This is a genomic window from Pseudomonas fluorescens, from assembly GCF_001708445.1.
Classification (GTDB): Bacteria; Pseudomonadota; Gammaproteobacteria; order Pseudomonadales; family Pseudomonadaceae; genus Aquipseudomonas; species Aquipseudomonas gorinensis.
Genome location: NZ_CP015637.1, coordinates 4,976,488 through 5,203,835 on the forward strand (window position 1 = coordinate 4,976,488; position 227,348 = coordinate 5,203,835).

The 227,348-nt window shown below is 60.8% G+C and carries 214 protein-coding genes, 6 tRNA genes, 4 pseudogenes and 2 riboswitches (2 of these 226 only partly in view); of the genes and pseudogenes, 104 read left to right on the forward strand and 120 right to left on the reverse strand.

All coding sequences use genetic code 11. The features are described from left to right. Positions 1–214: riboswitch (cobalamin riboswitch) on the forward strand; it begins 36 nt to the left of the window's first position. A gap of 78 nt (positions 215–292) precedes the next feature. The 13 genes from cobO (at position 293) to A7317_RS22105 (ending at position 11,489) form a co-directional block, all read left to right on the forward strand. Continuing rightward, on the forward strand, positions 293–904 hold the full coding sequence (cobO, locus tag A7317_RS22045) for a cob(I)yrinic acid a,c-diamide adenosyltransferase (protein ID WP_010208674.1): 612 nt from the start codon (positions 293–295) through the stop codon (positions 902–904). Beyond that, positions 901–2,223, forward strand: coding sequence for a cobyrinate a,c-diamide synthase (locus tag A7317_RS22050; RefSeq protein ID WP_069076832.1), 1,323 nt, complete (start codon positions 901–903; stop codon positions 2,221–2,223). The genes cobO and A7317_RS22050 overlap by 4 nt, the downstream gene beginning before the upstream one ends. Then, the gene (gene bluB / locus A7317_RS22055) at positions 2,216–2,866 is read left to right on the forward strand and encodes a 5,6-dimethylbenzimidazole synthase (RefSeq protein ID WP_024076765.1); all 651 of its coding nucleotides are present in this window, start codon (positions 2,216–2,218) and stop codon (positions 2,864–2,866) included. The genes A7317_RS22050 and bluB overlap by 8 nt, the downstream gene beginning before the upstream one ends. Continuing rightward, positions 2,863–3,771: an adenosylcobinamide-phosphate synthase CbiB gene (cbiB, locus tag A7317_RS22060; RefSeq protein ID WP_069076833.1), complete on the forward strand. Its 909-nt coding sequence runs from the start codon at positions 2,863–2,865 to the stop codon at positions 3,769–3,771. The genes bluB and cbiB overlap by 4 nt, the downstream gene beginning before the upstream one ends. Continuing rightward, positions 3,764–4,753: a threonine-phosphate decarboxylase CobD gene (cobD, locus tag A7317_RS22065; RefSeq protein WP_069076834.1), complete on the forward strand. Its 990-nt coding sequence runs from the start codon at positions 3,764–3,766 to the stop codon at positions 4,751–4,753. The genes cbiB and cobD overlap by 8 nt, the downstream gene beginning before the upstream one ends. Beyond that, positions 4,750–6,216 carry a cobyric acid synthase gene (locus A7317_RS22070; protein WP_069076835.1) on the forward strand — a complete coding sequence of 489 codons (1,467 nt, stop codon included), beginning with the start codon at positions 4,750–4,752 and terminating at the stop codon, positions 6,214–6,216. Before cobD ends, A7317_RS22070 begins: the two co-directional genes overlap by 4 nt. Continuing rightward, positions 6,204–6,725, forward strand: a complete 522-nt coding sequence (cobU, locus tag A7317_RS22075; protein WP_069076836.1) for a bifunctional adenosylcobinamide kinase/adenosylcobinamide-phosphate guanylyltransferase — start codon at positions 6,204–6,206, stop codon at positions 6,723–6,725. The genes A7317_RS22070 and cobU overlap by 13 nt, the downstream gene beginning before the upstream one ends. Continuing rightward, positions 6,722–7,777, forward strand: coding sequence for a nicotinate-nucleotide--dimethylbenzimidazole phosphoribosyltransferase (gene cobT, locus A7317_RS22080; protein ID WP_069076837.1), 1,056 nt, complete (start codon positions 6,722–6,724; stop codon positions 7,775–7,777). The genes cobU and cobT overlap by 4 nt, the downstream gene beginning before the upstream one ends. Further along, complete coding sequence (cobC, locus tag A7317_RS22085) at positions 7,774–8,349, forward strand: alpha-ribazole phosphatase family protein (protein WP_069076838.1); 576 nt, start codon at positions 7,774–7,776, stop codon at positions 8,347–8,349. Before cobT ends, cobC begins: the two co-directional genes overlap by 4 nt. Before the next feature lie 2 nt (positions 8,350–8,351). Then, positions 8,352–9,080 (forward strand): adenosylcobinamide-GDP ribazoletransferase, encoded by a 729-nt coding sequence (locus tag A7317_RS22090; protein ID WP_024076758.1) that lies wholly within the window; start codon positions 8,352–8,354, stop codon positions 9,078–9,080. 42 nt (positions 9,081–9,122) lie between these two features. Further along, entirely contained in the window at positions 9,123–9,527 is a 405-nt protein-coding gene (locus A7317_RS22095; protein ID WP_024076757.1) for a MarR family winged helix-turn-helix transcriptional regulator, read from the forward strand. Positions 9,528–9,590: 63 nt separating this feature from the next. Beyond that, the gene (locus A7317_RS22100; protein WP_162163611.1) at positions 9,591–10,790 is read left to right on the forward strand and encodes an MFS transporter; all 1,200 of its coding nucleotides are present in this window, start codon (positions 9,591–9,593) and stop codon (positions 10,788–10,790) included. Positions 10,791–10,940: 150 nt separating this feature from the next. Then, positions 10,941–11,489 carry a glutathione peroxidase gene (locus A7317_RS22105; RefSeq protein WP_024076754.1) on the forward strand — a complete coding sequence of 183 codons (549 nt, stop codon included), beginning with the start codon at positions 10,941–10,943 and terminating at the stop codon, positions 11,487–11,489. Between the two features lie 64 nt (positions 11,490–11,553). Here A7317_RS22105 and A7317_RS22110 read toward each other — a convergent pair whose 3' ends face one another. The 4 genes from A7317_RS22110 to A7317_RS22125 form a co-directional block, all read right to left on the reverse strand. Then, on the reverse strand, positions 11,554–12,840 hold the full coding sequence (locus A7317_RS22110) for an OmpP1/FadL family transporter (protein WP_024076753.1): 1,287 nt from the start codon (positions 12,838–12,840) through the stop codon (positions 11,554–11,556). A gap of 146 nt (positions 12,841–12,986) precedes the next feature. Continuing rightward, positions 12,987–13,469 carry a hypothetical protein gene (locus tag A7317_RS22115; protein ID WP_024076752.1) on the reverse strand — a complete coding sequence of 161 codons (483 nt, stop codon included), beginning with the start codon at positions 13,467–13,469 and terminating at the stop codon, positions 12,987–12,989. Positions 13,470–13,748: 279 nt separating this feature from the next. Next, positions 13,749–13,970: a hypothetical protein gene (locus A7317_RS22120; RefSeq protein WP_024076751.1), complete on the reverse strand. Its 222-nt coding sequence runs from the start codon at positions 13,968–13,970 to the stop codon at positions 13,749–13,751. A gap of 443 nt (positions 13,971–14,413) precedes the next feature. Further along, positions 14,414–14,719, reverse strand: a complete 306-nt coding sequence (locus A7317_RS22125; protein WP_069077446.1) for a hypothetical protein — start codon at positions 14,717–14,719, stop codon at positions 14,414–14,416. Positions 14,720–15,177: 458 nt separating this feature from the next. Here A7317_RS22125 and A7317_RS22130 point away from each other — a divergent pair, with 458 nt between their 5' ends. Both A7317_RS22130 and rmuC read left to right on the forward strand, forming a co-directional pair. Beyond that, positions 15,178–15,501 carry a hypothetical protein gene (locus tag A7317_RS22130; RefSeq protein ID WP_024076749.1) on the forward strand — a complete coding sequence of 108 codons (324 nt, stop codon included), beginning with the start codon at positions 15,178–15,180 and terminating at the stop codon, positions 15,499–15,501. 174 nt (positions 15,502–15,675) lie between these two features. Further along, complete coding sequence (rmuC, locus tag A7317_RS22135; RefSeq protein ID WP_168233204.1) at positions 15,676–17,040, forward strand: DNA recombination protein RmuC; 1,365 nt, start codon at positions 15,676–15,678, stop codon at positions 17,038–17,040. A 104-nt stretch (positions 17,041–17,144) separates the two neighbouring features. Here rmuC and A7317_RS22140 read toward each other — a convergent pair whose 3' ends face one another. The 3 genes from A7317_RS22140 to A7317_RS22150 all read right to left on the reverse strand — a co-directional run bounded on the left by A7317_RS22140 (position 17,145) and on the right by A7317_RS22150 (position 21,755). Then, the gene (locus tag A7317_RS22140; protein ID WP_069076839.1) at positions 17,145–20,615 is read right to left on the reverse strand and encodes a PAS domain-containing hybrid sensor histidine kinase/response regulator; all 3,471 of its coding nucleotides are present in this window, start codon (positions 20,613–20,615) and stop codon (positions 17,145–17,147) included. Positions 20,616–20,763: 148 nt separating this feature from the next. Beyond that, on the reverse strand, positions 20,764–21,147 hold the full coding sequence (locus A7317_RS22145; protein ID WP_041160992.1) for a YbaN family protein: 384 nt from the start codon (positions 21,145–21,147) through the stop codon (positions 20,764–20,766). A 20-nt stretch (positions 21,148–21,167) separates the two neighbouring features. After that, positions 21,168–21,755, reverse strand: coding sequence for a YecA family protein (locus tag A7317_RS22150; protein WP_024076745.1), 588 nt, complete (start codon positions 21,753–21,755; stop codon positions 21,168–21,170). Between the two features lie 274 nt (positions 21,756–22,029). Here A7317_RS22150 and recQ point away from each other — a divergent pair, with 274 nt between their 5' ends. Then, positions 22,030–24,156 carry a DNA helicase RecQ gene (gene recQ, locus A7317_RS22155; RefSeq protein WP_024076744.1) on the forward strand — a complete coding sequence of 709 codons (2,127 nt, stop codon included), beginning with the start codon at positions 22,030–22,032 and terminating at the stop codon, positions 24,154–24,156. A gap of 121 nt (positions 24,157–24,277) precedes the next feature. Continuing rightward, positions 24,278–24,712 (forward strand): MarR family transcriptional regulator, encoded by a 435-nt coding sequence (locus tag A7317_RS22160; protein WP_024076743.1) that lies wholly within the window; start codon positions 24,278–24,280, stop codon positions 24,710–24,712. Between the two features lie 243 nt (positions 24,713–24,955). Here the strand turns inward: A7317_RS22160 and araH are convergent, their stop codons facing one another. The 5 genes from araH to A7317_RS22185 all read right to left on the reverse strand — a co-directional run bounded on the left by araH (position 24,956) and on the right by A7317_RS22185 (position 29,909). After that, positions 24,956–25,921, reverse strand: a complete 966-nt coding sequence (gene araH, locus A7317_RS22165) for an L-arabinose ABC transporter permease AraH (RefSeq protein WP_024076939.1) — start codon at positions 25,919–25,921, stop codon at positions 24,956–24,958. A gap of 19 nt (positions 25,922–25,940) precedes the next feature. Continuing rightward, positions 25,941–27,440, reverse strand: a complete 1,500-nt coding sequence (gene araG / locus A7317_RS22170) for an L-arabinose ABC transporter ATP-binding protein AraG (RefSeq protein ID WP_024076940.1) — start codon at positions 27,438–27,440, stop codon at positions 25,941–25,943. After that, positions 27,437–28,423, reverse strand: a complete 987-nt coding sequence (locus A7317_RS22175) for a substrate-binding domain-containing protein (RefSeq protein WP_024076941.1) — start codon at positions 28,421–28,423, stop codon at positions 27,437–27,439. The genes araG and A7317_RS22175 overlap by 4 nt, the downstream gene beginning before the upstream one ends. Before the next feature lie 36 nt (positions 28,424–28,459). Beyond that, positions 28,460–29,281, reverse strand: coding sequence for an SDR family oxidoreductase (locus tag A7317_RS22180; protein ID WP_069076840.1), 822 nt, complete (start codon positions 29,279–29,281; stop codon positions 28,460–28,462). Positions 29,282–29,429: 148 nt separating this feature from the next. Continuing rightward, a complete protein-coding gene (locus A7317_RS22185) occupies positions 29,430–29,909 on the reverse strand; it encodes a GNAT family N-acetyltransferase (RefSeq protein ID WP_041161286.1) in 480 nt (159 codons plus the stop codon). Positions 29,910–30,021: 112 nt separating this feature from the next. Between A7317_RS22185 and A7317_RS22190 the strand changes: the two genes are divergently transcribed. The 4 genes from A7317_RS22190 (at position 30,022) to A7317_RS22205 (ending at position 32,722) form a co-directional block, all read left to right on the forward strand. Next, positions 30,022–30,666, forward strand: coding sequence for an HD domain-containing protein (locus A7317_RS22190; RefSeq protein ID WP_069076841.1), 645 nt, complete (start codon positions 30,022–30,024; stop codon positions 30,664–30,666). Between the two features lie 111 nt (positions 30,667–30,777). Further along, complete coding sequence (locus A7317_RS22195) at positions 30,778–31,974, forward strand: MFS transporter (protein ID WP_024076945.1); 1,197 nt, start codon at positions 30,778–30,780, stop codon at positions 31,972–31,974. Between the two features lie 85 nt (positions 31,975–32,059). Continuing rightward, on the forward strand, positions 32,060–32,404 hold the full coding sequence (locus A7317_RS22200; protein WP_069076842.1) for a hypothetical protein: 345 nt from the start codon (positions 32,060–32,062) through the stop codon (positions 32,402–32,404). 51 nt (positions 32,405–32,455) lie between these two features. Next, a complete protein-coding gene (locus A7317_RS22205) occupies positions 32,456–32,722 on the forward strand; it encodes a hypothetical protein (protein WP_024076947.1) in 267 nt (88 codons plus the stop codon). 324 nt (positions 32,723–33,046) lie between these two features. Here the strand turns inward: A7317_RS22205 and A7317_RS22210 are convergent, their stop codons facing one another. From A7317_RS22210 to A7317_RS22305, 20 genes are all read right to left on the reverse strand, one after another. Further along, positions 33,047–33,964, reverse strand: a complete 918-nt coding sequence (locus tag A7317_RS22210; protein WP_069076843.1) for a PfkB family carbohydrate kinase — start codon at positions 33,962–33,964, stop codon at positions 33,047–33,049. Beyond that, entirely contained in the window at positions 33,957–35,423 is a 1,467-nt protein-coding gene (locus A7317_RS22215) for a purine-cytosine permease family protein (RefSeq protein WP_024076949.1), read from the reverse strand. The genes A7317_RS22210 and A7317_RS22215 overlap by 8 nt, the downstream gene beginning before the upstream one ends. Before the next feature lie 175 nt (positions 35,424–35,598). Then, positions 35,599–36,600: an ADP-ribosylglycohydrolase family protein gene (locus A7317_RS22220; RefSeq protein WP_024076950.1), complete on the reverse strand. Its 1,002-nt coding sequence runs from the start codon at positions 36,598–36,600 to the stop codon at positions 35,599–35,601. Continuing rightward, positions 36,597–37,310 carry a GntR family transcriptional regulator gene (locus A7317_RS22225; protein WP_024076951.1) on the reverse strand — a complete coding sequence of 238 codons (714 nt, stop codon included), beginning with the start codon at positions 37,308–37,310 and terminating at the stop codon, positions 36,597–36,599. Before A7317_RS22225 ends, A7317_RS22220 begins: the two co-directional genes overlap by 4 nt. A gap of 70 nt (positions 37,311–37,380) precedes the next feature. Next, complete coding sequence (locus A7317_RS22230) at positions 37,381–37,941, reverse strand: DUF1285 domain-containing protein (RefSeq protein ID WP_024076952.1); 561 nt, start codon at positions 37,939–37,941, stop codon at positions 37,381–37,383. Between the two features lie 28 nt (positions 37,942–37,969). After that, positions 37,970–38,575, reverse strand: a complete 606-nt coding sequence (locus tag A7317_RS22235) for a DUF4823 domain-containing protein (RefSeq protein WP_024076953.1) — start codon at positions 38,573–38,575, stop codon at positions 37,970–37,972. Positions 38,576–38,693: 118 nt separating this feature from the next. After that, a complete protein-coding gene (locus tag A7317_RS22240; RefSeq protein WP_069076844.1) occupies positions 38,694–39,662 on the reverse strand; it encodes a GTP 3',8-cyclase MoaA in 969 nt (322 codons plus the stop codon). A 115-nt stretch (positions 39,663–39,777) separates the two neighbouring features. Continuing rightward, positions 39,778–40,437, reverse strand: coding sequence for a TetR/AcrR family transcriptional regulator (locus tag A7317_RS22245; protein ID WP_024076955.1), 660 nt, complete (start codon positions 40,435–40,437; stop codon positions 39,778–39,780). Between the two features lie 451 nt (positions 40,438–40,888). Next, a complete protein-coding gene (locus A7317_RS22250) occupies positions 40,889–41,674 on the reverse strand; it encodes a TatD family hydrolase (RefSeq protein ID WP_069076845.1) in 786 nt (261 codons plus the stop codon). Between the two features lie 63 nt (positions 41,675–41,737). Then, complete coding sequence (locus A7317_RS22255) at positions 41,738–42,727, reverse strand: DNA polymerase III subunit delta' (protein ID WP_024076957.1); 990 nt, start codon at positions 42,725–42,727, stop codon at positions 41,738–41,740. Next, positions 42,720–43,352, reverse strand: a complete 633-nt coding sequence (tmk, locus tag A7317_RS22260) for a dTMP kinase (protein WP_024076958.1) — start codon at positions 43,350–43,352, stop codon at positions 42,720–42,722. Before tmk ends, A7317_RS22255 begins: the two co-directional genes overlap by 8 nt. Positions 43,353–43,371: 19 nt before the next feature. Then, entirely contained in the window at positions 43,372–44,505 is a 1,134-nt protein-coding gene (gene mltG / locus A7317_RS22265) for an endolytic transglycosylase MltG (protein WP_024076959.1), read from the reverse strand. Position 44,506: 1 nt separating this feature from the next. Next, a complete protein-coding gene (gene pabC, locus A7317_RS22270) occupies positions 44,507–45,322 on the reverse strand; it encodes an aminodeoxychorismate lyase (RefSeq protein ID WP_024076960.1) in 816 nt (271 codons plus the stop codon). Further along, on the reverse strand, positions 45,322–46,566 hold the full coding sequence (gene fabF / locus A7317_RS22275; protein WP_024076961.1) for a beta-ketoacyl-ACP synthase II: 1,245 nt from the start codon (positions 46,564–46,566) through the stop codon (positions 45,322–45,324). Before fabF ends, pabC begins: the two co-directional genes overlap by 1 nt. 127 nt (positions 46,567–46,693) lie before the next feature. Further along, positions 46,694–46,930 (reverse strand): acyl carrier protein, encoded by a 237-nt coding sequence (acpP, locus tag A7317_RS22280; RefSeq protein WP_024076962.1) that lies wholly within the window; start codon positions 46,928–46,930, stop codon positions 46,694–46,696. Between the two features lie 191 nt (positions 46,931–47,121). Continuing rightward, the gene (gene fabG / locus A7317_RS22285) at positions 47,122–47,865 is read right to left on the reverse strand and encodes a 3-oxoacyl-ACP reductase FabG (RefSeq protein WP_069076846.1); all 744 of its coding nucleotides are present in this window, start codon (positions 47,863–47,865) and stop codon (positions 47,122–47,124) included. Positions 47,866–47,896: 31 nt separating this feature from the next. Beyond that, a complete protein-coding gene (gene fabD / locus A7317_RS22290; protein WP_069076847.1) occupies positions 47,897–48,835 on the reverse strand; it encodes an ACP S-malonyltransferase in 939 nt (312 codons plus the stop codon). 140 nt (positions 48,836–48,975) lie between these two features. After that, entirely contained in the window at positions 48,976–49,986 is a 1,011-nt protein-coding gene (plsX, locus tag A7317_RS22295; RefSeq protein ID WP_024076964.1) for a phosphate acyltransferase PlsX, read from the reverse strand. A 4-nt stretch (positions 49,987–49,990) separates the two neighbouring features. Further along, positions 49,991–50,173: a 50S ribosomal protein L32 gene (gene rpmF / locus A7317_RS22300; protein ID WP_003179396.1), complete on the reverse strand. Its 183-nt coding sequence runs from the start codon at positions 50,171–50,173 to the stop codon at positions 49,991–49,993. A gap of 13 nt (positions 50,174–50,186) precedes the next feature. After that, a complete protein-coding gene (locus tag A7317_RS22305) occupies positions 50,187–50,717 on the reverse strand; it encodes a YceD family protein (protein ID WP_010566563.1) in 531 nt (176 codons plus the stop codon). Positions 50,718–50,822: 105 nt separating this feature from the next. Between A7317_RS22305 and A7317_RS22310 the strand changes: the two genes are divergently transcribed. Then, positions 50,823–51,401: a Maf family protein gene (locus A7317_RS22310; protein WP_024076965.1), complete on the forward strand. Its 579-nt coding sequence runs from the start codon at positions 50,823–50,825 to the stop codon at positions 51,399–51,401. Between the two features lie 135 nt (positions 51,402–51,536). Here the strand turns inward: A7317_RS22310 and A7317_RS22315 are convergent, their stop codons facing one another. Genes A7317_RS22315 through rluC form a run of 3 tightly spaced genes read right to left on the reverse strand, consistent with a single transcriptional unit; the run spans position 51,537 to position 54,156 of the window. Continuing rightward, on the reverse strand, positions 51,537–52,526 hold the full coding sequence (locus A7317_RS22315; RefSeq protein ID WP_024076966.1) for a S49 family peptidase: 990 nt from the start codon (positions 52,524–52,526) through the stop codon (positions 51,537–51,539). Positions 52,527–52,547: 21 nt separating this feature from the next. Next, a complete protein-coding gene (locus A7317_RS22320) occupies positions 52,548–53,210 on the reverse strand; it encodes an HAD-IA family hydrolase (RefSeq protein ID WP_024076967.1) in 663 nt (220 codons plus the stop codon). Next, positions 53,197–54,156, reverse strand: a complete 960-nt coding sequence (gene rluC, locus A7317_RS22325; protein WP_024076968.1) for a 23S rRNA pseudouridine(955/2504/2580) synthase RluC — start codon at positions 54,154–54,156, stop codon at positions 53,197–53,199. The genes A7317_RS22320 and rluC overlap by 14 nt, the downstream gene beginning before the upstream one ends. Before the next feature lie 768 nt (positions 54,157–54,924). On the opposite strand from rluC, the gene rne reads away from it, so the two are divergent. After that, the gene (rne, locus tag A7317_RS22330; RefSeq protein ID WP_069076848.1) at positions 54,925–58,155 is read left to right on the forward strand and encodes a ribonuclease E; all 3,231 of its coding nucleotides are present in this window, start codon (positions 54,925–54,927) and stop codon (positions 58,153–58,155) included. 93 nt (positions 58,156–58,248) lie between these two features. Here the strand turns inward: rne and A7317_RS22335 are convergent, their stop codons facing one another. From A7317_RS22335 to A7317_RS22355, 5 genes are all read right to left on the reverse strand, one after another. After that, entirely contained in the window at positions 58,249–58,830 is a 582-nt protein-coding gene (locus A7317_RS22335; protein ID WP_219730615.1) for a nucleotidyltransferase family protein, read from the reverse strand. Continuing rightward, positions 58,830–59,816, reverse strand: coding sequence for an XdhC family protein (locus A7317_RS22340; RefSeq protein WP_069076850.1), 987 nt, complete (start codon positions 59,814–59,816; stop codon positions 58,830–58,832). Before A7317_RS22340 ends, A7317_RS22335 begins: the two co-directional genes overlap by 1 nt. Next, positions 59,816–62,137 (reverse strand): xanthine dehydrogenase family protein molybdopterin-binding subunit, encoded by a 2,322-nt coding sequence (locus A7317_RS22345; protein WP_069076851.1) that lies wholly within the window; start codon positions 62,135–62,137, stop codon positions 59,816–59,818. The genes A7317_RS22340 and A7317_RS22345 overlap by 1 nt, the downstream gene beginning before the upstream one ends. After that, positions 62,134–62,604 carry a (2Fe-2S)-binding protein gene (locus A7317_RS22350; RefSeq protein ID WP_024076973.1) on the reverse strand — a complete coding sequence of 157 codons (471 nt, stop codon included), beginning with the start codon at positions 62,602–62,604 and terminating at the stop codon, positions 62,134–62,136. The genes A7317_RS22345 and A7317_RS22350 overlap by 4 nt, the downstream gene beginning before the upstream one ends. Positions 62,605–62,900: 296 nt before the next feature. Next, positions 62,901–64,232, reverse strand: coding sequence for a dicarboxylate/amino acid:cation symporter (locus A7317_RS22355; protein WP_024076974.1), 1,332 nt, complete (start codon positions 64,230–64,232; stop codon positions 62,901–62,903). A 339-nt stretch (positions 64,233–64,571) separates the two neighbouring features. Between A7317_RS22355 and A7317_RS22360 the strand changes: the two genes are divergently transcribed. After that, positions 64,572–65,570, forward strand: a complete 999-nt coding sequence (locus A7317_RS22360; protein ID WP_069076852.1) for an AraC family transcriptional regulator — start codon at positions 64,572–64,574, stop codon at positions 65,568–65,570. Between the two features lie 350 nt (positions 65,571–65,920). Here A7317_RS22360 and A7317_RS22365 read toward each other — a convergent pair whose 3' ends face one another. The 3 genes from A7317_RS22365 to A7317_RS22375 are packed head-to-tail and all read right to left on the reverse strand — an operon-like array spanning position 65,921 to position 68,268. After that, entirely contained in the window at positions 65,921–67,267 is a 1,347-nt protein-coding gene (locus A7317_RS22365; protein WP_024076976.1) for an ATP-binding protein, read from the reverse strand. Further along, the gene (locus tag A7317_RS22370) at positions 67,264–67,941 is read right to left on the reverse strand and encodes a response regulator (protein ID WP_024076977.1); all 678 of its coding nucleotides are present in this window, start codon (positions 67,939–67,941) and stop codon (positions 67,264–67,266) included. The genes A7317_RS22365 and A7317_RS22370 overlap by 4 nt, the downstream gene beginning before the upstream one ends. Before the next feature lie 18 nt (positions 67,942–67,959). Continuing rightward, positions 67,960–68,268, reverse strand: a complete 309-nt coding sequence (locus A7317_RS22375; RefSeq protein WP_069076853.1) for a hypothetical protein — start codon at positions 68,266–68,268, stop codon at positions 67,960–67,962. Positions 68,269–68,405: 137 nt separating this feature from the next. Between A7317_RS22375 and A7317_RS22380 the strand changes: the two genes are divergently transcribed. Next, entirely contained in the window at positions 68,406–69,122 is a 717-nt protein-coding gene (locus A7317_RS22380; RefSeq protein WP_069077447.1) for a 4'-phosphopantetheinyl transferase family protein, read from the forward strand. A gap of 96 nt (positions 69,123–69,218) precedes the next feature. Here the strand turns inward: A7317_RS22380 and A7317_RS22385 are convergent, their stop codons facing one another. Then, complete coding sequence (locus tag A7317_RS22385; protein ID WP_069076854.1) at positions 69,219–70,829, reverse strand: ATP-binding protein; 1,611 nt, start codon at positions 70,827–70,829, stop codon at positions 69,219–69,221. Beyond that, positions 70,826–71,551 carry a response regulator gene (locus A7317_RS22390; protein WP_024076981.1) on the reverse strand — a complete coding sequence of 242 codons (726 nt, stop codon included), beginning with the start codon at positions 71,549–71,551 and terminating at the stop codon, positions 70,826–70,828. The genes A7317_RS22385 and A7317_RS22390 overlap by 4 nt, the downstream gene beginning before the upstream one ends. Before the next feature lie 781 nt (positions 71,552–72,332). On the opposite strand from A7317_RS22390, the gene A7317_RS22395 reads away from it, so the two are divergent. After that, the gene (locus A7317_RS22395; RefSeq protein ID WP_024076982.1) at positions 72,333–75,230 is read left to right on the forward strand and encodes a ribonucleoside-diphosphate reductase subunit alpha; all 2,898 of its coding nucleotides are present in this window, start codon (positions 72,333–72,335) and stop codon (positions 75,228–75,230) included. Between the two features lie 307 nt (positions 75,231–75,537). Here A7317_RS22395 and flgE read toward each other — a convergent pair whose 3' ends face one another. The 6 genes from flgE to A7317_RS22425 all read right to left on the reverse strand — a co-directional run bounded on the left by flgE (position 75,538) and on the right by A7317_RS22425 (position 80,583). Beyond that, entirely contained in the window at positions 75,538–76,854 is a 1,317-nt protein-coding gene (gene flgE / locus A7317_RS22400) for a flagellar hook protein FlgE (RefSeq protein ID WP_069076855.1), read from the reverse strand. A 31-nt stretch (positions 76,855–76,885) separates the two neighbouring features. Beyond that, a complete protein-coding gene (gene flgD, locus A7317_RS22405; protein ID WP_069076856.1) occupies positions 76,886–77,611 on the reverse strand; it encodes a flagellar hook assembly protein FlgD in 726 nt (241 codons plus the stop codon). Between the two features lie 16 nt (positions 77,612–77,627). Beyond that, the gene (gene flgC / locus A7317_RS22410; protein ID WP_024076985.1) at positions 77,628–78,071 is read right to left on the reverse strand and encodes a flagellar basal body rod protein FlgC; all 444 of its coding nucleotides are present in this window, start codon (positions 78,069–78,071) and stop codon (positions 77,628–77,630) included. 3 nt (positions 78,072–78,074) lie between these two features. Beyond that, positions 78,075–78,482 carry a flagellar basal body rod protein FlgB gene (gene flgB, locus A7317_RS22415; protein WP_003175633.1) on the reverse strand — a complete coding sequence of 136 codons (408 nt, stop codon included), beginning with the start codon at positions 78,480–78,482 and terminating at the stop codon, positions 78,075–78,077. A gap of 297 nt (positions 78,483–78,779) precedes the next feature. Then, on the reverse strand, positions 78,780–79,607 hold the full coding sequence (gene cheR / locus A7317_RS22420; RefSeq protein WP_024076986.1) for a protein-glutamate O-methyltransferase CheR: 828 nt from the start codon (positions 79,605–79,607) through the stop codon (positions 78,780–78,782). Between the two features lie 43 nt (positions 79,608–79,650). After that, positions 79,651–80,583 (reverse strand): chemotaxis protein CheV, encoded by a 933-nt coding sequence (locus tag A7317_RS22425; protein WP_024076987.1) that lies wholly within the window; start codon positions 80,581–80,583, stop codon positions 79,651–79,653. A gap of 81 nt (positions 80,584–80,664) precedes the next feature. On the opposite strand from A7317_RS22425, the gene flgA reads away from it, so the two are divergent. From flgA to A7317_RS22445, 4 genes are all read left to right on the forward strand, one after another. Continuing rightward, positions 80,665–81,429, forward strand: coding sequence for a flagellar basal body P-ring formation chaperone FlgA (flgA, locus tag A7317_RS22430; protein ID WP_069076857.1), 765 nt, complete (start codon positions 80,665–80,667; stop codon positions 81,427–81,429). Between the two features lie 143 nt (positions 81,430–81,572). After that, entirely contained in the window at positions 81,573–81,896 is a 324-nt protein-coding gene (gene flgM / locus A7317_RS22435) for a flagellar biosynthesis anti-sigma factor FlgM (protein ID WP_024076989.1), read from the forward strand. Between the two features lie 47 nt (positions 81,897–81,943). Next, positions 81,944–82,414, forward strand: coding sequence for a flagella synthesis protein FlgN (locus tag A7317_RS22440; protein ID WP_024076990.1), 471 nt, complete (start codon positions 81,944–81,946; stop codon positions 82,412–82,414). A 96-nt stretch (positions 82,415–82,510) separates the two neighbouring features. Then, entirely contained in the window at positions 82,511–83,260 is a 750-nt protein-coding gene (locus A7317_RS22445) for a flagellar brake protein (RefSeq protein ID WP_024076991.1), read from the forward strand. A gap of 60 nt (positions 83,261–83,320) precedes the next feature. Here A7317_RS22445 and A7317_RS22450 read toward each other — a convergent pair whose 3' ends face one another. Beyond that, positions 83,321–84,712 (reverse strand): MFS transporter, encoded by a 1,392-nt coding sequence (locus A7317_RS22450; RefSeq protein WP_024076992.1) that lies wholly within the window; start codon positions 84,710–84,712, stop codon positions 83,321–83,323. Positions 84,713–84,998: 286 nt separating this feature from the next. Then, a tRNA-Arg gene (locus tag A7317_RS22455) sits at positions 84,999–85,075 on the reverse strand. Between the two features lie 328 nt (positions 85,076–85,403). Between A7317_RS22455 and A7317_RS22460 the strand changes: the two genes are divergently transcribed. Both A7317_RS22460 and A7317_RS22465 read left to right on the forward strand, forming a co-directional pair. Next, a complete protein-coding gene (locus tag A7317_RS22460) occupies positions 85,404–85,634 on the forward strand; it encodes a hypothetical protein (RefSeq protein WP_069076858.1) in 231 nt (76 codons plus the stop codon). 10 nt (positions 85,635–85,644) lie between these two features. After that, positions 85,645–85,824: a PA3371 family protein gene (locus A7317_RS22465; protein ID WP_069076859.1), complete on the forward strand. Its 180-nt coding sequence runs from the start codon at positions 85,645–85,647 to the stop codon at positions 85,822–85,824. A 99-nt stretch (positions 85,825–85,923) separates the two neighbouring features. Here A7317_RS22465 and A7317_RS31205 read toward each other — a convergent pair whose 3' ends face one another. Further along, positions 85,924–86,109: a hypothetical protein gene (locus tag A7317_RS31205; RefSeq protein ID WP_081329241.1), complete on the reverse strand. Its 186-nt coding sequence runs from the start codon at positions 86,107–86,109 to the stop codon at positions 85,924–85,926. A gap of 109 nt (positions 86,110–86,218) precedes the next feature. Here A7317_RS31205 and A7317_RS22470 point away from each other — a divergent pair, with 109 nt between their 5' ends. Then, positions 86,219–86,545: an Arc family DNA-binding protein gene (locus A7317_RS22470; RefSeq protein ID WP_024076996.1), complete on the forward strand. Its 327-nt coding sequence runs from the start codon at positions 86,219–86,221 to the stop codon at positions 86,543–86,545. Positions 86,546–86,686: 141 nt separating this feature from the next. On the opposite strand, the gene mgtE is transcribed toward A7317_RS22470, so the two are convergent. The 8 genes from mgtE to ltaE all read right to left on the reverse strand — a co-directional run bounded on the left by mgtE (position 86,687) and on the right by ltaE (position 94,428). Then, positions 86,687–88,129, reverse strand: coding sequence for a magnesium transporter (gene mgtE, locus A7317_RS22475; RefSeq protein ID WP_069076860.1), 1,443 nt, complete (start codon positions 88,127–88,129; stop codon positions 86,687–86,689). Between the two features lie 339 nt (positions 88,130–88,468). After that, positions 88,469–88,545, reverse strand: a tRNA-Arg gene (locus A7317_RS22480). A 72-nt stretch (positions 88,546–88,617) separates the two neighbouring features. Further along, positions 88,618–88,694: transfer RNA gene (locus A7317_RS22485), tRNA-Arg, on the reverse strand. Between the two features lie 108 nt (positions 88,695–88,802). After that, positions 88,803–88,893: transfer RNA gene (locus tag A7317_RS22490), tRNA-Ser, on the reverse strand. Between the two features lie 62 nt (positions 88,894–88,955). After that, on the reverse strand, positions 88,956–89,144 hold the full coding sequence (gene csrA, locus A7317_RS22495) for a carbon storage regulator CsrA (RefSeq protein WP_003175645.1): 189 nt from the start codon (positions 89,142–89,144) through the stop codon (positions 88,956–88,958). Positions 89,145–89,319: 175 nt separating this feature from the next. After that, entirely contained in the window at positions 89,320–90,561 is a 1,242-nt protein-coding gene (locus A7317_RS22500; protein ID WP_069076861.1) for an aspartate kinase, read from the reverse strand. 97 nt (positions 90,562–90,658) lie between these two features. Continuing rightward, a complete protein-coding gene (alaS, locus tag A7317_RS22505) occupies positions 90,659–93,277 on the reverse strand; it encodes an alanine--tRNA ligase (RefSeq protein ID WP_069076862.1) in 2,619 nt (872 codons plus the stop codon). Between the two features lie 146 nt (positions 93,278–93,423). Further along, on the reverse strand, positions 93,424–94,428 hold the full coding sequence (gene ltaE, locus A7317_RS22510) for a low-specificity L-threonine aldolase (RefSeq protein WP_069076863.1): 1,005 nt from the start codon (positions 94,426–94,428) through the stop codon (positions 93,424–93,426). Between the two features lie 190 nt (positions 94,429–94,618). Continuing rightward, a riboswitch (FMN riboswitch) is annotated at positions 94,619–94,788 on the forward strand. Positions 94,789–94,901: 113 nt separating this feature from the next. On the opposite strand from ltaE, the gene A7317_RS22515 reads away from it, so the two are divergent. After that, positions 94,902–95,411 carry a 6,7-dimethyl-8-ribityllumazine synthase gene (locus tag A7317_RS22515; protein WP_024077001.1) on the forward strand — a complete coding sequence of 170 codons (510 nt, stop codon included), beginning with the start codon at positions 94,902–94,904 and terminating at the stop codon, positions 95,409–95,411. Positions 95,412–95,498: 87 nt separating this feature from the next. Here the strand turns inward: A7317_RS22515 and astE are convergent, their stop codons facing one another. The 7 genes from astE to A7317_RS22550 all read right to left on the reverse strand — a co-directional run bounded on the left by astE (position 95,499) and on the right by A7317_RS22550 (position 103,323). Then, complete coding sequence (gene astE / locus A7317_RS22520) at positions 95,499–96,503, reverse strand: succinylglutamate desuccinylase (protein WP_024077002.1); 1,005 nt, start codon at positions 96,501–96,503, stop codon at positions 95,499–95,501. Between the two features lie 11 nt (positions 96,504–96,514). Next, the gene (locus A7317_RS22525) at positions 96,515–96,805 is read right to left on the reverse strand and encodes a hypothetical protein (protein WP_024077003.1); all 291 of its coding nucleotides are present in this window, start codon (positions 96,803–96,805) and stop codon (positions 96,515–96,517) included. Positions 96,806–96,828: 23 nt separating this feature from the next. Continuing rightward, positions 96,829–98,175: an N-succinylarginine dihydrolase gene (astB, locus tag A7317_RS22530; protein WP_024077004.1), complete on the reverse strand. Its 1,347-nt coding sequence runs from the start codon at positions 98,173–98,175 to the stop codon at positions 96,829–96,831. A 155-nt stretch (positions 98,176–98,330) separates the two neighbouring features. Next, positions 98,331–99,800, reverse strand: a complete 1,470-nt coding sequence (gene astD / locus A7317_RS22535) for a succinylglutamate-semialdehyde dehydrogenase (protein ID WP_168232627.1) — start codon at positions 99,798–99,800, stop codon at positions 98,331–98,333. Further along, a complete protein-coding gene (gene astA / locus A7317_RS22540; RefSeq protein ID WP_024077006.1) occupies positions 99,797–100,822 on the reverse strand; it encodes an arginine N-succinyltransferase in 1,026 nt (341 codons plus the stop codon). Before astA ends, astD begins: the two co-directional genes overlap by 4 nt. A gap of 47 nt (positions 100,823–100,869) precedes the next feature. Then, the gene (aruF, locus tag A7317_RS22545; RefSeq protein WP_024077007.1) at positions 100,870–101,889 is read right to left on the reverse strand and encodes an arginine/ornithine succinyltransferase subunit alpha; all 1,020 of its coding nucleotides are present in this window, start codon (positions 101,887–101,889) and stop codon (positions 100,870–100,872) included. A gap of 213 nt (positions 101,890–102,102) precedes the next feature. Beyond that, the gene (locus tag A7317_RS22550; RefSeq protein WP_024077008.1) at positions 102,103–103,323 is read right to left on the reverse strand and encodes an aspartate aminotransferase family protein; all 1,221 of its coding nucleotides are present in this window, start codon (positions 103,321–103,323) and stop codon (positions 102,103–102,105) included. 310 nt (positions 103,324–103,633) lie between these two features. Here A7317_RS22550 and A7317_RS22555 point away from each other — a divergent pair, with 310 nt between their 5' ends. Then, complete coding sequence (locus tag A7317_RS22555; RefSeq protein WP_069076865.1) at positions 103,634–109,552, forward strand: leucine-rich repeat domain-containing protein; 5,919 nt, start codon at positions 103,634–103,636, stop codon at positions 109,550–109,552. 11 nt (positions 109,553–109,563) lie between these two features. Here A7317_RS22555 and A7317_RS22560 read toward each other — a convergent pair whose 3' ends face one another. From A7317_RS22560 to acs, 7 genes are all read right to left on the reverse strand, one after another. Beyond that, positions 109,564–110,544: a GlxA family transcriptional regulator gene (locus A7317_RS22560; protein ID WP_024077010.1), complete on the reverse strand. Its 981-nt coding sequence runs from the start codon at positions 110,542–110,544 to the stop codon at positions 109,564–109,566. A 217-nt stretch (positions 110,545–110,761) separates the two neighbouring features. Continuing rightward, positions 110,762–111,526, reverse strand: a complete 765-nt coding sequence (locus A7317_RS22565; RefSeq protein ID WP_003214336.1) for an ABC transporter ATP-binding protein — start codon at positions 111,524–111,526, stop codon at positions 110,762–110,764. A gap of 27 nt (positions 111,527–111,553) precedes the next feature. Further along, positions 111,554–112,666 carry a succinylglutamate desuccinylase/aspartoacylase family protein gene (locus A7317_RS22570; protein ID WP_024077011.1) on the reverse strand — a complete coding sequence of 371 codons (1,113 nt, stop codon included), beginning with the start codon at positions 112,664–112,666 and terminating at the stop codon, positions 111,554–111,556. A 1-nt stretch (position 112,667) separates the two neighbouring features. Beyond that, a complete protein-coding gene (locus tag A7317_RS22575; RefSeq protein WP_024077012.1) occupies positions 112,668–113,366 on the reverse strand; it encodes an ABC transporter permease in 699 nt (232 codons plus the stop codon). Further along, positions 113,363–114,052 carry an ABC transporter permease gene (locus A7317_RS22580; protein ID WP_024077013.1) on the reverse strand — a complete coding sequence of 230 codons (690 nt, stop codon included), beginning with the start codon at positions 114,050–114,052 and terminating at the stop codon, positions 113,363–113,365. The genes A7317_RS22575 and A7317_RS22580 overlap by 4 nt, the downstream gene beginning before the upstream one ends. A gap of 91 nt (positions 114,053–114,143) precedes the next feature. Next, positions 114,144–114,929, reverse strand: a complete 786-nt coding sequence (locus A7317_RS22585; protein ID WP_024077014.1) for an ABC transporter substrate-binding protein — start codon at positions 114,927–114,929, stop codon at positions 114,144–114,146. 650 nt (positions 114,930–115,579) lie between these two features. Beyond that, complete coding sequence (gene acs / locus A7317_RS22590) at positions 115,580–117,535, reverse strand: acetate--CoA ligase (protein ID WP_024077015.1); 1,956 nt, start codon at positions 117,533–117,535, stop codon at positions 115,580–115,582. Between the two features lie 395 nt (positions 117,536–117,930). On the opposite strand from acs, the gene A7317_RS22595 reads away from it, so the two are divergent. The 4 genes and pseudogenes from A7317_RS22595 to A7317_RS22605 all read left to right on the forward strand — a co-directional run bounded on the left by A7317_RS22595 (position 117,931) and on the right by A7317_RS22605 (position 121,182). Continuing rightward, positions 117,931–118,200 carry a DUF2790 domain-containing protein gene (locus A7317_RS22595; protein ID WP_069076866.1) on the forward strand — a complete coding sequence of 90 codons (270 nt, stop codon included), beginning with the start codon at positions 117,931–117,933 and terminating at the stop codon, positions 118,198–118,200. A gap of 583 nt (positions 118,201–118,783) precedes the next feature. Continuing rightward, positions 118,784–120,111, forward strand: a pseudogene (locus A7317_RS22600) (ribonucleotide-diphosphate reductase subunit beta). Between the two features lie 95 nt (positions 120,112–120,206). Beyond that, positions 120,207–120,461 (forward strand): annotated as a pseudogene (locus A7317_RS30255) (HNH endonuclease); the annotation flags it as partial. A gap of 73 nt (positions 120,462–120,534) precedes the next feature. After that, the gene (locus tag A7317_RS22605) at positions 120,535–121,182 is read left to right on the forward strand and encodes an HAD-IB family hydrolase (RefSeq protein WP_069076867.1); all 648 of its coding nucleotides are present in this window, start codon (positions 120,535–120,537) and stop codon (positions 121,180–121,182) included. 116 nt (positions 121,183–121,298) lie between these two features. On the opposite strand, the gene A7317_RS22610 is transcribed toward A7317_RS22605, so the two are convergent. Further along, on the reverse strand, positions 121,299–122,258 hold the full coding sequence (locus A7317_RS22610) for a LysR family transcriptional regulator (RefSeq protein ID WP_069076868.1): 960 nt from the start codon (positions 122,256–122,258) through the stop codon (positions 121,299–121,301). Positions 122,259–122,451: 193 nt separating this feature from the next. On the opposite strand from A7317_RS22610, the gene argH reads away from it, so the two are divergent. The 7 genes from argH (at position 122,452) to A7317_RS22645 (ending at position 129,361) form a co-directional block, all read left to right on the forward strand. Next, positions 122,452–123,879: an argininosuccinate lyase gene (gene argH / locus A7317_RS22615; protein WP_069076869.1), complete on the forward strand. Its 1,428-nt coding sequence runs from the start codon at positions 122,452–122,454 to the stop codon at positions 123,877–123,879. Positions 123,880–124,025: 146 nt separating this feature from the next. After that, positions 124,026–124,904 carry an amino acid ABC transporter permease gene (locus A7317_RS22620; RefSeq protein ID WP_024077022.1) on the forward strand — a complete coding sequence of 293 codons (879 nt, stop codon included), beginning with the start codon at positions 124,026–124,028 and terminating at the stop codon, positions 124,902–124,904. 24 nt (positions 124,905–124,928) lie between these two features. After that, on the forward strand, positions 124,929–125,693 hold the full coding sequence (locus A7317_RS22625; protein ID WP_024077023.1) for an amino acid ABC transporter ATP-binding protein: 765 nt from the start codon (positions 124,929–124,931) through the stop codon (positions 125,691–125,693). A 25-nt stretch (positions 125,694–125,718) separates the two neighbouring features. Next, positions 125,719–126,540, forward strand: coding sequence for an ABC transporter substrate-binding protein (locus A7317_RS22630; RefSeq protein WP_069076870.1), 822 nt, complete (start codon positions 125,719–125,721; stop codon positions 126,538–126,540). A gap of 148 nt (positions 126,541–126,688) precedes the next feature. Continuing rightward, a complete protein-coding gene (locus tag A7317_RS22635; protein ID WP_069076871.1) occupies positions 126,689–127,879 on the forward strand; it encodes an MFS transporter in 1,191 nt (396 codons plus the stop codon). 60 nt (positions 127,880–127,939) lie between these two features. Continuing rightward, positions 127,940–128,887 carry a hypothetical protein gene (locus A7317_RS22640; protein WP_069076872.1) on the forward strand — a complete coding sequence of 316 codons (948 nt, stop codon included), beginning with the start codon at positions 127,940–127,942 and terminating at the stop codon, positions 128,885–128,887. 93 nt (positions 128,888–128,980) lie between these two features. Beyond that, on the forward strand, positions 128,981–129,361 hold the full coding sequence (locus A7317_RS22645) for a helix-turn-helix domain-containing protein (RefSeq protein WP_069076873.1): 381 nt from the start codon (positions 128,981–128,983) through the stop codon (positions 129,359–129,361). Positions 129,362–129,536: 175 nt separating this feature from the next. Here the strand turns inward: A7317_RS22645 and A7317_RS22650 are convergent, their stop codons facing one another. From A7317_RS22650 to A7317_RS22660, 3 genes are all read right to left on the reverse strand, one after another. Further along, positions 129,537–130,985 carry an amidase family protein gene (locus tag A7317_RS22650; RefSeq protein ID WP_069076874.1) on the reverse strand — a complete coding sequence of 483 codons (1,449 nt, stop codon included), beginning with the start codon at positions 130,983–130,985 and terminating at the stop codon, positions 129,537–129,539. Positions 130,986–131,185: 200 nt separating this feature from the next. Beyond that, entirely contained in the window at positions 131,186–131,728 is a 543-nt protein-coding gene (locus tag A7317_RS22655; protein WP_237141777.1) for a hypothetical protein, read from the reverse strand. A gap of 322 nt (positions 131,729–132,050) precedes the next feature. Then, positions 132,051–133,109 (reverse strand): MBL fold metallo-hydrolase, encoded by a 1,059-nt coding sequence (locus tag A7317_RS22660; RefSeq protein ID WP_069076875.1) that lies wholly within the window; start codon positions 133,107–133,109, stop codon positions 132,051–132,053. Positions 133,110–133,232: 123 nt separating this feature from the next. Between A7317_RS22660 and A7317_RS22665 the strand changes: the two genes are divergently transcribed. The 5 genes and pseudogenes from A7317_RS22665 to A7317_RS22680 all read left to right on the forward strand — a co-directional run bounded on the left by A7317_RS22665 (position 133,233) and on the right by A7317_RS22680 (position 137,304). Then, positions 133,233–133,853: a TetR/AcrR family transcriptional regulator gene (locus tag A7317_RS22665; protein ID WP_069076876.1), complete on the forward strand. Its 621-nt coding sequence runs from the start codon at positions 133,233–133,235 to the stop codon at positions 133,851–133,853. Between the two features lie 207 nt (positions 133,854–134,060). Continuing rightward, positions 134,061–135,119, forward strand: a complete 1,059-nt coding sequence (locus tag A7317_RS22670) for a diguanylate cyclase (RefSeq protein ID WP_024077032.1) — start codon at positions 134,061–134,063, stop codon at positions 135,117–135,119. Positions 135,120–135,471: 352 nt separating this feature from the next. Beyond that, positions 135,472–136,101: pseudogene (locus tag A7317_RS31675) on the forward strand (PAS domain-containing protein); the annotation flags it as partial. A gap of 165 nt (positions 136,102–136,266) precedes the next feature. Then, positions 136,267–136,701 (forward strand): annotated as a pseudogene (locus A7317_RS31680) (methyl-accepting chemotaxis protein); the annotation flags it as partial. 84 nt (positions 136,702–136,785) lie between these two features. Then, the gene (locus A7317_RS22680) at positions 136,786–137,304 is read left to right on the forward strand and encodes a DUF1003 domain-containing protein (protein ID WP_024077034.1); all 519 of its coding nucleotides are present in this window, start codon (positions 136,786–136,788) and stop codon (positions 137,302–137,304) included. On the opposite strand, the gene A7317_RS22685 is transcribed toward A7317_RS22680, so the two are convergent. Next, positions 137,301–138,185: a LysR family transcriptional regulator gene (locus tag A7317_RS22685; protein ID WP_024077035.1), complete on the reverse strand. Its 885-nt coding sequence runs from the start codon at positions 138,183–138,185 to the stop codon at positions 137,301–137,303. The two genes, A7317_RS22680 and A7317_RS22685, sit on opposite strands and share 4 nt — an antisense overlap. 80 nt (positions 138,186–138,265) lie before the next feature. On the opposite strand from A7317_RS22685, the gene A7317_RS22690 reads away from it, so the two are divergent. Continuing rightward, positions 138,266–138,973, forward strand: a complete 708-nt coding sequence (locus A7317_RS22690) for a CTP synthase (protein ID WP_069076878.1) — start codon at positions 138,266–138,268, stop codon at positions 138,971–138,973. Next, complete coding sequence (locus A7317_RS22695) at positions 138,970–139,293, forward strand: antibiotic biosynthesis monooxygenase family protein (RefSeq protein ID WP_024077037.1); 324 nt, start codon at positions 138,970–138,972, stop codon at positions 139,291–139,293. Before A7317_RS22690 ends, A7317_RS22695 begins: the two co-directional genes overlap by 4 nt. Before the next feature lie 306 nt (positions 139,294–139,599). On the opposite strand, the gene A7317_RS22700 is transcribed toward A7317_RS22695, so the two are convergent. After that, positions 139,600–139,923, reverse strand: a complete 324-nt coding sequence (locus A7317_RS22700) for a DUF2025 family protein (RefSeq protein WP_024077038.1) — start codon at positions 139,921–139,923, stop codon at positions 139,600–139,602. Between the two features lie 232 nt (positions 139,924–140,155). Between A7317_RS22700 and A7317_RS22705 the strand changes: the two genes are divergently transcribed. The 6 genes from A7317_RS22705 to A7317_RS22725 all read left to right on the forward strand — a co-directional run bounded on the left by A7317_RS22705 (position 140,156) and on the right by A7317_RS22725 (position 145,142). After that, entirely contained in the window at positions 140,156–141,304 is a 1,149-nt protein-coding gene (locus A7317_RS22705; protein ID WP_024077039.1) for a glycerophosphodiester phosphodiesterase family protein, read from the forward strand. A gap of 87 nt (positions 141,305–141,391) precedes the next feature. Then, positions 141,392–141,700, forward strand: coding sequence for a PepSY domain-containing protein (locus A7317_RS22710; protein WP_024077040.1), 309 nt, complete (start codon positions 141,392–141,394; stop codon positions 141,698–141,700). Positions 141,701–141,708: 8 nt separating this feature from the next. Then, entirely contained in the window at positions 141,709–141,846 is a 138-nt protein-coding gene (locus A7317_RS30725) for a hypothetical protein (RefSeq protein WP_155766414.1), read from the forward strand. Between the two features lie 107 nt (positions 141,847–141,953). Then, entirely contained in the window at positions 141,954–142,973 is a 1,020-nt protein-coding gene (locus tag A7317_RS22715) for a transporter (RefSeq protein WP_024077042.1), read from the forward strand. A gap of 319 nt (positions 142,974–143,292) precedes the next feature. Next, complete coding sequence (locus A7317_RS22720; protein WP_069076879.1) at positions 143,293–144,171, forward strand: 5-oxoprolinase subunit B family protein; 879 nt, start codon at positions 143,293–143,295, stop codon at positions 144,169–144,171. Beyond that, a complete protein-coding gene (locus tag A7317_RS22725) occupies positions 144,168–145,142 on the forward strand; it encodes a biotin-dependent carboxyltransferase family protein (RefSeq protein WP_069076880.1) in 975 nt (324 codons plus the stop codon). The genes A7317_RS22720 and A7317_RS22725 overlap by 4 nt, the downstream gene beginning before the upstream one ends. A 78-nt stretch (positions 145,143–145,220) precedes the next feature. On the opposite strand, the gene A7317_RS22730 is transcribed toward A7317_RS22725, so the two are convergent. Next, on the reverse strand, positions 145,221–146,837 hold the full coding sequence (locus A7317_RS22730; RefSeq protein WP_024077043.1) for an inorganic phosphate transporter: 1,617 nt from the start codon (positions 146,835–146,837) through the stop codon (positions 145,221–145,223). A gap of 639 nt (positions 146,838–147,476) precedes the next feature. Between A7317_RS22730 and A7317_RS22735 the strand changes: the two genes are divergently transcribed. The 7 genes from A7317_RS22735 (at position 147,477) to A7317_RS22765 (ending at position 155,501) form a co-directional block, all read left to right on the forward strand. Then, the gene (locus tag A7317_RS22735; protein ID WP_069076881.1) at positions 147,477–148,736 is read left to right on the forward strand and encodes an AGE family epimerase/isomerase; all 1,260 of its coding nucleotides are present in this window, start codon (positions 147,477–147,479) and stop codon (positions 148,734–148,736) included. A gap of 105 nt (positions 148,737–148,841) precedes the next feature. Further along, a complete protein-coding gene (locus tag A7317_RS22740; protein ID WP_024077091.1) occupies positions 148,842–150,128 on the forward strand; it encodes an ABC transporter substrate-binding protein in 1,287 nt (428 codons plus the stop codon). An 80-nt stretch (positions 150,129–150,208) separates the two neighbouring features. Next, complete coding sequence (locus tag A7317_RS22745) at positions 150,209–151,117, forward strand: carbohydrate ABC transporter permease (RefSeq protein WP_024077090.1); 909 nt, start codon at positions 150,209–150,211, stop codon at positions 151,115–151,117. After that, a complete protein-coding gene (locus A7317_RS22750) occupies positions 151,110–151,955 on the forward strand; it encodes a carbohydrate ABC transporter permease (RefSeq protein ID WP_024077089.1) in 846 nt (281 codons plus the stop codon). Before A7317_RS22745 ends, A7317_RS22750 begins: the two co-directional genes overlap by 8 nt. A gap of 2 nt (positions 151,956–151,957) precedes the next feature. Continuing rightward, positions 151,958–153,118 (forward strand): ABC transporter ATP-binding protein, encoded by a 1,161-nt coding sequence (locus tag A7317_RS22755; protein WP_069076882.1) that lies wholly within the window; start codon positions 151,958–151,960, stop codon positions 153,116–153,118. A gap of 87 nt (positions 153,119–153,205) precedes the next feature. Next, positions 153,206–154,552, forward strand: a complete 1,347-nt coding sequence (locus A7317_RS22760; protein WP_024077087.1) for a carbohydrate porin — start codon at positions 153,206–153,208, stop codon at positions 154,550–154,552. Positions 154,553–154,655: 103 nt separating this feature from the next. Next, positions 154,656–155,501, forward strand: coding sequence for a D-hexose-6-phosphate mutarotase (locus A7317_RS22765; RefSeq protein ID WP_024077086.1), 846 nt, complete (start codon positions 154,656–154,658; stop codon positions 155,499–155,501). Positions 155,502–155,632: 131 nt separating this feature from the next. Here the strand turns inward: A7317_RS22765 and A7317_RS22770 are convergent, their stop codons facing one another. Continuing rightward, a complete protein-coding gene (locus tag A7317_RS22770; RefSeq protein WP_172831385.1) occupies positions 155,633–156,493 on the reverse strand; it encodes a MurR/RpiR family transcriptional regulator in 861 nt (286 codons plus the stop codon). Positions 156,494–156,712: 219 nt separating this feature from the next. Here A7317_RS22770 and zwf point away from each other — a divergent pair, with 219 nt between their 5' ends. Genes zwf through A7317_RS22785 form a run of 3 tightly spaced genes read left to right on the forward strand, consistent with a single transcriptional unit; the run spans position 156,713 to position 159,562 of the window. Next, on the forward strand, positions 156,713–158,179 hold the full coding sequence (gene zwf, locus A7317_RS22775; RefSeq protein ID WP_024077084.1) for a glucose-6-phosphate dehydrogenase: 1,467 nt from the start codon (positions 156,713–156,715) through the stop codon (positions 158,177–158,179). Continuing rightward, positions 158,166–158,879 (forward strand): 6-phosphogluconolactonase, encoded by a 714-nt coding sequence (gene pgl / locus A7317_RS22780; protein WP_069076883.1) that lies wholly within the window; start codon positions 158,166–158,168, stop codon positions 158,877–158,879. Before zwf ends, pgl begins: the two co-directional genes overlap by 14 nt. Before the next feature lie 17 nt (positions 158,880–158,896). Continuing rightward, on the forward strand, positions 158,897–159,562 hold the full coding sequence (locus tag A7317_RS22785) for a bifunctional 4-hydroxy-2-oxoglutarate aldolase/2-dehydro-3-deoxy-phosphogluconate aldolase (protein ID WP_069076884.1): 666 nt from the start codon (positions 158,897–158,899) through the stop codon (positions 159,560–159,562). Positions 159,563–159,668: 106 nt separating this feature from the next. On the opposite strand, the gene A7317_RS22790 is transcribed toward A7317_RS22785, so the two are convergent. Both A7317_RS22790 and A7317_RS22795 read right to left on the reverse strand, forming a co-directional pair. After that, positions 159,669–160,844 (reverse strand): aminotransferase class V-fold PLP-dependent enzyme, encoded by a 1,176-nt coding sequence (locus tag A7317_RS22790; protein WP_069076885.1) that lies wholly within the window; start codon positions 160,842–160,844, stop codon positions 159,669–159,671. A gap of 11 nt (positions 160,845–160,855) precedes the next feature. Beyond that, a complete protein-coding gene (locus A7317_RS22795) occupies positions 160,856–161,092 on the reverse strand; it encodes a DUF3820 family protein (RefSeq protein ID WP_003213031.1) in 237 nt (78 codons plus the stop codon). A 207-nt stretch (positions 161,093–161,299) separates the two neighbouring features. Between A7317_RS22795 and A7317_RS22800 the strand changes: the two genes are divergently transcribed. Beyond that, positions 161,300–161,767, forward strand: coding sequence for a ferritin-like domain-containing protein (locus A7317_RS22800; protein WP_024077081.1), 468 nt, complete (start codon positions 161,300–161,302; stop codon positions 161,765–161,767). 136 nt (positions 161,768–161,903) lie between these two features. Here the strand turns inward: A7317_RS22800 and A7317_RS22805 are convergent, their stop codons facing one another. Both A7317_RS22805 and A7317_RS22810 read right to left on the reverse strand, forming a co-directional pair. Continuing rightward, positions 161,904–162,374, reverse strand: coding sequence for a MaoC family dehydratase (locus tag A7317_RS22805; protein ID WP_069076886.1), 471 nt, complete (start codon positions 162,372–162,374; stop codon positions 161,904–161,906). A 57-nt stretch (positions 162,375–162,431) separates the two neighbouring features. Further along, positions 162,432–163,376 carry an alpha/beta hydrolase gene (locus A7317_RS22810; RefSeq protein ID WP_069076887.1) on the reverse strand — a complete coding sequence of 315 codons (945 nt, stop codon included), beginning with the start codon at positions 163,374–163,376 and terminating at the stop codon, positions 162,432–162,434. Positions 163,377–163,598: 222 nt separating this feature from the next. Here A7317_RS22810 and fadD2 point away from each other — a divergent pair, with 222 nt between their 5' ends. Further along, complete coding sequence (fadD2, locus tag A7317_RS22815; RefSeq protein ID WP_024077078.1) at positions 163,599–165,287, forward strand: long-chain-fatty-acid--CoA ligase FadD2; 1,689 nt, start codon at positions 163,599–163,601, stop codon at positions 165,285–165,287. A 382-nt stretch (positions 165,288–165,669) separates the two neighbouring features. After that, the gene (gene fadD1, locus A7317_RS22820; RefSeq protein ID WP_024077076.1) at positions 165,670–167,361 is read left to right on the forward strand and encodes a long-chain-fatty-acid--CoA ligase FadD1; all 1,692 of its coding nucleotides are present in this window, start codon (positions 165,670–165,672) and stop codon (positions 167,359–167,361) included. 115 nt (positions 167,362–167,476) lie between these two features. On the opposite strand, the gene A7317_RS22825 is transcribed toward fadD1, so the two are convergent. Next, positions 167,477–167,854, reverse strand: coding sequence for a hypothetical protein (locus A7317_RS22825; protein WP_024077075.1), 378 nt, complete (start codon positions 167,852–167,854; stop codon positions 167,477–167,479). A gap of 200 nt (positions 167,855–168,054) precedes the next feature. On the opposite strand from A7317_RS22825, the gene A7317_RS22830 reads away from it, so the two are divergent. The 3 genes from A7317_RS22830 to def all read left to right on the forward strand — a co-directional run bounded on the left by A7317_RS22830 (position 168,055) and on the right by def (position 169,915). Then, entirely contained in the window at positions 168,055–168,240 is a 186-nt protein-coding gene (locus tag A7317_RS22830; RefSeq protein ID WP_024077074.1) for a CsbD family protein, read from the forward strand. Positions 168,241–168,421: 181 nt separating this feature from the next. Continuing rightward, positions 168,422–169,372 carry a YihY/virulence factor BrkB family protein gene (locus A7317_RS22835; protein ID WP_024077073.1) on the forward strand — a complete coding sequence of 317 codons (951 nt, stop codon included), beginning with the start codon at positions 168,422–168,424 and terminating at the stop codon, positions 169,370–169,372. Positions 169,373–169,375: 3 nt separating this feature from the next. After that, positions 169,376–169,915 (forward strand): peptide deformylase, encoded by a 540-nt coding sequence (gene def, locus A7317_RS22840; RefSeq protein WP_024077072.1) that lies wholly within the window; start codon positions 169,376–169,378, stop codon positions 169,913–169,915. Between the two features lie 74 nt (positions 169,916–169,989). On the opposite strand, the gene A7317_RS22845 is transcribed toward def, so the two are convergent. The 3 genes from A7317_RS22845 to gstA form a co-directional block, all read right to left on the reverse strand. Further along, positions 169,990–170,808 carry a class I SAM-dependent methyltransferase gene (locus tag A7317_RS22845; RefSeq protein ID WP_069076888.1) on the reverse strand — a complete coding sequence of 273 codons (819 nt, stop codon included), beginning with the start codon at positions 170,806–170,808 and terminating at the stop codon, positions 169,990–169,992. A gap of 59 nt (positions 170,809–170,867) precedes the next feature. Continuing rightward, entirely contained in the window at positions 170,868–171,305 is a 438-nt protein-coding gene (locus A7317_RS22850) for a GNAT family N-acetyltransferase (protein ID WP_024077070.1), read from the reverse strand. Between the two features lie 398 nt (positions 171,306–171,703). Further along, complete coding sequence (gstA, locus tag A7317_RS22855) at positions 171,704–172,306, reverse strand: glutathione transferase GstA (protein WP_024077068.1); 603 nt, start codon at positions 172,304–172,306, stop codon at positions 171,704–171,706. 96 nt (positions 172,307–172,402) lie between these two features. On the opposite strand from gstA, the gene A7317_RS22860 reads away from it, so the two are divergent. After that, entirely contained in the window at positions 172,403–173,275 is an 873-nt protein-coding gene (locus tag A7317_RS22860; RefSeq protein WP_069076889.1) for a LysR family transcriptional regulator, read from the forward strand. 149 nt (positions 173,276–173,424) lie between these two features. On the opposite strand, the gene A7317_RS22865 is transcribed toward A7317_RS22860, so the two are convergent. From A7317_RS22865 to A7317_RS22890, 6 genes are all read right to left on the reverse strand, one after another. Continuing rightward, a complete protein-coding gene (locus A7317_RS22865; protein ID WP_024077066.1) occupies positions 173,425–173,937 on the reverse strand; it encodes a hypothetical protein in 513 nt (170 codons plus the stop codon). Positions 173,938–174,070: 133 nt separating this feature from the next. Beyond that, entirely contained in the window at positions 174,071–175,486 is a 1,416-nt protein-coding gene (locus A7317_RS22870; protein ID WP_024077065.1) for an MFS transporter, read from the reverse strand. A gap of 139 nt (positions 175,487–175,625) precedes the next feature. Further along, positions 175,626–176,363: an NAD-dependent epimerase/dehydratase family protein gene (locus tag A7317_RS22875; protein ID WP_024077064.1), complete on the reverse strand. Its 738-nt coding sequence runs from the start codon at positions 176,361–176,363 to the stop codon at positions 175,626–175,628. Between the two features lie 16 nt (positions 176,364–176,379). Next, a complete protein-coding gene (locus A7317_RS22880; protein ID WP_024077063.1) occupies positions 176,380–177,012 on the reverse strand; it encodes a glutathione S-transferase family protein in 633 nt (210 codons plus the stop codon). Between the two features lie 170 nt (positions 177,013–177,182). Continuing rightward, the gene (locus A7317_RS22885) at positions 177,183–177,416 is read right to left on the reverse strand and encodes a DUF6124 family protein (RefSeq protein WP_024077062.1); all 234 of its coding nucleotides are present in this window, start codon (positions 177,414–177,416) and stop codon (positions 177,183–177,185) included. Positions 177,417–177,726: 310 nt separating this feature from the next. Beyond that, positions 177,727–178,758, reverse strand: a complete 1,032-nt coding sequence (locus A7317_RS22890) for a LacI family DNA-binding transcriptional regulator (RefSeq protein WP_162163617.1) — start codon at positions 178,756–178,758, stop codon at positions 177,727–177,729. A 212-nt stretch (positions 178,759–178,970) separates the two neighbouring features. On the opposite strand from A7317_RS22890, the gene A7317_RS22895 reads away from it, so the two are divergent. Continuing rightward, positions 178,971–179,504, forward strand: coding sequence for a gluconokinase (locus A7317_RS22895; RefSeq protein ID WP_024077060.1), 534 nt, complete (start codon positions 178,971–178,973; stop codon positions 179,502–179,504). 84 nt (positions 179,505–179,588) lie between these two features. Further along, complete coding sequence (locus tag A7317_RS22900; RefSeq protein ID WP_024077059.1) at positions 179,589–180,941, forward strand: GntP family permease; 1,353 nt, start codon at positions 179,589–179,591, stop codon at positions 180,939–180,941. A 157-nt stretch (positions 180,942–181,098) separates the two neighbouring features. Here the strand turns inward: A7317_RS22900 and alaC are convergent, their stop codons facing one another. Then, positions 181,099–182,310, reverse strand: a complete 1,212-nt coding sequence (gene alaC / locus A7317_RS22905; protein WP_069076890.1) for an alanine transaminase — start codon at positions 182,308–182,310, stop codon at positions 181,099–181,101. Positions 182,311–182,505: 195 nt separating this feature from the next. Between alaC and A7317_RS22910 the strand changes: the two genes are divergently transcribed. Continuing rightward, a complete protein-coding gene (locus A7317_RS22910; RefSeq protein WP_069076891.1) occupies positions 182,506–182,985 on the forward strand; it encodes a GyrI-like domain-containing protein in 480 nt (159 codons plus the stop codon). A gap of 255 nt (positions 182,986–183,240) precedes the next feature. On the opposite strand, the gene A7317_RS22915 is transcribed toward A7317_RS22910, so the two are convergent. Further along, entirely contained in the window at positions 183,241–183,750 is a 510-nt protein-coding gene (locus A7317_RS22915) for a GNAT family N-acetyltransferase (protein ID WP_069076892.1), read from the reverse strand. 145 nt (positions 183,751–183,895) lie between these two features. Here A7317_RS22915 and A7317_RS22920 point away from each other — a divergent pair, with 145 nt between their 5' ends. The 4 genes from A7317_RS22920 to A7317_RS22935 are packed head-to-tail and all read left to right on the forward strand — an operon-like array spanning position 183,896 to position 186,434. Continuing rightward, positions 183,896–184,315: a YybH family protein gene (locus tag A7317_RS22920; protein ID WP_024077055.1), complete on the forward strand. Its 420-nt coding sequence runs from the start codon at positions 183,896–183,898 to the stop codon at positions 184,313–184,315. A 43-nt stretch (positions 184,316–184,358) separates the two neighbouring features. After that, positions 184,359–184,703: a YciI family protein gene (locus A7317_RS22925; protein WP_024077054.1), complete on the forward strand. Its 345-nt coding sequence runs from the start codon at positions 184,359–184,361 to the stop codon at positions 184,701–184,703. Between the two features lie 34 nt (positions 184,704–184,737). After that, positions 184,738–185,214 (forward strand): SRPBCC family protein, encoded by a 477-nt coding sequence (locus A7317_RS22930; RefSeq protein WP_069076893.1) that lies wholly within the window; start codon positions 184,738–184,740, stop codon positions 185,212–185,214. Continuing rightward, positions 185,211–186,434 carry an RNA polymerase sigma factor gene (locus A7317_RS22935; protein WP_069076894.1) on the forward strand — a complete coding sequence of 408 codons (1,224 nt, stop codon included), beginning with the start codon at positions 185,211–185,213 and terminating at the stop codon, positions 186,432–186,434. Before A7317_RS22930 ends, A7317_RS22935 begins: the two co-directional genes overlap by 4 nt. 124 nt (positions 186,435–186,558) lie before the next feature. Here A7317_RS22935 and A7317_RS22940 read toward each other — a convergent pair whose 3' ends face one another. After that, the gene (locus tag A7317_RS22940) at positions 186,559–187,413 is read right to left on the reverse strand and encodes a LysR family transcriptional regulator (protein WP_069076895.1); all 855 of its coding nucleotides are present in this window, start codon (positions 187,411–187,413) and stop codon (positions 186,559–186,561) included. A gap of 88 nt (positions 187,414–187,501) precedes the next feature. Between A7317_RS22940 and A7317_RS22945 the strand changes: the two genes are divergently transcribed. Next, positions 187,502–188,014, forward strand: coding sequence for a multidrug/biocide efflux PACE transporter (locus tag A7317_RS22945; protein ID WP_069076896.1), 513 nt, complete (start codon positions 187,502–187,504; stop codon positions 188,012–188,014). On the opposite strand, the gene A7317_RS22950 is transcribed toward A7317_RS22945, so the two are convergent. Next, positions 187,913–188,671: an SDR family NAD(P)-dependent oxidoreductase gene (locus A7317_RS22950; protein WP_024077049.1), complete on the reverse strand. Its 759-nt coding sequence runs from the start codon at positions 188,669–188,671 to the stop codon at positions 187,913–187,915. The genes A7317_RS22945 and A7317_RS22950 overlap by 102 nt on opposite strands. Positions 188,672–188,777: 106 nt before the next feature. Between A7317_RS22950 and A7317_RS22955 the strand changes: the two genes are divergently transcribed. Beyond that, complete coding sequence (locus tag A7317_RS22955; protein WP_024077048.1) at positions 188,778–189,674, forward strand: LysR family transcriptional regulator; 897 nt, start codon at positions 188,778–188,780, stop codon at positions 189,672–189,674. On the opposite strand, the gene A7317_RS22960 is transcribed toward A7317_RS22955, so the two are convergent. Next, on the reverse strand, positions 189,671–190,588 hold the full coding sequence (locus A7317_RS22960; RefSeq protein WP_024077047.1) for a LysR family transcriptional regulator: 918 nt from the start codon (positions 190,586–190,588) through the stop codon (positions 189,671–189,673). The two genes, A7317_RS22955 and A7317_RS22960, sit on opposite strands and share 4 nt — an antisense overlap. A 104-nt stretch (positions 190,589–190,692) precedes the next feature. Between A7317_RS22960 and A7317_RS22965 the strand changes: the two genes are divergently transcribed. Next, positions 190,693–191,475, forward strand: coding sequence for a 5-oxoprolinase subunit PxpA (locus A7317_RS22965; protein WP_024077046.1), 783 nt, complete (start codon positions 190,693–190,695; stop codon positions 191,473–191,475). A 240-nt stretch (positions 191,476–191,715) separates the two neighbouring features. On the opposite strand, the gene nagE is transcribed toward A7317_RS22965, so the two are convergent. From nagE to A7317_RS23000, 7 genes are all read right to left on the reverse strand, one after another. After that, entirely contained in the window at positions 191,716–193,422 is a 1,707-nt protein-coding gene (gene nagE, locus A7317_RS22970) for an N-acetylglucosamine-specific PTS transporter subunit IIBC (protein WP_069076897.1), read from the reverse strand. 26 nt (positions 193,423–193,448) lie between these two features. Next, positions 193,449–195,959, reverse strand: a complete 2,511-nt coding sequence (gene ptsP, locus A7317_RS22975; RefSeq protein ID WP_069076898.1) for a phosphoenolpyruvate--protein phosphotransferase — start codon at positions 195,957–195,959, stop codon at positions 193,449–193,451. 36 nt (positions 195,960–195,995) lie between these two features. Then, positions 195,996–197,006: an SIS domain-containing protein gene (locus tag A7317_RS22980; protein WP_041161013.1), complete on the reverse strand. Its 1,011-nt coding sequence runs from the start codon at positions 197,004–197,006 to the stop codon at positions 195,996–195,998. Then, a complete protein-coding gene (gene nagA / locus A7317_RS22985) occupies positions 196,999–198,105 on the reverse strand; it encodes an N-acetylglucosamine-6-phosphate deacetylase (protein ID WP_069076899.1) in 1,107 nt (368 codons plus the stop codon). Before nagA ends, A7317_RS22980 begins: the two co-directional genes overlap by 8 nt. A 51-nt stretch (positions 198,106–198,156) precedes the next feature. Continuing rightward, entirely contained in the window at positions 198,157–198,888 is a 732-nt protein-coding gene (locus tag A7317_RS22990; protein ID WP_069076900.1) for a GntR family transcriptional regulator, read from the reverse strand. 261 nt (positions 198,889–199,149) lie between these two features. Beyond that, positions 199,150–199,653 (reverse strand): L,D-transpeptidase family protein, encoded by a 504-nt coding sequence (locus tag A7317_RS22995; protein WP_024077247.1) that lies wholly within the window; start codon positions 199,651–199,653, stop codon positions 199,150–199,152. A 37-nt stretch (positions 199,654–199,690) separates the two neighbouring features. Then, positions 199,691–200,239 carry an NUDIX hydrolase gene (locus A7317_RS23000; protein WP_069076901.1) on the reverse strand — a complete coding sequence of 183 codons (549 nt, stop codon included), beginning with the start codon at positions 200,237–200,239 and terminating at the stop codon, positions 199,691–199,693. Positions 200,240–200,385: 146 nt separating this feature from the next. Between A7317_RS23000 and A7317_RS23005 the strand changes: the two genes are divergently transcribed. From A7317_RS23005 to purT, 5 genes are all read left to right on the forward strand, one after another. Further along, positions 200,386–200,988: a CoA pyrophosphatase gene (locus tag A7317_RS23005; protein ID WP_024077245.1), complete on the forward strand. Its 603-nt coding sequence runs from the start codon at positions 200,386–200,388 to the stop codon at positions 200,986–200,988. Positions 200,989–201,024: 36 nt separating this feature from the next. Further along, the gene (locus A7317_RS23010; RefSeq protein WP_024077244.1) at positions 201,025–201,549 is read left to right on the forward strand and encodes a gamma carbonic anhydrase family protein; all 525 of its coding nucleotides are present in this window, start codon (positions 201,025–201,027) and stop codon (positions 201,547–201,549) included. After that, positions 201,546–201,752 (forward strand): DUF1289 domain-containing protein, encoded by a 207-nt coding sequence (locus A7317_RS30265; protein ID WP_081329246.1) that lies wholly within the window; start codon positions 201,546–201,548, stop codon positions 201,750–201,752. Before A7317_RS23010 ends, A7317_RS30265 begins: the two co-directional genes overlap by 4 nt. 221 nt (positions 201,753–201,973) lie before the next feature. Next, positions 201,974–202,441: a VUT family protein gene (locus A7317_RS23015; protein ID WP_024077242.1), complete on the forward strand. Its 468-nt coding sequence runs from the start codon at positions 201,974–201,976 to the stop codon at positions 202,439–202,441. A 69-nt stretch (positions 202,442–202,510) separates the two neighbouring features. After that, on the forward strand, positions 202,511–203,692 hold the full coding sequence (gene purT / locus A7317_RS23020; RefSeq protein ID WP_069076902.1) for a formate-dependent phosphoribosylglycinamide formyltransferase: 1,182 nt from the start codon (positions 202,511–202,513) through the stop codon (positions 203,690–203,692). A gap of 112 nt (positions 203,693–203,804) precedes the next feature. Here purT and A7317_RS23025 read toward each other — a convergent pair whose 3' ends face one another. The 3 genes from A7317_RS23025 to A7317_RS23035 all read right to left on the reverse strand — a co-directional run bounded on the left by A7317_RS23025 (position 203,805) and on the right by A7317_RS23035 (position 207,476). Next, positions 203,805–205,115, reverse strand: a complete 1,311-nt coding sequence (locus tag A7317_RS23025; RefSeq protein ID WP_024077240.1) for an MFS transporter — start codon at positions 205,113–205,115, stop codon at positions 203,805–203,807. A 297-nt stretch (positions 205,116–205,412) separates the two neighbouring features. Then, positions 205,413–206,651: a transporter associated domain-containing protein gene (locus A7317_RS23030; RefSeq protein WP_024077239.1), complete on the reverse strand. Its 1,239-nt coding sequence runs from the start codon at positions 206,649–206,651 to the stop codon at positions 205,413–205,415. Between the two features lie 12 nt (positions 206,652–206,663). Continuing rightward, entirely contained in the window at positions 206,664–207,476 is an 813-nt protein-coding gene (locus A7317_RS23035; protein ID WP_024077238.1) for a cytochrome C assembly family protein, read from the reverse strand. Between the two features lie 234 nt (positions 207,477–207,710). Here A7317_RS23035 and ffh point away from each other — a divergent pair, with 234 nt between their 5' ends. The 9 genes from ffh (at position 207,711) to thrC (ending at position 216,199) form a co-directional block, all read left to right on the forward strand. Further along, positions 207,711–209,087 (forward strand): signal recognition particle protein, encoded by a 1,377-nt coding sequence (gene ffh, locus A7317_RS23040; protein WP_069076903.1) that lies wholly within the window; start codon positions 207,711–207,713, stop codon positions 209,085–209,087. 251 nt (positions 209,088–209,338) lie between these two features. Next, positions 209,339–209,590 (forward strand): 30S ribosomal protein S16, encoded by a 252-nt coding sequence (gene rpsP, locus A7317_RS23045; RefSeq protein WP_003175899.1) that lies wholly within the window; start codon positions 209,339–209,341, stop codon positions 209,588–209,590. A gap of 5 nt (positions 209,591–209,595) precedes the next feature. Beyond that, positions 209,596–210,132: a ribosome maturation factor RimM gene (gene rimM, locus A7317_RS23050; RefSeq protein WP_024077236.1), complete on the forward strand. Its 537-nt coding sequence runs from the start codon at positions 209,596–209,598 to the stop codon at positions 210,130–210,132. Continuing rightward, complete coding sequence (trmD, locus tag A7317_RS23055; protein WP_172831358.1) at positions 210,114–210,887, forward strand: tRNA (guanosine(37)-N1)-methyltransferase TrmD; 774 nt, start codon at positions 210,114–210,116, stop codon at positions 210,885–210,887. The genes rimM and trmD overlap by 19 nt, the downstream gene beginning before the upstream one ends. 45 nt (positions 210,888–210,932) lie before the next feature. Continuing rightward, a complete protein-coding gene (gene rplS / locus A7317_RS23060; RefSeq protein WP_003175895.1) occupies positions 210,933–211,283 on the forward strand; it encodes a 50S ribosomal protein L19 in 351 nt (116 codons plus the stop codon). A 219-nt stretch (positions 211,284–211,502) separates the two neighbouring features. Further along, positions 211,503–212,399, forward strand: a complete 897-nt coding sequence (xerD, locus tag A7317_RS23065; protein WP_017846134.1) for a site-specific tyrosine recombinase XerD — start codon at positions 211,503–211,505, stop codon at positions 212,397–212,399. A gap of 157 nt (positions 212,400–212,556) precedes the next feature. After that, positions 212,557–213,288: a thioredoxin fold domain-containing protein gene (locus tag A7317_RS23070; protein ID WP_024077234.1), complete on the forward strand. Its 732-nt coding sequence runs from the start codon at positions 212,557–212,559 to the stop codon at positions 213,286–213,288. A gap of 129 nt (positions 213,289–213,417) precedes the next feature. Further along, complete coding sequence (locus tag A7317_RS23075) at positions 213,418–214,722, forward strand: homoserine dehydrogenase (protein ID WP_024077233.1); 1,305 nt, start codon at positions 213,418–213,420, stop codon at positions 214,720–214,722. Between the two features lie 67 nt (positions 214,723–214,789). Beyond that, the gene (gene thrC, locus A7317_RS23080) at positions 214,790–216,199 is read left to right on the forward strand and encodes a threonine synthase (protein WP_024077232.1); all 1,410 of its coding nucleotides are present in this window, start codon (positions 214,790–214,792) and stop codon (positions 216,197–216,199) included. Positions 216,200–216,280: 81 nt separating this feature from the next. Here the strand turns inward: thrC and A7317_RS23085 are convergent, their stop codons facing one another. Next, positions 216,281–216,502 carry a hypothetical protein gene (locus A7317_RS23085; RefSeq protein ID WP_024077231.1) on the reverse strand — a complete coding sequence of 74 codons (222 nt, stop codon included), beginning with the start codon at positions 216,500–216,502 and terminating at the stop codon, positions 216,281–216,283. A 310-nt stretch (positions 216,503–216,812) separates the two neighbouring features. Between A7317_RS23085 and A7317_RS23090 the strand changes: the two genes are divergently transcribed. Further along, positions 216,813–217,097 (forward strand): DUF3509 domain-containing protein, encoded by a 285-nt coding sequence (locus A7317_RS23090; protein ID WP_041161012.1) that lies wholly within the window; start codon positions 216,813–216,815, stop codon positions 217,095–217,097. A gap of 172 nt (positions 217,098–217,269) precedes the next feature. On the opposite strand, the gene A7317_RS23095 is transcribed toward A7317_RS23090, so the two are convergent. After that, positions 217,270–218,154: a TIGR02285 family protein gene (locus A7317_RS23095; protein WP_024077229.1), complete on the reverse strand. Its 885-nt coding sequence runs from the start codon at positions 218,152–218,154 to the stop codon at positions 217,270–217,272. Further along, positions 218,154–219,353 carry a CaiB/BaiF CoA transferase family protein gene (locus A7317_RS23100; protein ID WP_024077228.1) on the reverse strand — a complete coding sequence of 400 codons (1,200 nt, stop codon included), beginning with the start codon at positions 219,351–219,353 and terminating at the stop codon, positions 218,154–218,156. The genes A7317_RS23095 and A7317_RS23100 overlap by 1 nt, the downstream gene beginning before the upstream one ends. 148 nt (positions 219,354–219,501) lie before the next feature. On the opposite strand from A7317_RS23100, the gene A7317_RS23105 reads away from it, so the two are divergent. After that, positions 219,502–220,044: a YaeQ family protein gene (locus A7317_RS23105; RefSeq protein ID WP_024077227.1), complete on the forward strand. Its 543-nt coding sequence runs from the start codon at positions 219,502–219,504 to the stop codon at positions 220,042–220,044. Between the two features lie 175 nt (positions 220,045–220,219). Beyond that, positions 220,220–221,929, forward strand: coding sequence for a single-stranded-DNA-specific exonuclease RecJ (recJ, locus tag A7317_RS23110; RefSeq protein WP_069076904.1), 1,710 nt, complete (start codon positions 220,220–220,222; stop codon positions 221,927–221,929). A gap of 137 nt (positions 221,930–222,066) precedes the next feature. Here recJ and A7317_RS23115 read toward each other — a convergent pair whose 3' ends face one another. From A7317_RS23115 to A7317_RS23130, 4 genes are all read right to left on the reverse strand, one after another. Beyond that, complete coding sequence (locus A7317_RS23115; protein WP_024077225.1) at positions 222,067–223,347, reverse strand: virulence factor family protein; 1,281 nt, start codon at positions 223,345–223,347, stop codon at positions 222,067–222,069. Continuing rightward, complete coding sequence (gene mprF, locus A7317_RS23120; protein WP_024077224.1) at positions 223,347–225,989, reverse strand: bifunctional lysylphosphatidylglycerol flippase/synthetase MprF; 2,643 nt, start codon at positions 225,987–225,989, stop codon at positions 223,347–223,349. Before mprF ends, A7317_RS23115 begins: the two co-directional genes overlap by 1 nt. 266 nt (positions 225,990–226,255) lie before the next feature. Then, positions 226,256–226,332, reverse strand: a tRNA-Met gene (locus A7317_RS23125). Positions 226,333–226,538: 206 nt separating this feature from the next. After that, positions 226,539–226,615 (reverse strand) — tRNA-Met (locus tag A7317_RS23130). A gap of 276 nt (positions 226,616–226,891) precedes the next feature. Between A7317_RS23130 and dinB the strand changes: the two genes are divergently transcribed. Then, positions 226,892–227,348: the 5' end (the start) of a DNA polymerase IV gene (gene dinB / locus A7317_RS23135; protein WP_069076905.1), read on the forward strand. It continues 602 nt past the right edge of the window; the window shows 457 of its 1,059 coding nt (coding positions 1–457); the start codon lies at positions 226,892–226,894; its stop codon lies off the right edge, out of view.

Here is a 227,348-nt window from a genome sequence, read left to right on the forward strand (position 1 = left end):
GGTCGACTGAGTGAAACAGGGAAGCCGGTGAGTGAGCGCACTTGTACACAGTGTTGCCGCAATTCCGGCGCTGCCCCCGCAACGGTAAATGAGTCAAGACGGTGCTATTGGCCACTGTATCGCGCTGCGATATGGGAAGGCGCAGCGTCGGCCTGCTTTCTATAAAGCGAGCCACTCATGAGTCCGGAGACCGGCCTGGATCATCCAACAGCATCACGGTGGGCGATGCTTGGCTGTCTGTTTTTGTTTTTTCCTGCCCGCCGTTTTTGTCCAGCCCCAACGGAGAGCTGCCATGACCGATTCCCCCGACCGCGACGAACGCCACCTGGCGCGCATGCTGCGCAAAAAAGCCGTGATTGACGAGCGCATTGCCAATTCCCCGAACGAATGCGGTTTGCTGCTGGTGCTGACCGGCAACGGCAAAGGCAAAAGCAGCTCTGCGTTCGGCATGCTCGCGCGCGCCATGGGCCACGGCATGCAGTGCGGCGTGGTGCAGTTCATCAAAGGCCGTAACAGCACCGGCGAAGAATTGTTCTTCCGGCGCTTCCCCGAACAAGTGCGCTTTCACGTCATGGGCGAAGGCTTCACCTGGGAAACCCAGGACCGCCAGCGCGACATCGCCGCCGCCGAGGCCGCCTGGGCCGTGTCTCGCGAACTGCTGCAAGACCCGAGCATCGGCCTGGTGGTGCTGGATGAGCTGAACATCGCCCTCAAGCATGGCTACCTCGACCTGGACCAGGTACTGAGCGACCTGCAAGCCCGTCCGCCGATGCAGCACGTGGTGGTTACCGGCCGTGGCGCCAAGCCGGAGTTGATCGAGATGGGTGACACCGTCACCGAAATGGGCATGCTCAAGCACGCGTTCCAGGCCGGTATCAAGGCACAGAAGGGCGTCGAACTTTGAATCAGCCCCGTCATTGTCCGGCCGTACTGATCGCCGCACCGGCGTCCGGCCAGGGCAAAACCACGGTCACCGCTGCGCTGGCCCGTTTGCACCGCAACCTGGGGCGCAAGGTACGCGTGTTCAAATGCGGCCCGGACTTCCTCGACCCGATGATCCACGAACGCGCCAGCGGTGCGCCGGTGTATCAGTTGGATATGTGGATGGTTGGCGAGCAGGAAAGTCGTCGCTTGCTGTGGGAAGCGGCAGGGGAGGCCGACCTGATCCTGATCGAAGGCGTCATGGGCCTGTTTGACGGTACGCCGTCCAGCGCCGACCTGGCGCGGCACTTCGGTGTGCCGGTGCTGGCGGTGATCGACGGCACCGCCATGGCCCAGACCTTCGGTGCCCTGGCCCTGGGCCTGGCGCGTTATCAGCCGGACTTGCCGTTTGCCGGTGTGTTGGCCAACCGTGTCGGCACCCTGCGCCATGCGCAACTGCTCGAAGGGAGCCTCACCGAAGGCCTGCGCTGGTACGGCGCGTTGTCCCGTGAAACCGGGATTGAGTTGCCCAGCCGCCATCTTGGCCTGGTGCAAGCCAGCGAACTGAATGATCTCGACGTACGCCTGGACGCCGCTGCCCAGGCCCTGGGCAACAGTTGTGAAGTTGCCTTGCCGCCGCCGGTGACCTTCGCCGCGCCTGAAGTGATCGAAGCCGAACCGCTGCTCGCCGGTGTGCGCATCGCCGTTGCCCGTGACGAAGCCTTTGCCTTCACCTATGGCGCCAGCCTGGATCTATTGCGGGCGATGGGGGCCGAGTTGCGCTTTTTCTCACCGATTCATGATCGCCAAGTGCCCGAGGCCGACAGCCTCTATCTGCCAGGCGGGTACCCGGAGCTGCATCACCAGGCGCTGGCGGAAAACACCTCGATGCTCGATGCCATCCGTGCCCATCATGCTGCCGGTAAACCCTTGCTTGCCGAGTGTGGCGGCATGCTCTACCTGCTGGACTCGCTCACCGATCTCGACGGCACCCGTGCCGAGCTGGTCGGCCTGTTGCAGGGGGATGCGGTGATGCAAAAGAAACTGGCGGCCCTGGCCCTGCAAAGCGTCGAGTTGCCGGAAGGCGTATTGCGCGGGCACACCTACCACCATTCCCTGACCAGCACCGACTGGCAACCGATCGCCCGTGGCTTGAGCCCCAACGGCGGGCGGGGTGCCGAGGCGGTGTATCGGCAAGGGCGGATGACCGCTTCCTACGTGCACTTCTACTTCCCCTCCAATCCCCGTGCGGTTGCCGCGCTGTTTGCGCCCGACCTTGAGTCAGCCCAGTCCCATGAGTGACAACGCTTTCCCCCCGGCCGAGCGCGACGCCGTTTACCGCGCCATCGCCGAACGCCGCGACATGCGCCATTTCACCGGCGGCACGGTGGCCCCGCACTTGCTGCATCGCCTGCTCCAGGCCGCGCACCAGGCGCCCAGCGTCGGCCTGATGCAGCCCTGGCGCTTTATCCGCATCAGCGACCGCCAGCTACGAGGGCAGATCCAGCAACTGGTGGAGGAAGAACGTATACGCACCGCCGAAGCCTTGGGCGAGCGCTCCGATGAATTCATGAAGCTCAAGGTCGAAGGCATCCATGACTGCGCCGAAGTGCTGGTGGCGGCGCTGATGGACGATCGCGAGCGGCATATCTTCGGGCGACGTACCTTGCCGGAAATGGACATGGCCTCCCTGGCCTGCGCGATTCAGAATCTGTGGCTGGCCGCGCGCGTCGAGGGCTTGGGCATGGGCTGGGTCTCGCTGTTCGAACCCCGGGCCCTGGCCGACCTGCTGGGTTTGCCGCCTGGCGCGAAACCCCTGGCGGTGCTGTGCCTGGGGCCGGTCGACGCCTTCTACCCGGCCCCGATGCTGCAGCTCGAAGGCTGGACCGAACCGCGTCCGCTGAGTGACATGTTGTATGAGAATGTGTGGGGAGCAAGTCAATGAGTGTGGCCTTGCTGTGTGTCGCCGCGGTGGCGCTGGATGCGCTGCTGGGTGAACCCAGGCGCTGGCATCCGCTGGTGGCGTTTGGCAATTTCGCCGGACGCATCGAGCAACGTTTCAATAGCGGTGGCCGTGGCTGGCGCAGCCACGGTGTGACCGCGTGGGTGATTGCGGTGGTGCCGTTGACGCTGTTGGCCACCGCGTTGTCGTGGGCACCCTATATCGGTTGGGTGTTGGAGGTGCTCGCACTGTACTGCGCCCTCGGCATGCGCAGCCTTGGCGAGCATGTGATTCCGGTGGCCCAGGCCCTGCGCAGCGATGACCTGGATGAGGCCCGCAAGCGCGTGAGCTACCTGGTCAGCCGCCAGACCAGCGAACTGGACCGTACTGAAGTCGCCCGTGCCGCCACCGAGTCGGTGCTGGAGAATGGCAGCGACGCAATATTTGCTGCGCTGTTCTGGTTCGTGGTGGCCGGCGTGCCGGGTGTGGTGCTCTACCGTCTGAGCAACACCCTCGACGCGATGTGGGGCTATCGCAACGAACGCTTCGAACGCTTCGGCTGGGCCGCGGCGAAGATCGACGATGTACTCAACTATGTGCCTGCGCGCCTGGTGGCCTTGACCTACGCGTTGCTGGGCAAGACTCGACTGGCGCTCAAATGCTGGCGCACCCAGGGGCCGACCTGGGACAGCCCGAATGCCGGGCCGGTGATGGCCGCTGGCGCAGGCGCCTTGGGCGTCGAGTTGGGCGGTGCGGCGATTTATCATGGTGAGGTGCACCAGCGCCCTCAGTTGGGAGAAGGTCCACCGGCCGATGCCGACGCCATCGACCGTGGCTGGCAACTGGTGCAACGCGGCGTATGGTTGTGGTTGCTGATCCTATGTGCAGGGGCGCAATTCTATGCTTGAACACGGCGGCCGCCTGCGCAAGGCGGCGATTCAATACGGCATTGCCGAAGCCGATTGGCTCGACCTGTCCAGTGGCCTGGCGCCATGGCCGTGGCCGATCCCCGAGATCCCACAGCGGGCCTGGGCACGCTTGCCGGAAACCGACGACGGCCTGGAGCAGGCCGCCAGCGAATATTATGGGGTGGCGCACGTATTGCCGGTGGCGGGTTCCCAGGCGGCAATCCAGCTGCTGCCGCGCCTGCGGCGTGCCGGCAAGGTCGGCGTGCTGTCGCCGTGTTATGCCGAGCACGCCGAGGCCTGGCGCCGCGCGGGTTACGTGGTGCGCGAAGTGCAGGAACAAGAGGTCGATTTCTTTCTCGACAGCCTTGATGTGCTGGTGGTGGTCAACCCTAACAACCCCACGGGCCTGAGCCTGGCGCCGCAACGCCTGCTCGACTGGCATACACGGCTGGCCCAGCGTGGCGGTTGGCTGGTGGTGGACGAAGCCTTTATGGACGTGACCCCGCAGTTGAGCCTGGCGGGCCAGGCCCATCAGGTCGGCCTGATCGTGCTGCGCTCGTTCGGTAAATTCTTCGGCCTGGCCGGCGTTCGACTGGGTTTTGTGCTGGCCGAACGCAAGTTGCTCAAGCTATTGGCCGAACAGGTCGGACCTTGGGCCGTCAGCGGTCCGACGCGAGTACTGGGCCAGGCCTGCCTGCGCGACACCGCCGGGCAGGTTCAACAGCGCGCGCGTTGCATTGAAGCCGGCCAGCGCTTGTTCGCATTGTTGGAGCGGCATGGTTTTCAGCCCCAGGGCGGTTGCGCCCTGTTCCAGTGGTTGATCACCCCGCACGCCGAACGGCTGCACGAATTCATGGCCCAGCGCGGCATCCTGCTGCGTCTGTTCGTACACGACAGCAGCCTGCGCTTCGGCCTGCCAGACACGGAAGCAGACTGGCTGCGCCTGGATGAAGCGCTGACCGCCTATAAGGACGTTGCATGAGTACGCTGATGGTGCAGGGCACCACCTCCGATGCCGGCAAAAGTACCTTGGTGACCGCGCTATGCCGCTGGCTGGTGCGCCAGGGCGTGGCGGTCGTGCCGTTCAAGCCGCAGAACATGGCCCTCAACAGTGCCGTGACGGCCGAAGGCGGCGAGATCGGTCGCGCCCAGGCGGTGCAGGCCCAGGCGGCGAACCTGGCGCCCCACACCGACATGAACCCGGTGCTGCTCAAGCCCAACAGCGACACCGGCTCCCAGGTCATCATCCATGGGCGCGCGGTGACCAGCATGAACGCGGTGGCCTATCACGACTACAAAGCCATCGCGATGCAGGCAGTACTGGCTTCCCATGCACGGTTGAGCGCAGCCTACCCGGTGGTGATGGTGGAAGGCGCGGGCTCCCCGGCAGAGATCAACCTGCGCGCCAATGACATCGCCAACATGGGCTTTGCCGAGGCGGTGGATTGCCCGGTGCTGCTGATCGCCGACATTAATCGAGGTGGAGTGTTCGCCCACCTGGTCGGCACCCTCGAATTGCTGTCGCCCAGCGAACAGGCCAGGGTCCAGGGTTTTATCATCAACCGTTTCCGCGGCGACATCGCGTTGCTGCAACCAGGGCTGGACTGGCTGGAAGCACGCACCGGCAAACCGGTCGTGGGCGTCTTGCCCTATGTGATGGACCTGCACCTGGAGGCCGAGGACGGCATCGACCAGCGCCAGATCGACAAGGCGGCGCAGGTGCTCAGGGTGGTGGTGCCGGTGCTGCCGCGCATCAGCAACCACACCGATTTCGATCCGTTGCGCCTGCATCCCCAGGTGGATTTGCAGTTTGTCCGCCCAGGCCAGGCGATTCCGCCGGCCGACCTGATCATCCTGCCGGGCTCGAAAAGCGTTCGCAGCGACTTGGCCTACCTGCGCGCCAACGGCTGGGACGCCGCCGTGACACGGCACTTGCGCTATGGCGGGAAGGTGCTGGGGATATGCGGCGGTTTGCAAATGCTCGGCGAGCAGGTCCACGACCCACTGGGCCTGGAAGGGCCTCCCGGTTCCAGTGACGGCCTGGGGTTGCTGGCGTTCAGTACGACCCTGGAAGCAGAGAAACAACTGCGCAATGTGCGCGGGCGCCTGCTGCTGGAGGATGCCGAAGTCAGTGGCTATGAGATCCACGCAGGCGTGACGTCGGGCAGTGCGCTGGAGCGCGCCGCGGTACGCCTGGAGGATGGCCGCTGCGACGGTGCCCAGAGCGCGGACGGACAAATCCTCGGCACCTATCTGCATGGCGTGTTCGAGACGCCCGCCGCCTGCAGTGCCTTGTTGCGTTGGGCCGGTTTGCAGGCGGTACAGGCCGTGGATTACCACGCGTTGCGCGAGCGCGATATCGAGCGATTGGCGGACTTGGTGGAGCATCACCTGGATACCGGGTTATTGCGCCGTTTATGTGGAGTCGCGCCATGCGTCAACTGATTCTCGGCGGTGCGCGCTCCGGCAAAAGCCGCCTGGCTGAAAAACTCGCCAGCGACAGCGGCCTGCCTGTCCTCTATATCGCCACCAGCCAACCCTTGGACGGCGAAATGCACGACCGCGTCGCCCTGCATCGCCAGCGTCGCCCCGACACCTGGGGGCTGATCGAGGAACCACTCGAACTGGCCCGGGTGCTGCGCGAAAACGCCGCGCCCGGCCGCTGCCTGCTGGTCGATTGCCTCACGCTCTGGCTGACCAACCTGCTGATGCTCGACAACCCCGAGCGCCTGGTCTTGGAACGCGACCAACTGCTGGACACCCTGGCCTCGCTGCCAGGTGAAATCATTTTTGTCAGCAACGAGACCGGTTTGGGTGTCGTGCCGCTGGGCGAATTGACTCGCCGCTATGTGGATGAAGCCGGTTGGCTGCATCAAGCCTTGGCCGAGCGTTGTCAGCGTGTTGTCCTGACGGTGGCCGGCCTGCCCCTGACGTTGAAAGGTACTGCGTTATGACTGACACCTGGTGGCTTAATCCCTGTAAGGCGATTGACGCTCAAGCATACGAACAAGCACTGGCACGCCAGCAGCAATTGACCAAGCCGGCCGGTTCCCTGGGCCAGCTGGAAGCGCTGGCCGTGCAGTTGGCGGGCCTGCAAGGCCGAGTCAAGCCGTCGGTCGAACACCTGTGGATCGCCATCTTTGCCGGCGACCACGGCGTGGTGGCGGAGGGCGTGTCGGCCTATCCCCAGGCCGTTACCGGCCAGATGCTGCATAACTTTGTCAGCGGCGGCGCGGCGATCAGTGTGTTGGCGCGGCAGCTGGATGCGCAGTTGGAAGTGATCGACCTGGGTACCGTGACGACGTCGCTGGCATTGCCCGGCGTGCGTCACTTGAATATCGGGGCGGGCACCGCCAACTTCGTCAACGCCCCGGCGATGACTGAAGCGCAGGGGCGCCTGGCGCTGCAAGCCGGGTGGGATAGCGTCCAGCGCGCCGTGGAGCACGGTACCCAGCTGTTTATCGGCGGCGAGATGGGCATCGGCAACACCACCGCCGCCAGTGCGTTGGCCTGCGCCTTGCTCGATTGCCCGGTGAGTGACCTGACCGGTCCGGGGACGGGCTTGAATGCCCAAGGCGTGAGCCACAAAGTGGCGGTCATCGAGCGCGCTCTGGCCCGGCATGCCGGGCAGCGCGATGATGCATTGCACACCCTGTTCAACCTCGGTGGTTTTGAGATCGCGGCGCTGGTCGGGGCGTACCTGGCGTGTGCCCAGGCCGGCATCGTGGTGCTGGTAGACGGGTTTATCTGCAGCGTCGCCGCGCTGGTCGCCACGCGCATGAACCCGGCCTGCCGCGAGTGGCTGGTGTTTGGCCATCGTGGCGCCGAGCCCGGCCATCGCCATGTGTTGCAACGCCTCGAGGCGCAGCCGTTGCTGGACCTCGGCCTGCGCCTGGGCGAGGGCAGCGGTGCAGCGCTGGCGGTGCCGTTACTGCGCCTGGCCTGTGCGTTGCACGGGCAGATGGCGACATTCGCCGAAGCCGCTGTGGCAGACCGCCCGGCATGACCTTGCACCTGGACCTGCTGCGCCACGGCGAAACCGAATTGGGTGGCGGCCTGCGCGGCAGCCTCGATGATGCGCTCACCGATAAGGGGTGGGCGCAGATGCACGCCGCGGTGCTGGGTCAGGGGCCGTGGGACCGCGTGATCAGTTCGCCGCTGCAACGCTGTGCGCGTTTTGCCCAGCAATTGGGTGCGACGCTTAACCTGCCGGTGAGCCTGGAAAAAGATCTGCAGGAACTGCATTTCGGCGCCTGGGAAGGGCAGAGCGCGGCGGCGCTGATGAAGACCGATGCCGAAGGGCTGGGATTGTTTTGGGCCGACCCTTACCGCTTTACGCCGCCTGATGGCGAGCCCGTCAGTGACTTTTCTGCGCGGGTCCTGGGCGCCATCTCATGCTTGCATCAGGCGTATGCCGGCCAGCGCGTGCTGTTGATCAGTCATGGCGGTGTGATGCGTTTATTGTTGGCGCGCGCGCGTGGCCTGCCACGTGAGCAACTGTTGAACGTCGAGGTCGCGCACGGTGGCCTGTTCAGCCTGCAGGTCGGCGCCGACGGCGCGTTGAAGGAAGGTACCTGAAGATGCTGCCGTTCTGGATCGCCCTGCAGTTCCTCAGCAGCTTGCCGGTTCGCCTGCCGGGTATGCCGCAGCCGCAGGAATTGGGGCGATCGTTGCTGTTTTACCCGGTGGTTGGCTTGTTGTTCGGGTTGCTGCTATGGGCCCTGAATGTGGCATTGGCCGGGGCCCCGTTGTTGCTGCATGCCGCGCTGTTGCTGACCGCCTGGGTGCTGCTCAGTGGTGGTTTGCACTTGGATGGCCTGGCGGACAGCGCGGACGCCTGGCTCGGTGGTTTCGGCGATCGCGAGCGCACGTTGACGATCATGAAGGACCCCCGCAGCGGGCCGATTGCCGTGGTCACGCTGGGCTTGGTGTTGCTGCTTAAATTCGCTGCACTGGTGGCGCTGATCGAGCAGCACAATGGCGCGGCGCTGATCCTCGCACCGCTGATCGGGCGGGCGTCGATGCTGGCGCTGTTCCTGACCACGCGCTATGTGCGCGCCGGTGGCTTGGGCCAGGCGCTGTCGGATCATCTGCCCAGGGTGGTCGGCCAACAGGTGCTGATCCTCAGTGGCCTGGCCTGCATCCTGATCGGCGGCTTCAACGGCGGGATCGCCGTGCTGCTGGCGGCGCTCTGCTTCGTGGGCTTGCGCCACCTGATGGTCAAGCGCCTGGGCGGAACCACCGGCGACACCGCAGGTGCCCTGTTGGAGCTGCTGGAAGTGGTCGTCTTGGTTGGCCTGGCGCTGTAACACTTTCTTGCATTTCGTTAATCGCGGGTATATACACGCTCCATGCTTGCCTCCCAATGTTTATGCACCAACCTGCGACGCGCCGCCCGTGGCGTCAGCAGGCATTACGACGGCGCTCTCGACGGCTTCGGGATCAACGTTGCCCAGTATTCTTTGCTGTGTAACTTGCAGCGCCTGGATCAACCGAGTATTTCCAGCCTGGCCGAAGCCATGGGCCTGGATCGCAGCACGTTGGGGCGTAACCTGCGGGTACTGGAGGGCGAGGGCCTGGTACGGTTGATCGAAGGGGATGACCAGCGCAACCGCCTGGTGTTGTTGACCGAAGCGGGTGAAGCACGATTGGCCGCCGCCTTGCCGGCCTGGGAAGCGGCACAGCAAAAACTGATCGATCAATTGGGCGCGGAAAAACGCGAAACCCTGTTGGCCTTGCTGGATGAACTCGCCTGAACGCGGGTTTGTTCGACTATAAGCGGGTATATACCCGCGAGCGGAGAATAAGAAATGACCTCGATGTGGCGCACCAGTGGCTGGATTCTTGTGGGGAGTGCGCTGATCCTGGCGTTGTCCTTGGGCGTGCGGCATGGCTTCGGGCTTTTCCTGGCGCCGATGAGCGCCGAATTCGGCTGGGGTCGTGAGACCTTTGCCTTTGCCATCGCCTTGCAGAACCTGATCTGGGGCCTGGCGCAACCCTTTACCGGGGCCCTGGCCGACCGCTTTGGCGCGACCAAGGCTGTGTTCATCGGCGGGGTGCTGTACGCCGCGGGGCTGGTGTTGATGGGTATGTCCGATTCGGCATGGTCGCTGTCGCTGAGTGCGGGGTTATTGATCGGTATTGGTCTGTCCGGCACATCGTTCTCGGTGATTCTTGGGGTGGTGGGCCGCGCCGTTCCGCCGGAGAAACGCAGCATGGCCATGGGCATTGCCAGCGCCGCCGGGTCTTTCGGCCAGTTCGCCATGGTGCCGGGTACCCTGGGCTTGATCAGTTGGCTGGGCTGGTCAGTAGCCTTGCTGGCGTTGGGCTTGATGGTCGCGTTGATCCTGCCGCTGGTGGCCATGCTCAAGGACCGTCCACTGCCGACCCTGGCGGGCCAGCAAACCTTGCGGGAAGCGTTGAAGGAAGCCTGTTCCCATTCCGGATTCTGGCTGCTGGCGTTCGGTTTTTTCGTCTGTGGTTTCCAGGTGGTGTTTATTGGTGTGCATCTGCCGGCGTACCTGGTGGACCAGCACCTGCCCGCCACGGTCGGTACGACGGTACTGGCGTTGATCGGCCTGTTTAATATCTTTGGCACCTACACCGCCGGTTGGCTCGGTGGGCGCATGTCCAAGCCGCGCTTGTTGACGGGGCTGTACCTGTTACGCGCGGTGGTGATCATGCTGTTCCTGTGGGCGCCGGTGACGGAAATCACGGCCTACCTGTTCGGCATGGCCATGGGCTTTTTGTGGCTGTCGACCGTACCGCTGACCAATGGCACGGTGGCGACGTTGTTCGGTGTGCGAAATCTCTCCATGCTCGGCGGGATCGTGTTCCTGTTCCACCAGCTCGGTTCGTTCCTCGGTGGCTGGCTGGGCGGGGTGGTCTATGATCGAACCGGCAACTACGATTTGATCTGGCAGGTGGCGATTCTGTTGAGCCTGCTCGCCGCCGCCCTGAACTGGCCGGTACGCGAGCGGCCGGTGGCGCGCTTGCAGGCGCAGATGGAGGCGGCATGAGTGTAGCGTTACGTGGTCTGATCCTCGTCGCGGGGTTGATCCTGGTGCTGCTGGCCTGGTGGGGCTGGCAGCATGGCGGGCTGGCGTTGATGCAACTGGGTATGGCGATCTGTTAAGTTCGTGGTCTGAATATTTTTAAGGACACACGACATGCAGATGCGTTGGCTCGCTGTACCCGTCCTGATGGCCATTGGCAGTGCCGCCCTGGCCGCCAGTTGTCCGCCGCTGCTGGAAGGCCAGTTGCCCAAGCTGCGCGCCAAGGAATCCATCGACCTGTGCCAGCGCTTTGCCGGCAAGCCCCTGGTGATCGTCAACACCGCCAGCTTCTGCGGGTTCGCCCCGCAGTTCAAAGGCCTCGAAGCGTTGTACCAACGCTACAAGGGCCAAGGGTTGGAAGTGATTGGCGTGCCGTCCGATGACTTCAAGCAGGAAGCCAAGACCGGCGAAGAGACCGCCAAGGTCTGCTACGTGAATTACGGCGTGACCTTCACCATGACCGAGCCGCAGAAGGTCAAGGGGCCGGATGCGGTGCACCTGTTCAAGGTGCTGGCGCAACAGACCAACGCGCCGAAGTGGAATTTCTACAAGTATGTGGTGGATCGCCAGGGCAAGGTGATTGCCAGCTTTTCCAGCCTGACCAAGCCGGACAGTCCGGAGTTGATCAAGGCAGTGGAAGAGGCGCTGGCGTCGAAACCCTGAGCATTGCCCAGTAAAAAGCCCCGCCTCCTTTACAGGAGAGCGGGGCTTTTTAATGAGCGTTGGATCAGAACTTGTACGTCACACCCAGGCCGAAACCGTTGGCGCTGTTTTCGTACTTGGCGCTGTAGGAGCCCAGCTGGTTGGATTTATTCACTTTGACCGGCTCTTCCTTGAGGTAGGAGTAAGCCAGGTCAACGGTCATGTTATCCATCACCGCGTAACCCAGGCCAACACTGAAGATAGTCCGGTCGCCGGTTGGGATGCGTGGTGAACGGTCGGTGTTGTTGGTTGGCGACTGGTCGAAGGTCAGGCCGGTACGCAGTACCACCTGCTTGGTGACCTGGTACGAGGTGCCCACGGCGTAGGCCCAGGTGTCGTGCCAGTTCTGCGGTTCAGTGATCGTTCTGACGAGCGTAGGTGCAGCTATGCCACCGCTGGCCGCTGTCACACCTTCGTTGTTGATGGTGATGTCTTTCAAGCGACTCCAACGAGTCCAGGTCGTACCCGCATACAGCTTCCAGGCGTCATTGAGGTCTTGAGTGACCGACAGGTCCCAGGATTCCGGGGTATCCACTTTCAACGACGCATCGTAACGGTTGTTGGCCAGTACGACCGATGGCACTGTGGCAGCCTTGGTGACTTCGGTGTGGCCTTCGAGCTTGTACTTCACTTTCGAGTGATAGGTCAGGCCAACGCGCGTGGTATCAGTGGCTTGCACCAGGATACCGGCGTTAAAGCCCAGGGCGGTATCGTCGCCTTTGACTTTGACTCTGTTGTCGCCCGGGAAGCCCAGGCCGGCCAGGCTTGGCTGCGATTCCAGGGTGCCGTCGATGCGGTTGATGGTCGGACCAAAACCGATGGAAACTTTGTCGTTGAAGGCGTAGCTGACGGTCGGTTGGAAGGTGATAACCGACACTTCGCTCTTGTTGCCAAAGCCACGACCTTGGAAACCGCTTTCGTAGTCGGTCTTCAGCCCGAACGGTGCATACACCCCGAAGCCGATAGCCCATTGATCGTTAAGTTTGTTGGTGTAGAAACCGAATGGCACGGCAGTAAAAGGCACCATGTCGCCTTTGTTGGACCCGCTGGAGCGGCCGCCGGTATTTTTGATATCGGTCGAAGCATCGATCGCTGCAACACCACCGGTAATTTGCTGGCCTTCAAGGCGGGCCATACCTGCAGGGTTACCAAAGACAGTGCTTGCGTTTTCGGCAGAGGAGGAACGTCCTGCGAAACCTGTCCCCATTCCTGCGACGTCTTGTTCGTTAAGGGCAAAGCCACTTGCGAAGACGTGGGAAGAGGCCATGGCAACGGCGAGGCTAAGTGTGGTCTTGAGCATTACTTTTTTCATTATTAGAACTCCGTGGTGATCACCGCTGCGGAAAGTATCAATAAAATTAACATCGCGCTATAGGCTGTAATGCAGGAGATAGAGCCGTTTTGTAGGACAATCCGACCAAAATTCCGGTTTTTTGCCGAATCTTGCAAATTGCCCGGTCAGCAGGCCACGTGATTCATGGGTGAAACACAGGTTTGCCAGGCTTGGGCGAAATCGCGCAGCCTTCCTTGAGGGTGAAATATTTCTTTCCAGATACGTGCCATTCCCAGCACATCGCCGGGCGGTGGTAAGGCTGGGCGATGTTGTTCCACCAGCAGCCAGGCGATGGCGGTGGCGTAACGCAGGTTGACCGTCAATTCCAACTGGGGCGCACTGAGGAACGCATGTTGACTGGCCAGCCCGCGTACGAGGCTGGCGCGTTCGGGGTCCAGCGCCAGGTAGTCGTCCCAGAGCGCGCGGTGGCGGGTTTCGGTGATGCTGTACAGGCCATGGCCGCGTCGATCATGCAGGGCGGAACCCAATTCCGACTGGCTGGCGGCAATCCCCAGCAGGAGGGATTCAGCGCTCGGGTGAGGGTGGCCAAGATAAAATAACGTCGGCCTGATCACATAACGACACAATTCACTGGCGGCGATACCCATACAAGCCTCAATCCGTGAAAGTGGTCGACGATGCCTGGGAAGGGGGGGCTTGGCAGCAGTGAATCGGATCCCAGGCTCGTCGTAAGCGGATCATGCCGCTTGAGTTGAAGTGTAGTGTCATATTCGTGATGTAAAAGACTGTTTTTAAAACATCTTCTCTAATCAGTTATAACGGTTATATCTATTTGAGCTTAATCCGCGAGCGTCGGGTTCGAATTCCGGGCAATAAAAAACCCTGTGTTTTAGACAGGGTTTTTGTATTTCAGCGACTCGGGTCGATCAGGCAACCAGTGCCTGACGGGTACGCTCGATCACGGCCTGCAGCGGCTCTGCGCTGGAGTATTGATCGGGGTACAGGCGTTCGCTGTGACGAGCGATACCGTGTTCGTTGACCAGGGTGAAGCTGAAGCAGCCTTTGCGAGCGGCCATGATCAGGCAGTTCATTGGAGCAAAAGCGTTGGTAAGGGTGCGAATGGCATCCTGAGTATGGATAGTGGACATATTATTGGTGTTCCTACAAATGACACGGTTAAGAACCGTGCAACGTTAAAACGTTCCAGTGACGTTGATCACCATTGATCGAACGAAGAACCCGACTGGAACAAAGCAGCCAGTTTGAAGCGCTAATAAGTTAGGCGCGCTTGGGCTGGCAGGTAGGTACTTAGGAGGGCAGGCAACACAACAGGGGCAAAGGTTCTGGGCCCAGGGTGAAGATCCTGATCAATTTGCAGGCTGGTTCGGTCAGAGTATTGAGTCTTCGCGACACCCTTTGCTTGTTCAAAGGCCGTGTCGTCGCAAGGAATACCTGGAAACCATCGAGGTGGTCGATCCCGTGTTGTACAGGGGAGTTGTTCGACCAGAATTGACTTTCAGCTTGGTACTAACGCCGCGGATAGTAACGGATTGAAACAGGGAAAGGAAGTGTGCTAGCGAAAAAACTTTAATCAGCCGCCCAGCAGCCCGCGATATACCAGCACGGTAACCGCGGCGGCCAGCGAGCATCCCAGGCCATAGGTGGCCAGCGTCAGGCGCAGGGACTTGCCGGTTTCCACCACCTTCATCACATCGCGCATATCGTTGATCCGGCCTTCACCCAATTCGATGCACAGACTCACTGCCGTAAACGCCGCCGACAACAGGATCGCGATGGCAAACAGTGCGCCATCCGGGGAGGGCAGCGCTGCGTTGATCCCAAGCGACGTCGCGCAAATGGTCAGTAACAGTAAGGCGAACAACAGAATTCCTTTCATCGGTTCGTACACGGCTGCGCTTTAGGTGTGGGGAGTGTGGCGACCGCGGATGATTTTGAAAAGTCCCTTGGGTTGTCGCAGCGGTAACAGTTCTGGGCGAGATCGAATCAAAAAAACAGGCGATATAACCAATGGATGTGTACTTGTACACATTGGTTGCGTGATGTGTAACCTGGCTGTCAAGTGTCTTGCTGCGCCGCCATTTGCCTGGGATGAAAATTTAAGTCAATGAAAAATATCGCTTTTTTTTATTGGTGAAAAAATCGTCAGTTTGACTGCGGCCCCCGTTCCATGGGCCTTTGCGCGAGTTAAAGATGGGTTGTCCACTGAGTTATCCACAGCTTCTGTGGATTGTCCCGAGCGCTTGCTCTAGCACGGGCGTGCAGAGTTTTTTCAGCTTTACGTGTACGAAAAAAAGAGTAGAGTGGCGCGCCCTCCGGTTTGTCCCACAGTGCTTTATGAAGTTTCGCTCAGTATCACCTTCTGTTACCAGCACGCCCCCGACTGTTACCGCACCCAAGCGTTTTTCCTTGAAGGTCGCCTTGTGGCTGCTCGATAGCCCACGCCTGGGGCACAGCACTAACGTCAAGCATTTTGCCGGACGTCTGCTGAAACAACCTGCGCGAGATGGCGTGGTGGTTGCGCAAAGCCGTCTGGGCCAACTGATGTGTCGCGAATGCGGCAGCGCCCGTGACCGCCGTATCGGCCATGACCTCTTGCGCCTGGCTGCGCGTGCCGGTGACCGGCGCGCCCAACGCGAATTGGGTCAGCTCAAAGACTGAGCTGTCTTCCGGCCCTGCGCTTGGTTAACCTTCCTCTTTTCGGTAATGACAGGAATGGCTATGGCTTTTGACTGGACCAGTATTGCCCTGGGCCTCGCGGGGGCCGCAGTGCCGCTATTGGCCGTGTGCTGGCAGCTCCAGCGGCGGTTGGTCGCGCGCATGGCCGGTTGGGAATTGCTCGAAGAGCGCCTGGCCACCGCGCAACTGGCCCAGGAAGGCCTCGCGGCTCAACTGGATGCCAGCCGCGACGAGATCAGCGACCTGAGCCAAGCCAATGCCGCCAAGCAAGCTGACCTGGCTGCCGTGCGCCGCGAAGTCGAGTTGTTGCAGATCGATCGCGACAACGCCCGTGACGCCGCCCACGCCTGGAACCTCGACCGCAGCGCCAAGGAAACCGAACTGCGCCGTCTCGACGCTTTGTCGGCTGCCCTGCGCGCCGAACTGCGCGAGCAGCAGGACAGCCATCAGCAGCGCCTCGCTGATCTACAGGGTTCGCGAGATGAGCTGCGCGCGCAGTTCGCCGAACTGGCCGGCAAGATCTTCGACGAGCGCGAGCAGCGCTTTGCCGAAACCAGCCAGGAACGTCTGGGCCAGTTGCTCGATCCACTCAAGGAGCGCATCCAGTCCTTCGAAAAACGCGTCGAAGAAAGCTATCAGAACGAGGCCCGCGAACGCTTTTCCCTGGCCAAGGAGCTTGAGCGCCTGCAACAACTGAACCTGCGTCTGTCGGACGAAGCGACAAACCTGACCCGCGCCCTCAAGGGCCAGAAAACCCAGGGTAACTGGGGTGAGCTGATCCTTGAGCGCGTGCTGGAGCATGCCGGCCTGGAGAAGGGCCGCGAGTACCAGACCCAGGTCAGCCTCAAGGGCCCGGACGGCGAGCGCTTCCAGCCGGACGTGCTGATCATGTTGCCCGGCGATAAGCAGGTGGTGGTGGACTCCAAGGTCAGCCTGACGGCCTATCAACAATACGTGGCGGCGGATGACGAGGTGATTGGCCAGGCGGCGTTGAAGCAGCATGTGCTGTCCCTGCGCAATCACGTCAAGGGCTTGGCCGGCAAGGATTACAAACGCCTGGAAGGCTTGCACAGCCTGGATTTCGTCTTGCTGTTCGTGCCGATCGAAGCGGCGTTTTCAGCGGCATTGCAGGCCGAGCCGAACCTGTTCCAGGAGGCATTCGACCGCCATATTGTCATCGTCAGCCCCACCACCTTGCTCGCCACCCTGCGGGTGATCGACAGCCTGTGGAAGCAGGAGCGCCAGAGCCAGAACGCGCGGGAAATCGCCGAGCGTGCCGGCTGGCTTTACGACAAGTTCGTACTGTTCATCCAGGACCTGGACGAAGTGGGGAGTCGGTTGCAGCAGTTGGATAAGGCTTACAGTGCGGCGCGCAACAAGCTGACAGATGGGCGCGGCAATCTGGTCAGTCGCACCGAGCAGTTAAGATTGCTCGGTGCCCGCGCCAGCAAAAGCCTGCCGGCGGATTTGCTGGAGCGCGCGATGACCGACTCCGACGGCGTAGCGCACCTTCCCGAATAAACGTCATCCGAAATGTGGGAGGGGGCTTGCTCCCGATGGCGTGGGATCAGGCACGGAGGGTGTGACTGAGGCTCCGCTATCGGGAGCAAGCCCCCGCCACATTTTTAAAGCGGCAAATGCCGACTCAGCAACGCCCGCAACGCCGCCGGCTTCACCGGCTTGGCCAAGTAATCCAGCCCCGCTGCATGCACCTCGGCCACCATTTCCGGGCGGCCGTCGGCGCTGATGACCACACCGGGAATCGGTTCCGCCAACTGCGCCCGTAGCCAGCCCATCAGCTCGGTGCCGGTTTCGCCGTGGTCCAGGTGGTAATCCACCAACGCCAGTTGCGGGCGTACGCCCTCGGCCAGGAGCGCCGCGCATTGCGCCTGGTCGGTGGCGGTCCAGACCTCACAGCCCCAGCGGGTCAGCAGGCTGCGCATGCCGATCAGGATGCTTTCTTCGTTATCCACGCACAGCACTTGCGCGCCGCTCAATGGCAGGCCACTTTCCTGCGGCACCTTGACCTGCGGGCTGGTCTGGATGCGCGCCAGTGGCACGCGCACACTGAACACGCTGCCCTTGCCCGGCCATGAGCGCACGCTGAGGCGATGGCCCAGCACGCGGCACAGTCCGTCAGCGATCGCCAGGCCCAGGCCCAGGCCTTTTTCCGCGCGGGTCTGGTGGCTGTCCAGGCGCTTGAATTCTTCGAAGATCACCTGCTGTTTATCCAGCGGGATGCCAGGGCCGCGGTCCCAGACTTCCAGGCACAGTTCGCCCTGGCGTCGACGTACGCCCAGCAGCACCGGGCCGTCGGCATAACGGAAGGCATTGGTGAGGAAATTCTGCAGGATCCTGCGCAGCAACTTGATATCACTGTCGACCCGCAAGCGACTGCCGCGCAGGCGGAAGCGCAAGCCTTGTTCCTGCGCCAACGCCTTGAATTCGGCGCCCAGTGTGTCGAACAGCTCGTTGAGCACAAAGGGTTGGCGCTGCGGATTGATCTTGCCGTTTTCCAAGCGCGAAATATCCAACAGGTCGCTGATCAGGTCTTCGGCCGAACGCAGCGAACTGTCCAGGTGCTGCACCAGTTGCCGGGCTTCGTTCGACAGGCCGTCGTTCTGGTGGGAAAGGGCGGCTGAGAACAGGCGTGCGGCATTCAACGGTTGCATCAGGTCATGGCTGACAGCCGCCAGGAAGCGGGTCTTCGACTGGCTGGCGGACTCGGCCGCGCCCTTGGCATCGGTCAGTGCCACATTGAGTTGCGACAGCTCATGGGTGCGCTCGGTGACCCGCCGCTCCAGGCCCTCATTGGCCTCGGTCAATGCCTGCTCGGCTTCGCGGAACGCGGTGATGTCGGTGAAGCTCATGACAAAGCCGCCGCCCGGCATCGGGTTGCCGATCAACTCGATCACTCGCCCATTCGGGAACAGGCGCTCTGAGGTGTGCGCGCGGCCCTGGCGCATCCAGTGCAGGCGGCGGGCCACGTGGACCTCGGCTTCACCTGGCCCGCACAGGCCGCGTTCGGCGTTGTAGCGAATGATGTCGGCAATCGGTCGGCCGACGCTGATCAAGCCTTCGGGGTAGTTGAACAGTTCCAGGTAACGGCGGTTCCAGGCCACCAGCTTGAGTGACTGGTCTACCACGCTGATGCCTTGGGTGATGTTTTCGATCGCGCCTTGCAGCAAGGCCCGGTTGAACTGCAACACCTCGGAGGCTTCGTCGGCGATCCGCACGACGTCTTCCAGCTGCATTTCCCGGCCTTCAATGGCCGCTTTCACCACCGCACGTGTCGAAGACGCACCGAGTACACCGGCCAACAGACGCTCGGTGTGCGCGATCCAATCGTTGTCGGCATTCTGGTTGGGGTTGAAGCCCTTGCCTTGGCGATAGGCAAAGCGGATAAAACTCTGCTGGGCGCGTTCCTCGCCGACAAAGCGTGCCGCGAGGCTGAGCAGGTCGCTGATCTGTACCGACAGCATCGAGCGGGCGCTGGCGCGCTGGCTGGTTTCCTGGCCGATGAAGCGCCCGGCCTGCCAGTGCTCGGAGACGCGTGTACGCGACAGCATCGAAACCCAGACGAACAAGGTGAAATTACCCGCCAGGGAGAACACGGTGCCCAGGGTCAGCGACGTGACCGAGAAGCCCAGTGGGTGCGAATGCAGCCAGGTCAAGCCAGGGAATAGGCTGAAGGACCAGCCGAGACTTTTCGCTGTAACCGGTAGGACCAAGGTGTAGAACCACAGGAACGTACCGGCCGCCAAGCCGGCAAACACCCCCCGCCGGTTGGCCTGCTTCCAATATAGTGCGCCAAGCATGGCGGGTGCCAGTTGGGTCACGGCGGCGAAGGCGATCTGGCCGATGGTCGCCAGGCTCGCCGTGGAGCCGAGCAGGCGATAGCTGACGTAGGCCAGCAACAGAATGATCACAATGCTGACCCGACGTACCGACAGCATCCAGTGGCGGAACACTTCGAAAGGGCGCTCGGCACTGGAGCGGCGCAATAACCAGGGCAGCAGCATGTCGTTGGAGACCATGGTCGACAACGCGATGCTGGCGACAATCACCATGCCGGTGGCGGCCGATGCACCGCCGATAAAGGCGAGTACGGCAAGGGCCGGATGGGCTTCGGCCAAGGGCAGGCTGATCACATAAGAGTCGGGCAGCACCGAACCGGGCAGGAGCATTTTGCCGCCCAGGGCAATCGGCACGACAAACAGCGCGGCAAGGATCAGGTAGGCGGGGAATACCCATTTGGCCAGGCGTAGATCCTGAGGGTCGATGTTTTCCACCACGGTGACGTGAAACTGCCGCGGCAGGCAGATGATGGCCATCATGGCCACGCCGGTCTGCACCACCATCGAAGGCCAGTTGACGGTTTCTTTCCAGTATTCCTCCAGGCGGGGCGCGAGCATCGCCTGGCTGAACAGGTCGCCGAAACCGTCGTACAGGCCGTAGGTGACAAACGCGCCGACGGCGAGAAACGCGAACAGCTTGACCAACGACTCAAAGGCAATCGCCAGCACCATGCCGCGGTGGTGTTCGGTGGCGTCGAGGTTGCGGGTACCGAATACGATAGTGAACAGCGCGAGCACCAGTGACACGATCAACGCGGTGTCCTGGGCGCGGGTGCCGGTGGTGTCGGCGCCCGAACCGATCAGCAGGTTCACGCCCAGCACAATGCCTTTGAGCTGCAGGGCGATATAGGGCAGTACGCCCACCAGGCAGATCAGCGCGACCACCACGGCCAGCGATTGGGATTTGCCATAGCGAGCGGCGATAAAGTCGGCGATGGAGGTGATGTTTTCCTGCTTGCTGATCAGCACCATCTTTTGCAGGACCCACGGTGCAAACACAAGCAATAGCACCGGCCCCAGGTAGATCGGTAAAAATGCCCACAGTTGTTCGGCGGCCTGGCCTACGGCGCCGAAGAACGTCCAACTGGTGCAATACACGGCCAGCGACAGGCTATAGACCCACGCGCGCATACGCGGTGGCAGCGGCGCGTGGCGGCGGTCACCGTAAAAAGCGATGGCAAACATAATGGCCATATAGGCCAGGGCAACGGCGGCGATCAGCCCGCTGGACAGCGTCATGGTAACTCCGGACAGAAGAACACCCAGGCATTCCGGGCCCGGTTGGACAGTCTCGCATGATGCATGGGGTTAGTCAGTGTCGACCAAGGTCGTGTGGGATCTTATGTCGCATGCCCGCTGATATTGGCTGCTGGTACAAGGCGCGCACTTACCTCGGTGGCAGGGTTTTCTGGCGCAGGATGTAGATCGTCACCAGCACGGCGCTGGTCAGCATGAAGCCGCGAGCCCAGGGCAGGGGGACCAGGTAGCAGGAGAAACCGATGCTCAACCACATCAGGCCGATGGCGTAGACCTTGCCCTTGAGCGGGATGCCATTGCCGTCGAGATAGTCGCGAATCCAAGGGCCCAGGCGCGGGTGCTCCACCAGCCAGCGGTAGAAACGCGGGGAGCTGCGTGCGAAGCAGGCGGCGGCGAGCAGGAGAAAGGGCGTGGTCGGCAAGACCGGCAGGAAAATACCGATGACCCCCAGCGCTACGCTCAACCAGCCGATGGCCAGCAGCACGTAGCGCAGGAGCAACGAGCGGTTGCCCATGGGTGTCACGGGCAAACGACTCAGTGGTGGCGTGGCTTGAGGATCGCCGGTTTTTCGTCAGGGGCGTTGCACAGCAGGTACAGGGCGGTGAGCGCTTCCGGAATCTGTACGATCATGTCGTCCATCAGGTTGGCGTCGGCGGCGATGTCGGAGAACTCCGGCTGGTCGTCGAACAGGCCCGAACCGACCATGATGGGCAGCAGCATTTCGCTGACTTCTTCCTCGGCGGTTTCGAACCAGGCGGCTTCACGCAGGAATACGCCTTCCATGAAGCCGATGCACCAGCCGCGCAGGTCGGAGTCGTCCGGCTCTTCGCCCAGGTCGAGGTCACACGGCAGTTCGAACTCTTCATCGGAGGCCAGTTGGCGACCGATGTGGGCCTTCAGGGCCACCAGGGTGGCTTCGATTTCTTCACGCTGGGCGGCGTCGGCGTAGTGCGGCTCTTCGGCGAACAAGGCGTCGATCCACTCACGGTCCGGCACGATGTCGGAGGAGATCGACAAGGCGGTCAGGTAGCCGTGGGCGGCCACATAGTCCAGCGCCTCGTCATGCAGCTCATCGGCGTCGAGGAAGGCTTGCAGGCGGGTTAGTTGCTCAGCGAAGGACATTGAAGGACTACCTTGGGAATAAACGATGCTGAATTCTAGGCTTTCTTGAGCGCCCAGGCCAGCCGCACTGCATATTTGCCAGGTTTTAGAGACGGACGTCTATTCGTCAGTCGCGCCCTTTGCCGGATGACCCTCGGGTATACTGCCGCGTTTTGTGATGCCCCGCAGGCCAGGCACCAGGCCGAGAAAACTTCGTTTACGGATTATTTTCCGTGAAGCCGCGTTTTTTCGGCCAGCCTGTACTGAGGGTTTCGGCACTTTTTTGGAGTTTTACATGCTCGAGCAGGCTCAACGCGTCCTCAAGGACATCTTCGGCTACGACAGTTTTCGTGGCCGCCAGGGTGCGATCATTGAGCGCGTGGCCAGTGGCGGTGATGCCCTGGTCCTGATGCCTACCGGCGGCGGCAAGTCGTTGTGTTTCCAGGTGCCCGCCTTGCTGCGTAACGGCCTGGCCGTGGTGGTGTCGCCGTTGATTGCGTTGATGGACGACCAGGTGGCGACCCTGGAGGAACTCGGTGTGGCGGCCGCGTCATTGAACTCCACCCTCAGCGCCGAACAGCAGCGCGACCTGGCCGCGCGCATCAAGCGCGGCGAAGTGAAAATGCTCTACCTCGCCCCAGAGCGCCTGGTGCAGCCACGCATGCTGGCCTTCCTGCAAAGCCTGGAAATCGCCCTGTTCGCCATCGACGAAGCCCACTGCGTTTCGCAATGGGGGCACGATTTCCGTCGCGAATACCTGCAATTGGGCCAGTTGGCAGAGTTGTTCCCCGACGTCCCGCGCATCGCGCTGACCGCCACCGCCGACAAGCGCACCCGCGAAGAGATTGTCGAGCGCCTGCATTTACAGAATGCCGAGCGCTTCCTGTCGAGCTTCGACCGACCGAATATTTTCTACCGCATCGTGCCCAAGGAGCAGCCACGCAAGCAGTTGCTGGCGTTCCTGTCCGAGCGGCGCAGCGATGCGGGCATTGTCTATTGCCTGTCGCGCAAGAAAGTCGATGAAGTGGCCGCCTTCCTGTGCGAGCAGGGTTACCCGGCGCTGCCGTACCACGCCGGCCTGCCCAATGAAACGCGCTCCGCCCACCAGAAACGCTTCCTCAACGAGGAAGGCCTGATCATGGTGGCAACCATCGCCTTCGGCATGGGGATCGACAAGTCCAACGTGCGCTTCGTGGCGCATATGGACCTGCCCAAGTCCCTCGAGGCTTACTACCAGGAAACCGGGCGTGCCGGCCGTGACGGGCTGCCAGCGGATGCCTGGATGGTCTACGGCCTGCAAGACGTGGTGATGCTCAAGCAGATGCTGCAGAACTCCGAGGGTGACGAACGCCACAAGCGCCTGGAACAGCACAAGCTCGACGCCATGTTGTCGCTGTGCGAAGAGACGCGCTGCCGCCGCCAGACCCTGTTGGCGTACTTCGACGAAGACATGCCCGAGCCGTGCGGTCACTGTGACAATTGCGTCGACGGCGTACAGACCTGGGACGCCACCGAACCGGCACGCCAGGGGTTGTCAGCGATCTACCGTACTGGCCAGCGTTATGGCGTGGGCCATCTGGTGGACGTATTGCTGGGCAAAGACAACGAAAAAGTGCGCAGCTTCGGTCACGAAAAACTCTCGGTCTATGGCGTCGGCAAGGCACGGGCCGAAGGCGAGTGGCGTTCACTGTTCCGACAGATGGTCGCGCGCGGCCTGGTTGATATCGACATCGAGGGCTACGGCGGCCTGCGCCTGAACGACAGTTGCCGGCCGCTGCTCAAGGGCGAAGTGAGCCTGGAACTGCGTCGCGACCTCAAGCCGCAAACCACCGCCAAGAGCAGCACCAGCCAGGCCAGCCAACTGGTGCGTGGCGAAGAACGCGAGCAGTGGGAAGCCTTGCGCACCCTGCGGCGCAAACTGGCACAGGAACACAGCGTGCCGCCTTACGTCATCTTCCCCGACTCGACCCTGTTGGAGATGCTGCGCGAGCAACCCACCACCCTGGCCGAGATGGCCCGGGTCAGCGGCGTGGGTGCGCGCAAGCTGGAGCGTTATGGCCAAGCCTTCCTCGAAGTGCTCGGCGGCCAGGCCGAGGCGCCGAAGGAAGTCGCCGATATTCGCCATGAATTGATCAGCCTGGCACGCGCCGGCATGACCCCGATTCAGATCGCCGGCCAACTGCAATGTTCGGAGAAAAACGTCTACACCCTGTTGGCTGAATCCATCGGCAAGCAACAGCTGTCCCTGGAGCAGGCCCTTGATTTGCCGGAAGATTTGCTCGGCGAAATCCAAGACGCCTTCCTCGATGGAGAAGGCGAATTGCCAGCCGTTTCGGAGATTGCGCCGCTGTTTACCGGGCGTGTGCCTGAGGGTGTTTTGTACTGTGTTCGGGCGGCATTGCAGTCGGAATTCGAAATTTAGTGTGCCAATTACGACAATGTAACGAATCAGTACATAGCAGACCTTGCCTACTGACATGGCTCATGCTTAGCTGACTAATAATTAGCCATACTTTATTTTCAGTCTAACCCATGAGTTTTTTATGCCGTTAACCGATCAACACCGTTTTGGCATGCAGTTGGCGCAAATGTCCCGAGGTTGGCGCGCCGAGCTGGACCGCCGTCTGGCCGGGCTGGGCTTGTCCCAGGCGCGCTGGCTGGTGCTGTTGCACCTGGCTCGTTTCGAAGAAGCACCGACGCAACGCGAGTTGGCGCAAAGCGTCGGCGTGGAAGGCCCGACCCTGGCACGTTTGCTCGATAGCCTGGAAGGCCAGGGCCTGGTGCAGCGCCAGGCCGTGGTGGAAGACCGCCGTGCCAAGCGTATTCTGCTATGCGATAGCGCCCGCCCCTTGATCGAGCAGATCGAGACCATTGCCACTGCCTTGCGCCATGAACTGTTCGTGGGCGTGGATGAAGAAGATATGCGCGTGTGCATGCGCGTGCATGGGCATATCCTGGCGAATCTGGAAAAGTCCTGACACGGCTGGATCCAGGGCGTGTTGTGGCGAGTGAGTGTGTACCCTCGCCACAACACCAGTTAAGGCTTTTTTGTAGGAGCGAGCTTGCTCGCGAAGAACTCACAGGCGCCGCGTTGATTCAGGAAACACGCGTGATCGTTGACGTTTTTCGCGAGCAAGCTCGCTCCTACAAGAAGGCGATGTACGCTTAACTGAACGGCATTAGGGCAAGCCCCCTCCCACAGGGGGCCTGAGGTATTCGGTCTAGCGCTGCTTCATGCGGTCGATGATGACCGCCAGCAACAGGATCGAACCGCGGATCACATACTGGTAGAAGGTATCGATATTCTTCAGGTTCATCGCATTCTCGATGATCGCCAGGATCAACACCCCGGCAATCACGTGGCGAATCATGCCGATGCCACCACTCAACGACACCCCACCCAGCACACACGCCGAAATCACCGTCAGCTCGAAGCCCTGGCCGATCATCGGCTGGCCCGAGGTCATGCGCGAGGCGAGGATCACCCCAGCCAACGCGCCGATCAAGCCGTGAACGGCAAAGATGATGATCTTGGTGCGGTCGACGTTGACCCCGGCGAGCAACGCCGCTTCCTGGTTACCGCCAATGGCCATGGTGTTGCGCCCATAGGTGGTGTAGTTGAGCAGCCAGCCGAAGAACACAAAGCACAGCACGGTGATAATGATCGGCACCGGCACGCCCAGCAATTGGCCGTTGCCGAACACGAAGAAGCGCTCGTCCATCACCCCCACGGCCTTGCCGTTCGAGAAGATATAGGCCAGGCCGCGCACGATCTGCATGGTCGCCAAGGTCGCGATCAATGCATTGATGCGCAGCTTGGCGATCACGATGCCGTTGATCAGCCCCACCACCAGGCCCATGGCCAACGCCGCGGACACGCCGAGCACCACGCTGTCGGTGTCGCGGATCACGATCCCCGCCACCACGCCGGCGCAAGCGATCACCGAGCCCACCGATAAGTCGAAGTGCCCCGAGGCCAGGCAAAACAGCATGGTGCACGCCGCAATACCCACGGTGGAAATCGCCAGGCCCAGACCGCGCATATTCAGCGGCGAAAGGAAGTTGTCGATGAACAGTGCGCTGAGCACAAAGATGCTCAGGGCTGCCAACAGCATGACCCAATCATCGAGAAACTTGCGCTGGTTGAAACCCGGCCAGAAGCCCTTTGCAGTTTTTACCTGAGACATACCCAAACCCTCTTATTCTTCAAGCCCGCGAACGCGGGAGAGCCAGTTGCAGCAGCCGTGCTTCATCCGCTTGATCGCGGGTCAATTCGCCAGTGAGGGCGCCTTCGCTCATCACCAGGATGCGGTCGGAGATGCCCATTACTTCCATCAGGTCGCTGGACACCACGATCACCGCAATACCGCTGGCCGCCAGGTTATGGATGATCTGGTAGATCTCCGACTTGGCGCCGATATCGATGCCGCGCGTCGGTTCGTCCAGCAGCAGGACCTTCATCGGCATCGACAGCCAGCGACCCAGAATGGCCTTTTGCTGATTGCCGCCCGAGAGGAACATGATTTTCTGCTCGGCGTTCGGCGTCTTGACCTTCATCGCCTTGATCTGGTGGTCGGCGTTGCCGGTTTCCCACTCGTCACGCAACAACCAGCCGAACGATGCGTGGGCACCACGGGCGCTGATGTTGATGTTCTCCGCGACGCTGGACAGCGGAATAATGCCTTCCTTCTTACGGTCTTCAGGGCACAGCAACACGCCGCCGGCGATTGCATCGCGCGGTGAACGCAGTTGCAGCGGTTCACCGCACAATTGCAACTGCCCGGCGCTGCTGCGTTCCAGCCCGCTGAGCAGGCGCAACAGCTCGGTCCGCCCGGCGCCGACCAGCCCGAACAGGCCGAGGATCTCGCCCTTGTGCGCCGCGAAACTCACCGGTTCGCGCAGGCCAGGGCCGAGCAGGCCGTCGACCTTCAGCGCCACATCACCGCGCTCACGCGGGCGATAGTCGTAGATGTCCTGGATATCGCGACCGACCATGCACGTCACCAGTTGGTCGTGGGTCAGCGCACTCATGTCGTCGAAGGTGCGCACGTAGCGGCCGTCCTTGAACACCGTCACCGCGTTGCAGATGCGGAATACCTCTTCCATGCGGTGGGACACATAGAGCACCACTTTGCCCTCGTCCCTCAGGCGTCCGATGATGGTCATCAAGCGGTCGATTTCCCGGGCGGACAAGCTGCTGGTGGGCTCGTCGAACGCAATCACATGGGCGCCGCGGGACAGGGCCTTGGCGATCTCCACCAGTTGGCGCTGGCCCAGGGACAGGCGCCCGAGCTTCTCCTCGGGGTCGATTTCATCGGCCAGGCCCTTGAGGCAGGCCAGGGCCTGCTTGCGCAGCAGGCTACGATTGACCACGCCGAAGCGCGACGGCAAATGCCCGAGGAACAGGTTTTCCGCGACAGTCATTTCCGGTACCAGGTGCAGTTCCTGGTGAATCACCGCGACGCCGCTGGCGATGCTGTCGGCGGCGCATTTGAAATCCATGGCCTGCTCGCCGATATGCACCGTGCCGCTGCTGGGAATATAGGCCCCCCCGAGGATTTTAAGCAGGGTCGACTTACCGGCACCGTTCTCCCCCATCAGCGCATGCACCTGGTGCGGACGCGCTTCAAAGCTGATCTGCGCCAGCGCCTTGACCCCGGGAAATTCCTTGCCGATGCCGTCGAACCGCAGAGCCGCCCCGTTCATTTCCACAACCCTATTTTGCTCAGTTCAGCCTTGAAGTTGGCGCGGGTGATCAGCGTCACGTTATCCAGGGCGGTAAACTTGGCCGGCTCAGTCCCTTTGGTTACCCACTCGAACATCGCCGTGGCCGTTTTATAGCCGGAGGCATCCGGGCTCAACAGCATCGAGCCGTAGAAACCGGTGTCGGATTTTTTCAGTTCTTCGATGGCGTCGGTGCCGTTGATGCCCACGCCGATCACGTTCGCCGCCTTGAAGCCGGCGCTTTCGGTGGCGCGCACGCCACCGAGCACGGTGCTGTCGTTCATACCGCCGATGATCAGGTTTTTCGCGCCACGGGGCAGTTTGACCAAGGCGGAGTTGGTGGAATCCATGCTACCGGGGACGTCGAGGGTTTTCTGTGCGCTGAACAGGATATGGTCGGCCGGCAACCCGGCGGCCTTGAGGCCCTCCACCGAGCCGTCGGTGCGTTTCTTGCCGGTTTCCAACTCGTCAAAGGTGTTGATGACCGCGTAAGTGTCCTTCCAGTCCCAGTTGCGCTGCTTGGCTTGCGCAGCCATGGCTTCGCCCTGTTTCTGGCCGATCTTGTAGGCGTCCAGGCCGACGTAGGGCACGTCTTCCATGGGCTTGCCCTTGGCGTCGACAAAGCGGTCGTCCACCGCCAGCACTTTCAGGTTATTGAGCTTGGCCTTGGCCATGATTGCCGGGCCCAGGGACACATCCGGCGGGCAGATGACAAAGCCCTTGGCGCCATTGGCGGCCAGGGTGTCGATGGCCGAGAGGGTTTTCTCACCGTCCGGCACGGCGATCTTGATCACGGTAAAGCCCTGGTCCTTGCCGGCCTTTTCGGCAAAGGCCCATTCGGTCTGGAACCAGGGTTCCTCCGCCTGTTTGACCAGGAAGCCGATCTTCACTTCTTCGGCACAGGCCAATGCGCTGAAGCCGCTTAACGCAATAGCGGCGGCGAGAACGCGTATTCCTTTTTTCATGAATGGCACCTCTTGTTGTTATTGGGGCGGCGACGTCTAGTCGTGGTACATCACGGAGCGCCCACCATCGATCATCAGGCAGGTGGCGTTGATAAAAGGCGCCTCGTCAGTGGCCAGGAACAGCGCGCTCATGGCCACCTCGATGGGCTGGCCGATACGCTTGGGCGGGTGCAGGTCGAACGCGCGCTGGCGCTCGGCATGCGGGTCGGGGAAGCCGTTCCAGTAGTCGACGTTGAGCTGGGTCTCGATATAGCCCGGCGCGATGGCATTCACGCGGATGCCCTTGGGCGCGTACTCGATACCGAGGGCGCGGGTCAGGCCGAGCAGGCCGTGCTTGGCGACGGGATAGGGAAAGCAGCCGGGAATGATGTGGCTGGAATGGGTGGAAGCGATGTTGATGATGTTGCCGATGCCCTGCTCGATCATGTGCGGCAACACTGCACGGCAGCCGTACCACGCGCCGTCGAGGTCGATGGCAAAGCAGCGACGCCAGTCTTCGTCGGTCATTTCCAGAGGGTCGCGGAACACATTGACCCCGGCACAATTGACCAGCACATCCACGCGGCCAAAGCGCTCGATGGCCACATTGACCAACGCCTGCCATTGCTCCTTGGACGTGATGTCGACGGGCTGTGCATGGATTTCGGCGCCGCGTTCACGCCAATGGGCAGCGACAGCCTCGACCTTTGCGCCCTGGATATCCGCGATCACCAGGCGCGCCTGCTGGGCCTGGAAACAGGCAACGATCGCCTCGCCAATGCCTTGGGCGGCGCCAGTGACGATCACCACCTTGTTTTTCAGCCGATCGCCGTAAGTCGGCTCGGGTACGGCGGGGAGTGACAACGGTTGTGCCTGCATCGCTTCACCTGTTTTATTTTTGGTAGTGAGTGCTGATGCCGCCGACTATAAACCCGAAAGCCGAAATATCTCAATATATAAATTTGCATCCCACATAGTGAGCATAGATATAAAAAAACCGGCCTTGCTCGCCGGTTTACGAGGGGTATCAGCCCTGGGCGAAATCCCTCAGGGCATCACCTTCCATCCGATAGCGCACCCACTCCTCCTGCGGCTGGGCCCCGATGGACTTATAGAAGGCAATCGCCGGCTCGTTCCAATCCAGCACGCTCCACTCAAAGCGCCCGCACCCGTTGTCGCAGGCGATCTTCGCCAGGTGGCGCAGCAACTTCTTGCCCGCCCCGCCGCCGCGCTGCTCCGGGTTGATGTAGAGGTCTTCGAGGTACAGGCAATTGCTGCCCAACCAGGTGGAATAGCTGAAAAAGAACACCGCGAATCCGATTGGCAAGCCGTCCCGCGAGCAGATCAGGCCATGGGCAGTAGCGCCCTCGCTGAACAGGCTGCGCTCGATATCCACCACACTGGCAATCACTTCATGCCGGGCCTTTTCATACTCGGCAAGCTCGGTGATAAACGTCAGGATCTGTGCAGCATCGCTGGGCACGGCGGGGCGAATCTCAATGGTCATGGGCGAACCTTGGGCAAATTCAAAGGCCACATACTAAGACGGTTTCATGACCGATTGCAGTGCAATTTCAATCGCGACTACCCTGTTGGCCCACCGCCTGATGAGAAGCCCCATGCCCTTCGCGCCCCTGCCCGACCTCGCCGCCACCTTACTGCCCCATGCCCTCGGGCCTTCGGAAGATGGCGCCCACGATCTGTCGCACCTGCAGCGCGTATGGCACAACGCACGCTTGATCCAGGCGCAGGAAGGCGGTGATCTGGAGGTGTTGCTGGCGGCGGTATTGCTGCACGACTGCGTGGCCGTCGAGAAAAACTCACCGTTGCGCTCGAAAGCCTCGCAGTTGGCCGCCGACAAGGCGGCGCAGACGTTGCAGTTGCTCGGCTGGCCTGCCTCCAGGGTCGACGCCGTGACCCACGCCATCGCCACCCATAGTTTTTCCGCTGGCTTGGAGCCTCGGACCCTGGAGGCCAAGATCACGCAGGACGCCGATCGCCTCGACTCCCTGGGCATGATCGGCGTAGCCCGCACGTTCTACACCGCCGGGCGCATGGGCAGCGGTTTGTATGACCCGGCCGACCCCACGGCACGCCACCGCGAGTACGACGACAAACGTTTTTGCCTGGATCATTTCCAGACCAAATTATTGTCGTTGGCCGACGGATTTCAAACGCCGACCGGCCAGCGTCTGGCACAGGCCCGCCACCATCGGCTCAAGGGATTCATGGAGACGTTTATCGAGGAGATCGGCGCACTGTAAACCGGCCTTACTCCGTTGCCGGCTAACGCAAGCACCACCAACCACAGAACAATCCGCCTGGGCGTGCGTGGTAAAAATCGGCCATAACTCCAACGACCCCAAGGCTTGCCCATGCACTCCACCTCACCGGTGGGCGGAAAATTGTTCGCCCTGTTTTGCCTTGCCAGCTTCCTATTGTCGCTGTCCTACGGTTCAACCTTTTTGCTGTCGTTGCTGATTCATTCGCGCGGTGGGAACGAGCACGACGCGGGCAGTGTGATTTCCACGGCGATGCTCAGCACGTTCGTGGCGGTGGTGCTCTCCGGGCACTTGGCCGATGCGTGGGGAGCGGCACGGGCCATCGCGGGGATGGGCGTGTTGCTGGTACTTGCCTGCCTGGGTTTTGCCCTGACGCCAGGGTTTGGCCAGGGCTTGATGCTGTTCGGGCTGGCCCTCGGATTGGGCTGGGGCGTCTTCTATACGCTGGGCCCGATCATCGTGACCTTGCTGGTAGAACCCAGCCAACGCGCCAAGTACTTTGCGCTGCTGTCGGGCAGCATGTTGAGTGGCATCGGCTCCGGCCCCTTGCTCGGACGCGCCACCGCGGCACTGGACCTGCCCCTGACGACCGCGTTCTATATTGCCGGGTTGGCCAGCCTCGCCGGGGTTCTTGTTTTCTGGCGATTGGGCGCCGCGCTCAAGCATCGGGAAAATGCCCCGGCTTCGCGGATTTCCCTGGCCGCCAGCCGCCGGGTGCTGTCTTCCAAGGCGGCGTTCGCGATCCTCATGGTCGGCCTGGGTGGCTGCGTGTTTGGCGGGCTCTCATCGTTCCAGACCAGCTATGCCGCCGCGCACGGGTTGGACTACTCGCTGTTCTTCGCGGGGTTCCTGAGTGCAGCGATCACCAGCCGCCTGTTGATCGCCGGCTTCGTGGTCAAGCTGGATGCCTATCGGGCTGCCTGTGTGTTATCCGGGATCATGCTCGGTTCGATCGCGCTGTTCGCCTTTGGCGTGAGCGGCAACCTCAGCTATCTGCTGGCGGCGGCCACGCTGGGAGTGGGGTACGGCCTGACGTATTCCGTCATCAACGGGCTGGTCGCCCACGAAGCGCCGCCCGGTACAACGTCCCAGGCATTGCTGCTGTTCAGCCTGGCCTACTTTGTCGGCGTGTTTGGCTTTCCCTGGCTGGCGGGCAAGATCATCGTCGAATTCGGGCTGTCGACACTGATGCTGGGCGTACTGATCATCGCCGCGCTGAACTGGCTGATCACCGTTGCACGCTTGATCGAGCGCCGTCTCTCGGCACATAAAATCTTACAGGTGAGCTGATACCGTTCGTCGCCACCGAGGCACGAACCCACAAACTGGGCGGACCAATCAAGGGTAAGGACATCAATCATATGGAGACACCCTCATGAAGAATTCCACGTTTGCCGCCCTCGCCCTCACCGGCCTGCTGTCCGCCGCTTCGCTGAGTGTATTGGCCGCCACCTCGTCCACCGGCAAGACCGATCCTGTGGGCAGCCCGCCCAGCCCTGCCACCCAGGAATCCCAGGACTCGATGGGCACCGGCCTCGACACCAACGGGGGTGCAATCATCGACAACGGCGCCGATCCGCGCACCAAAGGCAACGACACCCAGCGCCAGGCCCCGGCCGCCGTCGGTAACGGCAAAATGGGCCCATCGGTCAATCAGCCGACGATCAACAAAGGCGACGACTCCAACATCCCAGGCGCCCCGAAACAGCCTGCGCCTTGATGCATCGGTAGCAAGACCAACACCCGATCATTTCCCAGTGAAGAGGTATGCATGAACGTCGATAAAAACCTTGAACAAGAAGTCCTCACCCGCCTGCTGCACGCCCACCCGAACGGGTTGGGCAAGGAGGTGCTGGATAATTACCGCGGTGAAAAAGTGGTCGCCAGTGTCTTGGCGCTCCTGCAAGACCGCGGCTTTATCAAGGATGGGCATGTGACCACCGATGCTGCCGGTGACTATGCGTTGAACCTGCCGATCAAGCTGACCGCGTCGGGCGTGGAAGAAGCGCGAAAGCTGGAAAGCCAAACCCGGCAGTAATGGCTTTTATCTGGCCTGGCCCTGACCCAAGGGCCAAACTGTGGCGAGCGGGCTTGCCCCGCGTTGGGCTGCGCAGCAGCCCCAGCAAATCCACCGCGATCCTACCCGCGGGATCTCGGTCGATTGGGTTCGGGGCCGCTTCGCGACCCAACGCGGGGCAAGCCCGCTCGCCACAACAAGCTCGTTCGCCACAACAAGCCCGCTCACTACAACAAGCTCGTTCGCCACAAAAATCCGGGCGTTCAAGGGAAAGACTAATTCTTAAAAATCAATAAGTTACTTGATCATTGATCAGAGGGTGCTTGCCCATCTTTGAGTGCATGGTCATTCAGCGAGTAGCGCGTCAACCTCGGCAGTGCCTGGAGACGTCGCAGGTCCCCAGCGGGTAACCGCCAGTGCCGCCGCCGCGTTCGCGCGGCGTGCCGCCACTGCGGGCGCCAGGCCCATGGCCAGACCGGCCATGAACACGCCCGCGTGCGCATCCCCAGCGCCATTGCTGTCCACCGCCCGCACCTTGAAGCCCGGCACGTGCTCAACCTCACCCGCGCGCCCGACCCAGCAGCCATTCGGCCCGTCACGCACGACCAGCAACGTTTCGGCGGGCAGGTGCTGACTGAGCGCGGGCAACGCGGCGGTGATATCCGCCGCACCGGTAAACGCGAGCGCTTCGGGGCCATTGCTGGTCCAGATATCGATACGCGGCAACAATGCGCTCATCAAGGCCGAGCCCGGCGCCTTGACCAGAGGGCCCGGGTCGAACACCACCACGATTGCGCGTGGCAGTGCCAGCAGCCAGTCGATCAGCGGCTGTGCCTTGCCCTCAAGGAGCAGGCTGTAGCCACTGACATACACATAGTCGTCCGCCTGCGGCGTTACGGCGGCCAAGTCCTCGGCACTCAACTCGCCCTCAGCGCCGATATGGGAGATGAAGGTGCGTTCGGTGGTGGCTTCCGTGAGAGACACGCACAACCCGGTGTCTTTGCCACCGCTGGCCGCCAAGGCCATTTCAATACCTTCGGCCTGCATGGCGGCACGGGCCAGGTCGCCGAAGCGGCCGTTGCCATGACGCCCCAGGTACACCACCGGCAAGCCATTGCGTCGCGCCGCCGCCATCACATTGAACCCGCCGCCAGCCTCGAAGCTGGCCGAGTGCGCGAGCACGTCGCCACCGGTGGCCGGCAGTTTTTCCAGGGACATGACCAGGTCGACGATGACCTGGCCAGTGTGCAGCAATCTAGACATTGGGGCTCTCAACTAAAGCCGGACGACGGTCAGCCGCGCCGCCGAGTACCGCGTAAATGCCGCCGGCAACCAGGAAGGTGACGATCCAGCCCAGGCCGTTGTGGCCCAGCCAGGAGTCGGACAATGGCCCGGCGAACCAGATGTTTTGCGCAGTGGTACCGATCGTGGTGAAGCTGAAACCCAGCACGATCGCCACGGCCCAGGCGCCGAACGCCCGCCATTCCACGCCACCGCGATACCAGTAGGCGCTGCTTGGGCTCACGTCCAGCAAATCCTTGGGGCTGTAGTAGTGGCGATGGATCAGGTCGACCACAAAGATCCCGACCCAGGCGGTGATCGGCACCGCCAGCAACGAGATAAAGGTGATGAACGGACCGTAGAAGCTGTCGGCGATCAGCATGAAGTAAATGGAGCCGGCGAAGATCGCCACGATGTCGACGATCACCGCATGCACGCGCTTGACCTTCAGACCGAGGGTCAAGGTGGTGAGGCCGGCCGAATACACCGACAAGTTATTCGACAGCAGCAACCCGCCAAACGCGGTGATCAGGTACGGCACGGCCATCCAGGTCGGCAGCATGTCGCGGATCGCGATGATCGGGTCGGTGGCCGAGGCCAGGTCATGGTTGCCCACCGACAGCAGGCCGCCGAGGGTGATCAGCAGCACCAGCGGAATGCCGGCACCAAACGCTGCGGACGCCACCAGGCGCACGGCCTTGACGCTGCGGTGCTGGTAGCGCGACATATCGGCACCGGCGTTGGCCCAGCCGATACCGGTACCGGCAGCCATGGTGCCGATGCCGATCATCATCGCGCTCATCGGTGCCGGGGTAGCGTTGAACACCGCGCTCCAGTCGATGGTGGCGCAGAGGAAACCGCCGACCAGGATGTTCAAGGCACCGAATACATAGGTGGCCCACTTCTGGATCACCAGCAAGGTAGCGTGGCCCAGGCCGGAAACCGACAGGGTCAGCAACACGAAAATGGCGATGAAGATCAGGGTCAGCAGCGGCGCACTTTTCGCCTCCACCGGCGAGCCGAACAGGATCGAACACAACGAGAGCAGCACGAAGGCGGCGGTGGTGGTGTTGACCGTTTCCCAGCCCAGGCGTGACATCAGCGAGACCAGGGTCGGGCCGATATTGCCGCGTACGCCGAAGATCGCGCGGGACAGGGTCAGGCTGGGCGCACGCCCACGGCGGCCAGCGATGGAAATAATGCCCACCACCGCGAAGGAACCGGCTGCGCCAAGGATCGCAACGATGATCGCCTGCCAGATAGCCAGCCCACGAAACGCCACCAGGGTCGCGCCCAGCGGCAAGCCGAGAATGCTGATATTGGCGGCGAACCACACCCAGAACAGTTGCAGCGGATGACCGTTGCACTCGCCTTCAGGGACCGGTTCGATGCCGCGTGTTTCCAATTGCCCAGCGCTTTGGCTGGAAGAGATGCTGCTCATGAGGGGTGCTCCTGGTGCCTGTATTGTTGTGGTTGTGGCAGATGCTTAAGGTCGATCGACTCTCGGTCTTCCTGACTCGATGAGCTCACAGTGGGAGCGCGCTTTCTGTCAAAGCATCGGGGCGGATACACCGCTGACGCGAGCAGGCCCGCTCCCACCTGTTTGTTTGCGGCGCTTACCGAATGGTCAGCAGCCCCTGCACCAGCGCCTGTAGATCCAGGCCATTGACCCGCTTGACCTGTTCGATCATCGCTTCAGGCCAGCACTGCATGCCCAGGCACGCCCCCAACATGGCCCCGAGCATCGCGGCGATGGTGTCGGTATCGCCCCCCAGGCTGGCGGCCAGGCACAGGGCTTCAAATGCGTTCATTTCGCCCGACGCCACTTGCTGCGCGAGGGCGAACGACACCACCACCGACTCCTGGGACGCGACGGAGGTGCCGATCAATTCATAGAGCAGGTCGGCGAACAGCGCCTTGTCGCCACTGCCGACGCTCAAGGTCCGCGCCCAACTGATGCGCGTGGAAATACGCCCGCCCGCAATCCAGTGGCCATGGCTTTCGGCTTGCTGGGCGAGCTGGGTGCCGATGTTCAACGCTTCGCCCAGGTCCACACCGTTGATGCCCGCCGATACCACGGCGGCCACCGCCGCCGCACTGGAGATGCCCAGGGTGGTGTTGTGGGTAACCTGGCACGCCTGGATCACCGCCTGGAGAAACTGCGCCGGGTCGCGCACATCGGCGGCGATGCCCACCGGCGTGATGCGCATCGCCGCGCCATTGGTGGTGCCGTAGCGTCCGGCTTCTTCCGGGGTGTGCCCGGCGAGGATCATGTCGATGGCGCGCTTGGTCGAAGGCCCGAGCAAATCCTGGGAGCCCTTGGCACGCATCACCGCTTCCCAGTCGATCAGGCGCTGGGCGAGCACAGTGGAGTCGATCTTGCCGTGGCCTTCCACCAGCAACTCGCCGACCAGAATCGCCTGTTCGGTGTCATCGGTGATGGAGCCAGCGGGCATGTTCGGCGCGATGGGCTGGTTGGCGTCAGCATCTTCCAGGGCAGTGATCGCACCGAAGCGCGCCTTGACCTGTTCACGGCTCAAGGATTGGGTGGGCATGCCCAAGGCATCGCCCAGGGCCAGGCCATAGAAAGCGCCAAGAGCGCGAAGCATCGGGGTCATTTCGACGTTCCAAACTGCAGGTGCAGGCGAAAGTGCAGAGGGTCGAGCAAGCTTTCGACGTGCTCCATGAAGCGCTCGCGACGGTCGTAGGTGGTACGCGACGCCTTGAGAAATACCGTGCCTGCCGGGCGACCGAGCAATTCGGCGTCTTCCTCGCTCAGCGGCTCGGCGCCGATCCACTGGTCGCCCTCGGCGCCGACATAACCGTAGGCGGCCAGGGTGATGGTCAGGGAGTTGTCGATCAGGCCCACACGGGGCAGGCTTTCCAGGCCACCGGTCGCCGGCATCAACGAGCGTTCCAGGGACACGGCGGTGCCGTCGGTGGTGCGCCGACGGCGGTCGAGGGCAATAAATTGATCGTTGCCGAAACGGCTGAGCAGGTCCGCGCGGGTCACGGCTTCGAAGCGCAGGATATCGGTGGTCACCAGCGCGCCCGTGTCGGCCAGGGCCTGGGCCCAACCGCTGCGCTGGTCAAGCACCATGCCGTCAAAGGTGACGATGGAACCCACGCCACTCTGGGTGGCAATGTAATTACGGCGCTTGAGCTCGGCCAGGGCCTCGCGCAAGGTGCCACGACTGACCGCAAACTCTTCGGCCAACTGGTGCTCGCCCGGTAGCAGGAAACCGTCGGCCATCACCCCACCCTCGATACGGCGGATGAGCTCGTCGACGACGCGTTTTTTCTTATCAAATCGAACATGTCTAATCATGTACAAATTGATAACCGAAAGCGCCCGATCACAGCAAGCGAATTATTTCAAAGGGATGAAAAAACCGCCCTCAGGGCTCCCGCCCGATACGGAAAAACTCCCCGCCACTCCACACACCGAGCCAGTTCTGACCGTTGATCGGACGGCTCACGGCCAGCTCCACCAATTGGTAGAACACATTGCGGTGAATCAGCGCTTCGAGGTTGGTGCGCACACGCAGATAGGGGGACGGTTCCTGGGTGTCGGGGTCGATCACTACCCGCAGCGGGTGTTCGAGGCCAGCCTCGATTTGATCATCGACGTTGGTGGTAAAGCGCAACACCTGGCTTTCGCCCTGCCCTTCGACATCCAGGGTTACCGCGACAAAGGGCGCATCATCGACGCTGATGCCCACCTTTTCTACAGGGGTGACCAAGAAGTAATCGTCGCCATCACGGCGAAGAATGTTGGAGAACAACTTGACCATCGGCTTACGCCCGATGGGCGTGCCCTGGTAGAACCAGGTGCCATCACGGGCGATACGCATGTCGATATGGCCGCAGAAGTCCGGGTTCCACAGATGCACCGGCGCCGGCCCCTTGCCCTTGGGCAGTTGGGCCAACAGGTCATTGGCCTTGGCGGAATCGGTCATGGTGTTATCCCTCTTTTACGTGCTGGCCTTACTGGTCCCCCATGCCCAGCAGGCCTCGGGCGTACTGCGCCAGGGGCCGGGCAATCAGATCTTCGGGCTTGTTGTCGTGGAACGTCAGTAAACCGCCACGATTGCGAATACGTGCAGTATCAATCAAATACTGGGTGCTGGTCTCGATCAACATGATCTGGATCACGCCGCTGTCCAGACCGAGGCGGTCGAGGGCCTGCTGGTCGGTCCACTCATCGGCGTTGCCGATACGGTCATCCGCCGCGGCAAAACGGCAGTACAGCAAGTAATGGGCACCGGCCGCACGGGCTTCGGCCATGGCCTGCTCAAGCCCTTCGGGCTGACGGGCGCGGCGCACCATGGGGAAGTATTCGACGAAGCCGTTGAAGGCTTCCTCGGCTACCACGTTCGGACGCGGATAGGCACTGCCCGGTGGCACGAAAGCGCCTTGGGCGATAAACACAAAGGAGTCCGGCTGGATGCGAACCGAGGCGGTACGGCGAGTATCGCTATGGTCGAGCAACCCGGCATCGCTCATCTGATAGCGGGTGCCTTCGGCCATATCGCTGACGGTCATGCAACCACTCAACGTCAACGACGCCAGCAACAAAACCAGACTACGCATCCTAATCCTCCAGAAGCCGGTGACGGAAAACCGGCGAATGGGCTCAAGATGCAGGTTCTGCGCCAGCTTGAGGGCAGCTCAAATCAAATGTGGGTGATGTGTCATCTTCGGGATAGCGTTAGCCGCCGATGATCTTCATGACCGTCGCGCCGCCGGAGAACGCGACTTCCTGTTTATCGCCCAGCGCCTTGACCAACAGGCCCTGCAAGGCCGGCAGCGCCTGGTGACGCGGCTTGTCCAGCAAGTCGCCGACGTAGTGCCGGTTGCTCGACGACAGGCAGCCATGCAACCAACCGGTCGACGACAGCCGCAACCGCGAGCAGGTGCGGCAGAACGGCACGCTTTCGTTGGCGATCACGCCAAAAAAGCCTTTGCCCGGCACTTCGTAGCGAACGGCCGTGGCATCTACCGGTGCGTTGGCTTGCAGGTATTCATAGTGTTCGCCGATCAGGCCAAGCAGTTGCTGCAAGCTGACGAATTGCTGCAGAAACGCATTGGAGTCCTTGGCCAGGTGGCCCATGCGCATCAACTCGATAAAGCGCAACTCATAGCCACGCTCCAGGCAATAGTCGAGCAGGGGCATCACCTGGTCGAGGTTCTGCCCGCGCAACGGCACCATATTGACCTTGATCTTGATCCCGGCCGCGCGGGCCTGGTCCATGCCATCGAGCACGGTGGCCAGGTCACCGCCACGGGCGATGCTGCGGAAGGCGTCGGCGTCCAGGGTGTCGAGGGAAACGTTGATACGCCGGATACCGGCGTCCACCAGCAGCGGCAGTTTGCGCGCAAGTAACTGGCCATTGGTGGTCAGGCTGATATCACTGAGGCCCATCCCGCCCACGGCGCCCATGAAGGCTTCGAGTTTGGGGCTGACCAGCGGCTCGCCGCCGGTGATACGCAGGCGCTCGATACCCGCCGCTTCAATCAGATAGGCCACGCCACGGGCCATGGCCTCGGCCGAGAGTTCGTCCTGGGCAGCCACCAGCCGCTTGCCGTTTGGCACGCAGTAGGTACACGCGTAATTGCAGGCTGAGGTCAGGCTGATCCGCAAATTGCGAAAACGCCTGCCTTGACGATCAACGATCATGGATCACTCCGGCAGAGGATGATTCGGGGCGCGCTAAAAACTGACTGATAAATCAGCTTTTAGCAAGATCCTTGCCTGAGTATATTCCTGGGTTACTGCACCTGGCAGCAAATCATTACGTGGCAGGCGTTTCAGCGGGGGCGTGTGGCTGCTCGGTGCTGTGCTTGCGCTTGTTGCCCATGCGCACACCGATGTCCATCAGGAACTGGAAGAAACCTTCCTGATCTTCCAGCACATTGCTCCAGAACGGCGAGTGGTACAGCGCCACGGCGCCATGCACCAAGGCCCAGGCGGCACAGTAGTGGAAGTACGGCGGCACATCTTCGAGCTTGCCTTCACTGATGCGACCCTTGATCAGCAGGGTCAGGCGTTCGAAGTTCGAGGCGCGGATCTTGTGCAGTTCCTCGACCATTTCCGGCACCTGGTGGCCCTTGACCACTTTTTCTTCCAGGCGGTCGAACAGGCGATAGCGCTGCGGGTCACGCATGCGGAATTCGAAATAGGCCCGGGACAGGGCCTCCTTGTCCTTGTCGACATCGGCCGAGTGCAGCAACTCGTTCAAGTCGCGCTCGTAGTCGAGCATCAGGCGCAGGTAGATTTCGGCCTTGGATTTGAAATGCTTGTAGATCGTGCCTTTGCCGATACCCACGGCATCCGCAATCATCTCGACGGTGACGCTGTCTTCACCTTGTTCGAGGAACAACTTGAGTGCAGTGTCGAGAATTTCCTGCTCACGGCGGCGAAACTCACGGACCTTACGGGGTTCTTTGTGCATGAGGAAGAGGTCTGCAGAGGTCGGTATTAGGGAGGGTTGCGCAGGGCCACGGATACGTGGCGATACGATTTACCCGATGCGAGGGATTATCCCGACTGAACGGTCGTTGGGCAACGTCTATGTGAACCCGTTGCGCACTTTACTTTCAGTCCGCCAACGATTTCATGCTTATCAGTCAGAAATAATACGCAACAACTACAGCTGGGCACCGGCTCAATGAGAACTCAAGCGAAGCGCACGTATTCCAAATCTGTTTAAGAAACGACCAGCCGCGACTGGACTGAATCGGATACTGATCAATACTTCAACTGTCGGCGCGACATCTCCCCCAAGTGAAGCGTCGACCTGGGTACCAACGGACCGCGTGCCCTTGTTTTACTCCTAATGGTCTTAGCCCGGATTCGCCCCCCCAGAACCCGGGTTTTTTTTGCCTGCGATTTGTCCGGCCCCGTTACCCGGCCACATGGGCCTGCGGGAACAGGCGCTTGAAGTTCGCAGTGGTCTGTTCGGCAAAGCGCTCATATGACTCACCGCGCAGCATCGCCAGGTAATCCGCCACATCCCGCACATACTCCGGCAGGTTTGGCTTGCCGCGATGGGGTATGGGCGCCAGGTACGGCGAGTCGGTTTCCACCAGCAGACGGTCGACCGGTACTTGGCGCGCCACATCCCGCAAGGCATCGGCATTGCGGAAGGTCACGATGCCCGACAGGGAGATATAGAACCCCAGGTCCAGGGCAGCCTTGGCCATGTCCCAGTCTTCGGTGAAACAATGCAGCACGCCTGCCTGGGGGAGCGCGGCTTCGCGCAGCAGGGCCAGGGTATCGGCGCGAGCACCGCGGGTGTGGACAATCACTGGTTTGCCGGTCTGCCGGGCGGCTTGCAGGTGCAGGCGAAACGATGCCTGCTGCAACTCGGCGGCTTCGGGTTCGTAGTGGTAATCCAGGCCGGTCTCGCCAATGGCGACCACGCGCGGGTGGTTCAGCTCCCCCAACAGCCAGTCGAGGGCCGGGGCCTCACCGGGCTTGAGGTCCAACGGGTGGACACCCACCGAGCAATCCACATCGGCATAGCGATCGGCGAGGGCTTTGACGTCAGCGGCGTTGTCGGCACTGACGCCGATGCACAGGAAGTGCCCTACCCCGCGCTGGCGGGCGGCTTCGAGGGCGGCATCAAGGGAACCGCCATGCTGGGCAAGGTCAAGGCGATCAAGGTGGCAATGGGAATCTACGAGCATAGGAAATTACGACTTAAGTCACGGAAAGGGCCTGGCCAACGATACACCCGTCGGCCACGGAAATTAACGGCGGCCGAGCAAGCCGACCCACTGCACCAGCAGCGCTTCGAGCAACAGCACGCGGTTGAGGTTGGCCTTGCCGAGCACCTTCTGGCGCTGGGCGAGGATCCAGTCCTGGATATTGAGCACCTTGTCCTGGGCACTTTTCTGCGCTAGGTACTGCACCACCTTGCGCATGTCCGGCAGGCCCAGGCCCTGTTCATCCTGGGTCAACTGGTAGCGCAGGATCAGGCTCGACCAGTCGCAGAACCAGTCGAACAGCAGCAGCAAGGGGATGTCTTTCCAGGCCGCTTCGGCCAACTGAGTAGCGGACAGCTCCTGCTTGAGCAGTTTTTTCACGCCATCCACCACCAGCGCCCGTTGCTCGCGCACGCCCTGGGCGTGCAGCTTCACCGCTGCCAGGGGTGAACCGGCGGCCAGGGTCAGTAACTCGACCCGTTCGTCTTCGGCGCACTCCGGCAGCGCCTGTGCCAGCCACTGCAAGCTCATGGCCTCGCTCGGCAACGGGCACGCCTGCTGCACGCACCGGCTGCGAATGGTCGGCAACAAGCGGCTGGACTGGTGACTGACCAGCAACAGCACCGTATCGCCGGAAGGTTCTTCCAGGCTTTTGAGCAAAGCGTTGGCGGCATTGATGTTCATTGCTTCCACCGGCTCGATCAACACCACCTTGCGCCCGCCCATCTGTGCGGTTTGCACCACGAAACCGACAAGGTCGCGGACCTGGTCGACCTTGATCGCCTTGTCGGCTTCCTCGGGCTCCAGCAGATAGTTGTCCGGGTGGCTACCGGCCTTGAGCAACAGGCAGGATTTGCACTCGCCGCAGGCTTCCAGGTTGACCGGACGCTGGCACAACAGGCTGGCCATCAGGCGTTCGGCGAGGGCGCGCTTGCCGATCCCCGCCGGCCCGTGCAGCAAATAGGCGTGGGCGTGCTGGGCACGGCCGGCCAACTGCTGCCAGAGGCTATCCTGCCAGGGGTAGGCTTCAGCCACGGGCACGCTCCAGCAGTGTCGGCAACAAAGCGTCAATGGCCTGTTGCACCCGGGCCAGCGGCTGCGCGGCGTCCAGCAGGTAATAACGCGCCGGTTCAGCCTTGGCGCGCGCAAGGAATGCGCTGCGCACCGCCTCGAAAAACGCCTGGCCTTCCAGCTCGAAGCGATCGAGGCGACCACGGGCACTGGCACGCGCCAGGCCGACTTCTACCGGGAGGTCGAACACCAGGGTCAGGTCAGGGCGCAAATCGCCCTGCACAAAGGTTTCCAGGGTGGCAATGCGCTCCAGCGACAAGCCCCGGCCACCGCCCTGGTAGGCATAGGTGGAATCGGTGAAGCGATCACAAATCACCACCGCACCACGGGCCAGGGCCGGGCGAATCACCTCGGCCAGGTGCTGGGCACGTGCGGCAAACACCAGCAACAGCTCGGTGTCCGGGTTCATCTGTTCGTCACCTGGGGTCAGCAGCACCTCGCGGATACGCTCGGCCAGCGGCGTGCCGCCCGGTTCACGGGTCAACACCACTTCGATACCCTCGGCGCGCAAGCACTCGGCCAGGTAATCGCGGTTGGTGCTTTTGCCGGCGCCTTCCGGGCCTTCCAGGGTAATAAACAAGCCAGTCACAGGCAGTCCTTAGTCAGAGTCATTGCGGGCTTTGCGGCGCGACGGTGTCCGGTGCAGGCTCCGCCGGCGCTTGAGCTGGAGTATCGGCGGGGGGCGTCGGGTCTTCCGGCGGTTTTACCACCGGCGCCGGGCTGGAGCGATAATCGGCGCGACGCTTGAGCTGGAACTCACGCACGGCGGCATTATGCGCATCCAGGTTATCGGAGAAAATATGGCTGCCATCGCCACGGGCGACGAAATACAGGCTGCTGCCCGGCACCGGGTTCAGCGCAGCATGAATCGCCTCGCGGCCGACCATGGCGATCGGCGTCGGCGGCAGACCGGCCACCATGTAGGTGTTGTAGGGGTTGGCTTCCTTGAGGTGGGCGCGGGTCAACTTGCCGTTGTAGCGCTCCCCCAGGCCGTAGATCACCGTCGGGTCGGTCTGCAGGAGCATGCCGATCTTCATGCGGCGCACGAACACCCCGGCGATCTGCCCACGTTCTTCCGGCACACCGGTCTCTTTCTCCACCAGGGAGGCCATGATCAGCGCTTGGTAAGGGTCGGTGTATGGCACATCAGCGGCGCGCTTGCTCCATTCCTGGGCGAGTACATCGTCCAGGCGGTTGTAGGCTTTTTTCAGGAATTCAACATCGGTCATGCCGCGCACGAAACGGTAGGTATCAGGAAAGAACCGACCTTCAGGGAACACGCCGGGATGGCCAAGCTTGTCCATCACCTCGCTGTCACTCAGGCCCGAGAGGGTCTGTACGATCTTTTCATGCTTGGCCAGGGCCGAACGAACCTGGCGAAAATTCCAGCCTTCCACCAGGGTCAGGCTGTATTGCACCACTTCGCCACGTTGCCACAGGCCAATCAGGCCCTGGGCGGTCATCCCAGGCGTCATGCGATATTCGCCGCTGTGCAGCGGCTGTCCATCGAGGTTGAAACGCCAGTACAGGCGCAGCCAGAAGGCACCTTCGAGCACACCCTCGGCCTCCAGGCGATTGAAGGTACCCGTGGGGGTGGCCCCTGCCGGCACATCAAGCAACTGCTCCTGCGTCAGGTTCAGCGGCTGCTTCAGGGAGGAATCGAGTTTCCAGGCGGAAAACCCCAACAGCAACGCCGCCGAGAACACACCGATCAGCAGCAGTACAACCAGTTTTCGTATCAACTCAAATATCCAATAGTGCGCGAACAATGCCCTGCAGTTTACGGGTGAGCGGGCCAACCGACCAGCTCATCGCAGCACAGTCGCGCACCGGCCAAATGCCATAAACGCTGTTGCACACAAAGACTTCATCAGCCTGTTGCAACTGCTCAAGGCTGATATCAGCCACGGCCACCGGGATGCCCAGCGCTTGTGCCTGGGCCAGGACCTCGGCGCGCATGACACCGGCAACCCCGCAACGCGCCAGATCGGCGGTTAGTAACAAGCCGTTGCAAACCAGGAACAAGTTGCTGAACACGCCCTCGATGACGCGTCCGGACCTATCCAGCATCAAGCCCTCGGCATGCTCGGCGTCTTGCCATTCGGCGCGGGCAAGCACTTGCTCCAGGCGGTTGAGGTGCTTGAGACCCGCCAATAGCGGTTGTTCGGACAAGCGGGTGGCACACGGAAACAGGCGGATACCGTCGGTTCCATAGGCCGGGGGATAAGTGGCGGGCGGACTGCCCAGCAAGATCCGACGCACGGGAGCGCCGGGGTTGATGCCATAACCGCGCAGGCTGTCGCCGCGGGTGAGCATCAACTTGAGAACACCGTCGCCGAGGGCGGCGGCATAAGCCAGCACTTCGCTGCGGATCAGCGCCGGATCCGCAACCAGTTCCAACCGCCTGCAGCCCTCGTCGAGGCGGTGCAGGTGGCGGTCGAGCAGCACGGGCTGCCCGGCCTTGACGGCAATCGTCTCAAACAAGCCGTCGCCATAAGCCAGGCCACGATCCTTCAGGGGCACGCTGTCCGCTGGCTGACCGTCGACCCAGCTGTGCATCACTCGGCGAACCGGCGGAACACCAGGGAACCGTTGGTGCCACCGAAACCGAACGAGTTGGAGATCACCACGTCGATCGGCATCGGCTGTGCTTCGTGAGGCACGAAGTTCAGGTCGCAACCTTCGTCCGGCTCATCGAGGTTGATGGTCGGCGGAGCGACCTGATCCTTGATGGCCATCACACTGAAGATCGCCTCGACCGCGCCCGCCGCACCCAACAGATGGCCGGTCATGGACTTGGTAGAGCTGACCGCCAGCTTGTAGGCATGGTCGCCGAACACCGACCTGATGGCTTCGGCTTCCGCCAGGTCGCCAGTCGGGGTCGAGGTGCCGTGGGCGTTGATGTACTGCACCTGGTCCGGGTTGACCTTCGCATCGCGCAGGGCGTTGGTAATGCAACGCGCAGCGCCAGCACCATCGGCCGGTGGCGAGGTCATGTGGTAGGCGTCGCCGCTCATGCCGAAACCGATCAGCTCGGCGTAGATGGTGGCACCCCGCGCCTTGGCGTGTTCCAGTTCTTCGAGCACCAGGGCACCGGCACCGTCGGACAGCACGAAACCGTCACGGCCCTTGTCCCATGGACGGCTGGCACGGGTCGGTTCGTCATTGCGCGTCGACAGCGCACGGGATGCGCCGAAGCCGCCCATGCCCAGGCCACAGGCGGCCATTTCGGCGCCACCGGCGATCATCACATCCGCCTCGTCATAGGCGATATTGCGCGCCGCCATGCCGATGCAGTGAGTGCCCGTGGTGCACGCCGTGGCAATGGCGTAGTTAGGTCCCTGGGCACCCAAGTGGATGGACAGGAAACCGGAAATCATATTGATGATCGAGCCCGGAACGAAGAACGGTGAAATTCGACGGGGGCCGGAATCATGCAGCGTGCGACTGGTTTCTTCGATATTGGTCAGACCGCCAATACCCGATCCCATGGCGACGCCGATACGCTCACGGTTGGCGTCGGTCACTTCCAGGCCGGCGTTACGCACTGCCTGAAAACCGGCTGCCAGGCCGTATTGAATGAACAGGTCGAGTTTGCGGGACTCTTTGACCGAGAGATATTCCTCGACATTGAAACCCTTTACCGAGCCGCCAAAACGGGTGGAATAGGCAGAAAGGTCCGTGTGTTCGATCAGACCAATACCACTGCGGCCAGCCAGAATGCCCTGCCAACTGCTCGGCACATCCGTACCCAGTGGCGACAACATACCCATACCGGTGACTACGACGCGTCTACGCGACACAGCACTCTCCTTTTTCTTGATGACGACACTTTGCTTCAGAGCCACTTTTCATCAGAGCTAAAGAAAAAACCGCACGCCGTTACAGCAGTGCGGTTTTTCCCTGACAGCAAGCGACGACTACAAACTATTACGCCTGGTGGCTAGTAACGTAGTCGATAGCAGCTTGAACAGTAGTGATTTTTTCAGCTTCTTCGTCCGGGATTTCGGTCTCGAATTCCTCTTCCAGAGCCATCACCAGCTCAACGGTGTCAAGGGAATCGGCACCCAGGTCTTCTACGAAGGAAGCAGTGTTGATCACTTCTTCTTCTTTGACGCCCAGTTGCTCGGCAACGATTTTCTTGACGCGCTCTTCGATGGTGCTCATACCTTGTTTAACTCCTAATGGACAAATTCAGGCAGCTGGCCAGTGGGTAAGTGTATAGAAAGCCATTTCAGCTTTTCAACTGAAAGCTTCACCCTGTACCCCGTAGGCCACCTGCCTATAAATTAAGTTGCAGCTTTATAACGGATTTTAGACAGCTCGTATGACATTTTTTTGAAGCGATCCGTCACAATTTAACTCATGTACATCCCGCCGTTCACCGGGATTGTAGCCCCAGTCACGTATGCCGCACCGTCGGATGCCAGGAAAGTGACCACATTCGCGATCTCTTGAGCCTGGCCCAGACGGCCCAGCGGAATCTGCGTCAGCAAGGCTTCACGCTGTGCTTCCGGCAGTTCGCGGGTCATATCGGTATCGATGAACCCTGGGGCCACCGAGTTGACCGTAATCGACCGCGAGCCGACTTCACGCGCCAATGCACGGCTGAAACCTTCCAGACCGGCCTTGGCGGCTGCGTAGTTTACTTGGCCTGCGTTGCCCATGGCACCCACTACAGAGCCAATATTGATAATTCGGCCCCAGCGCGCCTTGGTCATGCCGCGCAAAACGCCCTTGGACAGGCGAAACAGACTGTTCAAGTTGGTGTCGACCACGTCGTACCACTCGTCGTCTTTCATGCGCATCATCAGGTTATCGCGGGTGATACCGGCGTTATTCACCAGAATTGCCGGCGCACCGAACTGTGCGGTGATCTCGGCCAGTACCGCAGCCACGGACTCATCGCTGGTCACATTCAGCTCAAGGCCAGTGCCTTGGACACCGCTTTCCTTCAAGGTCGCGGCGATACGCTCGGCGCCCGAAGCGGAAGTGGCGGTGCCAATGACAACGGCGCCCTGACGGCCCAGTTCCAGGGCGATGGCCTGGCCAATGCCACGGCTGGCGCCGGTAACCAGTGCAACTTTACCTTGCAGACTCATGCAGGCTTCTCCTAAGTTCGGGGATCAGGGGTCAGGCCAGTGCCGCGAGAGCGGCAGCGAAGGCATCCGGGGTATTGAGGTTGGCGGTCGACACACCGTCGGCGCAACGCTTGTTCAGGCCAGCCAGGACCTTGCCCGGGCCGCATTCAACCAGCTCGGTGGCGCCATTGGCGGCCAGGGTCTGTACCGACTCAACCCAGCGTACCGGCTTGTAGAGCTGCTCCAACAGGTCGCGCTTGAGGGTCTCGAGATCAGGCGCAACCGCCGCGCTGACGTTCTGCACCAGCGGAATCTGCGGCGCCTGCCAGTTGATGGCGGCGATGGACTCGGCAAACCGCTCGGCTGCCGGACGCATCAACTCGCAATGGGACGGCACGCTCACCGGCAACGGCAGCGCACGCTTGGCGCCACGGGCCTTGCAGCCTTCGATGGCACGCTCGACCGCCGCCTTGGCACCGGCGATCACCACCTGGCCAGGGGAGTTGAAGTTCACTGCGCTGACCACTTCGCCCTGAGCGGCTTCGGCGCAGGCCTCGATCACGACCGCATCGTCCAGGCCGAGGATAGCGGCCATGCCGCCCTGCCCGGCCGGAACGGCTTCCTGCATCAGTTGGCCACGACGCTCGACCAGCTTGACCGCCTCGCCCAGGGTCAGGCTGCCCGCCGCCACCAGGGCGCTGTATTCGCCCAGGCTGTGACCGGCCACGAATGCCGGGCGTGCGCCGCCTTCAGCCAGCCACAGGCGCCACAGGGCAATCGAAGCGGTCAGGATCGCCGGTTGGGTTTTATCGGTTTGATTGAGTTGCTCTTCCGGCCCCTGCTGGGTCAACGCCCACAGGTCGTAACCCAGGGCATCGGAAGCTTCCTTGAAGGTTTCCAGGATCAGCGGATATTGCGCGCCCAGCTCGGCAAACATGCCGAGGGACTGCGAACCCTGCCCTGGAAAGACGAATGCGAGGGATGTAGACATGTAACAAGCCCCTAAATGATCAGGTCGTCGGAAATGGTCGCTCCCGATCTTAAAATGAATGGTGGGAGCGCACGAAACTGACAGATTGGATGGTCAATTGAACTGGTCGGTCACATTTAAGCATTCCCGAGCCGATTCGCCTAAGGCAACAGATCCTCTAGACGGCCGTGCAAACGTTGAGGCAGGTTTTCCTGGATCTCGATAAGCGCACGCGCAATAGCGCTTTGGAAGCCCTGCACCCCCGCCGAGCCGTGGCTTTTGACCACAATGCCCTGCAAGCCAAGAAAACTTGCGCCGTTATGCCGCGCTGGCGCCAGGTCAGCCTGCAGGCGGCGCATCAACGGCAGCGCCAGGGCGCCCACCATGCGTGACGCCAGGCTCTGCTTGAACAACGCTTCGATGCGCATCGCGATCATGGTGGCCAGGCCTTCGCTGGACTTGAGCAGGATATTGCCGACAAAACCGTCGCACACCACCACATCCGCTTCGCCACGGTACAAACCGTCGCCTTCGACAAAGCCGATGTAGTTCAAGCCCCGCGCGCCCTGCAACAGGGTAGCGGCGAGCTTCACCTGCTGATTGCCCTTGATGTCCTCGGTACCGATGTTCAACAAGGCCACTCGCGGCCGGACCACACCCAGCGCTTCGGCGGCCACCGAGCCCATCACGGCGAACTGAAACAGGTGCTCGGCACTGCAATCGACATTCGCACCCAGGTCCAGCAGTTGGCAATAGCCTTTCTGCGTCGGAATCGCCGCCACCATCGCCGGCCGGTCAATCCCCGGCAGGGTCTTGAGCACATGCCGCGACAATGCCATCAATGCACCGGTATTGCCGGCGCTGACGCAGGCTTGCACCTTGCCGTCGTGCAACAACTCAAGGGCTACCCGCATCGAAGAATCGGGCTTGCCACGCAGGGCCGCCGCCGGCTTGTCATCCATGCTGATGGTTTCGCTGGCTGGCGTAATCGTCAGGCGCGCGCGATCCACCGCCGGATGGCTGGCAATCAGTTCTTCAAGGAGGGAGGGTTGACCGACAAGGGTCAGGTGCAGCGAGGGTGTGGCAGCCAGGCTGGCAATGCAGGCCTGAACAATGCTGCGGGGACCGAAGTCCCCGCCCATTGCGTCAATCGCGATGACTTGAGCAGACAAGTGATTACTCGTCAGCGCCCTTGTCGATCACTTTACGGCCACGGTATACGCCTTCTGGCGATACGTGGTGACGCAGGTGAACTTCACCGGTGGTCTTTTCTACGGACAGGGTGCTAGCCTCGAGAGCGTCGTGCGAACGACGCATGTCACGGGCAGAGCGGGATTTTTTGTTCTGCTGAACAGCCATAATTGATTAACTCCTAAACGTTTGGGTCACGCTTTAACTGCGCCAATACACTGAACGGGTTGGACCGCGTTACCTCGTCCTCGCTCGGTTCGGGCTCGTCATCGAGGCCCGCCGGCTGCTGGCATTCTTCCGGATGATGAGCAGGCACAATGGGCAAGGCGAGCAGAAGCTCCTCCTCGATCAGTGCATGCAGATCCAAAGGATCTTCGCCCAGTTCCAGCACGTCATAACCTTTCGGCAACGACTGGGTATTCGCACCCTCCTTCACCACAGCATAACTGCACTCGCTGTGGATCGGCAGGGTGACCAGCTCAAGACAACGCTGGCAAACCATTTTGACCTCGGTGTCGATAAAGCTGTGGATTACCACAGATTTACGTTCATCTCGTTCAAAAACGAATTTGGCCTGCACCGTACCGACAGTGTCGGAAAGCGGGTCGCAGAGTCTCTCCAAATCGGCCAGCAGCAACTCACCTTGAAGGGAAGTGCCACGATCAGCCAATTTGCGCGGGTCAACGTGAGGTGGAATCGGGTCATTCAACATAGGCGCAGCATTATAGGGATGCCCCCAGCCATGTCAAAGGAAATTCAGCCCTGTGCGTCGGCCGGTCGCCCCGCTAGAATCGGCGGCTGCCTTGAGGAGACGTCCATGCTGCCTTTATTACTCGCTTCCAGCTCGGTTTATCGCCGGGAATTGCTGAGCCGCCTGCACCTGCCGTTCACCTGCAGCTCGCCGGATATCGACGAAAGCCACGCTGCAAATGAGTCGGCCACGGATCTGGTCAAACGCCTGGCCGAACAGAAAGCCCGTGCCCTCGCCGCCAGCCATCCTGGACATTTGATCATCGGCTCCGACCAGGTCGCCGCGCTGGAAGGCCGCATCATCGGCAAGCCTCACACATTCGAAAACGCGCGCGAGCAATTATTGGCTGCCAGTGGCAAACGTGTCAGCTTCCTCACCGGCCTGGCCCTGCTTAACAGCGAGACGGGGCACTGCCAGGTGGACTGCATACCCTTTACCGTGCACATGCGCGAGCTGGATGCAGCGCGCATCGAGCGCTACCTGCGGATCGAGCAGCCGTATGACTGCGCGGGCAGCTTCAAGGCTGAAGGGCTGGGCGTGAGCCTGTTCCAGAGCACCGAAGGGCCGGACGCGACCAGTCTTGTCGGCTTACCCCTGATTCGGCTGGTGGATATGCTACTCAGCGAAGGCGTGCAAATCCCTTAAGAACGCTGCAAAACCCAATGCGGGACGGGCGACGCGACGATTCGACTTGCTCCCGACAGCGGTAATTCAGTCAGCTTATCTGTAGCTGACCCACCGCTATCGGGGGGCAAGCCCCCTCCCACCTCTATCGAAATCTCAGCGCAGCGCCGGGCCCTGGAAGCCCATGTAAAGCGCCAGCTTCTCAGCCACGCTGGCACCGAGCTTCTTGGAGAAACGATCAAACGGCGATTCTTCAACGGTGAAATCCACCAGGTCCTTCTCGCCAATCACATCCCGCGCCACCGAACTGGCACTGCCCAAGCCATCGATCAGACCCAGTGGCAATGCTTGCTCGCCCGACCACACCAGACCGGAGAACAACTCCGGATGCTCTTTATCCTTCAGACGATCCCCACGCCCCTGCTTGACGCTGGCGATGAACTGGCGATGAGTGGTGTCGAGCACGCCTTGCCAGAACTGGGTTTCATCCGCCTTTTGCGGCTGGAACGGGTCAAGGAACGCCTTATGCTCGCCCGAGGTGTAGGTCCGACGCTCCACCCCCAGCTTCTCCATGGTGCCGACAAAGCCATAACCGGCCGCCGTCACACCAATGGAGCCGACCAGGCTGGCCTTGTCGGCATAAATCTGGTCAGCGGCGCTTGCAATGTAATAGGCACCCGAAGCGCCGAGATCGGAAATGACCGCATACAGCTTGATCTCCGGATGCAGCCCGCGCAGGCGACGAATCTCGTCATACACATAGCCCGACTGCACCGGACTGCCACCGGGGCTGTTGATGCGCAGGATCACGCCCTTGACCTTGGGGTCTTCAAAGGCCGCGCGCAGGCTGCTGACAATATTGTCGGCGCTGGCGGACTCCTTGTCGGCGATCACCCCACGCACCTCGATCAGGGCCGTGTAGTGGCTGCCACGGGTGGCGCTTTTTTCCATGTCCATCAGCGGGCTGAACAGCGCCAGCATGCCCAGCAGGTAAACAAAGGTCAGCAGCTTGAAGAAAATCCCCCAACGCCGCGAACGACGCTGTTCCTGCACGCTGGCCAGGAGAGTCTTCTCCAACAGCTTCCAGCTTTTGTCATCGGCCTTGTCGTCACTGGCCTTTTCCGGTGCTTTCCACTCATCACTCATGCCAACTACCCCAGCAAAGACTTATTGGGCCCGGCCGAGCCAGGCCTGCAATTCAGAAAAATGATCGATCGTCAGCCTGGGCTCATATGGCTGCAACGCCTCGGCAGCCTGGGCGCCATAACTGACCGCCACACTGTCCATGCCAGCGTTGCGCGCCATCATCAGGTCGAAGGAAGCGTCGCCCACCATCAGCGCCTGGCGCGGCGACACGCCGCAATGGGCCAGGATCTGCTCAAGCATCAGGGGATGGGGCTTGCTGGCGGTTTCGTCAGCGGCGCGGGTGATGTCGAAATAATCTTCCCAACCATACGCCTCGAGCACCCGGTCCAACCCGCGACGGGACTTACCGGTGGCGACGGCCAGGTGATAGCCCTCGGCGCGAAAAGCGTCCAGGGACTGCACCACCCCATCAAACAGCGGCGACGGCTCGGCCTCCAGGGCCATGTAGTGATCGACGTAGTGCCCACGGAAAGCGACCAACTCAGCGTCAGCGATGTGCGGGTACAAGGTACGAATCGCCTCCGGCAGGCCGAGGCCGATAATGCCCTTGACCGCGAGATCAGTGCACGGCTCGAAGCCCGAGCGGTTGGAGGCAATGTGAATGGATTCGACGATCCGGCCAATGGAGTTGGCCAGGGTGCCGTCCCAATCGAAAATCAGCAGCTTGTAATCAAGGTGCGACACTCAAACGCTCCACGGTCTTGGCCCACATGTCATCGACCGGCGCCTGCAGTTTCAATTCACCGCCATCGGGCAGCGGCACGGTGAGCATATAGGCGTGCAGGAACAGGCGCTTGCCGCCCAGCTCCCGGATTTCCTTGGAGAAATCCTCGTCGCCATATTTGGTATCGCCCGCAATGCAGTGGCCCGCATGCAGGGTGTGCACGCGAATCTGGTGGGTACGACCGGTGACGGGCTTGGCTTCGACCAGAGTGGCGAAGTCACCGAAGCGGCGCAGCACCTTGAACAGGGTCAGGGCCTCTTTGCCCTCCTCGTCCACTTCGACCATGCGCTCGCCGGAGCGCAGGTTGCTCTTCTGCAACGGCGCGCGGACGCTCTTGATCGAACTGGCCCAGTTGCCACGCACCAGCGCCATGTAGCGCTTGTCCACGCCATCGCCACGCAGGGCTGTGTGCAGATGGCGCAACATGCTGCGCTTCTTGGCGATCATGAGCAGGCCGGAGGTGTCACGGTCCAGGCGGTGGACCAGCTCCAGCTCCTTGGCATCCGGACGCAGCTGACGAAAGGCTTCGATCACGCCGAAGTTCAGGCCGCTGCCCCCGTGAACCGCAATGCCGCACGGCTTGTTGATCACGATCAGCTTGCTGTCTTCGAAGACAATCGAGGCCTCGAGGCGCTGCAACAGGCCCTGGGCCAATGGCACGGGCTCGTCACGCTCAGGCACGCGCACCGGCGGCACACGAACGATATCGCCCGCCTGCAGCTTGTACTCGGGCTTGATACGGCCCTTGTTCACACGCACTTCGCCTTTACGCAAGATGCGGTAAATCAAGGTCTTGGGCACGCCTTTGAGCCTGGCCAGGAGAAAATTGTCGATGCGTTGGCCGGCATATTCCGGCGAGACCTCAAGCAGCTGGACGCTGGGGGTCTGGGGGGCGGTAGTCGTCATGGCGGCGATGATAACAATTTTTTATGGAATTGAAGCACTTAATCATTGCTGCTATAGTCGCGAACGCCGCCAAAAGCGGCCTGGACAGAGGACTAGCGGCAAACTGCCGGCCCTGACCATCGCAATTCATCAGGACGCGAGGCCGTCCTACGGGGCTTTCACCACCTTGGAAGGCCCGAGATTGTAACAAGCGCAGGTGACATGAGGCCTGAAGCGAGTGCAGAAAGCAGAGTGAATACTCGTCTTCTGCGCCGATATTTACGGCCAGTTCACAAAGTGCAGTCAGTCTTGGGACACACCATGGCGAATGCTTCGGAAACAACGCCTGTTAAGAGCTGAGTGAGAGCGCAGTCGCCCACACCTAGTCTTGTTTAGCCATGAGCGTGGACTCCCCATTGGAGAACACGGTAAATGCCAACCCGCTGCGGATTCTGCGCGCGGCAGCACCCGAATTATCAGGGATACGTGTAGGGTGGAGATGCACAACCGTCGGACCGTGTAGCACTAGGCTTATATATAGACGCTTCATCTCGTCCACAGTCGCCGGTTGATTCCTCCTCCTGACCTTAGCTTTTGTTGAAGTGGTGCCTTTGTCACCACCGCTAACAAGCAGGACGCGTCCGTCGCGATACCAGCCCAATTGGCCGGTTATTGCTGGACACTGGAGTGGCCAACCACTCTTGACGCACCTGACACCGACCGTGAGAAGTCGTGTGTGCCGAACGCCGTTTCCGGCAGCCCGGAAACCGACGGTACAACATGAAAAGAATGCTGATTAACGCAACTCAACCCGAAGAGTTGCGTGTTGCACTGGTAGATGGCCAACGCCTCTACGACCTGGACATCGAATCCGGTGCACGCGAGCAAAAGAAGGCCAACATCTATAAAGGCCGTATTACTCGCATCGAACCGAGCCTTGAGGCTGCCTTTGTCGATTTCGGCTCCGAGCGCCACGGCTTCCTGCCCCTCAAAGAAATTTCCCGCGAATACTTCAAGAAATCCCCTGAAGGCCGCGTGAACATCAAGGACGTCCTGAGCGAAGGCCAGGAAGTCATCGTCCAGGTCGAAAAAGAAGAACGTGGCAACAAGGGCGCCGCCCTGACCACCTTCATCAGCCTGGCCGGCCGCTATCTGGTACTGATGCCGAACAACCCACGTGCCGGCGGCATTTCCCGTCGCATCGAAGGCGAAGAGCGTAACGAACTGCGCGAAGCGCTGAACGGCCTGGTTGCACCGGCCGACATGGGCCTGATCGTTCGCACTGCCGGCCTGGGCCGCAGCAGCGAGGAAATGCAGTGGGACCTCGACTACCTGCTGCAACTGTGGACCGCTATCAAAGAAGCGTCCCTGGATCGTTCCGCGCCGTTCCTGATCTACCAGGAAAGCAACGTCATCATCCGCGCTATCCGCGACTACCTGCGCCAGGACATCGGCGAAGTGCTGATCGACAGCGTTGAAGCCCAGGATGAAGCCCTGACTTTCATCCGCCAGGTGATGCCGCAGTACGCCAGCAAGATCAAGCTGTACGAAGACAGCGTTCCGCTGTTCAACCGTTTCCAGATCGAAAGCCAGATCGAGACCGCCTTCCAGCGCGTGGTCGAACTGCCTTCCGGTGGCTCTATCGTGATCGACCCGACCGAAGCCCTGGTGTCCATCGACATCAACTCGGCGCGCGCCACGAAAGGTAGCGACATCGAAGAAACCGCCCTGCAGACCAACCTGGAAGCGGCTGAAGAAATCGCCCGCCAACTGCGCCTGCGTGATATCGGCGGCCTGATCGTGATCGACTTCATCGACATGACCCCAGCCAAGAACCAGCGCGCCGTGGAAGAGAAAGTCCGCGAATGCCTGGAAGCTGACCGTGCCCGCGTGCAAGTCGGCCGCATCTCGCGCTTCGGCCTGCTGGAAATGTCCCGTCAGCGCCTGCGTCCATCCCTGGGCGAGAGCAGCGGCATCGTCTGCCCGCGTTGCAACGGCACCGGCATCATCCGTGACGTTGAATCGCTGTCCCTGGCGATCCTGCGCCTGATCGAAGAAGAAGCGCTGAAAGACCGCACCGCCGAAGTCCGCGCGCAAGTGCCGATCCCGGTGGCCGCGTTCCTGCTCAACGAAAAACGCAACTCGATCACCAAGATCGAACTGCGCACCCGTGCCCGTATCGTGATCCTGCCGAACGATCACCTCGAGACGCCGCACTTCGAAGTGCAGCGCCTGCGTGATGACAGCCCGGAAGCCCACAGCGGCCAGTCCAGCTACGAAATCGCGGCTGCCGCAGCCGAAGTAGAAGAAGTGCAGCCCGCCGCCGCGACCCGCACCCTGGTTCGCCAGGAAGCCGCCGTGAAGACCGCGCCAGCCCGTGCCAATGCACCGGTTCCGGTTGAAGCCGCCGCACCGGTTGCCGCGCCAGCCGCCCTGCCTGAACCAAGCCTGTTCAAGGGCCTGGTGAAGTCGCTGGTCAGCCTGTTCGCCACCAAGGAAGAGCCTGCTGCACCGGTAGTGGTTGAAAAACCAGCCACCGAACGCCCGGCTCGCAACGAAGAGCGTCGCAACGGTCGCCAGCAAAGCCGCAACCGCAATGGTCGTCGTGACGAAGAGCGCAAGCCGCGCGAAGAACGTGCCCCGCGTGAAGAGCGCGCACCACGTGAAGAGCGTGCGCCTCGCGAAGCCCGTGAAGACACTCCGGCCGTAGCCCGTGAAGAACGTGCACCGCGCGAAGAGCGCGCACCGCGTACCCCACGTGCTCCGCGTGAAGATCGCAAGCCACGTGGCGAACGTGAAGAACGTGTGCGCGAACTGCGCGAGCCACTGGACGCTGCGCCAGCCGTTGCCGGTGCTGCTGTTGCAGTTACTGCCTCGACTGAAGAACGCCCGGCTCGCCAACCGCGTGAAGAACGTGCGCCACGTGAAGAACGTCAACCACGTGCTCCGCGTGAAGAACGTCAACCTCGTGCCGAGCAAGCCCCTGCCGCCAGCGAAGAAGAAGTGCTGACCGGCGAAGAGCAACTGCAGGAAGACGGCCAGGACAACGCCGAAGGCGATCGTCCACGCCGCCGCTCCCGTGGCCAGCGTCGTCGCAGCAACCGTCGCGAGCGTCAACGTGATGCCAACGGCAATGTGATCGAAGGCTCGGAAGAGACCGGCGAGAACGCAGAAGCCGCCACCAGCGAACCCACTGGCACCGAACTGGCTGCCGGCCTGGCCGTAACCGCTGCTGTTGCCAGCTCGGTCATCAGCGCACCTGCTGAAGCCCAGGCTCACGAACAGGCTGAACGCGCCACTGCCGCCGTCGAAGAAACGCATGCGGCAGAAGCGCCTGTCGCTGAAACCCCAGTCGTTGAAGCACCGGTTGTCGAAGCCACCACCCCGATCGAAGCCCCCGTGGTTCCGGAAGTGGAGGTTGCACCGGTTCGTGAAGCCCAGCCGGAAGCCGAAGTTACCACTACCGAGCCTGAAGCGGTTGCTGAGCCTCAGCCAGTGGTTGAAGCCCCGGTTGTCGAAGCAACGGCCCCGGCTGTGCGTGAAGTTCGCGAAGAACAGACCGCGTTCCAGTGGACTGCCGAGCCTGCCGCTCCAGTTGAAGTGCCAGCCCCTGCCCCTGTGGTAGAAGAAGCGCCGGCCCCGGTCGCCGAAGTGGTTGAAGCCGCCCCGGTTGTGGTTGCCGAGCCTGCGCCAGTGGTTGAGACGCCAGTGGTTGCCGAAGTCGCCGCGCCGGTGGTTGAAGCTGCCCCAGTGGTCAGCGCACTGACCGAAAACGGCCGTGCGCCGAACGACCCACGTGAAGTGCGTCGTCGCCGCAAGGAAGCTGAAGCCGCCGCTGCTGCCGCAGCCGCTGCCGCACCGGCTGTAGCCGAAGTGGTCGAGGCGCCAGCCCCGGTCGCTGAAACTGTGGTGGAGCACACTGCCCCTATCGTCGACGAGAACCCAGGTTCTGCTGACGAAGTGGTAGAGCATCACCCAAAGGCCTTGGAAGAAGAACACGAGCCTAAACCCTTCGTCTGATTCCATAAGCCAATAAAAAGCCCCGCCTGATCACTCAGGCGGGGCTTTTTTTTATGCGATCGGGTTGTGTCCAGCGAGCCGGCTGCCAGAAGGTCAGGCAGGCACGAAACGTAATGACGGTGGCACATCTACATCCCATAGCACGCCGGGGTCGTCCACGGGCACTTCCCGTACGCTGGCATGCGCAAACAGCGGTCGAGCCCCCCGGTCCCCCGTCAGCGCCATCAACGCTGGCCCGAGCGAACGCCCGAACATGACCGGATGCCCATACTGTCCAGCATGCACCGGCACACTGATACCCTCCGCGTGCGCCACCACCTGCTCAATACTGCTCGGCAGGATAAACGGCATATCCCCCAGCACCACCAACCAACCGTCGCTTGAACGGCTGGCCGCCACCGCCGCAGCAAGGCTGTCGCCCATGCCCGCCGAGCGCAGCAGCACCACTTCGCAGCCGTAGCGCTGTGCCAAACGGATGACTTCAAGCCGATCCGGCGAGGTCACCACACAGCGTTTTGCAACGCTATCAGGCACATTCACCAACACCTGCTCGAATACCGGCCGCGTCACGCCGTCCCGGCCAACGCACTGCGCCAGCAACTTGTCCTGATCAGCGCCGGCCGCAGCGCGAAAACGACTGCCCTGCCCCGCCGCCAGCACAATGGCAGTCACCATCACTCAACCACCGTCGACAGCGGCTTTTTTTGCACGGCCTCCACGCCGTTCTTGATCGCGACAATCTCTGCCATCAATGACAACGCGATCTCCGCCGGCGTGTGGCTGCCGATATGCAAACCGATCGGCCCGTGCAGACGCGCAATCGCATCGGCCGACAAACCAAGTGCCGCCAGGTTCTCACGGCGTTTCTGGCTATTGACCCGCGACCCCAGCGCGCCGATATAAAACGCACTGGAGTTCAGCGCCGTCAGCAGCGCCATGTCATCCAGGCGCGGGTCATGGGTCAGGCAGACGATGGCCGTGCGTTCGTCGGTCTGGATGTTCAGCACCGCTTCATCGGGCATACCTGGCACAAAGCGGCCGTGCTGTTCTTCCCAGCCATACACAAATTCATCCCGCGGGTCACAGATCAGCACTTCGAAATCCAGCAACCGCGCCATTTCCGCCACATAACGCGACAGTTGCCCGGCACCGATCAACAGCAGGCGCCAGCGCGGGCCGTAGATGGCGCGCAAACGCTCGCCATCAAAGCTCACCACGTCGGTCTTGTTCGCAGCACTCAGGCTCACAGCCCCCGTGGCCAGCTCCAGTTCGCGGGCGACAATTTCATGGGCCTCGCAGCGCGCCAGCAATTGGGCAACCCACTCCCACTCAATGACCCGCTCCTCGGTCAGGCGCAGGGTGCCGCCACATGGCAAGCCAAAGCGCGCTGCCTCATCCCGGGTCACGCCGTAAGTCACCAGTTGCACCGGCGGCCCGTCTTCGGCCAACCGCCCATCCTGCAAGCGCGCAATCAGGTCATCTTCGATGCACCCGCCAGATACCGAGCCAATCACCACGCCATCGCCGCGCAAAGCCAGCATGGCCCCCGGCGGGCGCGGCGCGCTGCCCCAGGTCTGGACCACGCTATACAACACCACCCGTTGCCCGGCGCGACGCCATTCGAGCACGCTACGCAGGACGTTCAGATCCACACTGTCCATCAGGCCTTCACCTCCTGCCAGCCTTGCAGTTGGTAACGCACCGGCAGTTCGCGGATACGCTTACCCGTCGCGGCAAAGATCGCATTGCACAGCGCCGGCGCAATCGGCGGCACGCCGGGCTCACCGACCCCGCCTAATGGCACCTCGCCCTTTGGCGTGACCAGGTGCACGGCAACTTGCCTGGGCGCCAGGGACATGCGCGCCACTTCATACATATGGAAATTGTCCTGCTGGACCTTGCCATCCTTGAAGCTGATTTCACCCAGCACGGCATTCCCCAGGCCCATCACACAGGCGCCTTCGAACTGCGAGCGGATGCGCTCCGGGTTGATCTGCGGGCCACAGTCCACGGCAATATCGGCCTTGTGCACGATCAGGGTGCCATCACCCTGGACCTCTACCTCGATCACCGCGGCCACATAGGTGACGAAGCTGTAGTGCACCGCCAGCCCCAGACCTCGGCCCTTGGGCAAGGTGCGCCCCCAGCCCGCCGCCTTGGCTGCGGTTTCCAGCACACCACGCAGGCGGGCAGTGTCGATCGGGTAGCGCTCCGGGGATTCGCCGTAGTTCCACTCGTCACTCAGGGTTTTCGGATCGATCTGACGGTCTGGGCCAAGCAACTTGAGTTGGTATTGCAACGGGTCCTGGCCGGCCTTGTGCGCGAGTTCATCGACAAAGCATTGAATCGCAAAACCATGGGGGATGTTCGACACCGAACGGTACCAGCCAACCCGGGTATGGGCCGCCGCCTCTGGGTTTTCCAGGCGTACGTTGGGGATCGCGTAGGCCATGTTGGTAAAGCCCATGCCCAGCTCGAACGCCGCCTCATGGTTCATGCCCGGCGCAAACAGCGCGGTGATACTCGGGGCCACGGTGCGATGCAGCCAAGCGGACGGCAGGCCATCCTTGTTCAGGCCAGCCTTGAGGTATTCAACGGACACGGTGTGGAAATAAGCGTTATGGATGTCATCTTCACGGGTCCATTGCACACGCACGGCCTTGCCGGGGAATGCCTTGGCCAGGATGGCCGCCTCGACGACGAAGTCCGGCTTGGACTTGCGGCCAAAGCCACCGCCAAGCAATGTGACATTGACGGTGACGTTATCGAATGGCAGCCCCAGGCGCTCGGCGATTCGTTCACGGGTCACCTGGGGCGCCTGGCTGGGCGCCCAGGCTTCGCACTGGCCGTTGTCGAAACGAGCGATGGCGACCATCGGCTCCATCGGCGATTGGGCCAGATGGGGCAGGTAATAAGCGGCCTCCAGGGTACTGTCCGACTCGCCAAGGGCCTGGTCGAGATTGCCAGTATTGCGCACCACTTTGCCCGGCTTCTGCGCGGCGGCTTCCAGCGTCTTACGGTAGTCGACGGAGTTGTAGCCGGCGTTGACGCCATCGTCCCAGACAATGGTCAACGCTTCACGGCCCTTGATCGCCGCCCAGGTGTTGCTGGCGATAACGGCGATCCCACCAAGGGGCTGGAACTCCGAGGGCAGGGGCCGGCTTTCGATTTCCAGGACCTTGACCACGCCCGGCACCTTCAACGCCGCACTGGCATCGAAGGACTTGACCTTGCCGCCGTACACCTTCGGCCGTGCAACGGTGGCGTAGAGCATGCCGTCGAAATGCACGTCAGCGCCGTAGACCGCACGGCCATTGACGATATCGGCACCATCGATGGCCTTGACGCCCTCCTTGCCGATGTAGCGAAATTCCGACGGTTGCTTGAGGCGCAGGCTGTCTCGCGCCGGCACCGCCAATGCACCGGCAGCGGTGGCCAGCTCGCCATAACCCAATTCGCGAGCGCTCGGCTGGTGAATGACTTTGTGCAGTTGTGCCCGGCACTCGCCCACCGGAACGTTCCACTGTTCGGCAGCGGCCTGCTCCAACATGGCCCGGACGCTGGCGCCACAACGGCGCATCGGCTCATACCAATGGCGCATGCTGCGCGAGCCATCGGTGTCTTGGTTGCCGTAACGCACCTCATCACCGGGCGCCTGCTGGACCTTCACATGGGCCCAATCGGCGTCCAGCTCATCGGCAACCACCAGGCTCAGGCTGGTGCGCACGCCCTGGCCCATTTCCGAACGGTTGCAGATCACGGTCACCGTGCCGTCGGTGGCAATACTGACGTAGACCTTGGGATCGTCGATCAGCCCATGGGGCATGGCGTCGCCGCCGTACTTCTTCACCGCGTCGGCGGCGAAGGCATCGGGCAGGCCCCAACTGGCCGCCACCACCAACGCACCGGTAGCGCCGACCCCTTTGAGGAAGCCGCGACGACTGAGGTTATTGAGGACGAAATCAGCCGGCAATGCGCTCATGCCTTGGCCTCCTGCAGGTGGGTGGCCGCCTGGCGGATCGCGGTCTTGATGCGGTTGTAGGTGCCGCAACGGCAGATATTGCCGACCATCGCTTCTTCAATTTGCGCATCGCTGGGGTTGGGATTGGTTTTCAGCAATGCCGTGGCCGACATGATCTGGCCGCCCTGGCAGTAACCGCACTGGGCCACGGCCGTGTCGAGCCAGGCTTGCTGGACCACCTGGCCGATGGGGTCGGTGTGCAGGTTGTCGATGGTGCTGATGGCCTGGCCCTTGACCGCGCCGATCGGGGTAATACAACTGCGGGCCGGCGCGCCGTCGATATGAATGGTGCACGCGCCACACAGGCCCATGCCGCAGCCGAACTTGGTGCCGTTATAGCCGGCAACGTCGCGGATAGCCCACAACAGCGGCATATCCTCGGTGACGTCCAATGAATGGTCTTGACCGTTGAGTTTGAGGGTAATCATGGGCACGCCCGCATAGTGACTGGGTTATGGGGTCGAGCAATCTGCCCACTTGAAGAAAGCGGAGTCGGTTGACGCAGATGGCTCAGGCTAATCGGGCTCTCTTGTGAAGATAAATCCTCACCGGGCCTTTGATAAACGAGGTTTATGAACGGATAAAAAAACATCCTTAGGGTGCTAAGTTAACTCACCATTAACAAAAAAGCCCGGCTGAGCATTGATGAGCACCACGCCTTGGGCCTGATCGCCAGGCACAAAAAAACCCATCCGAAGATGGGTTTTTCATACCGCGTGTCCGCTTACTTGATAACGGGAGCAGGGCCTTCAGCCACGCCCAGGTCGTCTTCTTCACGGGTGTCGGAGATACCGCGACCACCGGAAGCCAGTTCGACTTGCAGCTTGTCTTCGTCCAACTCCTTGACCCACTTGGCCACGACCAGGGTGGCAACGGCGTTACCGACCAGGTTGGTCAGGGCACGGGCTTCGGACATGAAGCGGTCGATACCCAGGATCAGCGCCAGGCCGGCAACCGGCAAGTGGCCCACGGCAGACAGGGTCGCTGCCAGTACGATGAAGCCGCTACCGGTCACGCCCGCAGCGCCTTTGGAGGACAGCAGCAGCACCAGCAACAGGGTGATCTGGTGGGTGATGTCCATGTGGGTGTCAGTCGCCTGGGCGATGAACACGGCAGCCATGGTCAGGTAGATCGAAGTGCCGTCGAGGTTGAACGAGTAACCGGTCGGGATCACCAGGCCAACCACGGATTTCTTCGCGCCCAGGCGTTCCATCTTGATCAGCATGCGTGGCAGTGCGGACTCGGAGGACGAAGTACCCAGGACAATCAGCAGTTCTTCACGGATGTAGCGGATCAGTTTCAGCACGCTGAAACCGTGGGCGCGGCAGATGGCGCCAAGCACCACGACCACGAACAGGACGCAGGTGATATAGAAGCAGATCATCAGCTGGCCCAGTTGCACCAGCGAACCCACGCCGTAAGCACCGATGGTGAACGCCATGGCGCCCAGGGCGCCGATTGGCGCGAGCTTCATGATCATGTTGATGATGTTGAACATCACGTGGGCGAAGCGATCGATGAAGTCCAGCACCGGCTTGCCATAGGCACCCAGGCGATGCAGGGCGAAACCGAAGATCACCGAGAACATCAGCACTTGCAGGATGTCACCGGTCGCGAACGCGCCGACGATGGTGTTCGGGATCACGTTAAGCAGGAAGCCAACGATGCTCTGGTCTGCACCGGCAGTCACGTAGGCAGCGACTTTCGAAGCGTCCAGGGTGGCCACGTCGATGTGCATGCCGGCGCCCGGTTGCACAACGTTCACGACGACCAGGCCGATCAGCAGGGCGATGGTGGAAACGATTTCGAAGTACAGCAGCGCATAGCCGCCGGTCTTGCCCACCGATTTCATGTTTTGCATGCCAGCGATACCGCTGACAACGGTGCAGAAGATGATCGGGGCGATGACCATTTTGATCAGCTTGATAAAGCCGTCACCCAGTGGCTTGAGGGCCACACCGGTCTGCGGGTAGAAGTGACCGAGCAAAATACCGATAACGATTGCAACGATCACCTGGAAATACAGGGATTTGTACAGTGGCTGACGAGTCGTCATTGCAAAGTTCCTCAATCGTCCCGTGTGGCAAATATCCGCCATTGCCCACGGCACTTGAATTGCGAACCCTCCTGCACTGGAGGGATTTGTTGTTTGCGAGGCCTGTAGGACCAAGCCTGCGCTGTCATCCTTATCGCAAACGCCGTGCCACTTTGCTGAAAATCCCCACAGGCCTTTAGACATCAGGGCCCGAGGGATTCCAGCGTAATCGGGGGCTGGGCCGGAGGTGGCGGATTTCCGCCCACCCGTCCAATCCCGTCCTACAATTTGGCGGATATCCGCCTTGTTGCTCCGTCAGGGGGTGGCTACCATCCGCCACTCCATGGACGAGGCCCCTTCATGCGTGAACGTACCATCGCCAGTCACTACGCCCGAGCCGCCCTCCGCGGTGCGCGTCGGGCCGGTTACGACTACACGGGCCTGTTGCTGCAGGTGGGCATTACCCCGGAACTGCTGAATGAACCTCGCGCCCGCATCGCGCCTGAGCAATTTACCCGGCTGTTGCAAATGCTCTGGCGCGAGCTGGATGACGAATACCTGGGGTTCGCCGAAGGCCCAAGCAAGCGCGGCACCTTCGCCATGATGTGCCATGCCCTGATCCACTGCCGCACCCTGGAGAAGGCTCTGGAACGCGGCTTATTATTTTATAGCCTATTCCCACAAGGTCCGCGTTGGCGGCTGACGCGTGATGGCGAAATGGCGCATTTGAGCCTGGATGATTCCCAGCTCTGGGACCCGGACCACTTCCTCAGCGAATGCCTGTTGGTCATCTGGCATCGCCTGGGCAGTTGGTTGATCGGCCAGCGTATCCGCCTGCACCAGGCCACGTTCAGCTACCCAATGCCGGACCATGCCAGCGAGTACGACCTGCTGTTTCCCTGCCCCCAGGTATTTGGCGCGCCAACCAGCAGCCTGGTATTCCCCGCACGCTATTTGAGCCTGCCGCTGTTGCAGGACGAACGCACGCTCAAGCTTTTCCTCGAGCGCTCCCCGGCTGATTTGCTGTCGCGGCCCGATGAAGGCGACAGTTTGAGCAGCCAGATCCGACGCCTGCTCAGCCGCGACCGCACACCCTGGCCGGATCTGGAGGCTATCGCCCAGCACCTGCATATCAGCCCGCAGACCTTGCGTCGACACCTGCGCGAAGAAGGCTGCAGCTTCCAGGCGCTCAAGGATGAGTTACGTCGGGATATCGCCATCTACCACCTGGGACGCGCGGACTTGTCATTGCAGGAGATCGCCGAGCAGCTGGGTTTTTCCGAGCCGTCGGCGTTTCATCGGGCGTTCAAGAAGTGGACGGGATTGACACCTGGAGCCTATCGGGCCCAGGAAAATTAGAAGATTGTTTGTTGTGGCAAGCCCCAATTCCAGTCAGTTAAGGAGGAACACTGCAACGGTGGCGAGCGGGCTTGCCCTAATGCCGTTCAGTTAAGGCTTTTTTGTAGGAGCGAGGGGGACGCCTAGTTCTTGCTCGCGAAAAACTCACAGGCGCCGCGTTCATTCAGGAAACACGCGTTATCGTTGACGTTTTTCGCGAGCAAGCTCGCTCCTACAGAAGGCGATGTACGCTTAACTGTTGACGTTTTTCGCGAGCAAGCTCGCTCCTACAGAAGGCGATGTACGCTTAACTGAACGGCATTAGGGCAAGCCCGCCTGCCACAAAGGATGCCTTAACCACGGCTAGCCGATCACACGGCCGGAAAGTGAATCCTGAAGGCCGCCCCACCCAGTGTTGAATCCCCCAGGGTCAGGCGCGCGCCGTAGCTTTCGATGATGTCCTTGACCACCGCCAAGCCGATGCCCTGCCCCGGATGCTGACGGTCCAGGCGCTCGCCCCGTTGCAGAATCCGCGCACGCTGGTCCGGCGGTACGCCGGGGCCGTCATCTTCGATACACAACTCGGTGCCCTCCAGACTTTCCACCAAACTGATGCGCACCTCGCTCAGGCACAGGCGGTAGGCGTTTTCCAGCAGGTTGCCGAGTAATTCGAGCAACGCGCCCTTTTCAATCGGCACATCGCACTCTGGGGGTAAGTCGAAGGCCACCGTGACCCGCTTGTCGCGGTACACCTTGCCCAGGGTGTCGCACAAGCTTTGCACCACCGGTTCCAGACGCACCTGATGGCGCACCAGGCCGCTTTTGCGCAGGCTGGCGCGCTGCAATTGGTAGCTGATCTGCTGGCTCATGCGCTCGATCTGCGATTGCAGGACCCTGGCCTGGTCGCGGTCCTCAGGGCGCTGGGCCATGTCTTCGCTCACGCCCTGCAACACTGCCAACGGGGTTTTCAGGCTGTGGGCCAGGTCGTCAAGGGAGTCGCGGTAGCGGGTGCGTTGTTCTCGTTCGCTGTGCAGCAGGCGGTTGAGGGAGCCCGTCAGGCGCAGCAGTTCGCGGGGGTGTTGTTCACTGAGGCTTTCGCGGGTACCGCCCTCGATCTGGTCCAGCTCCTGGCTCAGGCGCCGCAGGGCTTGCAGGCCCCAGGTCAAGCCCAGCCACAACAAGGTCAACAGCACCAGCAAGGCCGCGCCGAAGCCCAGGTAGAGGTTTTCGCGCAGGCCTTCGAGGGTCAGTTGGTATTCGCGCACCGGTTGCAGGGCGACGATACTGAACGCCGCGCTCTTGCCCCCCAGCAGCTTGACCTCCACGTCATAGACGAAGAACTCCTGGCCATTGGCTTCGCGAATCCGCGCAAATTCATTGCCGCGCCCGTCGTAGCGCGGCTTGTAGTTGATGTTTTCTTCACGGGTCGCGCGCGAGCGCCACACCAGGTGGCCTTCGCGGTCGTAGATATAGCCGAGCAGCCGGCTATCGGTCAGGTTGAAGCGTTCGTCCGGCAACTGCGCGGGCATCAGCAGGCGGTTGTTTTCGACCCGCGCCGCCGAAATCAAGGTGGTCACGTCCGAGGCCAGGCGCTGCTCGATGGAATCCTGCAGCGCCAGGCTGAAGGCGCCCTGCATGGCCGGCAACAACCCCAGCATAAACAGCACGGCCAAGGTCGCGGCCGCCAGCATCAAGCGCACACGTAGCGAGCGAATCAACGGCAACGCTCATTGAACAGGTAACCCAAGCCGCGCACGGTGTCGATCGGCTTGAACCCTGCCGTGCCTTCCAGCTTGCGGCGCAGGCGGCCAACCAGCACTTCGATGACGTTCGGGTCGCGCTCGTCGTCATCGGGGTAGAGCTGCTCCATCAAGCGGTCCTTGGCGACCACTTGTTGATGGTGACGCATCAGGTATTCAAGGATCCGATATTCATAGGCGGTCAGCGCCAACGGCTGCTCATCCAGGGACGCCTGCTTGCGATTGAGGTCCAGCAGCAACGGCCCGGCGACAATGGTCGACTGGGTAAAACCGCTGGAGCGGCGCAACAAGGCGTTCATGCGCGCCTCCAGCTCTTCGAACTGGAAAGGCTTGACCACATAGTCGTCGGCACCAGCCGCCAACCCCTCGACCTTGTCCTGCCAGTTGCCACGGGCGGTCAGGATCAGGATCGGGAAGGTCTTGGCCTGGCTGCGCAGTTGGCGGATCAAATCCAGGCCACCCATGCCAGGCAAGCCGAGGTCGATAATGGCCAGGTCATGGTTGAATTGCCCGGTCTGGTACAAGGCTTCTTCGGCATTGGCCACGGCCTCGACCACATGGCCGCTGTCGGTCAGGCGGGTAAACAGGTGATGACGCAGCAGCGCCTCATCTTCCACCACCAGCAATTTCATAAGGCTCTCCAAGGCAATTCAACTGTCCGACAGGGGGATATCATAGCGGCCCTGCAGGTCTTGCGGGCGCAGTTTAGTGCCATTGTACTCACCAGTCAGGCGACCATAGCCGACGCGATAAGCCGCCTGCGGGGTGGCAAGCCCCAGCGACCAGCCCCAAGGGGCGGCCTGAGTGCCTGCATCTTCGAAGCTGACACGATGAATCAGGTTGCTGGATTTCTTGGTTCGCTCGCTACCGAATGCTGCAAAGGCGCTATCGGAGGCCTGGACCCCGGCAGTGGCACTGAGCATGGTCAACGCCAACATCAGCTTCTTGATCGCAGTCATGGTGCTACCTCATACGCGTTTGGGCTGTGGGATCCAGACTACGCAGGCGCCCCTGAACTCCCCCTGAACAGGCTCTGAACCTCACCTGAACCACTGTGGGCTATCCACTGGCGCACCAACTCGGCAAAATACCGCACATGACGCCCCTACCCGCTTGCTGCACCCCACTCGACGCCCATTGGCCGCTGCCCGATCCTTTGCCGGGCACGGTGTTTCTCAGCACGCGCTTCGACCCTGCCTTGTTGGCGCCGGGTGATTTCCAGCGCAGCGCGGTCCCCCCGCCGGCAAGCATCCAGCGCTCAGTGGCCAAGCGCCAGGCGGAGTTTCTCGCCGGCCGACTGTGCGCTCGCGCCGCGCTGCAACACCTTGACCAGCTGGATTGCGTCCCGGCCATCGGCGAAGACCGTGCGCCGGTCTGGCCAGGGCATATCAGTGGCTCCATCACCCACAGCACCGGGCATGCGGCGGCGATTGTCGGCCACAAGGCGCAATGGCGCGGGCTGGGCATGGACCTGGAAAATATGCTGAGCCTGGAACGGGCAGAGCGCCTGGCCGGGGAAATCCTCACCGTTGATGAGTTGCAGCGCATGGCCGTGCTGCCCCGCGAGCAACATGCGCAGCTGGTCACCTTGACGTTTTCGGCCAAGGAGAGCCTGTTCAAGGCGCTTTACCCGATCGTGCAGAAGCGCTTCTACTTTGAGCATGCCGAGGTGCTGGAGTGGTCGGAGGCCGGGGCTGTACGGTTGCGCCTGTTGACGGACCTGTCCAGTGAATGGTGCCGCGGCAAGGACCTTACCGCGCAGTTCGTTGTGAATGAGGGGCAGTTGTTGAGCCTGGTTGCCATCGGCGCTTGATAGACCGCCATCGGGAGCAAGCTCCCTCCCACAGGGGAGCGCATTCCAAATGTGGGAGGGTCGATGCGACGATTCCACGGGCTCCCGATGGCGGGGTCAGGGTTTATCCTGATCCCTGGGCCAACTCAAGCTGAAACACGCCCCACCCAGGTTGTTGCTCTTGCTGATCAACGCCCGGCCGCCGTGCCAGTAGATAATCCGCCGGACAATCGACAACCCCAGGCCATGCCCGCCCGATGCACGGGTGCGGCTGTCGTCCAAGCGCAGGAAGGGCGTGAAGATGCGCTCCCAGGCGCTTTCCGGCACGCCGGGGCCATCGTCTTCCACATCGATGCGGCAGCGCACCTGGCCGACCTGATAACTGATCAACACCCGCCCCTGAGCATGCCGCATGGCGTTGCTCACCAGGTTTTGCAACGCACGGTGCAAGTAGCGCGGCTCGGCATCGACCCAGGCGTCATCCCAATGTGCCGATGACAGGCAAATACCCCGAGCCACATTGACCTGCGGACGCAGTGGCGACAATTCGCCGATCACCTGATCGAGCAGCGCATCGAGGTCGACCCGCTGGAAATTCAGCTCCGGCGCGCCCTGCTCCAGGCGGGCGTAGGTGAGCATTTCGTCCACCAGGCCATCGAGGTCCTGGATATCGCTGTCCATGCCTTCCATATATTTGCGCCGGGCTTCGGGGCTGGCGGCTTCGCCAATCATCTCCAGGCCGAAGCGCAGGCGCGCCACTGGCGTGCGCAATTCGTGGGACACGGCGCGCACCAGTTCGCGCTGGATCGCCAGCAACTGCTGCAGGTGCTCGGCCATGCCATTGAACGCCGCAGCCAGGCGCCCGACCGAATCGGCACCGCGGGCGGGCACACGCACTTCCAGGTTGCCCTTGGCGATGCGCGTGGCCGCGGCTTCCAGGCCCTTGAGTCGTCGTTCGAGCTGGCGCACCAATAAATAGACGATCAGGCCGATCAGGGTCAGGCCGATCAGGGCGATCAAGATCAACCACTGCGCCGGGTACGGGTTCATTTGATACAACGGGCCGATTTCGAGCACCCAGGGCGTACCGACCATGCCGGCAAACACCCGGATCGAATCGCCCCCTTTGCCCAGCGCCATTACCGTATCGCCTTCCGCGACCCGGCGACGCTGGTCATCGTCCATATCGGCCTGGTCGAGGTTCATCAGGTGCATCTCAAAGCCAAAGCCCTTGGCTTCCTTTATAGCGGCCAAGCGTTGTGGCTGTTCGGCCACCGGGAAACGCACCAGTTCGTCGGCCAGCAGGTAAATCGTCGCGCGCGCCAATTGCTCGCTGATCTGTTGCACTTCGCCGGTCAGTACGAGTGACTCTTGCTCACTGACCAGGCGCAGCACCCGCGCCGCATGCGGGCCGGTCTGCTCCACCAGTACCTGGCCGCGTTGCAGGCGGTTGCGTTGGCTCAAGTCCAGTTGCGCCTCGCTGAGGGTGCGCAGTTCCAGGGGGATGCCTAACAACCGCTCCCACACCGCCAGGGCGCGCTGGCGCTCGATCGGGCTCATGGGTTGCAGGTTGTCGCCCATCAAGGCAAAGGTGCCGTGGGCCAGGCGTTCGCGGTACTGGCCGCTGCGCACTTCATTGAGCAGGTGCAAGGCCAACACGCCCAGCAGCGCCACCAGGATCAGCGCCGCGCACATGCCGCCATAGATACGCAGGAAGATCGAATTCACAGCGGCATATCGGCGGCGGCTTCAGGAACGAACAGGTAGCCCTTGCTGCGGATGGTCTTGATCAGGCGCGGGTGGATCGGGTCGTCGCCGATTTTCGGGCGAATGCGTGAAATGCGTACATCGATGGAACGGTCCTGGCCGTCATAGCCGATGCCGCGCAGGGCGATGAAGATCTCTTCGCGAGACAGGATACGCCCGGCGTTCGCCACCAGCAGCCAGAGCAAGTCGAACTCGGCGCTGGTCAGCTCGATGCCGCCGTCGTGCAACCAGGCTTCGCGCAGGGCGTTGTCCACCACCAGCGGGCCGAATTGCAGGCGACGCTGGTTTTCCACCACAGCCGGTTCGGCCGGTTCGCTGCGCCGCAGCAGGGCCTGGATGCGCGCGAGCAACAGGCGCGGACGCACGGGTTTACAGACATAGTCGTCGGCGCCCATGTCCAGGCCCATGACCTGGTCCATGTCGTCGGTGCGCGCGGTCAGCATGAGGATCACCCCGTCGTAGCGCTCGCGCACCTTGCGACAAATGCTCAGGCCGTCTTCGCCGGGCAACATCAGGTCGAGGATCACCAGGTCGGGTTGCTCGGCGATGATCCGTGCCGCGGCCTGGGCGCCGTCGCTTTCCACCGACACCCGCAAGCCGTTGCTCTCCAGATAATCGCGGGTCAACTCGGCGAGTCGTTCGTCATCCTCGACGATCAGTATTTGCCAGGCTTCGTGCTCCACGGGTAATCCTCGTTGTTATTAAGGGATTGATTGGCCTGTTCGATCAAAGGTGGGAGCAAGCCCCCTCCCACATGTTGATCTTCGCCAGCCACACCTTATTTGTAATGTTGTGAGGGCATAACAATGATCGATTGTAGCCATGCCCCAACCCTCAAACACAAGCCGGGAAATGCGTTCGGTGATCGAGTTTTTTTGTGATAGGGTTCGCGCCCTCAAAAATCCAATCGCACGTTTTTACCTTGGAATATTCAGTGACAAACGGCGTAATCCAGCAGTACTGCGGCCTACACGGGTGTTCCAAGTTTCATACACATTTTACTCACAGCGTTATCCACAGGTCTTGCGTTGCTAAGCCTCCAAAAACGCATTATCTTGTACCTCGGCGCCAAAAAAACCCTACATGTAGGGTTTTAAGCGAAAAGACCCAACACAAATCAGACGAGAAACTCAAGCCCTTTCTTGCTCCTGTTTGGTCTGACCCCTGGATTATTTGAAAGCCCAAACCGCTCAAGCGGATGGCAACCGTTTTCAAGCTCCAACAGCGCAAAACGGTACGGGTGTTGCAGTGCTTGAACCTGGCAACTGTCACCCACTAGGAATACGGCGAAGGGCCTTTGAGCCCCGAACCGAAGACTTCGGCATGGAAGCGGCGCAAACAGCTCCCTTCCTCCTGTCCCGAAGTTGTTATGCCAGGCCCAGGCCTGCTGTAAGTGCTTCAGGACGGAACGGTGGGCACCGTGATGGTGCCCAAATAAATATAGAAATGTGGAGACAACCCCCCATGCAAACCGACACAACTCGCGAGAACCCGCAGGGCTCCGTGCCGCAGGCCGCTGATTCGAATATGGATCTGTCCGCCACTGCACCTGGCCAACTGCGCGTGATCAAGCGTAACGGCACTGTCGTTCCTTACACCGATGACAAAATCACCGTCGCCATCACCAAAGCGTTTCTTGCAGTTGAAGGCGGCACCGCTGCTGCCTCGTCGCGCATCCATGACACCGTTGCCCGCCTGACCGAACAAGTCACCGCGACCTTCAAGCGTCGCATGCCGTCGGGCGGCACCATCCACATCGAAGAAATCCAGGACCAGGTCGAACTGGCCCTGATGCGTGCCGGCGAGCAGAAAGTGGCCCGCGACTATGTGATCTACCGTGACTCACGCGCCAAGGAACGTGCCGTGCGCGCCCCTGCCGCCGATGCCGCCGTACAGGCGCACCCGTCGATCCGCATCACCCTGGCCGACGGTACCTTTGCACCGCTGGACCTGGGCCGCCTGAACACCATCGTCACCGAAGCCTGCGAAGGCCTGGAAGAAGTCGACGGTGACCTGATCCAGCGCGAAACCCTGAAGAACCTGTACGACGGCGTGGCCCTGACCGACGTCAACACCGCCCTGGTGATGACCGCCCGTACCCTGGTTGAACGCGAGCCGAACTACTCGTTCGTGACCGCGCGCCTGCTGATGGACACCCTGCGTGCGGAAGGCCTGGGCTTCCTCGGCGTGGCCGAGAGCGCCACCCACCACGAGATGGCCGACCTGTACGCCAAGGCCCTGCCGGCCTACATCGCCAAGGGTATCGAATACGAATTGCTGAACCCGGTCCTGGCCACCTTCGACCTGGAAAAACTCGGCAAGGCGATCAACCACGAACGCGACCAGCAGTTTACCTACCTGGGCCTGCAGACCCTGTACGACCGTTACTTCATCCACAAGGACGGTATCCGCTTCGAATTGCCGCAAGTGTTCTTCATGCGCGTGGCCATGGGCCTGGCGATCGAAGAAAAGCATAAAGAAGACCGTGCGATCGAGTTCTACAACCTGCTGTCGTCCTTCGACTACATGTCGTCGACCCCGACCCTGTTCAACGCCGGCACCCTGCGTCCACAGCTGTCGAGCTGCTACCTGACCACCGTGCCGGATGACCTGTCGGGCATCTACCATGCGATCCACGACAACGCCATGCTGTCCAAATTCGCTGGCGGCCTGGGCAACGACTGGACGCCAGTGCGTGCACTGGGTTCGTACATCAAGGGCACCAACGGCAAGTCCCAGGGCGTTGTACCGTTCCTGAAAGTGGTGAACGACACCGCCGTCGCCGTGAACCAGGGTGGCAAGCGCAAAGGCGCTGTGTGTGCCTACCTGGAAACCTGGCACATGGACATTGAAGAGTTCATCGAGCTGCGCAAGAACACGGGCGATGACCGTCGTCGTACCCACGACATGAACACCGCCAACTGGATCCCTGACCTGTTCATGAAGCGTGTCTTCGATGACGGCAAATGGACCCTGTTCTCGCCCTCCGAAGTGCCGGACCTGCACGACCTGACCGGCAAGGCCTTCGAAGAACGCTACGAGTACTACGAAGCCCTCACCGAGTACCCAGGCAAGGTCAAGCTGTTCAAGACCATCCAGGCCAAGGACCTGTGGCGCAAAATGCTGTCCATGCTGTTCGAAACCGGCCACCCATGGCTGACCTTCAAGGACCCATGCAACCTGCGCAGCCCGCAGCAGCACGTGGGCGTGGTCCACAGCTCGAACCTGTGCACCGAGATCACCTTGAACACCAACAAGGACGAGATCGCCGTTTGCAACCTGGGCTCGATCAACCTGCCGAACCACATCGTCAACGGCAAGCTGGACACCGCCAAGCTGGAGCGCACCGTCAACACCGCCGTACGCATGCTCGATAACGTTATCGACATCAACTACTACTCGGTGCCACAGGCGCAGAACTCCAACTTCAAGCACCGTCCAGTCGGCCTGGGCATCATGGGCTTCCAGGACGCGCTGTACCTGCAGCACATTCCTTACGGTTCGGATGCAGCGGTCGAGTTCGCCGACAAGTCCATGGAAGCGGTCAGCTACTACGCGATCCAGGCTTCCTGCGACCTGGCCGACGAGCGCGGCGCCTACGAGACGTTCCAGGGTTCGCTGTGGTCCAAGGGCATCCTGCCGCTGGATTCGCAACAGATCCTGATCGAGCAACGCGGCCAGAAGTACATCGACGTTGACCTGAACGAATCCCTGGACTGGGCGCCGGTACGTGCCCGTGTGCAGAAAGGTATTCGTAACTCCAACATCATGGCCATCGCACCGACCGCGACCATCGCCAACATTACTGGCGTATCGCAGTCGATCGAACCGACCTACCAGAACCTGTATGTGAAATCGAACCTGTCGGGCGAATTCACCGTGATCAACCCGTACCTGGTTCGCGACCTGAAAGCCCGTGGCCTGTGGGACTCGGTGATGATCAACGACCTGAAGTACTACGACGGTTCCGTGCAGCAGATCGAACGCATCCCGCAAGAACTCAAAGAGCTCTACGCGACCGCTTTCGAAGTGGACACCAAGTGGATCGTTGACGCCGCCAGCCGTCGTCAGAAGTGGATCGACCAGGCTCAGTCGCTGAACCTGTACATCGCCGGCGCATCGGGCAAGAAGCTGGACGTGACCTACCGCATGGCGTGGTACCGTGGCCTGAAAACCACTTACTACCTCCGTGCCCTGGCCGCGACCAGCACCGAGAAGTCGACCATCAACACCGGCAAGCTGAACGCGGTTTCCAGCGGCGGCAACCACGGTGATGACTCGGTGCTCGCAGCGCCAGCCGGCCCGGCCCCCGTGCCAAAGGCCTGCGCGATCGACGAGCCGGATTGCGAAGCCTGCCAATAAGCTGAGCCGCTCCTGGGCTTGAACGCCCCGGATTGAAAAAGCCCGATAGACCCCGACTGCATAGGGTTTATCGGGCTTTTTGGTTTCCTCATGTCCCCCCCCCCCGCTGGGCACCTCCAGACGAACGCCACATACCCGCCCTGCACTTGACTGGTGAGCCCACCGGCCCCTGACCTGATCAGTGGCGAGGCGGATATGGTGCACGCCTCATACGCGTTTTACGCATCGTTACTTGCGTCACGGCATGTTTTCCTGCGCCCACAAAAAAGCCCCTCTTGCGAGGGGCTTCTTGTGGAGCATGACCGCATCAGGTCATCTGGATGATGGTCTGCATGATGGTGCTCTGGGTGGAGATGGTCTTGGCGTTCGCCTGATAGTTGCTCTGGGCCTTGATCAGGTCCACCAGCTCGTTGGTCAGGTTGACGTTGGAGTTCTCCAGGGAGTTGGCCACGATCGAACCCAGCGTACCGGATTGCGGTGCGTCGTAACCCGGCTGGCCCGAGGCGAACGTCTCTCTCCAGGCGGTGCCGCCGGATGGCTGCAGGCCCTGCTCGTTGTTGAAGCTGGCCAGAGAGATCTGGCCGATGGCCTTGCTCTGCTGGTTACTGAAGGTGGCGAACAGCACACCGCTGCCGTCGATCTTCAAGCCGGTGATCTGGCCAGTGGCATAACCGTCGGTGACCGGCGGGTTACGGTAGCTGGCCGAGTTGTACTGGGTGATGTTGGCCATGTTGACGGCAATACCGCCAGCGTTGGCCGCTGCACCGTTAGGCGTCCAGACACCATTGACCAGGCCGCCCGGCTTCCAGTTGGAAATAGTCAGGGTGGTATTGGACACGGTGGCTGGCGGGGTGACGATCCCGGTGAGCTTGCCGGCGGTGTCAAACGACAACGTCGAGGCTACGGGCGCCGTGGAACCGGTGCCGCTGATCGGGGTGCCGTCAGGGTTACGCCCGTCAATCAGGGTGTAGGAGTTCCAGGTGTTGGAACCGGTTTTCACCAGGTACTGCACCATAGGATGCGCATTGCCCTGCGTATCGTAGAGCGTGGTGGAGTATTGAGTGTTGAAGCTGTCCGTCTTGGTCGGATCAAAGGGGTGCAACGTCTGATCGATCGGCAGCTCGGACGAGTTCAGGTTACTGGTGGAGTCCACCTTGCTCGAAGCCTTCGGCGGCAGGTTCGACAGGTTCAATTGCAGGTCGGTCAGGCCGCCCTTGATGATCTTGCCGTCAGCATCCGCCGCATAACCCTGCAGGCGCGAGGTACCGGTGTTGTTGGTGATGTAGCCGTCCTTGTCCGCACGGAAGGCGCCGCTGCGGGTGTACTCCAGCGAGCCGTCGGTACCCTTCTGCACGAAGAAGCCGCCGCCCTGGATCGCCATGTCCAGGATGCCGCCACTGTTGTTGACGTCGCCCTGGGTGAACTGCTGGGACACTGCCGCCAGGTTCACACCGTTGCCGATGCTGTTCTGGCCGGTACCCAGTTTGGAGGCCGCGTAGATATCCGCGAATTCCGCACGGGACGATTTGAAGCCAGTGGTCGCGACGTTGGCGATGTTGTTGCCGGTCACGTCCAGTTGTTTGTTGGCCGCATAGAGGCCGCTAAGGCCGATGTTAAAAGACATGTTTCTCTCCCTCTGCCGTATTTAGCCGGCTCTATGTACCGATAGTCTGAATTTGCGACAGCTTGATGCTGCCCATGCCGCCCGCCAGGTTCAGCAGCATTTCGCCGCCGGTCTGGCTCAGGGTCACGCTCGTTACCGTTGCCGGCAGCGACGTGGCCAGGGCAACCGCATCGCCCGCGTCGTTCTTGGTGGTGGCATTGAAGGTGTAGGTGCCGGCTGGGGCGACCGCGCCGTTGTCGTCCTTGCCATCCCAGATAAAGCTCTGGTTGCCGGCAGCCTGGGCGCCCATATCGAGGGTGCGCACCACGTTGCCGTCCTTGTCGGCGATCTTGACGGAGACGTTGCCCACCGCCGAAGTCACCGCCACCGAACCGGTCATGCTCTTGCTCGTGTCCACGGTGGACTTGTCGGTCTGGATGACCACCGAACGCCCTACCAGCGACGACGCTTGCAGTGCTTGCGACGAGCTGAAGTTGCTGGAGATCGCGTTGACCGAGTCGTTCAGGGTGTTGATGCCTTCCAGGCTGCTGAACTGAGCCAACTGCGCCACGAACGCACCATTGTCCTGGGGCGACAGCGGGTTCTGGTTTTTCAGCTGGGTCACCAGCAACTGCAGGAACGCGTCCTTGCCCAGCGACTGGCTGCCTGTCGCCGCCTTGGTAGCGCTGTTAAGACTGCTGTTGTCCGTTGCGGTCTTGACCTTGGAATTGAAAAGGTCCTGGACTGCCGAGTTGTTTGACGTATCAACGATGGCCATTATTTGGCGCCCCTTATCACTGACCCAGGGTCAGGACCTTCTGCATCATGGTTTTGGCGGTGTTCATCATTTCCGCGTTGGTCTGGAACGAGCGGCTGGCGGAAATCATGTCGGCCATCTCCTCGACCACGTTGACGTTGGGGTAGTAGACATAACCCTTTTCGTTCGCGGCGGGATGGTTAGGCTCGTAACGTGCTTCGAGGTTGCTCTGGTCTTCGACCACGCCGAGCACCTGCACACCCTGGCCGGCGGCGTCCTGGTTCTGGAACAGCGAATCGCTGCCGCCGCTCTGGCCGCCCTGGAACATGGTGGCAAATACCGGGTGGCGGGCGCGGTAGGTCTGGTCAATGCTCGAAGACACGGTCTCGGCGTTGGCGATGTTACTGGCGACGGTGTTGAGGCGCGTGGTTTGAGCGCTCATGCCACTACCGGCAATATTGAAAACACTGGACAGGGACATGGCTTACTCTCCACGCAGGGCTGACATCAGCCCTTTGAATTTGCTGTTGAGCAGGGTAAAGCTGGCCTGGAAGTTCACCGAGTTTTCGGCATAGGCCGATTGCTCCAGCTGGGCGTCGACGGTGTTCTGGTCGATGGATGGCTGCATCGGCGTGCGATACAGCAGCGACTCGTCACCACTGCTCAGGCCTTGCGCTTCAATATGACGGCTGTTGGTCATGTTCAAGGCGAAGGTGCCGTTCTTGGTCTTGTCCTGCTGTGCTGCGAGCACGGCGGAGAAGTCCAGGTCCCGAGCCTTGTAGTTCGGGGTATCGGCGTTGGCAATGTTGTTGGCCAGGACTTCGGCGCGCTGGGCGCGGAAGCCCAGGGCTTGTTCATGGATACCGAGCGCTTTATCGAAGCTGATGCTCATGGCGGAAACCTTTAGGCTGACCTGCTGTGCGTTAACAGGGTTATAGCAAGGTGCATGCCAATCTTGTGAAAGCCCGGATATCAAGGGGTTGCGGGGAGCTTGCCGACGGCAATGCCAGAAAAGCGGCAACCGTTTTCCGCGTGACGCCAGTAAAGCGGCAATGGGGAGTTGCCGCTTTCTTCAACTTTGCCGCAAAAAAAATGTAGGAGGGGGCTTGCCCCCGATAGCGGTGTATCAGTGATAGATACATCAACTGAACCACTGCTATCGGGGGCGAGCCCCCTCCCACATTCTTTATTACTTGGCCTGGTAGATGATCCCCGGGCTGCACTGCACCATCTGGAAATGATCGGGCAGGCCGTTCAACGCTTCGGATGCACCGAGGAACAGGTAACCGCCGCGCTTGAGGGTGCCGTGGATGCGCAGCAAGATGTCTTTCTTCACTTCGGCAGAGAAGTAGATCAGCACGTTGCGGCAGAACACTATGTCGAACTTGCCCAGGCTGGCGTAGCTGTCGAGCAGGTTGAACGAGCGAAACTCCACTCGGTTCTTGATCGGCGCCTTGACCGCCCAGCGCCCCGCCCCTTTCGGGTCGAAGTAACGTTGCAGGCGCTCCTGGGACAGGCCACGCCCCAGGGCCAGGCTGTCGTACTCGCCGGTCTTGCAGTTGGTGAGCATGGTGCCGGATAAATCCGTCGCCACAATTTGCGCACCGGCCTTCAGCTGGCCCATGTTGGTCCGCTCGAATTCATCGATGGTCATCGAGATCGAGTACGGTTCCTGCCCCGAAGAACAGGCTGCCGACCAGATGCGCAAGCGCTGGCCCGGGCTGGCCTTGATAGCCTCCGGCAACACTTTGCTCTTGAGCACCTCGAAGGGGTATGTATCGCGAAACCACAGGGTTTCGTTGGTGGTCATGGCATCGACCACCATTTCCTTGAGCCCACTGCGCGGCTGGCCCTGGATCCGCTGGACCAACTCACCCAGGGACTTGATGCCCTGCTGTTCCATCAGCTTGTTGAGACGGCTGGATACCAGGTATTGCTTGTTTTCACCAAGCAATATGCCACAGGCTTTTTCCAGGAAGACCCGGAACTGTTCGAAATCCAAATTACCCGTAGACAAAGATACCGCCTCTTAAATCGTGTGACCGCCAGGGAAAAAGCCCCTAGCCGTGATCTGCTGCCTTGATCCGGTCGACTACCCGGGATGCCAGGTCATCAGGGCGGAATTTGGCCAGAAAGTCGTCGGCACCGACCTTCTTGACCATCGCCTGATTGAATACGCCCGACAACGAAGTATGCAGGATGATATGCAATTTTTGCATGCGTGGATCGTTACGTATCTCAGCCGTGAGGGTGTAGCCGTCCATTTCCGGCATCTCGATGTCGGAGATCATCATCAAGAATTCTTCTTCCGGCTTCTTGCCTTCATCGACCAGCTTGCGCAGGTAATCCAACGCCTGGCGACCATCATTGAGCGCCACCACGTCCACGCCGACGGTTTGCAGGCAACGGGTCACCTGCTTACGCGCCACCGAAGAATCGTCCACCGTCAGTACGCGCAAGGAAATCGCCTTGTGCGCGGTATCGGCGTCCACCACACCGACCGAAATCGATTCAGAGGTGGGCGCCACTTCGGCGAGGATTTTCTCCACGTCGATAATTTCTACAAGCTGGTTGTCCACCCGCGTCACTGCCGTGAGGTAGTGATCGCGACCGGTGCCCTTGGGTGGCGGATGAATTTCTTCCCAGTTCATGTTGACGATGCGTTCCACCGAGCGCACCAGGAAACCCTGGGTCTTGGTGTTGTATTCGGTAATGATCACAAACGGGTTCTCGCGATCCTGCAGACCGGACGACCCTGTCGCCAAGGCCAGGTCAAGAATCGGGATGGTCGCGCCACGGATGTTGGCCACGCCACACACCACCGGACTGGACTTGGGCATGATCGTCAGCTTGGGGCACTGCAGCACTTCCCGCACTTTGAACACATTGATGCCGTATAGCTGCTTGCCGTCCAGACGAAACAGCAACAACTCCAGGCGATTCTGCCCTACCAGCTGTGTGCGCTGGTTTACTGAATCCATTACACCTGCCATGCCCAGACTCCTACGCTAAAACCTTCGGGGGTACGACGCGTACCCAATACTAAACGGCACGAGCTTTGCTATTTATTGGCTATGGACATTAAAACGACAGTTTCCCGACGCCTTCGCCTCCCACGCAGCCGCAGATTGCTCTGCGTCTCGATGGCGTTGCTTGCCTTGAGCCTGGGAACCACGGCCCGCGCAGATAACGTCACCTTGCCTGATCTACTTATCGGCGTCACTCAAGGCTTTCTTGAGTTCACTGTAGAAGATTATCTGGCGACCACCCAGACACCTGGGCGCTATGAAATCCAGGTCAACCAGCTAGACCCGCGCTTGCGCATGCCAATGTGCGACAAGGAATTGACAGCGTCCCTGGAAAGCCCCGCACAGCCTATCGGCCGTGTGACGGTGAAGGTTCGCTGCGAGGGCGCCTCGCCCTGGACCGTGTTTGTGCCAGCGCAGGTCAAGTTGTTCCGCGATGTCGTGGTGGTGGTAAGACCGTTGAAACGCACTGGCATCATCGGTTTCGAGGACGTGGCCTTGCGTGAACGCGACATCAGTTTGATCAACCAGGGCTATCTGACGTCGGTCGATCAGGCCATCGGGCAGAAACTTACCCGACCAATGGTCACCGATCAGGTCATTACCCTGGTCCATCTGGAGCAGGCCGAGGTGGTTCGCAAGGGTGACCAGGTGGTAATTTCCGCGAGCAGCGGCGGTTTGAATGTGAAAATGCCGGGTGAAGCGCTGTCCAACGGAGGCATGAGTGAGCAGATACGCGTCAAGAACCTCAACTCCAATCGTGTCATCAAGGCACGGGTAACAGCCCCCGGACAAGTCGAGGTTGCTTTATAGATCACTGGAATAGGACGCCAGCTTTTCCTACACTGTGTGCCAGATGTTGCGCGTGCAGGTTTATTGTCAATCGAGCCTAAAGTTTGTCCGGGTATGGCCGAAAACATGGCAAGCGTCCAAATACCCAGAGGTTTTTAATTATCATGGTCATCGATTTCAGTCGTTTGAATAACTCCCCGGCATTGCCAGGCACTACGCGCACCAGCGGCACCAAGGACAGCGTAGAAGCCAAGGCCCAGCCTCTGCCTGCCAAGACAGAACAGGCCAGCGCCAGCCAAAGCGGGGAATCCGTACACCTGAGCAATGAGGCTCAACAGTTGCAGAAGGTCACTGACTCGCTGCGCGACCAACCTGTGGTCAATAAAGCCCGCGTGGCCGAATTGAAACAGGCTATCGCCGATGGCAGCTATAAAGTCGACAGCAACCGTGTAGCCAGCAAGCTGCTTAACTTCGAAGCCGAGCGCTAGGCAAAGGCCTGCGCAGGGCTTTTGGACGCTTAAAACCAAGGCCAGCCATGCACCACGACGAAACCTTGCTTCAACTGATCATTGATGATCTGGCGCCGACGCAACAATTGCTCGAGCTGCTGAAAGAAGAGACCCTGGCCCTCTACGGCCGGGATATGCCGCTGCTGGAAGATATCCTGGCGCGCAAACAGTCGCTGATTGTCCTGCTGGAACAGCATGGCAAGAAGCGCAGCCAGATTCTCACCAGCCTGGGCCTGCCCGCCGATCACGACGGCCTCGCCCAACTGGCCAGCCACTCCTCGGTCGGCGATCAACTGCTGGCCCAAAGCAAAGAACTCAACCAATTGCTCAGCCAGTGCCAGGAAGTCAACCTGCTCAACGGCCAGTCGATCCAGCTTCAGCAAGCTACGACCGCCAACCAGCTGCGTATACTCCACGGCGGTGAGCCACCGGCGCTGTACAACGCCCAAGGCTCTACCTCACGCTTGGTCAAACCAAGCACCCGCAGCCAAGCCTGACGCCCGTTTTCGGCACAGCCTATCCAAGGCCCGCCACATACTGGCAAAATGCCGGTTCTTGCGTGTAGTCGTATTTTGTCTGGAGATGGAAGAACCGTGTTCAACGCCCTTAATGCGGAAGATGCTCCGCAGCCACCCAAGGTGCTCACCACGCCTCTGGAAATCGCCGGCACCTTGCGAATGCTGCAAGAAAGCCATGATCCGCTGATCATCACCTTCCACGAACGCAGCCAGCGCTTCCAGAGCTACCTGGTCGATGTCGATCGGGACAGCAAGACCCTGGCCCTGGACGAAATGATCCCGCGTGACGGCGAACGCCACCTTGAGAATGGCGAACCCTTCCGCATCGAAGGCTTTCACGACGGCGTGCGCGTCGCCTGGGAAAGCAATGGCACCCTGACCATCAGCGAAAAAGATGGCCATCGCATCTACACCGGCGCCATGCCGGGCGAGGTGGTCTACCACCAGCGCCGCAATGCCTTCCGCGCGGCACTGAAGCTGGCCCAACTGGTCAATATCGAGCTGGGCGGCGAGAAACTCAAGGCCCCGGTCAGCGGCAAGCTGCTGGATATTTCCGCCACCGGCTGCAAATTGCGCTTCGAAGGCGATATCTCCGAACGCCTGCAGTTGGGCCAGGTCTACGATCGCTTTATCGCTGCCCTGCCGTTCGGCAGCATGACCACCTCCGTCGAGCTGCGTTACCTGCATTTCGAAGAGAAGATCAACACCACCTTCGCAGGCGTGCGCTTCCACAACATGAGCGGCCTGGTACAGCGCCAGGTCGAACGATTTGTGTATCAACTGCAACGCGAAGCGCGACGCTTCGACAAGGACGACGACTTCTAAGTGTTAAGATCGCGACAAAAAAACGGGCAGACCCCTTTCAGGATCTGCCCGTTTTTGCTTTCAGGGGCGTGCCCTGCTCAGGTCATGGGGGTGCTCATCCGGACCTATAGGTTCTGGCGGTCCTTCGAAAGGCGGCTCATCTGTCGGTGGTACCGAGTCGACTTCAGGCTCAGGCTCAGGCTCAGCAGCAGCTGTCTGCATCTGCTCTTGCACCACTTGCTCATCGACCCGCGGGTCAAGTGCAGCCACCAGCGGCGAACTGGACATGCTGTCAGGCATGGCCACGTGCTGCAGGGGCGCATCATCGACCTGATGCAGGTTGGTCACGGCTTTAGGACGGATACGCCACACCAGGATCAACGCACACAGGCTGAAAAACGCGTACAGCATCTGACTGCCAAATAGTTTCATCACCACGCCAGCCAGCAACGGCCCGATACTGGCGCCGACCCCGTAGGTCACCAGCAACATGGCTGTCAGCGATACCCGCCGATCACCTTCAACGTGATCGTTGGAAAACGCCACCGCCAGCGGGTACAGACAGAACTGCACCAACGAACACAGGAACCCGGCCACGAACAGCACCTCCAACGGCACCTTGCTCAGGATGGCCAACGGTAATGCCGCAACCGCCAGGCACAGGGCGAAGCAGCGAATCAACAACGCACGATCATAGCGATCCGACAGCCAGCCCAACGGCCACTGCACCACCAAACCGGCAAAAATGCAGCTACCCATGAACAGACCCACCTGCTCGGTGGTCAGCCCCTGCTGGGACGCATACAGCGGCGCCAAGCCGTAGAACGAGCCAACGATCAGCCCCGCCCCCAGCACCGTACTCAACGACTGCGGTACCCGCTTGATAAAGAAGCGCGGCTCCATCGGCGCCGGATGCAGCGGCGCCGGGTGAATACGCCGGGTCATGGCCACGGGTACCAGGCACAGGGCAAAGCACAGCGCCACCAGCATCAATAGCTCAAGGCCGAGCTGGGGATGCATCACCAGGATCAGTTGGCCCAACACCAGGCCCAGGTAGGACGCGATCATATAGCCACTGAACACCACGCCACGCTGCCTGGCGTCCGCCTGCTCGTTCAGCCAGCTTTCGATAACCATGTACTGGCACATCATCCCCAAGCCCACGATGACCCGCAGCACGATCCAGGCCGGCAGCCAGTCGATCAGGCCATGGCCCAGCACGGCTGCACCGACAATGCCCGCACAGGTGGCGTAGGCACGAATATGCCCCACCCGGCCAATCAGGCGATGCCCGATCTTGCCGCCCAGCACCAGGCCGAAATAGTTGGCTGCCATCAAGGCACCCACCCATAGGCTGTCGACATGGTCAGCCGCCAGGCGCAACGCGAGGTAAGTACTGAGCAGGCCGGAGCCGATCAGCATCATCAAGGAGGCGAAATAAAGGGCTCGAAAAGATTTCCAGATCTGGCGCATCGGCGTTCCGAGCGGCTCCTTGCAGTGAGGGTCAGGGCTACCGGCATGATAGTCCTGGGTTGTTGGGTCCGGACAGGCGCTACGCGCTGTTTCCGAGGATTATTTTGTTTAAATTGATTGGCAACAGCTCTGACGTTGCCGGGGGGCGTGCGAGGTACACCGTTAGCAAAAATACACGACGCACCTGCTGTGAACCTCGATCAGCGGCAAGGTTCGACCTGAGTTTGAAAAGACTCTACGCGCACAAAAAAGCCCCGCCAGCGTTCACTGTGCGGGGCTTTGAATCTGGTGTCCCAGGGCCGGTTCGAACGGCCAACCTTCCCCTTAGGAGGGGGATGCTCTATCCAATTGAGCTACTGGGACAAATGACAGCCGTCGCAGCGATGGGCGCTGCGACGGACGGCGTGCATGTTAACGGCCAAGGTCGGATTTGTCATGTCGTCCGTGGGCTTTTTGAGTGTAGGCGCATGCCTGCCAGAAAGAGCAGGGTTTCGCCTCGTAAAACCAGGGTTGCCGAAGCCATCGTGCAAAATGCACTACCCCAAAATGCCAGCATTGCAATTTGCAACCCTCAGCCCCCTAAAAATAGCCTCAAACCATTGATTTAATTGAAATAATAGTTTGGCACGGCATCTGCAATACTTCTTCGACAAAATCCAATTTGGCCCAGTCACCGACGGAGAACATGACCATGAACAGTGCCCTTCTGTTAGCCCTCAATACCGTGGCCCTGGCCGTATTGGTGATGTTCCACTTCCAGCAGTCGCCGACTACCGACGACGACGCCAAGGTGAGCCAGGCCATTCCACACCACCTGCAGCAACGCCCGCAATTGGCAGTGATGACGGCCAACCCGCAATCACCGGCTCGCCTGGCCCAGAGCACACAGGCAGCACCTGCATCCGAACACTGGGTATTCTGAGGAAGCCTTCATGTCCAAATCTGCCTGGCTGTTTCTGTGCCTGACCCTGGTAAGCGGGCTGCTTGGCCTGGAAACCTCCTCCCAAGACGGCCAAACCATCGCCTTCATCGCCAGCGCCATGTTCGCCGGATGCCTGGTTCTGACCCTGATTGTGGGCCGCCGGATCAAATTCGATCCCGTGCTGCGCTGAAGCATCGCTCGCCTGCGTTTCGCCCTACCTTATGTCGCCTCACCTAGTAAATCGGCAAATTGCCACTAGTCTTAAGATTAGGGGCAAAAGGCCACATTGCTATAGGATGTGCGCCCTCAAACCCTGTTGCGGCCTAGGCCTGCGGGAAGATCGCCGAATCTGATCTTCTGCAGGAAAGTTTTCCAACCAGTCCGCAAAAATGCAAATCAGTGCTGGCATAAAGCCTTTAGTCAGTTCAATATTTGTCACAGAATTGACGCCAAGGAACTGGCAAATCTGAGGCATGATGCGGCCTCTTTGCAATTCAGGTTGAACTTTGGTCGTGAGCCTTGTCTTAACACTCATCTTGCGGCCAATTCCAAAAACCGCTCCCCTGAACTAACCGGTTAAATATATGCGCCCATTGAAACAGGCAATTTATTCCAGCCGTACGGCTGACAAGTTCGTCGTACGTCTGCCAGACGGAATGCGGGAACGCATTGCCGAGGTGGCTCGCAATCATCACCGCAGCATGAACTCCGAAATCATCGCGCGCCTGGAACAGAGCCTTATTCAGGAAGGTGCGTTGGGTGAAGAGTTGAGCATGCGCCTGGACAGCCCAGAGCTGTCACTGCACGAACGCGAACTGCTGCAGCGTTTCCGTCAGCTCTCCCACCGCCAGCAAAATGCTCTCGTCTCACTTATTGCACACGATGTCGAGGCGGCCGCAGAAGCCGACTGATCTACCCCTGAAAGCCGAAGCCAGCCTTGTGCTGGCTTTTTTTTGCCTTGAATTTGGGAAGGGGATTATTGCTGGAGCAAACTGGCTTGCGCTGGAAGGGGAACAAGCCCCCTCACTACAACAAGCCAGCCAGGAAGGCGATCAAAGCAGGAAGATGGTTGCCAACCCCAGGAAGATGAAGAAACCACCACTGTCAGTCATGGCGGTAATCATCACGCTGGCGCCCATGGCAGGATCGCGCCCAAGGCGTGCCAGGGTCATGGGGATCAACACGCCCATGAGGGCAGCCAACAGCAGATTGAGGGTCATGGCGGCAGTCATCACCACCCCCAGGGACCAACTGCCATACAGCATGTAAGCCACAATACCAATCACCCCGCCCCACACCACGCCGTTGATCAGCGCTACCGCCAGCTCCTTGCGCATCAGGCGTGAGGTATTGCCGGTGTTCACCTGGTCCAGCGCCATGGCGCGCACGATCATGGTGATGGTCTGGTTGCCGGAGTTGCCGCCAATACCCGCTACGATCGGCATCAGTGCCGCCAAGGCCACCAATTTCTCGATAGAGCCTTCGAACAACCCGATCACCCTTGAAGCAATAAAAGCGGTAATCAGGTTGACGGCCAGCCAGGCCCAGCGGTTACGCAATGAACGCCAGACCGACGCAAAAATATCTTCCTCTTCACGCAGACCCGCCATGTTGAGGACTTCGGTTTCACTTTCCTCACGAATCAGGTCGACCATTTCATCGATGGTCAGACGACCGATCAGCTTGCCGTTCTTGTCGACCACCGGGGCAGAGATCAAGTCGTAGCGCTCGAACGCCTGGGCTGCATCGTAGGCATCTTCGTCCGGATGGAAACTCACCGGGTCGCTGGCCATGACATCGGCCACTTTCTTCTCTGGGTCGTTGACCAGCAGGCGCTTGATCGGCAGCACCCCCTTGAGAATGCCTTCGTAGTCGACCACGAAGAGCTTGTCGGTGTGGCCTGGCAGTTCTTTCAAGCGACGCAGATAACGCAATACCACTTCCAGGCTGACGTCTTCGCGGATGGTGACCATCTCGAAGTCCATCAGGGCGCCAACCTGATCCTCGTCATAGGACAACGCAGAGCGCACTCGCTCGCGTTGCTGGCCGTCGAGGGCCTCCATCAGCTCATGGACAACGTCACGGGGCAGCTCAGGCGCCAGGTCAGCCAGTTCGTCGGCGTCCATCTCCCTGGCTGCGGCCAGGAGCTCGTGATCGTCCATGTCGGCGATCAGGGTTTCGCGCACCGAATCGGATACTTCGAGGAGGATGTCGCCGTCGCGATCAGCCTTGACCAGTTGCCAGAGGGTCAGTCGATCGTCCAGCGGCAAGGCTTCAAGGATATAGGCGACGTCGGCAGAGTGCAGGTCATCGAGCTTGCGCTGCAATTCGACGAGGTTTTGCCGGTGAACCAGGTTTTCGACGCGGTCGTGATTCGGACCTTCCTGGCGGTGCGTGAGGTCTTCGACCACGCGCTGGCGCTGCAGCAGCTCGATGACTTGAGCCAGGCGATCCTGCAGGCTTTCTTGTGTTTTCTTTACTTCTACTTCGGTCATAGGCGAACTCCACTCCCAGCAGCGGGGCACGCCGGAAGGATCAATCAGTCAATTCATGATTGGTAAAACGGGATACTGAGTAACTACTGGGTAAGTCCATGGAGGTATTCCATAAGCCCCGGCGGGGCTGACGGGCGCAATGATACACCGCCCGGCCATTTTTAACGTCAAAAAACTGGAAAGAACAAGCGCTTGCGAGTCAAAGCTCAGCATTAGCCGCATCTATGAACTGCGACGACGCAGCCCGGGAGGAAAACACATGGGGCTGGAGAAAAAGAACACATTCCACATAAACCCCAGACGGCAAAAAGCCCGCACTAGGCGGGCTTTTTGTTTGTATGGTGCACTCGACAGGATTCGAACCTGTGACCGCTCGGTTCGTAGCCGAGTACTCTATCCAGCTGAGCTACGAGTGCAGATTGTGTTTTTAGACCAGATCACAACTGGTTGAAGCCGAACCACCTGCATTACTGCAACTGACTCTTAAATGGTGCACTCGACAGGATTCGAACCTGTGACCGCTCGGTTCGTAGCCGAGTACTCTATCCAGCTGAGCTACGAGTGCATTTGCTGCCGCGCATTATAGGCCGTTCAATCTCTATGTAAAGCGATTTTTTCGAGTAATTTCAACAACTTACCGATAAATCCAGATTGCAACGTACTAAGCAAATAATGGCGGAGAACGGGGGATTCGAACCCCCGACACCCTTTTGAGGTGTACTCCCTTAGCAGGGGAGCGCCTTCGGCCACTCGGCCAGCTCTCCGCAACACGGGGCGTATATTAACCACGTTCATCCCCGTTTGCAAACATAAAAAACGATAAAAATTAAAGGCTTGGTTCTTCGTCCTTCTCTTTCTTGATCCGCAGGTAGATTTCCTCGCGGTGGACCGCTACCTCTTTCGGAGCGTTAACCCCGATACGCACTTGATTGCCTTTGACGCCGAGCACGGTCACGGTGATTTCGCCATCACCAATAATCAGGCTTTCTGCGCAACGACGAGTCAGAATCAACATACCTTTCTCCTCACGCATTTCAGTTCAGGAACAACAGTCTGCAAAAAAAAGGCATTCGACCTACAACCAAAAGGCCGTAGCCCTACCTGCCTAAGTATTGTCGAGCACAGGTAAAAGAACATGGGCCCGACAAAAAAATGAAAGGCGCGGTAAACCGCGCCTTCCTGGCATTGCATCACTCGCCCTGTCGGGCCGGAGCGTCCAGCTCAAAAGCGGTATGCAGTGCGCGTACAGCCAGTTCCAGGTACTTCTCTTCAATCACCACCGAGACTTTGATTTCCGAGGTGGAGATCATCTGGATGTTGATGCTTTCCTTGGCCAGGGCCTCGAACATACGGCTGGCAACGCCGGCATGGGAACGCATGCCCACACCTACGATCGACACCTTGGCGATCTTGGTATCGCCGACCACTTCACGCGCGCCGATCTCGCTCGCGGTGTTCTGCAGGATACGTTCGGCCGCATCGTACTCGTTGCGGTGTACGGTGAAGGTGAAATCGGTGGTGTTATCGTGCGAAACGTTCTGCACGATCATATCGACTTCAATGTTCGCGCCGCTGATAGGCCCGAGGATCTTGAAAGCCACGCCCGGGGTGTCTGGCACGCCACGGATCGTCAGCTTGGCTTCATCGCGATTGAAGGCGATGCCGGAAATGATCGGCTGTTCCATGGATTCCTCTTCATCAATAGTAATAAGGGTGCCCGGACCCTCTTTGAAGCTGTGCAATACGCGCAGCGGAACGTTGTACTTGCCGGCGAATTCCACCGCGCGGATCTGCAACACCTTGGAACCGAGGCTGGCCATTTCCAGCATCTCTTCGAAGGTGATCTTGTCCAGGCGCTGGGCCACGGACACCACGCGCGGATCGGTGGTGTAGACGCCATCCACATCGGTGTAGATCTGGCATTCGTCAGCCTTCAGGGCTGCGGCCAGCGCTACGCCGGTGGTATCGGAACCGCCACGCCCGAGGGTGGTGATGTTGCCCTGCTCGTCAACGCCCTGGAAACCGGCGACAACCACGACACGCCCTTCCTTCAGATCAGTACGGATCTTCTGATCGTCGATCTGCAGGATACGCGCCTTGGTGTGCGCGCTGTCGGTGAGGATGCGCACCTGGCTACCAGTGTAGGACACCGCCGGCACGCCACGCTTGTTCAGCGCCATGGCCAGCAACGCAATGGTGACCTGCTCGCCGGTGGACACGATCACATCCAGCTCACGCGGCAGTGGTTGTTGATCGCCACTGATTGCCTTGGCCAGATCGATCAGGCGATTGGTCTCGCCGCTCATGGCGGACAGCACCACCACCAGGTCATCGCCGGCATCGCGGAATTTCTTAACCTTGTCGGCAACCTGCTCGATTCTTTCGACAGAACCGACCGAGGTACCTCCAAATTTCTGTACGATCAAAGCCATTTCTAAGCCGCCTCAGCCCGTAAAGGGGCGCCCAATAAACCAATCTTCCAGCAACCGAGCGAGCCCATGACTAGACCATGGGCCCGTTACCAGCGCCTTAAATACCTGCCTCGACAAACGGCACGGTCAGGGCCAGGGCCGCGTCCAGGGCACCAGCGTCTACACCACCGCCTTGCGCCATGTCCGGACGACCACCGCCCTTCCCGCCCACTGCCGCAGCGGCTTGCTTCATCAAATCACCGGCCTTGAGTTGACCGGTCAGGTCCTTGGTTACACCGGCAACCAGAACGACCTTATCCTCATGGACACTGCCGAGCAGGATCACTGCGCGGCCGAGCTTGTTCTTCAACTGATCGACCAAGGCCAACAACGCCTTGCCATCCTGACCGTCCAGGCGCGCTGCCAGGACTTTCACACCCTTGACGTCCAGGGCGGAAGCAGACAAATCGTCACCTGCCGCGCTGGCAGCCTTGGCTTGCAACTGCTCCAGCTGTTTCTCCAGCACGCGGTTGCGCTCGAGCACGGCCGACAGCTTGTCGATCAGATTGTCGCGGCTGCCCTTGACGAGCGTAGCCGCTTCCTTGAGTTGTTCTTCAGCCGCATTGAGATAGGCCAGGGCCGCAGCACCGGTCACCGCTTCGATACGACGTACGCCCGATGCCACACCGCCTTCGCTGATGATTTTCAGCAGGCCGATGTCGCCCGTACGGTTGGCGTGGATACCGCCACACAGTTCCACCGAGAAGCTGCCGCCCATGCTCAGTACACGTACGTTGTCGCCATACTTCTCGCCGAACAGCGCCATGGCCCCCTTGGCCTTGGCGGTCTCGATATCGGTTTCTTCGGTTTCCACCGGGGTGTTCTTGCGCACTTCGGCGTTGACGATGTCTTCCAGGGCCTTGATTTGCTCCGGCTTGATCGCTTCGAAGTGGCTGAAGTCGAAGCGCAGGCGCTGGCTGTCGACCAACGAGCCCTTCTGTTGGACGTGCTCGCCCAATACCTGGCGCAGTGCAGCATGCAGCAAGTGAGTGGCCGAGTGGTTCAGCGACGTGGCGTGACGCACATCGGCGTCTACCTGGGCGTCCACTGGCGAACCGACGATCAGGCTGCCCGACGCCAATACACCATGGTGCAGGAAGGCGCCGCCGGTCTTGGTGGTATCGCGCACATCAAAACGACCGGAGGACGCCTTGAGGAAACCGCAGTCGCCAATCTGGCCACCGGACTCGGCGTAGAACGGCGTCCGGTCCAGGACCACCACGCCGTCGTCACCTTCGTTCAAGACGTCGACCGACTGGCCGTCCTTGTACAGCGCAACGACCTTGGCCGCACCGCTGGTGGCCTTGTAGCCGGTAAATTCGGTGGCCACGTCAACCTTGACCAGGCTGTTGTAGTCCATGCCGAACGAGCTGGCGGAACGCGCGCGCACACGCTGGGCCTCCATCTCGCGCTCGAAGCCTGCCTCGTCCAGGGTCAGGTTACGCTCACGGGCGATGTCGCCGGTCAGGTCCATCGGGAAGCCGTAGGTGTCATAGAGCTTGAACACCACGTCGCCCGGCACCACGCTGCCTTGCAGGCCGGCGAGGTCTTGCTCGAGGATTTTCAGGCCCTGCTCCAGGGTCTTGGCGAACTGCTCTTCTTCAGCCTTGAGCACGCGCTCGATGTGCGCCTGGTTCTGCTTGAGTTCCGGGAATGCATCGCCCATCTCGGCAACCAGGGCCGCGACGATCTGGTAGAAGAAGCTACCGCTGGCGCCCAACTTGTTGCCGTGACGGCAAGCGCGACGAATGATACGGCGCAGCACGTAGCCACGGCCTTCGTTGGACGGCAGCACGCCGTCGGCAATCAGGAAGCCGCAGGAACGGATGTGGTCAGCCACCACTTTCAACGACGCCTGGTCTTCATTGGCGCAACCAATGGCCTTCGCAGCCGCGGCCAGCAGGCTCTGGAACAGGTCGATTTCGTAGTTGGAATGAACGTGCTGCATCACCGCACTGATCCGCTCCAGGCCCATGCCGGTATCTACCGACGGCGCTGGCAACGGATGCAACACACCATCGGCGGTGCGGTTGAACTGCATGAACACGTTGTTCCAGATTTCGATGTAACGGTCACCGTCTTCTTCCGGCGAACCCGGTGGGCCACCCCAGATATCGGCGCCGTGATCGTAGAAAATCTCGGTGCAAGGACCGCACGGGCCGGTATCGCCCATGGTCCAGAAGTTGTCGGAGGCGTACGGCGCGCCTTTGTTGTCGCCGATACGCACCATGCGCTCAGGCGGCACCCCGACTTGCTTGGTCCAGATGTCGTAAGCCTCGTCATCGCTGGCGTAGACGGTGACCCAGAGCTTTTCCTTCGGCAGTTTCAGTACGCCGGTCAGGAAGGTCCAGGCGAAGTTGATCGCATCCTGCTTGAAATAATCGCCAAAGCTGAAGTTGCCGAGCATTTCGAAAAAAGTGTGGTGACGGGCGGTGTAGCCGACGTTTTCCAGGTCGTTGTGCTTACCACCGGCGCGCACGCACTTCTGGCTGCTGACGGCACGGGTGTAGGCGCGTTTTTCCTGGCCCAGGAAGCAGTCCTTGAACTGGTTCATCCCCGCGTTGGTGAACAGCAGGGTGGGGTCGTTGCCTGGGATCAAGGAGCTGGAGGCGACACGGGTGTGACCTTGCTCTTCGAAGAAGCGAAGGAAGGCTTCACGGATTTCTGCGCTTTTCATTAGGTTCTTCCACGGAGTCTGCGGCCAAAGGCCAGTGCGCAACATCATCAGACGGAGCGACGGCAAAGGGCCGCATTATATCGGCCCTTTGCCGGTGGTACAGCGTGTTTATGTGATAGAAACAGTCAATTAGACGGTCTGCACGCTCATTTGCGCGAAAACTCGACGAATGTTTGCACGACCTGCTCGATTTGCGCCCGGCTGACATCCAGATGCGTGACCATGCGCAGACGCGGCGCGGCGCTCAATTTGACCCTGCGTTCAGCGGCAAAGGCTTTCAAGGCTTCGGCCTGCTCACCGATCTGTACGTAGACCATATTGGTCTGCACCGGCTCCACGGTATAACCGGCCTTGCGCAACTCCTCCCCCAGCCATTGCGCATTGGCGTGATCGTCGGCCAGGCGCTGCACCTGGTGGTCCAGCGCATATAGCCCCGCCGCCGCCAGGGAGCCGGCCTGGCGCATGCCACCGCCGACCATCTTGCGCAGGCGCCGCGCCTTGGCGATCAGCGCCGTGGAACCACACAACACCGAGCCAATCGGCGCGCCGAGGCCCTTGGACAGGCACACCGACACCGAATCGAAGTGCCGCGTGATCTCCCGCGCATCCACCTCCAGCTTGACCGCTGCGTTGTAGAGGCGCGCGCCGTCCAGGTGCAGGGCCAGGCCATGTTCACGGGTAAAGGCCCGGGCTTTCGCCAGGTATTCCAGTGGCAGCACCTTGCCCTGCATCGTGTTTTCCAGGGCCAGCAGGCGGGTGCGGGCGAAATGGAAATCGTCGGGCTTGATCGCGGCCAGCACCTGGTCCAGGTCCAGGGAGCCGTCCGCCTGGACTTCCAGCGGTTGCGGCTGGATCGAACCCAGCACCGCCGCGCCGCCGCCTTCGTATTTATAGGTGTGGGCCTGCTGGCCGACGATGTATTCCTCGCCGCGCTCACAGTGCGCCATCAACGCCAGCAGGTTGCTCATGGTGCCGGTCGGGACGAACAACGCCGCAGGGAACCCCAGGCGCTTGGCCAGTTCGGCCTCCAGGCGGTTGACGCTGGGGTCTTCACCGTAGACATCATCGCCACTGACGGCGCTGGCCATCGCGTCGAGCATGCCGGGGGTGGGTTGGGTCACGGTGTCGCTGCGCAGGTCAATCACGGTCATGAAACAGGCCTCTGGCGGATTGGATAAGTCCCTTTGTGAGTGATTACTGCGGGCAAAACCACGGAATATCAAGCCCCACTCGCATTCAATCGAATACCAACCAAACAAACCGATATAGGTTATCGATACAGCGATCGTGCAGTTTTTGAAAAACCATGTTAAAAACTCTCCGCCGCCAGGGTTCTGGTGGCAACGTTCTCAGGGCGGGGTGCAATTCCCCACCGGCGGTAATTGCGCGCAATGTGCATAGCCCGCGAGCGCTTGGCGCCTCGAACTGCTCACGCAGGACGGCGACAAGGTCAGCAGACCCGGTGTGATCCCGGGGCCGACGGTCATAGTCCGGATGAAGAGAGAACGGGATTGGCACCTAAGGGCCGCACGCTGACCGCATGCCTGCATGACTCAGCGGTTCGTACCCTTAAATCCCATTCGATTCATAACGCCCTGTTTTTTTCTTAAACAGGAGTCAGAACATGCAACCCACCGCAATCGACAGCAAAAGCAAAAACCACCACGGCGAGCGCGTCGCGTTTATCCAGGCCTGCTGGCACAAGGATATTGTCGACCAGTCCCGTAAAGGCTTCCTCGCCGAAATGATCGCCCTGGGCTACCAGGAATCGGACATCGACTTCTTCGAAGTCGGCGGCGCCTTTGAAATGCCCCTGCACGCCAAACTGCTGGCCAAGACCGGCCGTTACGCCGGTATCGTCGCCGCCGCGCTGGTGGTGGATGGCGGCATCTACCGTCACGAATTCGTCGCCCAGTCGGTGGTCAGTGGCCTGATGCAGGTACAGCTGGAAACCGAAGTGCCAGTGTTCTCGGTGTCCCTGACCCCGCATCACTTCCATGCCGGCAGTGAGCACCACACGTTCTTCTACGAGCACTTCGTACACAAAGGCCAGGAAGCTGCGCGCACTTGCGCCGACACCCTGCACAAGGTGCGTGCGATCCGTCGCAGTGAGCCGCGGGCCCTAGCGGTCTAAGCAACACTGCAAAACAAAATGTGGGAGGGGCGGTGCGACGATTCGACTTGCCCCCTCCCACATTTGGATCCGGATACGCCTTGAGACCTATGCCAGGCCCACGTCCGTGGTCGGCACGATCAATATCCCTGCCCGCAAGCCATTCTTCACCTTCGGGTTGGGGAAGATGATGCGTGCACCCTCCTCCTCGATCACCCAGCGGGTCTTGGCGACGTCTTCGGCCAGCAGATAACCCTTTTCCAGTTCCGAAAAGTTTTCCACGTCCGCCGGCAGGTGCAGCAGGAACGCATCGCTGTGCTTGATGACTTCCCGCGACACGGCGAACAGTTTCAAGCCGTCCAGGCTGTCAGTCTCAGGCTCGCTGCCTTCGATGATCTGCGTGAGGCGCAGCTCCAGGCGGGAAACATTGACGCCCTGGTTCTGCCCGAACGGCCGCGCCTTGCCCAGCTCCAGGGTGAAGGCTTCGGCACCGAGTTGTTCGTAGGTAAAGGCAGTGAAGGTGATCGAGGTCTTGTTCTGCAACAGCACCGCCTGCATGCCGGCAGCGCTCAAGCGGGCCAGTTCGCGCCGCGAGTGCTGGCGCCCGTCCTTCCATGGGTAAAGGGCGAACTGCTCGATCTTCGAGCCGCGAATCGCAGTGTGCAGGTCATAATGCAGGCGCGAACGGCCAGGCACGCTGAAAAAGCTGCGGGCCAGTTGCTCCAGCTCGGCGGCACGCATGGCCTCGGGGCCGATGTTTTGTTCATGACGGCCGTTGAACAGCCGGTTGACGTCCAGTTCGAGGTAACGTTCACCGCGGCGCATGGCCTCGGGGTTGCCGAACAGGAACAGAATACGGGTGCGGGGCTTGATCTGCCCACGGGCAATGCCATGCAACAGGCGGTCGAGCAATTCGATCGGCGCGGTTTCGTTGCCATGGATACCGGACGACAGCAGCAGGTCGCCGCCGTTGTCGCGGGCTTGCGGCGGGCGTACTTCGAGTGCGCCCTCGCTGAGCCAGCGCATCTGCACGCCGTCGACAGTCAGTTGAATTTTTTGCGCCGGTTCGCGACCGGCGAGGGTCAGTTCAAGCAGTTTGCCGAGGGCGAGCATACGCAGCTTCCTTAGTGGTTGCAGCCTGGGCCGTGGACGTGATCGTCATCATCACCTTCAACGTCGGCCGGTTCCATTTCCAGTTGCAGGCTCATCAGGTTGGTAGCCAGTGGGCGCATCAGCAGGTTGGCGTATTCGGAGTCGCCTTCTTCCACATCCACACCGATCAGCAGCTGGCCACGGCCGTCGTGCTGGATCCAGATTTCCTTACCCTGCCAGACCACGGCGACGCGGGTGCAGGAGGTTTCCAGCTGGGTGCCGTCGGTGTCTTCAAGGATCAGTTGCAGGGTGTCGGTGCTCATAAATAACTCTCAGCCGTACGGCGTTAATTGATCTGGAAAGGATAAACCGAGCCCAGTTTAAGGATTTGCGTCAGTTCATCCAGTGCCGTCCGGCACTCAAGCAGCAATTGCGGGTCAGCCAGGTCGGTTTCGCGCAGGCTGTCGCGGTAGTGCTTGTCGACCCATTGGGTCAGTGTGTCGTACAACGGCGCGGTCATGATAACCCCTGGGTTCACCGCTGCCAGCTCGGTTTCGTTCAACGCCACGCGCAAACGCAGGCACGCCGGCCCACCGCCATTCTGCATGCTTTGCTTGAGGTCGAAGACCTTGACTTCGCGAATCAACCCACCGGACGCCGTCAGGCCTTGCAAGTAGTGCCATACGCGCTCGTTGGCGCGGCATTCTTCGGGCACGATCAGCAACATCGAGCCATCGGCGCGGCTCAGCAGTTGGCTGTTGAACAGGTAGGAACGCACGGCGTCCTCGACACTGACCTGGGCGCGCGGCACGCAGATGGACTGGAAATTGCCGCCCAACCGGCCCAACTTGCCCTGCAACTCGGCAAGCATCTGTTCGGTATTGAGGAACGCATCCTCGTGGTAGAACAGCACTTCGCCGTTGCCCACCGCGATCACATCGTTGTGGAACACGCCGGCATCGATCACGGCCGGGTTCTGCTGGGCGTAGACCACGCCTTCATCTTTCAAACCGTGCAGCCGCGCAACGGCTTGCGACGCTTCCAGGGTTTGACGCGCCGGGTATTTCTGCGGGGCGGGGTAACGGCTGTCGAACGCGCTGCGGCCGTACACGAAAAACTCCACACCGGCCTGGCCATAGTCGCGGCAAAAACGCGTGTGGTTGGCTGCGCCTTCGTCACCGAACTGCGCCACCGCCGGCAGGGCCGCGTGGTGGGCAAAGTGTTTCTGGTCAGCAAACATCGCCCCCAGCACGCGGCTGGTCGTGGGGTGTTCGATGCTGCGGTGGTATTTGCAATTGAGGTTGGCGGCGGTGAAATGCACGCGGCCATCCGCGGTGTCGGCGCTCGGGCTGACGGTGGCGGCATTGGCCACCCACATGCTCGATGCCGAACAACTGGCCACCAGCAGCGGCATGGCGTGCTTGGCCGCCTGCTCGATCACTTGGGCGTCGCTGCCGCTGAAGCCGAGGTTGCGCAAGGCGGCCACGTCCGGGCGTTCCTGAGGCGCGAGCACCCCTTGCACGAAGCCCATGTCCATCAGCGCTTTCATCTTCTGCAAGCCCTGCAACGCGGCTTCCTTGGGGTTGGAAGACTGCTGGCTGTTGCTCTGGGACGCGACGTTGCCGTAGGACAAACCGCCGTAGTTATGGGTCGGCCCCACTAGACCGTCAAAATTGACTTCATAGGATTTCATCGGCGAGGCTCCACGAACATCTGTTTTTATAGGCATCAAATTACTTGAATACGCCACTGAACCCTGTGGGAGGGGGCTTGCCCCCGATAGCGGTGGATCAGTCACCTGATTCATCAACTGACACACCGCCATCGGGGGCAAGCCCCCTCCCACATTCAGGCCAGTGTTATGCCTGGGGTCAATGTGGCAGGCACCACCAGGCTCGGGGTCTCCAGCGACGCCACCGGGTACGCGCAATAATCCGCCGCATAATAGGCACTGGCGCGATGGTTGCCCGACGCCCCTACCCCACCAAATGGCGCGGTACTGGCGGCGCCGGTCAGCTGTTTGTTCCAGTTGACGATCCCGGCACGGCTTTCCAGCCAGAATTGCTGGTAACGCGCTTCGGAATCGGACAACAAGCCAGCGGCCAGGCCGTACTGGGTGTTGTTGGCTTCGGCAATCGCCGCGGCGAAATCAGCGTAGCGGATCACCTGCAACAGTGGGCCGAACAGCTCTTCATCTTCGCGCTCGGTCACCCCGGTGACGTCGATGATGCCCGGCGTCAACAAGGCGGCCTGCTCCTGGGGCTGGGTCATTTCCAGCAGGGCCACGGCACCATTGGCCAACATCAGTTCCTGGGCTTGCATCAAGGCTTTGGCCGCCGCCAGGGAAATCACCGAACCCATGAACGGCGCGGGTTGCTGGTCGAAGGCACCGACGCTGATCGATGCGCTGACCGCCACCAGGCGCGCCAGCAACGCATCGCCCCAGGCGCCTTCGGGCACCAGCAGGCGACGGGCACAGGTGCAGCGCTGGCCGGCGGAGATAAACGCCGACTGGATAATGGTGTAGACCGCTGCGTCCACATCGGCCACTTCATCCACCACCAGCGGGTTATTGCCGCCCATTTCCAGGGCCAGGATCTTGTCCGGACGCCCGGAGAACTGCTGGTGCAGATGGTTGCCGGTGCGGCTGGAGCCGGTGAAGAACAACCCATCGATGCCTGGGTTGGCCGCCAACGCAATGCCAGTTTCCCGCGCGCCTTGCAGCAGGTTGAGTACGCCCGCCGGCAAACCGGCGTCGATCCAGCATTGCACGGTCAGCTCGGCGACTTTGGGGGTCAGCTCGCTCGGTTTGAACAATACGGTGTTACCCGCCAGCAGGGCTGGGACGATATGCCCGTTGGGCAAGTGACCCGGGAAGTTGTAAGGGCCGAACACCGCGACCACGCCGTGGGGCTTGTGGCGCAATACGGCGGTGGCGTCGCCCAGCGGGCCGCTCTTCTCGCCGGTACGCTCGCGGTAGCTTTGTACCGAGATGGCGATCTTGTTGGCCATGCTGGTGACTTCGGTGGCCGACTCCCACAGCGGCTTGCCGGTTTCTTCGCCGATGCAGCGGGCGATTTCATCGGCGCGGCTTTTCAGGGTATTGGCGAAGGCTTCCAGCACGCTGATGCGCTCCTCCAGCGGGCGCCGGGCCCAGCCCGGAAACGCCTGGCGCGCCGCCTGCACGGCGGACTCAACCTGTTCGACGCTGGCGCCATTGCCGGCCCACAGCACTTGCTGGGTCACCGGGTTGCGCGATTCGAACAGCTCACCCTGGCCTGCCAGCCAGCTACCTGCGATATACAGCGAATTCATTATTTCGACTCCCGAGCAGCAGACAACGGTACGGCACGCACTTGATCACCCACTACCAGTTGCAGGCGCTTGGCGGTCAACGGATCCACCACCAAGGTGCCTGCCGCCAGGCGCGCCGGTGCGGCGGTGATGCGGCAGTCTTCGCGCTTGCGGTTATGGATCAGGAACGGCGTGGCGTCGTCACCTGGCGTGCCAATGGCCAACACCAGGGACTGGCTGTCGCGCACCGCACGAATCTTGCTGGTTTCACACTCCACGGCCGGGCCGGCGTCGAAGATGTCGACATAGCCCTGGTAGCTGAAGCCTTCGCTCTTGAGCATGCTCAGGGCCGGCTCGGTGTCCGGGTGGACCTTGCCGATCACGTTGCGCGCGTCTTCGGAAAGGAAGCAGCTGTACAGCGGGAACTTGGGCATCAGCTCGGCGATAAAAGCCTTGTTGCCCACGCCAGTGAGGTAGTCGGCCTGGCTGAATTCCATCTTGAAGAAATGCCGGCCCAGGCTTTCCCAGAACGGCGAACGCCCGGCGTCGTTGGACACCCCGCGCATCTCGGCAATGATCTTGTTGCCAAACAGCTGCGGGAATTCAGCGATAAACAGCAGGCGCGCCTTGGCCAGCATGCGGCCATTGAGGCCAGTGCGGTAATCGGCATGCAGGAACAACGAGCACAGTTCGGAATTGCCGGTGAGGTCGTTGGCCAGGAACAGCGTCGGGATCTCACGGTAGATATTCAGTTCCTGGGAGGCGCTGACGGTCAGGCCCACACGGAAGTTGTACCAGGGCTCACGCAGGCCGACGGCGCCAGCGATGGCGGAAATCCCCACTACGCGGCCTTCGTCGTTTTCCAGCACGAACAGGTAGTCGGCATCGCCGCGCCCGGCTTCGCCACGAAAGGTTTTTTCCGCCCAGCCGACCCGGTGGGTCAGGCGCTCTTCGTTGGCCGGCAAGGTGGTCAGGCCGGTGCCGGTGCTGCGCGCCAGATCAATCAGGGCCGGTAAATCGCTGCTGCGTACGGGACGAACGATCATGCTATCTCCTCAAACGGGCCGCTTTGCAGCCACCCGCGAAACTCTATTTATACCGCTACCAGGCGCACACTCGCGCCGTCGCCGACACCCAGGGCTTCGGCCGCGGCCAAGTCCAGGGTCACCGGTTTGCCGGGGGCGTAATCCAGTTCCAGCATCACCGCGCGGTAGTCCTGCAACTGGCCGTTGCTCACCAGGTACTGGCGGCCGACGCCCTTGACCATTTCACCGATCTTCACCGGCACCACACGGCTCTGGGCGATCGAGCGAATCCCCGAGACCCGTGCGTGCAACGTCGGGCCACCGTCGAAGATGTCGATGTAATGGTCGGTCTCGAAGCCTTCGCGCATCAGGATGTCGAAGGTGATCTGCGCCCGCGGGTGCACCTGGCCCATGGCTTCCTGGGCTTCGTCCGGCAGCAGCGGTACATAGATCGGGTAATGCGGCATCAGCTCGGCGAGGAAGGTGCGGCTTTTCAGCCCGCACAGGCGCTCGGCGGCGGCATAGTTGAGGTCGAAGAAATTGCGCCCGATCGCATCCCAGAACGGCGAGTCACCGTTCTCATCGCTGTAGCCGACAATCTCGGTCACCACCGAGTCGGCAAAGCGCTCGGGGTGGCTGGCAACGAACAACAGGCGGCCACGGGAATTGAGTTCCGACCACGGCGAACCGACCAGCTCGGGCACCACGTAGAAGCTGGTGAGCAGGCTGTTGCCGGTGAGGTCGTGACACTGGGAAAGCACGTGGATCTTGTTGTGAATCTTCAGCTCACGGGAGGCGTGCACGAAGGTTTCGTTGCGAAAGCTGTAGAACGGCTCCGAGTAGCCGGCCGAAGCGACGATGGCCGAGCAGCCCGCCAGCTTGCCGGTCTCGGTGTCTTCCAACACAAAGAAATAGCTCTCTTCACCGTTGAAACTGACCTCGGCCGCGAAAGACGCTTCGCTGGCCGCGATCTTGTCACTCAGGCGTTCGACATCATCCGGCAAGGAAGTGACACCAATCGGGCTGTCCGCAGCCAGACGCTGTACCTCGCCCAGATCAGCCATTTGCGCGGGGCGCATCACCAGCATGGTGTCACTCCTTAACTCGAAAACTCATAGGGAAAAAATACCGGACAGGTCAGGAACACCACCTATCCTCTTGTGGGGCAAATTTCAATGTGGGAGGGGGCTTGCCCCCGATAGCCGTCTTCCAGTTGTTGCATCAGTGACTGATACACCGCTATCGGGGGCAAGCCCCCTCCCACATTTTTGACCCGGTCCAGCCAGCAAAATGTGTCGCTATCAGGCTTGGGTCAGGGTTTTTACCGCACGTTCGAAGCGATCCAGGCCCTCGTTGATGTCCGCCTCGTCCACCACCAGGCTCGGCGCGAAACGCACCACGTCGGGGCCGGCTTGCAGGATCATCAGGTTTTCTTTCTCGGCCGCGTTGAACACGTCCTTGGCCTTGCCTTTCCAGGCGTCGCTCAACACGCAACCCAGCAGCAGGCCGAGGCCGCGCACTTCGGTGAAGATGCCGTACTGCTTGCCGATCTGTTCCAGGCGCGCCTTGAACAGGTCGTGCTTGGCGTTGACGCCAGCCAGCACTTCAGGCGTGTTGATCACATCGATCACCGCCCCCGCCACCGCACACGCCAGCGGGTTGCCGCCGTAGGTGGTGCCGTGGGTGCCGACCACCAGGTGCTTGGCCAAGGCTTCCGTGGTGAGCATCGCGGCAATCGGGAAACCGCCGCCCAGGCTCTTGGCACTGGTGAGAATGTCCGGCACCACACCGTAATGCTGGTAGGCGAACAGGTGGCCGCTGCGGCCCATGCCGGTCTGCACTTCGTCGAACACCAGCAGCGCGTCGTGGGCGTCGCACAGTTCGCGGGCGCCTTGCAGGTAGGCCAGCTCGGCCGGCAGCACGCCGCCCTCGCCTTGCACCGGCTCCAGCACCACGGCGCAGGTCTTGTCCGACACGGCGGCTTTCAGCGCGGCCAGGTCATTGAACGGCACATGGGTGATGCCGGTGATCTTCGGCCCGAAGCCGTCGGAATACTTCGACTGGCCACCGACGTTCACGGTGAACAGGGTACGGCCGTGGAAGCTGTTCAGCGCGGCGATGATCTCGTACTTCTCGCTGCCGAAACGGTCGAACGCGACACGACGGGCCAGCTTGAACGCGGCCTCGTTGGCTTCGGCGCCGGAGTTGCAGAAGAACACGCGCTCGGCAAAGGTGGCGTCGATCAGCTTGTGCGCCAGGCGCAGGGCCGGCTCATTGGTGAACACGTTGGAGACGTGCCACAGCTTGTTGGCCTGTTCGGTCAAGGCACCGACCAGCGCCGGGTGGGCGTGGCCCAATACGTTGACCGCGATGCCGCCGGCAAAGTCGATCAGCTCGCGACCCGCCTGGTCCCACACGCGGGAACCTTTGCCACGCACGGGGATGAAGGCAGCAGGTGCATAGTTGGGCACCATCACCTGGTCGAAATCGGCACGTTGCACCGGGGCTTGCTCAACGGACATCGGAGTCTCCTGAAGAGGAACGCCTGCCTGGAACTGGCGGGCGATGCAGGGATTGTAAGGACAGTTTTCAGTGCGGCCTTGTCGCCAAGCGACAACTTCTTATAGCGCCAACCCGCGATTTTCGCGGGTTTACGCCAATGCGACAAATAGCATCGCAATGGCGCAGTTTAAACGCTGGCGCGTCACAACGGCAGATGGTCAAGCCGGATAGCTGCAACGTAACGGGCGGCCGGTTATCTATCTACCCCCGATGGGCCCACCGAAATTGGTCTGCTCTCACGCCTGTTCATCACACCAAGGCGTCCCCCCCATGACCCAACCGACCTCATCCCTCCAACTTCCGGACCTGGCGGTTTATCGCGACCCGCACATGGACATCCTCACGCAGGCCGTTCCCGACTGGCTGCCCAACCTCTCCCCAGCCAGACGCACCGCGCTGAGCAACGTCCAGCCGGACCTCCCCGCGTGGTACAAAACCGCCACCCCTGAAGCCCATGACACCCTCAAAACCCTGGTGAGCGCTGCCTGGAAGGCGAAGACCGCGGTCGATCAGGCCATGGGCAACCTGAAGTCGCCGCAAGACTTCGCCGCCCCATTGCTCCAAGCGCGCCTCAAGCAACGCTTTGGCGTTGAGCCAGATGTCAGCGCCACCTACTTGCGCCTGTACATTCCCCAAACCATCCCCTGGTTCCCCGTTCGCTCGGGGGCGGCAAGAACCTGGACCGTTTCACTGGTAGACGCCGCCCTGCACAACTTTGAAGCGGGCGAAGTATTCGAAGCGTCATCCGGTTTCATCACCCAGCCCACCCGTACCGGTCAATTCGACAGCCTGCCTTCTCTCGACGCGCACATCGCGGTCGATCAGTTCACTGCCCTGTGCCGGGAACTGGACATCGGCGCCCAGTACCAGCGCTACCTTGAACAATTCTTTGATTTCAAAAACCCGGTGGCCGCAACCCGCCTGCGATTGAAGCTCAAGCAAAGCCAGGTGGCGGACTTGAGCGTCGCGTTGCAGATGGCCCGGATGAAAGGCGATCTGCCTGACGATCAGTCCTTCATACGCTTGCAACGCCTGCTCAACACCGACGACAGCCACAGCACCTGCTACCCGCTGCTGTGCTACAGCCTGAGCATCATGTCGACCACGCTGACCGGCATCGTGCTGTTTGCCGAAAACATTGGCAGTCGTCACCCGGTAGGTGTGATCGCCTATATCCCGGACGACCCCTACGCACCGCTCAAACAGTACCCCACACTCGCCGACTTCATGAGCGCATTGGGCAACCACCTGCGCAACGCCGAGTACCAACAGTTCTTCAGCCGCTTCGTCAATCACGAAGAGCGCGGCCCCTTCTTCGCCGACCTCAACCGCCGGCTCTCCAAGGTCACCTGGCACCCGCACACTCACGGCGACCCGCTGCCGTCCTGGCGTGAGACCCCCATCGACCATCCACACCTGGCGTTCCGCGCCAGCGGCATCAGCGGGGACCTGTTCAGCCACCTGTTCCAGGCAACGCTCAGCAAGGTGTTCAACGATGCCCGCGCCATGGCCGTGTCCACGGCAAGCGTCGATCAGAAAGTACGCTGGGAGCGCTGGGCCATCGTGCAAAAAGTCGCGTCGGCGATCCTGCAAATCGCAGCGTTCATCGTCGCCCCATTTGTCCCTCCCGTGGGCCTGCTGATGCTCGGCTACAGCGCCTATCAAATGCTCGACGACGCCTTTGAATGGATCATCGACTGGGCGGTGGGCGACGTGACCGAGGCATTCGGGCACTTGTTATCGTTCGTGGAGCAAGGCGTGGAACTGGGCTTGTTCATCGCCGGCGCGCCCATGGCCGCCGGCGCCCTACGCGCCTTGCTGCCCTCCGAAGCGGTGAAGTTTTTCAACCGCCTCAAGCCCGTCATGCTGCCCAATGGCAAGGCTCGGCTCTGGAAACCGGACCTCGCGCCCTACGCCCACGATATCCAACTGCCCAGCCACGCTTACCCCGGCCCAGAAGGGCTGCATCCCCATAACGGTAAAGATATCCTGCTGCTGTCGGACAAACCCTTCGTGGTACTGACGGATCCGAAGACCCAACAGCCCTACCTGAAACATCCCACCCGAACCAACGCCTACCGCCCGCCCCTGCTGACCAATGGCAAAGGCGCCTGGCTGAGCGAGCTGGATACCCCCTTGAGTTGGGACAGCGCCACGCTCATGAAACGCCAGGGGCCGAAAACGGCCGGGCTCAACGATGAACAACTGGCCATGGCTCGTCATATCAGCGCCATCGACGACGGCGCCTTGCGCAAGATGTACGTCAACCAGCACCGACCGCCCCCGCTGCTGACCGATACCCTTGAACGCTTCCAGATCGACCGGGCGCTGCAGGACTTCATCGACCAAATGAACAGCGATGACCCAGCGATTTACAAACGGGCCGATGCGCAAACCCAACTGCACCTGCTTGCCAACCTGAGCCTTTGGCCAAAAGCCAAGACGTTGCGCTTCCTCGATACCCAGGGCAAAACGCTCTGGGAACTGCCCGGTGAAAAAAACGCCAGCGTGGTGCAAGTACATGAAGCCCAATTGAAAAACGGCGACCTGCTGAAAACCTTGCTGGAAGCGCTGGACGAACCACAACGCAAAACCTTGCTGGGGGAAGCGTTCGGTGATCCGCTCACCTCCATGTCCAATCGGGCGCTCAAACTCAGAAAAAAACTGGGCGCACTGGCCCAATCGCATCGCCGCGAGTTGTTCGAGACCCGCTACCTGCTGCTCGATAAACCGAGCAACCCGCGCCAGCAAACATTGATCGACAACACGCCAGGCCTGCCACTCAGCGCAGCCGACGCCCTGCTGGAGAGCGCCAGCAGCACAGAACTCAAGGACGTCGACCAAGGTACCGTCCCGGCGCGCTTGACCCAGCTGGCTCAAGCGCTGCGCGACGAGGCACAGGTCAACCATGCCTATGAGGGCCTGTATCTGGATTCGACGGACGACCTGGGCACCCATCGACTGGCCTTGCACTCCCTGGAGCGACTGCCTGGCTGGTCAAAAAAAATACGCCTCGAGATACACGACCAAACCGGCATCCTCATGGATGCCATCGGCCCACCGAAGGCACGGATCAAGCGCACCCTGGTACGTTCCCCCGAAGGGCGATACACCCCCCAAGACAGCCGCGGCCCACTGTCTGGCGAAACAGACCTGTACAACGCACTCCTCCAGGCCCTCCCGGATGCCAGGCGCGACGCCCTGGGCCTGCACATCGGCCAAGGCCCGGCACTCAAGCAGGCATTGCGCAAGCATGCCTTGGAACGCCAACCCTTGCGCAGGCTACTCGGCGCCCAGCCGGCCCACCCGCCCGCCGATAGCCGCACCCACCTGCGCTTGCTGGGCATGGATGCCTACCCACCAGCGCCTGCGGGGCCGGCCGCACAACCCGACCTGCGGGGCATGGCACGGGAACTGTTTCCCGCCCACACCGACGAACAAATCGCCGATCTGATCGAGGACCTCAACAGACGTCCGGGCGGGGCCATGCCGATCTTGACCGCGCTACGCCTGGAATACCTGCAACTCGATCTCGACCTGGCCGCCTGGGTAGCCGACACCCCCAGGTACTCCGCAGACGCTGAGGTGAATATCAGCCACCAGGCACACAACGATGCGCGGCAAAATCGCCGCCTTTTCCGACAGGCGCTGCTACGTGGCTGGCGCCGGGAAACCGAGGTTGACGCATACTTCGCCCCTCCTGCCCGTAACGGCCAGATGCTCAAACTTCCCTACCCCCTTTCCGGGGAGCTGCCGGCCTTGCGGGCAAACTTCGAACACATCTCCTACCTGGAACTCAAGGGCGATCAAACGGCCCTGAACGTCGATAGGTTTTTGCGCAGTTTCCCCAGGCTGCGTTACCTCAGCATCAGCAACGCTCAGTTGGGCGATCTACCGTTGGCCATCAACACCTCGCCCACCCTCAATACCTTGATTCTCAGCGAATGCAACATCACCCTGACGCCCGCGAGCCTGGCCAGGCTGACCGCCATGAACGCGCTTCGGACCCTGGACTTGTTCAATAATCCGCTGGAGCGGGTTCCCAGTGTCGAGAACATGGTTGACCTGCAGTTTCTGGACTTGTCCAGCACGGGCATATCCGCGATGCCTGCCGGCTTGCTCAGCCGACCGGCGCTGGAACTGGCGGTGCTCTCCAGCAACCAAATCACTCAAGTGCCACCCGCGCTCTTTGAGCTGCCGGCCGATACCACCAAAACGTTCGACCTCTCCGACAACCCCCTGTCGCGACAGACACTGGAGCAGGCCAAGACCTACTACCAACGCACGGGCATCTATTGGGGGATCGACGCTTCAGACGTGGATATCCGCCAAGTCAAATCGCTGTTCCCTGACTTCAGCGTGGATGAAGTCAACCGCTTTATCTTTGGCCTGCCCGGGAATCTGGAAATGGGCAAGATCGAATTGGCACGATTGGAAACTGAATACGCGGGCCTGTCCGACGGGCTCGACACATGGGTCAGGCAAACCACGCTGCCCGAGGAGCAAACCCGGCGACAAGCGTTCAAACAGACACTCCAAGCCTGCTGGCGTCGGGAGGGCGAATTGGATGAGCAGAGCCTGCAGGTCATCCCCACTTACACCCTGGAAAACTCGCAACCCTTCGAGGGAGAATTCCCCCCTCTCAACAGCACGTTCAACCATGTATCGTCGTTGCGCCTGCAAGGGTCGGGGGCGCCGTTTCCGTTGCAGTCGCCACTGTTTTTCAAAGGGTTTCCTTCGCTCAACCATCTGGCTATCGAGCACTACGGGCTCAGTGATATCCCCGATGCGGTGTTCGATCTCCCACAACTCTCGTCATTGCGCCTGCCCCACTGCCGCCTCACGCTGTCAGCCGAGAGCGCCGCATCACTCGCCACACTGGCCAACCTGGAGGAGCTGGACCTCAGTCATAACCCACTGGCTCGGTTCCCGGACTTTGCCCTGCCTCCCAGGCTTACCCGCCTCAACCTTCAAAAGACGGACCTGCCGCAAATTCCCTCAGGCCTGCTGACCTCCGTCGAACGCAAGCGCATCGACTTGAGCGACAACCTGATCACCCAGGTTCCCGAGGTAGCGTTCACCTTACCCGCAAACGTAACGGCGGCATTCGACCTCTCGCGCAACCCGCTGTCCAGGTCGACGCTGATGCAGATCAAACGCTATTGCCAGCGCACCGGCGAACATTTCCAGGCCGACGCGCCCACGCCAATGCGCGACAGGATCAAAGTGCTGTACCCCACCTTTGCCGAAGGTGAAGCCAATCGCTTTTTCTTTGAGCTGCCAGGCGGCCTGGACGAAGCCGCGCCAGCGCTTGAACGTCTTGAGGCCGAATATGAAAAACTGCGCGCCGATCTCCAGCAATGGGCGCTGGACACTCCCCAGCGACACCCGATTCTGGATGTGCCCCTGGATGAGCAAACACGAGCACAGGATCAACTCAATCGCATGGCCTTCAAGACATTACTTGAAGACGCCTGGCGCCGCGAAACCGAACTGGATGACAACAACGGCAGCCTTGAGGTCACCCACAGGCTGGGGTTCGACGCGCCGATCCTGGGCGAGCTGCCAGAACTGAGCGCACGCTTTGACCACATATCGTCCTTCGAGCTCGATGGAGAGGGCACGACGACCCGGGTCGATGGCCTCCTCAAGTGCTTTCCCAAACTCAAAAGCCTGACCCTCTGCAAACTCAGCCTGGGCACGATTCCACCCACGGTGTTTACACTGACCGGGTTGAATACCCTGAGCCTGACCGAGTGCGCTATCGGATTAACCCCCATCAGCGTCGATGCGCTGTCAGGGGTCACGAACCTGGTGTATCTGGACTTGAGCGAGAACATCCTGGGCATCCCCCCCGATGTCAGTCACCTGACCCAACTGGAGTCGCTGTACTTGCAAGACACCGAGATCAGCGAACTACCACGAGGACTGTCCGCCTTGCCCGAGCTGCGCACCCTGGACTTGAGCGACAACCTGATCGAAGTGCTGCCCGCCGACTTTCTGGAACTGGCCTCGCCACTCGACCATACATCCGATTTGAGCGGCAACCCCTGGTCGGCGCAAAGCCTCAGCTACCTCAGGCAGTATTACCTGCAAACCGGCAACGACTTGGCAGTTGCACAGGCCCGCCTGGACACGCAGGGCAACCCGCTGGTCAGGCCCGCTTCGCCGGATAGCATGGAGGAATGAAGCGCGCCTGATCAGCCGCGCTCGGACGGTACCGACGACAACTCGAAAGGGCTGCTGCTGCGCCGTTGGTTGCGGTCTTCGCGAGGGGTGGCGCCGAAGAAGTTGCGGTAGGCGCTGGAGAAATGCGGCCCCGAGGAGAAGCCGCAGGACAGGCCGATCTGGATGATCGACTTGCTGGTTTGCATCAACATCTGGCGGGCCTTGTTCAGGCGCAGTTCCAGGTAGTACTGGCTGGGGACGCGGTTGAGATATTGTTTGAAGATCCGCTCCAGTTGTCGTCGCGACACGCACACATGCTGGGCGATTTCATCAGTGGTCAACGGCTCTTCGATATTGGCTTCCATCAGCAACACCGCCTGGGTCAGCTTCGGATGGCTGGAACCCAGGCGGTTTTGCAACGGGATACGCTGGCGCTCGCCACCTTCGCGAATGCGCTCCACCACCAGTTCTTCGGAGACCGCACCGGCCAGCTCGGCGCCGTGGTCGCGGGCCAGTACCGCCAACAGCAAGTCAAGCACCGACATGCCACCGCAGGCGGTCAGGCGATCACGGTCCCAGTCGAACAGATGGCTGGTGGCGATGACCTTGGGGAAGCGCTCGGCGAAATCGTCCTGCCAGCGCCAGTGCACGGCGGCACGGTAGCCATCGAGCAGGCCCAGTTGCGCCAACGGGTAAACGCCGGCCGACAAGCCACCGATCACGCAACCGGCGCGAACGAGCTGCTTGAGCGCGGTGCTCAGTTGCGACGCGATCACGGTCGGCGGTTCGTCCGCCAGCAGGAACAGCTTCTGGAAGCCTTCGAGCTTGCCGGCCCACGGCTCGCCTGGCAATTGCCAGGCACCCTGGGTTGGCGGCTCGGCCAGCAGAAACGAGAGTTCGTAGACCACCTCCGGATGCACCCGTTGAGCAACGCGCAAAGCCTCCTCAGCCAGCGCAAGCGTGAGTGCTTTTGTGCTGGGCCAAATCAGGAAACCAATTTTGTGGGCGGTCATGGAGTGCTATCCGAAGCCTGTAACAGTAATAAAGACAAAGGCCAATGCTAGCCCGTAAACCAACACAAAGCTCAAAAACGATAAAGACCTGCTTTCCTGTAGGAGCGAGCTTGCTCGCGAAAAACCTGAGAACCCCACGGGGTATCAGGCTTCCCGCGTTACCGTTGACGATCTTCGCGAGCAAGCTCGCTCCTACAGGGGGGAGCAGCGGCCTTGATTATTTCAAGCTGCCGGACAAGAACTGCTGCAACCGCTCGGACTGCGGGTTGACCAGTACTTCCCGCGGGTTGCCGCGCTCTTCCACGATGCCTTTGTGCAAGAACACCAACTGGTTCGACACTTCACGGGCAAAGCCCATTTCGTGAGTGACCACCACCATGGTGCGGCCTTCCTGGGCCAGGTCCTGCATCACCTTGAGCACTTCGCCCACCAGTTCCGGGTCCAGCGCCGAGGTGGGTTCGTCGAACAGCATCACCTCCGGCTCCATCGCCAGGGCACGGGCAATCGCCACGCGCTGCTGCTCACCGCCAGACATATGGCCAGGGAACGCATCCTTACGATGGCCCACGCCCACCTTGGCCAGGTAATGCTCGGCCTTTTCGCGGGCGTCTTTTTTCGACATGCCCAGCACATGCACCGGGGCTTCCATCACATTTTCAAGCGCTGTCATGTGCGACCACAGGTTGAAATGCTGGAACACCATCGACAGGCGCGAACGCATGCGTTGCAGTTGCTTGGGGTCGGCGGCCTTCATGGCGCCGTCCTTGTTGGCCACCAGTTTCAGCTCTTCGTTATTGAGCAGGATCTTGCCGGCGTGGGGTTGCTCCAGCAGGTTGATGCAGCGCAAAAAGGTACTTTTGCCCGAACCACTGGAACCGATGATGCTGATCACATCACCGGCCGCGGCGGCCAGGGACACGCCTTTGAGCACTTCATGACTGCCATAGCGTTTATGCAGGTCTTGGACTTCAAGTTTGTACATGCGGTCGGTTCTCACAAAAACAGGTGGTCAGTCGTTGAGCAAGCGCCCGTGACGCAGCGCTTCGCGCCCCGCCACCTTGGCCAGCCAGAAACCCGCTTGGGCATAACGTAGCCGTTCAACGGCAAACAACACCCCCGAGGTGCCCGCGCAGATCGTGCTCACGCGGTCTTCCAGGGGATCAATCACTTCAAAAATCGGCTCGCCCTTCTCGATCCAGTCCCCGGCTTTACGCAGGTAACTGATCACCCCGGCGTGGGGCGCGAACAGCAATTCGGTGCCTTCGAAGGGCACGCCTTCGCACGGTTCGTGTTGCGGCGCCGGCCATTCGCCCTGGATCAGGCCTTGTTCGGCGAGAAACGCGAGGATGCCTTCGGCGTGGAAGATCGCCTCGTCACGCCCCGTGTCCGCCTGGCCGCCCAACTCCAGGGTGGTCGCCAGGCAGGCCAGCGGGATCTGCGCCTCGGGGAAGGCACGAGACAAGCGCAACCACGGCAACGAGCAGGCTTCATCAAACGAGCTGCCACCGGAATCTTCCGCGAGCAAACCGACTTTCACATTCAAGTGCGCCGACAACGAACGCCACTGCGGCCAGTGCTGGGGCAGCGCGTACATGTGCAGCGCGGCTTCGGCGTCGCAGTGCAGGTCGAGGACGATGTCGGCGGTGCAGGCGTGGCCGAGCAGGATGCGCTGCATGCCTTGCAACTGGCTGCTCGGATCAGGCAAGGCGTTGAGCGCATCGGTCATCGCCTGGCGAATCATGCGCACATTGGCGTGAGGATCATCCCCCAGCCTACCTGTGAGCAACTCCGCCACCGGCTCGCTCAACTCAACGAAATCGCGGTTGAAATTCTTGCCGCTGCCCACCTCGAAACGGCCCTGGTGGCTGCCTTGTAACAGTTGGCCCAAGCCCATCGGGTTGGCCACCGGCACCAGCTCGATCACGCCGTTCAAGGCACCTTGCCGTTCCAGTTCGGTGAGGCGTTTTTTCAGCTCCCAGGCCGCACGCATGCCGGGCAACTCATCGGCGTGCAGGCTGGCCTGGATATAGGCCTTGCGCTCGCCGCCGCCGAAACGGAATACGCTCAGTTGGCGCTCGCAACCCAGGTGACCCCAGGGCAACAGGTGATCGATGCGTTCCATATCAGTGCTTCCGTGGAGCCAGGTAGCTCAGCCAGCGGCGCTCGGCCAACTTGAACAGGCGCACCAGGATAAAGGTCAGGCACAGGTAGAACGCGCCAGCGGTGATATAGGCTTCGAACGGCAGGTAGTACTGCGCGTTCACCGTGCGTGCGGCACCGGTGATGTCGATCAGGGTGACGATGGATGCCAGGCTGGTGGTCTGCAGCATCATGATCACTTCGTTGCTGTACTGCGGCAGTGCGCGGCGCAGGGCCGATGGCAACAGGATGCGGCGGTACAGCTTGTAGCGCGACATGCCCATGGCCTTGGCCGCTTCAATCTCGCCATTCGGAGTGGCCTTGAGGCTACCGGCAATGATTTCGGCCGTGTAGGCACTGGTGTTGATTGCAAAGGCCAGGCACGCGCAGAAGGTGGCGCTGGACAGCAGCGGCCACAGGAAGCTCTCGCGTACGGCTTCGAATTGGGCCAGCCCGTAGTAGATCAAGAACAGCTGCACCAGCATCGGCGTGCCGCGGATCACGTAGGTGTAGAGCCAGGCAATGCCGTTGACAATCGGCTGCTTGGACACACGCATCAAGCCCAGGGGCAAGGCGGCGAGCAGGCCGAAGAACAGCGACAAAGCCAGCAATTTCAGGGTGGTCACCAGGCCGCCGAGGTACAGCGGCATGGCCTCCCAGATGACGTTGTAGTCGAAGATCATAGATCAGCCGCCCTTACGCCTACCGAGTAGCGCTTCTCAAGATGACGCAAGGCCAGCAACGACACGCTGGTGATCACCAGGTACATCGCCGCCACTGCGAGGAAGAAGGTAAAAGGCTCGCGGGTGGCATCTGCCGCCTGCTTGGCCTTGAACATCATGTCTTGCAGGCCCACCACCGAAATCAGCGCGGTGGCCTTGGTGAGTACCAGCCAGTTGTTGGTAAACCCGGGGATCGCCAGCCGGATCATCTGCGGCACCATCACCCGGAAAAACACCTGGAAGCTGCTCATGCCATACGCAAGGCCGGCTTCGGCCTGGCCCTTGGGGATGGCCATGAAGGCGCCACGGAAGGTTTCCGAGAGGTAGGCGCCAAAGATGAAACCCAGGGTGCCGATACCGGCGGCCAAGGGGTTCAAGTCGATATAGTCGTCATAGCCGAGCAACGGCGCGACGCGGTTAAGCAAGTCCTGGCCGCCGTAGAAAATCAGCAGGATCAGCACCAGGTCGGGGATCCCGCGGATCACCGTGGAGTACAAGTCACCCAGCCAGGCCAACCAGCGCACCGGCGACAGGCGTAACGCGACCCCGATCAGACCCAGAACAATGGCCAAGGCCATGGACGACAAGGCGAGCTGAAGCGTCAACCATGCGCCATCGAGGATGACGGCCCCGTAGCCTTTCAACATGATTCAGGTCCTCGAAAAGGGGGATGAAAAAATGGCGCAAACCGCAGGAATTCTGTTGCTTGCGCCATTTCGGACAGACAGCTGCGATGAATTACTTGGCGTCAGCGCCGTAAATATCGAAGTCGAAGTACTTGTCCTGGATTTGCTTGTACTTGCCATTGGCGCGGATCGCGGCAATAGCGGCGTTGATGCGCTCCAGGTTTTCCTTGTCACCCTTGCGTACGGCAATACCTACGCCGTCGCCGAAGTATTTGACGTCGGTGAAGGCTGGGCCCACGAACGCGTAGCCTTTGCCGGCGTCAGTCTTCAGGAAGCCGTCCTGCAGCAGGGTCGCGTCGGCCACGGTACCGTCGAGGCGACCGGCAGCCACGTCCAGGTAGATTTCGTTCTGGGTGCCGTAAGGAACGATGGTGGCGCCTTTAGGCTCCAGGACTTCCTTGGCGAAACGGTCATGGATCGAACCGCGCTGCACACCGATCTTCTTGCCTTTGAGTTCAACCAGGCTGTCGCTGACCGCAGTGCCTTCCTTCAACACCAGGCGCGCTGGGGTCAGGTAGTAGCGGTTGGTGAAGTCCACGGACTTCTTGCGGTCTTCGGTGATGGACATGGACGACAGGATCGCGTCGATCTTGCGCACTTTCAGCGCCGGGATCAGGCCGTCGAACTCCTGCTCGACCCAGGTGCACTTGACCTTCATCTCTTCGCACAGGGCGTTGCCGATGTCGTAGTCAAAACCGACGATGCTGCCATCCGGCGCCTTCGAGGCAAACGGAGGGTAAGCCGCTTCGATACCAATTTTCAGAGGCTTGCCTTCAGCGAAAGCCTGCATGGACAGCACGGACAGCGCCAGGGCGCCCAACAGCACGAGTTTCTTCATCTTGGGACTCCATCGGTATAGGGCAAAACAGCAGTATGAGCCATGGCCCACGATGCGACTGAGTGAAACCGAATAGCGGTGCTGCGTCCTACGCGGGCTACACCTGCGACGACGAGCGAGTGATCGGCATTCTAACGACAGGCCGGAAGCCGATATTTCCTCAATGCGACAACAATTTACAGAAGCACCGAGAAAGCGGTTCCAGCACATTGACAGCCTCTGAATTTTATGCAGAGGCAAAAGACATTAAACCTATTGATACTGCAAATTGCGGGCCTATTATTCGCAAACCCTTCTGGCACGGCAAGTCTGGCGTTTAATCTTATTTCTGGGGGTGTCTAAAACGCGGTTTTTCAGGGCATGAGCGTAGCCCTTTGCCTCATGTTCGAGCATAGGGTTACACATTTAGAGGTGACAGTAACATTCAGAAACGTCCTACCAGGGAAACCGATATTTATTTGACTGGTGGAGATCCAAATGTGGGAGGGGGCTTGCTCCCGATAGCGGTAGTCAGTCACTTATTTGTGAGCTGACCCGGCGCTATCGGGGGCAAGCCCCCTCCCACATGGGATCCTCAGTGGTTTTGAGAGACCACAAAAAAAGCCCCACTCGGCATGCACCGAATGGGGCTCTTTCCCACCTACCCCGCGTTACGCGGCGTTCATGGTCTTGTGCGTCTCGATCAAATGCGCCACCACACTCGGATCAGCCAAGGTGGAAATATCCCCCAGCCCGTCGTACTCGGCCGTGGCGATCTTGCGCAGGATACGCCGCATGATCTTGCCCGAGCGCGTCTTCGGCAAGCCCGGTGCCCACTGGATCACATCCGGCGAAGCGATCGGGCCGATTTCCTTGCGGACCCAGTTCTTCAGCTCCAGACGCAGCGCTTCGTTCGGCTCTTCGCCGTTTTTCAGCGTGACGTAGACATAGATACCCTGGCCCTTGATGTCGTGCGGCACACCCACCACCGCCGCTTCCGCGACTTTCGGGTGGGCAACCATGGCACTTTCGATCTCGGCGGTGCCCATGCGGTGGCCAGACACGTTCAACACGTCATCCACACGGCCGGTGATCCACCAGTAACCATCTTCATCGCGACGGGCACCGTCACCCGTGAAGTACATGCCACGGAAGGTCTTGAAGTACGTGTCGACGAAACGGTCATGGTCGCCGTACAGGGTACGGGCCTGGCCTGGCCACGAGTCGAGAATCACCAGGTTGCCTTCGGCAGGACCTTCGATGATGTTGCCCAGGTTGTCCACCAAGGCCGGTACCACGCCGAAGAACGGCCGTGCCGCCGAACCCGGCTTGAGCGCATGGGCGCCTGGCAGCGGGCTCATCAGGGTGGCGCCGGTTTCGGTCTGCCACCAGGTATCGACGATCGGGCAACGGGATTGACCCACGTTCTTGTAGTACCAGTCCCACGCTTCCGGGTTAATCGGCTCACCCACCGAACCGAGCAGGCGCAGGCTGCTGCCATCGGCGCCTTCGCAGGCGGCGGTGCCGGAGGCCATCATTGCGCGGATCGCGGTCGGTGCGGTGTAGAGGATATTGACCTTGTGCTTGTCGACGATCTTCGCCACCCGGGTGATATCCGGGTAGTTCGGCACGCCTTCGAACAGCAGCGTGGTCGCGCCATTGGCCAGCGGGCCGTAGACGATATAGGTGTGGCCAGTGACCCAACCGACGTCGGCGGTGCACCAGAAGATTTCGCCTGGGCGGTAGTCGAACACGCGCTCGTGGGTCAGGGCCGCATACAACAGGTAGCCGCCGGTGGTGTGCTGCACGCCTTTAGGCTTGCCGGTGGAGCCGGAGGTATAAAGGATGAACAGCGCTTCTTCGGCCCCCATCTCTTTTGGCGCGCACACGGTGCCCGCAACTTTCATCAGGTCTTCGTACCAGATGTCGCGATGCTGGTTCCACTTGATGCTGCCATTGGTGCGCTTGCACACAATGACTTTCTGGATGCTGCTGGTTTCCGGGTTGGTCAGCGCGTCGTCGACGTTGGCCTTCAGCGGAATTTTCTTACCGGCGCGGATGCCTTCGTCAGCAGTGATCACCACTTTCGACTTACAGTCGATGATGCGACCGGCCAGGGCCTCCGGCGAGAAGCCACCAAACACCACCGAGTGGATCGCCCCGATGCGGGCACAGGCCAGCATGGCGACCACCGCTTCAGGGATCATTGGCATATAGATAGTCACCACGTCGCCGCGGTGCACATCCTGGCCACGCAGGGCGTTGGCGAACTTGCAGACTTCTTCATGCAGCTCGCGATAGGTGATGGTGCGGCTCTCGGCAGGGTCATCGCCCTCCCAGATGATCGCTGCCTGGTCGCCACGCTCGGCGAGGTGACGGTCCAGGCAGTTGTAGGAAACGTTCAGGGTGCCATCAGCGAACCACTTGATGTCGACATGGTGATCGTCAAAAGAGGTCTGCTTCACCGCGGTGAAAGGCTTGACCCAGTCAAGGCGCTTGGCTTGCTCACGCCAGAAACCATCGGGGTTGACCACCGACTGCTGGTACATGGCCTTGTAGGTCGCCTCGTCGGTCAGCGTGTTGGCGACTGTTTCGGGGCGAACGGGGTACAGGGAAGCCGCACTCATCTTTCTTACCTCGGTGACATAGTTGTTGTTGTATGGCCCAGTTGTAGCCGGGGTGGGCCTATAGAACCATTCGACGATGGTAGTAACAAGACCCTACAAATTGCCCTGCTATCCCTCTACGGGCCTCTGGCCCGCGGCCTGCGTGGCTTGGCTGCCTGATGAAAAAACCTTTACCACGGGATTGTTACAAAAACCGCCAATAGTGTTTATCAAAAGCACGGGTATATGAATATAACCTGCGGGCCTAAAATCAACTCCGCCAACAAGGCACTGTGATTAACAACGTAACAGCCCCCACGAAGGCACGTTAATCCGAACTTACCAACCCTAAGTTACACACGTGGCCTCACAAAGGCCCCGTGACCCCTTTCGCCCTGAAGAAGGTAAATAGAGAAATGAAAGCTTTATTAGTTATGGCCCTCAGCAGCTTGTGCGCCACCGCCGCCCTGGCCGATGAGGCCCCGACTGAGCTGGCCGGCCAGAAAGCCCCGATTGTCGAGGACTACACCTACAGCACCAAACTGGACGTGGCCAAAGTATTGTCCATGAGCACCATTCCAGAAGTTTGCGAAGTGGTACCGGTAAAAATGGAATATGAAGATTCCCAAGGTCAGCGCCACATTCTTAATTACAAGGTTATGGGCAATGGTTGCTCTAACGGATAAACACTTCGTTAGTTCAATTTGAACTTGATCTTGTTTGCCGCAAGAAATCGTTCTTGCGGCCAAGAACCGGCCTTTGACCCCCCGCAGACCAAATGTGGGAGGGGGCTTACCCCCGATAGCGTCAGCCGACGCACCTCTATTACGCTATTACCCCCTACGCCCCGCCCCCCCTGCATCCGCCCCGCAAAAAGCCACTCATCGCCCCTCAAAAAAAACCAACCCCAGCAAAGCCTTGCAAACACACGCTTTGGCCGAAAACCACGCCATTGCGGCCCTCCTCCGAGACCATCCGCCGCAACACAAAGTCGAATTTTTCCCTATAATGCGCGGGTAAATCGGGCCTGCAATATCCCTTTACACTGGGATGAAGAGCCAGACCTGAGCCTGCGCTGGAGCATGCACCTGTCGCTCCGCCTCTCAAGCCTCACGCAGAGCACCCGTGACCCTATTCCGTTTAATGCCTGCGCCAGCGGTTGCAACAAACGATTCCTTAAGATCCACCGCGGCCCGAGGGTCGTGTGAACACCCAACCATCCGGTTTCACACGGGCACCTTTGAGCCCTCACGCAGGAGACGACACGTCATGCTGAGCTGGGACGAATTCGACAAAGAAGAAGACGGCGAAGTAGCCACCAAAGGCGCCAACGCCGGCCACGCCACCGAAGCCAACATGGACCGCCTCGACGGTGCCGGCGCCGCTGCCGCCATCGAAGCCCGCGCCGTCACCGCCAGTGACTCGAAGCCAACATGGACCGCCTCGACGGTGCCGGCGCCGCTGCCGCCATCGAAGCCCGCGCCGTCACCGCCAGTGACTCCGCCGCCATCGTGCGCGCCAAGGCGGCCCTGGACAAACTCGACGTCGCCGAAGGCCTCGCCGAACTCGAAGGCGCTTCCGCCCGCGTCGCCGTTGACGAAAAACGCATGATCAACTGCCGCGCCGACCTCAACCAACTCGTGCCCTTCAAGTACGACTGGGCCTGGCAGAAGTACCTCGACGGCTGCGCCAACCACTGGATGCCGCAAGAGGTCAACATGACCGCCGACATCGCCCTGTGGAAAAACCCCGAAGGCCTGACCGACGACGAGCGCCGCATCGTCATGCGCAACCTCGGCTTCTTCTCCACTGCCGATTCGTTGGTCGCGAACAACCTGGTCCTGGCCGTGTACCGCCTGATCACCAACCCGGAGTGCCGCCAGTACATCCTGCGCCAGGCCTTCGAAGAAGCGATCCACACCCACGCTTACCAGTACTGCATCGAATCGTTGGCCATGGATGAAGGCGAGATCTTCAACATGTACCACGAGATCCCATCGGTGGCGAAAAAAGCCGCCTGGGGCCTGAAGTACACCCGTTCGATCTCCGATCCGAAGTTCGAAACCGGCACCGTCGACACCGACAAGGAACTGCTGCGCAACCTGGTCGCCTACTACTGCGTGCTGGAAGGCATCTTCTTCTACTGCGGCTTCACCCAGATCCTGTCCATGGGCCGCCGCAACAAAATGACCGGCGTCGCCGAGCAGTTCCAATACATCCTGCGCGACGAGTCGATGCACCTGAACTTCGGTATCGATGTGATCAACCAGATCAAAATCGAAAACCCACATTTGTGGGATGCCGAGATGAAGGAAGAAGCGACCCAGATGATCCTGCAAGGGACGCAGCTGGAGATCGAATATGCGCGCGATACCATGCCGCGCGGTGTGCTGGGTATGAACGCGGCGATGATGGAGGATTACCTCAAGTTCATCGCTAACCGTCGCCTGTCGCAGATTGGTTTGAAGGAAGAGTATCCAGGGACGACGAATCCGTTCCCGTGGATGAGCGAGATTATGGATTTGAAGAAAGAGAAGAACTTCTTTGAGACCCGGGTGATTGAGTATCAGACGGGTGGTGCGTTGAGCTGGGATTGATTCCTTAACACAGCAACACCAAGAAGCCCTGACTTGTTCGGGGCTTTTTTATGCGAGTTCACTGACGCGGAGCTTGCAGCTGCGGTCGAGCCCTAAAAGTCCGCGCCTGGGTACTGAAAGAAGCCAAGGGCATCTGCGAAGGCTGCGGCTCTAACGCGCCGTTCGAGGTCGACGGCTTGCCATTTCTTGAAGTACATCACGTCAAGCACCTCGCCCAGAAGGGTTCGGATCGCATCACCAATGCTGTAGCCTTGTGCCCCAATTGCCATCAGCGTTGTCACCGGTCGACTGACCGGGAGGCTTTCACCGAGGGGCTTTACGCCAAGGTCGGAAGATTGGCACGGGAGTAAACTCCTGCTGTCACACCTGATGCACACTCAAAAAAATACTAGATAGGACCGAGGCCAACCCGTGAACCCAGACATGCTCGAAGCCGGCCCCGCTGACGCCAAAGTACTTTCCGTCTTTGACTTCGACGGCACCCTGACCCACCACGACAGTTTCGTGCCCTTCCTCAAGTTTGCCTTTGGCCCTGGCGAGTTTTATGGCCGGATGGTCAAGCTGGCGGTGCCTGGGCTGCGTTTTTTGGTGCGGCAGATCAGCCGGGATGAGTTGAAGGCGCAGTTGATCCGCACCTTTATGACCGGGGTGGAGAAGGCGTGGGTGCAGCAGAAGGCCGAGGAGTATTGCCAACGCAATTGGGCGCGGTTGATGCGCCCGGCGGGGGTGTTGTCGGTGGAGCATGAGTTGGGCTCCGGGGCGGAGGTCACGTTGTGTTCAGCGTCGCCGGCGTTGGTGCTGCAGCCGTTTGCGAATCGGCTGGGGATCAAGTTGATCGGGACTGAGCTTGAGGTGGTCGACGGGGTGTTGACCGGCAAGCTCACCGGGAATAATTGCCGCTGTGAGAATAAGGTGCTGCGGCTCGAGGCGGTGTATGGGGACCTGGGGGAGTATCGGCTGCGGGCCTGGGGCGATACACGCGGGGATCGGGAGCTGCTGGCGGCGGCGCAGGATGCGCATTTTCGGCATTTTCATGCGAAGAAGAAAAAGCGGGCTCGGTTGCAGCGGTGATGCGGGTAATGGGGATCGGCTGGAACACCGAGTCGATGCCATCGGTGCCTCGCTAAAGCTCGAGACCTCCCACATTTGATTTCTGTGATCCGGTAGATCGGCGTTTGTCGTGAACGTTATGTCGTGGCTTTGAGGTCTACGCCCAGGGCGGTGGCAAAGGCTTTTACCAGCGGACTTCTTGGCGCGTTGTGGCGCAGGATCAGGTTGAAGACGGTGCTCAGGTGCACGTGTTCCGGGCACAGTGCGCGTAGGCGCCCTTCCCTTACCAATGGCGCGGCGTAGTGTTCCGGCAGGAAGCCGAGGAAACGACCGGTGAGGATCAGGATAGCGACGGCTTCGACTTGCGAGGCCGAGGCGGACTGGCTGTCGTAATTGACGAAGGTGGCCTTGTCGCGATGGATCGCATACCGATGGTTGACCACTTCATATTGGCGCAGCACCTCGGGCGTAATGTCGTTCGCGGTGAAGAGCGGATGTCCTACGGCACAGTAGGCGTGGGCCTTTTCTTCGTAGAGCGGGAAGTAGTCGAACTCTTCGCGGCGCTGGTACACGGGGACGATGCCGACAATCAAGCGCCCTTCCACCACACCGCGTTCAACTTCGTCCAATTGCGAGGCATGCAGGCGTAATCTTATTTTTGGTGATTGGCTATGTAAGTTGCCAAGCGCGGCAATCAGCGGTGAATTAACGTCGGAGACAGTGTTATCAATAACGCCCACACTAAGGTCGCCGATGAGTTCATTTTGCGCCGAACTAAGCTTGTCTCTGAAACTGTCTACCGAGGTAAATAACTCGATGGACGCTTGATACACCAACTTGCCTTCTTCGGTCAGCCCGAAGCCTTCTCGGCCCCGTGTGCACAGGCGCATGCCGATGCGGATTTCCAAGTCGGAGATCTGTTTGCTGATGGCCGCCAGGCCCACGTTCAGCTCGTTTTGCGCAGCGCTGAAGCCGCCAGCTTCGACCACGGCCATAAATACCCGCAGCAGTTTGAAATCCAAACCACTGAGTTGCAGGGGCGGTCTTGTGCCGGGTTTTGGCGGTAGGTTTCCAGAAGTGGAAAGTGGAGTTTCCATAATACGCGTTGACCTCAAGTGCCATATTCAACAGGCTTCAACCCAATCCTTGAACATAGCCAGGCGGCGATAATGAACATAAACATCCGCCCTTGGCAACCTTGAATACGGCGCGTCAGACGCCGGTTCAGTTTAGTTGAAAACCTTTTTTTACTGCCTCCGACTCTTCTAAAAACAAGCGTGAGGAATACCCATGTCCCAGCCCACCGACCGCCTTTGGGGCGCTCGTTTCAAGACCGGTCCGTCTGCTGCGTTGGCCGCATTGTCCCGTTGCCCTGAGCGCTATTTTCGCCTGACGCCCTACGACCTGGCCGGCTCCCGTGCCCATGCCCGTGAGTTGCAGCGCGCCGGTCTGCTGGATGAATCGGAGACCTTGCGCACCCTCGAGGCCCTGGACCGCATCGGTGAAGACTTCGCCGCCGGCCGCCTGCATCCCACCCTGGATGACGAGGACGTACACACCTTTATCGAACGCGTCTTGACCGAACGCCTGGGCGCATTGGGCGGCAAGCTGCGCGCGGGGCGTTCGCGTAATGATCAAACCGCCAACGATTTGCGCCTTTTCCTACGCGACCATGCGCGCACCATCACCACCGAGGTGTTGGGTCTGCAGCAGGCGTTGGTGGAACAGGCTGAGCAGCATGTCGAGAGCATCTGCCCCGGCTTTACCCATTTGCAGCAGGCGCAACCCATCGTGTTCGCCCATCACTTGCTGGCCCACGCGCAGTCGATGTTGCGCGATGTCCAGCGCCTGGTGGATTGGGATGCGCGTACGGCGTTGTCACCGTTGGGTGCGGCGGCGATGGCCGGCTCGGCGATTGCGCGACAGCCGGAACATTCAGCCAAGGAAATGGGCTACACCGGGCCGTGCGAAAACTCGATCGATGCCGTCGCCAGTCGCGACCATGTGGCGGAGTTCCTGTTTGTGGCGGGCATGCTCGGAGTGAATATTTCACGGCTGTCGGAGGAGTTTTGCCTGTGGTCGTCGCGCCAGTTTCGTTGGGTGGTATTGGACGATGCCTACGCCACCGGCAGTTCGATCATGCCGCAGAAAAAGAACCCGGACATTGCTGAATTGGCCCGGGGCAAGGCTGGGCGGTTGATTGGCAACCTGACCGGGCTGATGTCGACGCTCAAATCCTTGCCGCTGTCGTACAACCGCGATTTGAGCGAGGACAAACACAGCGTGTTGGACAGTGTGGACACCTTGTTGCTGGTACTGCCGGCGATGGCCGGGATGGTCGCGACCATGAAGGTCCAGGTGGAGGAGCTGCGGCGCCAGGCGCCGATGGGCTTTACCTTGGCGACGGAAGTGGCGGATTGGTTGGCCACCCGTGGCGTGCCGTTCAAGGAGGCCCATGAGATTACCGGCGCCTTGGTGCAGGCCTGCGAGAAGCATGAGATTGAGTTGTGGGAAGCCTCGCCGGCAATGCTGGCGGAGGTGGATGCGCGGTTGACGCCAGAGGTGCGCGATTGCCTGACCCTGGAAGCGGCGATTGCGGCACGCAGTGGATGGGGTGGGACGGCGCCAGAGCGGGTGCGGGAGCAGATTGGGCGGTTGAAAACGGCATTGGCTGCTCAGCAGCAATGGGCCGACACCTACACCGGTTTCAGAATTTGAACACCTTCACCTTGTAGGAGCGAGCTCGCTCGCGAAGAACCCAGGAACACCGCGGGGCATCAGGTTTCCCGCGTTATCGTTGACGATCTTCGCGAGCAAGCTGGCTCCTACAGTGGAAGGCTGTGTACAGCATTTGGAGTAGAACCATGAACCAAACCCCGGCCGAGCGCTTGGAAGCTGAGCGTAAGTTGTCCGAGAACCAGTTCGATATCACGCAGTACGAGCACGTGCCACGTCGCTATTACGGGCGGATGTTTTTTGCCACCTTGATCGTGATCGTGTTGGCCGCGCTGTTGCGCGCATTTGCCAATGGCCAAATCGAATGGTCCTACATCGGTCAGTTCCTCACGTCTGAGGCCATCATTTGGGGCCTGGTGAATACCATCGTCATGTCGATCCTGGCGATGGCGCTGGGCGTGGTGATCGGGGTCATCACGGCGATCATGCGCATGTCGGCCAACCCGATCCTGCGTTACGTGGCCATCACCTACACCTGGCTGTTCCGCGGTACACCGCTGATTTTGCAGTTGCTGCTGTGGTTCAACCTGGCGTTGATCTTCCCGGTGATCGCGATCCCCGGCCTGTTCAGCATCGACACCGTCGACCTGATGACGCCATTCGTGGCCGCCCTGCTCGGCTTGAGCATCAACCAGGGCGCCTACACCGCCGAGGTGGTGCGCGCCGGCCTGCTGTCGGTGGATACCGGCCAGTACGAAGCGGCCAAGTCCATCGGTATGCCGAGCCTGCAGGCGCTGCGCAGGATCATTCTGCCGCAGGCCATGCGGGTGATCATTCCACCGGTAGGCAACGAGTTCATCAGCATGGTGAAAATGACCAGCCTGGCCAGTGTGATCCAGTACTCGGAGCTGCTGCACAACGCGCAAAACATCTACTACGCCAACGCCCGGGTCATGGAGCTGCTGATCGTCGCCGGCATCTGGTACCTGGCGGTGGTGACTGTTCTTTCATTTGGTCAAAGCCGCCTCGAGCGTCGTTTTGCCCGCGGCGCCGGCAAGCGTTCGTAAGTCTGGGTTGAGGAGATTTGCCCCATGAGAAGCATCGTCAAGGCCGTCAACCTGAACAAGTATTACGACCAGTATCACGCGTTGCGCGACATCAATATCGAGGTCGAGCAAGGCGAAGTCATGTGCATCATCGGCCCGTCGGGCTCGGGTAAAAGCACCCTGCTGCGCTGCGTCAACCAGCTGGAAAAAATCGACAAGGGCGGCCTGTGGGTCGACGGCGAACTGGTGGGTTACCGCGTGGTCGGCAACAAGCTGCATGAGATGAATGAAGTGCAGATCGCGCGCCAACGCCTGGCCACCGGCATGGTGTTCCAGCGCTTCAATTTGTTCCCGCACATGACCGTGTTGCAGAACATCGTCGAAGGCCCGTGCCAGGTGCTCAAGCGCTCGCCCAAGGAAGCCACGGAGGACGCCCTGGAGTTGCTCGCCCGCGTTGGCCTGGCGGACAAGCGCAATGCCTACCCGGTGGAATTGTCCGGTGGGCAACAGCAGCGTGTGGCGATTGCCCGCGCGTTGGCGATGCGCCCCAAGTTGATGTTGTTTGACGAACCCACCTCAGCCCTCGACCCGGAGCTGGTAGGAGAAGTGCTGTCGGTGATGCGCGATTTGGCCACCACCGGCATGACCATGATCGTGGTCACCCATGAGTTGGGCTTCGCCCGCGAAGTGTCCAACCGCATGGTGTTTATGGATGCAGGCCAGATTGTGGAAGCCGGCAGCCCTGAAGAAATTCTAATAAGCCCACAAAACCCGCGTACCCAAAGCTTTATTTCTGCCGTTCGCACTTAACTAAAAAACTAACGAGAACGCCCCCATGAAAAAATTGTTCATCCCAACGTTGCTCGCAGGCCTGATGGCCTCCACCGGTGTATTGGCGGCATTGCCGGCGGCAATCAAGGACAAGGGTGAGATCAGCGCGGCCATCGTGCCGAACTACCCGCCGATGGATTTCAAGGACCCGGCCACCAATAAGCTCACCGGCTTCGACTTCGACCTGGGCAACGCCCTGGCCGAGCGCCTGGGTGTGAAGATCAAGTGGCAGGAAACCGGCTTCGAGCAAATGCTCAGCGGCTTGACCACCAAGCGCGTGGACATCGTGCTGTCGGGCATGAGCGACACCGCCGAGCGCCAGAAATCCGTGACCTTCATCGACTACTTCACCAGCGGCCCGCAGCTGTACACCCTGGCCAAGCGTGAAGAGATCAAGGAACTGACCGACCTGTGCGGTAAAAAAGTCGGCACCAGCCGCCGCACCACCTGGCCGTCGGAAATTGCCGCGTGGAGCAAGGAAAACTGCGAAGCCGCGGGTAAACCCGCCATCGTGGTGATCGGCACTGAAGGCTCGGCGGATGCGCGGGCGCAGTTGCAGCAGAACCGTCTGGACGCGGCGATGCAGGGCAGCGAGACGATTCCTTATTTGATGTCGTTGGACAAGGGCAAGTACAAGCCGGTGGGCCTGGCGATTTCCAAGCAGTTCACCGGGCTGGGGATCGAGAAGAGCAACACCGGGCTGGTCACGGCGATCAGTGAAACGTTGCAGGGCATGATCGATGACGGGACCTACGGCAAGATCCTGAAGAAGTGGGATCTGGAACAGGGTGCAGTCGAGAAGATCAGCATCAACGCCGGCCAGTAACCCGTCCCCACTGTAGGAGCGAGCTTGCTCGCGAAAAACCCGAGAGCACCGCGGGCAATCAGAAAGCCCGCGCTATCGTTGACGATCTTCGCGAGCAAGCTCGCTCCTACAGAATACCAAGGCACCTGACAAGGACATCCGCCCCACCGTGGCCACCTACTCCCTGGTAATCCGCCGCCTGATGATTTGCTCGGTGACCATCGTGGTCAGCCGCGCCATGACCAGCCCACTGCTGGCGCTGCTGCTGAGCACGCGCCTGGGCCTCAACCAGCAGGACATCGGCCTGCTGATGGGCATCGCGGTGTTTATCGCCACACTGCTGGGCCTGTATGGCGGCTATATCATCGACCGCCTGGAAAAGCGCAAGCTGCTGATCCTGGCCATGCTCTCCAGCGCCATCGGCTTTCTGTTACTGACGTTTGCCAGCAACCTCTACCTCACCACCCTGACCCTGGTCATCACCGAAGCAGCGTCAGCGCTGTTCCTGATCGGCTCCAAAGCCATCATCAGCGAGAACCTGCCGGTGGGCGATCGCGCCAAGGTGTTTTCCCTGCGCTATACCCTGACCAACGTCGGCTACGCCACCGGCCCGATGGTCGGCGTGGTGATTGCCGGCCACATGCAACTGGCGCCCTTCCTGATCGCCAGCGCGATTGCCTTTGGCAGCGTGTTCCTGATGATCGGTATCCCGCCGACGCAACGGGATGACAGCCACAGACCCTTGAGTTTTCTCAGTACCCTGCGCACCTTGCGCAGCGACCGCACGTTGATTCTGTTCACCAGCGGCAGCCTGCTGAGCACCATTGTCCACGGGCGCTATACGCTGTATCTGTCGCAGTTTCTGCTGGTGGCCTACAAGCCGGCCGAGGCGCTGAAGATTCTGTCGGCGGTGCTGGCGTGTAACGCCATGACCGTCATCGCGATGCAGTACCAGATCGGGCGGTTTCTCAAGCGTGAGCAATTGCGCTACTGGATCGTGCTGGGCACTTTGCTGTTCATGCTTGGGTTGATCGGCTTCAGCCTGGCCGACAGCTTGCTCACCTGGTGCCTGGCGATGTTTGTGTTCACCCTCGGCGAGATGATCATCTACCCGTCCGAGTTCCTGTTTATCGACACCATCGCCCCGGATGCCCTGCGCGGCAGTTACTACGGGGCACAGAACCTGGCCGCGTTTGGCGGGGCGATGAGCCCGGTGATTTGCGGGTATTTGCTGATCAACGCGGCGCCCACCAGCATGTTTTATGCCCTGGGCGCACTCACTGCCCTCGGCGGCACCCTGTGCTTCCTGAGCGGACGCCGCGTGGCGGCTAGCCCCCCTTCGGCCAGCCCGCACATTTGATCGCTGCCACGGCTGATATTTGCGTAATATCCGGTTATCCCTCTCACGGACCCGAGCCTCATGAAATTCGACACGGCCTACAGCGTGAGTCTCGACGACAAGCTATCGATCTACGACGTACGAGAGCTGAATTTCGACGAAACCGCCGCGTACGACTCCGACAAGGACCGTTTCCTCTGCCCCAACGACGCCTGCCGCGCAGCCTTTGAAACGGGCAACGTGCTGGGCACGTATAACGCCAAGAACGTCAACTACCAGCGCACCCCGCATTTCAAGAACACGCCCAGCACCGAGCATATCGACGGTTGCCGCTATGCCAGCAGCCACAAGCCGGCGGCAGGCGAAAGCGACGACGCGCGCGAGGACAACTTCCCATCGGAATTTGTCCTGACCCGGCGTACCTACGCGCGCATCACTCCGGTCGTCGACGCCGAGGGGCAAGCCCCGCAAGCACCCGCGCAAACACCTTCAGGCCGCCCCCCCGCAGCCGTCAGCGCCAGCGACAGCACCCCGGATAAAACCAGCGTGTTCGCCCACCCGGTGGAATGCTATGTGTCGAATATCGACCACAAGGATAAGCTCAAGGCGATGCCGCTGAAGATCGGCGAGCACAGCGCGACCTACTGGGCGTTTTTCAAGAAAATCGAGTACCTGCAGGACAACCACGGCCTGATCTACTGGGGCAAGATCAAAGCGATCAAGGACTACACCAGCAGTTTTCGCATCGACTTTGAAAAGAAGGTCTGGCTCGACAAGAAGCCCTATTCGGTCAACGTCTACCTGAGCAAGAAACTCATCGAGAACTACCGCAAGCGCAAGGCGTTCCTGGAGCAGATCAAGGCCGCGGCCAGCAGCGAACGGCCGCTGTATTGCTTCTTCTACGGGGTGACGCCGGCGCTCAAGCAAGTGCCGAGCAAGAAAAACCCGGAACAGACGTTCGGGGTATTCAGCGCCAATATCGAGAACCTGGACCACCTGATTATTCGGGAAGTGCCGATGCTGGAATAGCAGGTGGTTAAGAATCCAGTTGATGAGCGGTCGAAACAACTGTACAAAAACACAGTATAGTTTGCCTTCCCCGTCGAACCCTGGAGACAACCCATGTCCTCTCTGGCAATGAGCTCTTTCGTAGAACAGCAGATCGTCCTGCATCAATTCACCGCCAAGCACAGCGTCCAGGCCCGCGTGATGCTGGGTTGGAGCCGCGAAGACCTGTCCCGTCAGGCCGGCGTGTCGGTGGCGGCGATTCAACAATTCGAGAACAACGGCGACGTGGACGATGAAACCCGCCTGACCCTGGCGTTTCGCCTGGAGGCGGAGGGGCTGGTGTTTTTCCCTGGGTTTGCGCCGGGATGGGGGATGAGGGCGCGCAGGTTTGAAACCGCACCCGCCGCGCCGGCCTCTAAAGGCATTATGTCGCGGCTGATGGGCTCAACTGCGGCAGCAATCGAGCCACCAACGCCTCAACCGAATGGTGCGTAGAGTCCAGGCGGGTCAGCCATGGAGTCGCCCCAGTCACACAGCGATTTAGAGGCCGGCGGTTTGCTCTTGCAGCAGGCCGATACGCTCATCCCGTGGCCGGGCGACCGTGAACGCTGAATGCACCGGGCCTGCAATTGCAGCACCCAATGCATCCTGTATCACGCGGGGGTCAGGTTCAGTGGTTGGCGGTCATCTCAACCCCGCCATCGGTCATCGGCGGGGCGGGAGAGAAAGGCGTACCGGGGGTGAAAGCCGGCTCCCTGATCGCCTGCGACACCTGCTCATAGCCATGGGCAACGGACAGTAAGGTGGCCTCGCTGTTGCCCGAACCATAGAAATACAGCGCCGTAGGCATGCCTTCATCATCCATGCCGCTAGGGACTGAAATGCCTGGGTAGCCCGCGGCAGCAGTGAAGTAATAGTTATGGGACAGGAAATTCGACACGATGGCGTCGAGCTTGTGTGCCTTCAACGGGTTATCAATCGTTTGCTGGAAAATCGGAGTAATGGCCTCCCACAGGCTGTCGAGCTCCTCCTGCGGCACCTCCAGGGTGTTGATGAGTTCCAGAAGGTTCTGGTCCGGCTCGCCCGGCAGCCCGTTGCGTTTATTGAATGCGATCAGCTCCGATAGTGATTTGACCGGCAGGCCTTGCCTTCCCGCCAAATAGTCCTCGAGCTGTTTTTTAACGTCGGTAAACAACGCTTCGTTGTAGTCCCGGTAGTTGTCATCAGATATGCCTTCGTCCATTGGCCCCACTGGCACCAGGGTAGCGCCCTCGGACTTGAGCCGTTCAATCGCGTCCTCGAAGTGTTTTCTATCCGCGCGCTTCGCGGGGTCCTTGGCCTCCTCCGGCGTCAGCTCAGGCAATGGTGTGTAGCCAATACGCTTGCCTTTCAAGGCATCTGGCGTGAGCCCCTCGGTGTACACGGTGGTCTCAGTCATGGCGTTGAGTGCCTCTGCCGCATCACGCACATTACGTGTAAAAGTGCCCACCGAATCCAGGCGCGTACTGGTCATGACGCCCTCCGTGCTGACCAGGCCGGCAGTGGTTTTCATGCCGAAAACACCGTTATAGGCGGCCGGAGCAATAACCGAACCATTGGTCTCAAGCCCCAATGCCAGCGGAACATGCCCTTGGGCCACCGCCACCGCCGAGCCAGAACTCGACCCTGCCACCGGGCCACCAAGCCGATGAGGGTTGAGCGTCTGTCCACCTCGGGAGCTCCACCCATCTGCCGGCGCTTCGGAGCGGAAGTTGGACAATTCGCTCATGTTGGTTTTACCCACAATGACCATGCCTGCTTTCAGCAGCTGGTCCACGACCTTGGCATTTTTAGTCGCCGGCGCGCCCACCAGGGCTTTTGAGCCAGCACTCGTCTGCATATTGCCTTGGGTTTCAAACACATCTTTGAGTGCCACGGGCACGCCATGCAGATAACTGCGCACCTGGCCGTTGGCACGCTCCTGATCGAGCGCCTTCGCCTCATTCCTGGCGTTGCGGTTGATTTCTAAAAACGCGTTTCCCCCCTGGAGCCCCTGGTCAATATTGGCGATCTGCTTCAACGAATCCTTCACCAACGACTCTGAAGTGACCCCTGAGTGCTTGGCCATATCCGCTGACATTTCATGGGCGCTCTTGTATCCCTGCCCAGGCTGTGTAAATGCCCGGTAAAGGTCGGCAGCCCATCCCCCGGACGAAGAAGGTATGAACATAAATTCCCCTCGATTGGACGGAACGTGCGAGCTATCGATTGATAACCCGGTACCAGTCTAAAAAGGGCGGTGCTTTCCTCCCCCAGGGTAAATCTTGCAGTCTCGTCCGATTACTCCACCCAAGGTGTGGGCTGTAAGGTGGCGGGTTCCTGTAACAGCAGGCGGTAGCTCTGTGCCAACGCCCTCACGTGATCACGCATCCAGTGGGCGCTATAAAACCAAAGCCTGTTGCCTTCTTCCAGCGGCTCGAAAAGCCCCGGGTAGCCACTTCTGCACGCGGCATGAAACGCGGCACTTCGCCCCTCGGACACCAGGGCATCAAGGCGATTCTCCGTCACGTGTCGATCGATTTCGTTGTGCATGCTGAATTGAAGGCTGTCGTCCACCTGCTCCGCGTCCAGCGCCACCAGTTGCGCCCCCGCCTGGCGCAACTTATCCAAGGCACGAGTGAAGGAGGCGCTGTGTTCAGCGGGTTCGTATGCATCACCCCGTACATAGCGCCCGGCATACCCTATGCGCCACCCGGTCAATGCCGGTGCCGGGGTAAAAGCACTGTTGTTCAGTACCAGGGGGACTTCCACCATCACCGGCCCCGATGGGTCGACGCCACTTAACGCACTGAGCGATAACGCCGGGTCGCGTACGGTTTTCATCAGCGGGCCCGGCACGTCAAACCGGGGAGTGGGGACGCCGGTTCCCGCAGGCTCAGGTGTGTGAGCAGCGGCACCGAACGTGATACCGCCCGCGCTGCCGCTCGGTGCATCAGTGGGAGGAACGGAGGGCGGGCAGGTCGCGCCCGAGGGTAACGCTTGCCCCGTTGGGCATGGCACGCATGGGCGCCAGTACTTCCTACACTTGTCTTCCATCAGAACCTGCCCCGAGAAATGAAATTCCCAGGGATCATCGCACCGTCGTCCGGCGCTTGTCGCAACCTCGAAACACCCTGAAAATTCCTTTTTCCAAGTGCGCCGACGTTCAGCCCACGGCGTGTTCCTCAACCACTTGCGTCTCGACATCCAACCACCACGCATGACCGCGTTCAGGCATGCTCAAACTGAACGCCTGGCCCATCGGCGGCGTGGTAATCGACACATTGCGCTCCCATGCCAGCGCCATGATGCGGTCGAAGGGTTCGTGCCAGGCATGGAACGCCAGGTCGAAGGTGCCGTTGTGAATCGGCAACAACCAACGGCCCTTGAGGTCAATGTGCGCCTGCAAGGTTTGCTCGGGTTGCATGTGCACATGGGGCCAGTCGACGTTGTAAGCACCGGTTTCCATCAGGGTCAGGTCGAACGGGCCGTAATGTTCGCCGATTCGCTTGAAGCCGTCGAAATAGCCGGTGTCGCCACTGAAAAAGATCCGACGCGCGCCGTCGATCATCACCCAAGAGCACCACAGCGTCTGGTTACTATCAAACAGGCCCCGCCCGGAAAAATGCTGTGCAGGCGTGGCGACCAAATGAATGCCGCCGACCTCCGTGCCCTCCCACCAATCGAGCTGCCGCACTTTACGCGCGTCCACGCCCCATTTGACGAGGATATCGCCCACGCCCAGCGGCGCCAGGAAGGCAGCGGTCTTGTCGGCCAACTGGATGACAGCCTTACGGTCCAGGTGGTCGTAATGGTTGTGGGAAAGAATGACCGCTTCCAAATCAGGCAGTTCTTCAAGAGTGATAGGGGGCTGATGGAAACGCTTGGGACCAGCCCAACTGAAGGGTGACGCGCGCTCGGCGAACACCGGGTCGGTCAGCCAGAACTTGCCGCGCATTTTCAGCAGTACCGTGGAATGCCCCAGGCGAAATACGCTGTGGTCGGGGGCGGCGGACAGTTGCTCGCGGGTCAGCGGTTGCACCGGGATCTGCCCTACTGGCCGCGTGGTGCGCGGCTTGTGAAAGAGCATCTTCCAGAAAATACCCAAGGTTTTGGCAAAGCCGGCGTGCTGCACGGGAGCGCCGTTGCTGAAGCTTCCCGGAGCCTGTTCGGCAGGCTTGCGGGCGACGGGCGCGGGGTCGAGACGGGTTGAGATCGTGGCCATTCCAGAGTGACTCCTACAGACCGCTCATAAGTTACACTGCACAGTGTAGTTTCAAGATTGCAACAAAACCCGGAGCAAGTAAACTACCGAGTGTAATTTTCCCCCTAGAGCCGATCACTGCCCATGACTGCCCCCCAGCGCCTCACCGACCGCAAACGCGAAGCCATCGTGGCCGCCGCCATTGCCGAGTTTCGGGTCAACGGGTTCGAGGTCACCAGCATGGACAAGATCGCCGCCACCGCCGGAGTCTCCAAACGCACCGTATACAACCATTTCCCCAGCAAGGAAGAGTTGTTCGCCGAAATTCTCCACCAACTCTGGGCCAGCAGCGTCGCCCAGCTCGACGTCAGCTACGCCAGCGACCGTCCGTTGCGCGAACAATTGCGCGAGTTGCTCGAAGCCAAGATGAAGATGATGTCGGACGCCAATTTTCTCGACCTGGCCCGGGTTGCCATCGCCGCCACCATCCATTCACCGGAACGCGCCCAGGACATGGTCAACCGCCTGAGCAAACGCGAAGAAGGCTTTACCCAGTGGGTGCGCGCCGCCCAGCAAGACGGCCGACTCAGTTGCAGCGACCCGGCCTTCGCCGCCCACCAGATCCAGAGCCTGCTCAAGGCTTTCGCGTTCTGGCCACAGATCACGCTGGGCCAACCCACCCTTGATGCACCCAGCCAGGCCAGGGTAATCGAGTCGGCCATCGATCTTTTCCTGGCCGGTTACGAAATCACTGCACAGCGCTGAAGCACTGGCCCCCTGCTCACTGTTGCATAAGCGACATCCCTGGTCGTTTTTCGACGATTCCTGCACGGTCTCTCCACAAATGGCTTGGAAGGACACTGATTATTCCCACAGGAATAACTGACAATATTCACCGGACTTATCCGATCAACGGTTAATCGGGCAAACGTGCGTAGCCGTGTCAGTGAAAAACAGCTGAACCAGGAATTTATGGAAAACAGACGAGGCAAGGGGCTTTCATTTGCCAAGCGAATCTACAAGCCAAGGATCATCGGCCTGGGCATCGGTTGCATCAGCGTCATCGGCGCGCTGTATCCACTCACGATGCCGGGCTGGGTATGGGCGTTCCTGCTGTTCAATGGGTTTGCCTGGGCCCATGTGGCATATCAGCTGTCGACCCGCTCCCAATTCCCCTACCAGGCCGAACAGCGCAACCTGCTGTATGACTCCCTATCGGGCGGCTTCTGGGCCGCGGCCACACAGTTCACGCCACTGACAGCCGTGACCATCCTGTCGATGATGACCATGAACAACGTCGCGGCCGGAGGCCTACGCCTGTTCCTGCGCGGCCTGCTGGCACAAGTGGCGGGGGCGTGTGTGGCCTGGGCGCTGTTCGGCATCCGGTTCAACCCCGATGTCAGCCTGCTGCAGGTCTACACCTGCCTGCCGATGCTGACCCTCTATCCCATGGCCATCGGCATGGTCTGTTATCAACTGGCGATCAAACTGGCGGAACACAAACGTGCCCTCAGTGCCTTGAGCCGCACCGACAGCCTGACCGGCCTGCTCAACCACGGTTCATGGAAAGACCTGCTGCACCTCAAGTTCCATAAGTGCCAGCTGCAGCAAAGCCACGCCACCATCGCCCTGATCGATATCGATCACTTCAAGCAGATCAACGACACCCACGGGCATATCATCGGCGACGCCGTGTTGCGGCAATTGGGCCTGGAGCTGCGGCGCCACCTGCGCGAAAACGACCTGGCCGGCCGTTACGGTGGCGATGAGTTCTGTGTGATTCTTCCACAGATGTCGTTGAACGAAGCCGCGAAGGTCATGGAGCACATGCGCGAAACCTTCAGCCGTTATCAGAACCCGCTGATCCCCGAATTGCGCGTCAGCCTGAGCATCGGCCTGGCGGACTTCCAGCCGCTCTTCACCGATGCCGCCATGTGGCTGAATGCGGCGGACCGAGCGCTGTACACAGCCAAAGATACCGGGCGCAATCGCGTCAATGTCAGCAATTACTTGATCGCCCATTCCGCCTGAAGACCTGATGCGGCAGCCCGTCTGACTGCTGCGACACTCCCGAATAGATAGCACAATGCCTCCACCCGTCCGCTAACCCAAAAAAGGCCCTGAACTGGGTCGAACTTCTGGTCAGGCTGATCACTCTGAACCGGTTGTTCCACCCCGCTGTCGGCACAAGGAAGCTGACAATGAGCACGTCAACCGTGAGGCGAAGCGCCCTACGGAGGCAGGCGCATATTCATGGATACCCCAAGACGCTTGCTTACCCGAGCACCCGAACATGCTATTCAACGCGCATAAAAAAACCATCGACCTCCTGCAAAATACCGTCGCGCAACAGGCCAGCCTGCTGAACGCCATCGAGCGCTCCATGGCAGTGATCGAATTCGACCTACAAGGCACCGTGTTGCGAGCCAACGAGAACTTCCTCAAGACCTTGGGCTATCGCGCCGAGCAGATCGAGGGCCAACCCCACCGCCTGTTCTGCACCCCGGCATACGTCCGCAGCGCCGAGTACAACCAGTTGTGGTCGGACTTGCGCAACGGTCGATTCCAATCCGGCACCTTTGAACGGGTGGGCAACGCCGGCCAGTCGGTGTGGTTGGAAGCCAGCTACAACCCGGTACGCGACGACGCCGGCAAAGTGATCAAGGTGGTGAAGTACGCGATGGATGTCACCCCGCGCCTGCAGGCCGAGAGCGAAGCGGATGCCAAACTGGGCGCTATCGACCGCTCCATGGCAGTGATCGAGTTCAACCTCGACGGCACTATCATCACCGCCAACGACAATTTCCTGCAGCGCATGGGTTACAGCCTGGCGCAGATCCAGGGCAAGCATCACCGCCTGTTCTGCAAACCGGAGTTGGTCAACAGTTCGGCCTACAGTGAGTTCTGGCAGCGCCTGAACCAGGGCCAGTTGTTCAGCGGCCAGTTTGAGCGCGTCGATAAAAATGGCCAGACCGTCTGGCTGGAAGCCAACTACAACCCGGTACACGACGCCAGTGGGCGCCTGTGCAAAGTGGTGAAGTTCGCCTCCGACGTCACCGCCATGGTGCAACAGCACGCCGCCGACGCGGCCAGTGCAGCCCAGGCGTACCACATCTCCCTGAACACCCGGGACATCGCGGAAAAAGGCGCCGAAGTGATCCAGCAATCCGCCACTGGCATGCGTGAGATTGCCGCCGACATTGACGGCTCGTCGCAACTGATCGCCAAACTGGGCCAGCGTTCGCAGCAGATCACCGCCATCGTCAACACCATCCGAGGCATCGCTGACCAGACCAACCTGCTGGCGCTCAATGCGGCAATCGAAGCGGCGCGGGCGGGTGAACAAGGCCGTGGCTTCGCGGTGGTGGCCGACGAAGTACGGCAATTGGCGGCGCGCACCAGCGGCTCGACGACCGAGATCTCCAGCATGATCGCGATGATCCAGGACGAGACCCGCCAGGCTATCGACAGCATGGACGGCACACGTGACCGCGCCGCCCAGGCTGTGGAGTTGGCCAACCGCGCCGGCACGGTGATCCTGCAAATTCGCGAAGGCACCAGTGAGGCGGTACAGGCAGTGAGCGCTTTTGCCAACGAACGCAGCGCCCACTGAATCGGCTCTGGGTTATTCATACGTCAGACAGGTCGCCAGGACTATAGTGAACGCCCGTCTTACCGTTGATGACACGAGCCCACCATGACGCCAGATAAGCCTGAAACCACCCCCGTCGACCATCGACGTTTCCACCGGCGCCACGATCACCTGGCGCCGACCTTCGGCAACGACACCTTTGCGCTGAAGGCCGAAGCCTTCGCGCGCTTCTTTGGCACGCCGACTTTCCTCGGCGCGCAAACCGCGATCGTGATCTTGTGGGTGGCGCTCAACGTCAGCGGCATCACGCACTTTGACGTATACCCGTTCATCCTGCTCAACCTGGCGTTCAGCCTGCAATCGGCCTATGCCGCGCCGCTCATCCTACTGGCCCAGACACGCCAGGCCGCCCGCGATAAAGCCCAGTCCGACGCCGACGCGCAGCACCGGGAAGCGCTGGCCGTGGCCAACGCCGAGCGCCAGGCCGAGGCCGCGCGGACCACCAAGCAACTGCTGGAACTGCTGGAACAGAACACCCGCCTGACGGAAATGACCAAGCAACTGACCGAGCGTATCGAGACCCTGACCTGCGAAATGCATGAGCACTTTGTGCGGAAAACCTAGCGCCCCGGCAACCGCAGGTGCTTCCCCAGCTCATCAAACAGCGTCACCACCGAACGCAACGCCCGGCAATCGGGACGCGTGAGCAGCCATAGCGCCGTGTCGTGCCCTGCCAGCACAGGGCCCAGCGGTTGCAGGTCGCCACCCAGCAGAAAGTCCGGCAACGCCGCCACGCCCAACCCCGCCCGCACCAGCTCGGTGACCGACAACATGCTGTTACAGCGATAACTGGGGCGCACGCCTGGCAAGTGCGCGCGGCGCCAGGCGACGGTGGGGTGATCGGGCAAAAAGTCATCCGGTGCGATCCAGGCCAGGTCGGCCAGGTCACGTCCTGCATGTCGTCGTGCAAAATCGGCGCTGGCACACACCCGATACGTCACGCTGCCAAGGCAGCGTCCTACCAGGTGTTCGGGCGGGGTCTTGGTCAAGCGCAGGGCGATGTCGGCATCGCGGCGGCTGAGGTTGGCGAAATCGTTCGAGGTGCTCAGTTCCAGGGTCAGTGCCGGGTAGTCCGGCATGAACTGCGCCAGTGCCGGCAGCAACAGGCCTTGCAGCACTGAGTCGGTGCAGGTCAGGCGCACCGTGCCGCTGATCACCTCGCCGCCCTGTTCCACGCCAATCCGCGCCGCTTCCAAGGCCTGTTCGGCGCGCTCGGCCTGCTGCGCCAGGTGGCTGGCGAGGCTGGTGGGCAAGTAGCCGGCACGGCTTTTCTCGAACAAGGTCTGGCCCAGCGCGGCCTCCAGGCGCCGTACTGCGCGGAACACCGTCGACACATCCACCCGCAGCAACGCCGCCGCGCGCGCCAGCGTGGCGCCGCGCACCAAGGCAAGGATCAGCGACAGGTCGTTGTAGTCGAGTCGATAGTGCGTGGCCGCATTGAGCATATGGGGAAATGCCAATATTGATTGCGTGAGCGCCAATCTATAGTGCGCCTCAGGACACCACAAGCCATGGGATGCACCCGATGAAAACCACCGCCCTGCACCTCGCCCTGATCGGCGATTACAACCCCGACGTTATCGCCCACCAGGCGATTCCCCTCGCCTTGCAACAAGCCGCCGACACATTGGGCCTGAAGGTTCACGTGCAATGGCTGGAGACGGACACCCTTGGCCCCCATCAACCGTTGCAGGGTTTCGATGGTTTCTGGTGCGTGCCTGCCAGCCCCTACCGCGACACCGACGGTGCGCTACGGGCGATCCGGTTTGCCCGCGAGCAACGTCGGCCGTTCCTCGGTACCTGCGGCGGTTTTCAACACGCAGTGCTGGAATACGCCCGCAACGTGTTGGGCTGGGCCGACGCCGAACACGGTGAACTGGCGCCGAAGGCCCGGCGCGCAGTGATCACGCCACTGAGTTGCGCTCTGGTCGAGGCCTCTGACACGGTGCGCCTGGCGCCCTACACGCGCATCGCCCAAGCCTACGACAGCCTCGATATCGAGGAAGGCTATCGCTGCCGCTACGGCATCAACCCCGAGTTCGCCGACGCGCTGCTGGAAGGCAACTTGATTGCCAGCGGGCATGATTCGGCGGGCGACCTGCGCGCGGTCGAGTTGCTGGATCATCCGTTCTTCGTCGCCACCCTGTTCCAGCCGGAACGCGCGGCGCTCAAGGGCATCACGCCGCCCTTGGCGATTGCGCTGCTGAAGGCTTGCCAGGAGGTCTCGGCATGATCGCCAACACCCCCGTCCCGCCTTATTACGCCGTGATTTTCAGCTCACTGCGCACCGATGGTGATCACGGTTACGGCGAAGCCGCCGCCCGCATGCTGGAACTGGCGCGCGAGCAACCGGGTTTTCTCGGGGTGGAATCGGCCCGGGAGGATGGCCTGGGGATCACCGTGTCGTACTGGCGCAGCGAGGCCGACATCCTCGCCTGGAAGCAGCAGGCCGAGCACCGGGCAGTGCGTGAACAAGGACGCGCCACCTGGTACTCGGCGTTTCAGACAAGGGTGTGCAAGGTGGAACGGGCCTACGCATTCCAAGGCCAGTAACCTTCGTATCGCCTGGTTCTCTGAGGGGGCGGGCTTGTTGTGGCAATCGGGCCTGTTGTGGTGTGGAGGGCCTACTGTGGCGAGCGGGCTTGCCCCGCGTTGGGCTGCGCAGCAGCCCCAATTAAGAACGCTGCAGTGTGTCAGGCAGCTCCGGGGCTGTGTTTTGGGGCTGCTGTGCAGCCCAACGCGGGGCAAGCCCGCTCGCCACAACAAGCCCGCTTGCCACAACAAGCCCGCTCACCAGAGAAAGCCTGCCCACCACAACAAGCCCGCTGCCACAAAAAGCTCGCTTACCGCTTATGCCGTCTAGCTCACCAGGCTGCGTAATGCGCTGATCTGCGGAATCTCCACGCGCCGCATATACACACGCAGCGGTTCGCTGATGTTGATGCGGTCGTCGATATTCTGGTCCAACAGCAACTGGATACGTTCGCGCGACAGCGTCATGGTCTGCTCAGGGGCCGGCAACCAGACGAATTCCGCGGTAGGAATGATGCCGTCATCGGCCACGTCCATGCCGAAGGAGTCTTCGCTGAAACGTACGATGTATTGGCCGGTCTTGCGGTTCAGGCCGACAAATCCGCGGAGTTGATCGGCAGCCTGGCAGATAAGCTCGGAGGTGATGCGCATGGTAAACCTCACTGAAAAGTCCCACAGGGACTGGAAAGATGGTTTACACGCGTGGCAGAAAGGACTGCCCTCTAACGGGGCAGTTCGCAGCAAGAGTACTGCAATGTATCGCAAAAAAACCGAGAAAATTGGCGCGTGCGCACGTTAATGTCGGTTTGGTGATAGCGCCGTTCGCAATCAATTGTTAAAAAGGAGGCCTTCTCAAAGCTACCTCCACGAAAGGATTTCGCATATGCCTGTCACGTTTACCAACGGCCCGGCGCCCGCCACCCTAGGGGGCGTGCTGCTCGCCCTGATGCTCGGCATGGCCCCTGTACAGGCTGCCGACCCGATCAGCCCGGCTGAATTGGCAACTAACGAAGGCATTCCCCACCCTGCCGTGATCGCCCACCGTGGCGCCTCCTACGACGCCCCTGAATCCACCGCGGCGGCCTACAAGGTGGCGCGAGACCTGGGCGCCGACTACCTGGAAATGGACCTGCAGCGCAGCAAGGACGGCGTGCTGTTCGCCTTGCACGACAACAACCTGCAACGCACCACCGACGTGGCCACCAAGTTTCCCGAGCGCAAGGACGCCCCGGCCAACGAGTTCACCTGGAAAGAACTGCAAACCCTCGACGCCGGCAGCTGGTTCAATGCCGCCTACCCGGATCGCGCCCGTCCCGGCTTCGTCGGCCTGAAAATCCAGAGCCTGGACGACATCATCAAGATCGCCGAAGGCAACCCGCAGCACAAACCCGGCCTGTACATCGAGACCAAGGAGCCCAAGCAATTCCCCGGTATCGAAGCCGACCTGAAGAACAAGCTGCTGGACAAAGGCTGGCTGAGCTCCGCCGGCTCCAAGCTGGGCAAGAGCAATACCGGCGTCGGCCAAGGCAAGGGCCGCGTGGTGCTGCAAACGTTCGAGACCGCCAGCCTCAAAGAGCTGCAGAAAGAAATGCCGAACACCCCGAAGATCCTGCTGTTGTGGGTGGGTGAAGGCAGCATCGAGCCTAAGTCCAAAGTCACCTTCGCCGAATCCGGCGAGCCGACCAAGGCGGCCTACTACGCCAAGCAAGAGCCGAAAGACTTTGCCGAGTTCGAAAAGTGGGTCGACGAAGCCAAGAGCCTGGGCGCCATCGGCACGGGCCCTTCGGCCGAACTGACGGCCCACGGGGACCAGAGTTACACCGACCTGGTCAAGCCTGAAATGAACAAGCTGACCCACGACAAGGGCCTGCTGGTGCACGTCTACACCGTGGATGAGCCCGTGGACTTCGAGAAAGTGATGAAAGCCGGCGTCGATGGCATCTTCACCAACCGCGCAGCCGAACTGCTGAAGTTCTACAAGCGCTGGCCGTCGTCCAGCGTGCAGGACCTGCTGAACGACTATAAGTACTGAGTGAGTCAGTTTGCCATTAAGGATGAGTTAAGTTGCGCTGGTTAATCTGGCGCCACTTAAACAGCTCAACGAAGAAGGACACACACGATGAAAACCCTGACTGCCCTGTTCGCCGCCACTGCCCTGACCCTGACCGCCGGCCTGGCCCAGGCGGATGTTCGCCCGGATCACATTGAAGGCCTGCTCAAGTCCGGTGCCGTGAAGCCTTTCGAGCAACTCAATGCCGCCGCGCTGGCCAAGCACGCAGGTGCCAGCATCACCGACACCGAGCTGGACCACAACAAAAGCGGTGTACTGGTCTACGAAGTCGACCTGACCGACACCGCCGGCAAGAAGTTCGAAGTGAAACTCGACGCCAAGACCGGCGCCGTGTTGGAAGACAAACTCGACACTTGAGTCAACCCTTGAAAAAACCGCGCCACCTTTGGGTGGCGCGGTTTTTTTATGGGCGTTCATCCATCTACCTGCTGGTCACTGCCCTTCATCGCGGCAACCATGACGGCCCGGAGCCGCTCAGCGCGATGGTCAAAAAAGTGTCTTAATTATGCTCGCCCCCTTCAAACGGTCACAAAACTGTCAAATATCCTTGCAATGATTCGCCCACGCGAACCTGTGAAACGTCCTACAGGCGCTTTCTTTGCGAGCCGCCATGAACCACAGCATCGACCACAGCCACCAGGATCCTGATCTGTTTGGCTTGCTTTACGGTTTTCGTTTTCGCCCCGGTGAAAAGGGTGAGCAGATTGATTCAGCCACGGCCTTGCAAGCATTACAGCAACCGGGCGACCCGGAAGAATTCCTCTGGCTGCACCTGAACCTGGCCCACGCCGCGTGCGAGCGCTGGATGCAGGCGCATCTGGATTTACCGGAAGAGTTCTTCGAAGCCTTGCACGAAGGCTCGCGCTCCACCCGTATCGAGCACGTCGACTCGGCCTTGCTGGCGGTGGTCAACGACGTGGTGTTCAACTTCAGCAGCATGGTCTCGTCGGATATTTCCACACTGTGGGTGTGCGCCCGCAGCCGGCTGTTGATCAGCGCACGTCTGCAACCCCTGCACTCGGTGGATAAACTGCGTTCTTCGGTGAAGGCCGGCGAACGCTTTCGCTCGCCCTCGGAGCTGCTGGTACACCTGCTGCGCGACCAGGGCGAAGTGCTGACGCAGATCGTGCGCAAGACCAGCATCAGCGTCGACCATATCGAAGATCAGCTACTGTCCTCGCGCCTGTCCACCAACCGCGCCGAACTGGGGGCCGCACGCCGGGTGCTGGTGCGCCTGCAACGCTTGCTGGCGCTGGAGCCCGGCTCGTTATTGCGCCTGCTCAACCGCCCACCGCAGTGGCTGCAAAAGGAAGACGTGAAGGAGCTGCGCAAGTCCACCGAGGAGTTCGCGCTGATCATCAACGACCTGACGGCCCTGGGTGAGCGGATCAAGCTGTTGCAGGAAGAGATCGCCGCCAACCTCAACGAACAAAGCAACCGCACGCTGTTCACCCTGACCGTGGTGACCGTGCTGGCGTTACCGATCAATATCATTGCCGGTTTTTTCGGCATGAACGTCGGCGGCGTGCCGCTTTCCCAGGACCCGGAGGGCTTCTGGATCCTGGTGGCGCTGGTCGCGACCTTCACGCTGATCGCCGGGCGCTGGGCGTTCCGCAAATTTTCAAACTGAAATGCTATCAATCACGCTGAACGCCCGGCATCTAGGGCTGTTGTGGCGAGCGGGCTTGTCCTAATGCCGTTCAGTTAAGCGTACATCGCCTTCTGTAGGAGCGAGCTTGCTCGCGAAAAACGTCAACGATAACGCGTGTTTCCTGACGTTTTTCGCGAGCAAGAACTAGGCGTCCCCCTCGCTCCTACAGAAGGCGATGTACGCTTAACTGAACGGCATTAGGGCTTGCCACAACTGACTCGCTCACACACCAAGCCCGCTCGCCACAGATCATTTTTTTTTTGCCTGCCTTTCTACAATGATTCCAAGAGGAACAGACATGGCTGAAACATCCCCAATCCGCTACAGCTTCGGCGCGGATGAACACCTGTTTGCCGAGGTCAGCGACAGCATGTCCCTGGAGGCTTTTTTCAAGGGCATGGCCGTGACCCGCGCCGTGGAGCGCCTGGCCCTGGATGGCGTGCTGGATGTATGCCTGGCCAATGCCTCGTTCCAGATTCGCTTCGACCCCGACCGCATCGCGCCCCATGTGCTGCTCGACGCGGTGCAAAGCGCCGAAACCCAGGCGGTGGCCGAACGCACCTTGCACACGCGCATCATCGAAATCCCGGTGCTGTACAACGACCCCTGGACCCATGAAACCCTGATGCGTTTTCGCGATCGCCACCAGGACCCCAGCGGCACCGACCTGGAGTACGCCGCGCGCATCAATGGCCTGGCGGATGTCGACGCATTTATCGCCGCCCACAGTGGCGCGCCGTGGTTTGTGTCGATGGTCGGCTTTGTCGCGGGCTTGCCGTTCATGTTCCAGATGGTCGAGCGCGCGCGGCAATTGCAGGTGCCCAAGTACCTGCGCCCGCGTACCGACACGCCAAAGCTGACCCTTGGCCACGGTGGCTGTTTCGGTTGCATCTACTCGGTGCGCGGCGCCGGCGGTTATCAGATGTTCGGCGTAACCCCGGCGCCGATCTACGACCCGGCGCAGCAGTTGGCTTACCTTCAGGAACACATGGTGTTCTTCCGCCCCGGCGATATCGTGCAGTTCAAACCCATCGACCGCACGGCCTACGACCTGGCCGTCGCCGAGGTGGACGCTGGGCGTTTCGACCTGCGCATCCGCCCGGTGGAGTTTTCCCTCGATGCGTTTCTCGCCGACCCCATCGGCTACCCGAAAACCCTGCAGGAGGCGCTGGCATGATCAAGGTCCTCAAACCCGGCCTGGCCACCTCCGTACAGGACCTGGGCCGTGAAGGTTATTACCACCTGGGCATCCCGCCGTCCGGCGCGCTGGACCAGTACGCGTTGAGCGCGGCCAACCACTTGGTGGGCAATCCGGTCGGCGCGGCGGGGCTGGAATGCACGTTGATCGGCCCCGAACTGGCGTTTCAACAGGACGCGCTGGTGGCCATCAGCGGCGCCCTGATGTCGCCACGCCTGGACGGCGAAGTGGTGCACCAGGACACCGCCTTCCTTGTACGCGCGGGGCAGGTGTTGCGCTTTGAATTTCCGAAGGCGGGCGCCCGGGCCTACCTGGCGGTCGCCGGGGGGATCGATGTGCCTGTGGTGCTCGGTAGTCGTTCCACTTACACCCTCGGCGCGCTGGGTGGGTTTCACGGGCGGCGCTTGCAGGCCGGCGATGAATTGCCCATCGGCCCAGCCAGCGGACAGGGGCGGGCGGGCAACAGTTTGCCGATGGCGTTGCGTCGTTCGGTCGGTGGCGATGTGACCTTGCGCGTGGTGCCGGGGCTGTATTACGAACGCCTCAGCGATGGGGCAAAAAGCAGCTTTTTTGCCGAACCGTGGACGGTGGGTTCCGAAGCGGACCGCATCGGTTATCGCTTCAAGGGCGGCAGTGCGTTGAGTTTCCAGCCACGGGAGCAGCCGTTTGGGGCCGGGTCTGACCCGTCGAATATCGTCGACAGTTGCTACCCCATCGGTTCGATCCAGGTACCGGCCGGTCTGGAGCCGATTGTGCTGCACCGCGATGCGGTATCCGGCGGTGGTTACGCGATGATCGGCACGGTGATCAGTGCCGACCTGGACCTGATCGGGCAGATGCAGCCGAACCAGCGGGCGGGGTTTGTGGCGGTGACGCTGGAGGAGGCGCTGGAGGCGCGGCGGGTGTACAAGAAACGGCTGAAGGCGATGGCCGGGCTCTTCAACAGCTGACACAGCACACGTCCAAATGTGGGAGGGAGCACGTCGAATCGTCGCACCGCCCCTCCCACATTGTGCATCGATGGTGTGTCAGAAGAGTTTGGTAAACAGCCAGTACAGGCTACCGGATAGCACAATCGCCGCGGGCAACGTCAACACCCAGGCCATCAGCAAATTGCGGATGGTCTTCATCTGCAAACCGCCGCCATTGGCCACCATGGTCCCCGCCACACCGGACGACAACACATGGGTGGTCGACACCGGCAACCCGAACATATCCGCGGCGCCGATGGTCAGCATCGCCACGGTCTCGGCCGAGGCGCCCTGGGCGTACGTCAGGTGGGTCTTGCCGATTTTCTCGCCCACGGTCACCACGATGCGCTTCCAGCCGACCATGGTCCCAAGCCCCAGAGCGATGGCCACGGCGATCTTCACCCACAGCGGAATAAACCGGGTGGAATTGTCGATCTGTTGCTTGAACAGTTGCAGCTTACCCTGGGTATCGGCGTCGAAATGGCCGACTTTGTCCTTGTCCATCAGGCGAATGGTTTCACTGCTCAGGTACATGTCGTTACGCACGTTGCCGACGGCTTCGGCGGGGACTTTGGCCAGGGAGCCGTAGCCTTTGACTTCATCGCCGATCTGGCCGGCGAGGGCGGCGAGGGCCGGGATCAGCTCGGGCGTGGCCTGCTTGGTAGTCACATAGGTCGACAGGATCGGTCGCGGGTCGCCGGCCAGCGCCTGCGGCGCGCTTTTCATCAGCGCCACTTGGGTCACTTCGGCCACCGCCGCAAATTGCAACGACTGTTCGGCGGGCATGGTGCGGTTCAGCGCATAGGCCATCGGCAAGGTGCCAACCAGGATCAGCATGATCAGGCCCATGCCTTTTTGCCCATCGTTGGAGCCGTGGGCGAACGACACACCGGTGCAGGTGACGATCAGCATGCTGCGAATCCACCAGGGCGGCGGGGTGTCGCCTTTGGGCGCCTTGTACAGTGCACGGTTTTTCACGAAGACACGCAGGGCCAGCAGCAAGAGTGCGGCAAAGACGAAGCCGATCAACGGCGAGAGCAGCAGGGCATAACCGATCTTGATCGCCTGGCTCCAATCCACGCCGCTGGTGCCGTCACGCCCGTGCATCAGGGCGTTGGCCACGCCGACACCGATGATCGAGCCGATCAGGGTGTGGGATGAAGACGCCGGCAACCCCAGCCACCAGGTGCCGAGGTTCCACAGGATCGCCGCGATCAGCAGGGCGAAGATCATCGCGAAACCGGCCGAGGAACCCACCTGCAAAATCAGCTCGACCGGCAGCAGGGCAATGATGCCGAACGCCACCGCGCCGCTGGAGAGCAGCACGCCGAGGAAGTTGAAAAAGCCCGACCACACCACCGCAAATTGCGGCGGCAGCGAGTTGGTGTAGATCACCGTGGCCACGGCGTTGGCGGTGTCGTGGAAACCGTTGACGAACTCGAAACCCAGGGCGATCAACAGTGCCACGCCCAACAGCAGAAACGGGGTCCAGGTGGTAACGACGGTGCCCAGTTCGTGCATGTCGCGCATCAGGCTGTAGGCGGTGAACAACAGGCCCATGGCGAGCACGGCAAAGAAGATGATCACCGTCAGCAGGCCGGGTTTCTTGTCGAGCCGGGGTTGGGTATCAATCGATGACGTATGCGTGGAGGCAGTCAGGGAAGGGGTGGCCATGCCGGAGCATCCAGTGTTGTGAGGATGTCGTGCATGTTCGTTGCAGAATGTTACAGCGATGCTGCCGCAGGTCATTGTTTAGGTAATCGGGTGTGCCGCTGGTCTATAAAACGCAGGGGAGCCAATGTGGAAGGGATGGGTACCTACGCACCTTTTCAGCCCCTGACAAATCGCCCTGTGGCGAGCGGGCTTGCCCCGCGTTGGGCTGCGAAGCAGCCCCAAAACCAGCCTCCACGGAGTGGCTGATACACCGCGTTCTTCTTGACTGTGGCAGCTACGCAGCCCAACGCGGGACAAGCCCTAATGCCGTTCAGTTAAGGCTTTTTTGTAGGAGCGAGCTTGCTCGCGAAGAACTCACAGGCGCCGCGTTCCGTTTTTCGCGAGCAAGAACTAGGCGTCCCCCTCGCTCCTACAGAAGGCGATGTACGCTTAACTGAACGGCATTAGGGCAAGCCCGCTCGCCACGGTTACAGTGTTTCTCCTTAACTGACAGGTATTAGGACAAGCCCGCTTCCCATAGCCAACTCAGTGGTATGAATGTCACCATCCGGTGACATTTCCCATCCCCTTCGTTACTTGCCCTCGTCTCGCCCTTGTTTAGACTCGGGCCCATCCCATAAAAAATAAAAAGGGCTACCCATGACCACGCAACCACTGCCTGCCAGCAGTTGGCTGAACGCACCTGCCCATCACGCCTGGCTCGCCAACGAAGGCCAGCGCCTGCTGTCATTCGCCAAGGCCGCCCGCTTGCCTGAAGGCTTTGGCAACCTGGACGATCAAGGCCAGTTGCCAGCCAATGCCCAGGCCGAAACCATGAACACCGCTCGCATGACCCACAGCTTCGCCATGGCCCACGCCATGGGCGTACCGGGCTATGCCGAGCTGGTCGCGCATGGGGTCGCCGCGCTCAGTGGCCCGCTGCGCGATAGCGAACATGGTGGCTGGTTCGCCGCCCCTCGCGCCTTGGATGGCAACACCGGTAAGGCCGCGTACCTGCACGCCTTTGTCGCCCTGGCCGCGAGCTCGGCGGTGGCGGTGGGTGCACCCGGTGGGCAAACCTTGCTGAACGACGCCGTCTCTATCATCGATCAGTTCTTCTGGAGCGAGGAGGAGGGCGTGATGCTCGAATCCTTTGCCCGGGACTGGAGCAGCGTCGAAGCCTATCGCGGCGCCAACAGCAACATGCACGCCACCGAAGCGTTTCTCGCCCTGGCCGATGTCACCGCCGATACCCGCTGGCTGGACCGTGCTTTGCGTATCGTCGAGCGTGTGATCCAGACCCACGCCGCCGGCAACCAATTCATGGTGATCGAGCATTTCGACGCCCAGTGGCAACCCTTGCTCGACTACAACGAAGACAACCCCGCTGACGGATTCCGCCCCTACGGCATCACCCCTGGCCACGGTTTCGAATGGGCTCGCCTGGTGTTGCACCTGGAAGCCGCACGCCTGCAAGCCGGCCTGGCCACGCCGGGCTGGCTGTTGACCGCCGCCAAAGGCCTGTTCGCCAGTGCCTGCGAGTATGCATGGGCGGTGGATGGTGCCCCCGGCATCGTCTACACCCTGGATTGGAACCACCGCCCGGTAGTGCGCGAGCGCCTGCACTGGACCCACGCCGAAGCCAGCGCCGCCGCCCAGGCTTTGCTCAAGCGCACCGGCGAGTTGCAGTATGAAACCTGGTACCGGTGCTTCTGGGAGTTTTGTGACACCCATTTTATTGATCGAGCCCATGGCAGTTGGCACCACGAACTCAGCCCGCATAACCAGCCCAGCAGTCGGATATGGGGTGGCAAAGCGGACCTGTATCACGCCTGGCAAGCGGTAGTGCTGCCTGCACTGCCCTTGTCCCCAAGCATGGCCAGCGCCTTGGCAGAGGGGTGCTATGTCACCAGATGGTGACATTTGTGCATCCCTTTGTTACCTGCGCTTGCAACATCCCTGTTTAAACTCCGTGCAGCGCAAGCTCCAGACTTGCATGCATAACAACAAAAAAAAGGTACTCAGATGAACGCGATTAATCGCCTCGCCATCGCTATTTCCGTCGCCTCGTTGTTTCCCCTCAGTGCTTTTGCCGCCGACTCGAAAGGGACGGTTGAAGTTGTGCATTGGTGGACCTCCGGTGGTGAGAAAGCGGCCGTAGATGTCCTGAAGGCCCAAGTTGAGAAAGATGGTTTCACCTGGAAAGACGGCGCCGTTGCCGGTGGCGGTGGCGCCACAGCCATGACTGTGCTGAAAAGCCGCGCGGTGGCTGGCAACCCGCCAGGTGTTGCCCAGATCAAAGGCCCGGACATCCAGGAATGGGCGTCTACTGGCCTGCTCGATACCGACGTGCTCAAAGACGTCGCCAAAGAAGAAAAGTGGGACTCCCTGCTCGACAAGAAAGTCTCCGATACCGTGAAGTTCGACGGTGACTACGTCGCCGTACCGGTCAACATCCACCGCGTGAACTGGCTGTGGATCAACCCGGCCGTCTTCAAGAAAGCCGGTATCACCAAGAACCCGACCACCCTCGAAGAATTCTACGCAGCCGGCGACAAGCTCAAGGCCGCGGGCTTCATCCCGCTCGCCCACGGTGGCCAGCCTTGGCAGGACAGCACGGTGTTCGAAGCCGTCGTCTTGTCGGTGATGGGGGCCGATGGCTACAAGAAAGCCCTGGTCGACCTGGATAACGGCGCGCTGACCGGTCCGCAGATGGTCAAGGCCCTGACCGAGCTGAAGAAAGTCGCGACCTATATGGACGTCGACGGCAAAGGCCAGGACTGGAACCTCGAGGCCGGCAAGGTCATCAACGGCAAGGCCGGTATGCAGATCATGGGTGACTGGGCCAAGTCCGAATGGACCGCTGCCAAGAAAGTCGCCGGTAAGGATTACGAGTGCGTAGCCTTCCCAGGCACCGACAAGGCCTTCACCTACAATATCGACTCCCTGGCGGTGTTCAAGCAGAAAGACAAAGGCACTGCCGCTGGCCAGCAGGACATCGCCAAGGTCGTGCTGGGTGAAAACTTCCAGAAGGTGTTCAGCATCAACAAGGGTTCGATCCCGGTTCGTACCGACATGCTCAATGAAATGGACAAGCTCGGCTTCGACTCCTGCGCCCAGACCGCGGCCAAGGACTTCCTGGCCGACGCCAAGACCGGCGGCCTGCAGCCAAGCATGGCGCACAACATGGCCACCACCCTGGCCGTACAAGGTGCGTTCTTTGATGTCGTGACCAACTACATCAACGACCCGAAAGCCGACCCGGCCGACACCGCCAAGAAACTCGGCGCTGCGATCAAGTCTGCCAAGTAACGGTTGACCTTGTGAGGGGGGCCCCTGACCCCTCACAAGGCCTGTTCCTGTAGTCCTTTTTTCCTGTATTGGATTTCCCCATGAGTTCTGTTGCTGTGTTCAGCAAAGCCTCGCCGTTCGATGCACTGCAGCGCTGGCTCCCCAAACTGGTGCTGGCGCCCAGCATGTTCATCGTGTTGGTGGGCTTCTACGGCTACATCCTGTGGACGTTTGTACTGTCGTTCACGACGTCTACGTTCCTGCCGAGCTACAAATGGGCGGGCCTTGCGCAATACGAGCGGTTGTTCGACAACGATCGCTGGTGGGTCGCGAGCAAGAACCTGGCCCTTTTCGGCGGGATGTTTATCGGTATCACCTTGGTGATCGGCGTGACACTGGCGATTTTCCTCGACCAGAAAATTCGTCGCGAAGGCTTTATCCGCACCATTTACCTGTACCCGATGGCGCTCTCGATGATCGTCACCGGTACGGCGTGGAAATGGCTGCTCAACCCAGGCATGGGCCTGGACAAACTCCTGCGTGACTGGGGCTGGGAAGGCTTCCGTCTCGACTGGCTGATCGACCCGGATCGCGTGGTCTACTGCCTGGTGATCGCCGCGGTGTGGCAAGCCTCTGGCTTTATCATGGCGATGTTCCTGGCCGGCCTGCGTGGCGTGGACCAGTCGATCATCCGTGCCGCGCAGATCGATGGCGCGAGCATGCCGCGCATCTACTGGAGCGTGGTGCTGCCAAGCCTGCGTCCGGTGTTTTTCAGTGCGGTGATGATCCTGGCACACATTGCAATCAAGAGTTTCGACCTGGTGGCAGCGATGACTGCTGGCGGCCCGGGTTACTCCTCCGACCTGCCAGCGATGTTCATGTACTCGTTCACCTTCAGTCGTGGCCAGATGGGCATGGGCTCGGCCAGTGCAATCCTGATGCTCGGTGCGATCCTCGCGATCATCGTGCCGTACCTGTATTCCGAGCTGAGGACCAAGCGTCATGACTAGTCTCGCCTCCAAACCTGCCATCAGCCTGAGTCGCATCGCGATCTATGCGGTGCTGATCCTCGCGGTACTGCTGTACCTGGTACCGCTGGTGGTGATGCTGCTCACTAGCTTCAAGACCCCGGAAGACATCAGTACCGGCAACCTGCTGAGCTGGCCAACCGTGGTCACCGGCATCGGCTGGGTCAAGGCCTGGGCCACCGTCGACGGTTACTTCTGGAACTCGATCAAGATCACCGTGCCGGCCGTGTTGATTTCTACCGCCATCGGCGCGTTGAACGGCTATGTGCTGTCGTTTTGGCGCTTCCGTGGTTCACAGTTGTTCTTCGGTTTGCTGTTGTTCGGCTGCTTCCTGCCGTTCCAGACCGTTTTGCTGCCGGCGTCGTTCACCCTCGGCAAGATGGGGCTGGCCAGCACCACCACCGGCCTGGTGTTTGTGCACGTGGTCTACGGCCTGGCGTTCACCACGCTGTTCTTCCGTAACTACTACGTCAGCATTCCCGATGCGCTGATAAAGGCGGCGCGACTGGACGGTGCAGGATTCTTCACCATCTTCCGGCTGATCATCCTGCCGATGTCGACCCCGATCATCATGGTCTGCCTGATCTGGCAGTTCACCCAGATCTGGAATGACTTCCTGTTCGGCGTGGTGTTCTCCAGCGGCGACTCCCAGCCCATCACGGTGGCGCTGAACAACCTGGTCAACACCAGCACCGGGGCCAAGGAATATAACGTGGATATGGCGGCGGCGATGATCGCCGGGCTGCCGACCCTGCTGGTCTATGTGATCGCAGGCAAGTATTTCGTGCGCGGCCTCACGGCCGGCGCGGTCAAGGGGTAATCATGGCTACGCTTGAACTTCGCAATGTAAACAAGACCTATGGCGCCGGCCTGCCCGACACCTTGAAGAACATCGAACTGTCGATCAAGGAAGGCGAATTCCTGATCCTGGTCGGTCCCTCGGGCTGCGGTAAATCCACGCTGATGAACTGCATCGCGGGCCTGGAGACCATCACCGGCGGCGCAATCATGATCGGTGACCAGGATGTCAGCGGCATGAGCCCCAAGGATCGCGACATCGCCATGGTGTTCCAGTCCTACGCGCTGTACCCGACCATGAGCGTGCGCGAGAACATCGAGTTCGGCCTGAAGATTCGCAAGATGGCCCAGTCCGACATCGACGCCGAAGTGGCCCGTGTGGCCAAGCTGCTGCAGATCGAGCACCTGCTCAACCGCAAGCCGGGCCAATTGTCCGGCGGCCAGCAACAGCGGGTGGCCATGGGCCGTGCCCTGGCGCGTCGCCCGAAGATCTACCTGTTCGACGAACCGCTGTCCAACCTCGACGCCAAGCTACGCGTCGAGATGCGCACCGAAATGAAGCTGATGCACCAGCGCCTGAAAACCACCACGGTCTACGTCACCCACGATCAGATCGAAGCGATGACCCTGGGCGATAAAGTGGCGGTGATGAAGGACGGCATCATCCAACAATTTGGCACGCCGAAAGAAATTTACAACGACCCTGCTAACCTATTTGTGGCAAGCTTTATCGGTTCACCACCAATGAACTTCGTTCCTATGCGCCTAAAACGCAAGGACGGGGGGCTGGTGGCGCTGCTCGACAGCGGCCAGGCGCGTTGCGAATTGCCGCTGGGTATGAACGACGCCGGTCTGGAAGACCGTGATGTGATTCTGGGCCTGCGCCCGGAGCAGATCGTGTTGGCAACGGGTGAGGGCAATGGTTCATCGAGCATTCGTGCCGAGGTCCAGGTCACCGAGCCGACCGGGCCGGACACACTGGTGTTTGTGCAGCTCAATGACACCAAGGTCTGCTGCCGTTTGGCGCCTGATGTGGCGCCGCAGGTGGGCGAGACCCTGACACTGCAATTCGATCCATCCAAGGTATTGCTGTTCGACGCCAACACTGGCGAGCGCCTCGGCACTGCTTCTTCATTGCCCGCACAGGGGCATGCGGACAATGTGGCCCAATTCAAAGGTCGCTGAAGTAGATAAGTTGTTGTTTTAGATGAAAAAAAAGTAACCCGCGTTAGATAAAAACAGTTTAATAACAATAAAGACGAGGATGTAGGGATGAAAAAGCAACACAACAACACTCGGCTGATCTGCCAACTGTCAGCAGCAGCAGCCCTTGTACTGTCCGCCAATGCGATGGCGGCCGATGCATTCAGCGCCGATTCCAAGTGGATGACCGGCGATTGGGGCGGTGAGCGTACCAAGCTGATCGAGCAAGGTATCGACATCAAGGCTGACTACGTAGGGGAAATGGGCGCCAACCTGCACGGCGGCTATAACGACGACAAAACCGGCCGTTACTCCGACCAGTTCGGTCTGGGCGTAGCGCTGGACCTGCAAAAGCTGTGGGGCTGGGATAACACCCAGGCCAAGATCCAGCTGACTAACCGTAATGGCCAGAACATCTCCAACGACCGCATTGGCGACCCGCGTGCCGGCACGCTGAGTTCGTCGATGGAAGTCTACGGTCGCGGCCACATGGTGCGTCTGACCCAGTTCTGGATCCAGCACCAGATGTTCGACAACAAGTTGGACGTGAAGCTGGGTTACTTCGGTGAAGGCGAAGACTTCAACACCTTCCCATGCGACTTCCAGAACCTGTCGTTCTGCGGCTCGCAAGTGGGTAACTATGTAAATACCTGGTACAACTGGCCGGTTGCCCAGGCCGCGATCCGCGTGAAGTACAACATCACGCCTGAGCTGTATGCGCAAATCGGTGCCTACAACCAGAACCCATCGCAACTGGAGCACGGCAACGGCTTCAAGCTCAGCGGCAGCGGCACCAAAGGTACCGTGATTCCGGTGGAATTGGTCTGGTCGCCGAAGGTTAACAACCTGCCGGGCGAATACCGTGTGGGTTACTACAAAAGCGCCGCCGATGCCGCGGACGTACGTGAAGACGTCAACGGCAACGACGCTGCTACCACTGGCGCCGCCTTCCGTACCCGCAGCAGCAAGAAAGGCTACTGGTTCGTTGCCCAACAGCAACTCACCACCCATAACGGCGACGCTTCCCGTGGCTTGAACATCGCAGCCAACGCGACCTTCCACGACAAGGAAACCAACCTCGTCGATAACTACCAGTCGTTGATGCTGGTGTACAAAGGCCCATTCGACGCGCGTCCAAAAGATGACGTCGGCATTGGCGCTGCACGTCTGCACGTCAACAATGACGTGAAGAAAAACGCCGAACTGCTTAACGTCGCCAATGGTGTGAGTGATTACGACAATCCGCTGTACACGCCTATTCGCGAAACCGAGTACAACTTCGAAATCAACTACGGCTTCCACGTCACCAACTGGCTGACCGTGCGTCCCAACCTGCAATACGTTGTCCAACCGGGCGGCGTGGATAAAGTCGACAACGCGCTGGTGGCTGGCCTGAAAATTCAGTCTACGTTCTAACGCTGTTGCGATAAGCTCCTTCTCTCTGTGCGCATTTTGCGGGTAGCCATGGCTATCCGCTTTTTTTTGGGTGGCACTGTGACGATATTCAGGACCGTGGCACATGCATGAGCATCCGTTGCAACGCTTTTTCAAATCCCTGCGCGAGCGTCCGGTGTTTGCCTGGGAACGCTTCCAGATGCGCGATGTGTTGGTGATCGACCATCCCCTGTGTCAGGCGGTGTTCAGTCGTCAGGGCGCGCAATTGCTGCATTTCCAACCCCGCGGCCAGAAACCCTGGCTGTGGTGCGCGGCCAAGTGGCCGCAAGTCGGCGCCATCCGTGGTGGTGTGCCCGTGTGCTGGCCGTGGTATGGACGCCACCCGAGCGAGAACGCCTGGCCCTCCCATGGCTGGGCGCGGCTGATCGACTGGAAGCTGCTCGACAGCGCCAGCGACGACGACGGCGTACGCCTGCATTGGCAGTTGCAGTTATGCGACTGGCAGGTCGACCTGCATGCGCACCTGGGCGAGGCCCTGGAACTGCGCCTCAGCACCGAGCACCAGGACGAACTGCCGTGCCAACTGAGCCATGCGTTGCATGCCTATTGGCGTATCGGCAACGTCGGTGAGATAGCGCTGTCTGGACTCGATGGGGCCCAAGGCTATGACCAGCTCAACCGCCAGGTTTGCCAGCAGGAAGGTGAACTACGGGTAGATGGCGGATGCCAGCGGGTGTTCCAGCATGAGGGCGAATTGCACCTCAAGGATCACGCCTGGCAGCGCGAGTTGTGCATCGACACCGGTGACAGCGCCGACACCGTCGTATGGCATCCCGGCAGCCGGCCGCTATTGGGCGTCAGTTTCAACGAGGCGTCGGGGTTTGTCTGTGTGGAGTCGGCGATGGCCGGGGCGAGCCTGGCGCCGGGGGAGAGGGCGCATTTGAGTTTGCAGGCCAGGGCTGGCGTTTAGCGGTGTTGCGGGTGGCCTTATCGGGGGCAAGCCCCCTCCCACAATTGACCGGGTTTCAACAGGGGAATGCAGTCGAATGTGGGAGGGGGCTTGCCCCCGATAAGGCCAGTACAGCCAACACAAAGGCAGGCCTAGTTGAACTCATCCCCCACCGGATACCGGCTGTCGTTCAAGCTCTCTTTGATCTTGCGCAAATGCGGCTGGAAATCCACGCCACGGCGCAAGGTCATGCCGGTCGCCAGCACATCCAGTACCGTCAGTTGGATGATCCGCGAGGTCATCGGCATATAGATGTCGGTGTCTTCCGGCAGCGGAATGTTCAGGCTTACCGTACTGGCCTTGGCCAGCGGCGAGTTTTCGGCGGTCACACCCAGCACCGACGCGCCATTTCCCCGGGCGATGCGCGCCACTTCCACCAATTCGCGGGTGCGCCCGGTGTAGGAGATGATCACAAACAGCTCGCCCGTATGCGCCACTGACGCGATCATGCGCTGCATCAGCACGTCGGCATGGGCGGTCACCGCCAGGTTGAAGCGGAAGAACTTGTGCAGCGCATCCATGGCCACCGGCGCCGACGCGCCGAGGCCGAAGAAGTGGATCTGCCGGGCCTGGATCAGCAAATCCACGGCCTTGCTGATCAAGGCCGGGTCCAGGGCCTGGCAGGCGGCGTCCAGCGAGGCAATCGCGCTGCCAAAGATCTTCTGTGTATAGGCCTCAGGGTTATCATCGGCCTCCACGGCGCGGCTGACGTACGCTGCGCCACTGGCCAGGCTTTGCGCCAACTGCAATTTAAGTTCAGGGTAACCGCTGACGCCGAACGAACGGCAGAAACGGTTGACCGTCGGTTCACTGACCGAGGCGGCTTGGGCGAGGGCTGCGATCGAGAAGCGGGTCGCCTGCTGCGGGTTGAGCAGGATGACCTCGGCGACTTTTTTCTCAGCCTTGTTCAGTTCTTCGAGGCGGTTCCGGATCTGTTCCAGAAGATTTCGCACGCGGTCCATTCAGTCTTTCCTTCGGGCGACGATGCAAATAAAGGGCGGCAACTCACCGACGAGTAGCCCTTTGCGGTGGCCTATCCTACTGAGGGTAGCTGAACACCACCACTCGGAATGCGTATTTCGGGAAAATGTTGTGGTTATTACTACATTTTTCCTTGAGTGATGCCTTGAAAAAAGGTATTTGTAGCTTAACTTGATAAAAGAACAAACATCATGCCTTCGATAACCGTAGAACCCTGCACCTTTGCCCTGTTTGGCGCCTTGGGTGATCTGGCGCTGCGCAAGTTATTTCCTGCCCTCTATCAACTCGATGGCGCCGGGCTGCTGCACGACAACACGCGCATCCTGGCCCTGGCCCGTGAAGCCGGTTCCGAGCAACAGCACCTGGCCCATATCGAAAAAGAACTGCGCAAGTACGTCGGCAAGGAACTGGACGAGAGCGTCGCCCAGCGTTTCCTCGCGCGGTTGACCTATGTTCACGTCGACTTCATGAAAGCCGACGATTACGTGGCCCTGGCTGAAATCGCCGGCACCGAGCAACGCCTGATTGCCTACTTTGCCACGCCGGCTGCGGTGTACGGCGCGATTTGCGAGAACCTGTCCAAGGTCGGTCTGGCGGAAAATACCCGGGTGGTGCTGGAAAAACCCATCGGTTCGGACCTGGAATCCTCGCGTAAGGTCAACGACGCCGTGGCGCAGTTTTTCCCGGAAAACCGCACCTACCGTATCGATCACTACCTGGGCAAGGAAACTGTCCAGAACCTGATCGCCCTGCGTTTCGCCAACAGCCTGTTCGAAACCCAGTGGAACCAGAACTACATTTCCCACGTGGAAATCACCGTGGCCGAGCAGGTCGGGATCGAAGGCCGTTGGGGTTACTTCGACAAGGCCGGCCAACTGCGCGACATGATCCAGAACCACCTGTTGCAGCTGCTGTGCCTGATTGCCATGGACCCGCCCGCCGACCTGTCCGCCGACAGTATCCGCGACGAGAAGGTCAAGGTGCTCAAGGCGCTGGCACCGATCAGCCCGGATGGCCTGACTACCCAGGTGGTCCGCGGCCAGTACATCGCTGGCTACAGCGCTGGCAAGCCGGTGCCGGGTTACCTGGAAGAAGAGAACTCCAACACCCAGAGCGACACCGAGACCTTCGTTGCCCTGCGCGCCGATATCCGTAACTGGCGGTGGGCCGGGGTGCCGTTCTACCTGCGTACCGGCAAGCGCATGCCGCAAAAGCTGTCGCAGATCGTGATCCACTTCAAGGAACCGTCCCACTATATCTTCGCCCCTGAGCAGCGCCTGCAGATCAGCAACAAGCTGATCATTCGCCTGCAACCGGACGAAGGGATCTCCTTGCGGGTGATGACCAAGGAGCAGGGCCTGGACAAGGGCATGCAACTGCGCAGCGGCCCTCTGCAACTGAATTTTTCCGACACTTACCGCAGCGCCCGTATCCCGGATGCCTACGAGCGGTTGTTACTGGAAGTGATGCGCGGCAATCAGAACCTGTTTGTTCGCAAAGATGAAATCGAAGCCGCGTGGAAGTGGTGTGACCAGTTGATCGCCGGGTGGAAGAAGTCCGGCGATGCGCCCAAGCCGTACGCGGCGGGGTCCTGGGGGCCGATGAGCTCGATTGCACTGATCACGCGGGATGGGAGGTCATGGTATGGCGATATCTGAATTGAAACTGCCTCAGGGCGTCACTGCCCATGAGTACCGTACGCCCGCGCTGCTGGCGGACGGCCTGGCCAATGACGTGGCCGAACAACTGCGCGCGGCCATCAGTGCCCGTGGCGAAGCGACCTTGGTGGTGTCCGGTGGCCGTAGCCCCGTGGCGTTTTTCCAGAACCTGGCCAAGCAGGGCCTGGACTGGTCCAAGGTCACCATCACCCTGGCCGACGAGCGTTGGGTGCCGGTGGAACATGCCGACAGCAATGCCGGTTTGTTGAAGCAGCACCTGTTGCAAGGCCCGGCAGCCAAGGCCAAGTTCCTCAGCCTGTACAGCGCTGCCGCCAACCTTGAAGACGCTGCCCGGCAGGCCGATCGCCTGCTGGCCGAACTGCCAGCCATTGATGTGCTGGTATTGGGCATGGGTGATGACGGCCACACCGCATCGCTGTTTCCCAACAGCCCGAACCTGAGCGAAGCCCTGCAGGCCGACGGTATCCGCCGTTGCTGGCCGATGCTGGCGCCGACCGTGCCGCACCAGCGCCTGACCATGAGTCGCGCGCTGCTGGCCACGGCCAACTACACCGTGCTGTCGATCTCCGGCAGTTCGAAATTGACCACCTTGAGCGCCGCGCTGGCCAGTGACGACGTTGCTGCCATGCCGATTCGCGCGTTTTTGCAACCTACTTTAGAGATTTACTGGTGCCCATGAGCCAAGGATCAGCCGCTATGAAAAGCCCTCAACCGACCGTGTCCATGGCGGATAAAGTTGCCCTGATCGACAGCCTCTGCGCCAAGGCGCGGATCCTGCCCGTGATTACCATTGCCCGCGAACAGGACATCCTGCCCCTGGCCGATGCCCTGGCCGCCGGTGGTTTGACCGCATTGGAAGTGACCCTGCGTTCGGAGTTCGGCCTCAAGGCCATCCAGGTCCTGCGCGAGCAGCGCCCTGAGCTGTGCACCGGCGCCGGCACCGTACTCGACCGCCACATGCTTGAAGCGGCCGAAGTGGCAGGCTCGCAGTTTATCGTCACCCCTGGCATTACCCGCGACCTGCTGGAAGCCTCGGTGCACAGCCCGATTCCGCTGCTGCCCGGCATCAGCAATGCCTCGGGCATCATGGAAGGCTATGGCCTGGGCTATCGTCGCTTCAAGCTGTTCCCGGCCGAAGTCAGTGGCGGTGTAGCGGCCATCAAGGCCCTGGGCGGCCCGTTCGGCGAAGTGAAATTCTGCCCGACCGGCGGGGTTGGCCCGGCCAACATCAAGAGCTACATGGCGTTGAAAAACGTGATGTGCGTGGGCGGTAGCTGGATGCTTGACCCGGAGTGGGTAAAGAACGGCGACTGGGCGCGTATCCAGGAAGTCACCGCCGAGGCGCTGGCGCTGCTGGACTGATCTGATTTACCGAATCGTTGTTGCTGTGCTTGACGGCATTTTTGCGGTGCACTTGGTCGGTGTACCGCTTTTTTTTGCCTGCAAAAAACTGAGCCCTCTCCCACGTTTAATCGCTGCTTAGCTCGGTAATGGCGTTGACCAGCACATCGATGTCCGCCGCTGACGTCAGCAACCCTGGCGTCACCCGAATGCAGGTACCGAACGACGCTCCGACACGCGTGGTGGTGAACAGGTTGAAGTCCTTGAGCAACCGGTCCGCCATGACCTGCTGATCCCGGCCAATGAACTTGAATGCCGTAATCCCGCAATACAGCCGTGGATCGTCCGGCGTCAGTACCTCGATGCCCGGCAACGGCCGTACCCGGCTCACCCACAAATCCCTCAGGTAATTGACCCGGGCGCCCTTGGCTTTCGCGCCGCCCATTGCGCGATGCTCTTCAAACACCAGGGGCAAGGTCATCAGTGCCGGAAAGTTTGGCGTGCTGTACGACGTACGTGCACGAACGTCGGTGGCGGGGTAGTGGAACTCGCCCATGTCCGGATCTATGTCAGCCAGGCGTTCGGGGGCGATATAGAGAAACCCCAGGGTCAGCGGCGCGCCGATCCATTTGTGCAGGTTGAAGCCGGCGAACTGAATGCCCAGCTCGGCGAGGTTGAACTCGATCTGGCCCAGTGCATGAGCGCCGTCGAGGATCACGTCGATGTCATGCTCACGTGCAGCCCTGGCGATGGCCTCGACAGGCATCACCAGGCCGGTGCGATGGGTCACGTGGGTCAGCGCCATCAGCTTGAGGCGCGGGTAGCGCTCGAACGCATCACGATAGGTCTGCACCAAACTGTCGAAACTGGCCGGATGAGCGTGGGACATTTCGATCACCTCCACCCCTCTGTAGCCGGCCAGCCAGCGCATGGCGCCTTTCACTGTGTCGTACTCCAGATCGCTGATCAGCACCTGGTCGCCCGGTTGCAGGCGGTTGTAGTTGCGGATCAACGACTGCAACGCTTCGGTGGCATTGCGGGTGAATGTGACGGCTTCGGGGTCGGCATCGATCAGCTCGGCCAGTTGGCGGCGGATCGTCTCGTTCTCGCCCTGCTCGAAACGCTGGCGCACATGCACCGCGTTACTGCGGTTGATAAACGCCACGTGCTCCAGGTACTGCGCTTGCACCGCGTGGCTCATGCGCCCGAAGTAGCCGTTTTCCAGGTTGATCGGGCCTGGCTCCAGGGCATAGCGCTGGGCGATGGCCAGCCAGTGGGTTTCGTTATCTGCATTCCGTGGCATGGCATAGGTTCCTAATGACGAGGGGCGGGTTTGCCGTGTTTGGCGCGCAGCGGTTCCAGCAGTTCGGACAAGCCGTTGTGGTCGATCTCCTGCATCAGGGCCAGCAGGCCGCCGAGTTCGCCGTGGGGGAAACCTTCACGGGCAAACCAGTTCAGGTACGGGCCGGGCAGGTCCGCGATGATGCGTCCCTTGTACTTGCCGAAGGGCATTTCGCGGGTGATCAGCAGTTCGAGTTTTTCGGGATTCATGAAGGCTCAGGCGTTTGCGTCGAGACCTTGGAAAATACAGGCATTCTGCATGAAGGCCAAATGACAGATCATGCAAATAACGTACATACAGATGGTTCAAATATTTTTAAGTTGTTGAAAATAAACATAAAAGTATTTTCTAAAAAACTGGCACGGGCGCTGCAATCACTAAGGCAACCCTTCTTCACCTGCCTAAGGAATTGAAAAATGACCGACATCAACAAAGAATCCATCTCCGTACTCAACGACCTGATCGAGACCAGCATCGACGGCCAGAAAGGCTTCAAGGAATGCGCTGAAGATATCAAGCACCCAGAACTCAAGGCTCTGTTTGCCAAGCGCTCCGCTGACTGCGCCACTGCCGCCGCCGAACTGAAGACGGCCGTGCGTGCCCTGGGCGGTGACCCAGAAGATTCCGGCAGCGTTGCCGGTGCCCTGCACCGTGGCTGGGTCGACGTGAAGTCGATGGTGACCGGTAAAGATGAAGAGGCTGTGCTGAACGAAGCCGAGCGCGGTGAAGACCACGCACTGAAGGCTTACAAAGAAGCTATCGAGAAGATCAACAAGCACAACTTGCTGGGCATTCGTGACTTGGTTGAACGTCAGTTCCACGGCGTGCAACGTAACCACGACCAGGTGAAAGCTCTGCGTAACCAGGCTCGCGCTCAGTCGTAAGCCCTGCGCTGTAACAATTGTGGGAGGGGGCTTGCTCCCGATAGCGGAAGATCAGTCGATATTTCAATGACTGATCCTCCACTATCGGGAGCAAGCCCTCTCCCACATTTGCATTGTGCTGACTCTGAAATGGCTATCAGCCGATGCTGATCGGCGGCAGTGCGGTCAAGGTGACTACCTGCTGCTTGCGCGGTGCGAGGATTTCGGCTTCGCCATCCACCACCAGCTCATCACGCTGGTTGAACACACGGGTGGCAATGCGTACGCGGAACTTAGGCAGCTTCTCGAGGATTTCCAGACGCACGGTCAGGGTATCGCCGATTTTCACCGGCTTCTGGAAGGTCATCTGCTGGCCGATATAGATCGTGCCCGGCCCAGGCAGCTCGCAGGCCACCGCCGCACTGATCAGCGCTCCGCTGAACATGCCGTGAGCGATACGCTCCTTGAACATGGTCGCCTTGGCGTATTCGGCATCCAGGTGCACCGGGTTGTGGTCGCCCGACATCGCGGCGAACAGTTGGATGTCGCGCTCTTCGACGGTCTTGCTGTAGCTGGCGGTCTGGCCAACTTCGAGGGCTTCGTACGGGGTGTTGGTTACCTGGGTCATCTAAAGGTGCATCCTGTGGCTAATCGATAATTTAAGCGGATGATTTTAAAGGAAAAATTATTCGCAGCGGGCTGGCCTGCGCAAACTCAAGGCCTGGTCGAGCCACGTCAGCACATCCGCTGTGACTTCGTCGCGATTGGTTTCGTTGAACACTTCGTGACGCGCCTGTGGGTAGATAGTCAGTTGCAGGTTCCGGCAGCCGGCCTCGCGCAATGCGTTGGCCAGGCTTTTGAGACGCTTGCCTTCACTCACCGGATCACATTCGCCGCCCATCACCAGGATCGGCAGGCCGGGATCGATCTGCGCGAGATTGGACGCTTTGCTGATTTGCTGCAAGCCACCCAGCAGGTCGATCCACAGTTGGTTGGTGCAGCGGAAACCACAGAGCGGGTCATGGATGTACTTGTCGACCTCAACCGGGTCGCGACTGAGCCAGTCGAAACCGGTGCGATTGGGTTTGAACGCCTTGTTGAACGATCCGAATGACAGGAATTCAATCAATGCACTGCGCCCGCGCGGGCCCTGGCGCAGGCGTTCGGCGCGGGCGATGATTCGCGCTGCGCGATACAGCGCCACCGGCTGGAAATTCGAACCGCTGAGGATCGCACCGTCCAGGCTGGCGCTGTGGTGCAGCAGGTAGGCCTGGGCGATGTAGCTGCCCATGCTGTGCCCCAGCAAAATGATCGGAAGGCCCGGCTGGTGCTGGCCGATATGCTGATTGAGACTGGCCAGGTCACCCACCACCTTGTTCCAGCCGTCCTGCTCGGCGAACAACCCTAGCGTACCTTCGTCAGCGGTGCGGCCATGGCCGCGCTGGTCCAGCGCATACAGGCCGTAGCCGGCGCCGCACAAGGCCTGGGCCAGGGGCGCGTAGCGACCACTGTGCTCGGCCATGCCATGGGACAGCATCACCAGGGCCTTGGGCGTGCCGTCGGGCAGCCACTGGTTGACGTACAGGCGGCTGCGGTCATTCGCGGTCAGCCAGAAGGTGGTGTGGTTCATGGCGGTTCCTTTGCTCAGGGTCGTTGCAGTGTATAGCTCATCCCGAGGGTTGCGGCTGATCTGTGCAAGCCCTTGTAGGAAGATTCACGCAATTAATGAAGCTCAGTTCTGTATTTGCCTGTTTGGCCATTACTGCTAACGTCCCCAAAGCTCCGCTTTCTATAGCAGCACGCTTTTTATAGCTGCAGCGGCCGGACACACTCAGGTAAGAGGACAAGAATAATGCAACCTGATTTCTGGAATGACAAACGCGCGGCGGGTGTCCCCAATGACATCGACCTCACCAGCTACAAGTCGGTGATCGAAGTCTTCGAGCGTTCCTGCAAGGCTTTTGCCGACCGTCCGGCGTTCAGCAACATGGGGATCACGCTGACCTACGCCGAACTTGAACGCCAGAGCGCGGCGTTCGCCGGCTACCTGCAACAGCACACAGACCTCAAGCCCGGCGATCGCATCGCGGTGCAGATGCCCAACGTGCTGCACTACCCGGTTGCGGTGTTCGGTGCGCTGCGCGCCGGGCTGATTGTGGTCAACACCAACCCGTTGTACACCCCGCGCGAGATGCGCCACCAGTTCAAGGACGCCGGCATTCGTGCCCTGGTCTACCTCAATCTGTTCGGGGCGCGGGTGCAGGAGGTCTGCACTGATACCGAGATCGACTACCTGATCGAAGCCAGGATGGGCGACTTCATGCCCGCCGCCAAGGGCTGGTTGGTCAACACCGTAGTCGACAAAGTGAAGAAGATGGTGCCGGCCTATCACCTGCCGCGTGCGGTGTCGTTCAAGCGCGCGTTGCGCATGGGCGCGGGGCAGGGTCTGATCCGCCATCCGGTGAGCCTCGACGATATCGCCGTGCTGCAATACACCGGCGGCACCACCGGCCTGGCCAAGGGCGCGATGCTCACCCATGGCAACCTGGTGGCCAATATGCAGCAGGTGCGCGCGTGCATGTCGCAGATTGGCGAAGATGGCCATCCGCTGATCAAGGAAGGGCAGGAGGTGATGATCGCGCCGCTGCCGCTGTACCACATCTATGCGTTCACCGCGAATTGCATGTGCATGATGGTCTCCGGCAACCACAACGTGCTGATCACCAACCCGCGCGACATCGGCGGCTTTATCAAGGAACTGAAGAACTGGCGCTTTACCGGGTTGCTGGGGCTCAACACGCTGTTCGTGGCACTGATGGACCATCCGGACTTCAAGAGCCTGGATTTCTCCCACCTCAAGCTCACCAACTCCGGCGGTACCGCGCTGATCAAGGCCACGGCCGAACGCTGGCAGCAGATCACGGGCTGTACAATCGGCGAGGGCTATGGCCTGACTGAAACCTCCCCCGTTGCCAGTACCAACCCCTATGGCAAGCAGTCTCGTCTGGGCACCGTAGGTATCCCGGTGCCGGCCACGGCGATGAAGGTGATTGATGAAGAGGGCGTCGAGTTGCCCCTGGGCGAGCGCGGCGAGCTATGTATCAAAGGTCCGCAAGTGATGAAGGGCTACTGGCAGCAACCGGTCGCCACCGCCGAGACCCTGGACGCCGAGGGTTGGCTCAAGACCGGCGACATTGCGGTGATCGACGCCGATGGTTTCATCCGCATTGTGGATCGCAAGAAGGACCTGATCATTGTCTCGGGTTTCAACGTGTATCCGAACGAAATCGAAGACGTGGTGATGGCCCACCCGGCGGTGGCCAACTGCGCGGTGATCGGCGTGCCGGACGATCGCACGGGGGAGGCGGTGAAACTGTTCGTGGTGGCGCGGGCCGAGGGCGTGAGCCTTGAAGAGTTGAAGAGCTACTGCAAGACCAACTTCACGGGGTACAAGGTGCCCAAGCATATTGTGCTGCGCGAGTCGTTGCCGATGACACCGGTGGGCAAGATTTTGCGGCGTGAGTTGCGCGATATCGCCTGATTGGAATTGGGCTCGACAATGTGGGAGGGGGCTTGCCCCGATGGCGATGTATCAGTCACCAAATGTGTTGGCTGAACCATTGCTATCGGGGGCAAGCCCCCTCCCACATTGCTGTTTATCGCCTTGAAGGGCCTATTCCAGAGCCTTTTGCTGGGTGATTTCACCCTTGTTTAGAGTGTGACCAAATATTGTAGGACAGTCATGATTATGACTGTAGGGCCCTCTTTTGGATCTAGTCGGCCCTTGGCAAAGCTGCTACTCTCGGCGCGCTTTGTGACCTCTCGGCCTGCTTGAACGCGCCAGACTCACCTAAAAAAACATACACCAATAATAATCGCATCAAATGCGATGATGAATTCGCGTCGCTGAGGAGTGGGCTTCCATGAACGTAGACTTTTGGAAGGATAAGTACCCCGCCGGGATTGCTGCAGACATCAATCCAGACGAGTATCCAAATATTCAGGCGGTACTGAAACAGTCCTGCCAGCGCTTCGCCAACAAACCGGCTTTCAGCAACCTGGGCAAGACAATCACCTACGGTGAATTGTACGAATTGTCCGGCGCGTTCGCCGCGTACCTGCAACAGCATACCGACTTGAAGCCCGGCGATCGTATCGCCGTGCAACTGCCCAACGTCCTGCAATACCCGGTCGCCGTATTCGGCGCTATCCGTGCCGGCCTGATCGTGGTCAACACCAACCCGCTGTACACCGCGCGGGAAATGGAACACCAATTCAACGATTCCGGCGCCAAGGCCCTGGTGTGCCTGGCCAATATGGCTCACCTGGCGGAAAAGGTCGTGCCCAAGACCGCCGTCAAGCATGTGATCGTCACCGAGGTTGCCGACCTGTTGTCGCCGTTCAAGCGCCTGCTGATCAACAGCGTCATCAAGTACGTGAAGAAAATGGTCCCGGCCTATCACTTGCCCAAGGCGATCAAGTTCAACGAGGTGCTCGCCAAGGGCCACGGCCAACCGGTCAACGATGCCAGCCCGGCCAGCAGCGATGTGGCCGTGCTGCAATACACTGGCGGTACCACCGGCGTGGCCAAGGGCGCGATGCTTACCCACCGCAACCTGGTGGCCAACATGCTGCAGTGCAAGGCGCTGATGGGGTCGAACCTCAATGAAGGGTGCGAGATTCTCATCACCCCGCTGCCGCTGTACCACATCTACGCGTTCACCTTTCATTGCATGGCGATGATGCTGATCGGCAACCACAACATCCTGATCAGCAACCCGCGCGACCTGCCGGCGATGGTCAAGGAACTGTCGAAGTGGAAGTTCAGCGGCTTTGTCGGCTTGAACACGTTGTTCGTGGCGCTGTGCAACAACGAAGGTTTCCGCAAGCTGGACTTCTCTGCACTGAAAGTCACCCTGTCGGGTGGCATGGCCCTGCAACTGGCGGCGGCCGAGCGTTGGAAGGCCGTGACCGGCTGCAACATCTGCGAAGGCTACGGCATGACCGAGACCAGCCCGGTGGCGACGGTCAACCCGATCCAGAACATCCAGATTGGCACTATCGGCATTCCGGTGCCGTCGACCCTGTGCAAAGTCATCACCGATGACGGCGTCGAGTTGGCCCTCGGTGAAGTCGGCGAACTGTGCGTCAAGGGCCCGCAGGTGATGAAGGGCTACTGGCAGCGCGAAGACGCCACCGCGGAGATTCTCGACAGCGAAGGCTGGCTGAAGACCGGTGACATCGCGATCATCCAGCCGGACGGCTACATGCGCATTGTCGACCGCAAGAAGGACATGATTCTGGTCTCCGGTTTCAACGTCTACCCCAATGAACTCGAAGACGTGCTGGCGACCCTGCCGGGCGTGCTGCAATGCGCGGCCATCGGCGTGCCGGACGAAAAATCCGGGGAGCACATCAAGATCTTCATCGTGGTCAAGCCGGGGGCGACCCTGACCAAGGACCAGGTGATGGAGCACATGCGCGCCAATGTCACCGGCTACAAGGTGCCCAAGGCCGTGGAGTTCCGCGATGCGTTGCCGACCACCAACGTGGGCAAGATCCTGCGTCGTGAGTTGCGCGATGAAGAGCTGAAGAAACTCGGTCTTAAAAAGTAACGTAACCCAAATGTGGGAGAGGGCTTGCCCCCGATGGCGGTGTGAAGTCAACAGATTCAGTGACTGACACTGCTATCGCGGGCAAGCCCCCTCCCACATTTTTTTTGCCGCGTTCCTACAGGGCGAACTGCGCGAAGTTGACACCGGCACCCGCCGGACGCACATCCTTCAGGAACGAATCCTTGTCCGCGCTCAGCTCCAGGGTAATCTCCGGCTTGCGCTTGCCCGCATTGCGCACCACCAGCCCTTCGAGCTTTTCACGCAGGAATACCGTCGGCACCTTCAGGTGCAGCAACTGGTCGGTCTCGGCGTTGTGCATCAACAGGTGAATCCACTCGTACTGGCCCACGGCAATCCGCGCCACCGGCAAGTCGAACCACCAGATATTGCGTTTGCGGTCCAGGTCGGTGAAATGGCAGTTGTTGACGCCGAGAACGGCACCGCCCAGTTCCTGGTTTCTGCGGGCGATGGCCTGTGCTTTATTGAGTTTCATAACCTTCCTACGGGATCTGTTATTCAGCGTTATAGCCTGAATGTGCCGCGCATTCTCGTGGGTTGGCCGCAAAACATAAAGCCAAACCTGCGCATGGCGATGAAATGCCCACCGAAAAATAATTGAAACTCTGCCGAACAGCCCCGGGTCAATCTTTAGGTAATGACCAAAACCCTTGATTGTTCTTTCGGAGGCATACCATGAGCAGCACATCGGATAAGGTAAAAGGCGTCGCGAACGAAGCTGTCGGCAACATCAAGCAAGGCGTCGGCAAAGTGACCGGCAACGATAAGTTGCGTGCTGAAGGTGTCATTCAGGAAAAGAAAGGCGAAGTGCAGAAAGCCGTCGGCGACACCAAGGACGCCGTCAAAAAAGCGACCAAGTAAACCTGAATCGCTGGCTGTGTTCATTGAGCCCAACGGCCATCCACGGATGGCCGTTTTTATGTGCGGCGGTGCAACTAAATTCTTGAAATTGTTTCAAAGTCGCCAGATAGGCTACTTTGATGTAGAAAACGCCCCCTGAGTCGCCCCTGAACTCAACCTTTTTGCGGCGAAAGGAGACGCTATGATTTTTCCGGTACTCGATGGCCTCAAGCTGCACACAGTGCTGGTGCGCACGGTCAAGGAATTCGTCAACGACGAGATGTCGACTTACGCCTCGGCATTGGCCTACCAGATGCTGTTTTCCTTGTTTCCGTTCCTGCTGTTCCTCATTGCCTTGATCGGTTTCCTGCACCTGCCGGACTTTTTCACCTGGCTGCGCCTGCAGTCGGAACTGGTGTTGCCGCCCCAGGCCCTGGAGCAGGTCAACCCGGTGATCGACCAGTTGCAGCAATCCAAGGGCGGCCTGCTGTCGGTGGGTATCGTGATTGCGCTATGGACCGCCTCGGCCGGCGTGCGCTTGATGATGAGCGCGATGAACGCCGCCTACGACGTGGTCGAAGGGCGGCCGATCTGGAAGCGGTTTCCGTTGTCGATTTTCTACACCGTGGGCATCGCCGGCATGCTGCTGGCCGCCGCCGCGCTGATGGTGCTCGGGCCGCAGGTGATGGAGTGGCTGGCGGGGCAAATCGGTATGCAGGAATTCGTGGTCACCTTGTGGACCATCCTGCGCTGGCCGCTGATCGTGGTCCTGCTGATGTTCGCTGTGGCCCTGATGTACTACGTGATGCCCGATGTCGAGCAGAAATTCCGCTTTATTACCCCAGGTTCCGTGCTGGCGGTGGTGGTGTGGATCGTCGCGTCCCTGGGCTTTGGCTACTACGTCAAGACCTTCGCCGACTACAACGCCATGTATGGCAGTATCGGTGCAATCATTGTCTTGCTCCTGTACTTCTATATTTCTGCTGCCGTGTTGTTGCTCGGTGCGGAGATGAATGCCGTGATCGAACACATGTCCGCCGAAGGCAAGGACCCCGGCGAAAAGGCATTCGATGCACACACCCACGTGAGTGAGAAACAGCACGTCTCTGGCCTCGGCCGAGACCATTCCAAGCCCACCCCTGACGAAGTCTGATCGATGATCCGTGAAATCCTGAAAATGGGCGACGAACGCCTGCTGCGTATCGCGCCACCGGTCCCGCCGGAAATGTTCGACAGCCCCGAGCTGTGGCAGTTGATTGATGACATGTTCCAGACCATGGAGCACGTCGGCGGCGTCGGCCTGGCCGCACCGCAGATTGGCGTCGACCTGCAACTGGTGATCTTTGGTTTCGAGAGCAGTGAACGCTACCCGGACGCTCCGGCCGTACCACAGACGATCCTGATCAACCCGCTGATCACACCGCTGAGCCCGATACTGGAAGAGGGCTACGAAGGTTGCCTTTCCGTACCCGGCCTGCGTGGCGCGGTAGACCGTTACCAGCAGATTCGCTACGAAGGTTTCGACCCCAAGGGCGAGCCGATCGTACGTATCGCCGAAGGCTTCCACGCGCGCGTGGTGCAGCATGAATGCGACCACCTGATCGGCCGGCTGTACCCGTCGCGGATCACCGACTTCAGCAAGTTCGGGTTTATCGAAGTGATGTTCCCGGACATGGACCCGACGGCCGACGAATAACCTCGCCGATGCCCACAAATCCCTGTGGAAGGGGCTGGTTTGCCCCCGCCACATGGGGGCGGCGGTGAGTCAGATCATTTGGCTGGTTTGACGAACCGCAACGTCATCCGGTCCGATTCGCCAATCGCCACATACCTGGCCTTATCCTGCTCGCCCAGCTTCAACGTCGGCGGCAAGGTCCAGACGCCGCCGGCATAGTCCTTGGTGTCCTTCGGGTTGGCGTTGACCTCACTCTGCCCGGCCAGTTTGAACCCGGCATCGGTCGCCAGCTTCACCACCTGCGCCGTGGTCAGGTAACCACTGTCCTTGATGGCGTCAAGGTTTGCGCCGTCCTTGGCGCGATGGTCTTCCACCCCCAGCACGCCACCCGGTTTCAACACGTTGTAGAACCCGCTGAAAGTGGCCTCGGCGGTATCGGCCAACACCCAGTTATGCACATTGCGGAACGTCAGCACGGCATCCGCCGACGCGGGTTTGCCGAACACCGGGGCCTTGGGATCGAACTCGACCACTTCAGCCTTGGCATAGCGCGCCGGGTCGGCGGCGAATTTCTTTTTCAGGTTTTCTTCCGACGTGCGCGCGTAGGCACTCACACTGGGGGCCTGCACGGCGGCGATGTAGTGCCCGTGGTCCTTGAGCAGCGGTGCGAGAATCTCGCTGTACCAGCCGCCACCTGGGGTGATTTCGATCACCCTCTGCTGGGCGCCCAGGCCAAAGAACTCAAGTGTCTGCTGCGGATGGCGATAGACGTCACGCGCGCTGTTGGCCGGGTCGCGCCAACTGCCGGCCAGCACACTGGCGTATTGCTTGGCGGTAATCGGCGCGTCGGCGGCCTGGCTGAAGGTTGGCGCGAGGAGGGCGGTGAGGGACAGAGCTGCAAGCGTCGTTTTCATGATCATCCTGTAGAGGGCTTCTGTGCCGTCGAGGCTAGCATGGGCCCAGTGTCGGCCGATCACACATTATCCGAGGTCGACCTCACCAAAGGTTCTAAGCCCATCGCAATCATCGGCTTGTTACGCTTGTAGCGCACCAGTCGTTCGCTGAGGGATTGCGGCAACAGCGTGTCCTGGGTAAAGCCCATGCGCTGATAAACGCCTTCCAGCTCCGGATGACAGAGCAGCCACACTGTGCCTTCCACATCTGCCACCGCCGCACCGATCAAGCGGGCTGCCAGACCCTGGCCGCGATACGCCGGGTCGACAAACACGCCCGTCAACCATTGCCCGCCAACCACGGGCGTGAGGCACAGGCCGGCGACAATCTCGCGGCGGCGCGCCACCCACAGACGTCCGCCCTTGAGCGCCTTCATCGACGACTGGTGGCTGCGATAAAACTTGTTCAGCAGCGGCCACAGGGGCTCTGCCAGCAGATCGATGGTCAACTCGGGCATGGTCTTCAGGCAGCGTAATCACGGGCCGGGGATTATAAGCGCCTTCTGTAGGGCAATAGGTGGTATACCCAGTGTTACATCCCCTGTAAGTGGAGCACGCATCATGGCCAAAGGTATGGATTCAAAGAAAGCCGCGAAGAAGAAACCGGCAAAAACCGCCGACGAAAAACGCGCCGACAAGAAAGCCAAGAAAACCGACACAGGTCTGTTCGGTCACTGAGTGACAAGCTTATAACCCAATGATCTGCCAGATTTTCCCGCCTCATTGCACAGAGCAGGAAACACCTGCTCTGAGCTGCCGCACGCCCCCTCTACCGGAACAGCGCACGGCCTCTGTGCCGCATGCAGCCCCCCCGCCATTGCAGGCGAGCCGGTGCCACACTGGCGTCTATTTCAGATCATGAATTTTCGGCGGCCAGCGCGGCGATGACCGTTGGCCGTTCGCCCACCCGCTGTTGAAACGCCGCCAGCGCCGGCCACTTGCCCAGATCAATGGCGTGAAACCCCGCCCAGCGCAGCACCACGAACAGGTAGGCATCCGCTACCGAATAGTGCGCGCCTAACAGGTAATCCTGGTGCTCCAGGGTCTGCACCAGCACCGCGAAGCGCTTGAACAGCGTGGCCTGGAACGAGGCTTTGACCTCGCCCTGAATCGCATTGTTGAAAAACACTGCCAACCCACCATGAATTTCAGTCGCAATAAAATTCAGCCACTCCTGCAAGCGCACGCGCTCCCAGCTGCCATTGGCCGGGGCCAGGCCCGCGTCGGGTTTGAGGTCGGCCAGGTATTGCAGGATCGCGCTGGCTTCGGTCAACACCTGGCCGTTGTCCAGTTGCAGCGCTGCCACATAGCCCTTGGGGTTGATCTGCAGGAAGTCCTGGCCATCGGCAGTGGTTTTGGCCTGGTTATCCACGCGCACCAGGTCGAACGGAAGCGCCAATTCGCGCAGCACGATATGGGGGGCGAGGGAACAGGCATTGGGGAAGAAATACAGTTTCATCTGTGACAGCTCCGTTGAATTTGCGCCAGTCTCACCGCCGTGGCACCTTGCGTAAAATTAAACCTTCGGATCCCTGCCATAAGGACAGCGACTGTCATGATGAACCTGATGCACTGGCGCCTGCTGGTGGCGGTGGCCGATCACGGCAGCATCACCGCCGCCGCCGGACATGTCGGCATGACCCAGTCCGCCGCCAGCCAGGCCATGGCTGGCATGGAGGCGACGCTGGGTGCGCAGTTGTTTACCCGCGAGCCGCGCAAGACCTTGCCCACCGCCCTGGGGCTGAGTGTGATCGAGCAGGCGCGGGTGATGCTCGGGGCCTTGCAGGCGATTCGCAGTACTGTGGATGAAGCCAGGCCCATGCTGCGGGGGACGATTCGCATCGCTAGTTTCCCCATGGTGCTCGCGACCTTTCTGACGCCGTTTTTGCAACGTTTCCGCCAGTTATATCCCGGTATCGACGTCACCACCCTGGATGTTACCGATAACGAGGTGCTGACCCTGCTCGAGGCCGACCTGATCGACCTGGGCGTGGTGCTCAACCCCAAGCCCGAGCGCCAGGCCACCGTATTGGGCCGTGACTGCTGGATGGCAGTGCTGCCGACGAACCATCCACTGGCACAACGCCCGGCCGATGCAGGCGTAAGTCTTGAGGAACTGTTCGAACAAGCCTTCGTGCTTGCCACTGGTGGATGCAGCGCCAATGCCCGCAGCCTGGGCGCCGCGGTAGGGCTGACCCTGCGCGATATCCGCGTGGAAGTCCGCGAATGGAGCAGCGCCTTCAGCCTGGTACGCGAAGGCGTTGGCGTGACGCTAGTGCCGGAGATGGCCCTGCCGGTCGAGCGCCAGGGTTTACGCGTGATGCCGCTGACAGCGCCGCGGTACCGCGAGTTTGCCCTGGTCGGTTCACCCAACCGCCCACCTTCGGCCGCCGCCGCCGCGTTGTTGAAGATGCTGGCTGAACGTTGATGCGCTTGAATCCACCAGGGGGCGATGGATCAGTCGCCCAAGGTTGAGACTGACACTCAGCGATCGGGAACCGGCCCGCTTGCCATCAGGGGGCCGGTTTGCTGTATGACAGCGCCAAGTCGCAGACAGGGTTTGCCTTGCGCGGTTGCTTAGATCGCCGCGAGGGTGTCTTTCACCGACTGTGCCTGGGGCGCCGCGGTCTTCGCCGCTACCTGCTGCTCTTGTTGTACTTTCACGCGCTCAGCCACCTGCTTGGCGATCGCATCCTGTTTTTCCTGGGGCATGGCCTGCACTTGTTCCTCGGTCAACCCTTGCTCCTTGAGTAACTGCTCGCGGATACGTTCGGCCGGGGTTTTGCTCATGTAATCGGTGAAGTCTGCGCGTGCGCTGCTGGTGGTGGAACCGGCGGCGGGTACATCCGTGGTCGCCGGAGTGGCTGCCGTGCTCGCTTGCAACTGCACACGGGTCTTGGCGAAGGCTTCGTCGATGCGATCGTTGGCCTTGTCCAGTGCCTTCTGTACAACTGGCACGGTCACGCTTTGCTGCGCCGCTTGCAGGGCACCGCTGTATAGCGTGCTGGCAGCGGCGTTGGCGGGGTCCATATCGGGTCGCTTGAGCTGTTGGACGGTTGATACGGCTTGAGTGTTGTTGTTAACCAGCATGATGGTTCACCTGGGGAAATGTACGGTGCCTCATGAGGAGCAATTAGCGTGCCGGGCAGCATCACCCCGGTTTTACTGGGGCGCGCACGGCCGTCGCGGCAATAGTTGTCCCGTCGACGGCCAATCGTTGCCGTCAGTGGGCGATATTTTCCAACGCCAGATTGCGCGTACGCGGTCCGAACCAACTGATGGTGATCATCACGATCAACATGCTGCCGGCGATAAACGCCAACACGCCCGGAGTGCCCAGGTGTTCGAGGATAAAACCGATCAACAGGCTGCTGAACACCGTGGACAAGCGGCTGAACGAATAACAGAACCCCACCGCCCGCGCGCGGATATTGGTCGGGAACAGTTCGCTCTGGTACGAGTGATAACTGAAGCTCAACCAGGCATTGCAGAAGGTGATCATCACCCCGCAGATCACCAACCCTACCGCCGTGGTCTGCAGGGCGAACAGGCTACCGAAGATCATCGCGCCCATGGCCGAGCCGACAATCTGCCATTTGTTTTCAAAGCGGTTGGCCACCTTCACGAACAACAACGGCCCCAAGGGGTAGGCGAGCGTGATGATAAAGGCGTAGAGCAAGCTGTGGGTCACGCTGACACCCTGGCCCGAGAGCAACGCCGGCAGCCAGTTGCCAAAGCCGAAAAAACCGATGGCCTGGAACACATGGAACACAATCAGCATCAACGCACGGCGGCGGTACGGGGGTTGCCAGATATCGGCAAAGCGGCCGCTGCCTTGCACGCTGACGGTTTCCGGTTCGGGCTCATCCAGCGGCTGGCCGTAATCCTTCTGACAGCGGGCTTCGAGGTTGTCCATGATCGCACTGGCTTCGCCGAAACGACCTTTCTGCGCCAGCCAGCGCGGTGATTCCGGCAGGCGCTTGCGCAGTTGCCAGATAAATAGCGCAAACACTGCACTCGACAGCACTACCCAGCGCCAGCCGGCGACGCCGAACGGCGCCTGGGGCACCAGCCACCACGACATCAAGGCCACCGCCGGCACCGACAGGAACTGGATGAAAAACGCAAAGGCGAACGCCGAGCTACGCATGCGCTTGGGCACCAGTTCCGACAGGTAAGCGTCGATGGTGACCAGCTCGATGCCCAGACCGATGCCCACCAGGAAGCGCATGCAGATGATGCCCAGGGCGGACGTCTGGATGCCCATCAACACCGTGGCGACGGTGTACCAGATCAACGCGAAGGTGAAGATCGCCCGGCGCCCGAAGCGGTCGGCGATGGGGCTGAGCAGGCTGGCCCCGAGGAACAGGCCAAGAAAGGTCGCCGAGGCGAACGCGGCCTGGTCGGAGAAGCCGAATACACCGCCGCTGCCGGTGGCAAAGATGCCGTCCTTGATCAGCCCCGGGCTGATGTAGGCGGTCTGGAACAGGTCATACAGCTCGAAAAAACCGCCAATCGACAGCAGCGCCACCAGGCGCCAGATACTGGCGACAGCCGGCAGGCGGTCGATGCGCGCGCTGATATGGGCGGCACGGACCGGGTCGATGCCGTCCGTGGCAGAGGCAGTGAGTGTCGACATGGGGCAGATTCCAGGGGCAGTGAAGTGGAATCTTAGCCTGCTAACGGAAATCGCCGCTTGTGAAGTTGCCCGCGATGGCACGCCGATTCGCTGATTTATTGCGCGTCGGCGTGGTGTTTCAAGGTTTTATGGCGTGTGCTCAGAAGGTGATCGGAATTTCAAAGGCCTGGAACGCGTCATCCACCGGTTGATAGCCCAGCACGCGCGTGGTTTCGCTTAAATCCAGGCGCTTGAAGCGGTTATTGGAGATGCCATGGGCGATCAGGTGTTTGACGCCGGCTGTTTCCACTGCACGTTGCAGCAATTGCACCGCGTCACGGGGGCTAAGCCAGGCGCTGAGGTCGCGGGCGTTGCGCAGGTCATGGGCCTCGGGGAATTCGAAGGCGCCGATGCGCAGGGCGATGGTCGATAGCGGGGTTTTCGCTGCGTAATAACCGCATAACGCCTCGCCGTAGCATTTGCTCACGCCATACAGGTTGGCAGGCAGCACGGGCATACCGGGAGTGATCTGGCGGTCTACCGGGTAGCCTTCGATGGTCTGGGCGCTGCTGGCAAATACCAGGCGCTGCACGCCTGCGGCCACGGCGGCTTCGAACAGGTAGGTAGTGGCGAGGATATTGTTGGGCAGCAACTCCTCGAACGACGCGCTGGCGTGGGGGATGCCCGACAGGTGCACGATCACGTCGATGCCTTCGAGCAGGGCGGTGAGGGTGGAGCGGTCGCTAAGGTCGGCGTGTACGAAGCGGTGGTCACCCAGGTCGAAATCCGGCGCGACGCGGTCAGTGAGGGTGAAACGGTAGCGGTCTTTCGAAGCCTCGAAAAAGGTCTTGCCGATTCTGCCGCAAGCGCCGGTGAGCAGTACGTTGAATCCTTTCACGTGCTCGTCCTTGTGCTTAATTGTGACCGTCGAGGGCGAAGGTCTTGAAGCCGGCGTGCTGGCTGAGCCGCTGGTAGTACGCCGCAATGGCCGGGTAGGGCGGCCGCTGCATGGGCGTCATCTGCCAGCGATGCACCGAGAGGCCGATCAGGATGTCGGCGAGGGTGAAATCATCACCGGCCACGTAGGCGCCGGTTTTAGCCAACTGTTGTTCCAGCAGCCCCATCTTGTCGTTCCAGGCCTGCACGCCGGCTGCGATGCGTTGCGGGTCCTGATGGTCGGGGCTATTGCGCACCAGCGCCTGGAAGGCATAGCCCCAAGACGGGTTGAGTTCGGTCGCTTGCCAGTCCATCCACTGCTCGACCCGCGCGCGCGGTGCGGGTTCGATGGGCAGCAGGTCGTGGCGTTGGTAGAGGTTCACCAAATAGCGGCAGATGGTGTTGGATTCCCACAGCACACCGTGGTCATCGATCAGTACCGGTATTTGGGCATTGGGGTTCAGGGCCAGGAATTCGGCGGATTGGGTGGGTTTGAAACCGATGCCCCAGTCTTCGCGCACGTAGTCTATGCCCAGTTCCTGGCAGGTCCACAGGACTTTGCGCACGTTGATCGACGAGGTACGGCCCAAGATTTTCAGTGAGTGTCCCATGGTGCTTTCCTGGCGGTGGAGAGTGGTTAATCTAGCAGGGGCCAAGTAGGCACGGTTAAAAAATGTGGGAGGGGGCTTGCCCTCGATAGCGGTGAGTCAGTCAGCCTGTCTGTAGCTGACCCACTGAAATCGGGGGCAAGCCCCCTCCCACATTTTTATCCAGTAGGGCCTTAGCAGCGTGGTGCGTGCTGGTCCATGGCTTTGCCCACCAGCAACACGCTTAGTTCGCTCAATTGGTGAATGGCCAGGGCAACATCACGGTGTTTGCCGGTAAGGTCATCAGACAGGTCGAGCAGCAAGGTGCTGACGGAGCACACGGTTTCGTAGCTGTTGATCAGCAGGGTTTCGGTGGGGACATCGGGGATGAGCGTGAACAGCGTAGTCGGGGGATTGACGCTTTGCATGGTTGAAGTACCTGGCTGTGCCAACACCCTAATCGCTACTAAACGAATGGGTGGCAGCTGTACGCAGGTTAGTAGACCGGTAATCCCACACAAACCCGGCGCACCCGAAGGCGCCCTACGCACAGCCACCATGGTTGGCTTATGCATATGTGTGGAGAGCTTCAGGCTACTAAACCCGATCACCGAGAAATTCAGCGACCGGCAAACCTTAAAGATCACCCCTCAAGCGCACAAGCCGGCGGATTCTGACGTAAGCGTAGGCAACCGGGCAAGGCGCTTACCGCAATGTCAGCCTCATCCTACAGGCGTCCTACGTGCTTTCCCGCACCTGCAATTCAAACCCCATATCCACTACCGGCTTGGCGATCTTGTTACCCGCCATGATCGTCAACAAATGCTCCGCCGCACGTCGACCGATCGCTTCCCTGGGGGTGCTGATGCTGCTCAAGCGCGGCACCATGAAAGACGACGCTGGCAGGTCGTTAAAGCCCAGCACGGCCACGCGCTCCGGCACGTTGATGCCATGGCGCAGGGCTTCCAGCAGCGCACCTTGCGCCAGGTCGTCGTTGCCGAAGAAGATCGCGTCCACATCCGGGTGCGCCGCCAGCAATTGCAGGAACAGCTCGCCACCCAGGCCGACCGAGGAAGGGCGCGGTGTCAGCAGTTCCAGCGCCGGGTCGTACAGCCCTGCTTGTTGCAACGCCCGGCGGAAACCCTCGCCGCGCAGCAGGGTACGTTGGTCCAGTTGCGCACCGATATAGGCCAGGCGCTTGCGCCCACGGGAGAGCAAATGCGCCGCTGCCGTTTCACCTGCGGCCAACTGCGAGAAACCCACGCAGTTCACGCCCGCATTCGGGTCCAGATCCATCATGTACACACAGGGCACATTGCTGGCCTCGACCATCCGTCGCGCGCTTTCGGTGCGATCGAACCCGGTCAGCAGCAACCCCCGTGGCTGGTAGGCCATGTAGTTGCGCAGCAGGTTTTCTTCTTCATCGCGCGAGTAATGGGAGTTGCCGATCAGTACTTCGAACCCCTTGGGCTGCAGTACCTGATGGATGGCTTCGAGGGTTTCGATAAACAGCAGGTTGGACAACGACGGCACCAACACCACCACCGAATGGCTCTGGGCCGAAGCCAGGGCACGGGCGGCGGGGTTGACCACATAGTTGAGTTCGGCGGCGGCTCGCTGCACTTTTTCCACCAGTTCGGTGGCCACGGTGCTGATGCCGCGCAGCGCGCGCGAGGCGGTAATCGGGCTGACGCCGGCCAGGCGGGCGACTTCATTGAGGGTAGGGCGACCGGTGGTGCGGGTATTTTTATCGTTCTTAGAGGTCATCAGGCGGCTTGCCAAACAAAAATCGAGGCACTAAGGTAGCGCTGTCTCCAAAAGGCTGCAAATTATTGAACTTTGGGTTGCCTGATCCGGTTCAAATGATTGGAGCGGATGCACGCGTCACTCCATAAAAATGACAAGACGGCGCGGGAAAAGCCTGTTTTTGCACTCGCCTTACAGCGTGCAAAGGTAGCGCTATCTGCGTCCTGAGGTGTTCCATGAGTCAACCTGTTACCGCCCTGGTCATCATGGGTGTTGCCGGCTGTGGCAAGACCAGCGTCAGCGAGGCCCTGTGCCGCCTGAACGGTGCCACGGCCATTGAAGGCGACAGCTTTCACCCCGCCGCGAACATCGAAAAGATGAGCGCCGGCCACCCCCTCAACGACGACGACCGCGCCGGCTGGCTCGACATCCTGTGCGATGAACTGCGCCGCTCGCTCAAAGCCGGTGAACACCCGGTACTCACCTGCTCCGCGCTGAAAAAGAAATACCGCGACCACCTGCGCGAAGCCGCGCCTGGCCTGGGCTTTGTATTCCTGGAACTGACCCGTGAAGTCGCCGCCGACCGCGTGTCCCATCGCCCCGGCCATTTCATGCCGGCCAGCCTCATAGACAGCCAGTTCGCCACCCTTGAATCGCCCAAGGGCGAGCCCCTGACCCTGGCTCTAAACGCCAGCGAAGACAGCGTCGAGGCGCTGGCCGAGCAGACCAACGCCTGGTGGCTGCAACACGGTTTTGAACCAACCCGATAATTTTTTGCCGGACAAGATAGCGCTATCCCCGGCAGGAAATTCAACACCCGTTTTAATAACAACAACAAACAGGAGAGACCCCCCATGTTTGGCATGTCCCACGAGTCGTACCTGCTGTTAGATGCAGTCGTTACCATCATCGGGCTGATCGTATTGATTACCCGGTTCAAGGTTCACCCGTTCATTGCGCTGATCATCGCGGCCGGCTTCCTCGGCCTGACCTCGGGTATGCCCGTGGACAAGATCATCAAGGCATTCCAGGACGGTTTCGGCGGGGTGCTTGGCTTTGTCGGCATCATCCTCGCGCTGGGTACGATGCTCGGCAAGATGATGGCTGAATCCGGCGGTGCCGATCAGATCGCCCAGACCTTGATCCGCGCCTTCGGCAAGGAAAAGGTCCAGTGGGCCATGATGTTCGCCGCGTTCCTGGTGGGCATTCCGCTGTTCTTCGAGATCGGCTTTGTGCTGTTGATCCCGTTGGTGTTTATCGTTGCGCGCCGTACCGGCGTGTCGCTGATCAAGATCGGTATCCCGTTGCTGGCCGGCCTGTCGGCGGTGCACGGCCTGGTGCCACCGCACCCGGGTCCACTGCTGGCCATCGGCGTGTTTGGCGCGGATATCGGCAAGACCATCCTGTATGGCCTGATCGTCGCACTGCCGACGGCCATCATTGCCGGCCCGATCTTCGGTACGTTCATTGCCAAGTACATTCCCGGCAACCCGTCCCAGGAGCTGGTCGACCAATTGGCCCGCGAGTCGGAGCACAAGACGTTGCCGAGCTTCAGCATCACCCTGATCACCGTGCTGCTGCCGGTGTTCCTGATGCTGCTGAAAACCTTCGCCGACATCGCCCTGGCCGAAGGCCACGTGGTGCGCAACTGGATGGACATGATCGGTCACCCGATCAGCGCCTTGCTGCTGGCCTTGCTGCTGTCGCTGTACACCTTTGGCCATCGCCAGGGTATCCACTCCAAACAAATCCTCAAGCTGCTCGACGCCAGCCTGGCGCCGACCGCCGCGATCATCCTGATCATCGGTGCCGGTGGTGGCTTCAAGCAGATGCTGGTGACCAGCGGTGTGGGTGACGTGATCGGCCATATGGCGGTCAACGCGCAGATCAACCCGATTTTGCTGGCGTGGCTGGTGGCGGCGGTGATTCGTGTGGCGACGGGTTCGGCGACCGTAGCGACCATTACGGGGGCTGGCATTGTGGTGCCGGTGGTGGGGATGATCCCAGGGGTCAACCGCGAGCTGCTGGTACTGGCGACCGGGGCGGGCTCGTTGATCCTGTCTCACGTCAACGATGCTGGCTTCTGGCTGGTCAAGCAGTACTTCAACATGACCGTGGCCGAGACATTCAAGACCTGGACGGCGATGGAAACCATCCTGTCGGTGGTGGCGCTGATCTTTATCATGTTGCTGTCGTTGGTGGTCTAACAGACACACCACAAGGCCAGGGTGAAAACCCAATCAAATGTGGGAGGGGGCTTGCCCCCGATATAGGGGGTCAATCACTGCATCTGGTGACTGACCCACCGCTATCGGGGGCAAGCCCCCTCCCACATGTTGACCGTATTTGTTCTGGTGGATCGGGTCAGGCTTTAGCGACTAACCCATCCGCCCGGAACATCCCGCGAATCCCCCGCACCGCCTGGCGAATCCGGTCCTGGTTCTCGATCAGTGCAAAGCGCACATGGTCATCGCCATACTCACCAAAGCCGATCCCCGGCGACACGCACACCTTGGCTTCCTGCAGCAGTTTCTTGGCAAATTCCAGCGAGCCCATGGCGGCATAGGCTTCGGGAATTTTCGCCCAGACGTACATCGACGCCTTCGGGTTCTCGACCATCCAGCCCAGTTCATGCAGGCCCTTGACCAGCACATTGCGGCGCTGGCGGTACTGCTCGGCGATGTCCTTGACGCACTGTTGGTCGCCTTCCAGCGCCGCAATCGCGGCGACTTGCAGCGGGGTAAAGGTGCCGTAGTCGTGGTAGCTCTTGATCCGTGCCAGCGCGTTGACCAGTTCCGGGTTACCGACCATGAAACCAATACGCCAGCCGGCCATGTTGTAGCTCTTGGACAGGGTGAAAAACTCCACCGCAATATCCTTTGCCCCAGGCACCTGCATGATCGAGGGGGCTTTCCAGCCGTCGTAGACAATGTCCGCGTACGCCAGGTCATGCACCACCAGTACGTCGTACTGTTTGGCCAGCGCAATCACCCGTTCGAAGAAATCCAACTCCACACACTGCGCGGTGGGGTTGGACGGGAAGCCCAGGATCATCATCTTCGGCTTGGGGATCGAGCCGCGAATCGCCCGTTCCAGCTCGGCGAAGAAGTCCACGCCGGGCACCAGCGGCACCGAACGCACCTGGGCACCGGCAATCACGGCACCGTAGATATGAATCGGGTAGCTCGGGTTGGGCACCAGTACGGTGTCGCCCTGGTCCAGGGTGGCCAGCATCAAGTGCGCCAGGCCTTCCTTGGAACCGATGGTGACGATGGCTTCCGACTCGGGGTCGATGTCCACGTCGTAGCGGTCTTTGTACCAGCGTGAAATCGCCCGGCGCAGACGTGGAATGCCTTTGGAGGTGGAGTAGCCGTGGGTATCTTCACGCTGGGCGACGGTGACCATTTTCTCCACGATATGGGGAGGCGTGGCGCCGTCGGGGTTACCCATGCTCAAGTCGATGATGTCTTCGCCGCGCCGACGCGCAGCCATCTTCAGCTCGGCAGTGATATTGAACACGTAAGGGGGGAGTCGATCGATGCGCGCAAAGCGGCGCGGCGAACCTTGGTCGGCCATTGTTGCCTCGGAGTACGTAAGCGCCCGGAACCGTCCGAGCGACGTTGGCCACTGCGGTGGCCTGCGGGGCAGACAATACGGTCGATGATGGCCAGTTGTCCAGATGCGTAGGAAAATTTTCTGCATGGAGTACAGCGCGGATATACCCCTATACTCGATATGGGTTTGTTCCCTCATAAGAAGGAGACTGTTCAGATGGATCAGCAGACAACACAACCGTTAGAGCCGCGCATGAAAGACGGCAAAGCCCTGGTAATCGCGGGGGTGCAAGGGCGTTATTCGAAGGCCACGGCGGGCGATATCCCCAAGCTGTGGGGCGTGTTTGACGACAGCGTAAAACACATCAAGAAACGCGTCGGCGGTGTGACCTACGGCGTTTGCCATAACCCCAGCCACGGTGAATTCGATTACATGGCGGGGGTGGAAGTGCCGTCCAAAGGCGATGTGCCGAGCAACTTCGAGTTCGTCGAACTGCCTGCGCACCACTACGCCGTGTTCCCGCACTATGGCCCGGTGCAGGCGCTGGAGCAGACCTACGAGCGCATCATGTTCGAGTGGTTGCCGCACTCGGGCTACAAGGTGGCGGGGGCGGATTTCGAGCGCTACAGCGCGGATTTCGATGTACGCAAGGGCACGGGGACGGTGGAGATCTGGTTGCCCGTGGAACCCCGGTAACCGGCAGGCTGAACACGTCCCTCTGTGGCGAGCGGGCTCGCCCTGCGTTGGGCTGCGCAGCGGCCCCAAAACCTACCGCTGCGGTTCACCCGGAAGAATGCGGCAGCGCTGAATAGGGCTGCTGCGCAGCCCCTCGGCAGAGCCATGGTTAAGACGCATGGCGCGAACTTGGCTGTCGGGTTGCTGAGCGATAACTGAAGTATTCATGTCGCATATTCATTACTTTTTATCGGGTAAGTTATCTATACGTGACATTTAAAGCAGGCCAACACCGTATCGACCAAACACCCACCTCAACCTCCGCTCATACCCAACCCGCCCCTGATACGCCTCCCCGCTGTCCACCCATCCGGCGCCCAGATACAGCCCCATCGCCGCCACATTGTCCGTGTCCACCGACAATTCCAGCGCCTTGATCTGCGGCCACGCCTGTATCGCCGCCGCCGGCAGCGCCTGCAAACACGCCTTGCCAAAGCCCCGGCCCTGCTGCTGCCGATCCACCTGTAGCGCATGCAGCGTGGCGCTGTGTTCATCCGCCCAGTGCGGCAGGCAGGGCGGGCGCTTGAGCAGGAGGAACGCCACCGGACGCTCGTCGGCCAGCAGCGCAAAGCCTTTGACGCCCGGGCTTGGGTTGACCAGCAGGGTGTTGAGTGCGCAATACATGTCGCCGCAAAACGGCAACTGCTCAGGATGAACTTCGAGGGCGCCGACTTGCTGTTGTTGCACAGCATTCAGCGCCTCGTAGGCGACAAGGCGGGTTTGCATCGGGGCGTCCGAACGGCTGCAAAGAAGGGCGCAGTCTAGCGGTTTTGTGCGGCACGAAATTATTTTTCAACGGGCTGTCGATTTGCCCGGAGGCCGTTCGACTAAGGGTGTCTTCCTTGATTTTCCAACCCGAAGGAGTATCGCCATGAGTACCGCAATCAACACCCTGATCGAAGAATGGAAGCAAGCCGTACTTTCCCGGAATATCGATAAGATTGTCAGCTATTACGCCGACGATATCGTCTCGTTCGATGCCGTGAGCGCCCTGCAGTTCAAAGGCAAGGCGGCCTACCGTGCGCACTGGGAAGCGTGCATGGAACACTGCCCCGGCCCCGGCATTTTCGAGTTCCACGAACTGCGTATCGTCGAGTCCCAGGACAGCGCATTCGCCCACTGGCTGGCCCACTGCGGCGGCGCCGGGCCGGACGGTGAAGTGAAGGCCTGCTGGATGCGGGTGACGGCCGGCTATCAACGTTTTAACGGCGACTGGAAGGTGGTGCATGAGCATTGGTCGGCGCCGTTCGACATGGCAAGCGGCACGGCACTGTTCGACCTGAAACCTTGAGCGCCGCAAACTATAGTCAGTCGTTGCGAAAACGGAGAACGCCATGAAATACCTGTGCCTGATCTACAGCAATGAGCAGCTGTTGCACACTTCGCCAGACAGCCCCAAAGACCCGGAGTGTCTCGCCTACGCCCAGTCGATACAGGCCAGCGGGCGCATGCTCGCCGCCGAGCCGCTGGAGTCGGTGAGCACGGCCACCACCGTGCGCATGCGCAATGGCAAGCTGTCGATTACCGACGGGCCCTTTGCCGAAACCAAGGAGCAGCTCGCCGGGTTCTACCTGATCGAGGCGCGGGACTTGAATGAAGCGATCCAGGTGGCCGGTGGCATTCCGGCCGCTCGGGTCGGCAGTGTGGAAGTGCGCCCCGTGCGCGAATTGAATCTCTGACGACAACAACCCTAAGACTCAGGAGGTTTATCCCATGCCCAAGCAACCTGCCGAATTTGAGCTGTCCATCAGCCGCGTGATCGATGCGCCGCGCAGCCGTGTGTTCCGCGCCTGGACCGAACCTGCCCTGTTGCAACAATGGTGGGGGCCCCACGGCATGACCACCCCCGAGTGTGAAATGAACCTGTGGGTCGGTGGCCTGTTCCGCACCCTGATGCGCGCACCGGATGGCAGCGAGTACCCGACCCAGGGCGTGTTCCTGGAGATCGACGCGCCCAACCGCCTGGTGTTCACCGATGCCTTCATGCCGGGCTGGATACCTTCGGGCAAGCCGTTCATGAGCGCTGAAGTCACCTTTGAGGAGCAAGACGGCAAGACCCTCTACACCGCTCGCGCCATGCACTGGAGCGCTGAAGACAAACAGGCCCACGAAGCCATGGGCTTTCACGACGGCTGGGGCCAGAGCCTGGACCGCCTGGTGACGCTGGTGACCCAGGGCATGCGCGATTGACGCCTCCCATCGAGGCGATCTACCGCAGTGAGTCCCGGCGCGTCCTCGCCACGCTGATCCGTTTGCTGGGGGATTTCGACCTCGCCGAAGAAGCCTTGCACGAGGCGTTCTTCGTCGCGGTCGAGCGCTGGCCGCAAGACGGTGTGCCGAGCAACCCACGCGCCTGGCTGGTGTCGACCGGACGCTTCAAGGCCATCGATCGTCTGCGCCGCCAGGCCCGGTTTACCCCGTTGTTGCAGGCGCAGGCCGACGCACTGGAAGCCGCTGACTGGAGTGAGGAAGACGTGGAAGACGACTGTCTGCGCCTGATCTTCACCTGCTGCCACCCTGCGTTGGCGGCCGACGCCCAGACGGCGCTGACCTTGCGTGAGGTCTGCGACCTCACCACCGAAGAAATCGCCCGCGCCTTCCTGGCCACGCCCACCACCATCGCCCAACGCATCGTGCGGGCCAAGGGCAAGATCCGCGAGGCGAAGATTCCCTATCAGGTGCCGTCCCTGGCCGAATTACCCGAACGCCTGGACAGTGTGCTGCGCGTGATTTACCTGGTGTTCAACGAAGGCTACTCGGCGTCCATGGGCGCGGATCTGACCCGCGAAGACCTGACCCGTGAGGCCATCCGCCTCGGTCGCTTGTTGACCCAATTGCTGCCCGAACCGGAAGTCCTGGGCTTGCTGGCGTTGATGCTGCTCCACGAATCCCGCCGCGCCGCGCGCACCTCGGCCAGCGGCGAACTGGTGCTGTTGGATGAACAGGACCGTTCGTTGTGGGATACGTCCTTGATGGCTGAAGGTTGCGCGCTGGTGGAACAGGCACTGACCCAGCGGGGTTTTGGCCCGTATTGCCTGCAAGCGGCGATTGCGGCGGTGCATGCCGAGGCACGCAGCGCCGGGGAAACGGATTGGCCGCAGATTATTGGGCTCTACGATGTATTGCTCAGGGCGGTGCCTTCGCCAGTCATTGAATTGAACCGCGCCGTGGCGGTGGCCATGCGCGATGGACCGTTGGCGGGCTTGCAGCAGGTGGAGGCGATTCTGGCGCGCGGGGAGTTGCAGGATTACCACTTGGCGCATTCGGCGCGGGGCGAGTTTTGCCGGCAGTTGGGACGGGTGGAAGAGGCCCGCAGGGCCTATGAAACAGCCCTGTCACTGACCCAGCAGATCCCTGAAAAACGCTTCCTCGAACACCGCCTGGCCGAACTCGATTCCCCCAAGCAATGAAGATCCAAATGTGGGAGGGGGCTTGCCCCCGATAACAGGGTGTCAGTCACTGTATTAGGTGACTGACCCACCGCTATCGCGGGCAAGCCCCCTCCCACATGTGATCTTCATTGTCTGGGAGATCTCACTCCAACATCTTCCCCAACAACCAACTCCCCGCAGGCCCCGGAGGATGGTGACGGGACCACAGTGCATCCACGGCCACCGAACGCGGCCAGCCGCGTGCCTTGAGTTCGACCAGTTGCCCGCCACCGAAGCGTTCCACCAGCCAGCGGGGAATCGGCGCCCAGCCGAAACCCAACTGGGCCATCTCCAGCAGCATCAGATAACTGGGGGCCGACCAGACGCGGCCGTTGGCGCGGGTTTCGTTCGGGTTGATGATGCTTGCCAGGCGCAATTCGCGGTGCTGTTGCAGGGCGTGCGCCGTGAGGGTATCGAGGCCCGCCAGCGGATGCTTCGGTGACACGAACAGGGCAATCTCGGTGCGCTCGTCCACCGGCGCGCGGGTCAGGTCCGGCGGATACACGTCCTGTTGTTCAATAAACGCGATCTGCGCCCGCCCGCTTTGGACCAGGGCGATCAGGTCTTCGCATTCGGCGATCAGGCATTCCAGCTCAAGGTCCGGGTAGCGTTGTTCAAACGCGCTGAGGGCGACCTCGAAACGGTCGGACTGGTAGGTATCGGACATGGCGATACTCAGCTTCGGCTCCAACCCCTGGGCCAACTGACTCGCCGCCAACTCCAGCCGGCTGCTGGCCTCCAGCACCTGCTCGGCGCGTTGCAACAACACATGGCCTGCGGGCGTCAGTGTCGGCTTGCGGCTGCTGCGGTCAAACAGCACCACATCCAAATCAATCTCCAGGCTCGCCACCGCTGCGCTGACAGTGGACTGGCTCTTGCCGAGCTTGCGCGCCGCCGCCGAGAACGAACCTTGGGTCGCCGCCTGGACAAATGCCTGCAACACTTCGTTAGAGGCCATGACTATCGCCTTGATCGATGGTTATTGGTTATGAAGTATCGAGCCAAGGGGTAATGATGGCAACCATCGTCACTCACGGAGCCGGGTTATGAACCCTACCAAGTCGATTACTGAACGTGTGTGCCAGGCCATTGGTTTCGAGGCCCTGGCGTTGTTGATTTGCACGCCGTTGCTGGCGTGGATCATGGATAAACCGGCCCTGGAAATGGGCATGGTCACCCTGGCGATCAGCCTGTTGGCGCTGACCTGGAACGTGATTTTCAATGGCCTGTTCGACCGCCTCAAGACGCGCTGGCACCTGGCCAACAACGCCTGGACCCGGGGGCTGCATGCCTTGATGTTTGAAGGGGGCTTGATTCTAGTGTGTGTGCCGCTGATTGCCGCCTGGCTGAATATCAGCCTGGTGCAGGCGTTTATCCTCGACATAGGTGTACTGCTGTTTTTCCTGCCGTACACCTATGTGTATCACTGGGGCTATGACGTGCTGCGCGAGAAGTTCCTACAGAAACATGCCGCCCGACGCCTCGATGCGCTGGCCGGTGATCCAGTGGCTGCCGTCGGCGAGCAGGCTGGCAATCGCCCCGCCGATATCATCCGGTAGGCCCGCACGGCCCAGAGCGGTGTTGTTGGCGACCATCGCATTGAGGCTGGCGTTGTCACGCACGGCGCCGCCGCCGAAGTCGGTCTCGATGGCGCCCGGGGCCAGGATGTTGACGCTGATGCCACGTGCACCCAGCTCCTTGGCCTGGTAGCGGGTCAGCACTTCCATCGCGCCTTTCATGGCCGCGTAGGCGGCGTAACCCGGCAGGCTGAAGCGCGCCAGGCCGCTGGACACATTGAGGATGCGGCCGCCGTCGCGGATTAACGGTAACAGCTGCTGGGTCAGGAAAAACGGGCCCTTGAATTGGATCGCCACCAGTTGGTCGAACTGGGCTTCGGTGGTCTCGGCAAAGCTGGCGTGAATGCCAATCCCCGCGTTATTGATCAGAAAATCGAAGCGCTCCTGTGCGAACACATCCTTGAGCACGCCAGCCACTTCGCCAACAAACTGACTGAAGCTCGCGCTCTGGCTGACATCCAGTTGCAGCATGGCCGCGCGGCCACCCAATTGTTCGATCTGCGCGACCAAAGCCTGCGCTTCCTCCGCTTTGCTGTGGTAAGTGCCGATGATGTCCACGCCTTGCGCCGCCAGGTGCAGCGCGGCGTTTTTACCCAGGCCACGGCTGGCGCCGGTGATCAATGCGATTTTGCGGGTCATGATGAATGCCTCTGGATGGGATGGTGGCGCACAGTGTATTTGTGCGCCTATAACGTGATAAACAGCAGTGAATCGGAATCACTGGTCGGATCAGGCGAACAATCCCATGAACAAACTCGAACTGTTGCGCACCTTCGTACGCGTCACCGAACTGTCGAGTTTCACCGGCGCTGGCGAGAGCCTGGGCTTGCCGCGTTCGACGGTGTCCGAGCATGTGCAGGCGCTGGAAGAACTGCTCGGCGCGCGGTTGCTGCAACGCACCACGCGCACGGTGCAAGCCACGCAGGACGGGCGTGTGTTGTATGAGCGCAGCAAGGATCTGCTCGCGCACATGGAGGAACTGGAAGGGCTGTTTCGCCAGGAGGAAGCACAACTGGCCGGGCGTATTCGGCTGGACCTGCCCAACGTGATGGCGCGTGACCTGATCCTGCCGCGCCTGCCGCCCTTCATGGACGCGCACCCGTTGATCGAGCTGGAAATCAGCTGCACCGACCGTCAGGTCGACCTGCTCGCCGAGGGCTTCGATTGCGTGCTGCGCGTGGGCGCGCAGCCGGACCAGTCCGTGGTGGCGCGGCGGTTGTGCAGCCTGCCGATGATCAACTGTGCGAGCGCCACCTACCTGCAACGCTACGGCGTGCCGAAGACCTTGGCCGACCTGGCCGATCACCACCTGGTGCATTACGTGCGCCCGCTGGGTTCGCGCTCGATGGGGTTCGAATACCAGCAGGGCAACAAGGTGCACCGCCTGCCCATGGCCGGGCGGGTCACGGTCAACAGCACCGATGCCTACACGTCGGCCTGCCTGGGCGGCTTCGGGATCATCCAGGTGCCGGCCCTGGGCATGGCGCAGGCGTTGGCCAGTGGTGAGTTGGTGGCGGTGTTGCCGGACTATCCGGCGCCGCCGTTGGACGTGTCTCTGCTCTATGCCGGGCAGCGCCATTTACCGCTGCGGGTGCGGGTGTTCATGGACTGGTTGGCCGCGACCCTGCAAGACCAACTCTAACGCCGTGCCGACAGCTGCTGCGGCGCCAGGAACGCGTCGTGGAAGTAATCGCGGAACGCCTGCATCGCCGGGGTAAACGCCCGTTCGCGGTGCCAGGCCAGGCCGACGCTCATGGGCGTCACCGGGTCGGTCACGGTCAGGGTTTCGATGCGCTTGCCTTCCAGGGACCAGGGCCGATGCACCAGGTCCGACAGGATCGCCACGCCGCTGCCGTTGGCGACCATGCTGCGCACCGCCTCCACCGAGCTGGTGCGCAGCCGCACCTGGGGCGTTTGCCCGGCCTGTTCCCAGTAGCGCATGGCGCTGTGTTCGGCCTCGTCGACGGTGAGCAGGATGTACGGCTCGCGGGCCACATCTGCCAGGCTCACGGCGCCACGTTCGCACAATGGGTGATGGCTGGGCAGCCACAGGCGGCGTTCCGAATTGAAGAGAATTTCCGAGACGATGTCCGGGTGGGTGAGGTTGGCGGTCAGGACCACGGCCATATCAAACCGGCCGTCGAGCAGGCCCTGCTCAATGGCCTGGCGCTCTTGTTCGAACACCTCGATGCTCACATCCGGATGCCAGTGCTCCATGCGTTGCAAGTGGTGCGGCAGGAAATACCCCAGCACGGTGTAGCTGGCTGCCACCCGCAATACGCCGCTGGCGCGGTAGTCGGGCAGGGGGCTGTTCAGTGCGTCGTCGACACTGCGCACAATCACATAGGCACGGTTGAGAAAATGCCGCCCGGCGTCAGTGAGGCTCATGCCCTGGGCCGAGCGTACGAACAACTGCACGCCGAGCAGGGCTTCGAGCTCCTTGATCGCCGTGGTCACGGCAGACTGGGAGATGTTCAAGTGAATCGCCGCCTGGGAAATCTGGCCGATTTCGGCGGTGGCGACGAAATAGCGAATTTGGCGCAAGGTCAGGGACATAGCTTTATCTGATTTTCAGAAGATAGATCATCTGATAATAGATCTTCCCAAGGGGTCAAGCCGCAGCCTACTTTCGAGCATCACCTTTTGGCGGAGCGACCTCAATGCAGGCAGTGGATTTCAATTCAGACATGGGCGAAGGCTTCGGCCCCTGGACCATTGGCGACGGCGTTGACGCGGAACTGATGGCCTACATCAGCTCGGCCAATATCGCCACCGGCTTCCATGCCGGAGACCCCGGCACCATGCGTCGCACCGTCGCGCGCGCCAAGCAACTGGGGGTGGCTATTGGTGCGCACCCCGGCTTTCGTGACCTGGTGGGCTTCGGCCGTCGGCATATCCAGGCGCCGGCCCAGGAGCTGGTCGACGACATGCTCTACCAACTGGGCGCCCTGCGTGAAATCGCCCGTGCCCAGGGTGTGACGCTGCAACATATCAAGCCGCACGGCGCGCTCTACATGCACCTGGCCCGCGACGAAGAAGCCGCGCGGCTGCTGGTACAAAACCTGCAAATCATCGAGCCAACGTTGCTGCTGTATTGCATGCCCAATTCGGTGATCTGGCGCGTGGCCAAGGAGCTGGGGCAGCCGGTGGTGCGCGAGTTTTATGCCGACCGTGAGTACGACCTCACGGGCTCCATTGTGTTTACCCGCCACGTACGTGCGCTGGACCCGGCCACTGTCGCAGCCCGCGTCCTGCGTGCGTGTCAGACGGGGCTGGTGCGGACCGTAGAAGGCGAAGACCTGTTTATTGAGTTCGACTCCATCTGCCTGCACAGCGACACCCCCGGCGCCTTGGAACTGGTGGAAGCCACCCGTGAAGCGTTGGACCAGGCTGGCATAGCGGTAGTGAACGGGCTTGCTGTGGTGAACAGGCTTGAGGTGTGAGCAGGCTGGGTGTGGCAGTTGGCTTGGTGTGTGAACGGGCTTGATGTGGCGAGCGGGCTTGCCCTAATGCCGTTCAGTTAAGGCTTTTTTGTAGGAGCGAGCTTGCTCGCGAAAAACTCACAGGCGCCAACGCGGGGCAAGCCCGCTCGCCACAACAGCCCTGTCTGCCGGGGGGGCAGCGTTGAGCCTAAGTTGTGTAGATACCCATGCTGCGATGAGGTCCATACAGGCAAAGATCAACTAGGCCCCCGCCCCAATCTGCCGACCGCTGACCAACCGCTCCAACGCCTCACCCAAACCCGAGGCTTTGTCACCAATCAGCAAGTGCCAAACACCACTGTCGAGTTGAGTAATACCTTGGCATCCAAGCGCCACAAGCTGAGTTTCGGACAACACCGAATCATCCCCCAGTTCCACCCGCAACCGGGTCATCGCCACCGCTTCCAGCTGACGCACATTCCCTCGGCCACCCAAGGCTGTCAGCCATTTCTCGGTTTCCTCCACATTCACCGCAGCCGGCTTATCCACAGGCGCAACGCTCGCTGGACTTGCAGCAACAAACGCCGGCATCGCCAAGCGAATCTCATCGGCAATGCTATCGGCCATCGGCCCGACTACCACCTGCAAGCTCCCGCCATTTCCGGGCCGAACCACAGCCATGGCGCCCAGAGCTTTGAGTTGCGCATCCACGACCTTGTTGCGATCCACCATATCCAGGCGCAGGCGCGTGGTGCAGGCGCCGACGCTTAGCAAATTCTCTGCACCACCCAGGGCCTGGATATAAGCGGTGGCCCGCTGGTTATCTGTCATCGCTTCGGTTTGTACGACCTGAATATCTTCACGCCCTGGTGTCTTCAGGTTGAACCGACGAATGCAGTAGTTGAACACGCTGTAGTAGATCACCGCATAGGCCAACCCAACCGGGAACACCAACCAGCCATGGGTGGACTTGCCCCAACCCAGCACCATGTCGATAAACCCACCGGAGAAGGTAAAGCCCAGGTGGATATCCAGCATGTTGGTCACGGCCATCGACAGGCCGGTAAGCACTGCGTGAATCAGGTAAAGAAACGGTGCGAGGAACATGAACGCAAATTCAATCGGCTCGGTGACACCGGTCAGAAACGAAGTCAGCGCCATCGACAGGAAAATCCCGCCCATCACCTTGCGCCGCTCCGGCAACGCATTGCGGTACATCGCCAGGCACGCAGCCGGAAGGCCGAACAGCATCACCGGGAACATGCCGGTCATGAACTGGCCGCCTTTGGGGTCGCCGGCGAAATAGCGCGTGAGGTCGCCGGTGACAACCGCGCCGGTCACGGGGTCGGTAAAGGTGCCGAATACGAACCAGGCCATGTTGTTGAGGATGTGGTGCAGGCCGGTGACGATCAGCAGGCGGTTGAATACGCCGAACACGAACGCGCCCAGGCTGCCGCTTTCCATCAGCAGCACGCCGAAGCTGTTGATAGCGTGCTGGATCGGCGGCCAGATCAGGCCGAAGATCACGCCCAGGCCGACTGCGCTGAAGCCCGTGACAATCGGCACAAAGCGTCGCCCGCCAAAGAAGGCCAGGTACTCCGGGAGCTTGATGTCCTTGAAGCGGTTATACAGCCCGCCCGCCATCAGGCCGCTGGCGATACCGGCGAGCATGCCCATGTTGATGGTCGAGTCCATCACCTTGAGGGTAGAGACCATGACCAGGTAACCAATCGCCCCGGCCAGCCCGGCGGTGCCGTTATTGTCGCGGGCAAAACCCACGGCGATACCGATGGCGAAGATCAGCGCCAGGTTGGCGAAGATCGCTTGCCCGGCATCGTGCATCACCGCGATGTTGAGCAGGTCGGTGTCACCCAGGCGCAGCAAGAGGCCGGCGATCGGCAGAATCGCGATCGGCAGCATCAGCGCGCGGCCGAGCCGTTGCAGGCCTTCGATAAAGTATTGGTACATGGCGTGTCTCCCTGTTCTTGTTGTTTTCAGCTCAGCGGCCAGTGGTGTTGACAGGCTTGGCGAACGGCCTTGGCACTGCTCAGGTCGAGCAGCCCTTGGCTCAGTTGCCGGCATTGCGCCGCGTCCAGGTGACGGACGCGGTCTTTGATTTCTCCGATTTGCGGCGGGCTCACGGACAGTTCGCTGACCCCCAGGCCAACCAGTACGGGGGTCGCCAAGGGGTCGGACGCCAGGGCGCCGCACACGCCGACCCAACGGCCATGCTGGGCCGCGCCCGCGCAAGTCTGCGCGATCAGCCGCAGCAGCGCCGGGTGCAAAGCATCCACCCGCGCAGCTAAACCCGCGTGGTCGCGGTCCATGGCCAGGGTGTACTGGGACAGGTCATTGGTGCCGATGGACAAGAAGTCCGCATGCTTGGCCAGTTGTTCGGCCATCAGCGCGGCGGCGGGCACTTCGATCATCACCCCCAGTTCCGGGCGTTGGGTCAGCTCCAGTGCCATGCACAGTTCATCCAGGCGTTGGCGGATGTGCAGCAGTTCGTCGACTTCGCTGACCATTGGCAGCAGGATGCGGCAGCGCGCCAGCGGGCTGACTTGCAGCAGGGCACGCAGTTGCTGGTCGAGCACCTCGGGGCGCACCTGGGCCAGGCGAATGCCGCGCAGGCCGAGCACGGGGTTGGCCTCCACCGGCAGTGGCAGATAGTCGAGCTGCTTGTCGCCGCCCACGTCGATGGTGCGGATGATCACCGACTTGTCGCCCATGGCATCCAGCACGGCCTGGTAGGCCTGGCGCTGTTCCTGTTCGTCCGGCGCAGTGCGGCGGTCGACGAAGAGGAATTCGGTACGCAACAGGCCGACGCCATCGGCGCCGTTTTCAAACGCCACCTGGGCTTCGGCGCTGGAGGCGACATTGGCGGCGACTTCGATGCCCACCCCATCGCGAGTGCGTGCTGGCAATCGGGCCTGGGCCTGTTGCTGCTGGCGCCGCTGTTGCTGTGCGTCACGCAGCTGATGCACCTGGGCATGGCGCGCCTCGCTGGGGGCCAGTTCCAGGCGACCGTTGGCCGCGTCCAGCACCACCCGTTGGCCTTGTGGCGCATCGAGTACGTCGGCGCCCAATGCCACCACGCACGGCAAGCCTTTGCCCCGAGCCAGGATCGCGACGTGGGAGGTGGCGCCACCCTCGGCCATGCAGATGCCCGCCGCCTGTTGCGCACTCAATTGCAGCAGGTCTGAAGGGGTCAGTTCATGGGCGCTGACAATGGCGCCAGGGGGCAATTCGAAATGCCAGGCTTCACCCAACAGCGCCCGCAGCACCCGTTGTTGCAGGTCGCGCAGGTCATTGGCGCGTTCGGCAAACAGCGGCTTGCCCAGGGCCAGCAAGACCGCGCATTGCGCCTGGATTGCATCGCGCCAGGCGTGGGTGGCGGCGCTGCCGTGTTCGATCGCGCGGGTGGCGGCGTCCAGCAGGGCCGGATCCTCCAGTAAGGCGAGGTGGGCGGCGAAGATGTCTTCTTCTTCGGCATTTTTGCGCTGGCGGGCGTGGGCCAGGGTCTGGCGGATATCACCGCGCACGTGCTCAAGGGCCGCATCCAGCCGTTGCAGTTGTTCGTCGGCGCGGTGGTTGCCGGTATCGGCCGGCAACTCGATGCCGGTCAACCGGAACAGTGGCCCGCACACCAGGCCCGGTGCTGCGCACACCCCTTGCAGTACGCCGGTTTCAGTATTCGCACGACGTGGAGCGGCGGTTACCGGCGCGTGAGGTTCTGCGCTGATGGCGACTGACAGTGCGGCGACCAATGCCTGCAACGCCGCCTCGCAATCCTTGCCACGACAGCTGACGCGAACCTCGTCGCCTTCGCCTATGCCCAACCCCATCAAGCCAATCAGGCTGTCGCACGCCGCCGACTTGCCGGCGAAATGCAACTGCGCCTGGCTGCTGAACCCCTGGGCGGTCTTGCGAATCAACGCCGCTGGGCGCGCATGCAAACCGCCGCGGTGGGTGATGCGCACGTTGGCGCTGGCTTCTGCGGCCGAGTTATCCACAGCCGTCTGCGTCGAGGCCGTTGAGCGCAGGCTCACCCGCAGCAGCGGTTCACCGACCTTGACTGTATTGAGTGCCAGCGGTGTCAGCGCGAAGCGATCGCTATTGGTCAGAATGATCAGGCTGACCAGGCTTTTGCACTGGCGCGCAATCCGGTCCAGGTCAAACTGCACCAACGCCTGCCCCTGGCTGACACGGGCGCCTTCCTTGACCAGCAGCGCGAAGCCTTCGCCATTGAGCTCCACCGTGTCGATACCCACATGCAGCAGCAACTCGGCGCCGTTGTCCGTGCGAATCGTCAGGGCGTGGCCGGTGCGGGCGACATGGATGATCACCCCGTCACACGGCGCATGCAGGCAGTCATTCAGGGGGTCGATGGCAATACCGTCGCCCATTGCGCCACTGGCGAAGACTTCGTCGGGAACGTTGCCCAGGGGCAGCACCGGCCCGCTTAACGGGGCGCTGAGGGTCAGTTGATTATTGTTGTTGGACATGGGCACGGTACTCATCAGGAAAACGCAGCAATCGACTCAGTGAGTGCGGGTCACTTTGCTCAGGTGGCGTGGCTGGTCGGGGTCCATTCCACGGGCGACCGCCAGGCCGGCGGCCATCACGTAGAAACTCTGGATGGCCAGAATCGGGTCCAGGCTCGGGTGTTCGGCGCGGCTCAAGGTCAGGTCGCGTTCGGCGATATCGTCCGGCGCGGCCAGCAATACGCGGGCGCCGCGTTGGCGCATGTCGGCGGCCAGGCTCAGCAATCCCGGTTGTTCGGCGCCGCGGGGGGCGAACACCAGCAGCGGGTAGTTTTCGTCGATCAAGGCCATCGGCCCGTGGCGCACTTCGGCGCTGCTGAAGGCTTCGGCCTGGATCGCCGAGGTTTCCTTGAGTTTGAGCGCGGCTTCCTGGGCGATGGCAAACCCGGCGCCACGGCCGATCACCATCAATTGCTGGCAGCCGCGCAGGGCGTCGATGGCTTTCGTCCAATCCTGCCTGGCGGCTTCGCGCAGGTGATCGGGCAGCGCGTGGCAGGCTTGCAACAAATCCGCCTCCTGGTTCCAGTGGCCGATCAACTGCGCGCTGGCGCTGAGGGTAGCGATAAAGCTTTTGGTCGCGGCCACGCTTTGTTCCGGCCCGGCGCACAGCGGCAGGTGGAACTCGCAAGCGGCTTGCAGCGGCGAGTCTTCGGCGTTGACCAGCGAAATGCTCAAGGCGCCGCGTTTGCGCAGCAGGCGCAGGCTATCGACCAGGTCCGGGCTCTGGCCGGACTGGGAAAAGCCGAAAGTCACCTGGCCGCTGACCTTCAAGGGCGCTTGCAGCAAGGTCACCACCGACATCGGCAACGACGCCACCGGAATGCCCACGTGCTGCATGGCCAGGTAGGCGAAGTAGCTGGCGGCGTGGTCCGAACTGCCACGGGCTATGGTCATCGCCACTTGCGGCGGCTGGCGGCGCAGGCGGCCGGCGACCTCTTCCAGCCGCGGGTTCAGACGTTGCAACTGCGCCGCGACGGCGTCACAGGAGGCCAAGGCCTCTTCAAGCATTTTGGAAGACAATGGCTTCTCCTTCGACCATGACGTCGGTGAGGTGCAGGGAACGGTCCAGGCGCACGCAGTCGGCAAAGCTGCCGGGTTGTAGGCGCCCGCGTTCTTCCAGGCCGAGGTAGTCCGCGGGAAATTGCGACAGGCGTTGTGAGGCTTCGCTGATGGGCAGGCCGATTTTCACCAGGTTGCGAAGCGCCTGGTCCATGGTCAGGGTGCTGCCGGCGAGGGTGCCGTCGGCCAGGCGCACGCCGCCCAGGCATTTGGTCACGGTGTGGCTGCCCAGCTTGTATTCGCCGTCCGGCATGCCGGCGGCGGCGGTGGAGTCGGTGACGCAATACAGGCACGGGATCGAACGCAGGGCCACGCGCATGGCGCCAGGGTGGACGTGCAGCAAGTCCGGGATCAGTTCGGCGTACTGTGCGTGGGCCAGCGCGGCCCCCACGATGCCAGGCTCGCGGTGATGCAGCGGGCTCATGGCGTTGTACAGGTGGGTGAAGCTGGTAGCGCCAGCGGCGAGGGCGGCGACGCCTTCTTCATAGCTGCCCAGGGTGTGGCCGATCTGCATGCGCACACCACGTGCACTGAGGGCGCGGATCAGACTGTCATGCCCGGCGATTTCCGGGGCGATGGTGATCACGCGGATCGGCGCCAGGCGCAGGTAGGCTTCCACTTCCGCCATCAATGCGGTGTGGGCGAAGTTGGGCTGCGCGCCGAGTTTGCCTGGGTTGATGTAAGGACCTTCCAGGTGCACACCCAATACGCGGGCGGTGCCGGTTGGACGGTTTTCGCTATAGGTACCGATATCGCCCAGCACGCGGGAAATTTCCTCGACCGGCGCGGTCATGGTGGTGGCCAGCAGCGAGGTGGTGCCAAAGCGCACGTGGGTGCCGGTGATGGTCTCGAACGCGTCGATGCCTTCCATGATGTCTTTGCCGCCGCCGCCATGGACGTGCAGGTCAATAAAGCCTGGCAGCAGGTAGGGCAGGTCGTTGTCGGCCGGGTCGCAAGGCGCGCCTTCAATGGCGACGACCTTGCCGTGTTCATGGACCACGCGGCCGCGAATCCAGCCGTGGGGCGTCAGGATGTTGTCTTCGGACATGGGCAGTTCTCTAAGGCCGCATTCGCGGCAAAGTCATATCGACGCGGCTTTCTAACGTCGAAGCTCGGCGACAAAGTCGTAGTAGTCGTTGCGGCAGTAGGTGTCGGTGATTTCAATCGGCGTGTTGTCGGCGGTGTAGCCGACACGGGTCATCAGCAGCATGGCGGTGCCTGGTGCAATGCCGACCAGTGTGGCGAACTCGTCCGAGGCATTGATCGCCTGGATATGCTGCAAGGCGCGCACGATGGGTTTGCCGATGCCTTCGAGGTATTCGTACAGCGAGTTACCGATGGCTTGTGGGTGCGGCAGCACCGAGGCGGGCATGGCGGTCATTTCGATTGCCATTACCGTGTCATCAGCCTTACGCAGGCGCTTGAGCCGCGCCACTTTGTCAGTCGGTGACAGGCCCAGGCGGATCAGCTCTTCGTGGGTCGGCGGGGTGATTTCGCGTTCCAGCCACTGCGAACTGGGTACGAAGCCCTTGAGCCGCAGCATCTCGCTGAAGCCCGACAGGCGCGACAGCGGTTGCTCCAGGCGAGGCGTGATGAAGGTGCCAGAGCCCTGGCTGCGGCGGATCAGGCCTTGGGCAAACAACACTTCCAGTGCCTTGCGGGCGGTGACCCGGGAAATGCTCAATTGATCGCTGAGGGCGCGTTCCGATGGCAGCGCCTGTTCGGATTTCCACTGGCCGGCATGGATCGCCGCTTCCAGGTTGCGGGCCAATTGCAGGTACAGCGGCGTGGATTGTTTGCCGTCGGGGCGCAGCGTCAGGATGGGGTTCATCGTTAAGGTTTCCGATGCGGTTATTGGAGTGTTGTCGCCCGGTAATGGCCGGAAATTAATACCACTTAAATACCATGTCAATGCTGCCAAAACAGTGCGGGCACTGGTTTCAGGGCATGCTAATGGTGCATGGTATCAAGTGGTATTAGAGAGGTCTTTTGGACGCGCAGAGCTGCGCAGCCCGCGGGGTGAACTGGTATTCACCGGCAGGCGCTGCCGAGGGCAGGAAATTTTTTTAATTAATCTACCAACGGTCGAAGGCTACGGCCGGATCTCGATCAGGGTGCCGTCCTTGACCAGGTTCCAGACTTCACGCATATCGACGTTACGCATGCCGATACAGCCGTCGGTCCAGTCCAGGGTGTGGAACAACTGCTCCGGGTAGTCTTCGCTGTCGGGCGTGCCGTGGATCATGATCATGCTGCCGGGCTTCACGCCCTCGCGGCGGGCGCGCGCAGAATCACTGATATTGGGGTAGGAGATGTGCATCGACAGGTAGTAGCTGTCGCTGGTCTTGCGCCAGTCAATCCAGTAGAGGCCTTCCGGTGTGCGACGGTCGCCCTCGAACAGCTTGGGCCCCTTGGGGTTTTTACCCAGGGAAATGCGGTAGGTCTTGAGGGGCTTACCGTCATTGATCAATTGCAACTGATGGGCGGACTTGAGGACCAGGATTTTCTCGACCGTTTTGCCGCCCAGGGTTTCCAGGGTGGAAGCCGGCGACAACGTGGCGAACGACAGGCAGAGCAAAGCAAACAACCAACGCATTAAAACGACTTCCCTTTGGCGACGATCGGCAGGATTGTTATTGGGCGGGCTTGGACAGCGGCGGTATGGCTTCGCTGCGCACCGGGAATGATTGCTGCCGACGGTCGGCAAAGAAATACTCCAGGGTCCGCCCGACGGTACGGAACGCCAGCTCGGACCACGGGATATCGGCTTCTTTGAACAGTTTGACTTCCAGGCTCTCGGGGCCGGCGGCAAAGTCCAGGTCCATCAGCTCGGCGCGATAGAACACATGCACTTGGCTGATGTGCGGTACATCGATCAACGTATAGATGCTCAGGTTGCGCACGCGGGCACAGGCTTCTTCCATGGTTTCGCGCATGGCGGCCTGTTCCACGGTCTCGCCGTTCTCCATGAAGCCCGCAGGCAAGGTCCAGTAGCCCAGGCGTGGCTCGATGGCACGGCGGCACAGCAGCACTTGCTCACCCCACACCGGCACGGTACCGGCAACGATATTAGGGTTCTGGTAGTGAATGGTCTGACAGTGATCACACACAAAGCGCAGGCGTGCGTCGCCTTCGGGAATGCGTTGGGTGACCGGTTTACCGCACTGGCTGCAGAAGTTCATGCTGGGGTTCCTGGAAAGTGCGTCTATCTTGGCGTGGGCGGCAGGGCCCTGCAAGTTGTCGTTTCGCGACAGCCCTCAGGTTTTGGGGTTGGGCGCCCGGCAGCTTTGGTGCATGATGCAAGGTAGCCAACAGATCGAGATGACTCATGCTGGACGAGCTACTTCGCCGGGTAAGCAATCACACGCCGCATACGCTGGAAACCGACGGGCGTTTCCCCGAGGCCGCCGTGCTGGTGCCGATTACTCGCAGTGACGAACCTGAGCTGATCCTGACCCTGCGCGCCAGCGGCCTGTCGACCCATGGCGGCGAAGTCGCGTTTCCTGGCGGGCGCCGCGATCCGGAAGACCCGGACCTGATCTTTACCGCCTTGCGCGAGGCCGAAGAAGAAATCGGCCTGCCGCCTGGCCTGGTCGAGGTGATCGGCCCCTTGAGCCCACTGATTTCCCTGCATGGCATTCGCGTCACCCCGTATGTGGGCGTGATCCCCGATTACGTCGAATACCTGGCCAACGACGCCGAAATCGCCGCTGTCTTCAGTGTGCCGCTCGATTTTTTCCGCCAGGACCCTCGCGAGCATACGCACCGCATCGACTACCAAGGGCGCAGTTGGTATGTGCCGAGCTACCGGTTTGGCGAATACAAGATCTGGGGGCTTACGGCCATTATGATTGTCGAGCTGATCAACCTGCTTTATGACGATGCCAATATCAGCCTGCATCACCCACCCAAGAGCTTCATCAATACTTAAGCCATCGTCTCCAATGGCAAGCCGTGAGGAAAAACCATGAAATACCGCTTGGGCGACGCCCGCGTCGAGACGCATCCACACAGCTGGGTGGCTCCCAATGCCACGCTGGTGGGCAAGGTCAGGCTGGAGGAGGGCGCCAACGTCTGGTTCAACGCGGTGTTGCGCGGCGACAACGAGCTGATCCTGATCGGTAAGAACAGCAACGTGCAGGACGGCAGCGTGATGCACACCGACATGGGCTACCCGCTGACTCTTGGCACCGGTGTGACCATCGGCCATAACGCCATGCTGCATGGCTGCACGGTCGACGACTACAGCCTGATCGGCATCAACGCGGTGATCCTCAACGGCGCGAAGATCGGCAAGCACTGCATCATTGGCGCCAACTCGCTGATCGGCGAAGGCAAGGAAATTCCCGATGGCTCGCTGGTGATGGGCTCGCCGGGCAAAGTGGTGCGTGAGTTGACCGAGGCTCAGAAGAAGATGCTCGAAGCCAGCGCTGCGCACTATGTGCATAACGCCCAGCGTTATGCGCGGGATCTGGTCGAGCAGGCAGAATGAACCCGGCAGAACGCCCTGTCGCCTCGCCGTGCGTGAGCATTTGCGCATTGGACGATGACGATCTCTGCACCGGTTGCCAGCGCACGGTGGATGAAATTACGCGTTGGAGTCGCATGGACAATGCCGAGCGGCGGGTGGTGCTGGGGTTGTGCCATGAGCGGGCGGTGGCAAGTGGGTTGATGTTTACCGTTCCCGGCGCCTGATTGTGGCGAGCGGGCTTGTTGTGGCGAGCGGGCTTGCCCCGCGTTGGGCTGCGAAGCAGCCCTAAAAACCCCCACCGCGGTTCGTCCGGCAGAACGCGGCGCTCTTATTGGGGCTGCTTCGCAGCCCAACGCGGGGCAAGCCCGCTCGCCACAACGCCCCGGCTCGCCACAATGATGGCTGTGCATTACCCTGTGTGCATTGCCCCTAGGTTCATCCCCCCATGCTCTTCCTGATCGCCTACATCAGCAGCGTCGTGCTGATCAACTTTGCCTTCTCCACCGCGCCGCATCTGGATGTGATCTGGTCTGCCTGGGGCGGCCTGGTGTTTATCCTGCGCGACATGGTGCAAACCCGCTTCGGTCATGGCGCGATCCTCGCCATGCTGGCGGCGCTGGTGCTGTCTTATATCACCTCCGATCCGTCCATCGCCCTGGCCAGTGCCACGGCGTTCGCGGTGTCCGAGTGCATCGACTGGCTGGTGTTCAGCATCACCAGGCGCCCGCTCCATGACCGCCTGTGGATCAGCTCGGCGCTGAGCATTCCCCTCGATACCTTTATCTTTTTCGGCTTGATCGGCGCTCTGACCCCAGCGGTGGTGGGCACCGCCCTGGCGTCGAAATTCGCTGGGGTCACCGTGGTGTGGCTGATCATGGCCTGGCGTCTGCGCAAGCGCGCCGTCGCCAACTGAGGCCAATTTTTACAGTTCATGTAAAATGCCGGCCTTTCTCCCCATGATCCGCTCCCCTGAGGACCTGAGATGACCCGAATCGGAACTCCATTGTCGCCAACCGCGACCCGCGTTTTGCTGTGTGGCTGCGGTGAGCTGGGCAAGGAAGTGGTAATCGAACTGCAACGCCTGGGCGTTGAAGTGATTGCCGTGGATCGCTACGCCAACGCGCCGGCCATGCAGGTTGCCCACCGTAGTCATGTGATCAACATGCTCGACGGCGCCGCCCTGCGTGCAGTGATCGAGGCGGAAAAACCGCACTTCATCGTGCCGGAAATCGAAGCCATCGCCACCGCCACCCTGGTGGAGCTAGAGGCCGAAGGCTTCACCGTGATCCCGACCGCGCGCGCCACGTCGCTGACCATGAACCGCGAAGGCATCCGTCGCCTGGCCGCCGAAGAGCTGGACCTGCCGACCTCGCCGTACCACTTCGCCGACACCTTCGAAGCCTACAGCAAGGCCGTGCAGGACCTGGGCTTCCCGTGCGTGGTCAAGCCGGTGATGAGTTCCTCGGGCAAGGGCCAGAGCCTGCTGCGCAGCAGCGACGACGTGCAGAAAGCCTGGGACTACGCCCAGGAAGGCGGGCGTGCCGGTAAAGGCCGGGTGATCATTGAAGGCTTTATCGACTTCGACTACGAAATCACCCTGCTGACCGTGCGTCATATCGGCGGCACCACTTTCTGCGCGCCGGTCGGCCACCGTCAGGAGAAAGGCGACTATCAGGAGTCCTGGCAGCCTCAGGCCATGAGCCCGATCGCCCTGGCAGAGTCCGAGCGTGTAGCCAAGGCCGTAACCGACGCCCTGGGTGGCCGTGGCCTGTTTGGCGTGGAGCTGTTCATCAAGGGTGATCAGGTATGGTTCAGCGAAGTGTCGCCGCGCCCGCACGATACCGGCCTGGTGACCCTGATTTCCCAGGACCTGTCGCAATTCGCACTGCACGCCCGCGCCATCCTGGGCCTGCCGATTCCATTGATTCGCCAGTTCGGCCCTTCGGCGTCGGCGGTGATCCTGGTGGAAGGGCAGTCGACCCAGACCGCATTCGCCAACCTCGGCGCCGCCTTGAGCGAGTCGGACACGGCGTTGCGTCTGTTTGGTAAGCCAGAAGTGAATGGCCAGCGCCGCATGGGCGTGGCGCTGGCGCGGGATGAGTCGATTGAAGCGGCTCGGGCTAAGGCGACCCGTGCTTCCCAAGCGGTTGTTGTAGAGCTCTAAAAGCATCGGGGGCAAGGCCCCTCCCACACTTAACCGCGTTTAATCTGTAGGAATGCGGTCAAAATGTGGGAGGGGCGGTGCGACGATTCGACTTGCCCCCGATAGCGATCTATCAGACGACGCGATTCAGATCGTTATTGCGCGTCTCTTTCAGGCACAGCACCGCAATCAAGCTGAGCAGCGCTGCCGCCGACACATACCCGCCGACATAACTCAGCCCACCCATCGCCACCAGCTTGGTCGCGAAGAACGGTGCCGCCGATGCGCCGACGATCCCGCCCAGGTTATACGCTGCCGAAGCCCCGGTATAACGCACGCGGGTCGGGAACAATTCCGGCAGCAGCGCGCCCATTGGGGCGAAGGTCACCCCCATCAGGAACAACTCCAACGCCAGGAACAGCGCCACGGCCCAGGTCGAACCGTGGGTCAACAGCGGCTCCATGGTGAAGCCCGACAGGATGGCCAGGATCGCGCCGACGATCAGCACCGGCTTGCGCCCGAATCGATCACTGGCAAGCGCCGCCAGCGGCGTCGCCAGCCCCATGAACAGCACCGCGAAGCACAGCAACCCAAGGAACGTTTCGCGGCTGTAGCCCAGCGTCGAAACGCCATAGCTCAGGGAGAACGCGGTGGTGATATAGAACAGTGCATAGCACACCACCATCGACGCGGCGCCCAGCAGGACGGGCAGCCAATGCTGGCTGAACAGCTCCACCAACGGCACCTTCACCGGCGCCTGCTTGGACACGGCATTGGCGAACACTGGGGTTTCGTGCAGTTTCAGCCGTGCATACAGGCCGACCATCACCAGGGCTGCGCTGAGGATGAACGGGATACGCCAGCCCCAGCTGCGGAACTGCTCGTCGTTCAGGTTCATGGCCAGGATCAGGAATAAGCCGTTGGCCGCCAGGAATCCGATCGATGGGCCCAGTTGCGGGAACATGCCGAACCAGGCGCGCTTGCCCTTGGGCGCGTTCTCGGTGGCCAGCAATGCGGCGCCACCCCATTCCCCGCCAAGGCCCAGGCCTTGGCCGAAACGCAGCACGCACAGCAGGATCGGCGCCCAGGCGCCAATGCTGTCATAGCCCGGCAGCAAACCGATCAGCGTGGTGCACACCCCCATCAGCAGCAGCGAGGCCACCAGAGTCGATTTGCGGCCGATACGGTCACCAAAGTGGCCGAACAGCGCCGAACCCAGCGGGCGGGCGATAAACGCGATACCGAAGGTCAGGAACGACGCCAGCATCTGCGCGGTACCGGACGACTGCGGGAAGAAGACCGGGCCGATCACCAGTGCCGCCGCGGTGGCATAGATATAGAAATCGTAGAACTCGATGGCGGTGCCGACGATGCTGGCGGTGGCAACGCGGGCGGTCGAGTTGGTCGGGGCGGCGGTTGCGGCCTCGTTATAGGTGGTGCTCATGGAGGTATCCCTGACGGTCGTTGCGCGTTTGGACGCGGATTATTATTGGGTCGAACCCCCTTGGATCAGGGTAGTGCGCGGAGCGGCTCGGGATGGGAGCAAACACCGGTCAGACACGATGCAGCGGTGCCGGACGCGCTCAGTGCGGATAGCACGCGGTCGGGCGGGGCTTGGGTAAGCCGCAGGGATTATAGGAATGGGGCCGGCGATACAACAAGGGGGCGCGCGATCTGCCAATCGCGGCAGATCAATTGTGGGAGGGGGGGCTCCCACATTCGAATGCGTTGAGTCAGGACGCTATGCGGCGACGGGTACGCGGCTGGTGTGCCAGATCAGCACCTTGCTCACCCGGTTATCCTCGGTCTCAAGGATTTCCAGGCGATAGCGGCCGATCTTCAGGCATACGGCACAATCTGGAATGGTTTCCAGTGCTTCAGTCACCAGGCCATTGAGGGTCTTGGGACCGTCGCTGGGCAGGTGCCAAGCCAGGCTCTTGTTCAGTTCGCGGATCGATGCGGCGCCGTCGATGATATAGCGGCCATCCGCCTGCGCTTCGATATGCGGGTTGTCCACACTGTGTTCGCTTTCGAATTCGCCGACAATTTCTTCGAGGATATCTTCCAGGGTGACGATGCCCAGCACTTCGCCGTACTCGTCCACCACCATGCCCAAGCGCCGTTGCTGCTTGTGGAAGTTCAGCAGTTGCAGTTGCAGCGGCGTGCTTTCCGGGACGAAGTAGGGTTCGTAGCAGGCGGCAAGCAAGGCTTCCTTGGTCAGGCTGGAATCCGGCAGCAGGTGCTGGATCAGCCGGGTGTTGAGCACGGCTTGGACCTGGTTGATATCGCTGTGGAACACTGGCAGCCGGGTGCGTTGGGAGTTGCGCAATTGCTCGATGATCGCTTCAAGCGAGTCATCCAGGTTGATGCCCTCCACTTCGCTGCGCGGCACCAGGATGTCGTTGACCGTGATGTTGTCCAGCGCGTGGATGCCGGGCAGGCCAGGGGGGCGGTTGCCTTCGGTCTCGGCCTCGGGTTCGTCATCATGGTCGGGCAGTGGTTCGTCGCTTTTTTTCACGATGCCGGGCTTGCGCGCAAAGGGGCGCAGCAATAGCAGGCTGATGCCGTTGAGCAGCCAGGCGAAGGGATAGACGATTTTCAGTGGCACGCCCAGCAGTGTGTTGCCGAAGCCCAGCACTGCTTGCGGATGGCGGGTGGCCAGCGCGCGGGGCAGGTAGTCGGCCAATATCAGCAGCACGGCACAGGAAATCAGCCAGCCGAGCCAGGGACCGTTTTGCGCCCAGGCATACATCGCCAGCAACGTGCACAGAACCACTACTGCTGCGCGGCACAGGCTATTGCACAGGATCAGGCTGTGGCGGGGAAAACCCAGGCGGGCAGCGGCCTTGTCACCCTGGCGCGTGCCGGGGCGCAGGGCCAGCAAGTGTTGCTGTGCGGCTTCAATGGCGGTAAACAGCGCCGCCCATAACACCAGCAGGGCGATTACCGCGAGCATCGGCCCCAGGGGCAAGTTGTCCATGATCGCTGCCCGTCAGATATGCAGGATGTATTCGCGGACCAGCTTGCTGCCGAAATAGGCCAGCATCAGCAGGCAGAAACCGGCCAGGGTCCAACGGATCGCCTTGTGCCCGCGCCAGCCGAGGCGGTTGCGGCCCCACAGCAGCACGCTGAACACTACCCAGGCCAGGCAAGCCAGCAGGGTCTTGTGTACCAGGTGCTGGGCAAACAGGTTTTCGACGAACAGCCAGCCAGAGATCAATGACAGCGAGAGCAGGGTCCAGCCGGCCCACAGGAAACCGAACAGCAGGCTTTCCATGGTTTGCAGCGGCGGGAAGTTCTTGATCAGCCCCAAGGGGTGCTTGTGCTTGAGCTGGTGGTCCTGCAGCAGCAGGAGCAAAGCCTGGAACACCGCGATGGTGAACATGCCGTAGGCGAGGATCGACAACAGGATATGCGCGAGGATGCCTGGCTCTTCATCGATCACCTGCACCGTGCCGGTGGGGGCGAACTGCGCCAATAACACCGTCAGCAGGCCCAGGGGGAACAACAGCACCAGCAGGTTTTCCACCGGGATACGTGCGCAGGCGATCAGCGTCAAGGCGATCACGGCAGCGGCAATCAGGCTGGCGGCGCTGAAAAAGTCCAGGCCCAGGCCGACCGGCGTCATCAGGTGGGTAAACAGGCTCGCGGCGTGTGCCACCAAGGCGAGGGCGCCAAGGCCGGACAACAGGCGCTTGTCGGCCTTGGCGCATTTGGCCAGGCGGGTGCCCTGATAGAGGGTCGCAGCGGCATATAAGAAGGCGGCGGCGAGACTGGGTAGCAAACTGGGTGACAAAGGGAGCATAAATCCTGTTAGGCAAGCCCGAAAGGCGCTGAGTTTGGCATACCCCTGCGTTCCACGAAAGACTCCAAGGCCAGACAGCGGGTGTGCACAGGCGCAGTCTTCGCTATAATCCGCGACCTGCCCACGCCGCAGGCTCGCCGAGCGCTGTTTTTAATAGCGATTTACCACAGCCTGGGCCGTCATTACCTCGGTCTACCAATGCATTTCGATGAATAGGGCCTGAAAGGATCGCGCATGTTTGAAAACTTGACTGACCGTCTCTCGCAGACGCTGCGCCACGTTACCGGCAAGGCCAAGCTGACCGAGGACAATATTAAAGACACCCTGCGCGAAGTGCGCATGGCGTTGCTGGAAGCCGACGTCGCCTTGCCTGTGGTCAAGGACTTCGTCAACTCGGTCAAGGAGCGTGCGGTCGGCACCGAAGTGTCCCGCAGCCTGACGCCGGGCCAGGCCTTTGTGAAGATCGTCCAGGCCGAGCTCGAAAGCCTGATGGGCGCGGCCAACGAAGACCTGAACCTCAGCGCCGTGCCACCGGCCGTCGTGTTGATGGCCGGTCTGCAAGGTGCGGGCAAGACCACCACCGCCGGCAAGCTGGCGCGCTTCCTTAAAGAGCGCAAGAAGAAATCCGTGATGGTGGTGTCGGCTGACGTCTATCGTCCGGCGGCCATCAAGCAGTTGGAAATGCTCGCGAGCGAAGTGGGCGTGACGTTCTTCCCGTCCGACCTGAGCCAGAAGCCGGTCGACATCGCCAATGCGGCTATTAAAGAAGCAAGACTGAAATTCATCGACGTGGTCATCGTCGATACCGCTGGTCGCCTGCACATCGATGAAGAGATGATGGGCGAGATCAAGGCGCTGCATGCCGCGATCAACCCGGTCGAGACCCTGTTCGTGGTCGACGCCATGACCGGCCAGGATGCGGCCAACACCGCCAAGGCATTTGGTGATGCACTGCCGCTGACCGGCGTGATCCTGACCAAGGTCGACGGCGATGCCCGTGGTGGTGCCGCGCTGTCGGTACGCGCAATCACCGGCAAGCCGATCAAGTTCATCGGTATGGGCGAGAAGAGCGACGCGCTCGAGCCGTTTCACCCTGAGCGGATCGCTTCGCGTATCCTCGGCATGGGCGACGTGCTCAGCCTGATTGAACAGGCCGAAGCGACCCTCGATAAAGACAAGGCCGATAAACTGGCCAAGAAGCTGAAGAAGGGCAAGGGCTTCGACCTCGAAGACTTCCGCGACCAGCTGCAGCAGATGAAGAACATGGGCGGCCTCGGCGGCTTGATGGACAAGCTGCCGAATATCGGCGGTGTGAACCTGGCGCAAATGGGCAACGCCCAGGGTGCGGCAGAGAAGCAGTTCAAGCAGATGGAAGCCATCATCAACTCCATGACCCCGGCCGAGCGCCGCGACCCTGAGCTGATCAGCGGTTCGCGCAAGCGTCGGATCGCCATGGGTTCCGGCACCCAGGTGCAGGACATCGGTCGCTTGATCAAGCAGCACAAGCAGATGCAGAAGATGATGAAGAAGTTCTCCGCCAAGGGCGGAATGGCCAAGATGATGCGCGGCATGGGCGGTATGTTGCCCGGCGGCGGCATGCCCAAGATGTAAAGATTTCGAGCGGGAGCCCAGCTCCTGCTCCGACCCACAGGGACGTGGGATCTCCAGCAAACCCGCGATTGGCGGGCGCTGACTCGCCGTTTTAACCGACGGCTCTATAGCAGATCTGAATGGCACGCTGATAGGCGCCAGAAAAAGACATTTGCAAAAGTCCGGATATTCCTTAGAATATGCGGCCTTTCGGGCACCTATGCCCGCTGTGCATTTAGATTTGCAGCACCGACTACAGGAACGATGTTCACATGCTAACAATCCGTCTTGCCCTTGGCGGCTCCAAAAAGCGCCCGTTTTACCACTTGACCGTAACCGACAGCCGCAACCCGCGCGACGGTTCGCACAAGGAACAGGTTGGTTTCTTCAACCCTGTTGCTCGTGGTCAAGAAGTTCGTCTGTCCGTGAACCAAGAGCGCGTAGCCTACTGGCTGAGCGTTGGTGCACAGCCTTCCGAGCGTGTTGCCAAGTTGTTGAAGGACTCGGCTAAGGCCGCAGCCTGAGCAATATGAACGCGACGCCAGCTGTTGCTGATGATTTGATCGTTATCGGCAAGATTTATTCTGTTCATGGCGTTCGCGGCGAAGTGAAGGTGTATTCCTTTACTGATCCGACTGAAAACCTGTTGCAGTACAAGACCTGGACGCTCAAGCGCGAAGGTAGTGTGAAACAGGTCGAGCTGGTCAGTGGACGCGGGAGCGATAAGTTCCTGGTCGCAAAGCTCAAGGGTCTTGATGATCGTGAAGAAGCTCGTCTTCTGGCTGGTTATGAGATCTGCGTGCCGCGCAACCTGTTCCCTGAATTGACCGATGGCGAGTACTACTGGTACCAGCTGGAAGGTCTGAAGGTTATCGATCAACTCGGGCAATTGTTCGGGAAAATCGATCATCTTCTGGAAACCGGCGCCAATGATGTAATGGTGGTCAAGCCTTGCGCTGGCAGCCTGGATGATCGCGAACGCCTGTTGCCCTATACCGAGCAATGCGTGTTGGCTGTCGACCTGGTAGCGGGCGAGATGAAGGTGGAATGGGACGCGGACTTCTAAGCGTGGCTAATTTGCGCATTGAAGTGATCAGTTTGTTTCCCGAGATGTTCTTCGCCATCAGCGAGTACGGCATCACCAGTCGGGCGGTGAAACAGGGGCTGTTGCAGCTGACCTGTTGGAACCCGCGAGACTACACGACGGATCGACATCACACTGTGGACGATCGCCCATTTGGCGGTGGCCCGGGCATGGTGATGAAGATCAAGCCCCTGGAAGACGCGTTGGTTCAGGCCAAGGCCGCCGCCGGGGAGAAGGCGAAGGTGATTTACCTGTCCCCTCAAGGCCGTCAGCTGAAACAGGCGGCGGTACGCGAACTGGCGAATGAGGAAGCACTGATCCTGATTGCCGGTCGCTATGAAGGCATTGACGAGCGTTTTATTGAAGCTCATGTCGATGAAGAGTGGTCGATTGGGGACTATGTCCTGTCTGGCGGTGAGCTGCCGGCGATGGTCCTGATAGATGCGGTTACACGACTGCTGCCTGGAGCTTTAGGGCATGCGGACTCTGCGGAGGAAGATTCCTTCACGGATGGTTTGCTGGATTGCCCGCACTACACCCGTCCGGAGGTGTATGCGGATCAGCGTGTTCCCGACGTATTGCTAAGTGGCAATCACGCACACATCCGGCGTTGGCGTTTACAGCAGTCCCTTGGTCGGACCTATGAACGACGCGCCGATCTTCTGGAAAGCCGCTCGCTTTCTGGAGAAGAGAAGAAGCTGCTCGAGGAATACATCCTCGCGCGGGACGATAGTTAACAACGTATCGATGGTAGGTCCGACGACTTACCTTAGGAGCACAGCATGACTAACAAAATCATCCTTGCACTCGAAGCAGAGCAGATGACCAAAGAGATCCCTACCTTTGCCCCAGGCGACACCATTGTCGTTCAGGTGAAAGTGAAGGAAGGCGACCGTTCGCGTCTGCAAGCGTTCGAAGGCGTGGTAATCGCCAAGCGTAACCGTGGTGTGAACAGTGCTTTCACTGTTCGTAAAATCTCCAACGGTGTTGGCGTAGAGCGTACTTTCCAGACCTACAGCCCGCAAATCGACAGCATGGCCGTTAAGCGTCGCGGTGACGTACGTAAAGCCAAGCTGTACTACCTGCGTGACCTGTCCGGTAAAGCAGCTCGCATCAAGGAAAAACTGGCTTAAGTCCAGCTTCCCGATGCAGAAAAAAGCAGCCTACGGGCTGCTTTTTTGTGCCTGGAATTTGTTGAAAAATCCGGGACTACGTGGCGGCTATCGCGAGCAAACCTGCCCCCACAGTTGATCGCTGCGGTTCGCGCAATCGAGTAAGACACAAAAAACTGTGGGAGTGGGCTTGCGCGCGATAGGATCTACCCGACATCACCTTCACCTGCCTGAGTCACCATGCCTGCCATCGACCACCCCTTGATCGACCGCTTCCTCGACGCCCTCTGGTTGGAGAAAGGCCTTTCGGACAACACCCGTCAGGCTTATCGCAGCGACCTGGCGCTGTTCAACGGCTGGTTGCAGGAAAAAAACCTCGAGCTGATCAATGCTGGCCGCGAGCTGATCCTTGACCATCTGGCCTGGCGTCTGGAGCAGAACTACAAGCCCCGTTCGACTGCGCGTTTCCTTTCCGGTGTGCGTGGTTTTTATCGCTACTTGCTGCGGGAAAAGCTCATTGCCCTCGACCCGACGTTGCAGGTGGATATGCCACAACTCGGTAGGCCTTTGCCCAAATCCCTGTCTGAAGCCGACGTGGATGCCTTGCTCGCCGCGCCCGACCTGAGCGAGGCCATCGGCCAGCGCGACCGCGCCATGCTCGAGGTGCTGTACGCCTGCGGCCTGCGGGTGACCGAGCTGATCAGCCTGACCCTGGAGCAGGTCAACCTGCGCCAGGGCGTGCTGCGGGTGATGGGCAAGGGCAGCAAGGAACGGTTGGTGCCGATGGGGGAGGAGGCAATTGTGTGGGTTGAACGCTACATGCGCGATGCCCGTGGCGAACTGCTCGGTGGGCGCCCCAGCGATGTGCTGTTCCCCAGCCAGCGCGGCGAACAGATGACCCGCCAGACCTTCTGGCACCGCATCAAGCACCAGGCCAAGGTGGCGGGCATCGGTAAGTCCTTGTCGCCACATACCTTGCGCCATGCGTTCGCCACCCATTTGCTCAACCACGGTGCGGATTTGCGCGTGGTGCAAATGCTGCTCGGGCACAGTGACTTATCCACAACCCAGATCTATACCCATGTGGCGCGGGCACGTTTGCAGGATATGCACGCCAAGCACCATCCGCGTGGTTGAAAACCGCCAATTTATCAGGCCACGGGCTGCCCTGCGGCCCAACTGTGGTAGGCTTTGCCGGTTAGCAAAGGGGACGGCCCAGACCTGTGTTTGCAGGCCCGTGTTTTTAGATCGGTGTGCTTGCCCGCCGTCCCTGCATCTGCCTTCAGGAGTTCCCATGCGCTTGACCCAGATTATTGCCGCCGCAGCCATTGCGTTGGTTTCCACGTTTGTCGTCGCCGATGACGCTGCCGAGCAGACCATTCGCAAGAGCCTGGCCAACTTGCAGCTCGATACGCCGATCGAAAGCATCAGCGCCAGCCCGATGGCCGGCCTGTACGAAGTCAAGCTCAAGGGCAGCCGTGTGCTGTACGCCAGTGCCGATGGCCAGTACATCGTCCAGGGCTACCTGTTCCAGCTCAAGGATGGCAAGCCGGTCAACCTGACCGAGAAAGCCGAGCGCCTGGGTGTATCCAAGCTGATCAACGGGATTCCGGTGGCTGAAACCGTGGTTTACCCAGCCATCGGCGAGACCAAGACCCACATCACCGTGTTTACCGATACCACCTGCCCTTATTGCCACAAGCTGCACGCCGAAGTGCCTGCGCTGAACAAGCTGGGTGTGGAAGTGCGCTACGTTGCGTTCCCGCGCCAGGGCCTGGGTTCGCCGGGTGACGAGCAGTTACAAGCCGTCTGGTGTTCAGCCGACAAGAAAGCGGCCATGGACAAGATGGTTGATGGCAAGGAAATCAAGGCGGACAAATGCGCCAACCCGGTTTCCAAGCAATTCGCCCTCGGCCAATCCATTGGCGTGAACGGTACACCGGCCATCGTTTTGGCTGACGGTCAAGTGATTCCGGGCTACCAGCCGGCACCGCAAGTTGCCAAACTGGCACTGAGTGCCAAGTAAACCAGTATCGTCGAACCTTTGACGATCATGGCCCGTTGAACGATCAGCGGGTCATCAATTGAAAGCCGCAGTTGTGCGGCTGTTTTCCACGGCCGACCTAGCGTCGGCCGTTTCATGGGGAGTTCTTCAGTGAAACCGGTCAAAGTAGGCATCTGTGGGTTAGGGACCGTCGGTGGCGGTACCTTCAACGTACTTCAGCGTAATGCTGAAGAAATTTCCCGCCGTGCAGGGCGTGGGATTGAAGTGGCGCAAATTGCCACGCGTTCGCCAAAGCCTCAGTTCCAAACGACCGGTATTGCGATTACCAACGATGTCTTCGCCGTGGCCACCAACCCTGAAATCGATATCGTCATCGAGCTGGTCGGCGGCTACACCGTGGCCCGCGAGCTGGTGCTCAAGGCTATCGAGAACGGCAAGCACGTGGTCACCGCCAACAAGGCGCTGATCGCCGTGCACGGCAACGAGATCTTCGCCAAGGCCCGCGAGAAGGGCGTGATCGTCGCGTTCGAAGCCGCAGTGGCCGGCGGTATTCCGGTGATCAAGGCCATCCGTGAAGGCTTGTCCGCCAACCGTATCAACTGGGTAGCCGGCATCATCAACGGCACCGGTAACTTCATCCTCACCGAAATGCGCGAGAAGGGCCGTACCTTCGAAGACGTGCTGGCTGAAGCCCAGGCCCTGGGCTACGCCGAAGCCGACCCGACCTTCGACGTCGAGGGCATCGACGCGGCGCACAAGTTGACCATCCTGGCGTCCATCGCCTTTGGTATCCCGCTGCAATTCGACAAGGCCTACACCGAAGGCATCACCCAACTGACCACGGCCGACGTGAACTACGCCGAAGCCCTGGGCTACCGTATCAAGCACCTGGGCGTGGCGCGCAGCACACCGGCCGGTATCGAGTTGCGTGTACACCCGACGCTGATCCCGGCCGATCGCCTGATCGCCAACGTCAACGGTGTGATGAACGCCGTGATGGTCAACGGTGATGCCGCCGGTTCCACCTTGTTCTACGGCGCCGGCGCCGGCATGGAGCCGACCGCTTCGTCGGTGATCGCCGACCTGGTGGACGTGGTTCGCGCCATGACCAGCGATCCGGAAAACCGCGTGCCGCACCTGGCCTTCCAGCCGGATTCGCTGTCGGCCCACCCGATCCTGCCGATCGAGGCATGCGAAAGCGCCTACTACCTGCGCATCCAGGCCAAGGACCATCCGGGCGTGTTGGCCCAGGTCGCCAGCATCCTGTCGGAGCGCGGCATCAACATCGAGTCGATCATGCAGAAGGAAGTCGAGGAACAGAACGGCCAGGTGCCTATGATCCTGTTGACCCACCGCGTGCTTGAGCAGCGCATCAACGATGCCATCACCGCTCTGGAGGCCTTGCAGGGCGTCGTGGGCCCGGTGGTGCGGATTCGCGTCGAACACTTGAACTAACCGATTTGTTCCAGGGGCCCCGTGTGTGCGGCGGCCCCTGTTCGAGAATGTTTTAGAGGAGCCAGTCATGCGTTACATCAGCACCCGCGGCCAGGCACCGGCCCTGAATTTCGAAGACGTTTTGCTGGCAGGCCTTGCCACCGACGGCGGCCTGTACGTGCCGGAGAACCTGCCACGCTTCACCCAGGAAGAAATTGCTTCCTGGGCCGGCCTGCCGTACCACGAACTGGCATTCCGGGTGATGCGCCCGTTCGTTACCGGCAGCATCCCGGATGCGGATTTCAAAAAGATCCTGGAAGAGACATACGGCGTGTTTTCCCACAGCGCCATCGCCCCGCTGCGCCAACTGAATGGCAACGAGTGGGTGCTTGAGCTGTTCCACGGCCCGACCCTGGCGTTCAAGGACTTTGCCCTGCAACTGCTGGGTCGCCTGTTGGACTACGTGCTGGAAAAGCGCGGCGAGCGCGTGGTGATCATCGGCGCTACTTCCGGTGACACCGGTTCGGCGGCCATTGAAGGCTGCAAACACTGCGAAAACGTCGACATCTTTATCCTGCACCCGCACAAGCGTGTGTCGGAGGTGCAGCGTCGGCAGATGACCACCATCTTCGGTGAGAACATCCACAACATCGCCATCGAAGGCAACTTTGATGACTGCCAGGAAATGGTCAAGAACAGCTTCGCTGACCAGAGCTTCCTCAAGGGCACGCGCCTGGTGGCAGTGAACTCGATCAACTGGGCGCGGATCATGGCCCAGATCGTCTACTACTTCCACGCCGCCCTGCAGCTGGGTGGCCCGGCGCGTTCGGTGTCGTTCTCGGTGCCGACCGGCAACTTCGGCGATATCTTCGCCGGCTACCTCGCGCGCAACATGGGCCTGCCGATCAACCAGTTGATCGTCGCCACCAACCGCAACGACATCCTGCACCGCTTCATGAGCGGCAACCAGTACGTCAAGGAAACCCTGCACGCCACCCTGTCGCCGTCGATGGACATCATGGTGTCGTCGAACTTCGAACGCCTGCTGTTCGATATGCACGGCCGTAACGGGGCTGCGCTGGCTGAGTTGATGAACAGCTTCAAGAGCGGTGGTGGTTTCAGCGTCGATCAAGAGCGCTGGACCGAAACCCGCAAGCTGTTCGACTCCCTCGCGGTGGACGATGCACAGACCTGCGAAACCATCGCTGAAGTCTATGCCCAGACCGGCGAACTGCTGGACCCGCACACCGCCATCGGTGTAAAGGCTGCGCGTGAATGCCGTCGCAGCCTGGATATCCCGATGGTGATCCTGGGCACCGCCCACCCGGTCAAATTCCCGGAAGCGGTGGAAAAGGCGGGCGTTGGCAAGGCTTTGGAACTGCCGGAGCATCTGGCCGACCTGTTCGAGCGTGAAGAGCGTTGCACAGTGCTGCCGAATGATTTGAAGGCGATGCAGGCGTTTGTCAGCCAGCATGGTAATCGTGGCAAGCCTTTGTAAGACAAATCACGAAGACAAAAACGCCGCTTTCCCTTCCTTGGGTCAGCGGCGTTTTTCGTTTCTGGCGGGCCCGCTCAAGTGTTACGAGAATAGTTTCTGGGCGACGACTATGACTGTGCCGACAGCGGCATAGAAGCCGGTCGCGATAGCCACCGGGTACCAGAACGTCTCACAGGTTATCTTCAGGGATTCTGCGTGGAGTTTGTTTTGCTCTGCATTCATGCGTGCTATCTCAGCAAAAATACGGGATACCTCGGCGTGCATCCTGTCTGTCGCTGTCTGTTGTTCATTTTGTTCTGCCATCGTATTTATCCTTCGGAATATGGGCCTTTTGACATGCGCTTTACCTGCGTGGCAGCGTGACCAGCGCTCACCGAGATAGGATTCACCTCCGGTCACAGCCGTCGGAAACCCCAAAACAGCCGCCCATTGCGTAAGCAGTCATGTGCGCCGTTTTTTGGTTGTCATGTTGCAAGCGCATGCTGGTTCTAGTCACTCCCCGAAACCCCCATAACGACGAAAAAGCGAACTTTCCTACGTTACATCCAGTCACTTAGGATAGATGCAGCTCCCGTTGAACCGATTGTTCCCGAACTATTGAGTGGTGATCGAGATGGAAAGTATCAGCCTATTGCTCGAAGAAGCACTGAGCCCTTATCAGGTTACGCTGACCGCCTCTGGTGCGCAGGGCGAGTGCCTGGTGACCGTGAAGAATCCTGCTGGCGCCATCGTGGTCGAACGTGAAGTCGACCGTGCGCAACTGACTGACAAGCGCGCTCTGGTGGATGTGGTGGATTGCCTGCTGCGCGATCTCAAAATCGCAGAGGGGCGTCTTGAACCGTCGGTGATCGCGGCCCTGCGTAACGCCGCCCAGACCCGTAGTGGGGTGTTGGCATGAAGAATTATTTTTCTTCGGAACCTTCCTACGCTATGACGAGTCAGATTTCGTAACAGTAAGAGCAAACATTGTGCTCCGGTGTTTGTGTCTTGTTGTACTGGTCTTTTTGTAGGCCACGTTTAACCCCGAGTTGTCTCCCCACTCCTCGGGGTTTCTTTTTGCCCGCGATTTGTCAGGGCATGGGCGAGTCCTGGAAAAAGCTTGGGTTGTCGCGCAGGTAGTGTTCCCGGGTGACCGGGTCCAGCCATGAAGCATAGGACTGCTGCACCTGTTCCAGAGGGATGTCACGCAGTACCTGGTTGATGCGTTCGATCGCCTCGCGGCCGAGGGCGGTGTTCGAGCAACCGATGTGCGTGCGTTGGTAAGGCGCGGCGCCCTTGATCGGGAAAAACATCAGCTCCTGTGGGTCAATCCCCTGTTGCATGGCGTGGTAGCGGATCTCCGTCCAATAGCCCAGGACCGCTTCCAGGCGGCCGAGACGTTGCATCTGCAACAGGCTGCCCAATGCATCGTTGCCGTAGTGCAGCGCCAATTTGTGCGCGGTGGCGTGCTTGAGGCGCTCGTCGATGACGGCGCCATAGCTGCGTTCTGCGGTGGCGCCAAGCCGGGTGTTGGGAGCGTCGAGAAAAGCCTGCAGGTCGAACTGACCGTCGTTGATAAAGGGCGCCATGGCCTCCTGCTGGCTCCGGCGGATCATCACGCCATTGCTCACCGTCACGAAGGCCTGGGTCGAAAAAACAACGTACTTGGCGCGCTCCGGTGTCCACAGCAGTGACGGGTCACAGGTGAACGACGGCTCGCGCAGCATTTGCGTGCCCCGGGCGCGGTTGACGTGCAGGATCTGATGGCGATATTCCGGCAGGCGCTCGGCGAGCATGGGCAGCAACTGGTCCAGTGCTCCCTGCCCCTTGCGCGGGCCTTCGAAGATGGTCACCGGTGGCAGGTCGCGCAACAACCAGACCAGCGTATCCTGGGCGTTGGCCGAAACCGGCCAGCCGCCGACCATCAAGGTGACGTGACACAGGCAAATGAACCAGCGCTGGACGCGACGTGTCATCAGATCGCGCCATCCTCATGCAAACGGGTGATTGCCAGGGCATCGTAGCCCAGCGCCTGGAGCAGCTCGTTGTTGTGTTCGCCCAGCTTCGGCCCGACCCATTCACAACTGCCGGGCGTGTCCGACAGCTTGGGCACGATGCCGGGCATCTTGAAGTCCTTGCCGTCCGGCAGTTGCGCCTTGAGGAACATCTCCCGAGCCAGGAATTGCGGGTCTGCGAGCATGTCTTCAGCACTGTAGATGCGGCTGGCGGGGACCTCGGCCTTGTTCAACTGCTCCACCACCTGCTCCAGTGGCAAGGCGTTGACCCAACGATCAATCACCCCGTAAAGCTCATCGCGGCGGCCATCACGCCCATCATTGCTGGCCAGTTCCGGGTCGTTGGCCAGGTCCTCACGGCCGATGGCCGACATGAAGCGCTTGAAGATCGCATCGCCGTTGGCGCCAATCTGCACGTGCTTGCCGTCCGCACTGGTATGGATCGAAGACGGCGTGATGCCAGGCATGATGTTGCCGGTGCGCTCGCGGATAAACCCGAACACGTCGAACTCGGGGACCATGCTTTCCATCATGGCGAAAATCGCTTCGTACAGCGCCACATCCACCACTTGGCCGACCCCACCATTGACCTCGCGATGACGCAGTGCCATCAGCGCACCGATCACCGCCCAGAGGGCGGCAATCGAATCACCGATGGAAATCCCGGTACGCACCGGCGGGCGGTCTTCGAAGCCGGTGATATAGCGCAGCCCTCCCATGGACTCGCCCACCGCGCCAAACCCTGGCTGGTCTTTCATTGGCCCGGTCTGGCCGAAGCCAGAGAGGCGCACCATCACCAGCTTCGGGTTCAGTGCGTGCAGGGTTTCCCAGCTCAGGCCGAGCTTTTCCAGGACGCCGGGACGGAAGTTTTCGATCAGGATGTCGGCGTCTGCCAGCAACTGTTTGAGGACCGCCAGCCCGTCCGGATGCTTGAGGTTCAGCGTCAGTGACTTCTTGTTGCGCGCCTGCACAAACCACCACAACGAGGTGCCTTCATACAGCTTGCGCCACTTGCGCAGCGGGTCGCCGCCATCCGGCGACTCGACCTTGATCACTTCGGCGCCGAACTCGGCGCAGATGCGTGAAGCGAAGGGGCCGGCGATCAGGGTGCCGAGTTCGATGACTTTCAGGCCGGCAAGCGGTTTGGCATTAAACGACATGATGATCCTTTCAAGCGCAGGGCAGTGGTGTGATGCCTTTTAACATAGGCGAGTGGCCCAGGGATAAGGATGATGCAGCGCAGGATTCGTTGAATGCCCTCGCCATCGGTTAGACTGGCCGCCTTTCCCTGTCTCTAGAAGCCCGTTCATGGCCCAGCCGTCCACGACCTATAAATTCGAACTCAACCTCACCGACCTCGATCGCTCGGTGTACGAGAGCGTCAAACAGACCATCGCCCGCCACCCGTCGGAAACCGAAGAGCGTATGACCGTGCGCCTGCTGGCCTACGCGCTGTGGTACAGCGAACAGGTGTCGTTCGGCCGTGGCCTCTCGGATGTAGACGAGCCGGCCCTGTGGGAAAAAAGCCTGGATGATCGGGTTTTACACTGGATCGAAGTCGGCCAGCCCGATGTCGACCGCCTGACCTGGTGCTCGCGCCGCGCCGAACGTACCAGTTTGCTCGCCTATGGCAGCCTGCGCGTGTGGGAAGGCAAGGTGGTGCCGGCGGCGAAAAGTATGAAGAACGTGCACATCGCTGCCGTGCCGCAGGAAGTCCTCGAGACCTTGGCCAAGGACATGCCGCGCGTGATCAAGTGGGACGTGATGATCAGTGAAGGCACGATCTTCGTGACTGATGACCGCGGCCAGCACGAAGTGCAACTGCAATGGCTGGTCGGCGAACGCGGTTGAAAAATGTGGGAGGCGGCGTGCTCCCGATGACGCTGGAGCCGGTCAAGTTGCAGTCACTGTTGCGCCGCTGCCGGGAGCCATTCGAATTGTCGCACCGCCCCTCCCACAACTGACCCGTGCCGCTTTAAGCCGTGTTGTTTAATCGTTGTATCAGCAGAGAAGCTCCCGTCACCCCATGCGTATCGATCCTCGCCCATTACCCGCCGTCATGCCCTTCCTGGGTGAACTGCCACCGCTGTTGACCCGCCTCTATGCCGCACGCGGGGTGCAGTCCGAGGCGGAGCTGGATAAAAGCCTGGCGCGGTTGATTCCCTTCCAGCAGCTCAAGGGCATCGACGCGGCGGTAGACCTGTTGGTGACTGCATTGCAGCAACGCCAGCGCATCCTGATCGTCGGCGACTTCGACGCCGATGGCGCCACCGCCAGCACGGTGGGCACCTTGGGCCTGCGGCTGCTGGGTGCGGCCCATGTCGATTACCTGGTGCCCAACCGTTTCGAATACGGCTATGGCCTGACCCCGGAAATTGTCGCCGTCGCCCTGCAGCGCGAGCCGCAGTTGTTGATCACGGTGGACAACGGCATCTCCAGTGTCGAGGGCGTGGCGGCGGCGAAAGCGGCGGGGCTCAAGGTGCTGGTCACCGACCACCACTTACCGGGGGATGAATTGCCGGCGGCGGACGCCATCGTCAACCCGAACCAGCCAGGCTGTGAGTTCCCCAGCAAGGCATTGGCCGGCGTAGGCGTGATCTTCTACGTGCTGATGGCCCTGCGTGCACGCTTGCGCAGTTTGGGCTGGTACGAGAACAAAGCGCAGCCGAACATTGGGGAGTTGCTCGACCTGGTCGCCCTGGGCAGCGTCGCTGACGTTGTACCGCTGGACGCCAACAACCGCATCCTGGTCCATCAGGGCCTGGAACGTATTCGCGCTGGTCGTGCGCGGCCAGGGATCAAGGCGATTCTCGAGGTCGCCAAGCGCGATGCGGCGCGCATCACGTCCACCGACCTGGGTTTTATCCTCGGCCCCCGGTTGAACGCTGCCGGGCGCCTGGATGATATGAGCCTGGGTATCGAATGCCTGCTGACCAGCGATTTTGCTGCGGCTCGGGAAATGGCTGCGCAATTGGACGGTATGAACCAGGACCGCAAATCCATCGAGCAAGGCATGCAGCGCGAGGCCCTGGCCCAGCTCAAGGACTTGCCGGTGGACTCGATGCCCTATGGCTTGTGCCTGTTCGATCCGGAGTGGCATCAAGGGGTGATCGGCATTCTGGCGTCGCGCATGAAAGAGCGTTATTTCCGCCCGACCATTGCCTTCGCCGACGCCGGTGATGGCCTGCTCAAGGGCTCGGGGCGCTCTGTGCCGGGCTTCCACATCCGTGATGCCCTGGCGGTAGTCGCCAGCCAGCATCCGAACCTGATCGCCAAGTACGGCGGCCATGCCATGGCGGCGGGGCTGACGCTGCCCGAGGCGAATTTTCCCCTGTTTGCCGAAGCCTTTGACGCTGAAGTACGTCGGCAATTGCGCGAGGAAGACCTCACCGGCCGGTTGCTGTCCGATGGCACCCTGGCGGTTGAGGAGTTTCACCTCGAACTGGCCCGCGCGCTGCGGCATGCCGGGCCGTGGGGGCAGCACTTTCCCGAGCCGTTGTTTCACGGCGTGTTCCAGTTGGTGGAGCAGCGAGTGGTGGGGGAGCGACACCTGAAAGTGGTGCTCAAGACCGAATGCGGGTCGGTGAAGCTTGATGGCATTGCGTTTGGAGTGGACCGCGAAGTGTGGCCGAACCCGACGGTGCGTTGGGTGGAGTTGGCCTACAAGCTGGACGTGAACGAGTTTCGGGGGAATGAAACCGTGCAACTGATGATTGCCCACATCGAGCCGCGCTAGATTTTACTAACACCGCAAAACAACTGTGGGAGGGGGCTGCACCCCGATAGCGGTAGGTCAGTCACAGCATTATTGACTGACACTCAGCTATCGGGGGCAAGCCCCCTCCCACAGTTTGATTTGTGTAAGGCTCGGGTTTATTCGGCCTTGGCCTGGTGCTTGACGATGATATCCACCAAACGCTTGGCCAGCGCCGGGTAGTTTTCGTCGAAGTGATGCCCGCCTGGCAGCTTCACAGCCTCGCCCACGGCGGTCTTGTCGGTACAGCCGCTCTCGTCGACCTCTTCGGCACCGTAGATGCACACCACTTTATCAGCCGGCAGCTTGGCCATTTCCGGGCCGGTCGCGGCTTCCTTGCCGGCATTGCCCAGCCAGCCTTCTACTTCGATTTCAAAGCTGCCGGTGCGGGCGAACGCCAGCAGGATGATTGCGTCGACGCGCTGCTGTTCGTTTTCCGGCATGCGGTTGTAGATCGCTGGCAGGACGTCGGCACCGAACGAATAACCGGTAAGCACGAAACGCTTGGTGCCCCACTTCTGCCGGTAGTGTTGCATCAGCTCGGTGAGGTCCTTGGCGCTTTGTTCCGGGGTCTTGTGCTGCCAGTAGTAGCGCAGGGTGTCGATGCCTACGACCGGATAGCCGATCTTGGCCATCTCGCCGGCCACGTCGCGGTCCAGGTCACGCCAGCCGCCATCGCCGGACAGGAACAGGGTCACGGTGTCCTTGGCCTGGCCTGCCGGCACTTCCACGACGGGAATCGCCAGGCCGCCGTTGTCCGAGCCCACCAGTTGCTTGCGCAGTTCGTTGTTCAGCACTTGCGGGTAGTGAATGTCGTAGTCGCTGATGCTGGTGGTGGCGCGCGGTGTGTCGCGGACGAAACTGGCGCTTTCATCGTCGGGGTTGTCATTCCATGCGACCAGCCAGTTGCCATGGGCGGATGTTTTCGGCAGCGGGTCCTTGCAGCCTTCCTGCACCAGGGCGAAGCCGACGGAAATGGCATTGGCCTTGTCGTCGTTCTGTGTGGCCAGCCAGCGCCAGGCGAGGGCGGCGCCAGGGCCAATGCCGCTGACCAGCGTCGCCGGGCCATTGAGCTGGCCCAGGGCGCCTTGCAGTGCTTGTTCCTGCAGCTTGCAGTCGTCCTTGGGCAGGATCACCTGGACAATCTGTGCCTTGCCGCCCTGGCTCAGGGCTATCAGTTGGCTGTCGGTCAGGGTTTCGTCGGCCATCACGGCCACGGCGACCCGGGCTTTCGCCGTACCGGCCGGGGTCACGCGGGTCATCACCGAGCCGTCGGCCTGGGGCAGTTGTTCCAGGGTTGGCTGCGGGGCAGGGCGGTTCCAGTACCAATAGCCGCCACCCAGGACCAGGGCGAGCAGCACTACAAAGGCCAATACATACCGCCAGGAGCGTCGAATCATCAGCGTTTCACCAATCCAGTCAAGCCGCCCGCGATCAGGGCGGCGGTATCGGCCAGTGCAACCAGCGGATCAAGTCCCGCGGGCACGGCCATGTAACGGGGTTCCCAGTCAGGCTGGAACTTGTCTTTGAAGCGGCGTAACCCTTGGAAGTTATACAGTTGCTCGCCACGACGGAACACCATTGAGCCCAAGCGTTGGGTCAGCGGCGCACCGCGTCGCGGTTGCAGGCCCGACAACGGCACCATGCCGAGGCTGAAGCGGGCATAGCCGTGGCTCTTATAGTGTTGAATCAGGCCGACCATCATGAACTCCATGGTCAGCTTTGGCGCGTCCGGGTGGGCGCGCATCAGGTCGAGACTGGCCAGGTCGTGGTTGTAGGTCTCGAGCAGGTTGGCAAAGGCTACCGGGTGCCCTTCGAAGCGAATGATCGCGATACGGAAGTGCTTGAGGTAGTCGTCGCTGAAGCGGCCCAGGGAAAAGCCTTTTTCCCGCACGTTTTTGCCGGTCAGCCAGGCGTCGGAAATGACCTTGAGTTCGTCCATCGGTGCGGTACCGGGTTCATGGATTTCCAGGGACAGGCCGTCCCGGGTGCCACGGTTCCAGGTGTAGCGCAAATCCTTCATCTCTTTGCCCTTGGCTTCCAGGTCAAAGCGTTTCAGGTCGACCCGGGCTTCTTCGCCCAGCTTGATCGCGGTCAGGCCGATGTCCATGTAGTACGGCAGGTTCTCCGCCCGCACCTGATAGAACACCGGGCGCGCATGGTGGATGTCGCACAGGTCACGGAACTGCCAGATCATCTCGGCGCGGGGTTGGGTCGGGCCGATCGGGTCGTACAGGGCCACCAGGCTGCGTCCGCGACGGGCATACATCAGGAAGGCCTCGTCGTTGGGGTGGAACAGTAGCGCCTTGTCACCGGTCAGTGCCAGGCCACCGTCGGGCTGCGACGAGGCCATCAGGATTTTGGTGGCACGCTCCAACTCCTCCGCGGTCGGCAGGTGGATCACCGGGCGCGCCGTGCGCAGCAGCCAGGTCAGCGACACGATCACCAGCAGCACGGCGGCACCCAGAAGCGAGCGCAGGCCGCGTGGGGCGTTGGCATCCAGGGTGAACTGCCACCACAGTTGGTGGCTGTAAGGCACGTCTTGATAAGCGAACAGCAGCAGCCAGATCGACGCACCCAGCACGCACACGCTGGCCACCAGGTAGAGCGGCGAGAACGGTAGCTCGGTCAGGCGGCTGGCCCGGTAGAATGAGCGCCGGAAAATGGCCAGCAACACGGCGGTCATGGTCATCAGGCTGGCTTCTTCCCAGTCGAACCCCTTGAGCAGTGAAAGCAGGGCGCCGGTCAGCAACAGCACCATGGTCAGCATCCAGGCTGCGGACAAACGGCGGCGCAGGCCTTGGGCCAGCAACAGGCACAGCACGCCGATCAGGCTGGCACCGAAGTGCGAAGCGTCAATCAGGCGGTGGGGAATCAGGAAGCCGATGTTTTCCAGGCGCGAGTCGATTTCGGGCGTGGCGCCGGAAAACAGCAGGACCACGCCGGACAAAAAAACCAGTACGGCCAACACCGGCGCAGCCAGGCCCGAGGCCACTCGCAGGCTCTGTTGGGTCTGGAACAGGCGCTGTGCCTCGTTGACCAGCAGGAACACACAGGCGATCAGCAGCGGCAGCACCACGTAGATCATGCGGTACAGCAGCAGGGCGGCGGCCAAGGGGGCGGCCCCCAGTTTGTCGGCGAAGGCGGCCAGCAGGATGGCCTCGAATACCCCCACGCCACCCGGCACATGGCTGAGCACGCCAGCGGCCAGGGCCAGCAGGTACACCAGCAGGAACGGGCCGAAGGGCGGCGCTTCCGGCAGCAGCATATAAAGGACGGTGGCGGCGGCGGCGACGTCCAGCGCGGTGATGATCAGTTGCAGGAACGTCAGGCGTCGGCCGGGCAGGCGCAGCGTGCGGCGGCCCACTTTGACCAGCAGGTTGTCCGGGTAGGGTTGCTCCGGCAGGCGACGGCGATAAATGCCGATGCACAGTGCGGCCGACAACAGCAGCACGGCACCGGCAATAGCGCCGAGCAAACCTTGCGAAACATGCAGGGCGGTGGACGCAGCAGGCAAGTTGCTCAAAGTGGCCAATGCAGCCAGCGGCGGCAGGGCGCAGCCCAGGGCCAGGCTGGCGAACACGGTCATATGAGCGACTTCTGAAGCGCCGATACCGTGGCGTGCATATAAACGGTAGCGTACCGAACCGCCCGAGAGCATCGACAGGCCAATGGCATTACCGATCGCAAAGGCAGTGAAGCCGCCGAGGGCCAGGGTCTTGGCAGGTAGTTTTACGCCGGCATAGCGCGCGCCGGAAAACTCATAGCCCAACAGAATGATGAAACCGGCGACGGCGGCGGCGAATGCGCCGAGCAGTGAAGGCTTGGGCACTTCCAGGATCGAGTCGTGGAGGGCGTAGAGGTCCAGCTCCAGCAGCAGGTGGCGGCAGGCGACGAGGGCGATTGCAAACAGCAACAAGGTTACTGCCAGCCCGATGGGTTGGCGATATTTGCTCAACAGATCCAGCCAGCGCAAACGGGTGGGAGTGATCGGTTGTTCTGCTGTGACGGAGTCTTGTGGTTCAGACGAGTTGGCGCGCATCAATCACCTCGTGGATTGTGCGCGACAGGATGGAGGTATCCAGCCAAGTTACCAATCCCTATGGACAAAATAATTACAAATATTAACGCGTATCGCCGGGGGCGGCGACTGCGGCCATTGGTCGTAGAGGATTAAGCATAGTGTGCAATGGAATGGACTCTATAAACCCTATACGGTTTCATGAAAGATGCCATGCCATTGTTTCAGAAGAGCTTTTTCACCGGATACAAAAAAGGCCACTCTTTCGAGTAGCCTTCTTTGATGTTTGGTTGCGGGAGCCGGATTTGAACCGACGACCTTCGGGTTATGAGCCCGACGAGCTACCAGACTGCTCCATCCCGCGTCTGTGGGCGGCATTCTACAGTCCAGCGGCGAGGTGTCAACCGTTAATGGGCCGATGGGTCAAATAAGTGTGAAATGAGGGGTAAAGGTCGACCGCGGAAGGTAAGTGCACGATGGGTAAAGATTTTTTTGTCTTACAATTTTCGTACAAGCACAAAACAGACGCGCACAAAAAAGGCCACTCTTTCGAGTAGCCTTTTTGATGTTTGGTTGCGGGAGCCGGATTTGAACCGACGACCTTCGGGTTATGAGCCCGACGAGCTACCAGACTGCTCCATCCCGCGTCTGTGTGTCGGCATTCTACAGAGGAACGCGGGTGTGTCAACCTGTGAATTGAAGAAAAGCGCTTGTGGTTCAATTGCTTAGCTCTCCAAGCGCGTAGCTCGGTACGCTCGGGCCCAGTCTGGCTGAGGGTTTCAGCTCTATTGGGTGGACAATTTCGATTGAAAAAATAAATTCACCTTGGATTTTTCCTACCGCTCAGACGGAAGAATCAAACTACTGGTGCTATATACAGGGGTGAGTGCGATACTGGCCACCCGTTGAACTACACCCTTTATATGACGCAGCGCAAAATCATCCACGTCGACTGTGATTGCTTCTACGCCGCCATCGAGATGCGCGATGACCCGAGCCTGGCGCAAAAGCCGCTGGCGGTAGGGGGCGCGGCCGATCGGCGTGGTGTGATTGCCACCTGCAACTACGAAGCGCGGGCCTATGGCGTGCGCTCGGCGATGTCCTCTCACCATGCCCTGAAGCTCTGCCCGGACCTGACCATCGTCAAGCCGCGCATGGATGCCTATAAAGAAGCGTCGAAGGAAATCCAGACGATCTTTCGCGACTACACCGACCTGATCGAACCGCTGTCGCTGGATGAAGCCTACCTGGATGTCTCTGACAGCCCGCACTTTGGCGGCAGTGCCACGCGTATCGCCCAGGACATTCGCCGCAGGGTTTCCAACCAACTGCACATCACCGTGTCCGCCGGGGTGGCGCCGAATAAATTCCTGGCCAAGA

Excerpts from the sequence above, each read along its gene's own strand:
- A7317_RS22805 (WP_069076886.1), bottom strand. The coding sequence starts at position 162,374 with ATGACCCAGGTAACCAACACCCCGTACGAAGCCCTCGAAGTTGGCCAG.
- A7317_RS22685 (WP_024077035.1), bottom strand. The coding sequence starts at position 138,185 with ATGCTCAATGCGGCCACGCACTATCGACTCGACTACAACGACCTGTCG.
- A7317_RS22345 (WP_069076851.1), bottom strand. The coding sequence starts at position 62,137 with ATGAGCGCATTGCCGGCTGATTTCGTCCTCAATAACCTCAGTCGTCGC.
- ptsP (WP_069076898.1), bottom strand. The coding sequence starts at position 195,959 with ATGTCCAACAACAATAATCAACTGACCCTCAGCGCCCCGTTAAGCGGG.
- A7317_RS22860 (WP_069076889.1), top strand. The coding sequence starts at position 172,403 with ATGATGAACCTGATGCACTGGCGCCTGCTGGTGGCGGTGGCCGATCAC.
- A7317_RS23000 (WP_069076901.1), bottom strand. The coding sequence starts at position 200,239 with ATGAACTTCTGCAGCCAGTGCGGTAAACCGGTCACCCAACGCATTCCC.
- araG (WP_024076940.1), bottom strand. The coding sequence starts at position 27,440 with ATGAACGGGGCGGCTCTGCGGTTCGACGGCATCGGCAAGGAATTTCCC.
- A7317_RS22735 (WP_069076881.1), top strand. The coding sequence starts at position 147,477 with ATGACCACGCAACCACTGCCTGCCAGCAGTTGGCTGAACGCACCTGCC.
- A7317_RS22725 (WP_069076880.1), top strand. The coding sequence starts at position 144,168 with ATGATCAAGGTCCTCAAACCCGGCCTGGCCACCTCCGTACAGGACCTG.
- A7317_RS22950 (WP_024077049.1), bottom strand. The coding sequence starts at position 188,671 with ATGACCCGCAAAATCGCATTGATCACCGGCGCCAGCCGTGGCCTGGGT.
- flgA (WP_069076857.1), top strand. The coding sequence starts at position 80,665 with ATGGACATTAAAACGACAGTTTCCCGACGCCTTCGCCTCCCACGCAGC.
- A7317_RS22460 (WP_069076858.1), top strand. The coding sequence starts at position 85,404 with ATGAACAGTGCCCTTCTGTTAGCCCTCAATACCGTGGCCCTGGCCGTA.
- A7317_RS23070 (WP_024077234.1), top strand. The coding sequence starts at position 212,557 with ATGCGCTTGACCCAGATTATTGCCGCCGCAGCCATTGCGTTGGTTTCC.
- cobC (WP_069076838.1), top strand. The coding sequence starts at position 7,774 with ATGACCTTGCACCTGGACCTGCTGCGCCACGGCGAAACCGAATTGGGT.
- cobU (WP_069076836.1), top strand. The coding sequence starts at position 6,204 with ATGCGTCAACTGATTCTCGGCGGTGCGCGCTCCGGCAAAAGCCGCCTG.
- A7317_RS22560 (WP_024077010.1), bottom strand. The coding sequence starts at position 110,544 with ATGACCGCCCACAAAATTGGTTTCCTGATTTGGCCCAGCACAAAAGCA.
- A7317_RS22115 (WP_024076752.1), bottom strand. The coding sequence starts at position 13,469 with ATGGGTATCGCCGCCAGTGAATTGTGTCGTTATGTGATCAGGCCGACG.
- A7317_RS22940 (WP_069076895.1), bottom strand. The coding sequence starts at position 187,413 with ATGGCCTCTAACGAAGTGTTGCAGGCATTTGTCCAGGCGGCGACCCAA.
- A7317_RS22465 (WP_069076859.1), top strand. The coding sequence starts at position 85,645 with ATGTCCAAATCTGCCTGGCTGTTTCTGTGCCTGACCCTGGTAAGCGGG.
- flgB (WP_003175633.1), bottom strand. The coding sequence starts at position 78,482 with ATGAGCATCAGCTTCGATAAAGCGCTCGGTATCCATGAACAAGCCCTG.
- A7317_RS22125 (WP_069077446.1), bottom strand. The coding sequence starts at position 14,719 with ATGAAAGGAATTCTGTTGTTCGCCTTACTGTTACTGACCATTTGCGCG.
- astA (WP_024077006.1), bottom strand. The coding sequence starts at position 100,822 with ATGATCGTTCGTCCCGTACGCAGCAGCGATTTACCGGCCCTGATTGAT.
- A7317_RS22915 (WP_069076892.1), bottom strand. The coding sequence starts at position 183,750 with ATGCAAACCCGCCTTGTCGCCTACGAGGCGCTGAATGCTGTGCAACAA.
- A7317_RS22835 (WP_024077073.1), top strand. The coding sequence starts at position 168,422 with ATGATTTTTCCGGTACTCGATGGCCTCAAGCTGCACACAGTGCTGGTG.
- cobO (WP_010208674.1), top strand. The coding sequence starts at position 293 with ATGACCGATTCCCCCGACCGCGACGAACGCCACCTGGCGCGCATGCTG.
- recJ (WP_069076904.1), top strand. The coding sequence starts at position 220,220 with ATGCGTATCGATCCTCGCCCATTACCCGCCGTCATGCCCTTCCTGGGT.
- A7317_RS22515 (WP_024077001.1), top strand. The coding sequence starts at position 94,902 with ATGCAACCCACCGCAATCGACAGCAAAAGCAAAAACCACCACGGCGAG.
- A7317_RS23005 (WP_024077245.1), top strand. The coding sequence starts at position 200,386 with ATGCTGGACGAGCTACTTCGCCGGGTAAGCAATCACACGCCGCATACG.
- A7317_RS22830 (WP_024077074.1), top strand. The coding sequence starts at position 168,055 with ATGAGCAGCACATCGGATAAGGTAAAAGGCGTCGCGAACGAAGCTGTC.
- A7317_RS23025 (WP_024077240.1), bottom strand. The coding sequence starts at position 205,115 with ATGAGCACCACCTATAACGAGGCCGCAACCGCCGCCCCGACCAACTCG.
- rne (WP_069076848.1), top strand. The coding sequence starts at position 54,925 with ATGCTGATTAACGCAACTCAACCCGAAGAGTTGCGTGTTGCACTGGTA.
- mprF (WP_024077224.1), bottom strand. The coding sequence starts at position 225,989 with ATGCGCGCCAACTCGTCTGAACCACAAGACTCCGTCACAGCAGAACAA.
- A7317_RS22690 (WP_069076878.1), top strand. The coding sequence starts at position 138,266 with ATGAAAACCACCGCCCTGCACCTCGCCCTGATCGGCGATTACAACCCC.
- A7317_RS22525 (WP_024077003.1), bottom strand. The coding sequence starts at position 96,805 with ATGAGCACCGACACCCTGCAACTGATCCTTGAAGACACCGACGGCACC.
- A7317_RS22425 (WP_024076987.1), bottom strand. The coding sequence starts at position 80,583 with ATGGCAGGTGTAATGGATTCAGTAAACCAGCGCACACAGCTGGTAGGG.
- A7317_RS22350 (WP_024076973.1), bottom strand. The coding sequence starts at position 62,604 with ATGATTACCCTCAAACTCAACGGTCAAGACCATTCATTGGACGTCACC.
- pabC (WP_024076960.1), bottom strand. The coding sequence starts at position 45,322 with ATGCACAGCTGGGTCGACGGTCAGCCAGCGGACAGCGTGCCCCTGAAG.
- purT (WP_069076902.1), top strand. The coding sequence starts at position 202,511 with ATGACCCGAATCGGAACTCCATTGTCGCCAACCGCGACCCGCGTTTTG.
- A7317_RS22550 (WP_024077008.1), bottom strand. The coding sequence starts at position 103,323 with ATGTCCGTTGAGCAAGCCCCGGTGCAACGTGCCGATTTCGACCAGGTG.
- A7317_RS22880 (WP_024077063.1), bottom strand. The coding sequence starts at position 177,012 with ATGGGACACTCACTGAAAATCTTGGGCCGTACCTCGTCGATCAACGTG.
- fabD (WP_069076847.1), bottom strand. The coding sequence starts at position 48,835 with ATGTCTACATCCCTCGCATTCGTCTTTCCAGGGCAGGGTTCGCAGTCC.
- A7317_RS22450 (WP_024076992.1), bottom strand. The coding sequence starts at position 84,712 with ATGCGCCAGATCTGGAAATCTTTTCGAGCCCTTTATTTCGCCTCCTTG.
- A7317_RS22210 (WP_069076843.1), bottom strand. The coding sequence starts at position 33,964 with ATGTCTAGATTGCTGCACACTGGCCAGGTCATCGTCGACCTGGTCATG.
- A7317_RS22355 (WP_024076974.1), bottom strand. The coding sequence starts at position 64,232 with ATGACGACTCGTCAGCCACTGTACAAATCCCTGTATTTCCAGGTGATC.
- A7317_RS22965 (WP_024077046.1), top strand. The coding sequence starts at position 190,693 with ATGCAGGCAGTGGATTTCAATTCAGACATGGGCGAAGGCTTCGGCCCC.
- A7317_RS22215 (WP_024076949.1), bottom strand. The coding sequence starts at position 35,423 with ATGAGCAGCATCTCTTCCAGCCAAAGCGCTGGGCAATTGGAAACACGC.
- A7317_RS22580 (WP_024077013.1), bottom strand. The coding sequence starts at position 114,052 with ATGTTGAAAGGCTACGGGGCCGTCATCCTCGATGGCGCATGGTTGACG.
- A7317_RS22920 (WP_024077055.1), top strand. The coding sequence starts at position 183,896 with ATGAGTACCGCAATCAACACCCTGATCGAAGAATGGAAGCAAGCCGTA.
- A7317_RS22245 (WP_024076955.1), bottom strand. The coding sequence starts at position 40,437 with ATGCACAAAGAACCCCGTAAGGTCCGTGAGTTTCGCCGCCGTGAGCAG.
- A7317_RS22310 (WP_024076965.1), top strand. The coding sequence starts at position 50,823 with ATGCTGCCTTTATTACTCGCTTCCAGCTCGGTTTATCGCCGGGAATTG.
- A7317_RS22625 (WP_024077023.1), top strand. The coding sequence starts at position 124,929 with ATGAGAAGCATCGTCAAGGCCGTCAACCTGAACAAGTATTACGACCAG.
- alaC (WP_069076890.1), bottom strand. The coding sequence starts at position 182,310 with ATGGCCGACCAAGGTTCGCCGCGCCGCTTTGCGCGCATCGATCGACTC.
- A7317_RS22695 (WP_024077037.1), top strand. The coding sequence starts at position 138,970 with ATGATCGCCAACACCCCCGTCCCGCCTTATTACGCCGTGATTTTCAGC.
- A7317_RS23035 (WP_024077238.1), bottom strand. The coding sequence starts at position 207,476 with ATGCTCCCTTTGTCACCCAGTTTGCTACCCAGTCTCGCCGCCGCCTTC.
- A7317_RS22195 (WP_024076945.1), top strand. The coding sequence starts at position 30,778 with ATGCACTCCACCTCACCGGTGGGCGGAAAATTGTTCGCCCTGTTTTGC.
- flgM (WP_024076989.1), top strand. The coding sequence starts at position 81,573 with ATGGTCATCGATTTCAGTCGTTTGAATAACTCCCCGGCATTGCCAGGC.
- A7317_RS22575 (WP_024077012.1), bottom strand. The coding sequence starts at position 113,366 with ATGATCTTCGACTACAACGTCATCTGGGAGGCCATGCCGCTGTACCTC.
- A7317_RS22240 (WP_069076844.1), bottom strand. The coding sequence starts at position 39,662 with ATGATCGTTGATCGTCAAGGCAGGCGTTTTCGCAATTTGCGGATCAGC.
- A7317_RS22955 (WP_024077048.1), top strand. The coding sequence starts at position 188,778 with ATGAACAAACTCGAACTGTTGCGCACCTTCGTACGCGTCACCGAACTG.
- A7317_RS23095 (WP_024077229.1), bottom strand. The coding sequence starts at position 218,154 with ATGACACGTCGCGTCCAGCGCTGGTTCATTTGCCTGTGTCACGTCACC.
- A7317_RS22500 (WP_069076861.1), bottom strand. The coding sequence starts at position 90,561 with ATGGCTTTGATCGTACAGAAATTTGGAGGTACCTCGGTCGGTTCTGTC.
- A7317_RS22655 (WP_237141777.1), bottom strand. The coding sequence starts at position 131,728 with ATGAAAACCGTACGCGACCCGGCGTTATCGCTCAGTGCGTTAAGTGGC.
- zwf (WP_024077084.1), top strand. The coding sequence starts at position 156,713 with ATGCCTTCGATAACCGTAGAACCCTGCACCTTTGCCCTGTTTGGCGCC.
- def (WP_024077072.1), top strand. The coding sequence starts at position 169,376 with ATGATCCGTGAAATCCTGAAAATGGGCGACGAACGCCTGCTGCGTATC.
- araH (WP_024076939.1), bottom strand. The coding sequence starts at position 25,921 with ATGTCTCAGGTAAAAACTGCAAAGGGCTTCTGGCCGGGTTTCAACCAG.
- A7317_RS22090 (WP_024076758.1), top strand. The coding sequence starts at position 8,352 with ATGCTGCCGTTCTGGATCGCCCTGCAGTTCCTCAGCAGCTTGCCGGTT.
- A7317_RS22335 (WP_219730615.1), bottom strand. The coding sequence starts at position 58,830 with ATGGTGACTGCCATTGTGCTGGCGGCGGGGCAGGGCAGTCGTTTTCGC.
- A7317_RS22715 (WP_024077042.1), top strand. The coding sequence starts at position 141,954 with ATGAACCACAGCATCGACCACAGCCACCAGGATCCTGATCTGTTTGGC.
- A7317_RS22185 (WP_041161286.1), bottom strand. The coding sequence starts at position 29,909 with ATGACCATTGAGATTCGCCCCGCCGTGCCCAGCGATGCTGCACAGATC.
- pgl (WP_069076883.1), top strand. The coding sequence starts at position 158,166 with ATGGCGATATCTGAATTGAAACTGCCTCAGGGCGTCACTGCCCATGAG.
- A7317_RS22610 (WP_069076868.1), bottom strand. The coding sequence starts at position 122,258 with ATGGAAACTCCACTTTCCACTTCTGGAAACCTACCGCCAAAACCCGGC.
- A7317_RS22700 (WP_024077038.1), bottom strand. The coding sequence starts at position 139,923 with ATGCGCATCACCTCCGAGCTTATCTGCCAGGCTGCCGATCAACTCCGC.
- trmD (WP_172831358.1), top strand. The coding sequence starts at position 210,114 with ATGGGACGCGGACTTCTAAGCGTGGCTAATTTGCGCATTGAAGTGATC.
- xerD (WP_017846134.1), top strand. The coding sequence starts at position 211,503 with ATGCCTGCCATCGACCACCCCTTGATCGACCGCTTCCTCGACGCCCTC.
- A7317_RS22305 (WP_010566563.1), bottom strand. The coding sequence starts at position 50,717 with ATGTTGAATGACCCGATTCCACCTCACGTTGACCCGCGCAAATTGGCT.
- A7317_RS22895 (WP_024077060.1), top strand. The coding sequence starts at position 178,971 with ATGAGTCAACCTGTTACCGCCCTGGTCATCATGGGTGTTGCCGGCTGT.
- A7317_RS23105 (WP_024077227.1), top strand. The coding sequence starts at position 219,502 with ATGGCCCAGCCGTCCACGACCTATAAATTCGAACTCAACCTCACCGAC.
- A7317_RS22470 (WP_024076996.1), top strand. The coding sequence starts at position 86,219 with ATGCGCCCATTGAAACAGGCAATTTATTCCAGCCGTACGGCTGACAAG.
- argH (WP_069076869.1), top strand. The coding sequence starts at position 122,452 with ATGTCCCAGCCCACCGACCGCCTTTGGGGCGCTCGTTTCAAGACCGGT.
- A7317_RS22665 (WP_069076876.1), top strand. The coding sequence starts at position 133,233 with ATGACTGCCCCCCAGCGCCTCACCGACCGCAAACGCGAAGCCATCGTG.
- A7317_RS22160 (WP_024076743.1), top strand. The coding sequence starts at position 24,278 with ATGCCGTTAACCGATCAACACCGTTTTGGCATGCAGTTGGCGCAAATG.
- A7317_RS22555 (WP_069076865.1), top strand. The coding sequence starts at position 103,634 with ATGACCCAACCGACCTCATCCCTCCAACTTCCGGACCTGGCGGTTTAT.
- A7317_RS22795 (WP_003213031.1), bottom strand. The coding sequence starts at position 161,092 with ATGAATCCCGAAAAACTCGAACTGCTGATCACCCGCGAAATGCCCTTC.
- A7317_RS22145 (WP_041160992.1), bottom strand. The coding sequence starts at position 21,147 with ATGGGCAACCGCTCGTTGCTCCTGCGCTACGTGCTGCTGGCCATCGGC.
- gstA (WP_024077068.1), bottom strand. The coding sequence starts at position 172,306 with ATGAAACTGTATTTCTTCCCCAATGCCTGTTCCCTCGCCCCCCATATC.
- A7317_RS22175 (WP_024076941.1), bottom strand. The coding sequence starts at position 28,423 with ATGAAAAAAGGAATACGCGTTCTCGCCGCCGCTATTGCGTTAAGCGGC.
- rplS (WP_003175895.1), top strand. The coding sequence starts at position 210,933 with ATGACTAACAAAATCATCCTTGCACTCGAAGCAGAGCAGATGACCAAA.
- cobT (WP_069076837.1), top strand. The coding sequence starts at position 6,722 with ATGACTGACACCTGGTGGCTTAATCCCTGTAAGGCGATTGACGCTCAA.
- A7317_RS22800 (WP_024077081.1), top strand. The coding sequence starts at position 161,300 with ATGACCGACATCAACAAAGAATCCATCTCCGTACTCAACGACCTGATC.
- A7317_RS22865 (WP_024077066.1), bottom strand. The coding sequence starts at position 173,937 with ATGCTGGTTAACAACAACACTCAAGCCGTATCAACCGTCCAACAGCTC.
- A7317_RS22730 (WP_024077043.1), bottom strand. The coding sequence starts at position 146,837 with ATGGCCACCCCTTCCCTGACTGCCTCCACGCATACGTCATCGATTGAT.
- A7317_RS22070 (WP_069076835.1), top strand. The coding sequence starts at position 4,750 with ATGAGTACGCTGATGGTGCAGGGCACCACCTCCGATGCCGGCAAAAGT.
- A7317_RS22755 (WP_069076882.1), top strand. The coding sequence starts at position 151,958 with ATGGCTACGCTTGAACTTCGCAATGTAAACAAGACCTATGGCGCCGGC.
- A7317_RS23090 (WP_041161012.1), top strand. The coding sequence starts at position 216,813 with ATGGAAAGTATCAGCCTATTGCTCGAAGAAGCACTGAGCCCTTATCAG.
- A7317_RS23115 (WP_024077225.1), bottom strand. The coding sequence starts at position 223,347 with ATGATTCGACGCTCCTGGCGGTATGTATTGGCCTTTGTAGTGCTGCTC.
- astB (WP_024077004.1), bottom strand. The coding sequence starts at position 98,175 with ATGAAATCCTATGAAGTCAATTTTGACGGTCTAGTGGGGCCGACCCAT.
- A7317_RS22910 (WP_069076891.1), top strand. The coding sequence starts at position 182,506 with ATGGATCAGCAGACAACACAACCGTTAGAGCCGCGCATGAAAGACGGC.
- nagE (WP_069076897.1), bottom strand. The coding sequence starts at position 193,422 with ATGTACCAATACTTTATCGAAGGCCTGCAACGGCTCGGCCGCGCGCTG.
- A7317_RS22095 (WP_024076757.1), top strand. The coding sequence starts at position 9,123 with ATGCTTGCCTCCCAATGTTTATGCACCAACCTGCGACGCGCCGCCCGT.
- A7317_RS23100 (WP_024077228.1), bottom strand. The coding sequence starts at position 219,353 with ATGTCGTTTAATGCCAAACCGCTTGCCGGCCTGAAAGTCATCGAACTC.
- A7317_RS23010 (WP_024077244.1), top strand. The coding sequence starts at position 201,025 with ATGAAATACCGCTTGGGCGACGCCCGCGTCGAGACGCATCCACACAGC.
- A7317_RS22570 (WP_024077011.1), bottom strand. The coding sequence starts at position 112,666 with ATGGAACGCATCGATCACCTGTTGCCCTGGGGTCACCTGGGTTGCGAG.
- A7317_RS22845 (WP_069076888.1), bottom strand. The coding sequence starts at position 170,808 with ATGAAAACGACGCTTGCAGCTCTGTCCCTCACCGCCCTCCTCGCGCCA.
- A7317_RS30265 (WP_081329246.1), top strand. The coding sequence starts at position 201,546 with ATGAACCCGGCAGAACGCCCTGTCGCCTCGCCGTGCGTGAGCATTTGC.
- A7317_RS22395 (WP_024076982.1), top strand. The coding sequence starts at position 72,333 with ATGCAAACCGACACAACTCGCGAGAACCCGCAGGGCTCCGTGCCGCAG.
- A7317_RS22220 (WP_024076950.1), bottom strand. The coding sequence starts at position 36,600 with ATGACCCCGATGCTTCGCGCTCTTGGCGCTTTCTATGGCCTGGCCCTG.
- A7317_RS22785 (WP_069076884.1), top strand. The coding sequence starts at position 158,897 with ATGAAAAGCCCTCAACCGACCGTGTCCATGGCGGATAAAGTTGCCCTG.
- A7317_RS22660 (WP_069076875.1), bottom strand. The coding sequence starts at position 133,109 with ATGGCCACGATCTCAACCCGTCTCGACCCCGCGCCCGTCGCCCGCAAG.
- alaS (WP_069076862.1), bottom strand. The coding sequence starts at position 93,277 with ATGAAAAGCGCAGAAATCCGTGAAGCCTTCCTTCGCTTCTTCGAAGAG.
- A7317_RS22900 (WP_024077059.1), top strand. The coding sequence starts at position 179,589 with ATGTTTGGCATGTCCCACGAGTCGTACCTGCTGTTAGATGCAGTCGTT.
- A7317_RS22750 (WP_024077089.1), top strand. The coding sequence starts at position 151,110 with ATGACTAGTCTCGCCTCCAAACCTGCCATCAGCCTGAGTCGCATCGCG.
- A7317_RS22710 (WP_024077040.1), top strand. The coding sequence starts at position 141,392 with ATGAAAACCCTGACTGCCCTGTTCGCCGCCACTGCCCTGACCCTGACC.
- bluB (WP_024076765.1), top strand. The coding sequence starts at position 2,216 with ATGAGTGACAACGCTTTCCCCCCGGCCGAGCGCGACGCCGTTTACCGC.
- flgD (WP_069076856.1), bottom strand. The coding sequence starts at position 77,611 with ATGGCCATCGTTGATACGTCAAACAACTCGGCAGTCCAGGACCTTTTC.
- A7317_RS22645 (WP_069076873.1), top strand. The coding sequence starts at position 128,981 with ATGTCCTCTCTGGCAATGAGCTCTTTCGTAGAACAGCAGATCGTCCTG.
- A7317_RS22995 (WP_024077247.1), bottom strand. The coding sequence starts at position 199,653 with ATGCGTTGGTTGTTTGCTTTGCTCTGCCTGTCGTTCGCCACGTTGTCG.
- A7317_RS22680 (WP_024077034.1), top strand. The coding sequence starts at position 136,786 with ATGACGCCAGATAAGCCTGAAACCACCCCCGTCGACCATCGACGTTTC.
- A7317_RS31205 (WP_081329241.1), bottom strand. The coding sequence starts at position 86,109 with ATGCCTCAGATTTGCCAGTTCCTTGGCGTCAATTCTGTGACAAATATT.
- acs (WP_024077015.1), bottom strand. The coding sequence starts at position 117,535 with ATGAGTGCGGCTTCCCTGTACCCCGTTCGCCCCGAAACAGTCGCCAAC.
- A7317_RS22360 (WP_069076852.1), top strand. The coding sequence starts at position 64,572 with ATGCGTGAACGTACCATCGCCAGTCACTACGCCCGAGCCGCCCTCCGC.
- ltaE (WP_069076863.1), bottom strand. The coding sequence starts at position 94,428 with ATGACCGTGATTGACCTGCGCAGCGACACCGTGACCCAACCCACCCCC.
- A7317_RS22120 (WP_024076751.1), bottom strand. The coding sequence starts at position 13,970 with ATGTCCACTATCCATACTCAGGATGCCATTCGCACCCTTACCAACGCT.
- rpmF (WP_003179396.1), bottom strand. The coding sequence starts at position 50,173 with ATGGCTGTTCAGCAGAACAAAAAATCCCGCTCTGCCCGTGACATGCGT.
- A7317_RS22825 (WP_024077075.1), bottom strand. The coding sequence starts at position 167,854 with ATGAAACTCAATAAAGCACAGGCCATCGCCCGCAGAAACCAGGAACTG.
- A7317_RS22150 (WP_024076745.1), bottom strand. The coding sequence starts at position 21,755 with ATGTCCTTCGCTGAGCAACTAACCCGCCTGCAAGCCTTCCTCGACGCC.
- A7317_RS22200 (WP_069076842.1), top strand. The coding sequence starts at position 32,060 with ATGAAGAATTCCACGTTTGCCGCCCTCGCCCTCACCGGCCTGCTGTCC.
- A7317_RS22810 (WP_069076887.1), bottom strand. The coding sequence starts at position 163,376 with ATGAACCACACCACCTTCTGGCTGACCGCGAATGACCGCAGCCGCCTG.
- A7317_RS22630 (WP_069076870.1), top strand. The coding sequence starts at position 125,719 with ATGAAAAAATTGTTCATCCCAACGTTGCTCGCAGGCCTGATGGCCTCC.
- A7317_RS22105 (WP_024076754.1), top strand. The coding sequence starts at position 10,941 with ATGCAGATGCGTTGGCTCGCTGTACCCGTCCTGATGGCCATTGGCAGT.
- fadD1 (WP_024077076.1), top strand. The coding sequence starts at position 165,670 with ATGAACGTAGACTTTTGGAAGGATAAGTACCCCGCCGGGATTGCTGCA.
- mgtE (WP_069076860.1), bottom strand. The coding sequence starts at position 88,129 with ATGACCGAAGTAGAAGTAAAGAAAACACAAGAAAGCCTGCAGGATCGC.
- A7317_RS22375 (WP_069076853.1), bottom strand. The coding sequence starts at position 68,268 with ATGACTGCGATCAAGAAGCTGATGTTGGCGTTGACCATGCTCAGTGCC.
- A7317_RS22110 (WP_024076753.1), bottom strand. The coding sequence starts at position 12,840 with ATGAAAAAAGTAATGCTCAAGACCACACTTAGCCTCGCCGTTGCCATG.
- rpsP (WP_003175899.1), top strand. The coding sequence starts at position 209,339 with ATGCTAACAATCCGTCTTGCCCTTGGCGGCTCCAAAAAGCGCCCGTTT.
- A7317_RS22980 (WP_041161013.1), bottom strand. The coding sequence starts at position 197,006 with ATGCTTGAAGAGGCCTTGGCCTCCTGTGACGCCGTCGCGGCGCAGTTG.
- A7317_RS22230 (WP_024076952.1), bottom strand. The coding sequence starts at position 37,941 with ATGACCGATTCCGCCAAGGCCAATGACCTGTTGGCCCAACTGCCCAAG.
- A7317_RS22620 (WP_024077022.1), top strand. The coding sequence starts at position 124,026 with ATGAACCAAACCCCGGCCGAGCGCTTGGAAGCTGAGCGTAAGTTGTCC.
- A7317_RS22930 (WP_069076893.1), top strand. The coding sequence starts at position 184,738 with ATGCCCAAGCAACCTGCCGAATTTGAGCTGTCCATCAGCCGCGTGATC.
- flgC (WP_024076985.1), bottom strand. The coding sequence starts at position 78,071 with ATGTCCCTGTCCAGTGTTTTCAATATTGCCGGTAGTGGCATGAGCGCT.
- ffh (WP_069076903.1), top strand. The coding sequence starts at position 207,711 with ATGTTTGAAAACTTGACTGACCGTCTCTCGCAGACGCTGCGCCACGTT.
- A7317_RS22140 (WP_069076839.1), bottom strand. The coding sequence starts at position 20,615 with ATGACGCTGTCCAGCGGGCTGATCGCCGCCGTTGCCCTGGCCTATATG.
- A7317_RS22705 (WP_024077039.1), top strand. The coding sequence starts at position 140,156 with ATGCCTGTCACGTTTACCAACGGCCCGGCGCCCGCCACCCTAGGGGGC.
- A7317_RS22640 (WP_069076872.1), top strand. The coding sequence starts at position 127,940 with ATGAAATTCGACACGGCCTACAGCGTGAGTCTCGACGACAAGCTATCG.
- A7317_RS22585 (WP_024077014.1), bottom strand. The coding sequence starts at position 114,929 with ATGAAGAAACTCGTGCTGTTGGGCGCCCTGGCGCTGTCCGTGCTGTCC.
- A7317_RS22250 (WP_069076845.1), bottom strand. The coding sequence starts at position 41,674 with ATGCTCGTAGATTCCCATTGCCACCTTGATCGCCTTGACCTTGCCCAG.
- csrA (WP_003175645.1), bottom strand. The coding sequence starts at position 89,144 with ATGTTGATTCTGACTCGTCGTTGCGCAGAAAGCCTGATTATTGGTGAT.
- A7317_RS22370 (WP_024076977.1), bottom strand. The coding sequence starts at position 67,941 with ATGAAATTGCTGGTGGTGGAAGATGAGGCGCTGCTGCGTCATCACCTG.
- flgE (WP_069076855.1), bottom strand. The coding sequence starts at position 76,854 with ATGTCTTTTAACATCGGCCTTAGCGGCCTCTATGCGGCCAACAAACAA.
- A7317_RS22340 (WP_069076850.1), bottom strand. The coding sequence starts at position 59,816 with ATGGACAGTGTGGATCTGAACGTCCTGCGTAGCGTGCTCGAATGGCGT.
- A7317_RS22885 (WP_024077062.1), bottom strand. The coding sequence starts at position 177,416 with ATGCAAAGCGTCAATCCCCCGACTACGCTGTTCACGCTCATCCCCGAT.
- A7317_RS22925 (WP_024077054.1), top strand. The coding sequence starts at position 184,359 with ATGAAATACCTGTGCCTGATCTACAGCAATGAGCAGCTGTTGCACACT.
- rimM (WP_024077236.1), top strand. The coding sequence starts at position 209,596 with ATGAACGCGACGCCAGCTGTTGCTGATGATTTGATCGTTATCGGCAAG.
- A7317_RS22180 (WP_069076840.1), bottom strand. The coding sequence starts at position 29,281 with ATGCAGGCACAACCGTTGTCACTCCCCGCCGTACCCGAGCCGACTTAC.
- A7317_RS22380 (WP_069077447.1), top strand. The coding sequence starts at position 68,406 with ATGACGCCCCTACCCGCTTGCTGCACCCCACTCGACGCCCATTGGCCG.
- A7317_RS22235 (WP_024076953.1), bottom strand. The coding sequence starts at position 38,575 with ATGCGTAGTCTGGTTTTGTTGCTGGCGTCGTTGACGTTGAGTGGTTGC.
- cbiB (WP_069076833.1), top strand. The coding sequence starts at position 2,863 with ATGAGTGTGGCCTTGCTGTGTGTCGCCGCGGTGGCGCTGGATGCGCTG.
- A7317_RS22440 (WP_024076990.1), top strand. The coding sequence starts at position 81,944 with ATGCACCACGACGAAACCTTGCTTCAACTGATCATTGATGATCTGGCG.
- A7317_RS22315 (WP_024076966.1), bottom strand. The coding sequence starts at position 52,526 with ATGAGTGATGAGTGGAAAGCACCGGAAAAGGCCAGTGACGACAAGGCC.
- A7317_RS22130 (WP_024076749.1), top strand. The coding sequence starts at position 15,178 with ATGAAGTTTCGCTCAGTATCACCTTCTGTTACCAGCACGCCCCCGACT.
- A7317_RS22790 (WP_069076885.1), bottom strand. The coding sequence starts at position 160,844 with ATGCCACGGAATGCAGATAACGAAACCCACTGGCTGGCCATCGCCCAG.
- aruF (WP_024077007.1), bottom strand. The coding sequence starts at position 101,889 with ATGCTGGTGATGCGCCCCGCGCAAATGGCTGATCTGGGCGAGGTACAG.
- A7317_RS22720 (WP_069076879.1), top strand. The coding sequence starts at position 143,293 with ATGGCTGAAACATCCCCAATCCGCTACAGCTTCGGCGCGGATGAACAC.
- A7317_RS22945 (WP_069076896.1), top strand. The coding sequence starts at position 187,502 with ATGAACCCTACCAAGTCGATTACTGAACGTGTGTGCCAGGCCATTGGT.
- rluC (WP_024076968.1), bottom strand. The coding sequence starts at position 54,156 with ATGACGACTACCGCCCCCCAGACCCCCAGCGTCCAGCTGCTTGAGGTC.
- astE (WP_024077002.1), bottom strand. The coding sequence starts at position 96,503 with ATGCTCGCCCTCGGCAAACTGCTTGAACTGACCCTCGCCGGTCGCGAA.
- fadD2 (WP_024077078.1), top strand. The coding sequence starts at position 163,599 with ATGCAACCTGATTTCTGGAATGACAAACGCGCGGCGGGTGTCCCCAAT.
- acpP (WP_024076962.1), bottom strand. The coding sequence starts at position 46,930 with ATGAGCACCATCGAAGAGCGCGTCAAGAAAATCGTTGCCGAGCAACTG.
- A7317_RS22850 (WP_024077070.1), bottom strand. The coding sequence starts at position 171,305 with ATGCCCGAGTTGACCATCGATCTGCTGGCAGAGCCCCTGTGGCCGCTG.
- A7317_RS22740 (WP_024077091.1), top strand. The coding sequence starts at position 148,842 with ATGAACGCGATTAATCGCCTCGCCATCGCTATTTCCGTCGCCTCGTTG.
- recQ (WP_024076744.1), top strand. The coding sequence starts at position 22,030 with ATGCTCGAGCAGGCTCAACGCGTCCTCAAGGACATCTTCGGCTACGAC.
- A7317_RS22190 (WP_069076841.1), top strand. The coding sequence starts at position 30,022 with ATGCCCTTCGCGCCCCTGCCCGACCTCGCCGCCACCTTACTGCCCCAT.
- A7317_RS22650 (WP_069076874.1), bottom strand. The coding sequence starts at position 130,985 with ATGTCAGCGGATATGGCCAAGCACTCAGGGGTCACTTCAGAGTCGTTG.
- A7317_RS22960 (WP_024077047.1), bottom strand. The coding sequence starts at position 190,588 with ATGTCCCTGACCTTGCGCCAAATTCGCTATTTCGTCGCCACCGCCGAA.
- A7317_RS22205 (WP_024076947.1), top strand. The coding sequence starts at position 32,456 with ATGAACGTCGATAAAAACCTTGAACAAGAAGTCCTCACCCGCCTGCTG.
- A7317_RS22605 (WP_069076867.1), top strand. The coding sequence starts at position 120,535 with ATGCTCGAAGCCGGCCCCGCTGACGCCAAAGTACTTTCCGTCTTTGAC.
- A7317_RS22565 (WP_003214336.1), bottom strand. The coding sequence starts at position 111,526 with ATGTACAAACTTGAAGTCCAAGACCTGCATAAACGCTATGGCAGTCAT.
- A7317_RS23015 (WP_024077242.1), top strand. The coding sequence starts at position 201,974 with ATGCTCTTCCTGATCGCCTACATCAGCAGCGTCGTGCTGATCAACTTT.
- A7317_RS22745 (WP_024077090.1), top strand. The coding sequence starts at position 150,209 with ATGAGTTCTGTTGCTGTGTTCAGCAAAGCCTCGCCGTTCGATGCACTG.
- A7317_RS22670 (WP_024077032.1), top strand. The coding sequence starts at position 134,061 with ATGGAAAACAGACGAGGCAAGGGGCTTTCATTTGCCAAGCGAATCTAC.
- A7317_RS23085 (WP_024077231.1), bottom strand. The coding sequence starts at position 216,502 with ATGGCAGAACAAAATGAACAACAGACAGCGACAGACAGGATGCACGCC.
- A7317_RS22100 (WP_162163611.1), top strand. The coding sequence starts at position 9,591 with ATGTGGCGCACCAGTGGCTGGATTCTTGTGGGGAGTGCGCTGATCCTG.
- cobD (WP_069076834.1), top strand. The coding sequence starts at position 3,764 with ATGCTTGAACACGGCGGCCGCCTGCGCAAGGCGGCGATTCAATACGGC.
- A7317_RS22595 (WP_069076866.1), top strand. The coding sequence starts at position 117,931 with ATGAAAGCTTTATTAGTTATGGCCCTCAGCAGCTTGTGCGCCACCGCC.
- A7317_RS22765 (WP_024077086.1), top strand. The coding sequence starts at position 154,656 with ATGCATGAGCATCCGTTGCAACGCTTTTTCAAATCCCTGCGCGAGCGT.
- fabG (WP_069076846.1), bottom strand. The coding sequence starts at position 47,865 with ATGAGTCTGCAAGGTAAAGTTGCACTGGTTACCGGCGCCAGCCGTGGC.
- A7317_RS22870 (WP_024077065.1), bottom strand. The coding sequence starts at position 175,486 with ATGTCGACACTCACTGCCTCTGCCACGGACGGCATCGACCCGGTCCGT.
- thrC (WP_024077232.1), top strand. The coding sequence starts at position 214,790 with ATGCGTTACATCAGCACCCGCGGCCAGGCACCGGCCCTGAATTTCGAA.
- A7317_RS22990 (WP_069076900.1), bottom strand. The coding sequence starts at position 198,888 with ATGAACCCCATCCTGACGCTGCGCCCCGACGGCAAACAATCCACGCCG.
- A7317_RS22225 (WP_024076951.1), bottom strand. The coding sequence starts at position 37,310 with ATGATTAGACATGTTCGATTTGATAAGAAAAAACGCGTCGTCGACGAG.
- A7317_RS23030 (WP_024077239.1), bottom strand. The coding sequence starts at position 206,651 with ATGGACAACTTGCCCCTGGGGCCGATGCTCGCGGTAATCGCCCTGCTG.
- nagA (WP_069076899.1), bottom strand. The coding sequence starts at position 198,105 with ATGTCCGAAGACAACATCCTGACGCCCCACGGCTGGATTCGCGGCCGC.
- A7317_RS22760 (WP_024077087.1), top strand. The coding sequence starts at position 153,206 with ATGAAAAAGCAACACAACAACACTCGGCTGATCTGCCAACTGTCAGCA.